The sequence below is a fragment of the Tenacibaculum aquaeponti genome (assembly GCF_057221555.1).
The window spans coordinates 403,698-634,383 of sequence record NZ_CM170147.1 but is presented as its reverse complement, the minus strand read 5'-3'; the positions used below and the strand labels follow the sequence as shown (position 1 = coordinate 634,383).

General features: G+C 28.5%; 206 protein-coding genes and 20 tRNA genes (2 of these 226 only partly in view). 134 read left to right on the top strand and 92 right to left on the bottom strand.

The features are described 5' to 3' along the window. The 3 genes in view from AC2TEO_RS03020 to AC2TEO_RS03010 are tightly spaced (each overlapping or abutting the next) and all read left to right on the top strand, a layout consistent with a single transcriptional unit that may run on beyond the window. Window positions 1-767: the 3' portion of a DNA gyrase/topoisomerase IV subunit A gene (locus tag AC2TEO_RS03020; RefSeq protein WP_442266684.1), read on the top strand. It extends 1,924 nt beyond the left edge of the window; the window shows 767 of its 2,691 coding nt (coding positions 1,925-2,691); its start codon lies off the left edge, out of view; the stop codon is at window positions 765-767. After that, entirely contained in the window at window positions 768-1,103 is a 336-nt protein-coding gene (locus AC2TEO_RS03015; protein ID WP_442266683.1) for a DUF2834 domain-containing protein, read from the top strand. Beyond that, complete coding sequence (locus AC2TEO_RS03010) at window positions 1,096-1,932, top strand: mechanosensitive ion channel family protein (protein WP_442266682.1); 837 nt, start codon at window positions 1,096-1,098, stop codon at window positions 1,930-1,932. The genes AC2TEO_RS03015 and AC2TEO_RS03010 overlap by 8 nt, the downstream gene beginning before the upstream one ends. A 109-nt stretch (window positions 1,933-2,041) precedes the next feature. Here AC2TEO_RS03010 and AC2TEO_RS03005 read toward each other — a convergent pair whose 3' ends face one another. The 11 genes from AC2TEO_RS03005 to AC2TEO_RS02955 form a co-directional block, all read right to left on the bottom strand. Next, a complete protein-coding gene (locus AC2TEO_RS03005) occupies window positions 2,042-3,553 on the bottom strand; it encodes a serine hydrolase domain-containing protein (RefSeq protein ID WP_442266681.1) in 1,512 nt (503 codons plus the stop codon). A gap of 108 nt (window positions 3,554-3,661) precedes the next feature. Next, window positions 3,662-4,198: a helix-turn-helix domain-containing protein gene (locus AC2TEO_RS03000; protein WP_442266680.1), complete on the bottom strand. Its 537-nt coding sequence runs from the start codon at window positions 4,196-4,198 to the stop codon at window positions 3,662-3,664. Between the two features lie 19 nt (window positions 4,199-4,217). Continuing rightward, on the bottom strand, window positions 4,218-4,877 hold the full coding sequence (locus tag AC2TEO_RS02995; RefSeq protein WP_442266679.1) for a hypothetical protein: 660 nt from the start codon (window positions 4,875-4,877) through the stop codon (window positions 4,218-4,220). Window positions 4,878-5,130: 253 nt separating this feature from the next. Then, on the bottom strand, window positions 5,131-5,667 hold the full coding sequence (locus tag AC2TEO_RS02990) for a hypothetical protein (protein ID WP_442266678.1): 537 nt from the start codon (window positions 5,665-5,667) through the stop codon (window positions 5,131-5,133). Window positions 5,668-5,688: 21 nt separating this feature from the next. Beyond that, a complete protein-coding gene (locus AC2TEO_RS02985) occupies window positions 5,689-6,900 on the bottom strand; it encodes a peroxiredoxin family protein (protein ID WP_442266677.1) in 1,212 nt (403 codons plus the stop codon). Window positions 6,901-7,009: 109 nt separating this feature from the next. After that, window positions 7,010-7,393: a DUF805 domain-containing protein gene (locus AC2TEO_RS02980; protein ID WP_442266676.1), complete on the bottom strand. Its 384-nt coding sequence runs from the start codon at window positions 7,391-7,393 to the stop codon at window positions 7,010-7,012. 43 nt (window positions 7,394-7,436) lie between these two features. After that, window positions 7,437-8,771, bottom strand: a complete 1,335-nt coding sequence (locus tag AC2TEO_RS02975; protein WP_442266675.1) for a DUF58 domain-containing protein — start codon at window positions 8,769-8,771, stop codon at window positions 7,437-7,439. Window positions 8,772-8,777: 6 nt separating this feature from the next. Continuing rightward, complete coding sequence (locus AC2TEO_RS02970; protein WP_442266674.1) at window positions 8,778-9,776, bottom strand: AAA family ATPase; 999 nt, start codon at window positions 9,774-9,776, stop codon at window positions 8,778-8,780. A 1-nt stretch (window position 9,777) separates the two neighbouring features. Continuing rightward, on the bottom strand, window positions 9,778-10,986 hold the full coding sequence (locus AC2TEO_RS02965) for a DUF4350 domain-containing protein (RefSeq protein ID WP_442266673.1): 1,209 nt from the start codon (window positions 10,984-10,986) through the stop codon (window positions 9,778-9,780). After that, on the bottom strand, window positions 10,986-11,687 hold the full coding sequence (locus AC2TEO_RS02960) for a hypothetical protein (RefSeq protein ID WP_442266672.1): 702 nt from the start codon (window positions 11,685-11,687) through the stop codon (window positions 10,986-10,988). The genes AC2TEO_RS02965 and AC2TEO_RS02960 overlap by 1 nt, the downstream gene beginning before the upstream one ends. Continuing rightward, complete coding sequence (locus AC2TEO_RS02955) at window positions 11,684-12,649, bottom strand: stage II sporulation protein M (RefSeq protein WP_442266671.1); 966 nt, start codon at window positions 12,647-12,649, stop codon at window positions 11,684-11,686. Before AC2TEO_RS02955 ends, AC2TEO_RS02960 begins: the two co-directional genes overlap by 4 nt. Before the next feature lie 21 nt (window positions 12,650-12,670). Between AC2TEO_RS02955 and AC2TEO_RS02950 the strand changes: the two genes are divergently transcribed. The 4 genes from AC2TEO_RS02950 to AC2TEO_RS02935 all read left to right on the top strand — a co-directional run bounded on the left by AC2TEO_RS02950 (window position 12,671) and on the right by AC2TEO_RS02935 (window position 16,232). Continuing rightward, the gene (locus tag AC2TEO_RS02950) at window positions 12,671-13,486 is read left to right on the top strand and encodes an RDD family protein (protein WP_442266670.1); all 816 of its coding nucleotides are present in this window, start codon (window positions 12,671-12,673) and stop codon (window positions 13,484-13,486) included. A gap of 14 nt (window positions 13,487-13,500) precedes the next feature. Further along, complete coding sequence (locus AC2TEO_RS02945; RefSeq protein ID WP_442266669.1) at window positions 13,501-14,283, top strand: LytTR family transcriptional regulator DNA-binding domain-containing protein; 783 nt, start codon at window positions 13,501-13,503, stop codon at window positions 14,281-14,283. Window positions 14,284-14,384: 101 nt separating this feature from the next. Next, window positions 14,385-15,530, top strand: a complete 1,146-nt coding sequence (locus tag AC2TEO_RS02940; protein ID WP_442266668.1) for a serine hydrolase domain-containing protein — start codon at window positions 14,385-14,387, stop codon at window positions 15,528-15,530. Between the two features lie 6 nt (window positions 15,531-15,536). Further along, a complete protein-coding gene (locus tag AC2TEO_RS02935; RefSeq protein WP_442266667.1) occupies window positions 15,537-16,232 on the top strand; it encodes a hypothetical protein in 696 nt (231 codons plus the stop codon). 43 nt (window positions 16,233-16,275) lie between these two features. On the opposite strand, the gene AC2TEO_RS02930 is transcribed toward AC2TEO_RS02935, so the two are convergent. After that, a protein-coding gene (locus tag AC2TEO_RS02930; protein WP_442265571.1) for an IS3 family transposase occupies window positions 16,276-17,570 on the bottom strand; the annotation gives its coding sequence in 2 pieces (ribosomal slippage) (window positions 16,276-17,204 and window positions 17,204-17,570; 1,296 coding nt in all). Window positions 17,571-17,654: 84 nt separating this feature from the next. Then, entirely contained in the window at window positions 17,655-20,258 is a 2,604-nt protein-coding gene (clpB, locus tag AC2TEO_RS02925) for an ATP-dependent chaperone ClpB (protein WP_442266666.1), read from the bottom strand. A 229-nt stretch (window positions 20,259-20,487) separates the two neighbouring features. Here clpB and ytxJ point away from each other — a divergent pair, with 229 nt between their 5' ends. Further along, window positions 20,488-20,892 carry a bacillithiol system redox-active protein YtxJ gene (ytxJ, locus tag AC2TEO_RS02920; RefSeq protein ID WP_442266665.1) on the top strand — a complete coding sequence of 135 codons (405 nt, stop codon included), beginning with the start codon at window positions 20,488-20,490 and terminating at the stop codon, window positions 20,890-20,892. A 55-nt stretch (window positions 20,893-20,947) separates the two neighbouring features. After that, entirely contained in the window at window positions 20,948-22,501 is a 1,554-nt protein-coding gene (locus AC2TEO_RS02915; RefSeq protein ID WP_442266664.1) for a DEAD/DEAH box helicase, read from the top strand. A gap of 72 nt (window positions 22,502-22,573) precedes the next feature. On the opposite strand, the gene fahA is transcribed toward AC2TEO_RS02915, so the two are convergent. Beyond that, window positions 22,574-23,863: a fumarylacetoacetase gene (fahA, locus tag AC2TEO_RS02910; protein WP_442266663.1), complete on the bottom strand. Its 1,290-nt coding sequence runs from the start codon at window positions 23,861-23,863 to the stop codon at window positions 22,574-22,576. 176 nt (window positions 23,864-24,039) lie between these two features. Between fahA and typA the strand changes: the two genes are divergently transcribed. From typA to AC2TEO_RS02895, 3 genes are all read left to right on the top strand, one after another. After that, window positions 24,040-25,809: a translational GTPase TypA gene (gene typA / locus AC2TEO_RS02905; RefSeq protein ID WP_442266662.1), complete on the top strand. Its 1,770-nt coding sequence runs from the start codon at window positions 24,040-24,042 to the stop codon at window positions 25,807-25,809. Window positions 25,810-25,879: 70 nt separating this feature from the next. After that, window positions 25,880-27,034, top strand: a complete 1,155-nt coding sequence (locus tag AC2TEO_RS02900) for a class I SAM-dependent methyltransferase (protein ID WP_442266661.1) — start codon at window positions 25,880-25,882, stop codon at window positions 27,032-27,034. Window positions 27,035-27,299: 265 nt separating this feature from the next. Beyond that, complete coding sequence (locus AC2TEO_RS02895; protein WP_442266660.1) at window positions 27,300-27,704, top strand: hypothetical protein; 405 nt, start codon at window positions 27,300-27,302, stop codon at window positions 27,702-27,704. Window positions 27,705-28,119: 415 nt separating this feature from the next. On the opposite strand, the gene AC2TEO_RS02890 is transcribed toward AC2TEO_RS02895, so the two are convergent. The 3 genes from AC2TEO_RS02890 to AC2TEO_RS02880 all read right to left on the bottom strand — a co-directional run bounded on the left by AC2TEO_RS02890 (window position 28,120) and on the right by AC2TEO_RS02880 (window position 30,466). Beyond that, complete coding sequence (locus tag AC2TEO_RS02890; protein WP_442266659.1) at window positions 28,120-28,620, bottom strand: hypothetical protein; 501 nt, start codon at window positions 28,618-28,620, stop codon at window positions 28,120-28,122. A gap of 152 nt (window positions 28,621-28,772) precedes the next feature. Further along, on the bottom strand, window positions 28,773-29,807 hold the full coding sequence (locus tag AC2TEO_RS02885; protein ID WP_442266658.1) for a hypothetical protein: 1,035 nt from the start codon (window positions 29,805-29,807) through the stop codon (window positions 28,773-28,775). Window positions 29,808-30,049: 242 nt separating this feature from the next. Next, window positions 30,050-30,466, bottom strand: a complete 417-nt coding sequence (locus AC2TEO_RS02880; protein WP_442266657.1) for a hypothetical protein — start codon at window positions 30,464-30,466, stop codon at window positions 30,050-30,052. A gap of 761 nt (window positions 30,467-31,227) precedes the next feature. Between AC2TEO_RS02880 and AC2TEO_RS02875 the strand changes: the two genes are divergently transcribed. Continuing rightward, complete coding sequence (locus AC2TEO_RS02875; protein WP_442266656.1) at window positions 31,228-31,455, top strand: hypothetical protein; 228 nt, start codon at window positions 31,228-31,230, stop codon at window positions 31,453-31,455. Window positions 31,456-32,572: 1,117 nt separating this feature from the next. Here the strand turns inward: AC2TEO_RS02875 and AC2TEO_RS02870 are convergent. The 4 genes from AC2TEO_RS02870 to AC2TEO_RS02855 form a co-directional block, all read right to left on the bottom strand. Beyond that, window positions 32,573-35,023, bottom strand: a complete 2,451-nt coding sequence (locus AC2TEO_RS02870) for a T9SS type A sorting domain-containing protein (protein WP_442266655.1) — start codon at window positions 35,021-35,023, stop codon at window positions 32,573-32,575. Between the two features lie 195 nt (window positions 35,024-35,218). Then, on the bottom strand, window positions 35,219-35,851 hold the full coding sequence (locus AC2TEO_RS02865; RefSeq protein ID WP_442266654.1) for a hypothetical protein: 633 nt from the start codon (window positions 35,849-35,851) through the stop codon (window positions 35,219-35,221). Window positions 35,852-36,052: 201 nt separating this feature from the next. Next, a complete protein-coding gene (locus tag AC2TEO_RS02860) occupies window positions 36,053-36,469 on the bottom strand; it encodes a hypothetical protein (protein ID WP_442266653.1) in 417 nt (138 codons plus the stop codon). 745 nt (window positions 36,470-37,214) lie between these two features. Next, window positions 37,215-38,846: an ABC-F family ATP-binding cassette domain-containing protein gene (locus AC2TEO_RS02855; RefSeq protein WP_442266652.1), complete on the bottom strand. Its 1,632-nt coding sequence runs from the start codon at window positions 38,844-38,846 to the stop codon at window positions 37,215-37,217. 600 nt (window positions 38,847-39,446) lie between these two features. Between AC2TEO_RS02855 and hisG the strand changes: the two genes are divergently transcribed. The 11 genes from hisG to hisIE all read left to right on the top strand — a co-directional run bounded on the left by hisG (window position 39,447) and on the right by hisIE (window position 48,591). Continuing rightward, window positions 39,447-40,304 (top strand): ATP phosphoribosyltransferase, encoded by an 858-nt coding sequence (gene hisG, locus AC2TEO_RS02850; RefSeq protein ID WP_442266651.1) that lies wholly within the window; start codon window positions 39,447-39,449, stop codon window positions 40,302-40,304. A gap of 196 nt (window positions 40,305-40,500) precedes the next feature. After that, a complete protein-coding gene (gene hisD / locus AC2TEO_RS02845) occupies window positions 40,501-41,787 on the top strand; it encodes a histidinol dehydrogenase (RefSeq protein ID WP_442266650.1) in 1,287 nt (428 codons plus the stop codon). 72 nt (window positions 41,788-41,859) lie between these two features. After that, window positions 41,860-42,894, top strand: a complete 1,035-nt coding sequence (hisC, locus tag AC2TEO_RS02840; RefSeq protein WP_442266649.1) for a histidinol-phosphate transaminase — start codon at window positions 41,860-41,862, stop codon at window positions 42,892-42,894. 76 nt (window positions 42,895-42,970) lie between these two features. Next, window positions 42,971-44,110: a bifunctional histidinol-phosphatase/imidazoleglycerol-phosphate dehydratase HisB gene (gene hisB / locus AC2TEO_RS02835; protein WP_442266648.1), complete on the top strand. Its 1,140-nt coding sequence runs from the start codon at window positions 42,971-42,973 to the stop codon at window positions 44,108-44,110. A gap of 82 nt (window positions 44,111-44,192) precedes the next feature. After that, the gene (gene hisH, locus AC2TEO_RS02830; RefSeq protein WP_442266647.1) at window positions 44,193-44,774 is read left to right on the top strand and encodes an imidazole glycerol phosphate synthase subunit HisH; all 582 of its coding nucleotides are present in this window, start codon (window positions 44,193-44,195) and stop codon (window positions 44,772-44,774) included. 287 nt (window positions 44,775-45,061) lie between these two features. Further along, window positions 45,062-45,238 carry a hypothetical protein gene (locus tag AC2TEO_RS02825; RefSeq protein ID WP_442266645.1) on the top strand — a complete coding sequence of 59 codons (177 nt, stop codon included), beginning with the start codon at window positions 45,062-45,064 and terminating at the stop codon, window positions 45,236-45,238. A 134-nt stretch (window positions 45,239-45,372) separates the two neighbouring features. Beyond that, window positions 45,373-46,098 (top strand): 1-(5-phosphoribosyl)-5-[(5-phosphoribosylamino)methylideneamino]imidazole-4-carboxamide isomerase, encoded by a 726-nt coding sequence (gene hisA, locus AC2TEO_RS02820; RefSeq protein ID WP_442266644.1) that lies wholly within the window; start codon window positions 45,373-45,375, stop codon window positions 46,096-46,098. Window positions 46,099-46,102: 4 nt separating this feature from the next. Continuing rightward, window positions 46,103-46,615, top strand: coding sequence for a DinB family protein (locus AC2TEO_RS02815; protein ID WP_442266643.1), 513 nt, complete (start codon window positions 46,103-46,105; stop codon window positions 46,613-46,615). A 1-nt stretch (window position 46,616) separates the two neighbouring features. Further along, window positions 46,617-47,372, top strand: a complete 756-nt coding sequence (hisF, locus tag AC2TEO_RS02810; protein ID WP_442266642.1) for an imidazole glycerol phosphate synthase subunit HisF — start codon at window positions 46,617-46,619, stop codon at window positions 47,370-47,372. A gap of 198 nt (window positions 47,373-47,570) precedes the next feature. Continuing rightward, window positions 47,571-47,912 (top strand): cyclic-phosphate processing receiver domain-containing protein, encoded by a 342-nt coding sequence (locus tag AC2TEO_RS02805; protein WP_442266641.1) that lies wholly within the window; start codon window positions 47,571-47,573, stop codon window positions 47,910-47,912. Between the two features lie 91 nt (window positions 47,913-48,003). Continuing rightward, on the top strand, window positions 48,004-48,591 hold the full coding sequence (gene hisIE, locus AC2TEO_RS02800; RefSeq protein ID WP_442266640.1) for a bifunctional phosphoribosyl-AMP cyclohydrolase/phosphoribosyl-ATP diphosphatase HisIE: 588 nt from the start codon (window positions 48,004-48,006) through the stop codon (window positions 48,589-48,591). A 211-nt stretch (window positions 48,592-48,802) separates the two neighbouring features. Here hisIE and AC2TEO_RS02795 read toward each other — a convergent pair whose 3' ends face one another. Further along, window positions 48,803-50,020, bottom strand: coding sequence for an NADH:flavin oxidoreductase/NADH oxidase family protein (locus AC2TEO_RS02795; protein ID WP_442266639.1), 1,218 nt, complete (start codon window positions 50,018-50,020; stop codon window positions 48,803-48,805). A 143-nt stretch (window positions 50,021-50,163) separates the two neighbouring features. On the opposite strand from AC2TEO_RS02795, the gene AC2TEO_RS02790 reads away from it, so the two are divergent. Both AC2TEO_RS02790 and AC2TEO_RS02785 read left to right on the top strand, forming a co-directional pair. Beyond that, on the top strand, window positions 50,164-51,393 hold the full coding sequence (locus AC2TEO_RS02790) for a class I SAM-dependent rRNA methyltransferase (protein ID WP_442266638.1): 1,230 nt from the start codon (window positions 50,164-50,166) through the stop codon (window positions 51,391-51,393). Window positions 51,394-51,434: 41 nt separating this feature from the next. Beyond that, window positions 51,435-52,355, top strand: a complete 921-nt coding sequence (locus AC2TEO_RS02785) for an EamA family transporter (protein ID WP_442266637.1) — start codon at window positions 51,435-51,437, stop codon at window positions 52,353-52,355. 225 nt (window positions 52,356-52,580) lie between these two features. On the opposite strand, the gene AC2TEO_RS02780 is transcribed toward AC2TEO_RS02785, so the two are convergent. Continuing rightward, window positions 52,581-53,396, bottom strand: coding sequence for a DUF1853 family protein (locus AC2TEO_RS02780; RefSeq protein ID WP_442266636.1), 816 nt, complete (start codon window positions 53,394-53,396; stop codon window positions 52,581-52,583). Window positions 53,397-53,476: 80 nt separating this feature from the next. Here AC2TEO_RS02780 and AC2TEO_RS02775 point away from each other — a divergent pair, with 80 nt between their 5' ends. From AC2TEO_RS02775 to blaOXA, 3 genes are all read left to right on the top strand, one after another. Then, entirely contained in the window at window positions 53,477-54,619 is a 1,143-nt protein-coding gene (locus AC2TEO_RS02775; protein ID WP_442266635.1) for a vWA domain-containing protein, read from the top strand. Between the two features lie 3 nt (window positions 54,620-54,622). Further along, window positions 54,623-56,086 carry an AAA family ATPase gene (locus AC2TEO_RS02770; protein WP_442266634.1) on the top strand — a complete coding sequence of 488 codons (1,464 nt, stop codon included), beginning with the start codon at window positions 54,623-54,625 and terminating at the stop codon, window positions 56,084-56,086. 62 nt (window positions 56,087-56,148) lie between these two features. Continuing rightward, window positions 56,149-57,000, top strand: a complete 852-nt coding sequence (gene blaOXA, locus AC2TEO_RS02765; protein ID WP_442266633.1) for a class D beta-lactamase — start codon at window positions 56,149-56,151, stop codon at window positions 56,998-57,000. Window positions 57,001-57,251: 251 nt separating this feature from the next. Here the strand turns inward: blaOXA and AC2TEO_RS02760 are convergent, their stop codons facing one another. The 3 genes from AC2TEO_RS02760 to AC2TEO_RS02750 form a co-directional block, all read right to left on the bottom strand. Further along, window positions 57,252-58,562, bottom strand: coding sequence for a sugar MFS transporter (locus AC2TEO_RS02760; RefSeq protein WP_442266632.1), 1,311 nt, complete (start codon window positions 58,560-58,562; stop codon window positions 57,252-57,254). A 115-nt stretch (window positions 58,563-58,677) separates the two neighbouring features. Then, window positions 58,678-59,385, bottom strand: coding sequence for a LytR/AlgR family response regulator transcription factor (locus AC2TEO_RS02755; protein WP_442266631.1), 708 nt, complete (start codon window positions 59,383-59,385; stop codon window positions 58,678-58,680). A gap of 13 nt (window positions 59,386-59,398) precedes the next feature. Then, on the bottom strand, window positions 59,399-60,445 hold the full coding sequence (locus AC2TEO_RS02750; RefSeq protein WP_442266630.1) for a sensor histidine kinase: 1,047 nt from the start codon (window positions 60,443-60,445) through the stop codon (window positions 59,399-59,401). 210 nt (window positions 60,446-60,655) lie between these two features. Here AC2TEO_RS02750 and AC2TEO_RS02745 point away from each other — a divergent pair, with 210 nt between their 5' ends. The 8 genes from AC2TEO_RS02745 to AC2TEO_RS02710 all read left to right on the top strand — a co-directional run bounded on the left by AC2TEO_RS02745 (window position 60,656) and on the right by AC2TEO_RS02710 (window position 73,130). Next, complete coding sequence (locus AC2TEO_RS02745) at window positions 60,656-63,736, top strand: SusC/RagA family TonB-linked outer membrane protein (RefSeq protein ID WP_442266629.1); 3,081 nt, start codon at window positions 60,656-60,658, stop codon at window positions 63,734-63,736. A gap of 5 nt (window positions 63,737-63,741) precedes the next feature. After that, entirely contained in the window at window positions 63,742-65,331 is a 1,590-nt protein-coding gene (locus AC2TEO_RS02740) for a RagB/SusD family nutrient uptake outer membrane protein (RefSeq protein WP_442266628.1), read from the top strand. A gap of 154 nt (window positions 65,332-65,485) precedes the next feature. Next, the gene (gene nagB / locus AC2TEO_RS02735) at window positions 65,486-67,420 is read left to right on the top strand and encodes a glucosamine-6-phosphate deaminase (protein ID WP_442266627.1); all 1,935 of its coding nucleotides are present in this window, start codon (window positions 65,486-65,488) and stop codon (window positions 67,418-67,420) included. 4 nt (window positions 67,421-67,424) lie between these two features. Next, window positions 67,425-69,470 carry a family 20 glycosylhydrolase gene (locus AC2TEO_RS02730; RefSeq protein ID WP_442266626.1) on the top strand — a complete coding sequence of 682 codons (2,046 nt, stop codon included), beginning with the start codon at window positions 67,425-67,427 and terminating at the stop codon, window positions 69,468-69,470. 34 nt (window positions 69,471-69,504) lie between these two features. Then, window positions 69,505-70,383: an N-acetylglucosamine kinase gene (locus AC2TEO_RS02725; RefSeq protein WP_442266625.1), complete on the top strand. Its 879-nt coding sequence runs from the start codon at window positions 69,505-69,507 to the stop codon at window positions 70,381-70,383. A 130-nt stretch (window positions 70,384-70,513) separates the two neighbouring features. Then, a complete protein-coding gene (locus AC2TEO_RS02720) occupies window positions 70,514-71,254 on the top strand; it encodes a hypothetical protein (protein WP_442266624.1) in 741 nt (246 codons plus the stop codon). A 144-nt stretch (window positions 71,255-71,398) separates the two neighbouring features. After that, on the top strand, window positions 71,399-72,373 hold the full coding sequence (locus tag AC2TEO_RS02715; RefSeq protein WP_442266623.1) for a sensor histidine kinase: 975 nt from the start codon (window positions 71,399-71,401) through the stop codon (window positions 72,371-72,373). Then, window positions 72,366-73,130 carry a LytR/AlgR family response regulator transcription factor gene (locus tag AC2TEO_RS02710; RefSeq protein ID WP_442266622.1) on the top strand — a complete coding sequence of 255 codons (765 nt, stop codon included), beginning with the start codon at window positions 72,366-72,368 and terminating at the stop codon, window positions 73,128-73,130. The genes AC2TEO_RS02715 and AC2TEO_RS02710 overlap by 8 nt, the downstream gene beginning before the upstream one ends. Before the next feature lie 284 nt (window positions 73,131-73,414). Here AC2TEO_RS02710 and AC2TEO_RS02705 read toward each other — a convergent pair whose 3' ends face one another. The 10 genes from AC2TEO_RS02705 to AC2TEO_RS02660 all read right to left on the bottom strand — a co-directional run bounded on the left by AC2TEO_RS02705 (window position 73,415) and on the right by AC2TEO_RS02660 (window position 84,491). After that, window positions 73,415-74,734 carry a glycoside hydrolase family 25 protein gene (locus tag AC2TEO_RS02705; RefSeq protein WP_442266621.1) on the bottom strand — a complete coding sequence of 440 codons (1,320 nt, stop codon included), beginning with the start codon at window positions 74,732-74,734 and terminating at the stop codon, window positions 73,415-73,417. 104 nt (window positions 74,735-74,838) lie between these two features. Beyond that, window positions 74,839-76,350 carry a hypothetical protein gene (locus AC2TEO_RS02700; protein WP_442266620.1) on the bottom strand — a complete coding sequence of 504 codons (1,512 nt, stop codon included), beginning with the start codon at window positions 76,348-76,350 and terminating at the stop codon, window positions 74,839-74,841. A gap of 132 nt (window positions 76,351-76,482) precedes the next feature. After that, window positions 76,483-77,385, bottom strand: a complete 903-nt coding sequence (gene miaA / locus AC2TEO_RS02695; protein ID WP_442266619.1) for a tRNA (adenosine(37)-N6)-dimethylallyltransferase MiaA — start codon at window positions 77,383-77,385, stop codon at window positions 76,483-76,485. Continuing rightward, a complete protein-coding gene (locus AC2TEO_RS02690) occupies window positions 77,385-78,209 on the bottom strand; it encodes an ion transporter (RefSeq protein WP_442266618.1) in 825 nt (274 codons plus the stop codon). The genes miaA and AC2TEO_RS02690 overlap by 1 nt, the downstream gene beginning before the upstream one ends. Before the next feature lie 22 nt (window positions 78,210-78,231). After that, window positions 78,232-79,329, bottom strand: coding sequence for an exonuclease domain-containing protein (locus tag AC2TEO_RS02685; RefSeq protein WP_442266617.1), 1,098 nt, complete (start codon window positions 79,327-79,329; stop codon window positions 78,232-78,234). Window positions 79,330-79,419: 90 nt separating this feature from the next. Then, the gene (locus AC2TEO_RS02680; RefSeq protein ID WP_442267740.1) at window positions 79,420-80,082 is read right to left on the bottom strand and encodes a YggS family pyridoxal phosphate-dependent enzyme; all 663 of its coding nucleotides are present in this window, start codon (window positions 80,080-80,082) and stop codon (window positions 79,420-79,422) included. After that, entirely contained in the window at window positions 80,076-81,320 is a 1,245-nt protein-coding gene (locus AC2TEO_RS02675) for a DUF1015 domain-containing protein (RefSeq protein ID WP_442266616.1), read from the bottom strand. Before AC2TEO_RS02675 ends, AC2TEO_RS02680 begins: the two co-directional genes overlap by 7 nt. A 3-nt stretch (window positions 81,321-81,323) precedes the next feature. After that, window positions 81,324-82,265 carry an NAD(P)-dependent oxidoreductase gene (locus tag AC2TEO_RS02670; protein WP_442266615.1) on the bottom strand — a complete coding sequence of 314 codons (942 nt, stop codon included), beginning with the start codon at window positions 82,263-82,265 and terminating at the stop codon, window positions 81,324-81,326. A gap of 91 nt (window positions 82,266-82,356) precedes the next feature. Then, window positions 82,357-83,418 carry a 3-phosphoserine/phosphohydroxythreonine transaminase gene (gene serC, locus AC2TEO_RS02665; protein ID WP_442266614.1) on the bottom strand — a complete coding sequence of 354 codons (1,062 nt, stop codon included), beginning with the start codon at window positions 83,416-83,418 and terminating at the stop codon, window positions 82,357-82,359. An 11-nt stretch (window positions 83,419-83,429) separates the two neighbouring features. Continuing rightward, complete coding sequence (locus AC2TEO_RS02660; protein WP_442266613.1) at window positions 83,430-84,491, bottom strand: acyl-CoA reductase; 1,062 nt, start codon at window positions 84,489-84,491, stop codon at window positions 83,430-83,432. Window positions 84,492-84,562: 71 nt separating this feature from the next. Between AC2TEO_RS02660 and AC2TEO_RS02655 the strand changes: the two genes are divergently transcribed. Beyond that, entirely contained in the window at window positions 84,563-84,913 is a 351-nt protein-coding gene (locus tag AC2TEO_RS02655) for a 4Fe-4S dicluster domain-containing protein (RefSeq protein WP_442266612.1), read from the top strand. 51 nt (window positions 84,914-84,964) lie between these two features. Here the strand turns inward: AC2TEO_RS02655 and AC2TEO_RS02650 are convergent, their stop codons facing one another. The 5 genes from AC2TEO_RS02650 to AC2TEO_RS02630 all read right to left on the bottom strand — a co-directional run bounded on the left by AC2TEO_RS02650 (window position 84,965) and on the right by AC2TEO_RS02630 (window position 93,246). Next, window positions 84,965-85,708, bottom strand: coding sequence for a class I SAM-dependent DNA methyltransferase (locus AC2TEO_RS02650; RefSeq protein ID WP_442266611.1), 744 nt, complete (start codon window positions 85,706-85,708; stop codon window positions 84,965-84,967). Window positions 85,709-85,774: 66 nt separating this feature from the next. Further along, window positions 85,775-88,525, bottom strand: a complete 2,751-nt coding sequence (locus AC2TEO_RS02645; RefSeq protein WP_442266610.1) for a TonB-dependent receptor — start codon at window positions 88,523-88,525, stop codon at window positions 85,775-85,777. A 120-nt stretch (window positions 88,526-88,645) separates the two neighbouring features. Then, a complete protein-coding gene (locus AC2TEO_RS02640) occupies window positions 88,646-91,591 on the bottom strand; it encodes a TonB-dependent receptor (protein WP_442266609.1) in 2,946 nt (981 codons plus the stop codon). A gap of 14 nt (window positions 91,592-91,605) precedes the next feature. Beyond that, window positions 91,606-92,598: a FecR family protein gene (locus AC2TEO_RS02635; protein ID WP_442266608.1), complete on the bottom strand. Its 993-nt coding sequence runs from the start codon at window positions 92,596-92,598 to the stop codon at window positions 91,606-91,608. An 81-nt stretch (window positions 92,599-92,679) separates the two neighbouring features. Beyond that, complete coding sequence (locus tag AC2TEO_RS02630; protein ID WP_442266607.1) at window positions 92,680-93,246, bottom strand: RNA polymerase sigma factor; 567 nt, start codon at window positions 93,244-93,246, stop codon at window positions 92,680-92,682. Between the two features lie 140 nt (window positions 93,247-93,386). On the opposite strand from AC2TEO_RS02630, the gene ychF reads away from it, so the two are divergent. The 6 genes from ychF (at window position 93,387) to AC2TEO_RS02600 (ending at window position 98,186) form a co-directional block, all read left to right on the top strand. After that, window positions 93,387-94,478, top strand: a complete 1,092-nt coding sequence (ychF, locus tag AC2TEO_RS02625) for a redox-regulated ATPase YchF (protein WP_442266606.1) — start codon at window positions 93,387-93,389, stop codon at window positions 94,476-94,478. Between the two features lie 370 nt (window positions 94,479-94,848). Further along, a complete protein-coding gene (locus AC2TEO_RS02620; RefSeq protein WP_442266605.1) occupies window positions 94,849-95,712 on the top strand; it encodes a sigma-70 family RNA polymerase sigma factor in 864 nt (287 codons plus the stop codon). A gap of 28 nt (window positions 95,713-95,740) precedes the next feature. Continuing rightward, a complete protein-coding gene (rpsU, locus tag AC2TEO_RS02615) occupies window positions 95,741-95,932 on the top strand; it encodes a 30S ribosomal protein S21 (RefSeq protein WP_095072038.1) in 192 nt (63 codons plus the stop codon). 229 nt (window positions 95,933-96,161) lie between these two features. After that, window positions 96,162-96,353 (top strand): cold-shock protein, encoded by a 192-nt coding sequence (locus AC2TEO_RS02610; protein ID WP_095072037.1) that lies wholly within the window; start codon window positions 96,162-96,164, stop codon window positions 96,351-96,353. A gap of 219 nt (window positions 96,354-96,572) precedes the next feature. After that, window positions 96,573-97,469, top strand: a complete 897-nt coding sequence (locus AC2TEO_RS02605) for a DMT family transporter (RefSeq protein WP_442266604.1) — start codon at window positions 96,573-96,575, stop codon at window positions 97,467-97,469. 45 nt (window positions 97,470-97,514) lie between these two features. Next, the gene (locus AC2TEO_RS02600; protein WP_442266603.1) at window positions 97,515-98,186 is read left to right on the top strand and encodes a DUF2461 domain-containing protein; all 672 of its coding nucleotides are present in this window, start codon (window positions 97,515-97,517) and stop codon (window positions 98,184-98,186) included. 3 nt (window positions 98,187-98,189) lie between these two features. On the opposite strand, the gene AC2TEO_RS02595 is transcribed toward AC2TEO_RS02600, so the two are convergent. Next, window positions 98,190-99,527: an MATE family efflux transporter gene (locus tag AC2TEO_RS02595; RefSeq protein WP_442266602.1), complete on the bottom strand. Its 1,338-nt coding sequence runs from the start codon at window positions 99,525-99,527 to the stop codon at window positions 98,190-98,192. Window positions 99,528-99,589: 62 nt separating this feature from the next. Between AC2TEO_RS02595 and AC2TEO_RS02590 the strand changes: the two genes are divergently transcribed. The 5 genes from AC2TEO_RS02590 (at window position 99,590) to AC2TEO_RS02570 (ending at window position 103,622) form a co-directional block, all read left to right on the top strand. Further along, window positions 99,590-99,988: an acyl-CoA thioesterase gene (locus AC2TEO_RS02590; RefSeq protein ID WP_442266601.1), complete on the top strand. Its 399-nt coding sequence runs from the start codon at window positions 99,590-99,592 to the stop codon at window positions 99,986-99,988. Window positions 99,989-100,019: 31 nt separating this feature from the next. After that, a complete protein-coding gene (locus AC2TEO_RS02585) occupies window positions 100,020-101,132 on the top strand; it encodes a DEAD/DEAH box helicase (protein ID WP_442266600.1) in 1,113 nt (370 codons plus the stop codon). 15 nt (window positions 101,133-101,147) lie between these two features. After that, entirely contained in the window at window positions 101,148-101,768 is a 621-nt protein-coding gene (locus AC2TEO_RS02580) for a trimeric intracellular cation channel family protein (protein WP_442266599.1), read from the top strand. Window positions 101,769-101,805: 37 nt separating this feature from the next. Beyond that, complete coding sequence (locus tag AC2TEO_RS02575; RefSeq protein ID WP_442266598.1) at window positions 101,806-102,360, top strand: LysM peptidoglycan-binding domain-containing protein; 555 nt, start codon at window positions 101,806-101,808, stop codon at window positions 102,358-102,360. A 185-nt stretch (window positions 102,361-102,545) separates the two neighbouring features. Beyond that, window positions 102,546-103,622: an energy transducer TonB gene (locus AC2TEO_RS02570; RefSeq protein WP_442266597.1), complete on the top strand. Its 1,077-nt coding sequence runs from the start codon at window positions 102,546-102,548 to the stop codon at window positions 103,620-103,622. Between the two features lie 69 nt (window positions 103,623-103,691). Here AC2TEO_RS02570 and AC2TEO_RS02565 read toward each other — a convergent pair whose 3' ends face one another. The 4 genes from AC2TEO_RS02565 to AC2TEO_RS02550 are packed head-to-tail and all read right to left on the bottom strand — an operon-like array spanning window position 103,692 to window position 108,782. After that, window positions 103,692-105,080 (bottom strand): TolC family protein, encoded by a 1,389-nt coding sequence (locus tag AC2TEO_RS02565; protein WP_442266596.1) that lies wholly within the window; start codon window positions 105,078-105,080, stop codon window positions 103,692-103,694. A gap of 5 nt (window positions 105,081-105,085) precedes the next feature. Further along, window positions 105,086-106,453: an HlyD family secretion protein gene (locus tag AC2TEO_RS02560; RefSeq protein ID WP_442266595.1), complete on the bottom strand. Its 1,368-nt coding sequence runs from the start codon at window positions 106,451-106,453 to the stop codon at window positions 105,086-105,088. A 6-nt stretch (window positions 106,454-106,459) separates the two neighbouring features. Next, window positions 106,460-108,112 carry a peptidase domain-containing ABC transporter gene (locus AC2TEO_RS02555; protein ID WP_442266594.1) on the bottom strand — a complete coding sequence of 551 codons (1,653 nt, stop codon included), beginning with the start codon at window positions 108,110-108,112 and terminating at the stop codon, window positions 106,460-106,462. After that, entirely contained in the window at window positions 108,102-108,782 is a 681-nt protein-coding gene (locus AC2TEO_RS02550) for a TetR/AcrR family transcriptional regulator (RefSeq protein ID WP_442266593.1), read from the bottom strand. Before AC2TEO_RS02550 ends, AC2TEO_RS02555 begins: the two co-directional genes overlap by 11 nt. A gap of 140 nt (window positions 108,783-108,922) precedes the next feature. Between AC2TEO_RS02550 and AC2TEO_RS02545 the strand changes: the two genes are divergently transcribed. The 13 genes from AC2TEO_RS02545 (at window position 108,923) to AC2TEO_RS02485 (ending at window position 119,919) form a co-directional block, all read left to right on the top strand. Next, on the top strand, window positions 108,923-109,576 hold the full coding sequence (locus tag AC2TEO_RS02545; RefSeq protein ID WP_442266592.1) for a TetR family transcriptional regulator C-terminal domain-containing protein: 654 nt from the start codon (window positions 108,923-108,925) through the stop codon (window positions 109,574-109,576). A gap of 3 nt (window positions 109,577-109,579) precedes the next feature. Then, on the top strand, window positions 109,580-110,902 hold the full coding sequence (locus tag AC2TEO_RS02540; protein WP_442266591.1) for an ABC1 kinase family protein: 1,323 nt from the start codon (window positions 109,580-109,582) through the stop codon (window positions 110,900-110,902). Continuing rightward, on the top strand, window positions 110,892-111,521 hold the full coding sequence (locus AC2TEO_RS02535; RefSeq protein ID WP_442266590.1) for a flavin reductase family protein: 630 nt from the start codon (window positions 110,892-110,894) through the stop codon (window positions 111,519-111,521). Before AC2TEO_RS02540 ends, AC2TEO_RS02535 begins: the two co-directional genes overlap by 11 nt. A gap of 1 nt (window position 111,522) precedes the next feature. Further along, window positions 111,523-112,944: an SDR family oxidoreductase gene (locus AC2TEO_RS02530; protein ID WP_442266589.1), complete on the top strand. Its 1,422-nt coding sequence runs from the start codon at window positions 111,523-111,525 to the stop codon at window positions 112,942-112,944. Continuing rightward, a complete protein-coding gene (locus tag AC2TEO_RS02525; RefSeq protein WP_442266588.1) occupies window positions 112,941-113,084 on the top strand; it encodes a DUF2256 domain-containing protein in 144 nt (47 codons plus the stop codon). The genes AC2TEO_RS02530 and AC2TEO_RS02525 overlap by 4 nt, the downstream gene beginning before the upstream one ends. After that, entirely contained in the window at window positions 113,060-114,364 is a 1,305-nt protein-coding gene (locus AC2TEO_RS02520; RefSeq protein ID WP_442266587.1) for a DASH family cryptochrome, read from the top strand. The genes AC2TEO_RS02525 and AC2TEO_RS02520 overlap by 25 nt, the downstream gene beginning before the upstream one ends. Then, window positions 114,364-115,866, top strand: a complete 1,503-nt coding sequence (locus AC2TEO_RS02515) for a cryptochrome/photolyase family protein (protein WP_442266586.1) — start codon at window positions 114,364-114,366, stop codon at window positions 115,864-115,866. The genes AC2TEO_RS02520 and AC2TEO_RS02515 overlap by 1 nt, the downstream gene beginning before the upstream one ends. A 157-nt stretch (window positions 115,867-116,023) precedes the next feature. Then, window positions 116,024-117,514 (top strand): cryptochrome/deoxyribodipyrimidine photo-lyase family protein, encoded by a 1,491-nt coding sequence (locus tag AC2TEO_RS02510; protein ID WP_442266585.1) that lies wholly within the window; start codon window positions 116,024-116,026, stop codon window positions 117,512-117,514. After that, window positions 117,514-117,939 carry a hypothetical protein gene (locus tag AC2TEO_RS02505; protein WP_442266584.1) on the top strand — a complete coding sequence of 142 codons (426 nt, stop codon included), beginning with the start codon at window positions 117,514-117,516 and terminating at the stop codon, window positions 117,937-117,939. The genes AC2TEO_RS02510 and AC2TEO_RS02505 overlap by 1 nt, the downstream gene beginning before the upstream one ends. Next, window positions 117,929-118,195: a TIGR03643 family protein gene (locus AC2TEO_RS02500; RefSeq protein WP_299621301.1), complete on the top strand. Its 267-nt coding sequence runs from the start codon at window positions 117,929-117,931 to the stop codon at window positions 118,193-118,195. Before AC2TEO_RS02505 ends, AC2TEO_RS02500 begins: the two co-directional genes overlap by 11 nt. A gap of 36 nt (window positions 118,196-118,231) precedes the next feature. Then, entirely contained in the window at window positions 118,232-118,912 is a 681-nt protein-coding gene (locus tag AC2TEO_RS02495) for an SDR family NAD(P)-dependent oxidoreductase (protein WP_442266583.1), read from the top strand. A gap of 1 nt (window position 118,913) precedes the next feature. Beyond that, a complete protein-coding gene (locus AC2TEO_RS02490) occupies window positions 118,914-119,444 on the top strand; it encodes a CIA30 family protein (RefSeq protein ID WP_442266582.1) in 531 nt (176 codons plus the stop codon). Window positions 119,445-119,448: 4 nt separating this feature from the next. Further along, on the top strand, window positions 119,449-119,919 hold the full coding sequence (locus AC2TEO_RS02485; protein WP_442266581.1) for a TspO/MBR family protein: 471 nt from the start codon (window positions 119,449-119,451) through the stop codon (window positions 119,917-119,919). On the opposite strand, the gene AC2TEO_RS02480 is transcribed toward AC2TEO_RS02485, so the two are convergent. The 3 genes from AC2TEO_RS02480 to AC2TEO_RS02470 are packed head-to-tail and all read right to left on the bottom strand — an operon-like array spanning window position 119,916 to window position 123,886. Continuing rightward, window positions 119,916-120,932, bottom strand: a complete 1,017-nt coding sequence (locus tag AC2TEO_RS02480; RefSeq protein WP_442266580.1) for a helix-turn-helix transcriptional regulator — start codon at window positions 120,930-120,932, stop codon at window positions 119,916-119,918. The two genes, AC2TEO_RS02485 and AC2TEO_RS02480, sit on opposite strands and share 4 nt — an antisense overlap. Window positions 120,933-120,941: 9 nt before the next feature. Beyond that, the gene (locus tag AC2TEO_RS02475) at window positions 120,942-123,239 is read right to left on the bottom strand and encodes a CAP domain-containing protein (protein WP_442266579.1); all 2,298 of its coding nucleotides are present in this window, start codon (window positions 123,237-123,239) and stop codon (window positions 120,942-120,944) included. Between the two features lie 26 nt (window positions 123,240-123,265). After that, window positions 123,266-123,886, bottom strand: coding sequence for an HD domain-containing protein (locus tag AC2TEO_RS02470; RefSeq protein ID WP_442266578.1), 621 nt, complete (start codon window positions 123,884-123,886; stop codon window positions 123,266-123,268). 128 nt (window positions 123,887-124,014) lie between these two features. On the opposite strand from AC2TEO_RS02470, the gene AC2TEO_RS02465 reads away from it, so the two are divergent. The 33 genes from AC2TEO_RS02465 to AC2TEO_RS02305 all read left to right on the top strand — a co-directional run bounded on the left by AC2TEO_RS02465 (window position 124,015) and on the right by AC2TEO_RS02305 (window position 153,159). Continuing rightward, window positions 124,015-124,311 (top strand): hypothetical protein, encoded by a 297-nt coding sequence (locus AC2TEO_RS02465; RefSeq protein ID WP_299621268.1) that lies wholly within the window; start codon window positions 124,015-124,017, stop codon window positions 124,309-124,311. A 130-nt stretch (window positions 124,312-124,441) separates the two neighbouring features. Further along, window positions 124,442-125,470, top strand: coding sequence for an RNA ligase (locus AC2TEO_RS02460; protein WP_442266577.1), 1,029 nt, complete (start codon window positions 124,442-124,444; stop codon window positions 125,468-125,470). Between the two features lie 170 nt (window positions 125,471-125,640). Continuing rightward, window positions 125,641-126,522: a phosphatase domain-containing protein gene (locus tag AC2TEO_RS02455; protein WP_442266576.1), complete on the top strand. Its 882-nt coding sequence runs from the start codon at window positions 125,641-125,643 to the stop codon at window positions 126,520-126,522. A gap of 165 nt (window positions 126,523-126,687) precedes the next feature. Continuing rightward, window positions 126,688-127,380, top strand: coding sequence for a hypothetical protein (locus AC2TEO_RS02450; RefSeq protein WP_442266575.1), 693 nt, complete (start codon window positions 126,688-126,690; stop codon window positions 127,378-127,380). Continuing rightward, window positions 127,352-128,149, top strand: a complete 798-nt coding sequence (locus AC2TEO_RS02445; RefSeq protein ID WP_442266574.1) for a hypothetical protein — start codon at window positions 127,352-127,354, stop codon at window positions 128,147-128,149. The genes AC2TEO_RS02450 and AC2TEO_RS02445 overlap by 29 nt, the downstream gene beginning before the upstream one ends. 14 nt (window positions 128,150-128,163) lie before the next feature. Further along, window positions 128,164-128,799 (top strand): hypothetical protein, encoded by a 636-nt coding sequence (locus tag AC2TEO_RS02440; protein WP_442266573.1) that lies wholly within the window; start codon window positions 128,164-128,166, stop codon window positions 128,797-128,799. Window positions 128,800-128,825: 26 nt separating this feature from the next. Continuing rightward, a complete protein-coding gene (locus AC2TEO_RS02435) occupies window positions 128,826-129,575 on the top strand; it encodes a nucleotidyltransferase domain-containing protein (protein ID WP_442266572.1) in 750 nt (249 codons plus the stop codon). Window positions 129,576-129,878: 303 nt separating this feature from the next. Continuing rightward, window positions 129,879-130,946, top strand: a complete 1,068-nt coding sequence (locus tag AC2TEO_RS02430; protein ID WP_442266571.1) for a nucleotidyltransferase domain-containing protein — start codon at window positions 129,879-129,881, stop codon at window positions 130,944-130,946. A gap of 189 nt (window positions 130,947-131,135) precedes the next feature. Then, on the top strand, window positions 131,136-131,837 hold the full coding sequence (locus AC2TEO_RS02425; protein ID WP_442266570.1) for a DUF434 domain-containing protein: 702 nt from the start codon (window positions 131,136-131,138) through the stop codon (window positions 131,835-131,837). A gap of 768 nt (window positions 131,838-132,605) precedes the next feature. After that, window positions 132,606-133,607 (top strand): RNA ligase, Rnl2 family, encoded by a 1,002-nt coding sequence (locus AC2TEO_RS02420; RefSeq protein ID WP_442266569.1) that lies wholly within the window; start codon window positions 132,606-132,608, stop codon window positions 133,605-133,607. A 232-nt stretch (window positions 133,608-133,839) separates the two neighbouring features. Continuing rightward, window positions 133,840-134,526, top strand: a complete 687-nt coding sequence (locus AC2TEO_RS02415) for a tRNase toxin domain-containing protein (RefSeq protein ID WP_442266568.1) — start codon at window positions 133,840-133,842, stop codon at window positions 134,524-134,526. 29 nt (window positions 134,527-134,555) lie between these two features. Further along, window positions 134,556-135,329 (top strand): M90 family metallopeptidase, encoded by a 774-nt coding sequence (locus AC2TEO_RS02410; protein WP_442266567.1) that lies wholly within the window; start codon window positions 134,556-134,558, stop codon window positions 135,327-135,329. A 9-nt stretch (window positions 135,330-135,338) separates the two neighbouring features. Further along, window positions 135,339-135,413 (top strand) — tRNA-OTHER (locus AC2TEO_RS02405). Between the two features lie 13 nt (window positions 135,414-135,426). Next, the gene (locus AC2TEO_RS02400) at window positions 135,427-136,788 is read left to right on the top strand and encodes an SDR family oxidoreductase (RefSeq protein WP_442266566.1); all 1,362 of its coding nucleotides are present in this window, start codon (window positions 135,427-135,429) and stop codon (window positions 136,786-136,788) included. A gap of 3 nt (window positions 136,789-136,791) precedes the next feature. Continuing rightward, window positions 136,792-136,865 (top strand) — tRNA-Asp (locus AC2TEO_RS02395). A 16-nt stretch (window positions 136,866-136,881) separates the two neighbouring features. Beyond that, window positions 136,882-136,952 (top strand) — tRNA-Gly (locus tag AC2TEO_RS02390). Window positions 136,953-136,970: 18 nt separating this feature from the next. Continuing rightward, window positions 136,971-137,195 carry a hypothetical protein gene (locus AC2TEO_RS02385; RefSeq protein WP_299674494.1) on the top strand — a complete coding sequence of 75 codons (225 nt, stop codon included), beginning with the start codon at window positions 136,971-136,973 and terminating at the stop codon, window positions 137,193-137,195. Next, on the top strand, window positions 137,195-139,132 hold the full coding sequence (locus tag AC2TEO_RS02380; protein WP_442266565.1) for a hypothetical protein: 1,938 nt from the start codon (window positions 137,195-137,197) through the stop codon (window positions 139,130-139,132). The genes AC2TEO_RS02385 and AC2TEO_RS02380 overlap by 1 nt, the downstream gene beginning before the upstream one ends. A gap of 119 nt (window positions 139,133-139,251) precedes the next feature. Then, on the top strand, window positions 139,252-140,418 hold the full coding sequence (locus AC2TEO_RS02375; RefSeq protein WP_442266564.1) for an ABC transporter ATP-binding protein: 1,167 nt from the start codon (window positions 139,252-139,254) through the stop codon (window positions 140,416-140,418). Window positions 140,419-140,427: 9 nt separating this feature from the next. Continuing rightward, the gene (locus AC2TEO_RS02370; protein WP_442266563.1) at window positions 140,428-142,188 is read left to right on the top strand and encodes a hypothetical protein; all 1,761 of its coding nucleotides are present in this window, start codon (window positions 140,428-140,430) and stop codon (window positions 142,186-142,188) included. A gap of 21 nt (window positions 142,189-142,209) precedes the next feature. Beyond that, entirely contained in the window at window positions 142,210-142,974 is a 765-nt protein-coding gene (locus AC2TEO_RS02365) for a hypothetical protein (RefSeq protein ID WP_442266562.1), read from the top strand. Next, window positions 142,971-143,708: a hypothetical protein gene (locus tag AC2TEO_RS02360; protein WP_442266561.1), complete on the top strand. Its 738-nt coding sequence runs from the start codon at window positions 142,971-142,973 to the stop codon at window positions 143,706-143,708. Before AC2TEO_RS02365 ends, AC2TEO_RS02360 begins: the two co-directional genes overlap by 4 nt. A gap of 79 nt (window positions 143,709-143,787) precedes the next feature. After that, on the top strand, window positions 143,788-144,462 hold the full coding sequence (locus AC2TEO_RS02355; protein WP_442266560.1) for a hypothetical protein: 675 nt from the start codon (window positions 143,788-143,790) through the stop codon (window positions 144,460-144,462). A gap of 755 nt (window positions 144,463-145,217) precedes the next feature. Next, entirely contained in the window at window positions 145,218-145,913 is a 696-nt protein-coding gene (locus AC2TEO_RS02350; protein ID WP_442266559.1) for a hypothetical protein, read from the top strand. Further along, window positions 145,898-147,289 (top strand): RtcB family protein, encoded by a 1,392-nt coding sequence (locus AC2TEO_RS02345; protein WP_442266558.1) that lies wholly within the window; start codon window positions 145,898-145,900, stop codon window positions 147,287-147,289. Before AC2TEO_RS02350 ends, AC2TEO_RS02345 begins: the two co-directional genes overlap by 16 nt. A gap of 191 nt (window positions 147,290-147,480) precedes the next feature. Further along, entirely contained in the window at window positions 147,481-148,107 is a 627-nt protein-coding gene (locus tag AC2TEO_RS02340) for a hypothetical protein (protein WP_442266557.1), read from the top strand. A gap of 143 nt (window positions 148,108-148,250) precedes the next feature. Next, complete coding sequence (gene prfH / locus AC2TEO_RS02335; RefSeq protein ID WP_442266556.1) at window positions 148,251-148,943, top strand: peptide chain release factor H; 693 nt, start codon at window positions 148,251-148,253, stop codon at window positions 148,941-148,943. A gap of 165 nt (window positions 148,944-149,108) precedes the next feature. Beyond that, entirely contained in the window at window positions 149,109-149,660 is a 552-nt protein-coding gene (locus AC2TEO_RS02330) for a tetratricopeptide repeat protein (protein WP_442266555.1), read from the top strand. A 27-nt stretch (window positions 149,661-149,687) separates the two neighbouring features. After that, window positions 149,688-149,999, top strand: a complete 312-nt coding sequence (locus tag AC2TEO_RS02325) for a hypothetical protein (protein ID WP_442266554.1) — start codon at window positions 149,688-149,690, stop codon at window positions 149,997-149,999. A gap of 216 nt (window positions 150,000-150,215) precedes the next feature. Next, a tRNA-OTHER gene (locus AC2TEO_RS02320) sits at window positions 150,216-150,333 on the top strand. A gap of 72 nt (window positions 150,334-150,405) precedes the next feature. Continuing rightward, window positions 150,406-150,526, top strand: a tRNA-OTHER gene (locus tag AC2TEO_RS02315). A 205-nt stretch (window positions 150,527-150,731) separates the two neighbouring features. Further along, a complete protein-coding gene (locus AC2TEO_RS02310; RefSeq protein WP_442266553.1) occupies window positions 150,732-152,627 on the top strand; it encodes a hypothetical protein in 1,896 nt (631 codons plus the stop codon). Beyond that, window positions 152,608-153,159 carry a 3'-5' exonuclease gene (locus AC2TEO_RS02305; protein ID WP_442266552.1) on the top strand — a complete coding sequence of 184 codons (552 nt, stop codon included), beginning with the start codon at window positions 152,608-152,610 and terminating at the stop codon, window positions 153,157-153,159. The genes AC2TEO_RS02310 and AC2TEO_RS02305 overlap by 20 nt, the downstream gene beginning before the upstream one ends. 53 nt (window positions 153,160-153,212) lie before the next feature. On the opposite strand, the gene AC2TEO_RS02300 is transcribed toward AC2TEO_RS02305, so the two are convergent. Beyond that, window positions 153,213-153,785 (bottom strand): phosphatase PAP2 family protein, encoded by a 573-nt coding sequence (locus tag AC2TEO_RS02300; RefSeq protein WP_442266551.1) that lies wholly within the window; start codon window positions 153,783-153,785, stop codon window positions 153,213-153,215. A 645-nt stretch (window positions 153,786-154,430) separates the two neighbouring features. Between AC2TEO_RS02300 and AC2TEO_RS02295 the strand changes: the two genes are divergently transcribed. The 18 genes from AC2TEO_RS02295 (at window position 154,431) to AC2TEO_RS02210 (ending at window position 159,102) form a co-directional block, all read left to right on the top strand. After that, window positions 154,431-154,643, top strand: coding sequence for a hypothetical protein (locus tag AC2TEO_RS02295; RefSeq protein WP_442266550.1), 213 nt, complete (start codon window positions 154,431-154,433; stop codon window positions 154,641-154,643). A 73-nt stretch (window positions 154,644-154,716) separates the two neighbouring features. Beyond that, window positions 154,717-154,804 (top strand) — tRNA-Ser (locus AC2TEO_RS02290). A gap of 8 nt (window positions 154,805-154,812) precedes the next feature. Beyond that, window positions 154,813-154,884: transfer RNA gene (locus tag AC2TEO_RS02285), tRNA-Glu, on the top strand. Between the two features lie 66 nt (window positions 154,885-154,950). Further along, a tRNA-Cys gene (locus AC2TEO_RS02280) sits at window positions 154,951-155,024 on the top strand. A 28-nt stretch (window positions 155,025-155,052) separates the two neighbouring features. Next, window positions 155,053-155,135, top strand: a tRNA-Tyr gene (locus AC2TEO_RS02275). Between the two features lie 78 nt (window positions 155,136-155,213). After that, window positions 155,214-155,285 (top strand) — tRNA-Gly (locus AC2TEO_RS02270). Between the two features lie 85 nt (window positions 155,286-155,370). Next, window positions 155,371-155,442 (top strand) — tRNA-Arg (locus AC2TEO_RS02265). 6 nt (window positions 155,443-155,448) lie between these two features. Next, window positions 155,449-155,522 (top strand) — tRNA-Leu (locus AC2TEO_RS02260). Window positions 155,523-155,599: 77 nt separating this feature from the next. Further along, a tRNA-Asp gene (locus tag AC2TEO_RS02255) sits at window positions 155,600-155,672 on the top strand. A 6-nt stretch (window positions 155,673-155,678) separates the two neighbouring features. After that, window positions 155,679-155,751: transfer RNA gene (locus tag AC2TEO_RS02250), tRNA-Pro, on the top strand. A gap of 88 nt (window positions 155,752-155,839) precedes the next feature. Next, a tRNA-Asn gene (locus AC2TEO_RS02245) sits at window positions 155,840-155,912 on the top strand. A 97-nt stretch (window positions 155,913-156,009) separates the two neighbouring features. Next, a tRNA-Leu gene (locus tag AC2TEO_RS02240) sits at window positions 156,010-156,083 on the top strand. A 6-nt stretch (window positions 156,084-156,089) separates the two neighbouring features. Next, window positions 156,090-156,161: transfer RNA gene (locus tag AC2TEO_RS02235), tRNA-Gln, on the top strand. Window positions 156,162-156,167: 6 nt separating this feature from the next. Beyond that, window positions 156,168-156,241 (top strand) — tRNA-His (locus AC2TEO_RS02230). 79 nt (window positions 156,242-156,320) lie between these two features. Beyond that, a tRNA-Phe gene (locus AC2TEO_RS02225) sits at window positions 156,321-156,393 on the top strand. A gap of 27 nt (window positions 156,394-156,420) precedes the next feature. Then, a complete protein-coding gene (locus AC2TEO_RS02220; RefSeq protein ID WP_442266549.1) occupies window positions 156,421-156,906 on the top strand; it encodes a ribonuclease H-like YkuK family protein in 486 nt (161 codons plus the stop codon). Window positions 156,907-157,470: 564 nt separating this feature from the next. After that, a tRNA-Phe gene (locus AC2TEO_RS02215) sits at window positions 157,471-157,548 on the top strand. A gap of 453 nt (window positions 157,549-158,001) precedes the next feature. Next, the gene (locus AC2TEO_RS02210) at window positions 158,002-159,102 is read left to right on the top strand and encodes a slipin family protein (RefSeq protein ID WP_442266548.1); all 1,101 of its coding nucleotides are present in this window, start codon (window positions 158,002-158,004) and stop codon (window positions 159,100-159,102) included. A gap of 47 nt (window positions 159,103-159,149) precedes the next feature. Here AC2TEO_RS02210 and AC2TEO_RS02205 read toward each other — a convergent pair whose 3' ends face one another. The 5 genes from AC2TEO_RS02205 to AC2TEO_RS02185 all read right to left on the bottom strand — a co-directional run bounded on the left by AC2TEO_RS02205 (window position 159,150) and on the right by AC2TEO_RS02185 (window position 169,342). Continuing rightward, complete coding sequence (locus AC2TEO_RS02205) at window positions 159,150-161,924, bottom strand: alpha-amylase family glycosyl hydrolase (RefSeq protein ID WP_442266547.1); 2,775 nt, start codon at window positions 161,922-161,924, stop codon at window positions 159,150-159,152. 81 nt (window positions 161,925-162,005) lie between these two features. Next, a complete protein-coding gene (locus AC2TEO_RS02200) occupies window positions 162,006-163,688 on the bottom strand; it encodes a SusE domain-containing protein (protein ID WP_442266546.1) in 1,683 nt (560 codons plus the stop codon). Between the two features lie 17 nt (window positions 163,689-163,705). Further along, window positions 163,706-164,800 carry a SusE domain-containing protein gene (locus tag AC2TEO_RS02195; RefSeq protein WP_442266545.1) on the bottom strand — a complete coding sequence of 365 codons (1,095 nt, stop codon included), beginning with the start codon at window positions 164,798-164,800 and terminating at the stop codon, window positions 163,706-163,708. A gap of 15 nt (window positions 164,801-164,815) precedes the next feature. Beyond that, complete coding sequence (locus tag AC2TEO_RS02190) at window positions 164,816-166,420, bottom strand: RagB/SusD family nutrient uptake outer membrane protein (RefSeq protein WP_442266544.1); 1,605 nt, start codon at window positions 166,418-166,420, stop codon at window positions 164,816-164,818. Window positions 166,421-166,429: 9 nt separating this feature from the next. After that, entirely contained in the window at window positions 166,430-169,342 is a 2,913-nt protein-coding gene (locus AC2TEO_RS02185; RefSeq protein ID WP_442266543.1) for a SusC/RagA family TonB-linked outer membrane protein, read from the bottom strand. 287 nt (window positions 169,343-169,629) lie between these two features. On the opposite strand from AC2TEO_RS02185, the gene AC2TEO_RS02180 reads away from it, so the two are divergent. From AC2TEO_RS02180 to AC2TEO_RS02135, 10 genes are all read left to right on the top strand, one after another. After that, on the top strand, window positions 169,630-170,646 hold the full coding sequence (locus AC2TEO_RS02180) for a LacI family DNA-binding transcriptional regulator (protein ID WP_442266542.1): 1,017 nt from the start codon (window positions 169,630-169,632) through the stop codon (window positions 170,644-170,646). A gap of 134 nt (window positions 170,647-170,780) precedes the next feature. Then, a complete protein-coding gene (locus tag AC2TEO_RS02175) occupies window positions 170,781-172,157 on the top strand; it encodes an MFS transporter (RefSeq protein WP_442266541.1) in 1,377 nt (458 codons plus the stop codon). Further along, on the top strand, window positions 172,150-172,809 hold the full coding sequence (gene pgmB / locus AC2TEO_RS02170; protein WP_442266540.1) for a beta-phosphoglucomutase: 660 nt from the start codon (window positions 172,150-172,152) through the stop codon (window positions 172,807-172,809). Before AC2TEO_RS02175 ends, pgmB begins: the two co-directional genes overlap by 8 nt. Window positions 172,810-172,836: 27 nt before the next feature. Then, complete coding sequence (mdxK, locus tag AC2TEO_RS02165) at window positions 172,837-175,146, top strand: maltose phosphorylase MdxK (protein WP_442266539.1); 2,310 nt, start codon at window positions 172,837-172,839, stop codon at window positions 175,144-175,146. A gap of 24 nt (window positions 175,147-175,170) precedes the next feature. Continuing rightward, a complete protein-coding gene (locus tag AC2TEO_RS02160; RefSeq protein ID WP_442266538.1) occupies window positions 175,171-176,121 on the top strand; it encodes an alpha/beta hydrolase in 951 nt (316 codons plus the stop codon). Further along, on the top strand, window positions 176,121-178,499 hold the full coding sequence (locus AC2TEO_RS02155) for a glycoside hydrolase family 31 protein (RefSeq protein ID WP_442266537.1): 2,379 nt from the start codon (window positions 176,121-176,123) through the stop codon (window positions 178,497-178,499). The genes AC2TEO_RS02160 and AC2TEO_RS02155 overlap by 1 nt, the downstream gene beginning before the upstream one ends. Before the next feature lie 2 nt (window positions 178,500-178,501). Further along, window positions 178,502-180,169, top strand: a complete 1,668-nt coding sequence (locus AC2TEO_RS02150) for an alpha-amylase family glycosyl hydrolase (protein ID WP_442266536.1) — start codon at window positions 178,502-178,504, stop codon at window positions 180,167-180,169. Window positions 180,170-180,171: 2 nt separating this feature from the next. Further along, the gene (locus tag AC2TEO_RS02145; RefSeq protein ID WP_442266535.1) at window positions 180,172-181,608 is read left to right on the top strand and encodes an alpha-amylase family glycosyl hydrolase; all 1,437 of its coding nucleotides are present in this window, start codon (window positions 180,172-180,174) and stop codon (window positions 181,606-181,608) included. Window positions 181,609-181,854: 246 nt separating this feature from the next. Next, on the top strand, window positions 181,855-182,646 hold the full coding sequence (locus AC2TEO_RS02140; protein ID WP_442266534.1) for a hypothetical protein: 792 nt from the start codon (window positions 181,855-181,857) through the stop codon (window positions 182,644-182,646). Window positions 182,647-182,784: 138 nt separating this feature from the next. Next, on the top strand, window positions 182,785-183,330 hold the full coding sequence (locus AC2TEO_RS02135; RefSeq protein WP_442266533.1) for a DUF4251 domain-containing protein: 546 nt from the start codon (window positions 182,785-182,787) through the stop codon (window positions 183,328-183,330). A 7-nt stretch (window positions 183,331-183,337) separates the two neighbouring features. On the opposite strand, the gene rlmF is transcribed toward AC2TEO_RS02135, so the two are convergent. Together rlmF and AC2TEO_RS02125 are read right to left on the bottom strand one after the other, a co-directional pair. Then, the gene (rlmF, locus tag AC2TEO_RS02130; RefSeq protein WP_442266532.1) at window positions 183,338-184,195 is read right to left on the bottom strand and encodes a 23S rRNA (adenine(1618)-N(6))-methyltransferase RlmF; all 858 of its coding nucleotides are present in this window, start codon (window positions 184,193-184,195) and stop codon (window positions 183,338-183,340) included. Between the two features lie 84 nt (window positions 184,196-184,279). After that, window positions 184,280-184,864 (bottom strand): hypothetical protein, encoded by a 585-nt coding sequence (locus AC2TEO_RS02125; protein WP_442266531.1) that lies wholly within the window; start codon window positions 184,862-184,864, stop codon window positions 184,280-184,282. Between the two features lie 279 nt (window positions 184,865-185,143). Between AC2TEO_RS02125 and AC2TEO_RS02120 the strand changes: the two genes are divergently transcribed. Then, entirely contained in the window at window positions 185,144-185,908 is a 765-nt protein-coding gene (locus tag AC2TEO_RS02120) for a winged helix-turn-helix domain-containing protein (RefSeq protein WP_442266530.1), read from the top strand. A gap of 59 nt (window positions 185,909-185,967) precedes the next feature. Here the strand turns inward: AC2TEO_RS02120 and AC2TEO_RS02115 are convergent, their stop codons facing one another. Continuing rightward, the gene (locus tag AC2TEO_RS02115; RefSeq protein ID WP_442266529.1) at window positions 185,968-188,175 is read right to left on the bottom strand and encodes a TonB-dependent receptor; all 2,208 of its coding nucleotides are present in this window, start codon (window positions 188,173-188,175) and stop codon (window positions 185,968-185,970) included. 210 nt (window positions 188,176-188,385) lie between these two features. Here AC2TEO_RS02115 and AC2TEO_RS02110 point away from each other — a divergent pair, with 210 nt between their 5' ends. The 5 genes from AC2TEO_RS02110 to pdeM are packed head-to-tail and all read left to right on the top strand — an operon-like array spanning window position 188,386 to window position 194,525. Next, window positions 188,386-188,757, top strand: a complete 372-nt coding sequence (locus AC2TEO_RS02110; protein ID WP_442266528.1) for a rhodanese-like domain-containing protein — start codon at window positions 188,386-188,388, stop codon at window positions 188,755-188,757. Between the two features lie 59 nt (window positions 188,758-188,816). Continuing rightward, window positions 188,817-189,845, top strand: coding sequence for a ligase-associated DNA damage response exonuclease (locus AC2TEO_RS02105; RefSeq protein ID WP_442266527.1), 1,029 nt, complete (start codon window positions 188,817-188,819; stop codon window positions 189,843-189,845). Beyond that, window positions 189,842-191,428: an ATP-dependent DNA ligase gene (locus AC2TEO_RS02100; RefSeq protein ID WP_442266526.1), complete on the top strand. Its 1,587-nt coding sequence runs from the start codon at window positions 189,842-189,844 to the stop codon at window positions 191,426-191,428. The genes AC2TEO_RS02105 and AC2TEO_RS02100 overlap by 4 nt, the downstream gene beginning before the upstream one ends. Beyond that, a complete protein-coding gene (locus AC2TEO_RS02095; protein ID WP_442266525.1) occupies window positions 191,425-193,881 on the top strand; it encodes a ligase-associated DNA damage response DEXH box helicase in 2,457 nt (818 codons plus the stop codon). Before AC2TEO_RS02100 ends, AC2TEO_RS02095 begins: the two co-directional genes overlap by 4 nt. After that, complete coding sequence (pdeM, locus tag AC2TEO_RS02090; protein ID WP_442266524.1) at window positions 193,878-194,525, top strand: ligase-associated DNA damage response endonuclease PdeM; 648 nt, start codon at window positions 193,878-193,880, stop codon at window positions 194,523-194,525. Before AC2TEO_RS02095 ends, pdeM begins: the two co-directional genes overlap by 4 nt. 9 nt (window positions 194,526-194,534) lie before the next feature. On the opposite strand, the gene AC2TEO_RS02085 is transcribed toward pdeM, so the two are convergent. The 3 genes from AC2TEO_RS02085 to AC2TEO_RS02075 form a co-directional block, all read right to left on the bottom strand. After that, a complete protein-coding gene (locus AC2TEO_RS02085; protein WP_442266523.1) occupies window positions 194,535-195,173 on the bottom strand; it encodes a hypothetical protein in 639 nt (212 codons plus the stop codon). Window positions 195,174-195,182: 9 nt separating this feature from the next. Beyond that, window positions 195,183-195,527 carry a hypothetical protein gene (locus AC2TEO_RS02080; protein WP_442266522.1) on the bottom strand — a complete coding sequence of 115 codons (345 nt, stop codon included), beginning with the start codon at window positions 195,525-195,527 and terminating at the stop codon, window positions 195,183-195,185. A 66-nt stretch (window positions 195,528-195,593) separates the two neighbouring features. Then, on the bottom strand, window positions 195,594-196,049 hold the full coding sequence (locus tag AC2TEO_RS02075; protein WP_442266521.1) for a hypothetical protein: 456 nt from the start codon (window positions 196,047-196,049) through the stop codon (window positions 195,594-195,596). A 167-nt stretch (window positions 196,050-196,216) separates the two neighbouring features. Here AC2TEO_RS02075 and AC2TEO_RS02070 point away from each other — a divergent pair, with 167 nt between their 5' ends. Further along, a complete protein-coding gene (locus tag AC2TEO_RS02070; RefSeq protein ID WP_442266520.1) occupies window positions 196,217-197,059 on the top strand; it encodes a universal stress protein in 843 nt (280 codons plus the stop codon). 851 nt (window positions 197,060-197,910) lie between these two features. Here the strand turns inward: AC2TEO_RS02070 and AC2TEO_RS02065 are convergent. From AC2TEO_RS02065 to AC2TEO_RS02045, 5 genes are read right to left on the bottom strand one after another with little or no spacing between them, the layout of a single operon-like run. Beyond that, complete coding sequence (locus tag AC2TEO_RS02065) at window positions 197,911-198,519, bottom strand: hypothetical protein (protein ID WP_442266519.1); 609 nt, start codon at window positions 198,517-198,519, stop codon at window positions 197,911-197,913. Continuing rightward, entirely contained in the window at window positions 198,519-199,115 is a 597-nt protein-coding gene (locus AC2TEO_RS02060) for a response regulator (protein ID WP_442266518.1), read from the bottom strand. The genes AC2TEO_RS02065 and AC2TEO_RS02060 overlap by 1 nt, the downstream gene beginning before the upstream one ends. 6 nt (window positions 199,116-199,121) lie before the next feature. Then, entirely contained in the window at window positions 199,122-201,245 is a 2,124-nt protein-coding gene (locus AC2TEO_RS02055; RefSeq protein WP_442266517.1) for a sensor histidine kinase, read from the bottom strand. Beyond that, window positions 201,245-202,351, bottom strand: a complete 1,107-nt coding sequence (locus AC2TEO_RS02050) for a DNA cytosine methyltransferase (protein ID WP_442266516.1) — start codon at window positions 202,349-202,351, stop codon at window positions 201,245-201,247. Before AC2TEO_RS02050 ends, AC2TEO_RS02055 begins: the two co-directional genes overlap by 1 nt. Window positions 202,352-202,353: 2 nt before the next feature. Then, window positions 202,354-202,572: a helix-turn-helix domain-containing protein gene (locus AC2TEO_RS02045; RefSeq protein WP_442266515.1), complete on the bottom strand. Its 219-nt coding sequence runs from the start codon at window positions 202,570-202,572 to the stop codon at window positions 202,354-202,356. 140 nt (window positions 202,573-202,712) lie between these two features. Here AC2TEO_RS02045 and AC2TEO_RS02040 point away from each other — a divergent pair, with 140 nt between their 5' ends. Then, window positions 202,713-202,907, top strand: a complete 195-nt coding sequence (locus AC2TEO_RS02040) for a hypothetical protein (protein WP_299886925.1) — start codon at window positions 202,713-202,715, stop codon at window positions 202,905-202,907. A 579-nt stretch (window positions 202,908-203,486) separates the two neighbouring features. Here AC2TEO_RS02040 and AC2TEO_RS02035 read toward each other — a convergent pair. From AC2TEO_RS02035 to AC2TEO_RS02000, 8 genes are all read right to left on the bottom strand, one after another. Beyond that, window positions 203,487-203,627, bottom strand: coding sequence for a hypothetical protein (locus AC2TEO_RS02035; RefSeq protein WP_442266514.1), 141 nt, complete (start codon window positions 203,625-203,627; stop codon window positions 203,487-203,489). 121 nt (window positions 203,628-203,748) lie between these two features. Next, the gene (corA, locus tag AC2TEO_RS02030) at window positions 203,749-204,804 is read right to left on the bottom strand and encodes a magnesium/cobalt transporter CorA (RefSeq protein ID WP_442266513.1); all 1,056 of its coding nucleotides are present in this window, start codon (window positions 204,802-204,804) and stop codon (window positions 203,749-203,751) included. Further along, window positions 204,801-205,211, bottom strand: a complete 411-nt coding sequence (locus AC2TEO_RS02025; protein WP_442266512.1) for a hypothetical protein — start codon at window positions 205,209-205,211, stop codon at window positions 204,801-204,803. Before AC2TEO_RS02025 ends, corA begins: the two co-directional genes overlap by 4 nt. Further along, window positions 205,211-206,041, bottom strand: coding sequence for a universal stress protein (locus AC2TEO_RS02020; protein WP_442266511.1), 831 nt, complete (start codon window positions 206,039-206,041; stop codon window positions 205,211-205,213). The genes AC2TEO_RS02025 and AC2TEO_RS02020 overlap by 1 nt, the downstream gene beginning before the upstream one ends. Before the next feature lie 20 nt (window positions 206,042-206,061). After that, on the bottom strand, window positions 206,062-206,472 hold the full coding sequence (locus AC2TEO_RS02015; RefSeq protein WP_442266510.1) for a VOC family protein: 411 nt from the start codon (window positions 206,470-206,472) through the stop codon (window positions 206,062-206,064). Window positions 206,473-206,715: 243 nt separating this feature from the next. Beyond that, window positions 206,716-207,483 (bottom strand): RMD1 family protein, encoded by a 768-nt coding sequence (locus tag AC2TEO_RS02010; RefSeq protein ID WP_442266509.1) that lies wholly within the window; start codon window positions 207,481-207,483, stop codon window positions 206,716-206,718. A 14-nt stretch (window positions 207,484-207,497) separates the two neighbouring features. Further along, the gene (locus AC2TEO_RS02005; RefSeq protein WP_442266508.1) at window positions 207,498-207,989 is read right to left on the bottom strand and encodes a mechanosensitive ion channel domain-containing protein; all 492 of its coding nucleotides are present in this window, start codon (window positions 207,987-207,989) and stop codon (window positions 207,498-207,500) included. Window positions 207,990-208,050: 61 nt separating this feature from the next. Continuing rightward, entirely contained in the window at window positions 208,051-208,389 is a 339-nt protein-coding gene (locus AC2TEO_RS02000; protein WP_442266507.1) for a hypothetical protein, read from the bottom strand. Window positions 208,390-208,755: 366 nt separating this feature from the next. Between AC2TEO_RS02000 and AC2TEO_RS01995 the strand changes: the two genes are divergently transcribed. Beyond that, window positions 208,756-210,090: an alkaline phosphatase D family protein gene (locus AC2TEO_RS01995; RefSeq protein ID WP_442266506.1), complete on the top strand. Its 1,335-nt coding sequence runs from the start codon at window positions 208,756-208,758 to the stop codon at window positions 210,088-210,090. A 45-nt stretch (window positions 210,091-210,135) separates the two neighbouring features. Here AC2TEO_RS01995 and AC2TEO_RS01990 read toward each other — a convergent pair whose 3' ends face one another. The 5 genes from AC2TEO_RS01990 to AC2TEO_RS01970 form a co-directional block, all read right to left on the bottom strand. Beyond that, window positions 210,136-210,408 carry a heavy-metal-associated domain-containing protein gene (locus AC2TEO_RS01990; RefSeq protein WP_442266505.1) on the bottom strand — a complete coding sequence of 91 codons (273 nt, stop codon included), beginning with the start codon at window positions 210,406-210,408 and terminating at the stop codon, window positions 210,136-210,138. A gap of 7 nt (window positions 210,409-210,415) precedes the next feature. Next, window positions 210,416-211,828 carry an MBL fold metallo-hydrolase gene (locus AC2TEO_RS01985; protein ID WP_442266504.1) on the bottom strand — a complete coding sequence of 471 codons (1,413 nt, stop codon included), beginning with the start codon at window positions 211,826-211,828 and terminating at the stop codon, window positions 210,416-210,418. A gap of 408 nt (window positions 211,829-212,236) precedes the next feature. Beyond that, window positions 212,237-212,863 carry a Crp/Fnr family transcriptional regulator gene (locus AC2TEO_RS01980; protein ID WP_442266503.1) on the bottom strand — a complete coding sequence of 209 codons (627 nt, stop codon included), beginning with the start codon at window positions 212,861-212,863 and terminating at the stop codon, window positions 212,237-212,239. Between the two features lie 134 nt (window positions 212,864-212,997). Continuing rightward, complete coding sequence (locus AC2TEO_RS01975; protein WP_442266502.1) at window positions 212,998-214,125, bottom strand: methionine aminotransferase; 1,128 nt, start codon at window positions 214,123-214,125, stop codon at window positions 212,998-213,000. A gap of 478 nt (window positions 214,126-214,603) precedes the next feature. Next, a complete protein-coding gene (locus tag AC2TEO_RS01970; protein ID WP_442266501.1) occupies window positions 214,604-216,238 on the bottom strand; it encodes a hypothetical protein in 1,635 nt (544 codons plus the stop codon). 180 nt (window positions 216,239-216,418) lie between these two features. Between AC2TEO_RS01970 and AC2TEO_RS01965 the strand changes: the two genes are divergently transcribed. Then, entirely contained in the window at window positions 216,419-217,327 is a 909-nt protein-coding gene (locus AC2TEO_RS01965; RefSeq protein ID WP_442266500.1) for a LamG-like jellyroll fold domain-containing protein, read from the top strand. A gap of 5 nt (window positions 217,328-217,332) precedes the next feature. Here AC2TEO_RS01965 and AC2TEO_RS01960 read toward each other — a convergent pair whose 3' ends face one another. Genes AC2TEO_RS01960 through AC2TEO_RS01945 form a run of 4 tightly spaced genes read right to left on the bottom strand, consistent with a single transcriptional unit; the run spans window position 217,333 to window position 220,389 of the window. Next, on the bottom strand, window positions 217,333-218,088 hold the full coding sequence (locus tag AC2TEO_RS01960; protein ID WP_442266499.1) for a LytR/AlgR family response regulator transcription factor: 756 nt from the start codon (window positions 218,086-218,088) through the stop codon (window positions 217,333-217,335). 4 nt (window positions 218,089-218,092) lie between these two features. Beyond that, window positions 218,093-219,163 carry a sensor histidine kinase gene (locus tag AC2TEO_RS01955; protein ID WP_442266498.1) on the bottom strand — a complete coding sequence of 357 codons (1,071 nt, stop codon included), beginning with the start codon at window positions 219,161-219,163 and terminating at the stop codon, window positions 218,093-218,095. A gap of 3 nt (window positions 219,164-219,166) precedes the next feature. Further along, window positions 219,167-219,970: a hypothetical protein gene (locus AC2TEO_RS01950; RefSeq protein ID WP_442266497.1), complete on the bottom strand. Its 804-nt coding sequence runs from the start codon at window positions 219,968-219,970 to the stop codon at window positions 219,167-219,169. 2 nt (window positions 219,971-219,972) lie between these two features. After that, window positions 219,973-220,389 carry an ABA4-like family protein gene (locus tag AC2TEO_RS01945; RefSeq protein ID WP_442266496.1) on the bottom strand — a complete coding sequence of 139 codons (417 nt, stop codon included), beginning with the start codon at window positions 220,387-220,389 and terminating at the stop codon, window positions 219,973-219,975. A gap of 257 nt (window positions 220,390-220,646) precedes the next feature. Here AC2TEO_RS01945 and AC2TEO_RS01940 point away from each other — a divergent pair, with 257 nt between their 5' ends. Continuing rightward, a complete protein-coding gene (locus AC2TEO_RS01940; RefSeq protein WP_442266495.1) occupies window positions 220,647-222,659 on the top strand; it encodes a sensor histidine kinase in 2,013 nt (670 codons plus the stop codon). A gap of 154 nt (window positions 222,660-222,813) precedes the next feature. On the opposite strand, the gene AC2TEO_RS01935 is transcribed toward AC2TEO_RS01940, so the two are convergent. From AC2TEO_RS01935 to rpsA, 9 genes are all read right to left on the bottom strand, one after another. Next, a complete protein-coding gene (locus AC2TEO_RS01935; RefSeq protein ID WP_442266494.1) occupies window positions 222,814-223,191 on the bottom strand; it encodes a hypothetical protein in 378 nt (125 codons plus the stop codon). A 197-nt stretch (window positions 223,192-223,388) separates the two neighbouring features. Continuing rightward, window positions 223,389-224,087: a pseudouridine synthase gene (locus AC2TEO_RS01930; RefSeq protein ID WP_442266493.1), complete on the bottom strand. Its 699-nt coding sequence runs from the start codon at window positions 224,085-224,087 to the stop codon at window positions 223,389-223,391. Then, window positions 224,087-225,184, bottom strand: coding sequence for a redoxin family protein (locus tag AC2TEO_RS01925; protein ID WP_442266492.1), 1,098 nt, complete (start codon window positions 225,182-225,184; stop codon window positions 224,087-224,089). Before AC2TEO_RS01925 ends, AC2TEO_RS01930 begins: the two co-directional genes overlap by 1 nt. Window positions 225,185-225,295: 111 nt before the next feature. Then, entirely contained in the window at window positions 225,296-225,775 is a 480-nt protein-coding gene (locus AC2TEO_RS01920; protein ID WP_442266491.1) for an Lrp/AsnC family transcriptional regulator, read from the bottom strand. Between the two features lie 94 nt (window positions 225,776-225,869). Then, window positions 225,870-226,925, bottom strand: a complete 1,056-nt coding sequence (locus AC2TEO_RS01915) for a M14 family zinc carboxypeptidase (RefSeq protein WP_442266490.1) — start codon at window positions 226,923-226,925, stop codon at window positions 225,870-225,872. A 1-nt stretch (window position 226,926) separates the two neighbouring features. After that, the gene (locus tag AC2TEO_RS01910) at window positions 226,927-228,411 is read right to left on the bottom strand and encodes an aminotransferase class V-fold PLP-dependent enzyme (protein WP_442266489.1); all 1,485 of its coding nucleotides are present in this window, start codon (window positions 228,409-228,411) and stop codon (window positions 226,927-226,929) included. 110 nt (window positions 228,412-228,521) lie between these two features. Then, window positions 228,522-229,910 (bottom strand): phosphoglucosamine mutase, encoded by a 1,389-nt coding sequence (glmM, locus tag AC2TEO_RS01905; RefSeq protein WP_442266488.1) that lies wholly within the window; start codon window positions 229,908-229,910, stop codon window positions 228,522-228,524. 103 nt (window positions 229,911-230,013) lie between these two features. After that, window positions 230,014-230,457, bottom strand: coding sequence for a hypothetical protein (locus AC2TEO_RS01900; protein WP_442266487.1), 444 nt, complete (start codon window positions 230,455-230,457; stop codon window positions 230,014-230,016). A 137-nt stretch (window positions 230,458-230,594) separates the two neighbouring features. Further along, window positions 230,595-230,686, bottom strand: the 3' end of a protein-coding gene (gene rpsA / locus AC2TEO_RS01895) for a 30S ribosomal protein S1 (RefSeq protein WP_442266486.1). Its footprint extends 1,681 nt past the window's final position; only the last 92 of its 1,773 coding nucleotides appear in the window; its start codon lies off the right edge, out of view; it ends in the stop codon at window positions 230,595-230,597.

Below are 230,686 nucleotides of genomic sequence, written 5' to 3'. Positions count from 1 at the left end.
TGGCAATTAAAGGTAGAAGTGTTAGAGGTAATTTAGTTACTAAACATAGCGTTAAAAAAGTAGAATTTAAAGAGGCTGGTGTATCAACATTAAAACCGCGTAAGATTTGGTTTGATGATACTGTTAGACGTTTGAATGTTGACGAAAGAGGTGAATTATTAGGAGAGTTTAAAGCTGAAGATAAAATCTTAATTGTAAAGCAATCGGGTAAAGCTAAAGCTGTAACACCAGACTTAGCAATGCATTTTGATAACGACATGATTGTTTTAGAAAAATGGAAACCTAATAAACCAATTTCTGCTATTTACTACGACGGACATAAAGAGCGTTATTATGTGAAGCGTTTCTTGTTAGAAAGCACAGATAAAGAAGAAATATTTATCACAGATCACGAAAAGTCACAATTACAGATTGTAGTAACAGATTATCGCCCTATGGTAGAAGTGATTTTTTCTAAGAGAGCTTTACCAAGTATGAAAGTAAATTTCGAAGAATTTATTTCTGTAAAAGGTATAAAAGCAATTGGAAATCAATTAACAGCGGCTAAAATTAGAACGATTAAAACTCTAGAATCATTACCTTATGAAGAACCTGAAGAAGAAAAGGTTGAAAATATAGAGGTAAATGAAGAAGAGTTAGTTGAAGATACTAATGTCACAGAAGCAGATGAATCTTTAGATAAAAAAGAAAAAGCACGTAAAGCATTAGAAGTAGCAATTAAAAAGAAGAAAGAAGGTGATAATGAAAGTCAAACAGCATTATTTTAAATGAAACTAAAGTATTTGTACTTATTCTTGGCAATATTGGGTATGTGTTACACATGGTATTACAATATCCAATATTTTCAAACAGCAGCTGATCCATCATTTTTGAACTTTTTTGCAGATGCAAAAGTCAATTTTGCGGGTAAGTCGTTAAGTGCAGATTTATTAGTAGTTGTTTTAACTTTTTTTGCCTTTTACATACCAGATGCAATCAAATTGAAAGTTAAATACTGGTGGGTTTTAATACCATTAACCTTCATCGTAGCGGTAGCATTTACATTTCCTTTATATTTGTATATAAGAACAAATACTATTGAAAAGAAAAATTTAATTGGATAAACTTCTCACATACGATTTTGACTTAAAAAGCCCTTTAGGTATAACTATATACATTTTTGTTGTTTTGTTAATTTCTTGGGGTATTTCCAGAATAATACGACAGATAATTTTAATAGTTATAAAATCAAAAAAAACTGAACGTTTTGGTAGAACAAGTATTCAATTTTTACGCAATTCAGTAAAATTTTTTGTAGGAATATTTACCTTGTTTTTTATTGTAATGACCGTACCTACTTTACGAAGTAAGGCAACACTAATTTTCTCAGGAGCTGGTATTATTGCTGCAATCATCGGTTTCGCTGCACAAGCAGCTTTATCGAATTTAATAGCCGGAGCTTTTATCGTAATTTTTAAACCTTTTAGAGTTGGTGATTATATTAAACTAGATGAGGCTAGAGTTGGTATTGTTGAAGATATAACTCTACGTCACACAGTAATTAACAATTTTGAAAATAAACGTTTAATCATTCCAAATTCTGTAATTAGTACCGATTCTGTATTAAATCATACTATAGAGGATTCTCACGTGCTAAGCTTCAATAATTTTAAAATAGGATTGCGAGCGAATATAGATTTAGCTCGTAAGATTATTCAAGAAGAAGCAGTAAAACTTCCAATGGTTATGGAAACTGAATCTAGTGATAGCATTGATGTTCGTGTAATTGATATTCATGAAACCTATATTCATATGAGAGCTTATGTTTGGATGAACGAACCATTTCAAGAATTTAGAGGGAAATGTGCTTTAAAAGAAGCTGTTCATAAGCGTTTTATTAAAGAAGGAGTTGATTTACCTATCCCAATTAATAAAGTAGAGAGAATCGATTAAAAAGTCAATTTGGCAATGGTTTTTAAAATATATATGGAATGAAGAGGTAGAATTACCAAAGTAGTAAATCAAAAAGCAGAGAAATTTAAAACTTCTCTGCTTTTTATCTTTACTTCATATTTCTATCCATAATTTCATTACCAAAATCAGAAAAATATTCTTGTAATAGTTTTTGCCATATTTTCATTCCGTTTTCAGAATTAGATAGTATTACAATTCCTTTTTTAGACTGTAAAGAAATTAAAGCTATGGTTTTAGTTCCATAATCTCCACCAGTATGCATTAAAACAGTTTCATTGTTTTTTAAATTAGGTAGGATTTGCATACCTAAACCCCAGAATATTCCTTCCTTTTCTCTTGACTGTGGTTTTATAAACTCTTGATATAAGGACTTAGAAATTCCTGCACCGTTTAACAGATGAACTAAAAATTTAGAGTAATCTTTTGTTGTAGTTAATAAATTGGCAGCAGCGTTAACCGAAGTGTATTTTTCAAAAGTTATTGCTTTATTCTTTTCGTTATGTTCTATAGCATAATTATTTTCATTGATTTTCGAATTCCAATTAAAAGATGTGTTTTCCATTCTCAAAGGATTAAATAATAATACTTCTGCAATACGTTCAAAAGGCTTTTGTAATTTATTCTCTATAGCTTTTCTCATATACTCAAATCCTTCGCCAGAATATTCCCATTTTGTTCCAGGTTCTCTTATAAAACTTAATTTTCGGTTTGGTGTTAAATATCTCCAATTTGGTAATCCTGATTGGTGTGATAATATATTACGAACTGTAAGTTTTTGTAAAAATTCATGATCTTTTATATCTGAATCAATATAATATTTCGATAGAGGTTCATCTAAATCAATTTGTCCTGAATCAACAAGTTTAAGTATAACATTTGCAACTATAGGTTTGGTTAAAGAGGCAACTTTATAAATACTGTTTAAATCAGTCTTTACAAGGTCTTTTTGATAGCCAAAAGCTCTCAATTGTCTAATTTTAGCTTGTTCTATATAACCAATTGATAGTGATGTAATTTGATGCTTTTTAAGAAGTTTTTCTATAAGCTTATCATTTTCAAATAGAGGAGAAGGATAGTTAATTGTAAATTTCGGACCATAATTAGTTTTAGGTTCTTTATGATCATAACTCAAAACTCTAGCTAATTTCCATTGTTTATTTTCTCTCTTCCAAAGAGAAGTAAATTTGGCTATATTGGTAAGATACGGTTCTTTGTTTGTTTCTTTTATGTAGAACAAATGAATTCCTTTTTGAATAGCACCATAAGTTTCACCATTATTTTTTAATCTGAAAACTTCTAAACTTTCATCTACGACTTTTCTAATAGGTTTTTTATTCGTGTTAGTGCAAATACTTTCTTTAAATCCTTTGAAAAATTGTGTTCTATTTTGAATTCCGTTTTCATCATGATAAAACTCAAAATCAGTAGCAATATATTTTTCTAACAGAGAAAAATTACATTTATTAAAACCTTCTTCAAAAAATAAACTATCAATTTGTTTTAGTTCATTAAATAGTTTTGATTTTTTAGAAACTTGTGCTCCTATTTTTGTTGAAAAAAGAACTATAAAAATTAGTATAAGAGTATAAAATTGCTTCATGATTTTGTTTGTAATTAAAAATTTAAATGATGAGGCAATATTCTATAATTCAGAATAAAAGAAACCTGAAAATAGCCCGAAAATAACCTGACAAAGTCACGACAAGCATTATAAAAAGTTGAATTTTAGCTTTATATAGTTTTTTTGATGTTTGTCCAATCCTGCTGTATTTACTAAGATGATAGTGATGTTTATTAAGATTAAAAGAATCATTATTGGTAATGTTAGTCTGATTTCTGAAGAAAAAAGTCTATTAGCAAATGGACTTAAAAGAATTAAAATAGTAGAAATAATTGTCCAAAATATCTGAAGTGAGATAATCTCTTTTGTTAAACGATTGTATTCTTTTTTATAATAAACAATGGCAAATGGAATAAGAATATTTACTAGAGGAATAGCAATAAAAGGTAAAGAAGATAAATTAATTAATTTAATAAGTTTGATATTTATACTTTTTTCATTTTTTTGACCATTTAAGCTTTCTATGTCTATGTTTAAAGCTTTTGAGATAGCATTTAAAGTATGACCTTTTAAAGGGGCACCAGCTTCTATTCTTTGAATAGTTCTAACAGATATTCCAGATTTTTCAGCTAGTTCTTCTTGTGTAAGATTAAATTCTTTTCTGTAAGCTAAAAGTTTAGACATTATTGAAATTTAATTGGTGTTAAAATGTATTATGTTGGTAAAAGATATGAATACTATCTCTTATTTTTTCCTTTATTAAACCATTTTTATCATAAAGAATTCTATAGGTTTCATTTGTTTTATTTTTATAATAAAAAAACTGTATAACTGAATCTATTTTTCGGTCGGTATAATAGTATTTTAAAATGTTTTTATAAGATGTATAATAGTTATAGTTTGCAGAATCACTAATAATACTTAAGTCTAAAAACTTTTTCTCAGACAGTAATTGATGTAAAGAGTCATAAGTATATTGAGTTATATACTTTCTTCCTGCATTAAAATCATTATTTTCATACTGAGACTTTTCAATTAAATATCCTTGTTTATTGAATTTAAAAGTTCCTGAAATAACAGGAATTTTACCAGTTATATTTTTATAGATTTGATTCTTATATTTTTGATATAATAAAAGACTATCAGGTTTTAACTCATAAACAAAATCAAATTCATTAGTAAAATCTGATGAATGAATTTTTTTAGTAATTAAGTTTAATGAACCATATTGATAAGAAACATTATAGTTATGGAAAGCTTTAGTTCTTATATATTCATTTATTAGTTTTCCGTGTTTATTATATTTTAAAACACTTATGGTATCATTCTTTTGATACTGCCCAAAATCTGATGCAGCAATCAAATAAGTTTCTTTAATATTATTTTTTTGAATTGATTTTTCATCAATCTTAGAGAAGTTTAAATCGTTTATTTTTAGTTGATTTTTCCTTTTACAACATAGTAATAAGGTAATTTAATATTATTGAAGTAATTTTTTTTCTCATAAGCTATAAACTAAATAAGCTGATTAATTTAGAAATTTATAAAAGTTATATATTTATGAAAATTAACTTATATTAATCATATTATAAGAACTCTAAAATTGATTTTTTGTTTTAAGGAGGTGGAGGACAAAACCTTAATTTATAAGATTCAGGTATTTTTTCTATTTTTTTACTTCTATAAAATTCAGCAATATTTTTCCACCAATTTGTTATTATTTCTTTTTCAGTAAATAAAAAACCATTATCAAATTTTATAGATTTATTATCTATTTTATAGCTAACAATAGCAACAAAATAATAAAATTCTTTTTTTAAATCATAAGCAAATAAATTATAAGAATACATTGTTTCATCATTGGTAGGTATAATAATACTTCCGTAAAATATATCTTTAGACCCTATATTCTTTTTATATTCTATCAATTTGGAATAAGTCCAAGTGCCTTTTGGTGGTTTTTTATTAGATAAGTGCTCAAAATCTCCATTTTTGATATGAATAGAAAAAGATTTTCCCTTATTGTAAACTTCATTTAAAATATCATCATTACTTTTTTGAGCAAATACTGTATTAACGCTAAAGATAAATAACATTAACGCAGTAATTACTGTTTTTAAATGAGTTATATAAGTTATATTTTCTTTTTTCATAATCATTTATTTTTTAACAGATTATTCGTTAACTAATTCGTTTAAAAAAGAGTCGAAGTTTTTTGTGAAATCGGTATATAATTTACCAGTAGCAGGACCATTAAATCCAGTATGAATTTTTCTCACTTTTCCTTTTTTATCAAGTATAATTGTAGTTGGATATGATAAAACGTGGTTTAACATTGGTAATTTTTCCTGAGCAGAAATTTTATTAGATGAACCAAATTGAGCTAACAAAATAGGGTAGGTGATGTTGGTTTGTTCTTCTAAACGATTCAAATATTCAAAAGCTTCTTCTTTAGTTTTAGCAACTTCAAAAGCTAAGGCAACAAATTCAATTCCTTTCGATTTGTTTTTTGTGTAATATTCTGAGTAGTATTTACTTTCATCTAAACAGTTAGGACACCAAGATCCCATAATTTGAACCACAGTTACTTTATCTTTAAAACGGTCATCTGTTAAAGAAACCATAGTGTCATATTTATCAGGAAATGAAAATGAAATCGTTTCATAACCTTCTTTCAAATAGGTTAATGATTCAGCATCAGGTAATTCATAGCTGTTGTTCAGTTTTGCTGTAAAAGGCTCTTTCCAATGATTACCAGAATAGAAATGTCCATTCATAGTAGAGTCAGTGACTTTTGCTGTGAATAAAAATGCATGAGCGCCATCAAAAGTAGAAAGTTGTAAAATATCATTATTGATATTACCTTCTAAAAAACGATAATCTCCTGTAGTAGTTCTAAATGTACCTGTAACTTTATCTCCTTCTTGTTTAAATATACCTTTAGCTATATATTTATCTTCTTCTGAATTAGGACTAAAAACTGTTTCCCAGTTTCCTGAAATATTAAATACGCTTTTAGAAGTATTAGCGAATCGGTTGGTGTTTTTTTGAGCTGTAAACGGAACAATACGATCTAAGCTAGATTTTACAAATTCACCTTCAAGTTTATTCTCTTTAATTTTTGCTACAAGATAACCTTCAAAAAATGGCATTTGTATTTTTACAGAATCATTTTTGTAAGTGATTTCATGAACTTTTATTTTTTCTTCAGCATTAAAAACATGTAACTCGTTTTCATTAATTACCTCAAAAATAAAAGGGAGTTCTTTTTGATCTTGGATTTGTAATGCAGCTCTGTAAGTTCCTTTTTCTAACTTGGTTATTTTAGTTTCAGAAGCACAAGAAGTTAAAATAACAGCTATGAGTAAAGCTAAGTAAGATTTCATAAGATAAATTTGGTATTAGTACGAAGTAACAAAAAAATCTTACATAATGCTAGTTAAAAAAGAAATCGCCCAAATTGGACGATCTCATTTCTATTTATAATATTTGATTTTAATATCTTCCTATTTGATCAATTTCTCTAGTATTACCTATTCCTTTAGGGTTGTCTCCCCAACTATTTGGTCCATGTTGACTATCTTGAGCCCACCAAACTAATAATAAGATAATTCCAATAACAGGTATTAAAATAATCAAGAAAGTCCATCCACTTTTTCCGATATCATGTAGTCTTCTAGCTGTTACAGCTAAAGTAGGAATTAAAATAATTAAACTATACAAAGTAGATAAAATAAATAATTCAGGGATAACAGCTATAATTAAACTTAATCCTATGTTAATTAAAAAACTAATTAATGTAAACATCCAAAATTCTTCTCTTCTTGCTCTTCCTGAAAAATTAGCATAATCTTTAAGCACTTTTAAGTACCAATTCATAATAATTATTGTTTTTGAGTTAATTTTTTGATTAAGATAAAAATTAAAATAATCCTCTTGATTTTAATTCTAAGTATTTATTAATTGTGTTTCCGGTTAATTCTTTAGGTTTTGTTAAAACCGACTGAATACCATATTTTCTTAATTCGTTAGCAATTTGTTTTTTTTCGTAAATGAATTTTTCAGCTATAATAGTATCATATACATCACTTACTTTTTTCGATTTTTGATCTATAATTTTATTCAGTTCAGTATTTTGAAAAAATACAACTAATAATAAATGGTTTTTTGCAATAGCTCTTAAATAAGGTAATTGACGTTTTAAAGCATCTAAAGTTTCGAAATTAGTATATAGTATTAATAAACTTCTACTTGTTATTTTTCGCTTGATAGACGCATATAATAAACTATAATCAGATTCTAAAAAGTTGGTTTTAATGTTATACAATGCATCAGAGATCAGATTCATTTGAGAGTTACGTTGTTCTGCAACAATAAGATTGTCTATTTTTTGTGAAAAAGAGAACATACCCGCTTTATCATGTTTCTTTAAAATAGCGTTACTTACAGCTAAAGAAGCATTTATAGAATAATCTAAAAGCGTTAAATTATCAAAGTGCATTTGCATTGGTCTACCTGTATCAATAATAGAATATACAGGTTGTGATTTCTCTTCTACATATTGATTTACCATTAATTGGTTTCGCTTCGCTGTAGCTTTCCAATTTAAAGTTCTGATATCATCACCAGTAACATATTCTTTTATTTGTTCAAATTCCATTGAGTTACCAATTCTTCGAATCTTTTTATTTCCTTGACTTGTGATGTCGTTGGAAATTGCTTTGATTGAAAAATCATTTAACTTTAAAAATGAAGGATAACATTTAATAATTTTTGGTTCTCCTAAAACATATTTTCTAGTAGCAAATTGCAATGGTGAAGATACATAAACATTCATGTTACCAAAATCGTAATCACCTCTAATATTTGGATTTACTGTATAATTACTTTTTCGTTCTTCTTGTTTTTTTAAACGTTCATTAAGTTTAAAATATCGTAATTGTAATTGATATGGTAGTTCTTCTAAGATTACGGCATTCATTTTTATGCTGTAGTTGTTCTTTAATGTGATCGTAATCTTATTTTGATCACCGTTAGAGAGTTTTTCAGGTAAAAAGCGTTCTCCAGTAATACCTTTATTTTTAGAAAATAGTAGTATAATATCTATACAAGTAAAAATACAGATACTGAATAGTAGTATTTTAGCTACATCAAAAAATACAGGAACGAAAAAACCAACTATAAATAATGCAACTACTAATCCTAAGGCGTAAAAAAAGCGATTATTTAAAAATAAAGAGTTAAAAAACGTTTTCATTTACAATTACCTAGGAATTTCTACAGCTTCAATTATTTGCTCAATGATTTGTTTACTTGTAACACCTTCCATTTCACGTTCAGGAGTTACAATTACTCTGTGTTCTAAAACTGGAATAGCAGCGTTTTTAATATCTTCTGGAGTAACAAAATCTCTTCCTGCTACTGCAGCAAATGCTTTAGAAGCTTTTAAAATAGAAATTGTTGCTCTTGGTGAAGCTCCTAAAAATAAAAATGAGTTAGATCTTGTGTTAACTACAATATTAGCAATGTATTGTAATAAGTTTTTTTCTACTTTGATATTTGTAATTAAGTCTCTAAACTTAAGAATCTCTTCACCAGTAATTACTTTTTCTACTTTATCTAATTTTTTATCTTTTAGTAAGGCTTGTTCTCTGGTAACAATTTCTAGTTCTTCAGTAGCAGTAGGATAATCTACATTAATTTTGAATAAAAAACGATCTAATTGAGCTTCAGGTAAACGATAAGTTCCTTCTTGTTCAATAGGGTTTTGAGTAGCTAATACAATAAACGGAGCACTCATAGGATAACGTTTTCCATCCATTGTAATTTGCTTTTCTTCCATTACTTCAAACAATGCAGCTTGAGTTTTAGCAGGAGCTCTGTTAATTTCATCAATTAAAACCATATTAGAAAAAACTGGACCTTTTTTAAATTCAAATTCAGAAGTTTTTACATTAAAAACAGATGTTCCTAAAATATCAGATGGCATTAAATCTGGTGTAAATTGAATTCTACTAAAATCAATATCCATTGCCCTAGATAATAATTTTGTAGTAATTGTTTTTGCAACTCCAGGAACTCCTTCAATTAAAGCATGTCCGTCAGAAAATATAGCAACAATTAATAGATCGATCATATTTTTCTGACCTACAATTACTTTATGAAGTTGATTTTTAATCTTATATACACTTTCTTGTAATTCAGAAAGATCTATTCTGTTTTCAAATTCTAAACCGTCTTTTGGAGTTGTTGTTTCTTCCATATTATTTGTTTTTTATAAAATTCTCGATAAGAGAGTTTAGCTGTACTAACTCCTCTTGTGAGCATTGCGATCTTTTATTAATTGTTGTAATTGTATTAATTAAATATTTTGTAGTATGTTCTGTGTTACCAGATTTAGCTGCTAATTTTTCAATAAATGTTGAATTTAAATTTTGTGTGTCTAAATGGTATTTCGAACGTACTTTTTCTAAGAAATATGTGATTTTTTTATTCACTAAATCTTTATGATTGTCTTCTCTTAAATATAAGTTTGCAATAGTGTGTGTAAAATCTTGAGTTGAATTTTTTAAAGGTTTTAATTCAGGTATTGCGCGTTGTTTTCTTCTGGCATTTAAGAATAAAAATAAAAGTAAGCCTATAAATCCAACATATAACGCCCATTTTAAAGTTGGGTGCTTGTAGAAAAATTGTAATGCGGATTTTTGCTCATCACTATAGTTGTATTTGCTACGTTTTGTTTGTGTATCTAGTAAAACTGATCTGTCTGGAAGATAAGAGAATACATTTTCTACATATTTTGGAGCAGTATCTTTTAGTAGATAATAATTTGTAAAAACAATAGGTTGTGTATGTAAATATACATTTCCTTCTCCGTGACTAACTTTTATAAAGTTTGGTTTTTTACCTTCGGAAGGTACATTTTGTGATCCTAAAACAATAGTCTTTGTACTGTCTAAAGATTTAAAATAATTCTTTCTAATATTTCTGTCAAAATAAAATTTATCAACTTTAAATTCTTGATTATTGAGATAAAAAGTACCGTCAAGTTCTTTTAAAAACTTAATATCATAAACAGTACTATCTAAATTTTCAGTTTTAAAGTTTAATTCTTTTTCAAAAGTATCATTAAAACTATTTAAGGATAGAAATATATCGTTACCAACAGCTACAAAATCTAAAAGTTTTTTGGTAGTTTTTTTATCTAATTGATAAGCATAAGATTTAATACAAACATAGTTCGCCTGATCTTTGGTAGTAACTGGATTGATTAATAAATAATCGTAAATATGCTCATCTAAAACTGTAAACTCATTATAATTAAATAAGGTTTCAAGTTCATTGGCAAAAATGTATGTTCCAAAAGGTTCTTTAGAACGCTCTTGATAGTTTTCTCTCCAGTTGGTTTTTTTACAACCAATTATAGAAAATAATACGAATCCTATTATGTATAATTTAGTCCTTTTTAGCATTATAATTGTTTTAAAAAAGATTCATAATTAGATTCTATTACCTCAAAATTAGTCTGATTAACATTAAATTCTCCATACCAGACGTAATCGTAAATGTATAATAAGTAAGAAAAAGATTTTCTTAATTCCTTCTTTTGTAAATCGAAAATATATTCTGTGTTTGTTTTATCCTTATCAAAAGTAATTAATCCTTTATTAGACATACTTTTTAATAATAACAAATAGTAATAACGTGTCGCATTTCTATAATCTCCTTTTTGTTTAGATAAAGCAATTAGTTTGATATAATCTTCATTTTCTAAGTACGATTCTTCTTCAGAAGAAAGTATGGAAACACGTTCGACTTTTTTGTTTCTAGATGCATTGAACCATTTAAAATCCTCACCTATTAAAGCTTTTACAACAATAAAAATGATAATTAAAGCAAGTAAATAAGGAAATATCGTTACAAAAAAATGCACCACCTTACTAAGAAAAGTAGACGGGAAATTTGGTCCAGTTTTCTTAGGCTTTTTTTCTACATCATCTTTATATTTAAAATCATCAGAATTATATTTAGAAGATAAATCATCGTTAAAATTACGTTGCTTTTCTATACTATTTTCAGGAGGAAAACTTTCGTAAGAGATATCTTCTTCTTGAGCAAATAGTTGTAAACTTCCTATAAATAGGAATATAAAATAGAGTAGCTTTTTAATCATATAGCTTGTTGTTTTTTAGCTACTTTATATGGAAATATTAAATAGTAATATGAAATTGTAACCAAACAGAATAAAATTATTAATACACAGAAGAATGCAGGCATTCTGTTATAATGTCGTGTTACATACCCTTCTAAAAATGCGGCTGCAAAAGTAAAAGGAATTGTACTTAAAAAGATAAAAAAAGCTTCTCGTAAGCCTTTTTTAAAAGATTCAAAACGTTTTAAAGCTCCTGGAAATAAGATGCTTGCACCAATAATATATCCACAACCTGCTTCAATGATCATAGCAAATATTTCATAGGTACCATGAATCCAAATACCTAATAAACTATCAACTAAAGAATTGTGTTGGTAAAAGAAAGCCTGAAAAACAGCTACCATAATTCCATTAACCATAATATAATATCCAGAACCAATTCCAATAAAAAGTCCAGATAAAAACATGTTTAAACCAACTCTAAGATTATTATTAAAAATTCCTATGAAACTTCCCCAAGTACTACCACCTTTATAAATGGCAAGTGCATCACCACTTTCTATATTTTCTAAAGTATGATCTACATAACTGTTTCCTAGAATTTCACGAGCAAAATTTTCATCATTAAATGTAGAAAGTAAACCTATAAAAAAGAATGTGAAAAATACAGCAAAAGAAATATACATGTATTTTTTATGCTTAAACAATAATAAAGGAACTGTTTCTAAAAAGAAAGAGAAAAATGTGTTCTTACTTTGTTTTTTAGTATGATATATTTTGCTGTAACTACTCTTTGCAAGTTTATTTAAATAAGGAACAACATTACTTTTGGGATAAAATGATTGCGCATACGACAAGTCATTCATTATTTGAATGTGAAGGTGCGCGATTTCATCAGGAGTTTTTTCAATTTTATTTGAAATTACTTCTTCGAATTCAAGCCATTTTTCTTTATTTTGCTTTATAAAAGCGATCTCTCTCATAGAGACAAATGTAAAAATTGTATGAACACACTACAAGTAAATACTACACAAAATGTTAAAATAAATTTTGAGATGGCAAATGTCGGTCAACGTTTATTAGCTTTTGTGATAGATAATATCGTAAAAATTGCTTACATCTACGTTTTAGCTAAGTTCGTAGATTTCGATACAGTAATTTCAAATATAGATCAAGATCGTTGGTCGAAAATAGCTGTACAAGTATTGTTTTTTCTGCCTATTACATTTTATTCTTTATACTCAGAAGTATTAATGAATGGACAAACCTTAGGAAAAAAAGTAATGAATATAAGAGTAATAAACTTTGAAGGTTTTAAACCATCATTTTTAGATTATACTATTCGTTGGTTTATGCGTGTAGTAGACTTTAATTTTTTCATTTTAATTTTTGTGTTCTTTTACGATAATTTAGCGAGAGAAGAGTTTTTTGTAATGTTGTATCTTATTTTTTTAGCAGGCAAAATGGCTGGTTTTCTTTTAATTATTTTCACAAAGAACAATCAAAGAGTAGGAGATTTCGCTGCTAATACAGTTGTTGTTTATTTAAAAGATAAAGCTAGTTTTTCTCGAACTATTTTAGAAGAAATCAAGGAAGATTATAAACCTAGGTTTTCTAATGTAATTAAACTTTCAGATAATGATGTCAGAATCATAAAAGATACTTATGTAAAAGCTAGAAGAAGCAAAGATTATAATACTTTAATTAAATTACGATCTAAAATAGAGGAAGTTACAAGTATTAAAAAACCAACAGAACTTACAGATATTCAATTTATAGATGTGGTCTTAAAAGATTTCAATTATTATACTCAAGATTAAATATTACTATATTGATGTTGCTTTTAGATAAATCATTTTACAAGAAAGATAAGCTACTCGGTTTATTACCAATTTCTTTTGGTTTAATTTCTGGAATTGCAGTTTTTTATTTTTTGTATTTTTTTGAAGCGTATGGGATTCAGAAAGGTGTTTCTTATTCAGGTCATTCACATTTATTTAGAAGTATAAGTTTTGGGGTTTTAACTTTTACCTATCTATTTTTTTTAGAGTCGTATGTGAAGCCTAGATTTCAAGTTATTACTCTTAGCAAACAATTTTATTGGTACTTAAGTTTAATAGTTATAGGGAATCAGTTGATTTTCTTACTTTTTAATTTCTTTTGGAATTGGCAAGAATGGAATATAGACGCTTATCTTTTAATTCAGAAAGAATTTCCTTTAATGATGTTTTTTCCACTTTCTTTTTATTTAATAATTCAAGTTTTTTCTAAAGAAAAAGAGATAAAATTATCTACATATTTATTCTTAAAATCGGACAACGATAAGGATCAGTTAAAAGTGAAAATGGAAGATTTTTTATGTGCAATGTCTTCAGGTAATTATATAACGATTACATATAAATCTAATGGAATAGTAAAGGAACATCTTATACGAAAAACGTTAAAAAACTTAGAAGAGGAGTTAAAAAATTATCCTACAATTAAAAGAAGCCATAGAAGTTATTTAGTAAACACATCAAATATTCAATTAGTAAAGCAAATAAAAGGTAAATTTTATCTTGAAATATTAGAGTTAATGATACCTATCTCTAAACAATATCAAAGAACGTTTATTTAACTTCTATCTTTCATCACAAATACGCGTTTTTAATCCCTAAGTTACTTTTTAATAACTTAATATAAATAGAAGTCTTCATATTTGTATAAAACAAAAAACAAATGAGAAAGACTTATTTGATAATCATAATTACTTGTGTTTATTCCTTTTTTTCTTGTCAAGAAAAAGCTGAAAAAATAAAAAATAGAGATAGTTCAATTATTACAAATCGAATAGATTCGTTATTTACAAATGAATATGCACAAGATAGATTTCAAGGTGGAATTGTAATATCAGAAAAGGGAAAAATTATCTATGAAAATTATTTAGGAATAGCAGATAGAACTTGGGGAATTGCTGTGGATAAAAATACTAAGTTTGATATTGCTTCTGTGAATAAATCGATGATAGCTGCCTTAGTTTTAAAAGCGGTTGAGGATAATTTACTTCATTTAGAAGATAAATTAGTAGATCTTTTAATTGACTTTGATTATCAAGGTGATTTTCATTCTGAAATTACGCTTCATCATTTATTATGTCACCGTTCAGGCATAGGAGATTACAATAGTGTTTCAAATGAATTGAAAAAGGATAATTTTTTGAAATTTAAACGTTCTCAATTTTCAAATGATGAGTATGTAAATTTTATCAGCAAATTACCTCAACTACATTCACCAAATGAAAGGTTTTACTATAGCAATTTTGCTTATCATCTTTTAGCTATTCTTTTAGAAGTTACTTACAAAATGCCTTTTGAAAAGATTTTAAAAGAAAAATTGACAATTCCATTAGGGTTGAAAAACACAATATCAGTTGATAAAAACAATCATGTTATAGAAAAGTTAGCCAAAGCTTATTGTTATGATGAAAAAAGTAAAGCATGGTTACAAACACCTTTTATAGATTTAAGTTTAGGAAGAAGAATATTTTCTACACCATTAGATTTAAATAAATGGGCTCAAGTAATAGATAATCCCGGTTGGTTATCTAAGGAATCATTGAGTTTGTTAATTAAAAATCATCAGAATAAAACAGAAAATATTAGTTACGGTTATGGTTGGGTCGTTTTTGATTCAAATACAAAAAGTAAGATTGGAGATTTAAAAATAAATAAGCCTTATATCATTCATGGTGGAAGTACAGATGGTTACAAATCAATACTCATTAATATAAATAAGCAAGAATATGTGATTAGTTTTCTAAGTAACCTTGGAAATAACACTAATGAAATGGCTTTAGCACAAAAAATTGTTCAAATTTTAATTTAATAAATAATGAAATTATATCAAAATAGACTAGTAGTCTTGTTATTTTTAATAGTTATAACTAGTCTTTATGCGCAAAAAGAAAAGGTAATTGGTTTTTGGAAAGTAGAAAGTGTTTCGGTAGGAAATAGAAGTAAAACACCTGTAGCAAAATGGATGAAAATTAATTCTGATAAATCTTACGAATCAGGAAATGGGTGGTTGCAAAATTCTAAAGGACAATGGAGTTATAATAATGAAACTAAAACTTATGAAGCTTTAGACCCGTTAAATCTAGCAGATGAATTCGGATCTTTTTTGGTTTCTTTTGATAAAGAAAATATGATCTGGAAAAGGAATGAAGATGGGATGGAAGTAAAAGTTACTTTAATACCAATTACAGAAAAGCCAATGTCTCCGGCAGATTATTTTAAAGGTATGTGGGAACAAACGAGTGTTTCAAATTCAAAAACACAAAGGAAATACAATAAATTGTTAATTCGATGGGATAGAATCTATGAGAAATACGACGAAAAAGGTAATAAAGAAACGGGGTTTTGGCATATTCATGGCCACAGATCAGAGGTTACTTTTATTCCACATAATTTGAATCTAAACAGAGAAAAATGGAAAATTTCAACAAATGAAAAAGAATTAAAAATGATAGGGATTTCAGAAAACAATAAAGGAATTACAATAGAGTATATACGAAAGAATACATTTTGACTAGTCCTAAATAACCGTTACAGTTATTTATTGATTAAATATATTAAACATCATCTAAAGCTATAGCTTTAGATGATGTTTTTTTTCGATATGATTTTATCTTCATTTTATTTTGTTGATGTGCCTGGTTAGGAGTTTTAAAATGACATGACCAATGCGGTCTTTTAGAGTTATAAATAGTTATTGATTGCTTTACTATTTTCTTCATTATCTTAATATCTAGATTTGTGGTAGCAATAAAGAACTCTTGTTTTAAGATTCCATTAACCCGTTCAGCTATCGCATTTTGATATGGATCGTATGATTCTGTCATACTACATTTAATATTATGTTTTGATAAAATATTTTGATAGATGTTACTACAGTACTGCAATCCTCTATCTGAATGATGGATAAGTTCCTTCTCTGGATATACTCTATTTTTCATAGCTATCTCCAAGGCTTTTACCGTTGAGCTTACTTCTAAAGTTTTATCCAAATGATATCCTATGATTTTCTTAGAATATGCATCTGTAATTAATGATAAATACATAGGGTTCTTACGATTGCCTAAATATGTAATATCTGCTACCCATACTTGTTCTGGTCTATTTATTTCCAGATTTTCAATAAGATTAGTATGTTTTCTAAAACGATGATGAGAGTTGGTTGTAATGTGATAACTCTTTTGTCGTTTTATCAATAGTTTATTAGCTCGTAAAATATCAAATAATCGATCTCTTCCAACAGCTAAACTGCTTAATTCCTCCGAAAGAAGATAATACAGTTTTCTTGTCCCAATACTTGGTTGTTCCATTCTTACACGCTTAACCAATTCAACAACCTTATTGGCTATTGATTGAGATTTCTTAACTCTATAGTTAGCTCGATAATAGACCTGTCTGCTAAACCCAAGTAATTTACAGGTAGAAGAAATACTTTCTTTCTTTTGTAAAACAAACATATCAATTACTCGGTTTTGGAGTTTTTTCTAATAGGAATATTATACTCTTTCTCAGCTAAATCAATCATCATATCAAACAGTATCGCTTTCTTCTCTGATGCTGCTGCTTGAGCTTTTAAACGATTGTTTTGCTTTTCTAATTGACGTAATTTTTGCTCTAACTCTAATAATTTTTGTTCTGGTGATTTTGGCATATTAGATGGTGTTTGATCAGTCCAATCAAAGTTACCATATTTTCTCAACCATACTAAAACAGTACTTCTTCCTTGAATCCCATATTTAAGTTGAGCTTGTTTGTAGGTTAATTCGCCTTTTTCTACTTCCGATACAACCGAAAGTTTAAAACTCATCGTATAATCTTTCTGAGTACGTTTGCGGTAAATGTTGTCGTTCATAAGGTTACAAATTTGTGTAACGCTATTTCAGGACGAGACATTTTAATATATAAAAAAAAGAGGAAGTTAAAACTTCCTCTTTTTTTATTCTTCTTCATCATGAATTGGATTTCGAAACACTAAAGTTCCATCAAATTCATCTAGAAGTATAAGACTATCATTAGATATTTTTCCAGCTAAAATTTCTTTCGACAATAAGTTTAACACTTGTTTCTGTATAACTCTTTTTACAGGTCTTGCGCCAAACTCAGGTTGAAATCCTTTTTCGGCTAAATGCGTTATAGCTTGCTCTGTAGCGTCTAAAGTTATGTTCTGAGCAGAAATCATTTTTTTAATATGATTTAACTGTAATCGAACAATTGATTTTATATTGTCTTTCGAAAGTGGTGTAAACATGATAATATCATCAATACGATTTAAAAATTCTGGCCTAACACTTTGTTTTAAAAGCCCTAAAACTTCTTCTTTAGCTAAATCCATAGAGGCTTCAATAGCTCCATTCATAGTTTCATATTTCTCTTGAATGATATGACTTCCCATATTAGATGTCATGATAATAATGGTGTTCTTAAAATCAGCAACACGGCCTTTATTATCGGTTAATCTACCTTCATCTAATACTTGTAAAAGAATATTAAAAGTATCAGGATGTGCTTTTTCTATTTCATCTAATAAAACTACAGAATATGGTTTTCTTCGAACAGCTTCAGTTAATTGTCCGCCTTCATCGTAACCAACATAACCTGGAGGCGCTCCTACTAATCGACTTACTGAATGACGTTCTTGATATTCACTCATATCTATTCTTGTCATTGCATTTTCATCATCGAATAAATAGGAAGCTAAAGCTTTTGCTAATTCTGTTTTACCAACCCCAGTTGTTCCTAAGAAAAGGAAAGAACCAATTGGTTTGTTCGGATTTTGTAATCCAGCTCTAGAACGTCGTACCGCATCAGAAACTGCTTCAATAGCTTCTTCTTGTCCAACAACACGTTTATGTAATTCATCCTCTAAGCGAAGTAACTTTTCACGTTCAGACTGTAACATTTTCGTAACAGGAATCCCAGTCCATTTGGCAACAACTTCAGCAATATCATCGTAAGTAACCTCTTCTTTAATTAAAGCATTATCACTTTCGTTAATTAAAGTTTCTTGTTGTTGTTCTAATGCTTCTTGAGCTTCTTTTATTTTACCATATCTCAGTTCGGCAACACGACCATAATCTCCATTACGTTCTGCTTTTTCAGCTTCTAATTTATAATCTTCAATATCAGTTTTTAACTTTTGAATTGTATCTACAACACTTTTTTCAGATTGCCATTTCGCATTAATATCATTACGTTCTTCTTTTAAATTAGCAAGATCTGCATTTAATGATTTCAATTTTAAATCGTCATTTTCACGTTTTATCGCTTCAATTTCAATTTCTAATTGCATTATTTTACGATCTAAAACATCTAATTCTTCAGGTTTAGAGTTGATTTCCATTCGAAGTTTAGCTGCTGCTTCATCCATTAAATCGATAGCTTTATCTGGTAAAAATCGACTCGTAATATAACGTTGTGAAAGTTCTACAGCTCCAATAATTGCTTCATCTTTAATTCGAACTTTATGATGTGTTTCGTATTTTTCTTTTATTCCACGTAATATAGAGATTGCACTTTCTGTATCTGGTTCATCAACCATTACTTTTTGAAAACGACGTTCTAAAGCTTTGTCTTTTTCAAAGTATTTCTGATATTCGTCTAAAGTAGTAGCACCAATTGCTCTAAGTTCTCCACGAGCTAATGCAGGCTTTAAAATATTTGCAGCATCCATTGCTCCTTGTCCGCCACCAGCACCAACTAAAGTGTGAATTTCATCAATAAATAATACAATGTCACCTTCAGAAGAAGTAACTTCTTTTACAACTGCTTTTAATCGTTCTTCAAACTCTCCTTTAAATTTAGCTCCAGCGATTAAAGCACCCATATCTAAAGAATAAATTTGCTTGTCTTTTAAATTTTCAGGAACATCTCCTTTAATGATTCGGTGAGCTAATCCTTCAGCAATAGCTGTTTTACCTGTACCAGGTTCACCAACTAAAATAGGATTGTTTTTAGTTCTTCTTGAAAGAATTTGAAGTAAACGTCTAATTTCTTCATCTCTACCAATAACCGGGTCTAATTTTCCATCTTGTGCTAATTGATTTAAATTTTTAGCATATTTATTAAGGGCATTATAAGATTCTTCTGCACTTTGAGAGGTTACTCTATTTCCTTTGCGAAGTTCTTCTATAGCTGCTTTTAAATTTTTCTCATTTACACCTTGATCTTTTAAAAACTGAGCAATTTGACTTTTTGATTTAAAAATAGCTAAAACTAAATGTTCTACAGATACATATTCATCATTCATTTTTTTAGCAATAATACTAGCTTCATTTAAGGTTTTATTTGCCTCTCTTGATAGCATAATGTCAACTCCATTAACTTTAGAAAAACTTTCTAACTGTTTTTCTAATACTTGAGAAACTAAATCGATATTTACATTTAGTTTTTTCAATATGTAGGGTAATACATTTTTATCAACTTGTAATAAAGCTTTGAAAAAATGCTCATTCTCAATTTGATTGTGATTGTATTCTTGCGTGATTTGTTGCGCAAGTTGAACAGTCTCTTGTGATTTTATTGTATAGTTATTAAAATTCATTTTCTCAACTTTTTTTATTTCACACAGTAATAGTCAAAATACATTCCAATGTGTTAATAGTGTCGTTTTGTCGTGTTTTTTTGGTTTGTACTGAAATTATGTCGTTATTAGATGTTTTTTAATAGAATATTATTGAAGATTTTACTCATGAGCTTATAAAAAAGTAACTTTGTAAGTAATCGAAAAAAAGTAAGACTACGCTAAAAGTAATTTATTTTAAAAGTAAGATATGGGAGTTTTTGGAAATTTTTTTAAAAAATCATCTGAACAAAAGAAAGAAACTAAACAAAATAATATTAACTGGATTCCTTTAAAAACAGTTGATCAAATTAAAGCTGTTACTAAAAGATCGCACAATAAACCTGTAGGGATTTTTAAGCATTCAACACGTTGTGCCATTAGTAAAACTGTAATTAAAAACTTCGATCAAGGTTTTTCAAAGGAGTTAAATGATAAGATTGATGTTTTTTATGTAGATTTATTAAACTATAGAGATGTTTCTAACGAAATAGGTTATGAATATCAGGTGTTGCATCAATCACCTCAGTTTCTTTTAATTAATAAAGGAGAAGTTATTTTACACGCTTCTCATTACGATATTACTCAAATTGATTTAGAAAAAATCCTGAAATAACATGTAGGTTTTACAAATAGGTTGTATTTTTGAACTTTCAAAAAAAATTAACCTTTTGAGCGTCACAGAGTCAAAAAATAAAGTAGGGAAGAGCCTATATAACTATCAGAAAGAAGCATTATTCAATATTTTTAAAAGTTTTGAAAATGCTCCAGAAAATTATCATTTGTTATACCAATTACCAACAGGTGGAGGTAAAACTGTTATTTTCTCTGAAATTACTCGTCAGTATTTAAAGCATTATCAAAAAAAGGTTTTAATAATGACGCATCGTATTGAGTTGTGTAAGCAAACAGCAAGAATGCTAGGAGAATTCGGTGTAGTAAATAAAATTATTGATAGTAAGGCGGAATTAGATGATCAAGGTGATTACGATTGTTTTGTAGCAATGGTAGAAACCTTAAATAATCGTTTGAATGATGATATTTTAGATATATCAGATGTAGGATTAGTAATTATAGATGAGGCACACTATAACTCATTTACAAAGCTTTTTAAGTTTTTTAATAAGTCTTTTATATTAGGTGTTACGGCAACTCCACTGAGTTCTAACATAAAAATGCCTATGAAAGATAATTATGATCAATTAATTGTTGGAGAAAGTATTGCTACTCTTATAGAAAATGAATATTTAGCTAAAGCAAATATATATTCGTATAATGTAGGTTTAACTTCTTTAGAAGTTGGAGCTAATGGAGATTATACAGTTAAATCATCTGAAGATTTATATACTAATTCCAACATGTTATCTAAGCTTTTACAAGCTTATGAAGAAAGAGCAAAAGGGACAAAAACATTAATTTTTAATAACGGTATTAATACATCACTTTATGTATATGATACTTTTAAAAGGGCAGGTTATCCAATTGCACATTTAGATAACACAAATACAAAAAAGGAAAGAGATGCTATCTTAAAATGGTTTAATCAAACTCCTAATGCAATTATTACTTCTGTAAGTATTTTAACAACAGGGTTTGATGAACCTTCTGTTCAATCTATAATATTAAACAGGGCAACTAAATCATTAACATTATATTATCAAATGATTGGTCGTGGTTCTAGAATTATTCCTGGTAAATCTCATTTTAATGTAATAGATTTAGGTAATAACTTTCACAGATTTGGACCTTGGGGAGCTGATTTAGATTGGCAAAAAATGTTTAGAGCACCTAATTTCTATTTGGATAATTTATTGACTGACGAAGATATTGAAAGTACTTTTAAGTATGAATTACCAGAAGACGTTAAAAAGGAGTTTGCTAATACTAAAGAAGAAGATTTGTATTTCGATGTAAAACGAGTTTATGTTGATACTATACAAGCTGGTCAAAGTTCTAAAAAAGTACTAGAGAAGTCTATAATTCATCATACTAAAATGTGTGTTGAAAATAGTGAAGATGTTTTTGATGCTTTAATTTTAGCAAAAAAGTTAGGTGGAGATATAGATGATAGAATTCATAGGTATTCTAAATGTATTTGTAAATCAACTCATAATTTTATTGATTGGTTACAAGATGATTATAGAAAAAAATTAAACTCACACATTAGAGCTAATTTTGATGATGTATATGAGGAAGTTTTTGGTCATCCACCCCCAGAAGAGTAAAAAAATAAAATATAAAAAAAACCATTTCTATTTAGAAATGGTTTTTTTATGTTATTAAAAATAATGTGTTATTTATTTTTTAAAAGGCTTTGCAGGTAAAATTTTACCAGTACATTCTCCAAATCCGATTCTTACGGTATCATTTTTAGAATATCCTCTCATAATTACAGTATCATTATCGTTAATAAATTTACGTTCACTACCGTCATTCATTTTAATAGGGTTCTGACCTCTCCATGTTAATTCCAACATTGATCCAAAACTATCTTGAGTAGGCCCAGAAATTGTACCACTACCCATCATGTCTCCAGCTTCAACAGGACATCCATTTATAGTATGGTGCGCTAATTGTTGTGCCATAGTCCAATACATGTATTTAAAATTTGAATTACAAACTACAGTTTCTTTCTCATTTTCTGGTTGAATAGCCATTTGTAAGTTGATGTCGAAACTGTGTTTACCTTCATGTTGTAAATATGGTAAAGGTTGTGGATCTTGTTTAGGATTGTCAACTCTAAAAGGTTCTAAAGCATCTAAAGTAACAATCCAAGGAGAAATTGTAGAAGCAAAGTTTTTTCCTAAGAAAGGTCCTAGAGGTTGGTATTCCCATGCTTGAATATCTCTAGCAGACCAATCGTTAAATAAAACTAAACCAAAAATATAATCTTCAGCTTCTTCAACTGAAATACGATCTCCTAGGTCATTAGATACAGTTGTAATAAATGCCATCTCTAATTCAAAATCTAATAATTTTGAAGGACCAAAATTTGGAGAACCACCTTCTTCAGTAGGTTTAGATTGTCCTACAGGTCTATGAATTGGTGTTCCTGAAGGGATAATAGACGAACTTCTACCATGATATCCAATAGGAATGTGTAACCAATTTGGTAATAAAGCATTTTTAGGGTCTCTAAATAAACTACCTACATTTGTAGCGTGTTCTTTACTAGCATAAAAATCTGTATAATCTCCAACTTGTACAGGTAAAAGCATTTCAACCTCATCCATTCTAAAAATGATTTTATCTTTGTGATCAGCATTATCACGAAGTTTACCATTTTTAACATCAAATATATCAGCGATTCTATTTCTAACTAATCGCCAAGTTTTTCTACCATCAGCAATAAAGTCATTTAAAGTATCTTGTAAAAAAATATCATCAGTTAATGGAATTCCTTCAAAATACCCTAATTGATGTAAAGCACCTAAATCAATTGCAAAATTACCAATTCTTGTTCCAATGGTAATAATATCATCACGAGTTAAGAAAACTCCAAAAGGAATATTTTGAATTGGGAAATCTGAAGTTTCTTCAACTTTCAACCACGATTTACGATTTGGGTTATTGGCTGTTATTTCCATTTCGTTTTTTAGTTAATTGTTTCACCAAACCTACATATTTTTTCAATTCACAACAAACTTTAAAGGCTAAAAAATACAGATATTTTTCCTATAAATATGTTAAGAATAAATATGTTCTTCATTATTAGTGCAATTCAATGTGAAACATTACTTTTGCGGCAAATTAATGTAGCATTATGCAATCCATAAGAAATATAGCAATTATAGCCCACGTAGATCATGGAAAAACTACTTTGGTTGATAAAATCATAGACCAGGCTAAAATATTAGATGAGCGTAAAGAACGTACAGATTTATTATTAGATAATAATGATTTAGAAAGAGAACGAGGAATTACGATTTTATCTAAAAACGTTTCTGTAAATTATAAAGGAGTTAAAATTAATGTAATAGACACTCCTGGTCACGCTGATTTTGGTGGAGAAGTAGAACGTGTATTAAAAATGGCTGATGGTGTATTATTGTTAGTTGATGCCTTTGAAGGACCAATGCCACAAACACGTTTTGTATTAGGTAAAGCATTAGAGTTAGGATTAACTCCAATAGTTGTAGTTAATAAAGTAGATAAAGAAAACTGTACTCCAGATTTAGTTCACGAAAAAGTATTCGATTTAATGTTTGCTTTAGAAGCTACGGAAGAGCAGTTAGATTTTACGACTATTTATGGTTCAGCTAAAAATGGATGGATGAGTACAGATTGGGAAAAACCAACTGAAAATATTATTCCTTTATTAGACGCTGTTTTAGAAACTATTCCAGAAGCACCATACAGAGAAGGAACACCTCAAATGCAAATTACGTCATTAGATTATTCTTCATTTAAAGGAAGAATAGCAATTGGTAGAGTTTATAGAGGAGATCTAGAAAAAAATAAAGATTACATGTTATGTAAAGCAGATGGTACAACTAAAAAAGTTCGTATCAAAGAATTACATGTTTTCGAAGGAATGGGTAAAGCTGAAACAGATAAAGTTCGTAGTGGTGATATTTGTGCTGTAACCGGAATAGATGATTTTGAAATTGGTGATACAATTGCAGATCTTGAAAATCCAGAAGCTTTAGATCGTATTGAAGTAGATAAACCTACAATGAGTATGTTATTTACAATTAATAATTCACCTTTCTACGGAAAAGAAGGTAAATATGTTACATCTCGTCACTTACGTGATCGTTTATATAAAGAAACTGAAAAAAACTTAGCTTTACGAATTGAGGATACTGATACTGAGGATAAGTTTAATGTTTTTGGACGTGGAATTCTTCATTTATCTGTTTTAATTGAAACAATGCGTAGAGAAGGATATGAATTACAAGTAGGTCGTCCACAAGTAATTTTGAAGGATGTTGATGGTGTAAAATGTGAACCTTATGAAACATTAGTTATTGATGTACCTGAAGAATTAGCTTCAAAGGCAATTAACTTAGTTACAATGCGTAAAGGTGATTTATTAGTTATGGAACCTAAAGGAGATTTACAACATTTAGAGTTTGATATTCCTTCAAGAGGTTTAATAGGTTTACGAAATAAATTACTAACAGCAACTCAAGGTGAAGCAATTATAAATCACCGTTTAAGAGGTTACGATGCTTATAAAGGTGAGTTCTCTGATTTGGTAAATGGAGCTATTGTTTCTTCAGAAAGTGGAAAAGCTACAGCTTATGCTATCGATAGATTACAGGATAGAGGTAAATTCTTTATCGATCCTAACCAAGAGATTTATAAAGGTCAGGTTGTAGGTGAAAATGCTAAACAAGATGATTTAGCTGTAAACTTAATTAAAGGAAAGAAGTTAACAAATGTTCGTGCTTCTGGATCTGATGATGGAGTTAAAATTGCTCCTAAAATTGATATGTCTTTAGAAGAATGTATGGAATACATCAAAGATGATGAGTATTTAGAAGTTACTCCTGAAAGTTTACGAATGAGAAAGATAAACTTTAGATAAAACTAAATTATTATATTAGTAATAAAGGTCGTTCTTTTGAGCGACCTTTTTATTTTAATACCTTTACCGAATGAATGAATTTGGACAACTTTTTCAAGCTTTAAAAGAAGCAATTTTAAACGATAATTTTGTAAAGTTAACATTGAGTAAACCTATAAGTAAAAGCTTTAATTTACCTAATGTTTATGTACGATTGGTGAATATCAAAAATCAAAAACAATTGCAGTTCACGTATCGATATAACACAAACGATCAAACAAAGAATTATAGTGTAGAAGAAGCCTTTGAAGAGTTAGAAACATTGTTATTAGAAAAATTCAAAGCAGCTACTTTATTTACTTTGGAATCTGACTTGTTAGTTATGATTTCTAAAAAGAAAAAAGTAAGTTATAGAACTACTGCACCAAGTTTTAAAAATAAACTTCCCGAAATTCATGATAAGCCTAAGGAAAAGAGAATAAACCTTTCAAGTAGTTATTTGCAATTTTTAGGAATTACAGATAAGAACAATAAAGTAATTCCTAAAATGGCTGATAAATATCGCCAGATTAACAAATATTTAGAAGTAATTGAAAGTTTAATTGCTTCTTTAGATATGAACAAAAAACTACAAATTGTAGATATGGGTTCTGGTAAAGGGTATTTAACTTTTGCTTTATACGATTACCTAGTCAATTTAAAAGGGTATAATGTATCTATAACAGGAATAGAACTAAGAGAATACTTGGTAGATTATTGTAACGATATTGCTAAAAAAAGTGGTTTTGATCAGTTGAACTTTATTGCGCAACGTATACAAGAATACGACAACGATAAAATAGATATTTTAATAGCTTTACATGCGTGTGATACAGCTACAGATGATGCGATTTACAAAGGTTTAATGGCAAAATCTGAATTAATTATTTGTGCGCCGTGTTGCCATAAACAAGTACGTCAGCAAGTAAAAGGTAGAGAGCAGGAGAGTCCGTTATTAAAATACGGAATCTTTAAAGAGCGTCAATTTGAAATGATTACCGATACCATTCGAGCATTAATTTTAGAAAAATTCAACTACAATACTAAAGTTTTCGAATTTATTAGCAGTGAACATACACACAAAAATGTAATGTTGATTGGTAGTAAGTCTAGCAAAAAGAAAGATATAGAAGGTATCGATAAAAAGATAGAAAGCTTAAAAGAGCTGTATCATATCGATCATCATTATTTAGAGACGTTGCTGTAGTAAGTTATTTATAATCTATTGTCACTTCGAGTAAAATTATTTGTAATGTAATGAAGAATAATTTTGTATCGAGAAGTTCTAGTTACACAAATTGTTCTCGATATATTTTTACTACGTTAACACTCCATAAAAACACTCGAACTGACATATGTGTAAATTAATATTGTATTATTATAGAGATTTATGGAAAAGAAAACTTTAACAAAAGAGCAGTTATCTAAACGTTTTTTTTAGACGATTAAAAGATTATAGAAATAATCGAAAGTTGATCTTTTTTGATGAAGTTGATTTTAAACAGACAAATCTTCAAATCCAAATCAATGAAGATGATGTGTCTGTTGTATTATTAAAACTCAAGAATTCTGAACAAATTCTAATAACTATTCGAGCTTTATATCACATTAAAAAATCTGTAGTAACTAAAATAGATGCTAAAGATTTAGATGATTATAAATATCTACCTCATGAAAATGCTCTAGAACTTCGACAAAAATCGCTATTTCATAAATTAAAGAATAAGTTTGAACTTACATTTTTAATTGGAATAATTCGAATACAAATCAAAAACAATTCGTTTATTGATTTGTATATGACCAGAGCTAAATATTTATTTGTTTTAACAGATATGATTAAAACGCTTAGAATGTATAGTGGTTATGAGATAGTTTGAAGTTTTTATTAACTTTGTAAAGTTTATTATGCGTAACGATTCAATGTAACAATGATAGGTGTTTTTTTGTATTCTAACTTTAATTATAGAATTTACCTTTGTTTTTATGTTTTAAATCAAATATAGTTAAAAGGTTAGTTATTTGATTTTTTTGTCATAACATATGGTTTTTAGTAATTAGAATTCTATGTTATCTTTTAAAAATTCCTTTTATTAATATTTTCACTATAAATTTGGTTTATATGTTTTTATGATCTCTGTTTTTGTAGTGAAAAAATCTCATAACTGTTAGTTAGAAGTTAAAATTATTATACAATAATTTTAAGTTTAATATAGGATTTTGTAATTCTGAGTAAAAATGAATGCAGCTACCCTGTCTTAATTTCATTTATAAATTTTCGTAAAGTTGTTATTTTTAATTTACATTATGTTTATCACAACCATTAATTCTTTTTTCTTTTGTTAGAGTCCAAACATTAACTACTTTGTGTTTAAGTTTATTTTCTAAATCGGGTTCTACCAATTCAATTTCTACTATACAATCAGTCGCGATTTTGTAATTAGATTTTTCTATTAAATATCCATTCACATAGACTTCGTTATTTTTTTTTAATCCAAAAAAATCATTCAATTCAGATTGTGTTTTAAAAGCAATTTTTTGTTTTAAACGAATAAAAATAATTCCATTTTCAGTCAGATTGAAGAATTTATGTTTTTTACGATTTGATTTATCTTTTAGAACGCTTATTTCATCAATTGATTCCTTTGCTGTTGCGATTACATTTTCGTTTGCAATAATTTCTTTTTCGATAATGAATGTAGGGCAGTTGTTTTTGGTTAAAGGTAGTTTTACATAATGATTTTGGGAATAGATATTCGAAAAAACTAAAATAAAAATAAAAATTATTCTTTTCATATGCGTTTCGTTATTGTTGAAAAATAATGATCTTGGATATGAGGGATAGCGAAATTCTACTCATGACTTTTTCGATTTTAAACTGACTTTTGTTTTACCTTTTGCTTATAACTCTTACTACTGTTATTTATGCAGTATGTTACAATAGTTATTTATTGAGAACACTGATTGTTTAAAATTTGATTTATAGTCGGGTTATATAAGTTATTTTGGATATTTAAAGATGAATTTCCTTCACTTACTAGTGATACTAAACCACAAAAATCTGAAAGATTTTCATTATCGGAAATAGTAATACCCTCATGTATGTACGTTAGATTAGCTAATCCATTTAGATTTGATAATGATGAATTACTTGTTATCTTAATTTTTTCCCCTACTTTATTTATATTTGAAAGGCCATCGATATTTTCTAATGAATTATTGTTAGATATTGTAATACTATAAGATTGTGTTATATTATTTAATCCATTAATATTTATTAAAGATTTGTTATTTTTTATTTTCAAATTTCCAATTTGTGAATAAGGGGCAGATAAAAAATCCAAATTTAATAAGTTTTCATGGTCTAATATACTTATAGATCCAATTACTCTAAGTTTACCTAATTTACTTATTTCATAAAGGTTATCATTATTTTCTAGATGCAAGTGTCTAATATAATCAATTTCATTAAATCCATTTACTGTCTTCAATGAATCATTGTTTGAGATAAATATATTTGATGAAAATAAATTTTGAAAACCGTTAATACTTTGAAGATTTGAATTGTCAGTGATATATAAAGATGTAACATCATCATAAATTTCATTAAATCCATCAATTTTAACTAAAGAATTATTTGACTGAATTGATATGGATTTTACTTGTTTTATATTATTTAATCCATCTAAATTTTCAAGTAAATTGTTATTGTAAATTTCTAATTCCCCGAAGATGTATTTTAGATTACTTAATCCTTTTGTGTTTGTTATCAGGTTATTATAAGAATTACGTTCTCCAATCTTTACAGAACCAGTTACTCTGTAATATCCAAATTGTGCAAAACTATCAATTTGTTTTTGATTAATAAAACAAACATCTCCTGTATATGTATTCCAATTACTAATTTTATCTTCAGTTTCATCTTTACCACATCCTAATAGGATAGCTATAATAAGAAGTGATATTATTTTTGTTGTTTTCATAATTATTACTAACTATTTTTATATTTATTTTCATTCAATATACAGAACCATTAAAGCTGTATATACTTACTTTTTATTAAAAAATAACTCAGAAAAATAAGGAATAGGAGGAAGTATCTATCACTTTTTCATTTTTCAACAAGTTAAAGAAAAGAAATTTTTTATAATAAACAATAGAATATCTGTAAATAAGTGATAAAGTGAAAAAAAAACCTAAATTTAATTATGGTTAAAAAGGAAAATTAAATTTCTTCATCGAACATTTTTTCAAATTTCCATAAAGATACTTTTCGTATTCTTTGCATTCGATCTGATAATTCAGCATTATAAGTACATCGAGGAGGATGAAAGCCAATCCAATTAGGAAAATAACGCTTAGCCATAGTGTAAATACTTCTATCAAAACGCTTAGAACGCATGAAATTTTTATCATTTTCTATACCAATGACTAAATATGTAAGATAAGAAATTACATATTTAAAAGCTTCAGGTAAAGGCCATTTTGCCTCCCAAAGACCTTCGTCTTCATATGTAAAAGACTGAGAAAATCCTTCAATTTCCATTTTAGGATTTTCAATATCAGAAGTTGTAGGCAAACTATTACGATATCTAATAAATGTTATCCAAAACCAGATTCGTAAATAAAGACTTATGAGCATTAGTTTTTAAATTATACCAATAAAAAAATAAAAAGGTCTCGACTGCGCTCGACCAGACACATTTAATGACATTAATTAATTGAGAACAATACAAAAGCGATTAAAAATAAGTTTTTTTTCAAATCTTTTTTATTGTGTTTCCTGCGCAAAATCTATGGAAAGAAATAATTTATTCACAGGTATATAGATTACTTCACTGTAAAATGTTCGATTTATAGTGATCGAAAAAAATTAATTCTCTAACTGAGATTAAAGCTTAACCTATTGATAAGAATTTTAAAAAATCAAGGTAGAAGGTTAGCCGAAAGATGAAAAGCTGTATGAGCTTTAGGGAGTTCTTTTCATCTGTGGTTGTTGATACCTTAGTATTTTTAAATTCTTATCATTTCAGTCTTGATTTTTGCTCCTTTGTATCAAGGAAAAGGAGAGGAAATATAGGTTATTTAGAATTTTAATAAAAATAATTTTATAATATTACTATTGCTCAGTGGAGCTATCGTGAAGTTATATTTATACAAATTGTTCTCGATATATTTTTTACTACGTTAACACTCTATAAAAAACACTCGAACTGACAAAAATGTATAAATTAATATTCTATTATTATAGAGATTTATGGAAAAGAAAACTTTAACCAAAGAGCAGTTATCTAAACGTTTTTTAGACGATTAAAAGACTATAGAAATAGTCGTAAGTAGATCTTTTTTGATGAAGTTGATTTTAAACAGACAAATCTTCAAATACAAATTAATGAAGATGATGTGCCTATTGTATTACTAAAACTCAAGAATTCTGAACAAATTCTAATTACTATTCGAGCGTTATATCATATTAAAAAATCTGTAGTAACTAAAATAGATGCTAAAGATTTAGATGATTATAAATATCTACCTCATGAAAATGTTTTAGAACTTCGACAAAAATCTTTATTTCATAAATTAAAGAATAAGTTTGAACTTACATTTTTAATTGGAAAAGTTCGAATATAAACCAAAAACAATTCGTTTATTGACGTGTATATGTCTAGGGCTAAATATTTATTTGTTTTAGGAGATATGATTAAAACGCTTAGAATGTATAGTGGTTATAGAATGGTTTAATGGTTTTGTTTATGAATAGCAACTGATATTCACGCACTAGCTTTTCAGTTACATATAGGTCTAATTTTATATTCTCTTTTTAAGAGTTAAATTAAAATTTGTTGTACTTCATGTATAAACATAAACCTTTCGCTTAAGTACTTATAAGTTTTGCTTCATACACGTTATTAGTTAACGTTATTTATTTTTTTGTTTTGCGTAAATATTAAATCATCAACTTTCATTTTTGAATATTCAATATTCTTTGAAATATCTAAAAGCTGTTCTAACAGTATATCATTATTTCCATAAGACATTTCTAACTCACAACAAATCTTTTCAAATTCATAGCAAAGGTTTGAGATTTTGTCTTTTAATGATTCTGTTCTTTCTTTTGTTATAAGTTTATTTTTCTCTGTTATATTTTCATTTGACCAATCAAAATGCTTTTTAATTAGTTCGAAATGTGTTTCATCTTCATTGAGTGGTTTAAACCCTAAACTTGTAGCGACTTTTTTAGAGTTTAAATAATTAGTTTCACTAAGATTATTTTTATCAATTGTAATTTTTTGTCTATCATAATCCTTTTTGTTGTCTTAGAAGATATATGGAATAATAGGCTCTTTTAAGGATTTTGTTAAATATCCCTTTTTTCTTGATTCTTTTGTTATATAACAATGCAGATCATTTATACCTCTATCCTCTATAACACCAATAAATTCTCCCTATTCATTGGAAATAAAGAAGAAGTAACTAAAAGAATACGGTTTGATTTCAGGGAAAGTGATTTCAGATGAAACCTTTGATAATAATATATTTTCACTGATTTGTCTCAGGAATATTTGTTCTTTTTAATTTCCTTCTGTCACAAATTTGGTTTTAATTTTGGGTAACGGTTTTGTGTATGGTTAGTTGGCGTGGTTTAAGCTATAAATTTAATAAATAATAAAGTGCCTATAAGCCTATAAGTATTTTCTAAATAAGTAACAAAAAGAAATTAATTATACACTTTGTTGTGCACAGTATTTTATTTCTTTATAAACTTTATAACTTGTTTTGAATTATCAAATTCTACTTCTAAAAAATAAATTGAATTGGGTAAATCATTTACATTTAGTTGATAATCCAATGTCAAAAGAGATAGTTGTATAGAGTTTAATAACCTTCCATTAAGATCATAAATAGAAATAGCCTTTATAGTCGAAAACGTTTTAATATTTAACATTTTATGTGTTGGGTTAGGGTATATTAAAACACTTTTTTTAGAATATTCCTCAATACTAAGACTTCCTTGTGTGTTCTTATACCAAATAATTTTATCATCATCAAATGAAGCAGATAAAACATCTATATTATTATCATTGTCTATATCTATAGCATAAACTGATGATGGATTATCTACATTAGTAGTTATAATCTGTTGTGCGCCAAACACACCTTGTCCATTTGTATTTTCATACCAAGCTATTTTGTCATCATTTCCAGAAGCAGAAATTACATCTTTATCACCATCATTGTCAATATCTATGGCATAAACAGAACTAGCTCCATCTGCAATGGTAGTAATTATTTGCTGTGTACCAAATACACCTTGTCCATTTGTGTTTTCATACCAAGCTATTTTGTCATCATCCCTAGAAGCAGAAAGTATATCCATATCTCCATCTCCATCTATATCAATAGAATAAATGGAACTTGCTCCATATGCATTGGTGGTAATTATTTGCTGTGCGCCAAATGTACCTTGTCCATCTAAATTTTCGTACCAAGCTATTTTGTTATCATTCTCAGAAGCAGAAAGTACATCCATATCTCCATCTCCATCTATATCAGTAGAATAAACAGAACTAGCTCCTTCCGCAATTGTTGTTATATTTTGCTGAGAAACCATTATTCCAAAGCCATTATTCTCATGCCAAACTATTTTATTATCAAAATAAGAAGCTGTAATAATATCCATATCTCCATCTGCATCAATATCAGAAGAATATATTGAAGTATATCCATTACTAGAATACCCAGTATATTGAATGGTTTCAAAATTACCTAAACCATCTATATTTCTATACCATGCTATACCTGTATAAAAAGCGCAAAGCACATCATTATCACCATCGCCATCTAAATCAGTTGCATGTACAGATTTTGCGCCAATTGCATCTGTGGTAATAATATGCTGATTCCCATAATTAAATTCACCATTTATATTTTCATACCAAGCTATTCTATTATCATTTTCTGAAGCAGAAATTATATCCATATCACCATCTCCATCTACATCTGTAGAATATACTGATTTTACACCATCAGCAGATGCTCCAATAGTTTGTTGGTTTCCAAAAGTGCCTTGTCCATCTAAATTTTCGTACCAAGCTATCTTATCATCTGTACTAGAAGCAGAAAACACATCTATATTACCATCATTATTTATATCAGATGCTAATACAGATAAAGCTGTATTAGTATTATTGGTAATTATTTGTTGACTTCCAAAAGCGCCTTGTCCATTTATGTTTTCATACCAAACTATTTTGTCTGCAAAAAACAATGATACTAAAACATCCATATCTCCATCATTATCTACATCTGCTGCATATATATCTATATCTTCTGTAATATTTGCAATAATTTGTTGATTTCCAAAAGCGCCTTGCCCATCTGTATTTTCATACCAAACTAATTTACCTTGATTATATGAATAAGCAATTATATCCATATCACCATCCCCATCTAAATCAGTTGCATATTTTGTAGATATTCCCTCAAAATTATCTATAACTTGTGGGTTCCCATAAGTAGAACCATTAATGTTTTCCGACCATGATATTACATCATCAGAATTAGAGGCTAGAATAGCATCCATATCTCCATCACTATCTATATCTGCTATATAAGCTGAAGAAATATCTTGACTAGTAGATATTAACATTACTTGTCGACTCCCAAAAACACCTTGTCCATTTGTATTTTCGTACCAAGTAATCATATTATAAGCATAAGAAATAGCTAGTACATCCATATCCCCATCAAAATCTATATCGGTTGCATATATAAAATGACTATTGCCAGATGTAGTAATAATTTGCGGATTAGAAAAAGTACCAAAACCGTCTTCGTTTTCATACCAACTTATTGTGCCTTCAAAAAGAGAAGTGGTAAGTATATCTTCATCACCATCACCATCTAAATCGGTAATATATATAGCGTGAATTTTGCCAGATGTAGTGATAACGTGTGGGCTAAAATAAGTACCTAAACCATCAATATTTTCAAACCAAGTTAATTTTCTCTCAAATGTTGATATTGATTCTGAAATGGAAATCACGTCTTTATCTCCATCACCATCAATATCAGAAACATATACGTTTTTAGCATTTTTGGTTTGAGGAAATTCATCAACAATAATTTTTTCATCAAAAGTTATCTGGCCAAAGCCAAGCTGAGACATGAACAATAGTATAAGCAATTTGTTTTTCATAATTATGTAATATGGTTTTGTTTTTTTTACTATCGAGTATATTATGTACAACGTATTTGTGTATGATTTTTTGCGGGAAAAAGACGCGAGTCATTTTCCGTTGTTTCGGAAAGATAATTAATAAGATTAAATTTCCGCAAAGGAAATTCAGCCGCAATTAATTATACACCTTGTTGTGGTGTCGTTTTTTTATTTTTAATTGTCCCAATAATCGTCATTTTTAATCTTTTCAGATACTGTTTTGATGAATTGGTTATATTTTTCAATTGGCTCAAATTCCAACAATTCAGGGTTTTCAGTCAACCATTTTTCTATAATTCCTGAAGTCCAAATTTCAGGTAACTTTTCATCGTCCAGATAGTTTGACATAAAAGCAAATTCATTTACCATAGTCAATTTATCAAAATCATATTCCGATTTATCTGCTGGGAAATTTTCAATGACATATGACTGATGACAACATTGTAAATGTTCAGCATAAAGTTTGGTGAAAAGCAGAGTCACATATTTTTCGTGAGCATTTTTGTCAATAGTTCTTAATTCTCTAAATCTTTTGATGATGTTTTTGGGAATTGAGTCTAAAGCAGATGAACCTTTGGGTGAGAAATTCAGAGCAAATTCAGAAACATCTTTCTTATAGTTTCGAGTTTCCAATTCCGATTGAGTTTTCAATTCAGATTCAGAGTGGGGTCCGTTTTCAGTTTTTTCCTGTTTCTGATTACAGTAAAACAACAAAAATAAAATCGGTAGAAAAAGTACTTTATTTAAATTCACAATGTTTCTCTTAAATGCACCACAACTGATTATATATTCAATTTTATTAAGCATACGAAACGATTAAAGCCTTATATACTTACTTTTTATTAAAAAATAACTCAGAAAAATAAAGGAATAGGAGGAAGTATCTATCACTTTTTCATTTTTCAACAAGTTAAAGAAAAGAAATTTTTTATAATAAACAATAGAATATCTGTAAATAAGTGATAAAGTGAAAAAAAACCTAAATTTAATTATGGTTAAAAAGGAAAATTAAATTTCTTCATCGAACATTTTTTCAAATTTCCATAAAGATACTTTTCGTATTCTTTGCATTCGATCTGATAATTCAGCATTATAAGTACATCGAGGAGGATCAAAGCCAATCCAATTAGGAAAATAACGCTTAGCCATAGTGTAAATACTTCTATCAAAACGCTTAGAACGCATGAAATTTTTATCATTTTCTATACCAATGACTAAATATGTACGATAAGAAATTACATATTTAAAAGCTTCAGGTAAAGGCCATTTTGCCTCCCCAAGACCTTCGTCTTCATATGTAAAAGACTGAGAAAATCCTTCAATTTCCATTTTAGGATTTTCAATATCAGAAGTTGTAGGCAAACTATTACGATATCTAATAAATGTTATCCAAAACCAGATTCGTAAATAAAGACTTATGAGCATTAGTTTTTAAATTATACCAATAAAAATAATAAAAAGGTCTCGACTGCGCTCGACCAGACACATTTAATGACATTAATTAATTGAGAACAATACAAAAGCAATTAAAAATAAGTTTTTTTTCAAATCTTTTTTATTGTGTTTCCTGCGCAAAATCTATGGAAAGAAATAATTTATTCGCAGGTATATAGATTACTTCACTGTAAAATAAATGTTCGATTTATAGTGATCGAAAAAAATTAATTCTCTAACTGAGATTAAAGCTTAACCTATTGATAAGAATTTTAAAAAAATCAAGGTAGAAGGTTAGCCGAAAGATGAAAAGCTGTATGAGCTTTAGGGAGTTCTTTTCATCTGTGGTTGTTGATACCTTAGTATTTTTAAATTCTTATCATTTTCAGTCTTGATTTTTACTCCTTTGCATCAAGGAAAAGGAGAGGAAATATAGGTTATTTACATATTGATATAAATTATTATTTTTTAGTGTTTTAAAAAATGTCGATGGTAGTGCTTTTGAGATATAAAAAGCGTTTCGAGAACAATTTCGAAGTTAAAATTCTTATTCTCGATACATTTTTTCTTCATTTAATTGCGAAAAACCACTCGAATTGACAGAATTTTATTCAAAATGTTCGAAAGTTATATTAATAGATTTTTACGTTTCCCTTCGCTTTTACTAAAAGAAAACTTAAATTAGTTTTAAGTATGGTGATTTAGACTGTCGAAATCACAGAAAAGAGATTCATTTTTACAAATCAATCTCTTTTAAAGCCTTGATGTTATTACGCTCTAAGAAAGCATCAATAGTTTCAAAATGCTCAATCACACGTTGATCTTTAAATTCAAAAACTTTTTGAGATAAACCTTGTAGGAAATCACGATCGTGAGAAACCAAAATTAAAGTTCCGTCGTAATCCAATAAGGCTTCTTTAATCACATCTTTCGATTTTAAATCTAAGTGATTTGTAGGCTCATCTAAAATTAATAAGTTCACAGGCTCCAATAATAATTTAACCATCGCCAAACGCGTTCTTTCACCCCCAGAAAGTACTTTTACTTTCTTTTCTAAATCGTCTCCGCTAAACATAAAACGACCTAAAATATTTTTAATCTGCGTACGAATATCACCTTCGGCAACTTCATCAACCGTTTGGAAAATCGTTAATTCAGGATCTAATAACGAAGCTTGATTCTGAGCAAAATAGCCAACTTTAGCATTATGACCTAATCCACCTTCACCTTCAAAATCAATTTCGCCCATTATAGCTTTAATCATGGTAGATTTTCCTTCACCATTTCTACCCACAAAAGATACTTTTTCACCACGAGCAATGGCAAAACTAGCTTCTTTAAAAACGACATGATCACCATACGCTTTTGTCAATTCACTAACTTTAACCGGATAATCACCAGATCTTGGAGAAGGAGGAAAGCGTAATTTTAAAGCAGAAGTATCTACTTCATCAATCTCTACAGGAACTAATTTTTCTAACATTCGCTCACGAGAAGCCACCTGATTGGTTTTAGAGTAGGTTCCTTTAAATCGCTCAATAAATGCTTTGGTTTCTGCAATAAACTTTTGTTGTTCTTCGTAAGCCTTTAATTGATGTGCTCTACGTTCTTTTCGTAATTCTAAATAATGAGAATAATTTGCTTTATAATCGTGAATTGTTCCCATTGTAACTTCTATAGTACGATTAGTAATATTATCAATAAACGCTTTGTCGTGAGAAATGACTACAACAGCTTTAGCTTTGTTTAATAAGAAGTTTTCTAACCAAATTACAGATTCAATATCAACATGGTTAGTAGGCTCATCTAGTAGAATTAAATCAGGTTTTTGTAATAAGATTTTAGCCAATTCAATACGCATTCGCCAACCACCACTAAACTCAGAAGTTGCTCTGTCGAAATCTTCAGGTTTAAAACCTAAACCTTTTAAAGCTTTTTCAACTTCAGCTTCATAATTAATCTCTTCTAAAGCATAGTATTTCTCACCTAAATCCGAAACACGTTCTATGATTTTCATATACGCTTCAGATTCGTAATCGGTACGCGTTTCTAATTGCTTATTTAAATCATCCATTTCAGCTTTCATATCAAAAACTGATTTAAATGCTTTTGAAGTTTCTTCTTTTACAGTACAATTATCTTCAATCAATAAATGCTGAGGAAGGTAAGCAATCACTGTATCTTTAGAACAACGAATTCCTCCTTTTGTAGGAGAAGTTAATCCTGCAATAATCTTCATCATGGTAGATTTTCCTGCTCCATTTTTACCCATTAAAGCGATTTTGTCATTTTCATTAATCACAAAAGAAACATCGCTAAATAAAGCACTTCCGTTAAATTCAACTGTTAATTGATCTACTGATATCATAGTGTTATTTTATAATGTCGCGAAAATAATGATTTTAGAATTGTAGATCTTTTAATTTTAGTAGAAAATATGACTAATTATTTCTATAAATAAGGTGAGTTCTGTATAAGAATATATGGTGTCAAAATTGTCAGTTCTAGTGATTTTCGATAGAAAATCGTATCGAGAAAGGCAATTTTGGTTCTAAGTTAGTTCTCGATACATCTCAATATCCATCGGGATACTCGAACTAACATCTTTTAATCATATTGAACCCAACATAAATAGAGATTAAAAATCGTACTGTTTATTTTTTAATTAATTTTTTAGGTTATAAAATCAAACATTTCGATGTAAATTGTTTAATAAAAAACATTACGAACTTTTTTTTGGTTGATTTAAAAAATATCTTATAAATTTGCAACAGAAAAATAATTATAATGACTTTTATTCAATTACATCATCATCATCATCATATTTGCACTCAGGCGAATTGATAGTGATATGTATGTAATAACAATCATAAAATTAAAATCCGTTTGAGTAAGTCAAACGGATTTTTTTAGTTTATAAAACTTTCAAGAGTCTAAAGATTTACTCAAACAGCAACACAAAATAACAATGAGTAAATTAAGATTAGCAGTTCAAAAATCAGGTAGATTAAATGAAGAATCCCTTAAACTTTTAAAGGCAATAGGTATTTCTATCGATAATGGGAAAGATCAACTAAAAGCATCAGCTAGAAATTTTCCTTTAGAGGTATTCTTTTTACGCAATGGTGATATTCCGCAATATTTAAGAGATGGCGTTGTAGATATTGCTATTATTGGAGAAAATTTAATTCTAGAGAAAGGAGAAAGTATCGAAGTAGTTGAAAAATTAGGTTTTTCGAAATGTAAAGTTTCTATAGCAGTACCTAAAACATCAGAAATTTCTAGTTTAAAGGAATTAGCTGGTAAACGTATTGCTACTTCATATCCAAAAACTGTAGAGAAATTCTTAGAAAAAGAAGGAATTACAGCTAATTTACACATTATTAACGGATCTGTTGAAATTGCACCAAATATTGGTTTAGCAGATGCGATTTGTGATATTGTATCTAGTGGAAGCACATTATTCAAAAACAATTTAAAAGAGATTGAAGTTTTATTAAAATCGGAAGCTGTTTTAGTAAAGTCGCCAAAACTTTCTGAAGAAAATGAAGCAATTTTAAAAAAAATTCAGTTCAGATTACAATCAGTTTTAAAAGGTAGAGAGAATAAGTACGTGTTATTAAATGCACCGAACGATAAGTTAGAAACTATTACTAAGATTTTACCAGGAATGCGTAGTCCTACTATTTTACCATTAGCACAAGAAGGATGGAGTTCTGTTCACTCAGTAATTAATAAGAACGATTTTTGGGATGTAATTGATGAATTACGTGAAGCAGGAGCTGAAGGAATTCTAGTTTGTCCGATTGAAAATATGGTACAATAAAAATATTAATAACAAAAAGTAGATGTCAGTTCGAGTGTTTTTTATGAAGAGTTATCGTAATAAAATATGTATCGAGAACAATTCGATTAACGAAAACTTCTCGATAAAAAATTATTCTTCATTACATTACAAATAATTTCACTCGAAGTGACATTTAGAGTAGATATATAATTATAATTTAACAAATTGTAATATCATGAAACAATACGACAATCCAGATCAGAAAGAATGGTTAGACTTGTGTAAAAGAGCACAGTTTGATAAATCTACATTAGATGAAGTTGTGACTAATATTTTGGAAGATGTAAAAGAAAATAAAGACACAGCTTTATTCAAATATGCTGAACGTTTTGATGGTGTGAAATTAACTTCTTTAACTGTAAATCAAGAAGAAATTAAAGAAGCAGTAAATGAAGTATCTGAAGACTTAAAACAAGCGATTATTTTAGCAAAAAATAATATTGAAAAGTTTCACGAATCTCAGAAGGAAGCTCCACAAAAAATTGAAACTACCAAAGGCGTATCATGTTGGAGAAAATCTGTAGGAATAGAAAAAGTTGGTTTATACATTCCTGGTGGAACAGCACCATTATTCTCAACGATTTTAATGTTAGCTATTCCAGCTAAAGTTGCAGGTTGTAAAGAGATCGTGTTATGTACACCATCAAATAAGGAAGGAAAAGTTAATCCAGCAATTTTATACACAGCGAATTTAGTTGGTGTAACTCAAATTTTTAAAGTTGGAGGAGCACAAGCAGTTGGAGCTATGACGTATGGGACGGAAACTATTCCGCAAGTATATAAAATTTTCGGACCAGGAAATCAATATGTTACTAAAGCGAAAGAATTAGTGCAACAATCTGGAGTGGCTATAGATATGCCAGCCGGACCGAGTGAAGTTTTAGTAATAGCAGATGAAACTTGTAATCCTAGTTTTGTTGCGGCAGATTTATTATCGCAAGCTGAACACGGAGTAGACAGTCAAGTGATTTTATTATCAGATAGTGAGACTATAATTTCAGAAGTGAACAAAGAAGTAGGAAAGCAATTAGCAGAATTACCAAGAAATGAGATTGCTCAAAAAGCTTTAGAAAATAGTAGATCATTATATTTTTCTGATATGAATACCTGTATTGAATTTAGTAATGAATACGCCCCAGAACACTTAATTATAGCTTCAGAAAAAGCTGATAATTTCATTGATAAAATAACTAACGCTGGTTCTGTGTTCTTAGGAAACTATAGTTGTGAAAGTGCAGGAGATTATGCTTCAGGAACAAATCACACGCTACCGACTTACGGTTATGCGAAGAATTATAGTGGAGTTTCGTTAGATAGTTTTGTAAAGAAAATTACCTTTCAAAAGTTATCTAAAGAAGGAATAAACAATATTGGTAATGCGATTGAATTAATGGCGGAAGCAGAAGGTTTACAAGCGCACAAAAATGCAGTAGCGTTACGATTAAATTCTATTAAAAGTTAAATTGTCACCTCGAGCGAAGTCGAGAGGTTATTTAGATCTCGACTCCGCTCGATCTGACATATCAAGTAAATAATGAAAACAATCAATTTAGAAAATATAGTTAGAGAAAACATTTTAAATCTAACGCCATATTCATCAGCAAGAGACGAATTTAAAGGAACTGCAGATGTATTTTTAGATGCGAATGAAAATCCTTACGGAACATTAAATCGTTATCCAGATCCACATCAAAGGGAAATCAAGGAAAAGTTAGCGAAAATCAAAAACGTTGAATCGAGTCAAGTTTTTATAGGAAACGGAAGCGATGAAATTATCGATTTAGCTTACAGAATCTTTTGTAAACCCGGAGTTGATAAAGCATTAACATTCTCACCAACTTACGGAATGTACGATGTTTCTGCAGGAATCAATAATGTAGAATTAATCAAACAACCATTAATTAATGATTATCAGATTAATTTAAATCAGTTACAACCGTATTTAGATGACCCGAAAGTGAAAATCATTTTTGTATGTTCACCGAACAATCCTACAGGAAATTCTTTCAATATAGAAGATGTAGAATACATTCTAGATAATTTTGATGGCATTGTTATTATAGATGAAGCGTATATCGATTTTAGTGAACAAGCATCATTTATTAGTAAAATTAACGATTATGAAAATTTAATTGTTAGTCAGACATTCAGTAAAGCTTGGGGATTAGCAGGAGTTCGTGTTGGAGCGGCTTATATGAATGAAAAACTAATGGATTTATACAAACGTGTAAAACCGCCATATAATGTAAGTGTTTTAAATCAAGAAGCTGTTTTAGAATCGTTAAACACATATGAGTTAGTTCAAGCAAATATTAAAGCAATTTTACAAGAACGAGATAATTTGAGAGAGAAATTAGCTGGATTGAAAATTGTAAATAAAATTTATCCTACAGATGCTAACTTTTTATTAGTGAATGTAGATAATGCAGATAAAACGTATGATTTTTTAATACAAAAAAAGGTAATTATTAGAAACCGTAACAAAGTAGTTCATAACTGTATTAGAATCACTGTAGGAACACCTGAGGAAAACGATAAATTAATTAAAGCATTAAACGAATTAAGTTAATTGTCACTTCGAGCGGAGTCGAGAAGTTATTAAGATCTCGACTCTGCTCGACCTGACATTTTAAAACGAAAATAAAGTGAGCAAAAAAGTATTATTTATAGATAGAGACGGAACTTTAGTAATAGAACCACCAATCGATTATCAATTAGATAGTTTAGAAAAATTAGAGTTTTATCCTAAAGTATTTCGTTACATGGCTAAAATAGCTGAAGAGCTAGATTACGAATTAGTAATGGTAACCAATCAAGATGGATTAGGAACAGATTCTTTTCCTGAAGATACATTTTGGCCTGCACAAAATAAAGTGATTACAGCTTTTGAAAGAGAAGGAGTTGTATTTTCTGAAGTAGTAATTGATAAAACTTTTGCTCATGAAAATGCACCGACTCGTAAGCCAAGAACCGGATTATTAACACATTATTTTTCTGAAGAATATGATTTAGAGAATTCTTTCGTCTTAGGTGATCGTATTACGGATATGGAATTAGCGAAAAATTTAGGAGCAAAGGGAATTTACTTATCTGAGAATCCAGAATTAGGAGCAGATGAAATCGAAGCTTCTAAACAAGAAATTGTCGGTTGTATTGCTTTAACAAGTACAGATTGGGCAGCCATTTACGAGTTCTTAAAGTTAGAAGATCGTGTTGCAGAGATTACAAGAAATACGAACGAAACTAAAATTTATATCAAACTGAATTTAGATGGTTCTGGTAAAAATGATATTGATACAGGATTAAAGTTTTTCGATCACATGTTAGATCAAATTGGTCGTCATGGAGCAATGGATTTAACCATCAAAGTAGACGGAGATTTAGAAGTAGATGAACATCATACTATTGAAGACACGATGATTGCTTTCGGAGAATTATTCAATAAAGCTTTAGGAAATAAATTAGGTATAGAACGTTACGGTTTCTGTTTACCAATGGATGATTGTTTGGCGCAAGTTGCTGTTGATTTTGGAGGAAGAAACTGGTTAGAATGGGATGCTGAGTTTAAGCGTGAGAAAATAGGAGATATGCCAACAGAAATGTTCTTCCACTTATTTAAATCATTTACAGACGGAGCGAAATGTAATTTAAATATTAAAGCCGAAGGTGTAAACGAACATCACAAGATAGAAGGTATTTTTAAAGCTTTTGCTAAGGCGATGAAAATGGCTGTTAAGCGTGATGCAAATAAAATGTTTTTACCAAGTACTAAAGGGCTACTTTAGTGGCTAGTATTAAGTTTTGAGTACAAAGTTTACTATTTTGAAAACTTAATACTTAATACTAATTACTCAATACTAAAAAAGAATGAAATTAGTAATAATAGATTACGGAGCAGGAAATATAAAAAGTATTCAATTTGCTTTTAAACGTTTGGGAGTAGATGCTGTGTTAACCAATAACGTAGCTGAAATTCAGAATGCAGACAAAGTGATTTTTCCAGGTGTAGGAGAAGCAAGTTCTGCAATGCAAAAACTAAGAGAAAGCGGATTAGATAAAGTGATTCCAACTTTAAAACAACCTGTTTTAGGAATTTGTTTAGGAATGCAGTTAATGTGTAATTCTTCAGAAGAAGGAGATACAAAAGGTCTAGGTATTTTCGAAGTCGATATAAAACGTTTTTCTAACGAAGTTAAAGTTCCACAAATGGGATGGAACACGATAACAGATTTAAAATCTGAATTATTCAAAGGCATAAAAGAAGATGAATATATGTACTTAGTACATAGTTTTTATGCTGAAGATTGTGAATACGCCATAGCTTCTACAGAATACGGAGTAAAATATGCAACAGCTTTACATAAAGATAATTTCTACGGAACGCAATTTCATCCTGAAAAAAGTGGAGTAGAAGGAGAAAAGATTTTAAAGAACTTTTTAGCTTTATAACTTAAAATAGAATGGAAAGTAGAATGAATTATAAAAAGTGGGCTTTTAAACTGTTATTGTACATCATTATTATCAATATATGTGTGGCTTTTTTACCTTTTTTTACGCATAGTTTAAATATCTTGGTTTTATCAATTATAGCAGATATATTATTTCTGGCAGGTATTTCACTAACTATTGCATCAATTAAGAATAAAGAAGAGAAAGATTATCAGTATTATTTTTCAATTACAGGTTATCCTATTTTAATAATATTATTCGTTTTAATAACCTTTATAATTAAATAAATGACACAAGAAGAGAAACAAATCATTTTAGAAACATATAAATGGATTAAAGTTAAAAAGTATGTAGATGATCAATCTCTATCTAGGGAAGAGCGTTATAAAAGATTAGAAAAACATCATTTAGAAGAGACCAATTTTTTGATTGATAAAATTAGAGAAGTAGTAAAGGAATTATAATTACTAATTTGATGGAGTTAATTTATTTCATTTATCGTTTGATATTATTCAGATAATACATGTAATTATAAAAATGAAGGCTTGTAGCTAACTGCCAAAAGCCAAAAATCTAAAACTAAAGAACAACTAACAAAATGAGAATTATACCAGCTATAGATATTATAGACGGAAAATGTGTCCGTTTAACAAAAGGCGATTACGATACAAAAAAAATATATAATGAAAGTCCAGTTGAAGTTGCTAAGGAATTTCAAGATGCTGGAATCGAATATTTACACGTAGTAGATTTAGATGGAGCTAAATCAAAACACATAGTTAATTACAATATCTTAGAACAAATTGCTGTAAAAACTAATTTAAAAATAGATTTTGGAGGAGGCCTTAAATCTGATGAAGATGCTAAAATAGCTTTTGAAAGTGGAGCAAATCAAATAACAGGAGGAAGTATTGCGGTTAAAAATCCTGATGTGTTTATTAATTGGATTAAAGAATATGGCGCTGACAAAATAATTCTTGGAGCAGATTGTAAAAATCGTAAAATAGCTACACATGGATGGATGGAAACCTCTGTAGTTGACGTAGTAGAATTTATTGTTGATTATGTAGAAATAGGCATTACAAATGTAATTTGTACAGATGTAGCTAAAGATGGGATGTTATCAGGTACATCAAACAAACTTTATAAAGAAATCCTTGATACAACTAGAGTAAATTTAATAGCTAGTGGAGGAGTTGCAGTAATTGATGATTTATATAAGGTTAAAGAACTAGGTTGCGAAGGAGTAATTATCGGTAAGGCTATCTATGAGAATAGAGTTAGTTTAAAAGAATTAGAAAATTTTATAGTTTCAAATAGTTAATGTTATGAATGAAGAATTACTTAATGAATTTAAAGAGCAAATCATTTTTAGACTTGACGAAAGTTCAAGAATGAATATGAAATCTCTGGCTTTAATTTCTGAAGAAGATGTATGGAAACGTTTTAATCAATCATCAAATAGTATTGGTAATTTGATTTTACACCTTTGCGGAAATATAACTCAGTATGCCATTGCTTCTCTAGGGAATAAAGAAGATCAAAGAAATAGAGATTTAGAGTTTTCTACAGAAAAAGGATATACAAAAGCAGAATTATTGAGTAAACTTTCAGCAACAGTACAAGAAGCAAAACGTACCATTTTAGAAACTTCTCAAGAAGAGTATTTGAGAAAGAGAAAAGTACAGGGTTTTAATTTTTCAGGAATAGGAATAGCAATACATGTTACAGAACATTATTCTTATCATACTGGTCAAATTGCATTTTGGATTAAGCAATTAAAAAATAAAGATCTTGGATTTTATGATGGTATCGATTTAACAGTAAAAAATAAACAGTAACATGTTAACAAAAAGAATTATTCCTTGTTTAGATATAAAAAACGGAAGAACTGTAAAAGGTGTCAATTTCGTTAATTTAATAGATGCTGGTGATCCAGTTGTATTAGCTAAACAATATGCAGAAATAGGAGCAGACGAATTGGTGTTTTTAGATATTGCAGCTACATTAGAAAATAGGGGAACAACTTTAGAAATGGTAGAAAAAGTTGCCGCACAAGTAAACATTCCATTTACAGTTGGAGGAGGAATTTCTTCTGTAGAACATGTAGATGCATTGTTAAAATGTGGAGCAGATAAAGTTTCTATCAATTCATCAGCAGTAAAAAGACCAGAGCTGGTAAATGAATTATCTCAAAAGTTCGGAAGTCAATGTGTAGTTGTAGCAATAGATGCAAAACAAATTGATGGAGAATGGAAAGTACATTTAGCTGGAGGAACGATTCCTACAGAATTAAATCTTTTCGATTGGGCTAAAGAAGTAGAAGAAAGAGGTGCAGGAGAAATCTTATTTACTTCTATGGATAATGACGGAACTAAAGCAGGTTTTGCTAATAAAGCCTTAGCAAGGTTATCAGAAGAACTAAATATTCCAATTATCGCTTCTGGTGGTGCAGGTTCTGTGCAACATTTTGTAGATACGTTTATAGAAGGAAAGTCAGATGCAGCATTAGCAGCTAGTGTTTTTCACTTCGGAGAAATTCCAATTCCTGAGTTAAAACAAGAATTAAAAAATCAGAATATTCCAGTTCGTTTGTGAGGTACAAAAATGACATTTGATAAAAGTTTTGAAAATCAAGGTAACAGAGTGGACTAAAAGATGAAAAGCTGTTTGAACGAAGTGAGTTCTTTTCATCTGTGGTAGGTAATACCGTAGTATTTTCTTAAATTTTTATCATAAGTCTTGATTTTTTGATTCGTTTTGTATCAAGACAAAATAGATACTAAAAGTATAAAAATGAAAAGGAAAAAATTATTTCTAGATGATATTAGAACCATAGATATGGTTTATGATGTGTCAGAAGAAAAAGACTATGATATTGTAAGAACTTACGAAACGTTTGTTACTTACATAAAAGAAAAAGGATTACCAAAGTTTATCAGTTTTGATAATGATCTTGGATTAGATAAAAATGGTGAGGTTGCTCTAGATGGATATGCTGCTGCAAAGTGGTTAGTATATGAATCTGGATTAGATTTATCAGAATTAAAATATAAAGTACATTCTGCAAATCCAGTAGCAGCAGAACAAATAAGAGGATTATTAAATAATTATATCAATTTTTTAAATAGAAAATAAATGTCAACTCGAGCGCAGTCGAGAGGTAGTATTTTAAATAAATATATCAGTAGGTCTCAACTGTGCTTGACCTGACAGCAAAAACATAAAAATGAAAATAGATTTTACTAAAAGCAGTGATGGGTTAGTACCTGTTGTGGTTCAAAACAATAATACTTTACAAGTTTTAATGTTAGGATACATGAACCAAGAAGCATTTGAAAAAACTGAAAAAGAACAAGTAGTTACCTTTTTTAGTAGAAGTAAAAACAGATTATGGACCAAAGGTGAATCGAGTGGGAATTTTTTACATGTAAAAGATATTCAAATCGATTGCGATAATGATACGGTATTAATCAAAGCAGATCCTAAAGGCCCAACTTGTCATAAAGGTAATACCTCTTGTTTTGCTGAAGAAACTCCTAAAGGTTTCTTATATGAGTTAGAACAAATTATCCACGATAGAATTGATAACAATGTTGAATCTTCTTACACGAACAAATTATATAAAAGAGGAATTAATAAAGTAGCTCAAAAAGTAGGTGAAGAAGCCGTAGAAGTTGTAATTGAAGCTAAAGACAATAACGATGAGTTATTTACGAATGAAGCTGCAGATTTAATGTACCATTACATTATTTTACTAAAAGCTAAAGGATTTACTTTAAAAGACATTGAAGCTGTTTTAAAAAGCAGGCATTAATAGTTTTTATTTATTTAGTACTATAATCAAAGAAAAAAGTAATCTCTAAAAACAGATGTTACGACAGCAAAAATAAATAAGACAATATATCGGTGAATTCCTTTGTCTGTTTTTTACTTGGATTATTTTTCTATAGATAGTATCAATTATTGCATAAACTATAGCAATGCAAGTAAAAGTTAAAAAGGTTAATAGTAACGTAATCATTGTCTTACTTCTTCGTTAACTTAAACTTGAATATTAAAAAGAGGTAATTAAAAAATACAGACCAAGCGCTTAGTTTTAATTTAGGTAATTTTCCTAAACCTAGGCGTTTTATTTGTGCTTCATACCAAATAATATTCATCATTCCATCAATTCCTTTTACTCCTGTTTTATTAATATTTACAGGAAATGTTGATCGAGATTCATTTAAAATTTCATTTCCAATATTTGGAAATAAGCAGTATGGACGCGCAAGTCCAACAACATCTAATTTTTCAGAAGCAATTGCATCTTGCATTACAGAAACGGTTCTAAATCCTCCAGTTAACATTAATGGAGTTTTAGTAATAGCTCTTGCTTTTTCGATATAATCAATAAAATAAGCTTCTCTTTCTTTGGTACTTTGCTTACGATTTCCCATCATCATTGCAGGGGCTTCGTAAGTTCCTCCAGAAATTTCAATTAAATCAATTCCAGCTTCAGAAAGCAACTCAATAACCTTCATTGAATCTTCTTCATTGAATCCGCCTTTTTGAAAATCAGCAGAGTTTAACTTAATTCCAATCGGAAAATCTGCACCTACTTGTTTTCTAATTTCTTTATAAACTTCTAAAACAAACTTAGCTCTCTTTTCAAAACTTCCTCCCCATTCATCTTCTCGAACATTTGCATAAGGTGATAAAAACTGACTTACTAAATATCCATGTGCACCATGAATTTGAACTCCTCCAAAACCAGCTTCTTTTAAAATTCTTGAAGTAGTTCCGAAACGTTTAACAATATCAAGGATTTCATTGTGGGTTAAGGCTTTTGGAATTTTAGTTGTTGCTTTTTTCCTTCCTTTAGATTTTAATGGAATTGCAGATGGAGCTTTTAAAACACTATTAATTTGATTCATTGCTTGTCGCCCAGGATGATTAATTTGTACCCAAAGTTGAGTGTTTGTTCCTTGTACAGAATTTGCCCATTTTTGTAATTTTTCGAAATGACGTTTGTCTTCTACAACTACATTCATAGGTTCACCAAGAGCTTTGCTATCAATCATTACATTACCCGTAATTAATAATCCAGAACCGCTTTTTGCCCATTTTTTATAAGCATTTATTAAAATTGGCGTTGGTTCGTGAGTTTTATTAGATAAGTTTTCACTCATTGCAGATTTAGCGATTCTATTAGCTAATGTGGTTCCGTTTGGAAGTATTAACGCATCTTGTAGTATAGTCATTGGGTCGATTAAAAAAGTATGTAATTTACTTAATTCTTAAAAATACTTAATACATCTAAATTACTCAGATATAAAATGAAAAAGTTTAGAGAATAGTTTTCATGAATACCTATTTTTGCAGTTCATTTTTTAGTGAATGATTTATGAAGTTTAGTGAACACATTGTATCTAACTATAAACCTAAAAACCTAGCTGTAAAACTTTCTAGTAAAGGAGAACAGCATGTAATAAAAAAGCATCCTTGGGTATTTTCAAACAGTATTGAAAAGATTAGCAATGAACCTAAAACTGGAGATTTAGCTATTATTTTTAGTAAGAAAAGAAATAAGGTTGTTGGAATTGGTTTGTATGATGCAGATTCACCAATTCGAATAAAAGTTATTCATAATGAAAATGAAAAAGCTACTATAAATGCTGAGTTTTTTAAGACTAAAATTGAAACAGCTTACAACAAACGCCAAAAATTATTAGAAACAAATACCAATAGTTACCGACTTATTTTTGGTGAAAATGATGGGTTTCCATCTTTAATCGCTGATGTATATGCTAATGTCTTGGTGGTGAAATTGTATTCTGAAATTTGGTTACCTTTTTTACAAGATATATTACAAAGTTTACAGCAAGTTTCTAAAGCGGAAACTGTTGTGATTCGTTTAAGTAGAAATGTTGAGAAATCTCCAAATCATAATCTGAAAGACGGAGAAGTAATTTATGGGGTTTTAGAAGATGAGGTGGTACAATTCGTAGAACACAGTGTAAACTTTTCCGCAAATGTGATTAAAGGACATAAAACAGGGTATTTTTTAGATCATAGAGCAAATAGAAAACGAGTAGGAGAGTTGAGTAAAGGAAAACGTGTTTTAGATGTGTTTTCTTATGCTGGCGGATTTTCAGTTCATGCATTGTATAATCAAGCAAAAGAAGTAACCAGTTTAGATATTAGTAAACAGGCTTTACAGATTGCTATTGAAAACGGAAAATTGAATGATTATTCTGGAGTTCATAAAACTATAGCTGGTGATGCTTTTGAAGAATTACGAAAGTTAATTCAGCAGAATGTGAAATTTGATGTTGTTGTTATAGATCCACCAAGTTTTGCAAAACAAGCTTCAGAAATTGATTTAGCAGAGAAAAAATATAAACAATTAGCGAAATTAGGTGTACAACTTACAGCTAAAAACGGATTGCTAGTTTTGGCTTCTTGTTCATCTAGAGTTGTTGCTGAGACTTTTTTTAGTATTAATGAAGAAACATTAAAAGCATCAAAAAGAAGATTTAAAATAGATGCTAAAACTTACCATGATATCGATCATCCTATTGGTTTTCCAGAGGGAGCATATTTAAAATGTGGCTATTATCAATTTTTAGATTAATTTATACAATTTGATAATAGAATAAGCATTACCTTAGACCAATGAACAGACAACAATTACTTATTCTATTATCTTTTTTTTCAATTTATTTTATCTGGGGTTCCACCTATTTATTAAATAAAATTGCAGTTGCAGAATTACCACCTTTATTTTTAGCATCTATTCGTTTTGGTGTAGCAGGAATATTGATTCTAATTATCGCTAAACTTTTAAAAAAGTCATTAAAAGTTACTAAAAAGCAATTATTAAATTTAACAATAGCAGGTTTTTTATTTTTGGTGTATGGAAATGGAGTTTTTGTATGGGCTTTAAAATATGTAGATAGTGGTTTCGCAGCTTTATTAGCTTCTACTCAACCACTATTTGTATTGTTTTTATTACGTTTAATAGACGGGAAGAGAATGCAACAAAAATCGATTATTGGTGTTTGTTTAGGAATTTTAGGAATGTATCTTTTAGTAAGTCAGAAAACAATTGCTACTTCAGAAGGTATGATTTTAGGAATTTTTATGATTCTTTCTTGTGTGTTAAGTTGGAGTTACGGTAGTGTATTTGTTTCTAAAGCTAATCTTCCCAAAAACTTCTTTGTAAGTACTGGATATCAAATGACAATAGGAAGTGTTTTATTATTTTTTTGGAGTCAGGTTTTTGGAGAAGATATCACTTCAATTTATTCAATAAGTAATAAAGTACAATGGTCGATTGTAATGTTAATTGTGTTTGGAAGTATTATTGCATTCACTTCATTTAATTATTTATTGAAAGTTGTATCACCAGAGAAAGTGTCTACTTCAGCATATGTTAACCCAGTAATTGCTTTGTTATTAGGATGGTATTTTCTAGGAGAAAAACTTACAAATCAGTCAATAATAGCTTCTTGTGTTTTATTAACAGGAGTATATTTTATTACTTCAAGAAAAAGAATTACTAAACAAAAAGTTCGACCTTCTCAAAAAACATAAGAAAAAAATAATTCGTGTAGGGTAGGAATTTTTAAATGTGAATTGTAGTATATATATAATCCACTAAATTTTTTATTGATATGAACACGAAAAAAGTTTTGAATTATGTAATGTATACTGCAATTACTGTTACAGTATTATGGGGAACATTTTTTTTAATGGTACAACACTTTAAAAATTTACCTATTATTTAAAAGTATATATTTTAATTGCTGTGTGGTGATTTTACCACCAAACTATGAAAACTTTGTATAGCTCGCCATTATTTTTTTTCAACCAGGATAATGGAGAGTTTTTTTTATTTAAAAACAGTGCTAATTTTTCTTTAAAATCTTCAAATGATAACCAATCTACATTGTAATGTGGTTTTACTAACCAATTGTGTTTTGTTGGGATAAAAAACTTACAATCTTCAAATAAATTTAACTCTTTTTCATAAATATAAAATCCTTCAATACATTCGTTATTAATAACAGGAAAATCTTTTTCTAAATCATTTATATGAGGAAATAATTGAGCTTTAAAAAGTACTTTCTGATGAATATCTTTTACATTTAAATTATATTTTTTTAAGGCTTCAATAGTTTTTTCGTGATATAATAATGGAAGTTGTTTATGAATTAACTTTTTATATTTTTGATAAAAACTATCATTTCTATTGGGTCCAATCCAATGTTCAATTTCAGAATTTCCCACAGAAGAATCATATAAGTAAAACTTATAAATGATTTCTAAATGATGAGGTATATTGTTTTGTAAAAGTATACAATCAAGTTCTCCTACAGTTATTTTATGATTCTGTATTTGTAGATTTTCAGTAATAATATTAATGCTTTCGTTTTCATTAAGTTCATTAAAAACAAATTGTTCTACTAGTTTTCCTAGTCTAGGATTGTCATTAATTTTTAATTTAAATAAATCAATATAATTTAATTGATAACCAGTGAATTGATGAAGATTATTTAAAGTTTTTGTCCATAAAGGTTTTGTTTCTAAATAACCTTGATATTGTAATTGTATTTCTTTGTTTTTAAAATGCATTAATGTTAAATAATTCTAAATAATATTACTTATGATTTTCAAACTTGGTGTAAAAATACAAATAGCCGTATTTTTATAGTATGATTAATCAGTTTAAAAAAGGACTGCGTTTTGAAAAATTTGAAGAAAAGCAGATTCCGCCATTCGACAAGCTTTTTGATATTTTCAAAGAGTTGATCACATACACTTCTGGTGATTTCGATGAAGCATTCGAATGGTTAAAACAATTAGACAAAGAATATAAATTAACCACGCCTGAATATACTTTAGACGATTTTCTTGAAGACTTAAAAAACAAAGGTTACATCCGAGAAGAGTTTGATGATCCAAAAGATGGAACAGGAAATGGTGATGGGAAATTAAAAATCACTTCTAAAACAGAACAAGCTATTCGTCAGAATGCTTTAGATCAAATTTTCGGTAAACTTAAAAAAAGCCGTTTAGGAAACCATAAAACGAAAACCACAGGTCAAGGTGATGAACGCACAGGAGAACTGAGAAACTTTCATTTTGGTGATGCTTTAGATCGAATTTCTATGACAGAGAGTATTAAAAATGCTCAAATTAATAACGGAATAGGTAATTTTTCACTAACTGAACAAGACTTAGTTGTAGAAGAAACCAATTTTAAAGCTCAAATGAGTACGGTTTTAATGATTGATATCAGTCATAGTATGATATTGTATGGTGAAGATAGAATAACACCGGCAAAAAAGGTAGCAATGGCTTTAACGGAGTTAATAAAAACACGTTATCCGAAAGACACTATCGATATTTTAGTTTTCGGAAACGATGCTTGGCCAATTTCTGTAAAAGAACTTCCGTATTTAAAAGTCGGTCCGTATCACACAAACACTGTAGCAGGTTTACAATTGGCTATGGATATTTTACGAAGAAAACGTAATACCAATAAACAAATTTTTATGATTACCGATGGTAAACCAAGTTGTTTGCGTCTACCAGATGGAACATATTATAAAAATAGTAATGGTTTAGATAAATACATTGTTGAGAAATGCTATAATATGGCTTCTCAAGCAAGAAAATTACACATTCCAATTACTACATTTATGATCGCTCAAGATCCATATTTAATGCAATTTATCCGTCATTTTACACAAGCAAATCAAGGAAAAGCATTTTACACAGGACTTAAAGGTTTAGGAGAAATGATTTTTGAAGATTACGAACAAAATAGAAAAAAAAGAATACGAGGAATATAAATTATGAAGTATACTGAAATAAAAACATTTGGAGCTTTAAAAGAAGCAGGTTATGAATCGATTTCTATTAAAGATGAATTAAGGAATAATTTAATTAAAAAACTAAAGAATCAAGAAACTGTTTTTGAAGGTGTATGGGGCTATGAAAATTCTGTAATTCCAGAGCTAGAAACAGCAATATTATCTAAACACAACATCAATCTTTTAGGATTAAGAGGACAAGCTAAAACTAGATTAGCTCGTTTAATGGTTAATTTGTTAGATGAGTATATTCCTGTTGTTGGAGGTTCGGAAATTAATGACGATCCTTTCAATCCTTTGTCTCGTTTTGCTAAAGAATTAATAGCAGAGCGCGGAGACGATACACCAATTACTTGGTTGCATAGAGATGAACGTTTCTTTGAAAAGTTAGCAACTCCAGACGTAACTGTAGCAGATTTAATTGGAGATATTGATCCGATAAAAGCCATGAATTTAAAATTGAATTATGCAGATGATCGTGTAATTCACTTCGGAATGATCCCGAGAGCTAATCGCTGTATTTTTGTAATTAACGAAATTCCCGATTTACAGGCTCGAATTCAAGTTTCTCTATTCAATATACTTCAAGAAGGAGATATCCAAATACGTGGTTTTAAACTACGTTTACCGTTAGATATTCAGTTTGTTTTTACTGCAAATCCAGAAGATTATACAAATAGAGGTAGTATTGTTACGCCATTAAAAGATAGAATAGGATCACAGATTTTAACACATTATCCGAAATCAGTGGATATTGCAGAGAAAATTACAGAGCAAGAAGCTAAAATTTTACAAGGACAAAAAGACACTGTTTACGTGCCTAAATTAGCTAAAAGATTAGTTGAACAAATTAGTTTTGAAGCCAGAGAAAGTGAATATGTAGATGTAAAAAGTGGTGTAAGTGCTCGTATGAGTATTTCTATATTTGAAAATTTATTGAGTACAGCTGAACGCAGAAGTTTGTTAACTGAAGATGATAAAACATCAATTCGATTATTAGATTTCTTTGGTACAATTCCTGCAATTACTGGAAAAATAGAATTGGTATACGAAGGTGAACAAGAAGGAGCAGATGTTGTAGCGCAATCTTTAATTAGCAGTGCTGTAAAAACAATTTTTGTTGAACTTTTCCCAGAAATCAAAAAGCTAAAGAGAGAAGATGAGGAAACTCCTTATGATGGAATTTCTCAATGGTTCTATTCAAAAGATGCGATTGAATTATTAGATGATATGGATGATACTTATTTTAAAGAACAGTTAGATAGTATAACGCCTTTAAATACTTTAATAAGTACACATCAACCTGAATTTCCTAAAGAAGATTTGTATTTCTTAAAAGAGTTTATTCTTTGGGCTTTGTCTGAATATAAAATTTTAAATAAAGAACGTTTTACTACAGGTTTTCAATTCAATGATCCATTAGCAAATTATATTAGAGGAATCTAAAACTAGAAATATAAAATTTTAATGGCTCAGTTTTTATGCTGAGCTATTTTTTAAATTTTGAGATGAAAGTATTTAAAATTTTAATGATTGTCTCACTAATTATATCGTGTAAAGAGACAATAAAGACAAATATAAAAACAAGTATTACTGAAAAAGAATCTAATAGAGATAGTATAGTAATTTCTTTTCAGAAAATATTAGATAGAGAAAAATTAAAGGGCTCAATTCTTGTTTACGATGTGCATAAGAAAAGATATTTTTCTAATGATTTTAATTGGGCAAAAACAGGGAAATTACCAGCATCAACTTATAAAATACCAAACTCTATAATTGCTTTAGAATTAGGTATTGTAGATAATGATAGTACACTTTTAAAATGGAATGGTAATCCTAGAAGATTCAAGTTATGGCAGCAAGATTTAACATTTAAAAAGGCATTTCATTATTCTTGCGTACCATGTTATCAAGAGATTGCTAGGAAAATAGGAGTAAAGCGAATGCAAAATTATCTGGCTAAGTTAGATTACGGTGATATAAAATTTGATTCTACTACAATAGATAATTTTTGGCTTCAAGGAAACTCAAAAATCACACAATATGAACAAATTAATTTCTTACGTCGTTTTTATAATACTGAACTACCAATAAATAAGAGAACAAATAGTATTATGAAAAAAATGATGGTTATAAATGATAATGAAGTTTATAAGTTAAGCGGTAAAACAGGTTGGTCTATCGTAGATGAAAAAAGTAATGGGTGGTTTGTAGGTTTTGTAGAACAGAAAGACAATGTAATTTTTTTCGCTACAAATGTTGAACCTTCCCCAGAATTTGATATGAGTTTATTTCCAAAATCGAGAAAAAAAATAACGATGGAAGCTTTAAAGAGTTTGAACTATTTGGATAAAAAATAAAAAACTCACCAAAATCATAGCTTTATTGATGAGTTTTTTTGCGATTTGTAAACAAACTTAAAATTATATCTTTCTTTTTAGCTTTTTTTAATTTCTAATTCATTTTTAATTAACTAATTCATTTTCCTTTTTCAAATCAAAAATACCTCAAGTGTATCTTTTTTACAACTTATATTGAGTGTAAGTGTTTTTTTATCAGGTGTATATAATGTTATAATTAGTTATATGTAATTTTTATTTATGTAGGATTTTTATTTTGAATCTAGTTTATGTCCCCAAATAGCATAATAAAGTATTATTGCGTAGCAAGGAAATAGAACCCAATAACTACTCGTAGAAGCGCTAGCTAAAGCTTCTACTTGATTAATTCCTTCAGAAATTAAATCTTTTTTATTCACATCAACTATTCTTCCATATAGAGGAGGTATTATGGCTCCACCAGCTATAGCCATAATTAACAGGGCAGAAGCTGTCTTTGTAAATTTACCTAAACCTTTTAAAGCTAGAGGCCATATTGCTGGCCAAACTAAAGCGTTAGCAATACCTAAAGCAGCAACAAATAATATAGAAGTAAATCCTGTTGTATTTATAATTAAGAATGTAAAAATTAAGCCTAAAACGGCACTTATTTTTAAAGCTAAGCCTTGACTTAAATATTTAGGAATTAGTATAACACCTAACGCATAAGTAGCTATCATTGCCATTAAAGTAAAAGTAGTAAAGAATTTAGCTTCAGAAGCTGAAACACCTAAAGAGATTCCATAAGCAATAATAGTGTCGCCAGCTATTACTTCTGCACCTACATAAACAAATAAAGCTAATACGCCTAACCATAAATGAGGAAATTGAAAAATACTTGTTTTATCTTTTACATTAATTGTTTCTTGATTGATATTATTAGAAGCTTCAATTTTTGGTAAGGGAGCCCATTTGATTAAAATTCCTAAAATAAAAAGTGCTAAGGCCATTATAATATAAGGCGTTATTACGCTATTTGCCATAGTATCTAAAAGTTCAGCTTTTTTAGAAGCATCTGAAGATGCTAGTTCGTCTTTAACCTTATCTATACCAGAAAGTAACAAAGCTCCAAATAAAATAGAACCTAATGAACCAGCTACTTTATTAGCTATTCCCATTATTGCTATTCGTTTAGCACCACTTTCTATGGGACCTAAAATTGTTATATATGGATTAGCAGCAGTTTGTAAAATAGTCATCCCCGTTCCTTGAATAAAAATACCTATTAAGAATAATGTATATGTTCTAGAGTTAGCAGCTGGTATGAAAACTAAAGCTCCTATTCCCATGATAATTAAACCAATAGACATTCCTTTTTTATAACCTACTCTATTAAGAAGAAAAGAAGCAGGTAAAGCCATAATTACAAAAGAAATGTATGAAGCAGATGCAACAAGATATGATTGTGCTTCAGTTAATTCGTTAATGGTTTTCATAAAAGGAATTAAAGCTCCATTTATCCAAGTAACAAATCCGAAAATAAAAAATAAGCCAGCGATTATTACAATAGCTGTTTTGTAGTTGTTGTTAGTATCTCTTATCACTTTTAAGTTCTTTTTATATTAAAAGAGATAAGTATATGTACAAACATTAAAAAAAATAAATTTTTTCTACGTTCGACATAATTTTCACGCTGAATAATTATAAATAAACTAAGTACTACGTTTGATTTAAAATTATTTTTTTAGTGGTATTAATATACTTTCTGCCAATAGTTATTCTTTTTTTTCCTATTCCGATTAAATTTCCTTCAATAGAATCTACTTTATCTAAAGCTATAGTATACGATCTATGAATACGAATGAACTTTTTACTAGGTAATTCTTCTGTGATACTAGTTAAAGATTTATGGACAATAAAATTATTATCATTAGTATATATTTTTATATAATCTTTTAAACTTTCAATGTAAAGAATATCTTGGTATTTAATTTTAACTAATTTTTTATCAACTTTTAAGAAAATGAAAGAATCTGGTTCATTTAGAGATTTTTCAGCATTTTGTTTTAAATATAGTTGTTGATTTAATTTATTAATAGATTTGAGAAATCTAGCAAATGGAATTGGTTTTACTAGATAATCTAAAACATTTAACTCAAAACTGTCGGCAGCATATTCTCTGTAAGCTGTTGTAATTATAATATAGGGTTTAATAGAAACACTTCTTAAAAAAACTAAACCATTCATTTTAGGCATGTTAATGTCTAAGAATATAACATCTATTTTGTTTTGCTCTAAAGTAGTTAAAGCTTCAACAGGTGTATTAAATTTACCAACTATTGAAATATTTTGAAATTCTTTTAAATGATTTTCTATTACTCTAATTGCTAGAGGTTCATCATCAATAATAATACAATTTAAGTTCATTTTAATTCTTGTGCTATAGAGAAATAGTTAATAAAACTTTAAATATATTTTCCTCCTTTACTATATCTAAATTATATTTGTCTTTATACAATAAATCTAATCTTCTTTTTACATTTTTATTTCCAATACCTTGTATTTTTTTCATAGAATCTGAACTTTCATAATTATTCTCTACCGAGAAAAATAAAATATTATTTTCTTTAAGTTCTATATTAATATGAACATAAAAATTATCACTTTTTTTTCCGTGTTTAAAACTATTTTCAATAAAAGAAAGAAATATTAAAGGAGCAATTTCTATTTTATCTAAATCTCCTTTAATATTAATTTTAAAATTTGATTCTTTTTCATATCTAATTTTTTGTAAATCAACATAGTCTTTAATATACTCGACTTCTTTAGATAATTTAACTTTATCCTCTTTAACTTCATATAAGACGTATTGCATAATATTAGAAAGTTTTAAAACAACTTCAGGAGCAAGGTCTGACTTATCTAATGTTAAAGCATATAAATTATTTAAAGTATTAAAAAAAAAATGAGGTTGAATTTGCATTCTCAAAAAATTTAATTCGGTCTGTAAATTAATTTTTGAGAGTTTTTCAAGCCTTTGACGTTGGTTTATCCAATCTATTATTAATTTAATTGTAGTAACCAATGCTAAAACATATAATTCACCTAATGTAACAGCTAAAATATGATTAAAGGTGAAGGCTTCTTGGTGTCCAGTAGCTTCTGGCCAAATATTTTTTGAAACAAGAAAGTAATTAAGTCCTGTACGAACTATATAATGAACATTTAATGATATTAATAAAAGTATTATATAGGTTTTATATTTTTTTTGAGCTAAGAATTTTGGAATAAAATAAAGTAAATTAATATAAACTAAAATTATATGTAATGGAAATTCTACTAAGTTAGATTTTAAAGAATACCAATAATCATCAAAATAACTACCCCAACGAATAATATTAAAAGAGAAATAACTTAACCAAAAAAGTAAGTGAAACTTAATAGGAATAGCTATGTTAGGTATTATCTTACTAGAATTTAAACTCATGTATTGTGAATACTATTTTTAGGTTTAAGTTCATAAAATTATGATTTTTTTATTTAAAAAAAATTTCATGTTTGCTTAACTAAACACATTTTTTGTGTTTATCTATTAAATTATGTTGTTTATTATCATTTTAATGTTGTTAGCATATATAATTTTTTGAAAGTTTAAGTAAATTTTACTTTTAATGAAACTATTTCAAATTTTATACATATGAAAAAAAATAAAATATTATTTCTTTTATGTTTTTCTTTGTTATCCATAGGAGTGTCATTTGCACAGAAAAAAATAACGGGGAAAGTTACATCAGCTTCTGATGGAGCACCTTTACCAGGTGTTAATGTAATAATTAAAGGGACAACTATAGGGGTAGAAACAGATTTTGATGGTTTATATGCTATTGAAGCAAATTCAAATGATGTTTTAGAGTTTTCTTTTGTTGGTATGAAAACGATTTCAGTTAAAGTAGGGGAACAAACAACAATTAATGTTGTATTACAAGAAGGGAATTTACTTAACGAAGTTGTTGTTACGGCATTAGGTATCAAAAAAGAGAAAAAAGCGTTAACATATTCAGCTCAAGAAGTTAAAGGAGATGAGTTAACAAAAGTAAAACAAACCAATCCAATAAATAGCCTTTCTGGAAAGTCTGCAGGGATTACTATAAATAGAAGTTCTTCTGGTTTAGGAGGTACGGCTAAAGTTGTATTAAGAGGTAATGCTTCTACTACAAATAATGATCCTTTATATGTAATTGATGGAGTTCCTATGTTAAACCAAGGTAATGGAGCTACAGGATCTGAACCTGGTACAGATATTTTTGGAAGTCAAACAGGAAATAGAGATGGTGGTGATGCATTATCATTAATTAATCCAGATGATATAGAATCTATAACAGTATTAAAAGGTTCATCAGCTTCTGCACTGTATGGAAGTCAAGGTGCTAATGGTGTAATACTTATCACAACAAAAAAAGGAAAAGAAGGGAGATTATCTGTTAATGTAAATTCTAGTTTTACTATAGATAATGTAATGTCATTACCAAAATTACAATCAGAATATCAATCTTTATCAGTTGGGAATCCAATAGCAGATAATGGAAGAGTTTCAGATCCACAATCATGGGGAGCAAAAACTTCAGGATTATCAAATGATGCTAAAAGTTTTTTTAATACAGGATATACATCAATAAACTCATTATCGTTAACAGCAGGGAATGCAAAAGCACAAACATATGTTTCTTTAGCTAATACTTTAGGAGGGGGAGTAATTCCACAGAATAGATTAATAAGAAATACAATTACGTTAAGAGAAACAGCAAAATTTTTGAATGAAAAAATAGATGTTTCTGCTAGCGTTAATTTATCGGATCAAAAAATATGGAATAGACCAACCAATGGATTATACTCAAATCCATTAACTGGAGTTTATTTACATCCAGTTGGAATAGATAGAAATATTTATAAAAATCAGTTCGAGTATTTTGATAGTTCACGTAATATTTATGATCAATATGCTTCTTCTTTTGCAGAAAATATACAACAAAATCCATATTGGTTAATTAATAGAGCTCCAAGTACAGACAAAGTTCAAAGAGTTTTGGCAAACTTATCTGTTAAGTATCAAATTACTGATAATTTTTCTTTACAAACCAGAGGAAGTTATGATAAAACATTTTTCACTTTTGATAAAAGACAATATGCAGGTACCGATCCAGTAAATTCAGGAAATAATGGTAGGTATATTTTAGAGCGTACTGAAAACACACAGCAATATGTAGACTTGATAGCAAATTATAATAGAGATTTTTCTGATGATATTAGTTTTACAGGATTATTAGGTACAAGTTTAACACAATTTAGAATTGGAGATCAAGTATTTTTAGATTCAGGGAGAGATGGAGACGGACTTAATTTTCCAAATGTATTTACTATAGCTAATTTTCAAAGTACTAACAATATAGCACAATCTGTAGCAAATAGAGAAGTTCAATCAATTTTTGGTTCTGCAAATATTGGATTTAAAAAGATGTTATACCTTGATGTAACTGGTAGGACAGATTGGTCATCAACTTTAGTAAACACAAATTCAACTTCATTTTTCTATCCATCGATAGGATTAACTGGAATTTTTTCTGAAATGTTTGAATTACCAGAAGCTATTAGTTTCGCTAAACTTAGAGTTTCTTATGCAGAAGTAGGTAAAGATATTCCTGTATATGCAACTATTCCATTAAATGGAATCAATTCAACAGATAATGGAATTAGTAATGCTCCTTTTTCACCAATTAGAGGAGAAACACTAGAGCCAGAAAGACAAAAATCTTTCGAAATTGGTACAGAATTAAGATTATTTACTAACCGTTTAGGATTAGAACTTACTTATTATGATACAACTACTTTAAATCAGATTTTCTTTGTACAGGCTTTACCAAATCCAGAAGGTTTTACTCAGAATATTGTTAATGCAGGTGAAATCACAAATAAAGGTTTAGAAATTGTATTAGATGGTAAACCAATAGTTAATGATAATTTTACTTGGAACACATCTTTAAATTTTGCGCAAAATATTAACAAAGTAGTTTCTGTAGCTCCAAACTTAGAAGGAGGTGAAGCAATTATAACAGCTCCAGGGGTAAATGGCTATGGGTATTCTTTAATTGAAGGTGAGGATTTTGGTAGCATAAGAGCTAAATCTTTAGTAAGAAATGCTAATGGCGTTCCAGTAGTAAATAGTTCAGGTACGTTACAGGTTACAGATTTTCAAACAGTAGCTCATGCACAACCAGACTTTACTTTAGGATGGAATAATTCTTTCGATTATAAAAACTTCACTTTTAACTTTTTAATAGATGGGAAATTTGGAGGAAATGTAGTTAGTGTTACTGAAGCTCTTAATGATCAATATGGAGTATCTCAAGCAAGTGCTGATGCTAGAAATACTAATGGAGGAATGATTGATGTTGTTGATGAGAATGGAGCTCCTTCTCAAATTTCAGCGCAAGCATTTTATAATACAGTTGGAGGACGTGCAGGTGCATTAGGAGAATATGTATATGATGCAACAAATATTAGTTTAAGAGAAATATCGATAGGATATAAATTACCAATTAAAACGAACTTTTTTGAAAGCATAAGATTATCTGTAATAGGTAATAATCTATTTTTCTTATACAAAGAAGCACCATTTGATCCTAACATAACAGCTAGTACAGGATTAGGTTTACAAGGAGTTGATATTTTTAATCAACCGTCTACAAGAAGTATTGGATTTAATGTTAATGTTAATTTTTAATTAATATGAAAAATAAAATAAAATATATACAGGTATTTATAATCTTATTGATTTTTAATGCATGTACAGAAGATTTTGAAAAAATTAATACCAACCCAAATGGTATTTCACAGGAGAGTTTAACACAACTTAATAATCACATAGGTTCAAGGTTTACTCCAATTTTTGCAAACATAATTAAAACTCAACCAGCTTGGAATTATCAACTTCAACATGGTTTAAATGGTGATATTTATTCAGGTTATATGACCACTCCAACACCTTTTGCAGGAAATATCAATAACCAAACTTATTCATTAGTTGATGGTTGGAATGCTTTCATTTGGATAGATGCTTATGACGGAAGTGGTGGTAATGGAGTAATGCCTTTTGTGAGAGAAATTAAAAATCAGGTAGGAATTTCTAATGCCCCAGGTGGAGAGAAGTTTGTTTACTTAGCAAATATTATGAGAGTTATGGCAATGCATAGAGTTTCTGATGTATTTGGACCAATTCGATTTAGTAAGTTTAACGATTTTGATACTACAGGAGAATACGATAGCCAAGAAACAGCATACAAAGCTTTTTTCGCTGATTTAGATGAAGCAATTACTGGGCTAAAAGAATTTGAGAGTAGTACTCAATTTGTTCCATTCGATGAATCTAATTTCGCTGGAAATATTGCTCAATGGAGAGCTTTTGCAAATAGTTTACGATTAAGATTAGCTGTTCGTGTAGCAAAAGTAGATCCAGTTTTAGCGAAAACTGAAGGGGAAAAAGCATTAGCAAATGATGCTGGATTCTTAACAAGTGATATGGTAATAAATACTCCAGGTTTTATGCATCCCATAGCAACCATAAGCGGTACGTGGAATGACATTTGTATGGGAGCTGAAATGGAAGTAATTTTAAGAGGTTTTAATGATGGTAGAATAGAGAAATATTTTAGAGCACCAGCTGACGCAAGCTTAGGTGATTATAAAGGTATAAGAAAAGGAATAGATATTACAGCAAAGTCTCAATATGCTAGTCATTCGTTAATAGGAGAGGTTATTGAAAGAGAGAGTAAAGTTTGGATGACTACAGCTGAAACTTATTTCCTAAAAGCAGAAGCGGCTTTAAGAGGTTGGTCTGGAGCAGGTGATGCAAAATCAAATTATGAAGCTGGAGTTAGGGCATCTTTCACACAGCATGGAGTTGCTGATGTTGATACATATTTAGCTGATAATACAAGTACACCTAATGATTTTGTTGATGCTATAAATTCTGCAAATAATATAGCTTATGGTAGTGATGTAAAGATAGCTTTTAATGATGCTGGTACTAATGAAGAAAAGTTAGAGCAAATTATTACTCAAAAATGGATTGCGTTATTCCCAGACGGTCAAGAAGCTTGGAGTGAATTTAGAAGAACAGGTTATCCAAGAGTTTTTCCAGTGGTTTTAAATAACAGTGGTGGTACTATAGATACTAATATACAAATTAGAAGAATAAATTTTGTTAACACAGAAAGAACTTCTAACCTAAATAATGTTCAAGAAGCTGAGACTTTCTTAAAAGGACCTGATAACGGAGGAACTAGATTATGGTGGGATACTGAAAGTAGTAATTTTTAATAATTAATAAATTTTCCATTAAACTTTTGTAGTACAAGTAAGGGCAAGAGTTTCTTGTTCTTACTTGTTTTTTATGAGTTATAATGTGCTATTTGTCGAAAAAATTAACTAATGCACTTTACTTAAAATAACTTTATTCAAAAATAAAAAAATAATGATTGTAGATGTAAAAATGGATAGTACACAAAGTTTGATATATAAGCCTGCAGGGCAATTTGAAGAAACTCGTTTTGAGAAAATCCATAATATTATTTTTAATGATTCAATAGAAGCTTCTAAAGTTGTTGCTGCTGAAATAGCTCAATTAATTAAACAAAAAGCAGAAGAAGGTAATATGTGCGTGTTAGGATTAGCGACAGGTTCTTCTCCAGTTAAAGTTTATGAAGAATTGGTTCGCCTTCATAAAGAAGAAAATCTAAGCTTTTCAAATGTAATTACATTTAATCTTGATGAGTATTTACCAATGCAACGTGATAATTTACAAAGTTATTATCATTTTATGCACGAACATTTGTTTAATCATGTAGATATATTACCTGAAAATATTAATATCCCTGATGGTACAATTTCACCTGAAGAAATTTATCAATATTGTATAGATTATGAATTGAAAATTAAAGAAGTAGGTGGATTAGATTTTCAACTGTTAGGTATTGGAAGAACAGGACATATTGGTTTTAATGAACCAGGTTCGCATTATAATTCAGGTACTAGAGCAATTACTTTAGATCATATAACAAGAGAAGATGCTGCGTCTAGTTTTTTAGGAATAGATAATGTTCCTAAGAAAGCAATAACTATGGGAATAAATACCATAAAAAATGCGAAACGAATAATTTTATTAGCTTGGGGATTAAATAAGGCAAAAGTAGTTCAAAAAACTATTGAAGGAAATATAACTTCTCAAATACCTGCAACGTATTTACAAGAACATTTAAATACTACTTTTATCTTAGATAAAGAATCTTGTTCAGAATTAATAAGAATTAAAACTCCTTGGTTAGTTACTTCGTGTATATGGACAGATGAGCTTAAAAAGAAAGCCGTTTTTTGGTTAAGTGAAAAAGTAGGTAAACCAATACTAAAACTTACCGATAAAGATTATAATGAATATGGAATGTCTGGATTATTAGCTGAAGAAGGTAGTGCGTATGATCTTAATATTAAAATATTTAATAAGTTACAACATACAATTACAGGTTGGCCTGGAGGAAAACCAAATGCAGATGATACGAACAGACCAGAACGAGCTACTCCATCTAAAAAAAGAGTTATTATATTCAGTCCTCACCCAGATGATGATGTGATTTCTATGGGAGGAACATTTGATAGATTGGTAGAGCAAGGTCATGAAGTTCATATTGCTTATCAAACATCAGGTAATATTGCTGTTACTGATGAAGATGCTAGAAAATTTGCAGAAACAGCTATAACTTTAACTTCAAATACCAAAAAAATTGAAGAAATTCTTAAGGATATAGAGAATAAGAAAGCAAATAGTATCGACTCTATAGCGGTCAGAGCTTTAAAAGGAACAATAAGAAGAACAGAATCCTTGGCTGCTACTAGATATTTAAATGTACCTGATGCTAATGTTCATTTTTTAAATTTACCTTTTTACGAAACTGGAACAGTAAAGAAAAATAATCTTTCAAAAGAAGATATAGATAAGATGTGTGATTTAATTGAAGAAATTAAACCTCATCAAATTTATGCAGCTGGAGATTTGGCAGATCCTCATGGTACACATAAAGTATGTTTAGATGCGCTTTTTGATGCTATAGATATTTTAAAATCTAAAGAGTATATGAATGATTGTTGGGTTTGGCTATACAGAGGAGCATGGTTTGAATGGGATTCTTATGAAATAGATATGGCTGTACCTATGAGTCCAGATCAAGTAATAAAGAAACGTAATGCCATATTTTTCCATCAATCTCAAAAAGATAAAGTAATGTTTAGAGGTGATGATACTCGTGAATTTTGGGTTAGAGCTGAAGATAGGAACAGGTTAACAGCAAAAAAATATCATCAATTAGGTATGGCAGATTATGCAGCCATAGAAGCATTTAAACGTTATTATTTTTAACCAAATGAAATCAACATCTATATTAATACTTTCTTTAAGTATTCTTTTATTTTCAATATCATGTAGTTCACAAGAAGAATTAAAAGATAAATTAAGTTTAATGCCATGGCCAAAAGAAATTAAAGCTACGGGTAGTAAATTATTTATTGATAGTAATTTTACCATAAATATTAATAAAAAAAGTCATAGAGTTCACAATAATGCAATAAGTTTTTTGAGAAACCTGACAAATAAAACTGGAGTTTTTATAGAGAAGGGATTTCCTTCTTATGATAAAGGTAAAGCTACCTTAAATATTAAATATAAAAATGAAGTAAGTTTATCTATTAATGTAGATGAATCATATATTTTAAGTATAAAAAATAACGGGGTTGAATTAATAGCTTCAACAGATGTTGGAGTGATTAGGGGGTTATCAACACTACTACAATTAGTACAAAATGATAGTAGTAATTATTTTTTTGAAGGGTTAATGATTAAAGATAATCCCCGTTTTAAATGGCGAGGTCTAATGATTGATGTCTCTCGTCATTTTCAACCTGTTAATGTGATTAAAAGAAATTTAGATGCTATGGCTTTTATGAAGATGAATGTTTTTCACTGGCATTTGTCTGATGATCAAGGTTTCAGGATTGAATCTAAAGTGTATCCTAAACTACACCAATTAGCATCAGATGGACAATATTATTCACATGAACAAATTAAAGAAATTGTTAGTTATGCTAACATGTTAGGTATTCGTGTAATACCTGAAATCGATATTCCTGGCCATGCTACTGCAATTTTAACTGCTTATCCAAAACTTGGGAGCAAGGATAATTACGAGTACAAATTACAACGTTATGCAGGAGTTTTCGATCCTACTTTAAATCCTATTAATCCTGAAGTTTATACTTTTATAGATAAATTATTTAATGAAGTTTCTTCATTATTTCCAGATGAATATTTTCATATTGGTGGAGATGAAAATGAAGGTAAGCACTGGGATGAAAATGTGAAAATAGATGAGTTTAAAAGAAAAAATAAATTTAAAGATAATCATGATTTACAAACGTATTTTACTATAAAAGTTGAAAAAATACTTAATAAATATGGAAAAAAACTAGTAGGATGGGATGAAATAATGACTCCAAATATGCCTAGATCAGCTATTATACATTCATGGAGAGGAAAAAATGAAGGTTTTAAAAATGGAACTTTGTTTCCTGCTGTAAAAAAAGGTTTTAAAGCAATTTTATCTAATGATTATTATATTGATAGAATGTTCTCGGTAGATCATTATTATTTATGTGATCCTATCGGAAACTTTAATTTAAATGAAGAAGAGGAAAATAGAATATTAGGAGGAGAAGTAACAATGTGGGGAGAGCTAGTAACTCCTTTAACTATTGATAGTCGTATATGGCCTAGAACCGCTGCTATAGCAGAAAGGTTTTGGTCATTAAAAAACGTTAATGATATTGAAAACATGCGTAAACGATTGAAGGTAATTAGTTATGAGCTTGAAAGAATAGGAACTACTCATCTTAAAAATATAGATGTTATTTTAAGAAATATTTCGAACAATCAAGAAATAAATTCTTTAAAAATATTATCTAAAATAGCAGAACCATTAAAAATGTATGAAAGGAATAAAGGTGGTACTGAATATAAATCTTTTTCACCTTTTTCTTTATTTGCAGATGCTTGTAATTCTGATGCTGAAGATGCATATGAATTTAAAAAAGTTTTGAATTTGTATAAAAAGAGTAAAAACAACTATGAAGATATATTATACTTTTTAAGAAAATGGCAAAAAGGGTATATTGAATTTGAAAAATTAAATAAGTCTTCAATTTTACAAGAATTACAATCACATTATTCAGTTCTTTATAATGTATCACAAAAGTTAGAAAAGGTTATACAGAAACAAACATTTTCTAAAAAAGAATTAGAAGAATTAATCATATCGATTGATAAGCTAGAAATACCTTTTGCTGATGTTGAAATTGTTATAATTAAAGAATTAAAACAATTAGCAAATCATATATACAATAAGTTATCTTCTTAACAACATACCTTTCTTTAAATTAAATAAATATAATATGATTTTAATTGCTGATAGTGGTTCTTCTAAGTGTGATTGGATATTTTATAATCCAGAAACGAATGAATCAATAAGATCTAGAACAAAGGGTTTAAATCCTAGTATTTTAAGTGCTCAAAGAATCAGTAAATTAATTAATGAAAACGACATTCTTTTCTCTAGAAATAAAGAAATAGAGAAGATTTATTTTTTTGGAGCTGGATGTGGTACTAACAAAAATCAAAAAAAAATAAAGAAAGTACTTAACTCTTGTTTTACTAATACAAAATCTATAATAGTAAAAGAAGATTTAATGGCAGCCGCTTGGGCAACAAAAAACGAACCAGCTATAATATGTATTTTAGGTACAGGTTCTAATTGTTGTTATTATGATGGCAATAAAATTCATACAAAAATTCCATCTTTAGGATACATAGTAATGGATGAAGCTAGCGGAAATTTTTTTGGAAAAGAAATTTTAAAAAGTTATTACTATCAGAAATTACCAAATGAATTAAGACTTTCTTTTGAACAAAACTTTAACTTAAAACCACAAAAAGTTATAAACAAAATTTATAATTCAAAATACCCTAATAAGTATCTAGCAAATTTTGCAAGGTTTTTAATTGAGAATAAAGAGCACCCTTATATTATTAGAATTCTTCAAGACGGAGTAAATGCATTTATTGAAAACCAAATAGAACATTATCGTGAAGAATTAAAAACAATTCCAATTCATTTTATCGGTTCTATTGCTTATCACATACAAGATATTATTTCAGATCAATTAGAAAATAAAGGACTTCAAGCAGCTAGTTTTATTCGTAGACCCATAGAAAAATTAATAGAAAAACTTCAGCAAAACAAAACTCTTAGTCAACCTGAAATTTTTATTTAGGTTATTATTTTTCATTCTATCTAATATTTCAGTAGTTTTTTTAAATTTTTCCTGTATTCATCAAATAGTAATTTCTCAAGCTTTATGATACACTTAGTTTTGGTGTATCAATATTATTAAAATTATAACAATGAGAAATTTAAATAAAGAACTTACATTTTTAAGAACATTTGCAATTACAACTGCTTTAGGTATTATAACGTTTGCTTCTTTTGCTTTTAAAGAATATAATAATGTTAAAAAATTTGGTACCATAAATGTAGAACGAATTAATATTGTAGAAGCTGATGGTACTGTAAAAATGGTAATTACCAATGCTAATCATTTTCCTAGTGAAGGAGATGAAATTAATGGTAAAATTTATCATAAACGTAAGAAAAGAGCTGGTATGTTATTTTATACCGAAGATGGAAAAGAATGTGGTGGATTTATTTATGATGGAAAAAAAACTAAAAATGGTCATAGATCAGGTTTATCATTAACTTATGATCAATATGATGGAGATCAGGTAATGCAATTAATGACTACAGACAATAAAGTAGGGGATAAGCGTTACAAATCTGGATCATTAGTTTTTAATGATCGAGGTAATAACGAAACTCATGAAAATATAAATAAAATAGGAGAAGAATTAAAAGCAATTAAAGATCCTAAAGAACGAAGAAAAAAGTATAATGAATATTGGGAAAAAGGAATGTTTGGTTCGGTAAGAAGAGTTGCTTTAGGACAAACACCTGGAAGACAAAATGGATTGTTTTTATATGATGATAAAGGAAGACCAAGAGCTAAATTTGTTATAGATGAAAATAATAATGTTAAACTAGAAGCTTATAACGAGAAAGGAGATATAATAAGTTCGTGGCCTAAATAAAAATATAAACGAAAGCATTTGCAAATAGAGAATCTTTTTTTGTTTGCAAATGCTTTATATTTACCAAGCATGAAAGCATTAAAGTTTTATAGAGAAAATAAATTATTTCTTCACTTTTTATTCTTGTTTTGTTGGGTGTTTATTTTGAAAAATAGTATCGGAATTGCAGATTCATGGCGAGATTTTGTTTTTCATTTAGATGCTCCAATTTGGGTTTTTATTCAGGCTATTCTAATTTTTTTATTAACTAGTTTTATTAAAAGAAAGTTTTATAATGATAAAATAAATCAAGTTTCTTCTATGTGGAGATATTTGAAGTTTTTTGTTGTTAGTTTTATTATTTATATTTTGATAAATAATATTTTAGGTCTTTTCATATCGTATATGTTTAACACAATTCCTAGAAATTATGGTAATTCATTTATGATAACATATAAGCTTTTTAATCAAGTTATAGATTTTATCATCTTTGGAGGCATTTCTTTAGCTTATTTATATTCAAAAGAAAATAGAGATTATAGAAAACGATTAAGTGAATATGAAATTGCTAGCTCTAAAAGCAAAATACAACAATTAAAAAATCAATTAAATCCACATTTTCTTTTTAATAACCTTAATGTTTTAGATCAATTAATAGAAGAAGATAAGGAAAAAGCATCTGAATTTTTAAGTAGTTTTTCTGAATTATATCGTTATGCGTTATTTAGCTCAGAAAACGAACTTATTCATATTGATAAGGAACTAGTTTTTACTCAAAATTATTTTGAGTTAATGGATAAAAAATACGAAAAATGCTATAGATTAAATATATCTGAAGAAATTAGAAACTCTGAAATTATGGTTCCACCATTTTGTCTTCAAGTATTAATAGAGAATGCTATTATGCACAATTTAGGAACCATCGAACATCCAGTAATTATTCAAATAAATTTAGAGAAAGGAATTAAAATAAGTAATAATAAAGCTAAATTAAAGTATAATAAAAAAACAAATGGAGTTGCTTTAAAAAATTTAAACAAACAATTTCAACTATTAACAAATAGATCTATAGATTTCATAGATACAGAAAACAATTTTACAGTAATATTACCACTTGTTAAAATGAATACACATGATTAAAGTAGTAATTATTGAAGATGAGGTTCCAGCTAGAAAAAAATTAATAAGATACTTAAATAAATTATCAGATCAAATTAAGGTTATAAAAGAGATAGATACTGTAGATGAAGTAAAATCTTTTTTTGAAACTTCTCCGGATATTGATTTAATTTTCTCAGATATCGAATTAAGAGATGGAAACGTTTTCGATTTTTATAATCAAATAAATATTAATTCTCCTATTATTTTTACAACAGCTTACAATCAGTTTTGGATGAATGCTTTTGAAACTAGTGGTATAGAATATTTATTAAAACCGTATTCATTTTCGCGTTTTGAAAAGGCATGGAATAAATATACTTCGTTAATAAAAAAGAAAGATGACAACGATATTTTTAAAAAGTTAGATGCGTATTATCAGACAAAAGAAATAGTAAAAACAAATTATAAAGATTGTATTTCAGTAAGATCGAAAAACGATATATATTTTTTAAAAGTAGAAGATATAATGTTTTTACAATCAGATTATGGAGTAGTGTTTGCGTTCGACTCTTTAAATAAAAAACATTTATTAAATCAAGGAACTTTAAAAGAATTAGAAGAAATTTTAAATCCAACTGATTTTTTTAAAATTAATAGAAGTGAAATAATTAATAGGTCTTATATCAAAAAAATAAGTAGATATACCAAAAACACAGTATCTATTCATTTGAAAAACAATATTTTGAAAACGAGTCAGAGTAATACAGCTGCATTTAATTCTTGGTTAGGTATATAAAATAAACCCTATCAAATCATAGCTTTTTGACAGGGTTTATAAGTTTTTAAAGAAACAGAATTTTCATTTTCTTAATTTTTTGCTTTATTTTCTTTTAGCAATTTTTCCTTTTTCTAGCAATTTTAATTTTCATTTCATTTTTTTAAAACTTCTTTTTCAAATATTAAGTTTTTTCTTTTTCTATTCAAATTTATGATCATTGTATGTTTTCTACAACTAATATTGAGTAAAGTGCAGTTTACATTGAGTGAAATCGACGAAATAATAAGTGTGAAAGTAGAAAATTATTTTTCTAGGTAAATATCTAAGTCTGTAGCCTTAGTATTAATTTTATATGTAGGTGATTTTTGCCAAATCGTCCAACCAGTTTTTTTCCAAACTTTCGGAATAATAGGAGATTTAGTACTAATGTAATCAGCAACCCATAATGGATATTTAGCAAACCTTTTATCTGTTAAGTATCTGTTAGCAAAGAAATAACTACAATAAATCATTGGTGTTCGACCTGATAAACTTTCAATAGTGTTCAAAAAGATAAATAATTCAGATTCTATATTCTTTAAGTTTGCATTTTTGTTAGAAGTTTCAATATCTACAACAGGAGGAAAGTCTTTACGATTAATGTCTTGTATTTGTTTCCAAAAGTGAATGGCTTGCTTTTTAGGATTATCTTGTATTACATAATAATGATAAGCTCCTCTTTTAAATTTTTTATTTTTCGATTCTATCCAGTTTATATGAAATTTCGGATCAATATAAGTTAAACCTTCGGTTGCTTTAGAGATTACAAAATAAATGCTATCAGGAAGTTTGTCTTCTAAGATATTACCATTCCATTTAGAAATATCTATTCCAAATTTCCTTTTTACATGATGAGTTTTAGTTTTTTTATTGGTAATTAAAACTGGAGTTTGATTTATTTTTTGGTGAATTTTTTGAATAGAATTTTGGATTTTTTTATTCGATTTATTTAAATCTGTATGTAACCATACAAATGATATAAACAGGAGTAGAAGTCCACAAACAACTTCAAAGATTCTTTTTTTATAAAAAGGTTTTTTCTCTTTTTTTGGATTAATATCATTTATGATATCTAGAATCTTATCTGAGATAACAACATTACCCATTACATTTTTAATGACAAAGTGACTATCGTTAAATTGAATTCCTTTATAAATAATTTCATCTTTAGCATTTTTTATTTCTTCAGGTTTATCTGTATAATCACCATTGTCATTTAAGATAATTTTTTTGCTTTCTATTTTAATGTCACCAAAATCATTACTTAAAACAAACATTGGATTTTTAACAAAATGCTGTTTTCTAAAAATTGAAATAATTCCATTAGAATTAAGAAATTCTAACAAAGCTAATAACTGACTAAATTCAACTATTGCTTTTTTTTGATTAACTGGGTTGTTATAAATTTTATTAGTTAGGAAATAAATAGCATATTGTTCTCTTAATTGAACAATTAAGGCTTTCCCTTTTTCTTTAGAAAAGAATATTTTCTCAAGTAATTCTTTCAAATTAACAATACCATCTCTACGAAAAGAACTGATTTCGTGTAATAGTTGTACTTCAAAGTCATTAAAACTTTTCATAGAAGAGTAGTTGTAATTTGTTTGGTTATTTTTTTGATTTTAAAACAGTATTCAAGAAATTATATCTTGAATACTGTTTATTGTATTAATAGTGTAGTGTTTAACTAAGAATCTGAGTTTCCGTCATTTCCAGAAGCATTGTTTTTAGTAGATGCTTTTTTAGAAGAGTCAGTGTCATCAGCGCTTCCAGCTTCATTATATCTATTAGGATAATATTTAGCTAACCAGGCTCTTGCAATCTCCGATTGTGTTATTGGCTTTAAATAATAATTAATTGGAACTCCTAAATTTTCACCTCCAGCAATACACTTATCTACATAATCTTCCATTGCTGTCATCATAGAATTTGTATCAATCACTTTATTTTGTCCATCATCAATCTCTGCAACACCACTTAAAGTAGCTTTAATTGTCGCATTTTTTAAAGTAATCATTTGTTGTCCAGTTCTGGCAGCAGCTGCACCTTCTGCGATTGTATTATTAGCACTTGCTGTAGCACCTTGTAATGTAGCTAATTCTTCCATTGTTTTAGCAGGATCAAAATCAGAAAAACTTTGCACTGCCATTTTTACTTGATTTGACTTTATAGATGGAATAATTCCCATAGTAATTAAAGTCGCATGTGAAGTTACATTTTGTGTACTTAATAAGTTTTTTGCACTATCAGAAAATGTAGAACTAACACCAAAAGAACCTGTACCAGAAGCAAACCAACCTCCAATATCAAATGTTTCTTGCATAGAAGCAGCAATAGATTCCATTCTTTGACTTGATTGAGATTGTGTAGTATTTAAAATATGAACCATTCCTACAAAAGAAGAACCATAAGTAGCACCTGAAAGTATTGAAAAAGAAGGATCATTTTTTGTGTCAGATTTTGCTTCTATTTCAGCAATTGAAGCAACATCATTTGTTTTTATCATATTACTTGGATTCATAGCATTCCAAGATCTAACAGCTTTATCTACATCTAATACATAAGGCGCAAAAACTTGAGCGTTTTTGTGAGTACATGTAATTGTAATTACTAAAGTACCAGCAATACTATGTCTTGAAAATTGACTATTTACTTGTTCTTGAGCAGTTGCACTAGCTTGTGATGATTGTCCTTCACCGAAAATACTTAGTGATTCTTCAACAAAAGAAGCAACTGTAGCAGCGTGACTTGCTGAAGTCTGAGAATTTTGATCGTAAGAAAAATATTGACTATTCATCTGTAAAGAATCACTAGAAATTGGCATTTGTTTTAACTGACTTTTATTATAATCAATTGGACTTTCTACAGATTCATTAACTGCATTCATTTTAGCTTTTAAAGGTTGAATTGCCTTTTCTGATTTTATTTTAGCTAAACCATAAGCTATTGCAGCTTGTTGAACTTGTTTCCCTATTTGTTCAGATTCTTTAATTAATTCGTCTGTATTGATTCCCATACCCATAGTTTCTTGTATGGTCATATCAACACTTCTTTTTAAAGCAATAAATGAATTTAGTTCACTTTCAGCTGCATCTGCTGGTGCTTGAAGTTTAGAAATTTGAACTATATTTTCTAGTTTTTCTTTTGATACGATGTTTCCTAAAACAAGAGAAGGATCGTAAGGAATGGTTGATGGCATAACTTGTAATTTTAAGTTTAGATATACTATAAAATTACTTCTCAATTCATGAAAATATAGGTTGAAATAACTTAAAGGACTTTATTTAAGGAACAAGTGTCGTATTTAAAATCATCAGCGTAGTTAAGTGAATTAAACCATATTTTCATTGATGATATTAATGATTTTTTGCTGATCATCTTTAAAATCAAACCAAATAGTTTCTGTATCTCTTCTAAACCAAGTTAATTGCCTTTTAGCAAATCGTCTTGTATTCTTTTTTATTTCAGAAATTGCAAAATCTAAATCCCAGTTTCCATCAAAGTATTCAAAAAGCTCACGATATCCAACAGTTTGTAATGCGTTTAAATGTTTGTGTGGATATAAAGCTTTAGCTTCTTCTAACAAACCATTTTCTATCATAATATCTACTCTTTGATTTATTCGTTCGTAAATAATTTCACGATCAGCAATTAATCCAACTTTAATAGATTTAAAATTTCTAGGTTCTTTTTCTTTATTGATGAAATAGGAGTAAGGTTTATCGGCTCCAATACATATTTCTAAGGCACGAATAAGTCTATGCGGATTATCAATTGCTATTTTTTCAAAAGATTTATAATCCAATTCTTTTAACTTTTCTTGTAAAGTTCCAATACCGCTTTCTTCAAGTTCTTTAGATAAATTTTTTCTGATTTTTGAATCTACATCAGGAAAATAGTCTAAACCTTTTAAAACAGCATCAACATATAATCCACTTCCTCCAACCATAATTTGAGTTGGATTTTCAGTGAACAATTGATTAAGTTTTTTAATGGCATCTTTTTCAAAACTACCAACATTGTAATCTTCAAAAACACTTCTATTTTGAATAAAGTGATGTTGAGCAGCTTCTAATTCAAAAGGTTCAGGAACAGCGGTTCCTATAGCCATTTCTTTATAAAACTGTCTAGAATCACATGATAAAATATCACAATTAAAGTGTTTTGCTAATTTTATACTTAGTGCAGTTTTACCAATTGCTGTTGGTCCTACGATAGTGATTAATGTATTCATTATTCGTGTAGCTTATTTCCACAATGATAACAGTAAATAGCATCATCATCATGACCTTCTGTGGCGCAATGAGGGCAAGATTGTGTATTTAAATCTAATTCCGTTTTCTTGACTATTTCTGAAGAAACAATTCCTGTAGGAATAGCAATTATGGCATAACCTAAAATCATAATTGCGCTCGCAATAAATTGTCCTAAAGGAGTTCCTGGAGCAATATCCCCATAACCTACCGTAGTAAGTGTTACTATGGCCCAATAAACACTCCTTGGTATACTAGTGAATCCATTTTCTGCTCCTTCAATTAAATACATTAATGAACCTAAAATGATACAAATAATAAGTACAAAGAATAAAAAAACAGAAATTCTTGCTAAACTGGCTTTTATTGCTTGGGCCAGATGGTTAGATTCTCCTATAAACCTAGCTAATTTTAAAATTCTAAACACGCGTAATAATCGTAATGCTCTTAAAGCAACAAGAGTATTAGTTCCTATAAAAATTACAGAAAGATATTTAGGAATAGTAGATAAAAGATCAATAATACCATAAAAACTAAAAATGTACTTAGAAGGTTTTTTAATAGAAATTATTCTTAATATATATTCTATAGTGAAAAGAATTGTAATAATCCATTCAGCTATATTTAATAAGTTATTATACTTTTCATTTATTGTATTAACACTTTCTAACATAACTATAGCTATACTAAAAAGGATAGCTATTAAGAGAATTACATCAAAAAGTTTTCCTCCAGGTGTATCTGCTTCATAAATAATTTCATGAAGTTTTTGTTTCCAGTTTTTTTTTGTTTTTTGAGTACTCAAAGTAGTTATTATTTGAGCAATATTACAAATTATTTTCTAGTTCGTATCGCACAATTTTATCAGCATTATTTGTAGTTAAATAATTTTTGATAATTGTTTTTGCTAGTGCTTTGTTTTTAATTGGAGTTAAAATATTTTTAAGAACTTGAATCTTATTTGTTTGATAAGATAAGTTTGTATAAGCATAGCCAATAACTTCATTATTTTCAATTAAAATAACTGCATTTTCTTCGGGTATTCTTCCTTTAGATATGATAATAAAATGATTATGCCCAAAATTTTTTTCAGTGATTTTTCTTTTACGAATTATATTATATTTAGGTCTTAATGTATCTAATTGTAAATAATATTTCAACCTGGTAAATAGTTCATTGCCAGTATTCTCATAAGTTATGGATTCAACTTTTTCTTTTATTTTTAAAGCACGTTTAGATTGTTTCAAAAATAGCTTATTGGCTTCAAAACGAATATTTTTTCCTCGACCAGTAAAAATTACATTACCTTCTTCATTATGTACATAGTAAATACCTTCTTCTTCAGGTAAATCATCAAGTATGCTTTTAATTTTTAGTTTATGATTTCTATTGTCAATATATTTAATTGTATGCTGAAGTATTTTTTTCTCTTTATCTTTTTCTAAAAGAAGTTGAAATAATTTTACTGTTGCTAAAGCATCTCCATTAGCTCTGTGTCTGTCTGTAACAGGAATTCCAAGATTTCTACATAACTTTCCTAAACTATACGATGGCTGTTCAGGAATTAATTTTTTACTTAAAGATACAGTACATAGCGTATTTCTGAAGTAATCATAACCTAATCGATTAAATTCAGTTTTTAACATTCTGTAATCAAAGGCTGCATTATGTGCAACTATGATACAATTATCAGTTATCTCTACTATTCTTTTGGCTATTTCGTGGAATTTTGGAGCGTTACGGAGCATTTTATTGTTGATTCCTGTTAAGCTAACAACAAATTCTTGTATTTCCTTTTCTGGATTTACTAAAGTTATGAATTGATCAACTATTGAATGACCATCGAACTTGTATACCGCTATTTCGGTTATTCCTTCTTCGTTAAATTTTCCACCAGTGGTTTCAATATCTAAAATTACATACATGCAAACATCTCTCCCGTTAAAAGTTTAGTATAATTAAGGAATTATATTGAGCAAATATAAGAAAACCAGTTTAGTAATTAAATAAAGTGATTATATGTTGTAATTTCTAGCTCCAAAAATAGAGCTACCAATTCTAACCATTGTACTTCCACATTCTATGGCTAACTTATAGTCGCCGCTCATTCCCATCGACAAAATAGAAAAATTCGGATTATATTCTTTTAATTCATCATATAATTTATGTAATGATGAAAATTCTTCTGTTAATTGATCTTGATTATCGGTAAAAGTAGCCATTCCCATTAATCCGACAACTTTTACGTTGTTTAAGTTACTAAATTCTTTTGAATTAATAATATTTTTGATTTCATCGAACGGTAATCCGAACTTAGTTTCCTCTTTTGCTATACGAGCTTGTAATAAACAATTAATAACTCTATTGTGCTTTTTAGCTTGTTTATCTATCTCTAAAAGTGTCTTAAAACTATCTACTCCATGAATCAAATCTACAAAGTGAGCCATATATTTCACTTTGTTTCTTTGCAAATGACCAATCATGTGCCATTGAATATCTTTTGGTAGCTCATCGTATTTTGCTACCATTTCTTGAATCTTATTTTCACCAAAAATTCGCTGACCAGCTTCATAAGCTTGTACAATGTCTGAAGAGGGCTTGGTTTTAGATACTGCAACTAGCGTAACTTCTTTTGGAAGTTTATTTTTTATTTGATCAAGGTTATCTTTTATCATGATAAGATTTCATAAATTGTTAATGCACTTCTTAGTTTTGGTTCTATGTAAGTTGTTTTAGGAGGCATCACTAAGCCTTTATCTACAATTGTTTTAATTTCATGTATAGAAGTAGGCATCATACCAAAAGAAACAATAAACTCACCATTATCAACTTTTGTTTTAAGTTCTAAACTATCTGATTTGTCTTGAGAATATATAATTTTAGAATCATCTCTGATATCTTCAATTCCTAAAATTGGCTTTAAAACTGTTCTAAATAAAATTTCTGCATCTAATTCACTTAATTCATCTGTAAATTCGTAAGCTGATTTTCGTAAATAAAGTGCGTAAAAGTCGCCATTTAAATACATACTGAAATGATGTTTTTCTCTAGGTTTATATAGTTCTTGACCTCTTTTTTCTATTCTAAAATATGTATCTAACTCAATTAAAAATTCATCTGGTGTTAAACCATTTAAATCTTTAACAAATCTGTTAAATTCATAAATACTAAGTTGACTTTCAGGTAATAAATAACTCATAAAAAAGTTATAATCTTCTTTACCTGTATGATTTGGATTTTCTTTAGCTAAATTTTTAGCTAAAATACAAGATGATGTTGTGCGATGATGTCCGTCAGCAATATAAAGAGTTTCTATTTTTTTAAAAGCTTGAGTTAAACTTTCAATGTCTGAAGGGGAATTTATTAACCACAATAAATGAAGATCTTTATCTGACGTCGTAAATTCGTATTCTGCTCTTTCCTTTTGATATTTTTTTATGATTGTTTCTATTTCATCATTATCAGGATAGGTGAGGAGCACTGGCTCTGCATTAAATCCTGTGTTTTTTAAATAATTTTCAAATAGTAATTCTCTTTTTCTTAACGTTCGTTCATGAATTTTGATCACATTATTGTGATAATCTTCAGTTGAAGTAGCAGCAATAATTCCACTAAATGATTTTCCTGAAGATATTTTTTGATAGACGTATAAAGAAGGTGTTTCGTCTTGAGTAAAAACGTTAGCTTCTTTAAATTCTAAATATCTATTATGAACTAATTTAAAGCGTTTTTCACCAGTAACATCTTGTATATGATATTTATATCCTGGGTTTACTACATGTAAAAATGTAAATGGATTGAATGCTAGCTTTGCATTTAATTCATTTTCGGGATAAGTTTCATAAGATTTAGATGAAACCAATGCAACTTTATCTCTAGTTGGTCGTACTGCTTTAAATGGTTTTATTTTAGCCATATATTATGATAGTAAATTAGCAATTTGATTTGCTAATTCGATACTAATTTTTTCTTGTGCTTCGTTTGTTGCTTTAGCAATATTAGGTGATAAAGATAAATTTGGATTCATTAATAACTGAATCTCAGGATTTGGCTGATTTTCAAAAACATCTAAAGCTGCATAACGAACAGGACCTTTATCAATAGATTCAATTAAAGCGATTTCGTCAATTAATCCACTTTTCACACAATTAATAATAATTACACCTTCTTTTACTTTTTTAAATTCAGCTTCTCCTAGTTTAAAATTGTCAGAATTTAAGTGGACAGTGATAAAATCAGATTCTTCTATTAACTCATCAAAAGGAATACTATTGAATTCAAAATTAATAGTTTGCCCATCAAAAAACTCTAATTCAAGAGTAGTTTCCATAATTTCAGGATCAGAGAAAACAACTTTCATTCCATAACCTAAAGCTATTTTAGCAGTAGCTAAACTAGAATTGTTAATTCCTATTAAACCTAAAGTTTTACCATTTAACTCAACTCCTTGATATAGTTTATGTAATCCTTTAAAATTCATATCACCTTCTAAAGGCATTTCTCTATTTGCTTGATGTAAGTTTCTTGCTAAACCAGATAAATGAGCGAAAATTAATTCGGCTGTAGCATTAGCACTTCCTTCTTTACTATCAACTATTTGTAATCCCTGATCTATAGCATATTGTACATCGATGTTATCCATTGAACCACCAGAAGCGATTAATTTTAAACTCGGACAAGCATCAATTATTTCTTGCTGAATTTGTGTGTTGTTTTTAACTAAAATTGCATCAATAGCATTATCATTGATATAATTTTCTAGTTGTCCTTGAGCAACTTTAGTAATAATTACTTCAAATCCTTTACTTTCTAAAATATCAACTCCTCCTTGAGTAATTCCTTCGTTTACTAATATTTTCATTTTGTAATTTAATTCGTTTTGTATGTCAAATTGAAATTATTTCAGTTTCTCTAAATCATAAGATTCTGAAACTAGTTCAAGATGATATATTTTATGCTTTTCTTTCTAGTTCTTTCATAACATCTACTAATGCTTGTACACTATATAAAGGTAAGGCATTATACATGCTAGCTCTGTAGCCACCTACAGAACGATGACCATTTATACCATTTATTCTAGCTTCTTTCCACATAGAATCAAAGCGAGATTGTAAACCTTCATTTATAGTAAATGTAGCGTTCATAACACTACGATCTTCTTTAGCTACGATTCCATTAAACAGAGGATTCCTGTCAATTTCATCATACAAAAGCTTCGCTTTTTTATTGTTTACTTCTTCAATAAAATTGATACCACCTAAATTTTTTAACCACTCTAATGTTAACATAGAAACATAAACTGGAAAAACAGAAGGTGTATTAAACATACTATCTTTCTCTACATGAGTTTTGTAGTTTAACATAGATGGTACTTCTCTACAAATACGATCTAATAGTTCTTCTTTAATCACTACTAAAGTTGTACCAGCTGGTCCCATGTTTTTTTGCGCTCCAGCATAGATTAAGTCAAATTTTGAAAAATCTAGTTGGCGAGAAAAAATATCTGAACTCATGTCACAAATCAAAGGAACATCAGTTTCAGGAAATACATTCATTTGTGTACCATAAATGGTATTATTACTTGTGCAGTGAAAATAATCTACATCGTTAGGTATACTATATCCTTTTGGAATGTAAGTAAAGTTTTTATCTTCAGAAGAAGCTACTTCAACTAAATTTCCGAAAAGTTTTGCTTCTTTAATCGCTTTGCTACTCCAAGTTCCTGTGTTTAAATACGCTGCTTTTGTATTTAAAAAATTATAAGCTGTCATTAAAAATTGAGTACTAGCACCACCTTGTAAAAATAAAGCTTGATAACCTTTATCTAGTAAATTAAGATGTTCTAAAGCTAGTTTTCTTCCTTTTTCTATAACCTCAACAAAAGGTGCGCTTCTATGGGAAATTTCTATTAATGATAAATCATCATTATTAAAATTTACAACAGCTTCAGAAGCTTTTTTTAATACTTCTTCAGGTAAAATGCATGGTCCAGCGCTAAAATTGTGCTTTTTCATTTAAATTAAATTTAGAGGTTTGATAGAAAGTTTAATGTATTTACACCATCGGCATAATCCCATAAATTAGGATGTTGTGTTTGTCCGAAAGAAATTTCATTTTCAATAAAATCCTTAGCAACAACACATTGTATTTTTTCTCGATCTTCGTAAAGTTTGATTTTTAAATCATCAGAGTTTTCATAATACTCATAAAAAACAGAAGCAATAGGAGAAGCATAACTTTCATCTTCTTTTATCATTAAGAATCCATTTTCAAGAATATCAAATTCACTCATTAAGTATACTGCTTTATTGTAATCGTAGTTGTTAGCATACTTAGCATTATTGATAATATCTTGTTTATTGTACATTCCTTTAAAGAAGTGGTCGAAATCATATCCTTTAGGAATAAATAATTTAGAAACAGAACGACAACCTAATCCGAAATAACGAAAAACATCTTCGCTTAATCTTATGTAATCTTCTTCATTTTCATTACCAGATATTACAGCTACAGAGTTTCTATTTTTACGAATAATATTGGGTTTGTCTTTAAAATAGTATTCAAAATATCTAGCAGTATTATTACTACCAGTAGCAATAACAGCATCAAAATTTTCTAATTTTTCACTGGTGAAAGAAATTTTTCCTTTAAACTCTTCATTACAAAATTCAAGATATTTAGCTATGAAGGGTAATAAATGTTTATCGTTTGTTGAAAGTTTAGCTAAAACAGCATGACCAGAAATTAATACAGAAAGGAAATCATGAAAACCGACTAACGGAATATTACCTGCCATAATTATGGCAATAGTCTTACTTGAATCATCTTGTAACGATTCATTTTTAATCCATTGCTTGATATTTTTTTCAGTTAAAGCGTTTGTCCAACTTTCACAAGCAAATAATAGGTTTTCTTTAGTAAACCAATTATTATTTTCTTCTGCCAATTTTAATTGATGTTTAAATCCATCAAAGAAAATATCATTGAACTCAATAGTATTATCCTTTTGAATTTTGTTTCTAGAAAATTGACTTAAAAAGTTACCTAACTTTATAAAGGTGCTAATACGTTTTTCGATTTTGTCCATTTAAATTGTTTCTAAATTAAATTGGCTTTATTTTTGCGTCAGCAAAGTTACAAAACTGAAATAGATTAGCTATGGCGATTATTATAACAGATGAATGTATAAATTGTGGTGCTTGTGAACCTGAGTGCCCAAATACAGCAATATACGAAGGAGCAGAGGAGTGGAAGTATGCAGATGGTACAGATTTAGAAGGAAATATAGTTTTACCTAACGGAAATAATGCAAATGCAGATGAAGAACAGGAACCAATTTCTGATGAAATTTACTATATAGTTGCAGATAAATGTACAGAATGTAAAGGTTTTCATGAAGAGCCTCAATGTGCTGCTGTTTGTCCGGTTGATTGTTGTGTTCCAGATGAAGACAATGTAGAAACAGAGGAGGAGTTGTTAGCTAAACAACGATTTATGCATAACGATTAAATTCTAATCATTGGAATTTTTAAATCCCAAGCAATTTTGTTTGGGATTTTTTTATTGTTTTTGAGCAACAATTACATAAGTGTCGAATGCATAACTTTTTCGATCTATTATTTCTAAAACTTTAAAATTATTTAATTCTAAAAATAATTGCCATTCATTTATTGTAAATGCACGAACTTCAGATTGATCATCGGTTAGTAAAACGTGATTTTGATCTTTTATTTCATAATATTTTGCATCCCATTGAAACATAAAATTCTCTTTAGTAATTTTAGGTTTCATAAAACTAATTCTAGAGTACTTTTTATTTTTAGTTTCAGCTTTATGAGTAATTGTTTTCCCTTCTTTAATAAATGGAAAAAAACGATTAGCATCAATAAAATCAAAACAAAATATACCATTTTCATTCAAATGACTATGAATGTTTTTAATAGCTTTTTGTACCAATATATTATTCAGCAAATAACTAGTAGTTCTAGCTGTAATAATTATACTATCAAAAGTTTTATTTAAGTAAAAATTGGTCATATCTCCTTTAAAAAATGTACCTGTTGGATTTCTTTTTTGTGAAAGTAGAACCATATCATTACTCAAATCCATTCCATTGTAATCTATTGTAGAGTTAATAAAGCGTTTTGCTAAATGACCAGAACCACAACCAATTTCTAATACATTTTTTTTACAGTATTGATTAATGATTTTAGAATAAAACTCAAATTCATCTTTATAGTTTATAAAAGTTTGATACATTTCATCGTAAATATTTTCAAAACCGTTAGAGTATAAACTTTGCATAATTTATTTATAAAAATAAAAAATGCTACTTATTAAAGTAGCATTTTTAAGTTTAAGGGATTATTACTAGAACTTATAATTAACTGATAAATTAAATAAAGTTCCTAATTGACTAAAATGATAACCATCATAAGTCATTTGTGAATAACGTTGGTTAAACGTGATTAAATTTGACTCATTTTGAATTTGAGTTAAACCTGTTGATGTAATAGCCGTGCTATTAATTATATCTTGACCAGCTTGATTTTCTGCAACGAATTCCCATTCTGGTAATACATTAAAAATGTTGTTTATGTTTGCTGCAATTGTGATATTTTTTGTAGCGTTATAATTAATTCCAAGATCTGTAACTATTTTAGGGATAAACTCAGTTCTTAAGTTAGAATCTAAACCTGCTTGATGAAATGTAGTTTTACCGAAGTAAGTATTTCCTAAGTTAAAATCGAATTTTTTGATAGCATAATTAGCTCCTAAAATCCATTTTGTTTGAGGACGAGAAGTAAATAATAAAGACTCTTGAGTTTGATCTACTAAAAGACTACCATTGTCATCTGTTCTTCCATTATCAATAGTATAGTTACCTGATAAATTAAGCCCTAATTTTCCTTCACCTAGCTCAATACCTTTATAACCAACAACTACATCTATTCCGGAAGTTCTTGTGTCTATTGCATTAGAAAAGAAACTTAACGTCCCTAAACCTAATCCTAATCCGCTATAATCGATTTCATTACCTAAAACAATTCTATCATCTATTTGAATATTGTAGTAATCGATAGTAAAACTTAAATTCTTAATTGGTTTAGCTCCGAAACCAACAGTAAAGTTTGTAGATTCTTCAGCCTTTAATTTAGGAACACCTAATTGACGAGCTTGAGGTGAAACATTATTTACTAAACCAACTACTTGAATTCCTTGTCCTGCTACAAAAGAGAACTGAGATTTTTGTGTATAAATTTGATGTAAAGTAGGAGCTCTAAATCCAGTTGAAACAGAAGCTCTTAATGTGTATTTATCATCTAAGAATTTATAACGAGAACTTGCTTTCCAAACGAATGTTGTACCAAAGTCACTATAATTTTCAGCTCTTATAGTTCCTTCAAATAATAAATCTTTAGTTGCATCAAAAGAAGCACTTACATATCCACCAATATTATAACGACTAAACTCTCCAGAGTTTTCTGGTCTGTTACCAGCAAATGAATCTGCTCCGACACCCTCGTAAGAAGCTAATTGTCCTTCAAGGATATTAAAAAATTCACCTCTTACCTCAGTACCTACTGCAAACGATAACTTATCATTAATAATTTTTGAAATATCTATGTTTCCAACAATATGATTAAAAGAAGTTCCTCCAGGTTGGAAACTAATAGGGCTATTTTGTCTATACACATATGCACCGTTATCGTCTAAAATTTCAGCTCTATTATGTGAATTATTTACCAAATAAGTTTGTCTGTTTCCACCAACTGTAATACTTGCATCAGTATTCCAACCATTAATTTTTCCTTTTAAACCTAATGTTGCGTTATAGTCACTTAAATCACCTTCGAAAGTCGGTAAGTATCCATCATAACCATTTCCATTGAAAGATGTTCCTAAAGCATCTGTATAACTTCCTGTAGTAGCAGGGTTATTTCCAGGGAAAAATAATCCTAAATAAGGAAAATCTTGAATATCTCTCCAATAAGGAGTTCTATAGTTTGCAAAACTGTTTACTTTTTTATAAATGTATGCAGCATTGAAATATAAATCTTTGTCTTTAGAGGTTTTAAAACTACCATTAATTAAGAATTTAGCTGCACTAGTTTCTGGAGAACCATTAATGTTTCCAGCATCTGGTCTTCTTGATAAAAACTCACGAACATCTGCCAAAGTTTCACCGGATCTTGTACCACCAAAATCAGCAAATTCACCCTCTGCACTTACTGTACCTGGCCTATTAGCTAAAGCAGTTTTAGAAACATCTATTGTATAATTGATAAAACCTTTATCATCACCTATTTCATCACCTCCATTTATACTAACTCCAATCATTTCACCATCACCTTCACCTGAAATACCAGCTCTAAACGTAGCAGAAGAAGTTGAATAATCATCTTTTAATATCACGTTCATTACACCAGCAATAGCATCAGATCCATACTGGGCAGAGGCTCCATCTCTTAGTACTTGAATTGTTTTAATAGCATCAATTGGAATTCCAGAGATGTCTGCACCAGTTTCACCACGTCCTGGAGAAGTTTGCGTATATAGTAAAGAACTTAAGTTTTTACGTTTTCCATTAATAAGAATTAAAGTTCTACTAGGCCCCATATTTCTGATTTCATATGGGTCTAAAAGTGATGTAGCATCATTAACTGGAGTTTGAACAGTATTGAATGATGGAATTTTATACTGTAATGTTTTATCAAAAGTAGTTTGCCCTGTAGATTGTAACTCTTTGATTCCTACTATATCAATAGGTAATGGACTAGCAATATTACTTCTTACAGGAGTTCTAGATCCAGTAATAACAACTTCATCTAACTCAACACCATCTTTTAAAACAATAGTTAGGTTTGTTTTTCCATTTACAGCTACTTCTGTAGTTTCAAAACCAGTGAAACTAACAACAAGAGTAGCATTGCTTGATACAGTTAGCTCGAATAATCCGTCAAAGTTTGTAGATGTACCATTACTGGTACCTTTTTCTACCACACTTGCACCAGGTAAAGGTTGGTTACTTGAATCTACAACCTTACCTGAAATTTTTGTTTGTGCATACATAACTCCACAAATAAGAGTGAGTATAAAACATAATTTTGTTTTCAGCATAATTAAATGAATTAGTTTATTTTAAGTGTTTTTATGTTAATTGTCTTTTTAATTAACAATTCAGTTATATTATGCTTAAGTAATTTTGTTTTTTTTTATACTCTAAATTTTAAGAAAATTTTAAAACTTAGCTAAAATTTTACTGTAATAAAAGGCTCCATTTGTTCCCATTTGAACAGCATCCCATAAACCACCACTATCAGTATTTTCGCCTTGTGCGGTAGGGTAGGTATTGAATAAGTTATTCGCTCCAATTTGGAAAGAAAAATTTTTGTTGAAATTGTATGAGAAATGTGAATCTAAGGTAAGTTTTGCGTTATAATTATCTATAGAAGCTTTAAATCGTTCTTCTGAAGAGTTATTATACTCACTGATAGGGTTGTTAATTTGCCAATCGATAAGTTGTAAGCTGCTAAATTGAGTTAAAGTATTACTAATTGAAAACTTCCCTGTTGTAAAAATTGAATTTAAAATGATTTTGTAATCAGGAGCAGAAGCTTTTAGAAAAAACTGTTCTCTTATACCGAAGAATGTTTCAGGATTTAAATTCGTATAATTTATTCGGGTAATTTTCATATCATTCACATTACCAGTTAAGTTGAAACCTACCTTTGAATTATCCCATTTTTTTAACCAATTCAATTTAAAGTCGACCCCTAAAGTATTTGTACTAACTCCATTCGCAAAAAATTGAACGTTTTCTGCATCTGTGTTTAATAAAGAAGCATCAAAATTACCACTTAAAATAATTCGATCTTTAATAAAAATATAATATGCATCTACTGAAAAACTTAAGTTATTTGAAAACCTATGATGATATCCAAAACTATAATTTTCAGCTTTTTCTTCTTTCAGTTTTTGAATTCCAAATTGTCTTGTAATAGGATTGTTATTTGCTATTAAAAACGATTCTGTAGGCGCATTATCTATATAATTTGTAAACTTTAAATTATAATAAATTTGAGCTAGAGAAGGAGCTCTGAATCCTGTACTAAAAGAAAATCTTAAGTTTGATTTTGGATTAATTTTAAAATTAGAAGCTATCTTAGTATTAATTGAATTTCCAAAATCACTATAATTTTCATAACGTATCGCTGTAGCTAAAATCCATTTTTTAGTAACATCAATTTCACCATCTAGGTAAAAACTAAAACTAGTACGTGTTCTATCTACTTCATTAATAGATGCGTATCCGGGAAAACCTTGAGAACCTCCGGGTCTTATAATTCCATTGTAAGTAGGAATTAAATTAATAGGAGTATTATTGGTTACAACATTTCCGTTTAAATCATATGATTCATATGAATATGGCTCACCAGCGAAAATTTTGTAATTTTCAATTTTATTTTCTAAACCTAAGGCGAGGTGAAACCCTTCTAAAATCCCATAAAATTGCTTAGTTAAACCTATATTAGTTGTATTTTGGTTTAAACTATGGCCTCCTGCATCAAATTCATTAGGTGAGTTTTCTAATAAAGTGGAGTTTATAGTTTCTTTTATAAAATAATGAAAGTAGTTTTTTCCGTAGCTATTACTAAAATCTACATTCCAACCATTTATTCTACCTCTAAAACCAAGAGTAAAAGATTTATCAGAAATATTAGAGGTAATTAAAGGATTAAATCCGTTAGGAAAAATACTTTGTACATTTCTTTCACTATCAAAAGTTCTAGTAAAAGCATAAGCATTAGTATTTTTAAAGTTATATCCACCGTTTGTATAAACTTTAATTTTATTTGAAACAGGAATTTCAGAATTAAAAAAAATACTGCTACTAGTTACAGCAGCATCACCATAATTTTCTCTAATACTAGTTCCTTGTCTGAAAGTATGTCCTTTGGTTAAAAATTCAGCAGATAAATTAATAAAACCTTTCTGTTTAATTTGTGCTCCATAGTTTACTTCAGTCTTAAAAGTTAAACCATCAATCCCTTTTTTTGATTCATTTTTATTATTACTTGCATTATAAAAACCAAAAGTAGAGTTAATGTTAGTTTCGTTTGGATTATCATTTAATACAATATTAATAACTCCAGCAATAGCATCAGAACCATATTGTGCAGAAGCTCCATCTTTTAATATTTCTATCCTTTTTATAGCTGAAGTAGGAATTGTGTTTAAATCTGTACCTGAGTTCCCTCTACCTCTTGTTCCGTATAAATTAATTAAAGAGGTTTGATGTCTTCTTTTTCCATTAATGAGAACTAAAGTTTGATCTGGACCTAAACCTCTATAAGTTGCTGGAATGATATGATCTGCACCATCTGAACCTGATTGTTTTGTGGCATTAAATGATGGAATTTCTGTTTGAATAAGTTGATTAACCTCTAAAACTTCACTTCTCTTTACTGTAGTTTTAACATCTATAACTTCGGTAGTAACAGGTGAATCTATCTTTTGTCGTTTAGAGTTTCTTGAACCTAAGATAAAAACTTCATCTAACTGAACACCCGATTTTAAAATAACTTTAATATAGTTTTGGTTAGGAATAATAATTTCATTGGTAAAACCGATATGAGAAATAATTAAAGGATTATTATTGTTTGTTAATCTTAATTCGAAACTACCATCTAATCTTGTTATCGTACCATTTTTAGTGTTGTCTTCTATGACATTAGCTTTATGAATGGGTTGATAATATTCATCTAAAATAATACCTCTGACGATTTTGTTTTTTTCAAAATATAATTGTTTAATACTATCATGATTTTTATTAGTATTATCATTTTTTGTTGAACTAGATAATAGGTTGTATGAGTAATTTTTATTGGGTTTGAAAATCACATAATATTTATTACCTAAATATTCGATTTCATAAGACGTTAGTTTTTTAAGTAAAGAAATTGATTTTTTTAAAGAAAGATTTTGAAAAGGAGTTAAATCTACCTTGTTAACTTTTATTATTAAAGGATTATAAGTAAAATATACATCATGTTTTACACTTATATTTTCTAAAGCTTCAGATAAAGGTATATAGTTAGGTTCTTGACTATGAACGCTAAAATAATTAATAAAAAGAAACACCAAAATAGAAAAATATTGACGATAAGTGTTTCTGATCTGCATTAAAAATAGTTTAGTTAATCTTTATAAACTACTAGTATACTATTTTCTTTTTGAATTTTAATGTTTGTAGACTTTTTTATTGCGTTTAAGCAAATTTCTAAATCGGTTGTTGGTACTTTTCCAGTAATTAAAATATCTTTTATTTCAGATGTGTTGTATTTGAATTTAACTCCGTAATTTTCAGATACTTTTAATAAAGCTTCACCTAATGTAGCATTATCAAAAATTAAGTTTCCATTTTTCCATGAAATATGATTTTCATTATTGTTGTTATTTTCATTCACAATAATTTTTTGAGCAGTAGAAGAATACTCAATATAATTACCAGGAATCATTTTTTGAGCTTTTCCATTATTTAAGTTTAGTAACACACTTCCTTCTTCTAAAAATACATTTGTTTTATTTTTTGAAGTTTTAACATTAAATTGAGTACCATATACTTCAACAATCAAATCTTTAGTAGTAACTTTAAATTTGGCTCGATTAGTTAAATCTTTCTGAACTTTAAAATAAGCTTCACCAGTTAATTTTATATTTCTTGGGTTATTCTTCTTATAACTTATAGAAGAATTTGAGTTCAAAGTTACTATAGATCCGTCATTTAAGGAAATGTCAAACATTTCACCATAAGCTGTTTTATGAGTAACAGTAGAAAAATTAGTGTATATAAATACGCTTAAAGAAATGAATAATAATAGCGAAGCGGCAACAGAAAAATAATTGAATTTTAAAGCTCTTTTAGGTTTTGTTGAATTTTCCTTTTTTTGAAGCTTGGCTTCTAATTTTTCCCATTCAGCATCTATTTTTTCTTTGGAAATAACTTCTTTTTTAAAGTTTATGCCTACTATTATATCTTTAGCCTCAGCAGCTAAATTTTCATTAGTAATATTTTCTTTTATCCATACATTCCAAAAAGAACTTTCTGAATTCGTTTCATTTAAAGCCCAATTGTTAAAGGATTTGTCTTCTAATAAATCTTGAATTGTATGGTATGTCTGATTTTTCATTAAAAATATAATGTGCTATGCACTACTCTTTTTTATTAGAAGTATATATATTACGAAATATACTCTTTTAAGTATGCAAATTTATGAATTTAATAATTTAACAATGCCTTCTTCTTCTCTAAGATTTTTTATGGCTTTGTGTAATGTATTTATTACACTTTGATAATTTATACCCATTGTTTCCGCAATTTCACTTGGTTTAAAGTTGCAGCTAAATTTTAAGTAAATAACTTCTTTTTGTCTCTTAGGAAGCTTATTGATTAATTTAGCTAGGTTTTTATTTCGAAAGGTTATGGATTCTTGTTTGGTTATAAATTCTTCTGGAGTGAAACTTATATCTACAATATTTGCATCTATATTTCTAATAATTGTATATTTTTTTGTTTTACTTATTTTCTTAATAATAAACCTTCTAAAAGAGGCAAATAAGTATGGAGCAATTGATTGAAGATCACTAAGATTTTCTTTATGTTCATATATATATACAAAAAAATCTTGTAAAGCATCTTCTGTTAAAGTCTCATCTCTAGAGATTTTTAAACCATAACTATGTAATGAAGGGTAGAACCTTTTAAAAAGTATTGAGAACGAATTAAGATCCCCTTTTTTTAAAGATTCCCACAATATTTCATCAGATAATTCACTCATTAAATAACAGGTTAAGCGTCTAAATTTAAAAAAATGCTTTAATTTAAAAAAGAATCCCACTAGCTTTTTAAGTATAAAGGCCTTAAAAAGTAAAGTATTGTGCTATATTTGCAAACGCAAAAAATATCAATATATACTAAATGAAAGCTGGAATTGTAGGATTACCTAATGTTGGTAAATCAACTTTATTTAATTGTTTATCAAATGCTAAAGCACAAAGTGCAAACTTTCCATTCTGTACTATAGAACCTAATTTAGGAGTTGTAAATGTACCAGATCCTAGATTAGAAAAATTAGAAGAATTAGTAAATCCTGAAAAAGTAATTCCTGCTACAGTAGAAATTGTTGATATTGCTGGATTAGTAAGAGGAGCAAGTAAAGGAGAAGGATTAGGTAATCAATTTTTAGCAAATATCAGAGAAACAGATGCTATCTTACATGTTTTAAGATGTTTTGATAATGATAATATTGTACACGTTGATGGTTCTGTTGATCCTATTCGTGATAAAGAAACTATCGATATCGAATTACAGTTAAAAGATTTAGAAGCTGTAGAAAAGAGATTAGAAAAAGTAAAGAGAGCTGCAAAAACAGGAAATAAAGAAGCACAAGCAGAATTAGCTTTATTAGAAAAGATTCAAGAAGTTTTATTAGGAGGTAAATCTGTAAGAACAATTGAGTTTACTGAGAAAGAAGAAGAGTTAGTAACTTCAATGCAGTTTATTACTGCAAAACCAGTTTTATATGTATGTAATGTGGATGAATCTTCAGCTAAAGATGGAAATGCATATGTAGATAAAGTTAGAGAAGAAGTTAAAGATGAAGAGGCTGAGATTATTGTTTTAGCAGTAGCTACAGAAGCAGATATTGCCGAGTTAGAAGATTATGAAGAGCGTCAGATGTTCTTAACAGATATAGGATTAGAAGAACCTGGAGTTTCTCGTTTAATCCGTTCAGCTTATAAATTATTAAATTTACAAACTTATTTTACAGCTGGAGTAAAAGAAGTAAGAGCTTGGACAATTCCTGTAGGTGCAACCGCACCTCAAGCTGCTGGAGTAATTCATACTGATTTTGAAAAAGGATTTATCCGAGCAGAAACTATTAGTTATAAAGATTATGAAGACTATGGTAGCGAAGCAAAAGTAAAAGAAGCAGGTAAAGTTAGAGTAGAAGGTAAGGAATATGTTGTAGCTGATGGAGATGTTATGCATTTTAGATTTAATGTATAAGTGAAAATATTTAGTATAAATAACAAAATGCCATATCTTAATTGATATGGCATTTTGTTATTTTATAAAACAGGTATTTAAATTTTAAAATAAATAATCCTTTTTTTATCTACAACAAAGACCTACCTTTGAAACATATATTTAAATTGTAGATTAAATTACAAACGGATTCTTTAGTTTAACTTTCTTTCCCTAAGACAATCAGACAAACTTATCCTTCTTGCGCTTTAATTTTTTTTCTAACTATATAAATATTCAATTTTAATAATTGAATAAATATGATTGATATTTATCGTCTATTCATTCCTATTTGCTCATGTTTTTTAAATGAGTTTGTACTTAATGTATTATGACACAAATTTAATTAGACATGAGACAACTTAAAATTACAAAACAGCATACTAATAGAGAGTCGAAGTCTTTAAATAAATATTTATATGATATAGGGAGAATTGATTTAATAACAGCTAATGAAGAAGTAGAGTTATCGAAACGTATTAGAGAGGGAGATGAAAAAGCTCTAGAAATTTTAGTAAATGCCAATCTGCGTTTTGTTGTATCTGTTGCTAAACAATACCAAAATCATGGATTAAAGTTGATAGACTTAATAAATGAAGGAAATATAGGTTTAGTAAAAGCAGCTCAACGTTTTGATGAAACAAGAGGTTTTAAATTTATTTCATACGCAGTTTGGTGGATTCGCCAATCAATTTTGCAAGCTTTAGCAGAACAATCTAGAATTGTAAGATTACCTCTAAATAGAATAGGAGACATTAATAAAATTAATAAAGCTGTTGTACGTTTAGAGCAAGAGAATGAAAGAACTCCTTCGATAAATGAAATAGCAAAGTTTCTAGATATGTCTGTTGCTAATGTTAAGGAATCAATGAAAAATTCCAGTAGACATTTATCTATGGATGCTCCTTTGATAGATGGTGAAAATTCGAATCTATACGATGTATATAGTTCAGGAGAATTATCTAATGCAGAAAAAGAGTTAAACACTCAATCTTTGCTCATAGAGATTGAAAGAGTCTTAAAAACATTATCTCCAAGAGAATCAGATGTGATAAAATTATTTTATGGTTTGGGAGAAGAAAACTCAATGACATTAGAAGAAATAGGAGAAATTTATGATTTAACAAGAGAAAGAGTTCGACAGATAAAAGAAAAGGCTTTAATACGATTAAGACATGTGTCAAAATCAAAATCTTTAATAGCCTATTTAGGATAAAAATAATTAATAAATAATAATAACAAGTATGTTAATAATAAAAGTAAAGGACGGTGAGAATATCGATAGAGCATTAAAACGCTATAGAAAAAAATTTAAAGACACAAAGCTTTTACATGAACTTAGAGGTAGAAGAGAGTATGTAAAAGAATCTGTTAGAAGAAGAGAAGAAGTAAAAAAAGCAGAATATAAACAGCAAGTATTATTAAAAGATAATTAATAATAACTTGTTTAATTAAAAAATAAAGAACTACATTTGCAGTGTTCAAAATAGAACACCTTTTCAAATTAGGGTAGTACAATAAGTTTTTTTGAGTTTTCTCTTTCCTTCTTTATTCCAATTACTTTATTTTTTCAAGTGTTTTTTTAGACTTAAATGTAAGTTAATACTATTCATTTATGTGTTCTAGTTTGAGTAAAAAATAATATTAAAATATAAATTAAGTAAAATGCAAGAAGGTACAGTAAAGTTTTTTAACACTACAAAAGGATTTGGATTCATAACAGATAATTCAGGACAAGATATTTTTGTTCATAATTCTGGTTTGATAGATGAAATTAGAGATGGTGATAAAGTACAATTCGAAACTGAACGAGGAAAAAAAGGAATGAACGCAGTTAATGTTGAAGTTCTTGACTAAAATGTATTAAAATATCTCCAAAGACGTTTGGAGATTCTTTTTCATAGCAATTTTCCCACTCAATCTTTGAGTGGGTTTTTTTTATGGTAAAACTGAAAATTATTTTTAGAGTTTTACCTTTTGAAAATCATTTTGTTATGTCTTTTTTTGCTGCTTTGACAGTTGTAATTGTAGTTTTTGCTGATAAGTAAGAATTAAAACAAACTGTATTTTTACTTTATGAAAATTAGAAATAAAAAATTATTAGGTTTTCTTATCGGAATTTTAGGGATCGTATTGTTTTCTTCAAAAGCAGTTTTGGTAAAGTTATTATACAAACACGATGTTCCGATGATTACTGCTTTATTTTTAAGAATGATTTTCTCTTTTCCTTTTTATGTTTTCATTTTAATATCTTCTTCAAAAAAGAATACAAATAGTAAAATTTCTTCAAAGAACTTTATCTGGATTTTATTTTTTGGTTTTGTAGGATATTACTTGGCAAGTCTCTTCGATTTTATTGGTTTAACTTACATTAAAGCAAGTTTAGAAAGGGTAATCTTATTTGTATATCCAACGATTGTTCTGTTGTTTAATTTTCTGTTTTTAAAAGAAAAAATTAGCAAGCAACAACTTGTAGCGACTATAGTCACTTATATAGGAATAACAATAGCTTTTGGAGCCGAAGTTTCTATTTCGGGTTCTAATGTGATTTTAGGAGGTTTCTTTGTATTGTTATCTGCAATTACTTATGCATCGTATTTAGTTGGAAGTGGTTGGCTAATTCCTAAAATAGGAGTAGTTCGATTTACATCTTACGTTATGTTGGTATCTTGTATTTGTGTATTTATTCATTACGGCATCATTTCAGAAACATCTATTTTTAGTTATTCCTCAGAAGTATATGTATTAGGTTTTTTAATTGCCATTTTAGCAACAGTAATACCTTCTTTTTTAGTTTCTTGGTCTATTAAATTAATATCATCTTCAAATTTTGCCATTTTAGCATCATTAGGACCAGTTTCTACTATAATTTTAGCAGTATTTTTTTTAGATGAATACCTTTCATTATTTCAATTATTAGGTACATTAGTTGTGATCATCGGAGTACTGTTAATTTCTAGTAATAAGAAATAAAGTTACATACTAAAATGTAGTATCTTTATTCTAAAATAAATCTTAATGAAACTTAGCACAGATACTTTTCAATTTTTAAATAAACTTGCTGAAAACAATACGAGAGAATGGTTTGCTGATAATAAACCTGAATTCGATACTGTTCAAAAAGATGTAAAACAATTTTATAAATCGATTCAAGAAAAACTTGAGGTTCATGATGAAATTGAAAAGCATAAGTTTTTTAGAATCTATAGAGATGTACGTTTTTCAAAAGATAAAACACCTTACAAAACACATTTTGCAGGATCTTTCTCAAGAAATGGCGCACATTTAAGAGGCGGATATTATTTACGATTAAAGCCTGGTGAAAGTTTTTTAGCTGGAGGCTTTTGGGAACCGAATAAAGAAGATTTATTTAGAATTCGAAAAGAAATAGAAATAGATGCTTCAGAATTTAGAGCTATTTTAACTGATGCTGAATTTCAAAAGTATTTTGGAGATAAATTTGAAGGAGATGAATTAAAAACAGCTCCCAAGGGATTTGACAAAACGCATCCAGATATTGATTTAATTCGTAAAAAAGGATACATAGCAATTCGAAATTTTACTGACAAAGAAGTTCTTTCTTCTAACTTTATTAATGAAATTGATGTCTCATACAAAGCACTACGTCCATTTTTTGATTTAATGAGTTCCGTGTTAACCACAAACTTAAACGGAGAATCAATACTTTAACTGTTATTTTTTAAGCAAAGCGATTTCTTTACGCACAAAAAAATAAGTAACAATAGTAGCTAGCAAATCAGAAATAGGGAAGGAGAACCATATTCCGTCTAATCCATAATAAATAGGAAGAATCAAAATTAACGGAATCAAAAAAATAGATTGACGTAATAATGTTAGTATTAAAGCTGGTTTTGCTTTACCTACAGCTTGAAAATATGATGCTCCAACTAATTGAAATGCTATAAATGGAGTAGCTAATAAAGTAGTTAAAATAGCGTTTGGTGTTTGTTTTAATAACTGCTCATCGTTAGTAAATACAGTTGTCATTTCATAGTTAAAGAAATATACAGCTGCAAAAATAAAAATGCACAGCATCGTACCATACTTGTTTGCTGTGTTTAAAACTTCTTTTACTCGATCATATAAATTCGCTCCATAATTATAACCTGCAATAGGTAAAAAACCTTGTACTATTCCAAATACAGGGAAAAAGATAAACATCATTAAGCGATTAATTATCCCAAATACAGCTAAAGAAGATTCATTTCCATATTTGTATAAAGAATAATTTAGTATAATAGTTAAAATGCTCACAGTTCCTTGTCTTACAAGTGTAATGCTTCCTAAAGAACTAATTTCTGAAACCACAGTTTTATTCAATTTTAACTGACTGAAACGTATTTGTAAACTACTTTTTTTAGAAAGTAAAAAACCAAGAATAAATAATCCGCAAACGGCATAAGCAATAGAGGTTGCTAAACCAGCACCAAACATTCCCCAACCAAATACTTTTATGAATACGATATCTAAAATAATATTTGCTATAGCTGGTAAAATAAGAGCAATCATTGCATAAGTTGGTTTTCCTAAAGCTCTAATAATTGGATTTCCCATCATTGCATAAGCTAAAAATGGTACTCCTATGATTATAATTCTAAAGTAAGGAATTGCTGGTTCTAAAATATTTCCATTGGCTCCAAATAGTTTTAAAACAGTTTCTTCAAAAATTAAACATATAGCTACTAAAACAACTGAAGTTAGTGTTGTTAAACTGATTTGATTCCCAAATACTTTTTTAGCTTTTTCAACATTATCTGCTCCTAAAGCTAAAGAAATAACAGAACTTCCTCCAATACCTATAGCCATTCCTATAGAAGAAATTAAAAAACCAATTGGTAATACAACAGTAATAGCAGCAATAGCTAAAACACCTATCCATTGTCCAACAAAAATGGTGTCTACAATCATGTTAATAGACATCACTAAAATACCAATTGCAGCAGGTACAGATTGTTTTAATAATAACTTACTTACTTTTTCTGTGGAAAGTTCACTGGCAACTTGATTCATGATAGTAGAAATTAGCCTACAAATTAACGAAATAATAAGCTTACTTATGTAAGTTTGTAATTATGAATTTAAGTAAAATTTTCACTACAAATAGAGTAGTAGCTTCTGAAGAAATTGACAATTTAAATCACGTTAATAATGTAGTTTATGTACAATGGGTACAAGATATTGCAACATTACATTGGCAACATCTTGTTAAGGGTAAAAATGCAGACCATTTAATTTGGGTTCTTGTGAAACATGAAATTGATTATATAGGACAAGCAGTTTTAAATGATGAAATCACATTAAAAACTTGGGTTGGAGAAACTAAAGGGGTAAAATCTATTCGTCATGTTGAAATTTTTAAAGAAGATAAGTTGTTGGTAAAATCGAAAACTACTTGGTGTTTAGTAAATAATGAAACTTTGCGCCCAGCTCGAATAACAGAAGATGTATTTAATTTATTATCTCCATCTTAATAAGACTATCTTTGCGGTCTAAAATATATATATGTCAACTTTTTCAGATTTAGGTGTTCGAAAAGATTTTATAAAAGGATTAAATGAGTTGGGAATTAAAAAACCAACTGAAATTCAAAAAAAAACAATTCCTTTTTTATTAGAAGAAAGAACTGATTTTATAGGTTTAGCACAAACAGGTACAGGAAAAACTGCAGCTTTTGGGTTACCAATTTTGCATCAAATAAAACCTAATTCAGATACGATTCAGGCTTTAATTTTATCTCCAACAAGAGAGTTAGTGCAACAAATTAAAAAGCAATTATTTAAATTCACAAAGTACATAGATCATAAAATATTTGTAGAAGCTGTTTATGGTGGTGAGAAAATAGAGAGGCAAATCAAAAATTTACAAAGGACTACACACATTGTTGTGGCTACTCCAGGAAGACTTATTGATTTAATTGAAAGAGGTGAGATAGACTTAAAAAACATAAAGACTTTAGTTTTAGATGAAGCAGATGAAATGCTGAGCATGGGATTTAAGTTAGAAATCAACAGGATTTTAAAATATACTTCTGGTGAAAGAAATACATGGTTGTTTTCAGCAACAATGCCTGATGAAATAAAAAGGATTGTAAAAAATTACATGAATATTAACGCTAAACGAGTTGAAATTAATCCTGCTTCTATGGTTAATGAAAATATTACGCATTATTATACTGTAGTAACTTCTGCAAATAAAACGGATGCAGTGATTTCGTTTTTAGAAGGTAGACAAGATGAACGCGGAATTATTTTCGCTAGAACAAAAGCTGGTGCAAGAAAGCTAACAGAAGAATTATTAGAAGAAGGTTTTACTGTTGGCGTTCTAGAAGGAGATATGAAGCAAATAGAAAGAGATAAGGTAATGCGTGCTTTTAAAAATCAATCATTACAATATTTAATTTCTACAGATGTTGCCGCAAGAGGAATTGATGTGCAGAATTTAAACTTTGTAATTCATCATAAACTTCCAGAAAAATTAGAATATTACACACATAGAAGTGGAAGAACAGCAAGGGCTGGAAATAGAGGAATCTCACAAGCTTTTGTCACTTCTAGTGAGTTGGAAACAATTCATCAAATACAGAAAAGGTTAAATATTAAGTTCATTAAAAAGTAATATTCAGTTTGTAGTATGGACATAATTTACATCATAGATATCTTAGGAACTTTTGCTTTTGCTTTGAGTGGAGCTTTAGTTGCTTCAAAAAAAGAGTTTGATCTTTTTGGTGTAATCATCTTAGCATTTGTAACAGCTGTAGGTGGAGGAATGTTAAGAGATATTTTAATTAATGCACATCCGATTAACTGGATAGGAGACTTAAATTATATTAAAACTATAGCAATAGCAGTGGTTTGTACATTTTTATTTAAAAGTAAAATAGAACCGCTTAGAAAAACTTTCTTTTTATTTGATACTATAGGAATTAGTGTTTTTACTTTATTAGGGTTACAAAAAGGTCTAAGTTATAATTTACCTTCTGTTATTGCTATAATTATGGGGATGGTTTCTGCTGTTTTTGGAGGAGTAATTCGTGATGTTTTAACTAGAGAAGTACCTTTAATATTTAAGAAAGAAATCTATGCTTCTGCATGTTTGGCTGGTGGTTTGGTATATTTAGTATTAAAGAATTTTGAAGTGAATGAAAACTTTAGTTTTATATTTTCAGCCTCAGTTATCATTTTAATTAGAACTCTGTCAGTAATTTATAAGTTAGAATTGCCAAAAATTAAGGATGATTTATTTAAGAATTAAAGAATAGTTTTTAAATTGCTATAAATTAATTTTCTACATGAATAAAATAGTTGTTTTAGTTTCACTTTTTTTATCAATATTGTCTTTTTCACAAGAGAAAGAATTACCTGAAGGCTGGGATAAAATTTTGTTAGAAGGTAAAATTGCATACATGAATTTAATTACTGGTGATATTTCTAATGAATTTCCACAAAAAAAAGCTGTGAAACCTAAAAAAGTAGAAGAATACGATCCAACAATTACTCATACTGTAAAAAAAGGAGAAACATTAAGTATAATCGCTAGAAAATATAAAATGCCGCTAGCGCAATTATATAGACTGAATAGTTTGGTTGATTTTGATACGATTGAAATTGGTGATAAAATTGTTATCGGATACGAAGAAGATCAAACTAAAAGAGGTAAATTAACAACTATAACTAAAGAATCAATTACAGATTATTCAGGTGAATCTAATTATCATATAGTGACTTCAGGGGAAACTTTATATAGTATTTCAAAACGTTATAATGTTACCGTATCTTTACTTAAAAAGAAAAACAAACTTTCTTCAAATAATATTTTTTTAGGTCAAAAGTTGATAATTAAGTAATTTTAGACCTGTAAATATTGGAAATATTCAATAATGTTTCGGTTTGTTTAAAAATATGTTAAAATCAATTCATCGATACTTTTAAACCATTCATCGATACTTATGTGTCGTAATAGTACTGGTTATCATTAAAAAAGGATAAGTTCCTTACATTTAGGTATGTAAATTTTCAATCCCTCAGTATTATGAATAGTAAGTTTTTATATACAATAACTATTTTTGCTTTTACTCAAGTTTTTTCTCAATCAAATAAAACGTGTGATACACCTAATGACGAACCTATACTTGATTTGAATAGTATTACTAAGTGTTCTATTAAAGATTCAGACGATAAGAAATCAAAAAAAGTATCTGTTCAAGTTTCTTCAAGAAGAAGAGTTGTTAGAAAAAGAGATGCTGCTTCGGGTGTAATGACTAACGATTACACGCACAAGCTAGCAAATATGAAAAAAAAGACAGATATTATTAATAATCTTAGTTTCAATAAAGCTGGTGGATTAAAAATTATTCCTTTTAACTATGTAGATGAAATACCTCTTTTTAAAGAGTGTGAAAGTTCTCCGATTTATAAACAAGAAAAATGTTTCAAACAATCAATTTCTAAACATATACAAAAGCATATTCGTTATCCTGAGAATTCTTATGATAAAGGAATTCAAGGTAGAGTCTTAGTTCAGTTTACAATATTAAAAGATGGAAGTATTGGTCAAATGAATATTAGACCTCCTTACAAAGGAGAAGAGTTAGGAAAAGAAGCTGAAAGAATTATAAAGCGATTGCCAAAATTTGTTCCAGGAAAGCATGCTGGAAAAGAAGTAATTGTTAAATATGGTATACCTATAACATTCAGAATTCCTGGTGTTAAACCAACAAATATTAAGAAAGTTTCTAATAAAAAAGTTGTTAAAGAAGAAGTATATGTATTTGCAGATGTAGAAAAATTACCACAATTTAAGTCTTGTAATGATGCAACTTTAGATTGTTTTAACAAGAGGTTAGTGCAACATATACAAGATCATTTTGCTTATCCTGAAAAAGCTATAGATGAAAATATTCAAGGTAAAGTTAATATCAGCTTCGTAATTAATAAAGATGGAGAAGTAGTAAATGTAACAGCAAAAGGCCCTGCAAATGGAAAAATATTAGAAACATCAGCAAAAAATTTAGTTGAAAAATTGCCTGAATTTAAAGCTGCCGTAAAAAACGGAAAAAAAGTTAATGCTAAATACACTTTCCCAATTGAATATAGATTAGACGAATAAAATATTAAACTTAATAAAAATCATAATACAAGAAAAAACCATCCTAAAAAAGGATGGTTTTTTATTTACTTATTCTTGATTATTTAAAATTTGATAAAGTGATGCTTTAGATTTTAAATACTTATTTTTTGTGTTTATAAGTTTCAATCTTGTTTCTATTAATTTAACTTCTCTATAATTGATTCTAAATAAAGATCCTTCTCCTAAAATAAACATTCGTTCTTCTGCCTTTATTAGTTTTTTATAATCTTTAACCAAATTCAATAATAGATCACTTTGTGCATTGGTTGAAGATATTTCATTTTCTATAGTTTTTATTTTATTGTTAAGTTCTACTTTACTGGCAGAAATAACAAAATCTATATCTTGTAATTTTAATTTAGCAAGTTTAAATTCAGCTCTTTCTTTTCTTAAAAATAAAGGAACATAAACATTTAATCCTCCTTTGTAATTATTAGTGTCAAAATCAGTTAATCCGTTAATTTTCGGACTTAAAAAATTATATTCTAAATCTACTCTTGGCAATAAGTTATTCAATTTTAATCTTTTATTAACCAAAAGACCTTGCCTCTTATAATCTAAAGATCTAATCTTTAAATGATTATTGACATCAATGTCTTGCAACATATTCTTATTAATATTTAGAGCAGTGTCAATTGTCGTTGAAGTTTCAGTATCTGGAATAATATGACTTTCTAATTCTAAGGGTAAATTACCTTCTAACCAAAGGAAGTTTGAAAGTTTTAATTTGGATTTAATGTATTTTAAATTAGACTTTTCAAGATCAAGTTTTCTGTTTTTTAGATTAATATTAGCTTCTAGTGTGTCTATAGCAGGTTTATCTCCAGCATTAAAACTTTTCTTTACAATGTTGAATCTATTCTCTGCATTATTTAAGAAGTCATTATATGTATTTTGTATTTCATAATTTTTTAGCCATTCAAAATAAGCGATAATAGCATCATGTAATATTGAATTTACCAATAAAGTTTGTTTAGCTTTAGCTTGCTGAGTATATAATTTGGCTTGTTTTAATGTTGCCATTCTCTTATTCATCAGTAAACCTCTAGCTAAAGACACAGAAATTCCTGCACTATATAAACCTTCATTTGGTACATTAGATTCTGGGTTTAAAAAGATTCCAGAATTTTGTTCATAATTAGCTTTAAATTCAATTCCATACCAAGTTGGTATTTTAAAAGTGGTATTAAGTTTGTCAAAATATTCTGATTTTTTAAATTTCTTTTGATTATAATCAACAGAAATTTTAGGATCAAAAGCACCTCGAGCTTTCAGTAATTTTATTTCTCCTTCTGTACTAACTAGTCTGGCTTGCTTTACAATAGGATGAAATTCTTTAACATATCCTATGTACTCAGATAATGATAAGATATTGTTGTTTTGACTAGAAATTCCGAATGATAATATAACAGAAAAAAGCACAAATAGTTTTTTCATAGCTATTATTTTAATTTTTTTAACTTGCTCTTACCCGTGTTTTTTGAATCCTGAGGTTGGTAAAAATTTGGAGGAAAACTATTAAGTTGTCTCCATAATTCAAACCAGATTGGAACATTGTCTAAAAGTGCAATGGTTTTTGCACCAGAACCAACACGAATTGCTGTTGGCCATGGTTCTGCATCTTTATTTGGAGCTAATAACACACGATACATTCCATTATTACTAATAAAGTTTTCTATGGCTACAACCTTGGCGCCATAAGTTCCGTAAGATACATTAGGCCAACCACTAAAAACTATTGCAGGCCAACCGTCAAATTGTACGCGAACATCTTCACCGATGTGAACTAAAGGTAAATCTATTGGTCTTATATACATTTCTACGGCTAACTCGTAATTTGCAGGCATAATTCCAACCAATTGTTCTCCTTCTTTAAAAGTTTCTCCAATACCAGATTTTATTGCTTTATTTATAAATCCATCTTGAGGTGCTGTTATATACAATAAACTATTTCTTTTTGTATAATTAGCAACACTTGTTTCTAGTTTAGAAACTTGTACTTCAGTATCTAAAGTTGCAGATTTTGCCGTAAATAAGCTGCTTCTAGCTTTTGCTAATTTGTCTTGATAAGTAGCGTTTAAAGTAGAAATAGATAATTTTGCATTAATTACGTTGTTCTGAGAAGTTAAATATTTGTTTTCTTGTGAAATTAGTTTAGCATTTGCTTCTTGAAATTTTGCACGTTTTTCTTCTACATCTTTAACAGCTTTTAAGCCTTCTTTTTGTAAGTTAACTACACGTTTTAATTGTATTTCAGCAATGCTTCGTTTTGTTTTTACAGCTTCTAAATCAATACTATCACTTTTAACTTTTAAACGAGCTTGAGTTAATTTATTTTTTGCTTGTTCTAATTTTAAAACTCTTTCATTTTGCAAAGCTTTAATCTGATTTTCAAGAGCTATAACTTTATTTTTATAAGCATCTATAGATTGATTTTTAATATTTAACTGATCTTGAGTTCTACGAGCAAGTTGATTATCAAAATATTCACTTTTAATCTCAGAAATTCTCAAAATGGTATCTCCTTTTTTTACAAAATCTCCTTCTTGTACAAACCATTGTTCAATTCTTCCAGGAATTTGAGATTGTAAAGTTTGTGGTCTTTGATTTGGGCGTAAAGTTGTTACATTTCCTTTACTTGAAATATTTTGAGTCCATGGTAAAAATAAAATAATTATAATAATGAAAGAAAATACTAATAAGAACTGTTTAAATCGTTTATGGTACTCTTTCGTGAAAATATGTTTTCCAGACTTAAATGAAGTTAAATCCAAGTTTTCCGAAATAGAATTTTTAGAAATGTTAAGCATAATTTCTTATTTTTTAATTTGACCTTTTTCTAATACAATATGTTTGTTGCATTTTTCTTTCCAGCAAGAATTTCCGCTAACAACAATTAAACTCCATGGTCTTTCTGGTGAAGCTATAAAGTTTATTATTCCCTTAGTTTCTTCTATTTGACATTGATCTAAAGGATCTTCAAGAATTAATAATTTAGGTTTAATTGTTATTGCTCTGGCTAAAATGATTTTTTTTGCTGTAGTAAATGCTACTTGTTTTCCTTCAGGTTTTATTATGGTATTTAATCCTTTAGGTTGTTGTTTTACAAATTCTGTAAGTCCAACAACATCTAAAACATTGTAAATTTCTTCATCTGTTATATTAGTATTTCCAAATGTAATATTCTCGCGTATGGTTCCTTCAAAAGGAGTCTCTTCAGAGAGTGAAAAGCCTAAAAGCGATCTGTAATTGTTTAAATGCAGTCCTTGAATAGAAAGGTTGTTAACGAACAAATAACCCGATGTTGGCTCTATAACACCAGCAATTAATTGTAGTAGGCTAGATTTACCTGAGCCACTTTCACCTTGAACAAGTATACGATCTCTTTTGTTAATTGTAAATGAAATATCACTTAAAATGGGAGTATTTTTATTGATCACTTCATAAGAAACATTTTGTAATTCAATAGTTAAATCATCTTTTACAATTTCACCTTTTTGACTTTCTATTGGTTTATCTACAACTTGCCCTAATTTTTCAATTGAAGTTAATACGTCGTAAAATGATTCTAACCCAAGTATTAATTTTTCAACAGAACTAATTACTAATAATACAATAATTTCAGCAGCAACGAATTGACCAATATTCATTTTTTGATTTAAAACTAAAAAACCACCAATTAAAAGTAAACCAGCTGTAACTAAAACTTTAAAATTAATCATTAAAATGAATTGAATAATTAAAATTTTAAAATGACTTTCTCTTGAATTTAAGTATTTGCTTACTAAAGCATCGTTTTTTTCTAAAGCTAAATTAGTTTTTCCAGAAAGTTTAAAACTTACAACAGATCTAGCAACTTCCTGTAGCCAGTGAACAACTTTATATTTGTTTTTAGATTCATCTAAACTTGTTTCAATACCTCTTTGAGCTGTTAATTTAAAAAGTATATATATCAATACTAAAAGTAAAAGTCCAAAAATTATAAAAAATGGATGATAGAATGATAGTAGTAATAATGCAAATATAATTTGTAAAAAAGCAGAAGGAACATCTATTAATATTTTAGATAGTCCTTTTTGAATTGTTAGTGTATCAAAAAACCTATTAGCTAATTCTGGTAAATAATAGTTTCTTAATTCTTTCATTCTAATTTTAGGGAAACGATAACTTAATTCAAAAGAAGCTCTTGTAAATATTCTTTGTTGAATGGTTTCAATAATACGCAATTGCATAAGTTTTAAAACACCAGAAAAAATTACACCCATAGTAACTAAAACAACAAGAACAATCCATGAAGCGGATACTTGTGCTCCTTGAATTAAGTTTATAATAGCCTGAATTCCTAAAGGAAGAGATAACGATACTAAGCCTTCAAAAATTGCATAATAAGAAATTTGAAAAATATCTTTTCTTTCTAGTTTTAATAAACCAAGAAAACGTTTCCAAGGGGTTAAAGATTTAGTTGTCATTTGTTAATGTTTTTATAACTAAATGTGAATAAAATTCAGTTGGTGTAACAGATTCATTACAGTTAGTGATTGTTGGAAAATGTTGTTTCATAAATTGTTGATGCAATGCTCCTTCGGTTATAGAACTTGCTAAACTTAATGGGAATTTGTATTTGTTATTGTATTCTGAAATTATATTAGCTAATCTTCTAACCACAGTTTTGTAAGGGAAGAAATATCCTTGTTTGTTTTCCGAATCAACACTTTTCGTTAAATATGATTTAGAATTTTCGTTGATAATAATTTTGTTAAGTAAAACTTCATTAATATGAGAGAAGTTTTGATCTTCTTTAGTTGTTCTTGTAACAATTTCTACAGCTTTTATCAGTTTTTCTTTGATGTCTTTAATGCTAAATGTCTCAATTACTAATTGATATTCTAACCATCTCCAGTACCAACAACTTAAATAAATTAATAGTTTGTGTTTACTTTCAAAATACCTGTATATAGAGCTTTCATTAGAGCCGATTAACGATCCTAATTTTTTGAAATTAAAACTTTCAAAACCAATTTCATCGATCAAGATGATACTGTTTTGAACTATTTTTTTACCTAGTTCAGAGGACTCTGGATTTTTCAAATAAATCCCTTCAGGCACTTCTACTTTAATGTTTGAAAGTAATTTATCCATTGTTAATTGTTTTTTATGCAAATATAATAGTATTACTATTAACTAAAAGTTAAAATTATATTTTTGTTTAAAAATATGTCTTTTTTGTTAAACAAAATATTAGTATATTTGGATATGGTAAAATTCAATCGTACAATTTCATGGCTAAAAAGAAAAATATAACTCAGTTAGACATTATTTCAATGTATATGGATTATGTGTTAGAGTATAATGAGGATCCTAAATCAGTATATAAGTTCGCTAAAGAGAATAATTTTGAAGAACAATTGTTCTATAATAGTTTTGCTTCGTTTGAAGCAATTAAAAAATCAATATTCACAGTTTTCTTTGAAAATACACTAGCACTATTACACAAAAGTGAAGAGTTTGAAACTTTTGATGCGAGAAATCAATTACTAAGTTTTTACTTCACTTTTTTTGAGAATTTAACAGCTAATAGAAGCTATGTGGTTTATGCTTTATCGGGACAAAGTAATAAGTTGAAAACTTTAAGTACACTTAACGGATTAAGAACTCATTTTAAAAAATTTATAAATACGCTTAATATCGAGAAGTTAGAGTTAAAACAAGAACGTTTAGAAAAGTTTCAAGATAAAGCAATAAGTGAAAGTGCATGGTTACAATTAATAATGACAATGCAGTTTTGGTTAAATGATACATCGTCTTCTTTTGAGAAAACAGATGTGTTTATAGAGAAATCAGTTAACGCCAGTTTCGATGTGTTAAATATCGCTCCGGTAAAAAGTGTAATTGATTTTGGTAAATTTTTATTTAAAGAAAAGATGATGAAGTAGTTTATGAAGACAATAGATAATATCCCCACTTCCAAAATTCAAAGAGCTTCTAAATTAGTGCAAACTGGTGCTAAAGTAGGAGTAAACTATTTAAAGTATTACGGAAGTAAATTGGTTAATGGAGAAGAAGAAGCTAAACAACAGTTAAATAAAGATAATGCTGAAGATATTTACAATGGATTAAAGCAGTTAAAAGGAAGTGCTTTAAAAGTTGCACAAATGTTAAGTATGGAAAAAGGAATTTTACCACAAGCTTATGTTGAGCAATTTTCTTTGTCACAATTTTCAGTTCCGCCATTATCAGCACCTTTGGTTAAAAAGACATTTAAAAATTATTTTGGAAAGTATCCAAGTGAGCTTTTCGATAAATTTAACTTAAATGCTGTAAGTGGTGCTAGTATCGGTCAGGTTCATCTGGCTGAAAAAGATGGGAATAAATACGCAGTTAAAATTCAATACCCTGGAGTTGCAGAGAGTATTTCTACTGATTTAGCTTTAGTGAAGCCTATTGCAATTAAAATGTTCAATATCCGTGGAAAAGATAGTGATAAATATTTTAAAGAAGTTGAAAATAAACTAATTGAAGAAACAAACTATATTTTAGAAGTAGAGCAAAGTCAGGCTATCGTAGACGCTTGTAAGCATATCAAAAATTTAAAATTTCCAAATTATTATAAAGAGTTTTCATCTGATCGAATTATCACAATGGATTGGATGGATGGTGTTCATCTTTCTGAATTCACAAGTACGAATACAGATCAAGAGAAAGCGAATGAATTAGGCCAGGCTTTATGGGATTTTTATATGTATCAAATGCATATTATTAAAAAAGTACATGCCGATCCGCATCCTGGAAATTTCTTAGTTTCAAAAGATAATAATCTAATTGTGCTGGATTTTGGTTGTATGAAACAAGTTCCTGAAGAGTTTTACAAACCATATTTCGAGTTAGCAAAAAAGGAAAGCATTTCAGATCCTGTATTTTTTGAGAAAAAACTTTATGAATTAGAGATTCTTAGAGAAGATGATAGTCAAGAAGAGTTAGTTTTCTTTAAAGAAATGTTCCATGAAATGTTGAGTTTATTCACACAACCATTCAATACAAAAGAATTTGATTTCTCTGATGAAACTTTCTTTGGTAAAATCACTGATTTAGGAACAAAGTATGCTAAGAATACTGAGCTTAGAAACATGAATGGAAATAGAGGGTCTAAACATTTTATTTACATCAACAGAACGTTCTTCGGACTTTATAATTTAATGCATGATTTAAAAGCTAAGAATATTAAGATTAACAATTTCGAACAGTATAAAGATGTTTTTTAAAAAAGAGAATATAAGCGGATTTGATCATATTTATAAGATCAACTTAATGAATAGTTTATCAGGTTATAAATCTGCAAACTTAATAGGAAGTATTTCTCCTGATGGTAAAGAAAATGTTGCTGTATTCAGTTCTATAGTTCACTTAGGATCTAATCCTCCATTACTAGGATTCATTTTACGTCCTACAACTGTTCCAAGAAATACCTATGAAAACATTAAAGAAACTGGTTTTTACACGGTAAATCATATTACAAAAAGAATCACAGAAGATGCGCATCATTCATCTGCTAAATATGATAAAGGAGTTTCAGAATTTGAAATGACAAATTTAACACCAGAATACAAGAAGAATTTTATAGCTCCTTTTGTGCAAGAATCACCAGTACAAATAGGAATGAAATATGTTGAGGAGTATTATATCAAGGCAAATGATACAATTATGTTAGTTGGTGAAATTCAATTTTTTGAAGTTGAAGATCATATGTTACAAGAAGATGGATTTTTGAATTTATCTAAAGGAAACGTAGCAACGATAAACGGACTTGATGGATATGCAATTCCGAATTTATTTACGAGATACGAATATCAGCGTCCAAAAAAGACAGTAGAAAAATTATAAAATGAAGATTTTAATCACAGGTACAACAGGTTACATCGCAAAAAGATTAGTATTGAGATTATTAGAAGATGGTCATCAATTAGTTTGTTGTGTTCGTGATTTAAATCGAATTCCAGACGAAATTGAGTATAAAGACGGAATAGAGTTTATAAAAGTAGATTTCTTAGAAGATAATTTAGAAGCTTTTCCTGAAGATATCGACGCTGCTTATTATTTGATTCATTCCATGTCTACGACAGCTACGAATTTTGAGGATTTAGAAAAAAAATGTGCTCAAAGTTTTAAATCGTTGGTAGAAAAAACGAATTGTAAGCAGGTAGTTTATTTAAGCGGAATTGTAAATGATGGCTCTTTATCTAAACATTTAAAATCTAGATTAGAAGTTGAAAAATCTTTGAAATCTAATCAATATGCTTTAACAACATTTCGAGCTGGAATTATAGTAGGAAGTGGAAGTGCTTCTTTTGAAATTATAAGAGATATTGTAGAAAAATTACCTTTAATGGTAACACCAAAATGGTTGAATACTCGAACACAACCTATAGCAATTAGAGATGTGTTAAGTTTTCTTGTGAATGGTTTAGCGAATTCAGAAGTGTATAATAAGTCATTTGACATTTGCGGACCAGAAATTCTTACTTATAAAGAAATGTTATTGCAATTTGCAAAAGTAAGAGGCTTAAAAAGATACATTTTTACATTACCCGTTTTATCTCCTCGAATGTCTTCATATTGGTTGTATTTCGTGACTTCTACGTCATTTAATTTGGCAAAAGCATTAGTTGATAGTATGAAAGTTGAAGTAGTTGCAAAGCCTAATAATATCAATGAAATTTTAAACGTAAAACCAATTCAGTACAGGCAAGCGGTTAGTTTAGCTTTTCAAAAGATTGAGCAGAATGCGGTAGTGTCAAGTTGGAAAGATGCTATTAGTAGTGGTGTTTTTAGTGATCAATTAAATACTTATATTAATGTTCCGCATTTTGGTTGTTTTAAAGATATAAGATCAAGAAAAATTGTAGATGAAGATTTTACAATTGATAAAATATGGTCTATCGGAGGAGAAAATGGTTGGTACAGTTACAACTGGCTATGGCGTATTCGAGGTTATGTAGATAAGATTTTTGGAGGAGTAGGCTTACGAAGGGGAAGAACACACAATACATATTTAGAGCCGGGAGATCCATTAGATTTTTGGAGAGTTTTATTAGCTGATAAAGAACAGAAACGTTTACTATTATTCGCTGAAATGAAACTTCCAGGTGAAGCTTGGTTAGAGTTTAAAATTGTAAAAAATCAACTATTTCAAAGAGCAGTATTTCGACCAAAAGGATTATTAGGAAGATTGTATTGGTACTCCGTTTTACCATTTCATGCTTTTGTTTTTAAAGGAATGATCAATGCCTTGGTATATCAGAAATGAGAGGAGTAAAAAAACAACATTTACCCACTAAAACTTGTCCGGTTTGTGAACGAGCATTTACATGGAGAAAAAAATGGGAAAAGAACTGGGAAAACGTAAAATATTGTAGTAAAAAATGCAGCAAGATAAAACAGCAATAGTTTGGTTTACAAATACGCTAAGAACGCGTGATAATAAAGCTTTATATGAAGCAATTTCTAAATATAACAAAGTTATTGCTGTGTACTGTTTCGACAAATCTATGTTTCAAACTAAGCAATTTGGTTTTAAAAAAACAGAGAAATACAGAGCAAAATTTTTGATAGAATCAGTTACCGATTTATCAAACCAATTAAAAGAATTAAACGTACCTATTTATATACATCATGAGCATCCGCATGTAATTTTACCATTGTTTTGTCTGACTCACAACGCGGATGCTCTCCTTTATCAAAAAGAATTTACTCACGAAGAAACATCAGAAATTAATCGTGTGATAGAAAAACTTCGTGATACGGTTTATGTTGAAAGTTTTTACGATCAATTTTTATATCATCCAGAAGATATTCCATTAGAAATAAAATCTATTCCAGAGGTTTTTACTGTTTTCAGAAAAAGAGTAGAGAAATATGCTACAATTCGTGAGGAATTGATTCCAGTAACAATGCCAAAAGAGAATTATCAAGAGAATGATACAAAAATTCCAACTTTACAAGATTTAGGCTATAGTGATTTTGAAGTTCCAGTTCAAACTGCTTTTCCTTTTAAAGGCGGTGAAACTGCTGCTTTTGAGCGTTTAAATTCATATTTCTTTTCATCGAAAAAGTTATCGTATTACAAGAAAACTAGAAATGGTTTAATTGGAGTTGATTATAGTTCAAAATTCTCTCCTTGGTTGGCTCATGGTTGTATTTCAGCAAAGTCAATTTATTGGGAGGTAAAAAAATATGAAAAACAATTTGGAAATAATCAGTCTACTTATTGGTTGATTTTCGAATTGATTTGGCGTGATTATTTTAAATATTTATCGCTGAAGCATGAAAATAATTTATTCAAGTTAGAAGGAATAAAGGAATTATCATATTCATGGAAAAATAACGAAAGATTAATTCAAAATTGGATTAATGGCGAAACCAATGAACCTTTTGTAAATGCCAATATGATAGAGTTAAAAGAAACAGGTTGGATGAGCAATAGAGGCCGACAAAATGTGGCTTCATATTTTGCAAAAAAACTGTTGTTAGATTGGAGAATTGGTGCGGCATATTTCGAAAGTATGCTAATTGATTACGATGTGCATAGCAATTATGGAAATTGGCAATATGTATCTGGTGTAGGTAATGATCCAAGAGATAGAAAGTTTAATGTGCAACTACAAGCAGAACGATATGATGCGAACGGCAAATATCAACAAATGTGGTTACAACCAATCTTGTTCTAATGAAAGCAGTAAGTATTATTTTTCCGCATCAGTTGTTTAAAAGTACAACGCATATTCCAAAAGAAAATGACGTGTATTTAATTGAAGAATATTTATTCTTCAAACAATATAAATTTCATAAGCAAAAATTAGCTTTTCATAGAGCTACAATGCAATTTTATAAAGACTTTTTAAACGAAAAAGGATATCAAGTTTCATATGTAGAAAGTACAACTGAAATTTCAGATATTAGGAAGTTATTACCACAATTAATTACAAATGGATACAAACAACTTCATTTTATAAATCCTACTGATAATTGGCTAGAAAAGAGAATTCATGAATTTGAAAATAATATTGAATTAATTGAAATAAACAATTCATTATTTATTAATACCAAAGATGAATTAGCTACTTTTTTTAAAGCTTCTAAAAAAAAGTTTTTCCAAACCTCATTTTATAAAAAAGAACGTTTAGCTAGAAATATTTTAATTACAAATGAACAACCAGTAGGAGGAAAGTGGACTTTTGATACGGATAATAGAAAGAAATATCCAAAAGGTAAAACTCCGCCACAAATTGAATTTCCTGATGCTAATACATATTACCTAGAAGCTAAGGAATATGTGGAAGAAAATTTTTCAGACGCCTTAGGAGAAATTGATGAGAAACAATTGTATCCATCTACTTTTGAAGAGTCAGAAAATTGGTTAGAACAATTTTTTGAAGTTCGTTTTCATGAATTCGGAATTTATGAAGATGCTATTGTGAAAGACAAACATTTCTTGAATCATAGTGTTTTATCACCATTAATTAATGTAGGATTGTTATCTCCTCTGGAAGTAATAAAAAAATCAATTGATTATGCTGCTAAACATGAAATTCCGATTAATTCTTTAGAAGGTTTTGTACGTCAAATATTAGGTTGGCGCGAATTTATCCGTGGAATTTATGAGGTTAAAGGAACCGAAGAACGAACAAAGAATTTCTGGAACCATTCTAGAAAAATACCAGCATCTTTTTATGATGGAACTACAGGAATTTTACCAATTGATACCACAATAAAAAAGATCTTAAAAACAGGATATGCACACCATATTGAACGCTTAATGATTTTAGGGAATTTTATGTTGTTATGTGAGTTCGATCCAGATGAAGTGTATCGTTGGTTTATGGAATTGTTTATCGATGCTTACGACTGGGTAATGGTACCGAATGTTTACGGAATGAGCTTATTTGCTGATGGAGGATTAATGTCTACAAAACCATACATAAGTAGTAGTAATTACATCAAAAAAATGAGTGATTATCCGAATGGTGAATGGCAAAAGATTTGGGACGGATTATTCTGGAGGTTTATGCATACCAACAGAGAATTTTTATCCAAAAATCCGCGTTTGAATATGTTAATTCGAAATTTAGATAAAATGGGAATTGAGAAAAGAGAAGATCATTTTTCTAATGCTGAACATTTTCTTGATAACCTAGATAATAAAAAAGAATTTCAACTGAACTTATTATAGTAAGTAAATATGATAATAATGGTTTTAAATAAAATTAATAACGTCAATCTGAACTTGTTTCAGATTCGTATTATGAGATTTCGAAATAAATTCGAAATGACGTTAGCTTTGTGTGAGCCATTATATTCAAATATTCAGAAAACGAAAATTTGAAATTATGAAGAAAAGAGAAGATATAGCAGTAGTTTGGTTAAAGAGAGATTTGAGATTGCATGACAATGAAGCGATAACAAATGCGCTAAACTCAGGAAAAAGAATATTGCTATTATTTGTTTTTGAAAACCTATTGATAAACGACGATCATTATAGTCAACGTCATTGGGATTTTATAAAACAATCATTAGTTGATATCAATACAGAATTGAAAGAATATAAAACTAAAGTTCTAGCTGTTAATGGTGAAATTTTTGCTGTTTTTAATCAATTATTAAATCATTATAATATCACAGATGTTTTTTCACATCAAGAAACAGGATTATTAGTCACTTTCAAAAGAGATAAAGAATTTGCACGTTATTGTAGAAACAATTCCATTGAATGGAAAGAGAATATAAATAACGGAGTTTTAAGAGGTTTATTAAATCGAGAAGATTGGTTTGATAAATGGGAAAGTTATATGTATCAAGATATTTTACCTTTTGATGTAGATAAAGAAGATTTTATAAGCACTTCGGAAATTAATAGAATCTCAGATTACTTTCATACTACTGATTTAGTTACTGGAGACACATCTAATTTTCAGCAAGGCGGAAGAACTATAGCATGGAAATATGCGAATACTTTTTTTGAAAAACGTCATGAAAACTACATGTATCACATTTCAAAACCAGAAGCCTCGCGAAGTAGTTGTAGCAGACTATCTCCATATATAGCATGGGGAAATGTATCGATACGAGAAGTATTCCAGAAAGCAAAAGCTGTTAAAGACGAATCTGAACATAAGCGTCATTTAGGAGCGTTTATTTCTCGTTTACGTTGGCAAGCACATTTCATTCAAAAGTTTGAAATGGAATGTACGATGGAAAATGCCAGTATTAATAAAGGTTTTCACAAGCTAAAAAAATCAATTTCTGAATCGTATAAAACGGCTTGGGAAGAAGGAAACACGGGTTTTCCTTTAGTTGATGCTTCCATGCGTTGTTTAAATGAAACAGGATTTATTAATTTCAGAATGCGAGCTATGTTGGTTTCTTTCTTTACACATATTTTATGGCAGCCTTGGCAAGAAGCAACACACCATTTATCACGTCAGTTTTTAGATTTTGAACCTGGAATTCATTTTCCTCAATTGCAAATGCAAGCAGGTGAAACAGGAATTAATAATTTGAGAATTTATAACCCCGTGAAAAATAGTCACGATCACGATCCAGATGCTGTTTTTATTAAGAAATGGGTTCCAGAATTGTCACATTTACCAACTCCATTTATTCATGAACCATATTTAATGACACATTTAGACCAGCAATTTAATAACTGTGTTTTAGGTAAAGATTATCCAAACCCAATAGTTGATATCAAAGAAAATAGAAAGAAAGCTAGCGATATTTTATGGAACATGTTAAAAGATAGTGAAGTAAAAAGAGAAAGCTTACGAATTTTGCGTAAGCATACGATTACAAATAGAAGTAGAATGTTAAGAGATGAATAATGATATTTAATACCACATATACGAATCAAGATTTCTTAGTGCATAGTAAAGAATTACTAGGAAAACCATTCTCTTTATTAAATAAGATAAAACTGAATGGAATAGGTTCTGGTCGTTTTATGATTGCAGAAGTAAGTCAGAAATTAAAATCAGATAAAGTTCAGTTTTCAGAATTGAATTACGGAAATATAGAAATGCGTCCGAAAGGAATTTTAGTTCATTTTACGAACAGATTAGAACGTTTTTCTTGGTGTATTCCATATCATAAGTTGGTGGTGTATAACGCTTCGTTTTTCAGTATTCATGCTGAAGGAAGTTTTATAAAGTTTTTAAAAAACAAGAACTATTCAGAGAATAAGAAATTCATTTCAAAAATGATTGATTATAAAAATGAATATCTAAATCTAGATTATTATGACGGATAGACAAATCGATAGAATTATAGAAATGGCTTGGGAAGATCGTACAACTTTCGATGCTATTCAATTTCAATTCGGATTAAAAGAACAAGAAGTTATTGAGCTGATGCGTAAAGAAATGAAACCTTCAAGTTTCAGAATGTGGAGAAAAAGAGTACAAGGAAGAGCTACAAAACACCAAGCAAAAAGGCCTTTTGATAAAGGAAGGTTTAAATGTACAAGACAAAGAAATATATCAAATAACAAGGTATCAAAAAGATAATAATGAACTCAGTTCATTGCATAAAAAATAATAGAAATGAAAATAATTTTAGTTGTAGGTGGAAGTAAAGGAATTGGTAATGCTATAGTAACTTCTTTACAAGAAACACATAAAGTAATTAATTTTAGTAGGAGTGAAGTAGCGAGTCATGTAAACGTAACACATTACTCAATCGACGTTATAGAAGATGAATTACCTGAACTTTCTGATGATATAAATGGTTTGGTTTTTTGCCCAGGAAGCATTAACTTAAAACCGATAGGAAGACTAAAGTTAGATGATTTTAGAAGTGATTTTGAAATCAACGTAATTGGAGCAGTTAAAGTGATTCAAAAGTATATTAACTCACTTAAAAATAATAACGGAAGTGTAGTTTTATTTAGTACAGTTGCTACCAAATTAGGAATGCCTTTCCATGCAAGTGTTGCAGCTAGTAAATCTGCTGTAGAAGGTTTAACGAAATCTTTGGCAGGTGAATTTGCCACTAAAGTTAGATTTAATTGTATCGCTCCAACTGTAACAGATACATCTTTAGCAGAAAAATTATTGCGTAACGATAAGCAACGCGAAAACATGGAAATGAGACATCCGCTAAAGAAATTTTTAAAAGCAGAAGAAGTAGCAAGCTTTGCAAATTATTTGTTGTCAGATCACGCTTCGGCAATTTCTGGTCAAGTTTTTCCTATCGATGCAGGAATAGTTAGTTTAAAATTATAATATGAAATATTTAGCCTTTATCATTATGTTGTTTGCTTTTCAAGATACTATAACCGTTGTAGACTTTTCTCAATCTTCTGATATTAGCAGTTGGAAAACAACCAATGATGATGTTATGGGAGGAATTTCAACTTCTTCTATAGCGCTAAATGAAAATAGCAAAGGCGTATTTTCTGGTCATGTTTCTACAGAAAATAATGGAGGTTTTGCTATGGTTAAAAATTCGGTAGCTGTAACATTACATGAAACTTCAAAAAAAGTTATTCTTCGTTTAAAAGGAGATGGAAAAGCATATCAATTTAGAGTAAAATCAAATCCAACAGATCGACATTGGTATACTCAAAAATTTACAACTTCTGGTGATTGGGAAACTATAGAAATTGATCTAAATAGTTTATATCCAATCTTTAGAGGAAATAGATTACGAAGACAAAATTTTAATTATACAGAAATTAAAGAAATTGCTTTTTTAATAGGAAATAAACAAGATGAAAACTTCAAATTAATAATCGATTCGATTAAAATCAACTAAATCAATGAAAAAATCTTATATCAGGTTCATTATTTTTTTAATAACTAACTTTTTAGCACTTTATGTAGGTGTTTTATTAATGAACGATGGCCCACGAACAGATTGGTATCAAAACTTAAATAAAGCTCCATGGACTCCTGCGAATTGGGTTTTTGGTGCAGCCTGGACAACCATAATGTTATTGTTTGCTTTCTACATGACCAAACTAAGTTATGAATATTCGCAATTAAATAAAAAGTTGATAGTAGTATATAGTTTGCAATGGTTTTTAAACGTAATATGGAATTTACTTTTTTTCAATAAACATTACACCGTATTAGGTTTAATAAGTATCACTTTGCTGTGGCTTTTGATTGGTTACATCACGTTTAAGCATATAAAACAATTAAAATATTATACGATTTTAATTTTACCATATTTAGTTTGGATGACCATTGCCACAAGTTTAAATGCTTATGTGGTTTTTAATAATTAATGATCTGAATTAACCGATTTGTAATTATTGTATGCGCGTCCTAATTGTTTACTGATTTTGTCTCTTAATTTTTCTGGTTTTAGTATTTTAATAGATTCTCCATACCCAAGAATAACACGCTCTAATTCAAAGTTTATTTGAACTAAAATATTGAATATGAAACCATCTTCAGTTTCTCTAATTAAGCGTTGAGTATGATGAAAAGGTTTGGTGATTACATAAGGAGCTAAGCGTTTTTCAATCCAAAATTCTATACGTTTGGGGCTAGAATTAGAAACAGTAACACCAATTACATTTTTAAAATAATCATCACCATTAACAGCTTTATCTATGTATTCAATTTCATCCTTCTCTTCAATTTTTATAATACGGTCAAGAGCTAAATTCATAAAATCAGTTTTATGATACACTATTAAAAACCATCGATTATTAAACTCTTTTAAAAGCTGCGGATGAACAGTCAAAATATTTTCTTGTCTAGCTTTAAATGACTTATATGTAATTTCTAAAACTTTCTTCTTTTGAATTGCACTGTATAATGGATCTATAAGTTGCAAACCTTTTAATTGTTCATTTTTATCTAAATGAATAATAGCACGGTTATTTTCTTGCGAAGAATAAACAGAATCTTCTAAACGTTGTAAAACTCCATCCATTTCTTTAAATAGCGAAAAGTCTTTAAATTGGCGTAAAACCTGAATCGCATTGTTCATTACTTTTACATCATTTTCAGTGACAGGAATATTCATAATAGAATAACCTTCTTCTGCATATCGATAATATTTTCGTTGATAAACTTCTATTGGTGCATTGTAACCCAACTTATCACTACGCATCATTTGAATATCGAGCTGAACAGTTCTTTTACTTACATAAACATCTTTACCTTCATACTCATATAAAGCATCAGAACAAGCATCAATCAGGTCATTTAAAGTCCATTTGCGCATGGTATTTCGTAAACATTGATCTATGGTTTTATATCTAATTAAAGCGTTTTTATTTGATGCCATATTATAATTTTAATTACAGGTATTACAGTACATTTTTTTTATGAAAGAATAACGTAAATTCTGGAAATCTGTTTTCATCCAAAAACACCACTTTTTTTTATTAAAATCCATAGCTTTCTTAATAATTATTTCTTTCACATAATTATTAAAATGTCTTGGATATGCTATAGCTGTTTGTGCTAAAATAAAAGTTGCATCTTCATTTAAACGATTTTCTAAATAAGGTTTAGATAATAGTTCTAAAGTTAAGTCAAATCTACTCCAGTGGTTAAAAAATAAAGCTAATTTAATATCATCTTCAATAATTAGCGCTCTTTTTTTGAAATAATCTGTAATGTGATAAAAAGATTCAGAAATCCTTGGATAATCATTAATCTGACCATAATATTCAATAACGGCCATATGATAATTTAGATACAAAGAATTGCTTTTTTCATTCTTAGTGATTTCTTTAAATAAAGTTTTTACTTTTTCTGGATGCAAAACTCGAGCAAATTTTTCATTATCAACATCCCAAAATAGTAATAATCTATTGGTTGTTATTGTATATAAATTCAGTAAGTTTTTTTGCGCATTTACCGATAATTCTTCAGCTCTTTTTAACCAATAATTGATGTAAAAAATCACAGTGTCTAACTGATAAAAATTAATATTTTTTAGAAATAGGGCAGAAGTATTCTGAACAAATTCTTTTTTGTCAATAAGACGCTCTAAAATAAAATCTTCACTTAGAATGAAACTGATATCTTTCTGGTTATACAAAGCAACTAATGCAGCATTTGCCAAATCTTTATTGTTATGAAGTAACGCATCGATTAAATTATATTCTGAATGCTCTTTGCTAGTTGATAACCAAGAACCATTTTCATAAATAATAGCTTTTGATTTTCGTTGTTGTGCAAACTCGTTTTTAAAAGTTTGTTTTAGTTGATTATTAGCTAAATATCGTTTCTCTTTTTTAGTTGAGTTAACATAGTTTTTATAATCATACATTTCTAATTGAAAATCAAATAATTCCCAGTTTTCTTTAGCTTCAATATTTATTTTTTTATTGATTTTACCAAGCTTCTCATGTAAATGATTGGTAATAAATTCTGCTCTTTTTGAAAACAGATATTTATTATTAGAAAATGTACCATCTACAGAGGTATAGCTTTTCACATCTATAAATTCAATAGCATTTTTCTGTATTGTATCTGAAGTAATTTTGTGAGCTGTAATTTTAGAAGAACCAAAATTGAATAAAATTTCTTTTACAAATGCAGTTCCTTTAGTTTTTAACTGTACATCAGGAATATACAATTCTGGTTGTATGGGGATTAAAGAATACGCAGAAGAGGGAATTATTAGAGGAACTCTGTAATCACATCGATTCCCATTATTAATTAGAATTAGATTAGCAGTAATATCTTTTCCTATTAAAAAATCTGGGACTTTTCCCAGTGAAACTGTTAATCTAAAATTACTATTTGCCCTATTTTTAGTTAAGATTTCTTTTAAGTAAACAGGTTTTAATAAAACACCATCATAAATAGGTGAACTATCAAGCTCATTAGGTTTACCACAAGATAATTGATTCCTTGTAATTAAGTCTATTGCAATTCCATCGTTTTGATCTTTAAATATTTCTTTGAAAGTTTGTAAACTATGGTATCTGAATATAATTTCATTATTCTCAATACTTAACCTATTACCGAAACTAGCTATTATATTACTGAATTTAGATACTTCTTCACAATCATCATAACTTTCTCCAATTCCAAAAGTATTTTCAGAAAGCTGATTTGAAACTTTAAAGTTTTTAGCCCCAAAAACGTTTGTAGCAAAAATTTGTTTCTTTTTTGTATTGTAAGTAAAACCAAAACCACAGTACGAAAAATCATTAGAGATCATATTTTTATAATGTCCTTTAGAATTTTTCCAAGAGTTATACATCAAATTAGCCATTAACGATAACTTACGTTTTGTAAATGGTGGTTTTATAGATCTAGTTTTTAGAATATTTTCTCCAAAAACATTAAACTCTTTAGAAAACTTTTCAATACGATGTTTAGGAGTAACAAATTCAGTTTCTAACTGATTGTGGGTTAACTTGTATTTTTTAGACATATAGTCTGAATGGAACTTAGCTGCTTTAACTAAATTTAAATCATTCTTCAATGGAGAGGCATTTTTTCTTTTTCTAAGTGTGTTTACTTTTTTAAATAATAAATCTGCTAAATACTTTTCTTCATCAGCAGATAATTGTGTGTAACCATAAAATAGATTACCAACGATAGCAATTAATAGTAGTAGTTTCGTTTTCATGTGACAGGGAAAGTCAAAAACAATGCCTAAATAGTTTCAAGCTCTGTTTTTAAATTGAATTTCGCCTGTTTTTCATAATGATCAATAAAAGTATAGGTCTTGTAAATGAAAGGCTTATCTATAAAATGACGTAATACTTTTTTTCTTCCATTCTTATATAAAATATCTGGAACGAGTTTATATTCTTTGCGAATAAGTTTAGCATATTGCTGATATATTTCTGAAGATTGACCTAAAATAGCTAAATCAAAATCAATTAAAAAGCGAGTATCATTATCTGAACCCTCATGAGTTTTAGTGGCTATAATTTGATTAAAAATGATGTTTAAATCATCTTTCGAAAGTAGTTTTCGAAGTCGATCTACAGCAAAATCAGCACTTTTTTCTTCGTTATCTTTTTTCCATATATTATAAACTACATCATGATAAAATATAGAAAAAGAAACCAAATTCGAATCTTTCAATTCATCTTTATAACGATCAAAATAAGAGAAGATTTCCTCTAAATGATTTAAATTATGATAGGTACGATGCTTTTCTTTGTAGTGTTTTTCAAGCTCATTCCATAATGAAGAAATGAGTTCATTATCTTGAGAATAAAGTGATAACAATTGGGTAAAACGTTCTTTTAAAGTCAATTTTTTCAATTAAATAGTTTGTATTACAAAAATAAAAACTAATTTTACATAGACTTTAATCAGTTAAAGTTATTCGTTCTTTACTTTTCGTTCAGCAATAGTCTTTGAATTAATGTTTAATTTAAATACAAATAATTATGAATTGGAAAATTCAAAAGCTATTGAATGGAGAAACAATTATCTCTAAAGAACCTGGAAACTCGATGTTACCCATTTTAAAATCAAGACAACCCGTTGTTTTAAAGCCAGTACAATGGCAAGATTGTGAAGAAGGTGATATAGTTTTCTGTAAAGTACGGGGAAATTGTTTTACGCATTTAGTAAAAGGTAAAAATGAAAAACGAGGATTACTAATAGGTAATAATCGTGGACATCTTAACGGATGGACGAAAAATGTGTATGGTATAGTAACAGAAATCTTACCATCTAAGTAGTGCTAATAAGCACTTTTTTTGTTTATAGACTTTTCGAATTCAATATAAATTTCAATTTTTTATAATTATTTTTTATTACGCAAAAATATTGCGTAATATAAACGGATGTTTGTACCGTAATTAAAATGAAATGGAAACAAATATTTTAAATATCGAAAAATTAGAGGAAGCTATTCATAACGGATATATTCATAAGAATAAACATCCGGAAGCTGATTTATGGATTTATAATTATACGCAATCTGCACAATATGAAAGTTATTGGACAAAAGAAACTTTACAATGTAGAGGATTGATTTTAGATGCAAATTATAATATCATTGCTAATCCTATCGCTAAGTTTTTCAATGTAGAAGAGATCGGATATGAAAATTTACCGAATCTTCATTTTAAGATATTTGATAAAATGGATGGATCACTTGGAATTTTATATTGGCTAAACAACCAGCCGTATATTGCAACTAGAGGTTCATTTAATAGTAAACAATCAATTAGAGCAAACCAATTACTAAATAGCAAGTATAAACATTGTATTCAGAATTTAGATTTGAATAAGACTTATGTATTTGAAATCATTTATCCTGAAAACAGAGTTATTGTAGATTATGGTCAAGATGAAAAGTTAGTACTTTTAGCTATTATAGATACTAAAACAGGTATAGAAGAAGAACTAGTAGATATTGGTTTTCCGTTACCAAAACAATATCATTATAATAGTATCGAAGAGCTTAAAAGTTTAAACTGGAATAATAAAGAAGGATTTGTAATTAAATATGAAAATGGTTTTAGAGTAAAAATAAAATTTGAACAGTATATAGAATTACACAAAATTGTGACTCAAATTTCTTCTTTAACCATTTGGGAAACTTTAAAAGAAGAGGGAAGTTTAACAAAATGGATTGAAGATGTACCAGATGAATTTTTTAAATGGGTAAAAAAAACAGAGTCAGATTTAAAATTAAAATTTAAAAATATAGAAGAAATCGCAAAGTTAGAATATAAAGAGTTTGGTACAGACAGAGAAACAGCAGCGTATTTTCAAAGCTGTACATATCCAGCTGTATTATTTTCAATGAAAAATAAAAAAAACTACGATCAAATTATTTGGAAAATGATTCGTCCAGTATTTGAAAAGGCATATTCTAACGAGCACAATTAGATATTAAAATATTATAACATTATTAATGACAACTATTTTACGTCATTCCGAATTTATTTCGGAATCTCAAGATAATCACATTTTAAGTTTTTGATGAGAACTTGGAACAAGTTCAGGTTGACGTTATTAATTTCAAAATAGATTAAGAATTACAATTAAAAACTAAGAAAATGAAAAGAATAATCATATTAAAAGGAATACCAGCATCAGGAAAATCAACATACGCTAAAAAGTTAGTTTCAGAAAATCCTGGAATGTATAAGCGTATCAATAGAGATAGTTTACGTGAAATGTTAGATGCAAATCACTTCAGTAAAGGAAATGAAAAGTTTATTGTGAAAACAAGAGATTTTTTAATCAAAGAAGCGCTTATAGCAGGAAAACATGTTATTGTCGATGATACAAATCTTTACGACAAAAATCAGGAAAGAATTGCAGAAATAGCCAGTGAATACACCAATGAAACAGGTCACGCTGTAAAAGTTGAAGTGAAGTTAATGGAAATAGATGTAGAAGAAGCAATTCGTAGAGATGCTGCTAGAGAAAAATCTGTTGGAAGGGAAGTTATTCTAAGAATGGATAAACAACTGAAAACAAAAGAAAAGCTAAAAAACGAATATGTAAAGCAAGATGAAAATTTACCAAAAGCTATTATTTGTGATTTAGACGGAACCTTATCTTTAATTACAAATAGAAGTCCGTTTGATGGTAGTAAATGTGAGCAAGATTTGCCTAATGTACCAATCGTTAATCTGGTAAAGAATTATCAGAAGCTAGGATACAAAATCTTATTACTTTCTGGTAGAGATGGTCAATACAAATCAGAAACAGAATCTTGGCTTCAAAAGCATGAAGTAAATTACGATGCACTTTGGATGCGTAATCCTAAAGACAAAAGAAAAGATTCTATTATAAAAGAAGAATTATATAGAAATGAAATTGAAAATAAGTTTTATGTAGAATTTATTCTAGATGATAGAAATCAAGTTGTTGATTTGTGGAGGAAGAAATTACAACTACCTTGTTTACAAGTGTTTTATGGTGATTTTTAGAATGTAAATTAATGTTGGTTATCTATACTAATTTTAGTTTTGACGTCATTCCGAATTTATTTCGGAATCTCATAACAGTTTAATCTAATTAACAATGATAATCTGAAATACTGAAATAAATTCAGCACGTTCAGGTTGACGTATATAGATAATCATAAGTAAACTATGGAAATTCCGTATCAAATTTTCGGTTCTAAAAGTTCTGTTGACTTAGATGTATGTTTTTTTGTTGATGAGTTAAATTCGATACAAGAAAATCATGAAACGATAAAAACATACATCGAAAAGTCAAATATCGATACAAATAAAGTCATAAATGCTAATCTAGCAATTATTGAAAAAGGTATAGTCATAGCTTGTTTTAAAGGAGAAGAAGATGAATTAAATAATGCCTTGTATGAAACTTATAACGTTTATAAACAGCAATTTGAAAAAAGAATAATAAGGAAAGTAAACAGAAATGTTGAAGCTAGAATAGAGAGGTGTTTACGTTCTCTAATATCATATTTTACAAGAACTGAATTTAGAACAAAAGCAAAAGAAGCTCTAAGAGGAAGTATTAAAGATAAAGTTGTTTTTTTAGAGAGTATACAACTTGATAAGATTAAAGGTTTTGGAAAAAATGGTTCTCAAATAGAAGTGTATAAAACCATAGCTTTTCAATTAGGAATTACGTTAGCCTTATTAGAAGCTGTTGAATTGTATACTAAAGAAGGTATCATTGAATATTATCCAAATCTTGAAAAGTATTTACTAAGAAAAGAAAGTAATGCAAATGCATTACAAGAGTATTTAAATGAGTTTATAAGTGTTTTGAAAAAGAGAAATTATGAAACCAACTTTAAAAAAGATACATGATTTTCCATTTCGATATTATCAATATGGATCAACAAGTTCTACTGATTTAGATGTAATTATTGAAATCACAAAGGAAGAAATGCCATTAACTCAAGAAGAACGCAAAATCAAGTTAAAACAATTAATGTTAGATTTTGAATTGAACTGGAATGCTATTTTTGTAGTAATTGAAGATGGAGTTTTGGTCGATACCATATATACTAAATCATGGATTGATTCTTTGAATAATGCATTCTATCATACTTATAAAAATCATAAACAGTTTTTTGATTTACCAATTAAACGATTATTAAAAAGAAATAAAACATTAGCGATTTACAAAGCCGTAAGAACAGTATTAACAATGTTAACTAGAACAGATTTAAGAGTTAACATTAAACCTATTCTTAAAGGAATTCATTCTTTTTCAAATAAAATAGATGTTTTAAAAATACTTGATTTTACAAGTTTTAATTCTTTTAATCAGAAGAATACAGCGAATGAAGATGTTTGGAAAATTTTAGCTTTTTACATAGCTCAGAATATTTTATTGCTTTCAAAAAATAAAGAAGTATATTCAAAAGAAGAGATATTGAGTTACTATCCTCAATTTTCTAATTTTATAAATAGAAAAGTAATTTCAGTATCCGATAAACAAGAACTAAATATTCTTAAAGATATTTGGATTAAAGAAATTTCTAATTATGGAAATTTTACTTCAGATCATAATATTCTAAAGTGTAATGAAGAAGTAATTGATATGGTAAAAGAAGTGAGTTTAAATAATTAATAGATAAATTTTATATGAAAAAAGAAGGTTATTCTAGACATATTTTTTTGAATTTGGAACCTACTAAAGATGCTTTAGAATTTTTAAAACAAAGCCTTGATGTATATAGTTATGATTCTTATGTAAGTAATTTTTTAATGGATATAATCTTTCAAATAGATGAAACAAAAAGGAATTTAGACAAAAATGGTAATTATTATTGGCCTGAAGAGAATTTGATTCCTTACACATATCATTCATTATACAATCAAATGAATAAGGCTTTAATAATTTCAGAATCACAAATTATGTTTGCATATAAACAATTTGAATTATGTTTAAAAAATCTAATAAAGACTTTTTATAGAGATGATTATAATTTCAATATGTATAAATGGAATAATATTATAGGCTTTTTCGAAACAAAAAATATTAATTTAAGAGAACTGGAAGGGTATGATGAAGTAAATTCAATTAGAATTATTAATAATCAATTAAAACATAATTTTGATATAATTAATGAACAAACAGAGTCTATTGCTGAATTTATGAATGTAGAAAAAGATGAAGTTTCTTATTATGAGTTAGTACATTTTTATTCTAGAACTAAATTTTATATTCCTATTTTTTATAGTGAAATATGTCAAAAAATAGAAAATGATTTATTTTAAATAATATTCTATTATAAACTTAAATTATGGAAAAAAGAATTTTAGAACATTTAGCTGCATTAGAAAAAGAAAAGAATATTGAAATTCTATTTGCAGTAGAGTCGGGAAGCAGAGCTTGGGGTTTTGCTTCTCCAGATTCCGATTACGATATTCGATTTGTATACAAACATTCTAAAGACTGGTATTTAAATCTTTGGGAAACAAAAGATACGATCGAATTTATGACAGAAGATGATTTAGATGGATCTGGCTGGGATATCAGAAAAGCACTTCGTTTATTAGCAAAATCAAATGCTTCGTTTACAGGTTGGTTATTTTCATCTGTAATTTATAGAGCCAACACCGCTTTTTTAGAAGAATTAAAAAAATTGGCAAGCGAAAATTTTAATCCAATTGCTGGTTTTCATCATTTTAATGCAATGAATAAAGGTTTTGAGGAAACTTTAGGAACTGATAAAATGACATTAAAGAGTTTCTTTTATACTATCAGAACTGCTTTATGTGCCAATTGGATTACCAAAAAGCATACAATTCCACCAGTATATTTTAGAGAATTGTATGAATTAATTGATACATCTTTTCATGCTAAAATTGATGAAGTAATTCAGCTAAAAAGTGAACGAATAGAAAAGAGTAGCGATCCTGTTTCAGATGAACTAATTCGTTTAGTTAGAGACATTATTAATGAAAATAACGAGTTAAAAAATAGTTTGCCAAGCGGAAAAGCAAATCAAGAAGCGTTTAATACTTTCTTTTTGAAATATTTAGATTTGTAACTAACACTAAAAATTATTTATGTGCCTAATACTTTTAATAAAAACCTTGTAGAGCAATTGTAAAAATGATCTATTGATAAAAAGTTTGAAAATCAAGGCAGCAGTGAGGAAAAAGATGAAAAACTGTTTGAGTGATAACGAGTTTTTTTCATCTGTGGCTGTAGATGCTGTAGCATTTTCTTAATTTTTTATCATAAATCTTGATTTTTGCTTCTTTTCATCAAGGAAAAGAAAGAAGAATTATTCATTATCAAAAAGTTTTCGACTGCGCTCAACCTGACATTTATTTAAAAATATAAAGAAATGACACTAGAAGAATTAAAAAAATCAAACTCGATTATTTTCGAAAGTATTAGTGGAAGTAGAGCTTATGGATTACAAACGCCTACTTCAGATACTGATATTCGTGGTGTTTTTATTTTACCAAAAGATAAATTCTATTCGTTAGATTATGTTGGACAAATCAATAATGAAACGAATGATATTGTGTATTATGAATTAAGAAAGTTTATAGAATTATGCTTAAAGAATAATCCGAATATTCTAGAATTATTAAATATGCCAGCTGAGTGTATTCAAATTAAACACCCTATTTACGATAAAATTACTTCGGAGTTATTTTTATCAAAATTATGCAAGAATACATTTGCTAATTATGCTTTTACTCAGATTAAAAAGGCGAGAGGTTTAAATAAGAAAATTGTTAATCCGGTTGAAAAAGAACGAAAAGAAATTATTGATTTTTGTACAGTTCTTCAAGGAAAAAAATCATTACCATTAAAAGAATATTTAACAGAACATGATTTAGATATCAATAATTGCGGATTGGCTAAAATTCCAAATATGAAAAATTGTTTCAATTTGTTTTATAGTGATGCATTAGGCTATCAAGGAATTGCGAGAGAAAATGCAAACGAGGTGTGTACAAGCTCAATTCCGAAAGAAGAAAATCCAATTGCTGTTCTATACAGTAATTTAGAAGGTTATTCATCGTATTGTAAAAAGTACAAAGAATATTGGGATTGGGTTGATAAAAGAAACGATGAACGTTATAAAAGTAATATTTCTCATGATAAAAATTATGATGCGAAGAACATGATGCACACATTTCGTCTATTGCATATGGCTAAAGAGATTGCAAAAAACAAAGTAGTAAATGTTAGAGTTAGTGAATCTGAAAGAAAATATCTATTTAGAATTAAAAATGCTGAATTTGAATACGATGATTTAGTTAGTGAAGCAGAAACTATTAAAAAAGAATTAGAACAGCTTTATGAAACATCAGATTTACCAGAAAGACCAGATAAAACTTTAGCTAATCAGTTATTGAACAGTATAAGAACTGAATTTTATAATCAGAACGAATATTAGTGGTCTGTGATCATAAACTTACGTCAACCTGAACTTGTTTCAGGTTCTCATTAAAAATTGTTGCTTGCAAAATTTATGAGATTCCGAAATAAATTCGGAATGACGTAAAAATAGTATTTACAACTAAAAATTATTCAATAAACTAAAATAAAGAATTACTATAATTATTCTTAACTCGTAAAACTAATAATGCCAAAGAATAGAGGAAAAGAAGGTTCAGATGATCGATTATTTGGACAAGAATTTATGCAACGAAAGATAAAAGGAGCAGTTTTCGATATGTCGTTTCTATTAGAACGTGGTTATGGAGAAGCTTCTTCTTGCGAATTAGTTGGTAATCGTTACAAGTTGAATAAACGTCAACAACAAGCTATAAAAGGAATGTCTGCAGCAGCATCAGCTGTAAAAAACAGAAAGGAAAAGCAAATTTCGAAAGAGAATTTGATCGGTAAAGAAATCACAATTGATGGTTTTAATCAAATTATATTATTAGAAAGTATTCTTTCTAATGCGTATGTTTTTGAAGGAAAAGATGGAGCTTATCGTGATTTGTCTTCTTTACATGGAACTTATAAAAGTGTAAATCAAACAGAAGAAGCAATACGTTTAATTGGTGATTTCTTTCAAAAATATAAGGTAAAAAAAGTTGTCTGGGTTTTCGATCAACCAGTTTCTAATAGTGGTAGAATGAAAACTAAATTATTAACTATTGCAGAAAAATATCATTACAATTGGGAGGTAATCTTAGAAAACAATCCAGATAAAGTAATTGCAAATAGTGAATTTGTAGCTATAACTTCAGATGCTTGGATATTAGATCGCACATCTATTTGGTTTAATTTAATAGCTGAATTACTTCCCAAAAATTATAAAACATTAGTTTCTTGTTAGATTAGAATTCTCAAACTCTAAAAAATATTGCATATTTGCATCAGAAATGAAACAAGAATCATTACATAACAAAATTCAAATATCGAGAAAAGATGCTAGTGTTTATCTAAATTGGATGAACGCAGGAAGGACGTTATGTAATTATTTCAGAAGAAAATAGAGATTAAAAACAAATAATAATTCATAGTAAAAGCGTCCAATTTTTAAGTTGGACGCTTTTTTTGTAAAAAATGATTAAAAATCTTAGAAAGATAAAAGGTAAACACATAGTCGATGTTGAATCAACAAATAACTAATAATCAAAATAGTAACAGATTTGTTGTGTATTCGTAAAACTACGGACAGGAACTCTATTGAATTGTTTTAAGATAAGTTGCTGGTTTTTAGTTCTTTAAAGTTTGTGTGTTTAAAATATTTGACACATATTTGCACCACGAAAAAATTAATTCATAGGAAATGCTAAAAATGAATAATATACAAGATTGGAATACTAATAAAAGTGCACAAATAAATAGTGCTAGTATTGTTATGGAGTTATTTCAAATGAAAATTAGGAGGTATAGACAGTAAAAAGTTTAATATATAAATTTTAAAATGCACCTCCGAAACGAGGTGCTTTTTTTATTGTCAGTATTAAAGAAAAAGTATTTTAAAGAATTAATAAAAAACGTAGAATTATAAAGGAATGTTTAATGGCAATGAGTTCGAATCTCATCTTCTACACAAGCGCGCAAAAAGAGAATTAGTAATTATTAAAAAAATAAGATCATGTTTAAGAAATATAACAGTATTGAAAACACATACCGTGAAAAACAAATTGAGCAAGTTTATCTTCATGGATATGATAAAGAAAAATATGTAGTTCAAGAAAAAGTGCACGGATCTAACTTTTCTTTCATTACAGATGGAGAAGTAATTCAAGTCGCAAAACGTAGTGGGTTAATTGCTGAAGATGAAAAATTTAACAACTATAAATATGTACTAGAAAAGTATAGAACAACAATTAAAAAACTATTTGTACTTGTTAAAGAAAAATATCCAACTATAACTGAAGTTACGGTCTATGGTGAAATCTTTGGAGGTAGTTACGAACATCCGGAAGTACCAAAATCAAAAGGAATGTCAAGAATTCAAAAAGGAGTATTTTATACACCTGATAACGATTTCTATGCTTTTGATATTCGTATCGATCAAGAAGTGTATCTAAATGTAGATGAGGCGAATGAACTTTTTGAAACTGTTGGACTATTTTATGCAAAATCACTTTTTGAAGGTTCTTTTAAAGATTGTCTAGCATATTCAAACGAGTTTGATTCAAAGATTCCAGGTTGGCTTGGCCTTCCAGAGATTAAAGATAACACTTGTGAAGGTGTTGTAATTAAACCAGTAGAAAGTAAAATTTTTAAAAATGGAACACGAGTAATCTTTAAAAACAAAAACGAAAAATGGTCTGAACGTTCACATGCAACAACACGAGTTAGAAAAACTACTGTGATATCATTTTCAGATAAAGAAAAGGAAACACTAGAAAAACTAATGAGTTACATTAACGAAAACAGACTAATGAACGTACAAAGTAAACTTGGTGATTTCGAACCAAAACAAACTGGTAAAACCATTGGTTTACTATCTCAAGATGCTTTTGTAGATTTTAAGAAAGATTACGAAGAAGAGTGGAACACTATTGAAAAAGAACGTCAAAAACTATTTACTAAAGAACTTAACAAAGAAGCTGTTAGTTTAGTTAAAGAAGTACTTCTTTTTAAGTAAAGTAACGTCAACCTGAACTTGTTTCAGGTTCTCATTAAGTAGATTTAATTATTTAAAAATAATTTCGAATTAAATTCAGAAACTATTAAAATTAGAAATGTAGTTTAAAAGACAAAACATTGGAAAATACCCAAAGATGTAAGTAAAAATCTTTCCATTTCTAATTTTTTAAATTGCTACGCAAAAAGAATACGCAGTAATAAATTAAGTTTGTAGTGTTATTTAATAAAACATGAAAAAAGAAGAATTATATATTATACTGTTTGCCTTACAGAAAAAGCTCATTGAAAAAGAGGAAGAACATTATTTAACCTATTGTAAAAAAGAACATTTAACGTCTTTCATATCTAATTTACACAGTTATCATTCAGATGCTAATTTTTTAAATACACTTGCTTTACCATATTTCGAAGAAGAAATTGAAAGAGATAGAAAAGCTGCCTATGAACAGTTTCTATTTTTGTTTGAGATAAATGAAGTTGATGAATTAATTCAAAGATTTCAACATACAGATATCACTGATTTTCTTTTGGTTTTAGGGCAACGTTTAACATCAGCAACAAATAACACGATAAACGCACTTCCGCCTTTAAATGATGATGTTTTTAAAGCAAGTTTTGAGCAATATAATTTACACGTTACTAAAGCAGTTAGAGCTTTTGAAAAACATTCAGAGCGAACAATAAATAACTTTTGGGGTAGTGTGGAAGGAAATCCGAAACAGAAAGAGGAAAAGGTAAAAGAACTGATACAATATTTACTACATCACAAAACATGGTGGAATGTATTTTATCATTTTAAACACGAGTTGATTTACGAAGTTCGTATTACTTCTGGTCACGGAGCCAGATGGAAAAAAAGTAATTTAGAATTTATTGGTTTTGTAGAGCCTTTCTTGAATTTAGAAAATGAAAAATAATAGTATTTTAGCCTAAAAGAAAAAGTATTTTGTTATATATCATTAGTACTCTTATTGTCCTTTTTTTAGTATATAAAGTAATCACTAAAGAAAAAGTTGAACCTAAAATTAATACTGTCGAAATTCAAGAACATTGGTATACAATATTAGAAGAAAATGTACTGTTTTATCAGCAATTAAGTACAGAAGATCGTTTACATTTTAAGAAACGAATTCAGACTTTTTTAAATAGTGTAGAAATTATTGCGGTTGATTTTGTATTTGAAGATTTAGATATTTTATTAGTTGCAGCAAGTGCTATTATCCCAGTTTTTGGTTTTAATAATTTTATGTATCCGAATTTAAAAACTGTGATTATTTATCCAGATTACTTTAATGAAGATTTAGAATTCGCAGCAAAGTCAAAAAACAAAATTATTGGTGGATTAGTTGGAAACGGACGCTTTGAAAATAAAATGATTCTATCGAGAAGAGCTTTACACCATGGTTTTACGAACAAAACTGATAAAGGAAATACCGGAATCCATGAATTTGTTCATTTACTAGATAAACTAGACGGAAATATTGATGGTATTCCTAAAGCATTATTAGACAATAAGAATTTGTTAGTTTGGCTAGATTTAGTTCATGATAAAATGGAAGATATTAATAACGATGATTCTGATATTAGGAATTACGGAGGAACATCAAAAGAAGAATTTTTTGCAGTTGCTTGCGAATATTTTTTCGAAAGACCAATGTTATTAAAAAGAAAACATCCGAAGTTATATCAAATGTTAGATGATTGCTTTACAGTAGATTAAAAAATTAATGGGATAGTAGTTTAAATGGAGAAAAACTAGGTGTCCGGCCAGACCCAGATGCGAGTTCGAGTCTCGTCTATTCCACAAAGAAAATCATATGGAAACATATCAATTTACTCAAGAAGAATGGGACAATTGTATTAAAGTATTACAAACTTTAAAAGACAATCCTTTTCATAATCCAGATAATCAATTGTTTTCTGGTTTAATTACTAAGATTCATAAAAAAGCGAAAAAGCAAAAGAGTCATGAGTCAACTCAAGAAAGATTAAAACAAGATTTAAATGTTTTAAAAGAATCTACCATTTTCAAAAATGCAATTCGTAATGAAACGTTATATGCTGAAGGTGAATTGAATACTACTAAAGAATTTAAATCGATAAATAAACCTAAGAATTGTTATGTCTGCAATGTACAGTACAATAAGGTTCATTTTTTTTATAATAGAATGTGTCCGAATTGTGCTGAAGAAAATTATGAAAACAGATTTAAAAATATTGATTTAGAAGGAAGAAACGTAATTATTACTGGAGGAAGAGTAAAAATTGGTTATGCAACAGCTTTAAAAATATTAAGAGCAAATGCAAATGTTGTAGTTACAAGTAGATTTCCAGCTTTAGCTTTAAATCAATTTAAAAAAGAAGAAGATTATAACGATTGGAAACATAACTTAATAGTTTACGGTTTAGATTTAAGAAACCTAACAGCTGTAAAAGAGTTTATTGAATTCTACAAGTCTAATTACAATACTTTAGATATTTTAATAAATAACGCAGCACAAACTATTAAATACAACGATATTTATTACACACCATTAGTTCAACAAGAGCAGAAGTTACTTTTAAATTCTGATGAAAATTTGTGTATTGCAAATACAACTTCAGTTTTGCAAGAAACTAACTTATTAGTGAATTCTGAAGAATATCAGGATTTTGAAATGAATAGATTTGGACAGCCTATCGATACTAGAGAGAAAACAAGTTGGAATTCAACATTAGAAGAAGTTTCTATGTATGAGTTGTTAGAAGTTAATTTGATTAATCAGATATCACCTTATTTTTTGATTAAAGAATTAACTCCTTTATTCTCTCAATCTAAGTTTGATAAACGATTCATTATTAATGTAACTTCTTCTGAAGGACAATTTAGTTACAATAATAAAACGATTTTTCATCCACATACAAATATGACAAAAGCAGCATTAAATATGATGACACGAACTTCTGGTAAACAGTTTGAAAAAGATCATAATATTTTGATGTATGCCGTTGATGTAGGTTGGATTTCTACAGGAGCAAAAGAAGTTTTACGAGAAAAACAGTTTAAAAGAGGCTATATTCCTCCTTTAGATTCTGTAGATGGAGCAGCTAGAATTTTACATCCAATTTTAGAAGGAATCCAAGAAAAACCTATATTAGCTGGAACATTGCTGAAAAATTACAAAATAGAAAATTGGTAATATGAAGATAGTAGTTCAATGGAAGAATATATGCCTGTCACGCATAAGGTTGCTGGTTCGAATCCAGTCTATCTTCACTTTTTAAAATATAAGAAAGAGGTAAGCTAATTGGAAAGCAGCGGAATGCCAATCCGATGATGTTGGTTCGATTCCAACCCTCTTTCTTTTAAAAACTTAAGACTATGAAACATTTCTTAGAAAAAACAACAAATACACATGTTTTAGAAGCTAGTAAAATTAAGGTTGTAAAAACTTTAAATAGCACAGAAGTTATCCAAATCGAAGGAGATGGATTTGTAACTCATGGTGAGCATGGATGTATAAAAATAGAAAGTGAATATGTAATAAAGTATGTTCAACAAGAATATAATCCTATTACACGTATTGTAGAAAATGCTTATGATTAATGATGGATTTACCAATTATAAAAATCGTTAAAGAAGAAGATTTAGAATTTCTACAATTATATGAAGAATTTCATTTAGAAATATATTTACATGCTTGTACAATACAACTAGATCATCTTAAAGGTAATTTAATCGTAAGAGCTACACATTGTTTATTTCCAAACTTAAAAATAGTAGATGGGGTATTGTCTGTTGATGGTAAAGAAAATGTATTTCCAGAATTACATTTAATTAAAGGAAATTTAAATATTCATGAAGTAAATACAAGGTTACCTAAATTAGAAAAGATTCTAGGAAAATTAAAAAAGTACGAAGAAGTATTACTTCCTAAACTAAAAGTTATAAATGGAGTAGAAAAAGAAAATGAATGGATAGAGATTAGTAACAACTCACAATTACAGAAAGTTAAAGACAATCAATACTGTAATCTTAGAATTTATGACGCAAGTTATCCATTGGTTTTTCCTATGGAAGAACATTTTGGCTCTATAGAAATCATAAATAGTTCTTGTAGTTTTTCTAATCTTAAAAAGATTTGGGGAGATTTACTCATCAAGAAAAATGATAAAAGAGAAGTACATACACCTAAATTGAAATTAATTTTAGGAAGATGTGAGATCAACTCTTCAAATCAAAGAATTTGTGTTGATGAAATAGGTAAAAAATTAATCATTCAAAAAGGAATGAATAATACATTTCCATCTTTATATAAAGTAGGTAGTATTACTTTAACTAAAGAAGGGACAGAACTTATTGCTCCACAATTAAGAATAATTCAAAAACAATCACTTTTAAATGGTCGTTTTAAAGCTCATTTATTAGAAATAATAAATATAGAATACAGTTATGACTTTGAGCATTATTTACCAAATCTAAGAGTAATTAATGGTAGTATTATAACTCCAGAATCAGCTAAGAGCATACATTATTTAAATAACTTAACAATAGTAAAAGGAAATTATTTTACTAATGATTATCTAGAAACACCAGAGCTTACTAAAGTTTTTGGAACTTTACGATTAGTAGATAATACAACCAAAAAGTTTAAGAATTTAAAAACAATTTCTGTCTTAGAAGGTAGTAAAGAAGCCAAAGAAAACTTTGTAAAAATTAATACTACAATTACTAACATTAATAAATCAGAATATTTTGAAACTGATAATCCAGGAATAGTCAAAGAGTTTTATCATCAGATAAGAGAAAATCAGCTATTGTCTAAAAATTATTTTTATTTAGGTTCCCGTTGGAGAAATCAAAAGTTACCAATTTCCTTCAACATGTATGTGCAAATATTGAAAATGAAACACAGTTCCTATCAAAACTTTTATACACGTGAAGTTTTAAGAGAATGGACATGTGAAATGAATCCACACTTAATTACTGTTTTAAAAAAGATAGAACGAGTATGGCAAGAAGTTGAAGCTTTAAGTTTTCAGAAATTATTTAAAATTGAGAACTTAAATATTAGAAGATTCTCATTTAATTATGTTGGTGTTGCAGAAGTAATGAAAGCTTTAAACGCAAGTAGAATTAAATCTGAAGGAATTTTAGTAAAGCATTATGAATATGATTTAGAAGGAAATAAAACAATTGTAGAAAAGCATAATATCTTTGAAACCTATGAAGTTAATTTTAATCAAATTAGTGATTTAAGAGTTTGGAATCGAAATTTGCAAAAAGGTTATGCCGTAAAATGTTGGTGTACATCAACAAATAACGAACATTGGTTATGGATAGAAAACAAATACAAAGACAATCCATTAGAAGCAATTGCATCTACTTTTAGAATTCATGAAAATATAATTCCTCATATCAAACATTTAAAAAGACAAGGTGATATATTACTTTGTGAAATGAAAAGAAAAATAATACCTGAAGGTGAAATTAGACCTTTAACCAAGGAAGAGTATTTTAAATTATTAATCGCAGAATCATAAAAAGCAAATGCAGTAAGCATTTATATGAAAAACTCTAACGAATAAAGGTTCAAGTTTTCAGAAAAGAGAAATAAAACCTAGTTTTACAGAGAGATAACTTATTAAAAAAATAAATTGTTATGGAAGATAAGTTGACAAAACAAGAAATACTTATTCAACAAGCCACAGAATATTACAATCAAGGAGATTATTCCTTAGGTTATCGAATGTTACTTGATGCAACTTTAAATACAGATAAAATTGAAGCGTTTAAAGCTGCATTAACATTTGTTGAAACTTATGAAAAAGAAGAAGATAAATCCAATGTTTTAAATGATTTTATAAAGTGTAAGGAAATTATAAATGGTTTTAAAATTGAAGATCAAAATGCAATTGGCCAACCAATACTTAAGGGGAATTCTATAGAAAAAGTATATAGAAGAGGGAAATTTAAACTGGGTCCAATCAATATAGAGTTAAATAAAGGAGATATTTTCGGATTAGTAGGTGAGAATGGTAACGGTAAAACAACTTTGCTTACAATTTTGGCTTCTTTAATAGAAAAAACCTCAGGTAATCTGTCATATTCATTTCTTAATAAAACAGATGATATTTATGATTTAAAATCAAAGTTGGTTTATATTCCTCAAAGAACTTCAAAATGGTATGGAAGCGTAGTTGATAACTTAAAGTTTGCATTGGTTCATCATGGAGTTACAGGTGAGAAAAATCATTTGTTAGTACATATGATGATTGCAAGATTTGGATTATGGAAATACAAAGATTTAAAATGGAGCGAATTGTCTTCTGGATATAAAATGCGTTTTGAGTTAGCGAGAACAATGCTTAGAAAACCTGAAATTGTTCTGTTAGACGAGCCTTTGGCTAATTTAGATATTCTTGCGCAACAAGTAATTTTAGAGGATTTAAAAATGCTGGCCAAATCTCATGTAAATCCTATTGCTATGATTTTTTCATCTCAACAATTATATGAAGTTGAAAAGGTTTCAGATGAAGTAATTTATTTAAGAAATGGTAAACCTACAGATCTTTTAGGTTTAAAAACTGAAGAAGAAAACTCTTTAATTATAGAGTTTGATACTGCTAATTCAAGAGAAGATATAGAAAAAGTGTTTGAACAATATGAATTAGAACAAATCGAGTATAATGGAGGAGTGTATATCATATATTTTAAAGATAACACGATTACTTTCAATACTGTTTTATCAATTATAGCGTCAAACAATTTTACAATTCAATACATCAGAGATATTTCTAAATCAACCAGAAGATTTTTTGTGTACTAATACTTGCTTATGAAAACGATTAAAAAAATAAATAAATACTTAGTAGAACATTATCCATTAATTTGGAATACAAAACTAGTTTGGATGTTAGCTTTTGCTATCATTGTACATCTTACATTTTTTATAGCTGGTTTTTTATCTGTAAATACTCAAAGTGATGTTTCTAGTCATTATAATTTAGAGGAATTTTATTATGGCTCTCCAGCATTTTTAATAGGAGTTTTAACTTCTATCATATCATTATTAATCTGGATTATTTTCTACTTGAAAAATAACGCTTTCAAGAATTTTTACCCATTAAAAAAAGGAACTTTATTCATACAGTTTTGTATTCTGTTTTTAATATTTTTCACCAATATCACTCATTATTATTCATATAAAAAAGGAGTTACTAGTAAAATAAAAACTTTATACAATTGGAATGAAATAGATACAGATATTAAAAAGTTTAATAATGCTGCGATCTTTTTTTTAAAAAATAGAACGAATTATGAAATTGAAGAAAAAGATTATCCAGATCCTTTTCCTTTAGAAGTTGTATCCACCAAAAGAGAAGATTATTTAGGAATTACAATAGATACAACACGAGCTTTTATAAAACATAACGACGAGTATTATCAATTTTTCAAAATCAATCATGAATTGATAGCTGAAGATGTTAAAAATAATGTTTTTGCTGATGAAGGAATTTATGATGAGGATTCATATGTTGAAAATAGTCAACCTTTTAAATATAGAATTGTTTATGATATTTCTTCTTACAAGGAATTAATTACTCCAAATTTATATAACTTTTCTAGAGAGTTTATTAGTTATGGGCAAGATTCTACTGATCGAAAGGATAGATTAATTTATTATCAAAAACTATTAGATAAGAAAGACGAAAATGTTCTTCGTAACAAATTAGACGAGTTTTATAATTTAGCAAAACAGTACAATGTAAAGCATAACATTAAGAAGGAAGATTGGTTGTATCTTTTAAATTTTAAAAATGATTATCAGTATATTATTAACATAAAAGATCGAAAAGCTTTAAATTATGATCTAGATAAGCTTAAACTAAATTACTACAGAACTAAAAAGAGAATAGATACTGTTTTAATTCCAAATACTTCACATAAAAAAGATCAAATTTATTACAGTCAGTTTCCTAAAACTTCTGATGGGAAAAGTATTTTAATAGAAAAAGAATATTATGAATATTTTGGTTATGTACCTTATTGTGATTTTAGTGGTTTAAATACTTTCTTTAAAAATGTTTATTATACATTTCATCCAACTTTCGATTCTGTTAGTTTATATGTATTTATTGTTTTATCAATTGTATTCTCATTATTAATTTTCTTATTTAAAACTACAGATATAAGAAATATGTTATTAAGTGTTGTAGCAGCTGGTGTAGTATTGATTTTTGGAATATTATTGATTTTTATAGCAGATAGATATTTAGGGTTTAATAGTAAAATAGGAATTTTAATTGCTCTAATTTTAAATATTCTAATCGTAATTTTTTCAGTTTTAGCTTTATTAAATAAATGGCGTAAAGGATTAGTGTCTATTTTATTTTCTTTAGCTCAATTTGCTATTCCGTTAATCATATTACTCGCAGTTTTATATTACAAAGAACTGCTAGGTTATCCATATAGAAATAATGATCCATTTTTAATATGGTATGATCAATATGGATTTTGGTTTACCATTTCTGTATGGATATTTGGAATTTTCTTTTATAGTAAATCAATAAGAAATTGGAGAGCTTGGACTGAATAAGTTTAATAAAGTTGAATTCTAATGAATAAAAGAATTTCTAAAATACCTAATAATGTTCAAGATAGAACATCAATTGCTTGGAAAAAGTTATGCGAGTATGTAGATCAACTTGCAGAAAGCAACGCAGAAGAGTTTTCACCAAGAGATGTTCTTGGTAACGAGTTATTTTCTCAAATTTATACTTTACCAGAATCTATAGCTAAGCTTAAAAACGTAAAGAAAATTGATTTATATGGTAGTAATTTAAAGCGTATTCCACCAGAAATAGGTGAGATGGAATCACTTGAATTCTTTGATCCTTATACATCTTATGATTTACATTGGTTTCCATTTGAAATATTTAAATGTAAGAACCTAAAAGACAGTCGTATTAGTACAAGAGTGCTTTATGGAAATTACAAAAACCGTATGGGATTTCCTCGATTAAATCATAATCCTATTCGATATCATGGTGATACTTTAAAATGTAGTATTTGTAGTAAACAAATGAGCTATGAAGTAACAAATCAAATGTGGATAACTACCAGAGTAGGAACAGATATCATTCCAATGTTAGCTAACTTATGTTCAAAAGAATGTGAAGAACAACTTCCAAAACCACCAAAATATTATGTGCAATTTCCACATAAAGGAGGAGCAGATTTAGTACAACCAGATATGAACGAATTTGAATATATTGAAGCTGTATATGAAACTGTTACTATGAAAAAAGTCCAAATAAAGGATGAAGACCCAAAAAACGATAGATCTAAATTTTTAAAACTTTTAAGTAAACTATTTTCGTGAGAGTATTAGTTCGTTTATTATACGATTTTAAAGATGAAACTATTGATATTTCATGTAAAGAAGATATTATTTCTAGTATTGAAAAAGTAAAACACGCAAGAGTATTTCATGTTTTTGTATATATTTTAAGTTATGTAGATCAACGTAAATCTATTGTTTTAAAAAAGAAAAATGATAAATTTCTTGTAGAGTATTTAGATAATAATAAAGTTACTTTTTCAGAATTCGAAATCTCAAGTATAGAATCTTTTTATGGTTATATAGATAATTTTCTGGAGAAAAATTTAAATGATACAGATGAGTTTTTTGAAAATAATAAAGCAAAAAAAGAAACTTTAAATAAAGAAAATTATCAAAAATGGAAATTAAAGTATAATCTTGAACAAAAAAATGAACGAAAGAAAAAGTGGAAAAATGCCTTAATAGTAATTACTTTATCACCTTTATTTATTTACATAATAAACCTTATTTATACTGGAGAGTATAAGTTTATTGGGCAAAAAACTCAAATTGTAAAAGCACATATTTACAAAATAAATTGGGCCCATGCCGGACCTGGGAGATATTATCAACGACTATATTATAAATATAGTTGCAATAACAAGTCTTATAATGATATAACAACTATTAATAAGTTTGTAGGTGAACGAAAAGTAGGAGATTCGATAGTGCTAAAAATTTCAGAATCTAATCCAATGCGCTATGTAATTAAACAATATATTACTACTAAATAGTTTTTAAGATTTAATTTAAAAAGAAAGTAGCATATTTGTTCTTCGATTGAAAAGAAATTGTATTGAAAAATAAATAATTATGAAACCTAAAAATCATAAAACATTAAGAGAGAAAGAAGTTCGTAAAATATACAGACAACTTAATGTTCTATATGAAAAAAAATCAGAGTTAAAACTAATAAAGTTAGATCAACCTTACCGACATGGTTGGTTTAAAGAGCTAATTATTACTAATAATGTAGATAAGTATGCTAATAAAGAATATATAGAAGAAGTATACAGATTAGTTGAGAAAAAAGTTTGGGCTAAAACTAAGGAAGAAGCAGAACAAAAATGGAGAAACCAGATTTCTAAATATTTAATCAATAAAGAAATTCCTACGATCAATAAAAAACAATACAATAGGTTGAGTATTGAAGCTAAAAAACTATGTATTCCTTTTCAATATTATACTGAAAGAAAAAACTTAAGAACTCGTTTTTATATTAAGATACCTAAAGGAGCTTATAAAATAAAATTCACAAGAGCTTATGTAACTCATACTCGAAATGTAGATCCTCAATTAGGTAAACAAATCGCTTTTTTAAATCAAAAATTAAAAAGTAAAGGATATTACGAAACAGAAAGAAAATTATTCCCATGGTTAACTCATGATGATTGGCCTAGTTATAGAGAAAGTAGGCAAGAAGGTAAGAGAAAAGTTAGAAATTTAAAAAGTAAAGGAATTAAATACTTAATGAATGAAGCTTGTTAAAGCCCATATTTTATTTATTTCTATTTGTCCAAATTTAATTTAAAATCAATCTAAGCCTATAAATCAAATAAAATTGTCATATTTGCTGACATATTTATTAACGCAAAAACAAAAATATAACCTATGCTAATGCAATTTAATCACATATCGGACGCTCAAAAGCGATTTTTATGGAGTTACAAATAGGTTATTGTAGTATAAAATCACTCAAAAGCGTCCAAGTTGTAAAATTTGGACGCTTTTTTTATGAAAAAAATGTAGCCCTTTGGAAAAAGAGTCAATAGTACTACATAACTCAATTACAATAGATTAATTATCTGAAGAAATTCGGACAGGATTTTTATTGTTTTTATCCGGGTTAAGTGTTTGATTTTTAGTAAAATAAATTTGTTTTTTTCTTGCGTAATAAAAAAAAGCCTCACATCTTTGCATCGCAATTAAAGCAAAAACAAAATATCGTTTTAATAACTTTATTATAATAGTTAGGGGAGTCTAACTCATATAAAATAAAAAAAGGAGTTAAAACTTAACACATAAAAAAACGAAGTAAAATGTTCAATTTAAGAAAAGACATCGGTGTAACAAGAGAACTAGGTTCTTATGCACAACAGCTTCGTGACTTCATTCATAAATAGTATTCAATATGTTTAAAGTCCGAAGCCCAAAACAAAGTTTCGGATTTTTAATACTACACAATTCCGTTTAGTTTATTACCATTTCCGAAACAAACAGAGCAACGTTTAATAGGAAAATAATTGAAACCAGAACATAAAAAGTCGAAAAGGCTTAAAGAGGTTCGTGGTATCTGGAAAAGACAACGTCAAATTTGGAAACAAAAACAAAGTTTAGGGTATATAAAACTTGAAAAACCAATTCGACATGGTTGGTTTAAAGAGATTGTTATAACTCAAAACGTAGATCGATATAATAACAAGAAAGAGATTTTTGAATTATACGATGTAATAGAGAAGAAATTTTGGGGCAGAACCAAAAAAGAAGCTGATAAGCAATGGTTTCACCAAATTTCAAAATATCTGATCTATAAAGATTTTCCAACAATCAGTAAACGTCAATTCAACAGATTAAGTTATAAAGCACAAAAAATGTGCACAGTGTATTCGTACAGAACAGAAGATAAAAAGCTTAGAAAAAGATTTTATGTACGAATTCCTAAAAGCGCCTATCGTATAAAATACACGAGAGCTTATATAACACATTCTAAAAGAATTGATCCAGAGTTAGAAAGTGAAGATGCTTTACTTGATAACAAGTTGTTAAGAAACGGATACTACAAAGCAAATGCAAAATTTTGTGGTTGGAATCGAAAAGATTATTGGACAACCCAAGATTTTACAAAGGATAAACTTAAGGCTAAAAAACAATTAAAAGCTTTACAAAACTATCCAATAGCAGCAATTTTAAATGGGAAAGTAACATGGGAAAGAGATTAAAAGGAAAAGATCTAATCAATTTAGGATTTCCACAAAATAATAGCATAAACATCGCCTTAGGGCAAATTAACCGATACAGAAAAAAGGAAAAGAAAGAGCGCATTTTAGAAGAAGCAAAAGACGTATTGCTTCATCCTGAAAAATATCAAGGAAATGCGATTTGGGGGAAAGTTGCAGAAGGTTTAACAAAACCAGTAGAAGTTAGAATGCATCAATTACGAAATACAAGAGCTCCATTTTCAATTTATGGAGAAAACGAAATTGATGATCAAGCAAAGTATCAATTATACGATGCTTTAAAATTACCAATAGCAGTGCAAGGTGCATTAATGCCAGATGCACATTCGGGTTACGGTTTGCCCATTGGCGGAGTTTTAGCTACAGAGAATGCAGTGATTCCATATGGTGTGGGGTTAGACATCGGCTGTAGAATGGCCTTAAGTATTTATCCAATGAAAGCTTCTCACATCAAAGGAAAGCAACATCAAATGGAGAATATTTTAAAAGAGCATACAAAGTTTGGAATGTATGAAGCTCATGATAAAAAACAAGATCATGAAATATTTGAACGTAGTGAGTTTCGAGATATTCCATTAGTAAAGCGTTTAAAAACAAAGGCATTTAGACAATTAGGAACTTCAGGAAGTGGAAATCACTTTGTAGAGTTCGGAATTGTAACGATAACTGATGAAAAAAACGAGTTTGATTTACCAGTTGGTGAATATGTGGGATTATTATCTCACAGCGGATCAAGAGCTTTAGGAGCCAATATAGCAAAGCATTATACCTATTTAGCGAGTAAACAATGTCCGTTACCAAAGAACGTACAGCATTTAGCTTGGTTAGATTTAAATACACATGACGGACAAGAATATTGGTTAGCTATGAATTTAGCAGGTGATTATGCAAAAGCTTGTCATGATAATATTCACAAACGAGTAGCAAAATTGTTAGGAGTAAAGCCACTAGCAATGGTTGAAAATCATCACAATTTTGCTTGGAAAGAACAAGTAAACGGAGTAGAACGAATCGTACATAGAAAAGGAGCAACTCCTGCCAGCAAAGGAGAATTAGGAGTAATTCCAGGATCTATGACGGCACCAGGATACATTGTTCGTGGATTAGGTAATCAAGAAAGTTTACAGTCTGCTTCACATGGAGCAGGGAGAAAGCATTCTAGAAGAAAATGTAAAGAGAAATTCACCAAAAGTGATATTAAACATCAACTGAATATGAATCAAGTGAGTTTAATTGGAGGCGGAATTGATGAAGCGCCAATGGCATATAAAAACATAAAGAAAGTCATGGCAAATCAACAAGAATTGGTAGAAGTAGTAGGAACTTTTACACCGAAAATTGTGAGAATGGATAAGTAGTTCTGTGAACAATGATCATTTATATAATGATCAATTTTTAATGATGAATTACGAATTGTCACTTCGAGTGAAATTATTTGAAATGGTATGGAGAATAATTTTATATCGAGAAGTAATCGAATTGTTCTCGATACAATTTTACTTCATTTTCATTCATAAAATAACTCGAACTGACATTAGTATAACTAAGAATGTTTAATAAAATATTTCAAAAAAACAAACAGCTAAAAGTAAAGAGCCAATGGCTAATAGCTAATAGCATAAAGCTAGAAACTATGGGAGCAAAACATAACACAAAAAGATACGGAGAATTATGGCCTGATTACCGTATAGAATTAGGCTTAAAAATATTAGAAAAATTAAAACAATGGATTGTTATTTCTGGAGGCTGGGCTTGGCATTTTATGTCAGAAATGAATCATAAGGAATACAAACATGCACATGATCATAAGGATATAGACATTTTTGTGAATCCTAAAAATATAGGAATTGTAATGCAAATTTTATTGGATGAAGGATTTGAAAAAGTTTGGACTCGTTACGATCATATGCCTAGTCAAGAGAATTTTAGACGATACGAAAAAATAGAATGGTTACCAACAGGAAGAGAAATTAGAGTCACAATCGATTTCTTTGAATCTAAAACCATAGCAACAACAGAAGTTAATGGTTGGCAAGTAGTTCAGCCAGAAACGTTATTAAGTTTTTATTCAAACATTCATTCAAGTGATAAATGTTGGGCAGTAAAAACCGCAATAAAATTAGTATCAGAAGGGAAAAATCCAATAGGCAATCCATTGTTATCAAAAATGCCTTAAAGGCACTTTGTCACTTCGAGTGAAAGTATTCAAAATGAAATAAAGAATGCTTTTGTATCGAGAAGAGTTTGGTAGATTCTCGATAAAATTTGAATCTCATTTCACTCGATCAAAATCACTCGAACTGACAATAAGAAAATAACATGGAAACAAAAACAATTCAATTTACCGCAGGTCGTGGTCCTGCAGAATGTACTTGGGTAGTTGCTAAAATATTAAAAACGTTCATTAAAAAATTAGAAGAAAATAAGTTTGATTATACGATTCTTCAAAAAGAAAATGGGAATCAAAATGGAACTGTTCAATCGGTTACGATTCAAATTGAAGGTAAAAGTTTGACTTCATTTTTAAAAGAATGGTTAGGTACTATTCAATGGATTGGAACATCAACATTCAGAAAACATCACAAACGTAAAAACTGGTTTATCGGTTGTTTTGAATTAAAAATCAATAACAAAATTACTGTAGATGAAAAGCAAATAGCATTTCAAGCCCTACGAAGTTCTGGTCCTGGAGGACAACATGTAAATAAAGTAAGTTCTGCGATTAGAGCAAAACATATTCCAACAGGAATTCAAGTATTGGTATCAGAAAATAGATCACAGCATCAAAATAAAAAGATAGCAATACAACGATTAAAAGAGCGTGTGGTAGCAAGTAATATTGAGCAATTACAGCAATCGGTACAACAAGAATGGGAAAATCATTTGAATATAGAAAGAGGAAATCCAGTAAAGATTTTTACTGGAATTGATTTTAAAATTCAAAAACAGAAAAAGAAAAACTATAAATTAAAACGTAATCAATTAAAAAATGATTTGCGTAGAGAATTATAATAATCTAAGATTAAAAATTTAAAGAATTGTCAGTTCGAGTGATTTTTATGAAGATGGAGGCATACGAAATCGAAATAAAAATAGTATCGAGAACTTCTCGATATAAAAGTATTCTTCATTTTATTCCGAATACTTTCACTTGAAGTGACAAAAAATGAAAACAAAATGAAAACACTAACGAATAATTACATATTTAAAGCATTAGATGCATATCCATATGATTTAGAAGAAGCTATGGAAGCTTTAACTTATGCTTTAGCTTATGATGAAAAAAACACTATGGTGTTAGGCTTGCTTGCACGCATTTATGCTGAGAGTTTATATGATTATGAAAAGGCGAAAAGTTATTTTGCTGAAGCTTTAGCTGAAGATATTAATGCGTTTCATATTTATCCGCATTATGTTAATGTTCTATTATGGAATGAAGATTTAGATGAAGCTGAAAAATTAATAGATTTTGCTTTAAAAATTAAAGGTTCAGACAAAGCGGTTTTATATGTAAGTAAAGCAAGACTTTATGAACAAAAAAGATCTTATCAAAAGGCATTAGACTTCTTAAAAGAGGCAAAAATTCATACGTATAATGATAGTTTTATGTATACAATTGATCAGCATAAAGATAGGATTAAAGATAAAGTTCCACGGAAAAAGAAAAAGACTAAAAAGAAAGAAAAGAAAAAAGAAGCTAAAGCAAAGAAAAACAAGAAAAAGAAGTAACTGAGTTTAATCATCAAAAAATAAAAAATGAGAAGAGAAGTTTTAAAAAGATTTTTAAAAGGCACGGATAATTCAGGAAGATTTATTGTTCAGTCTAAAGTAACTGGAATCACATATTATGTAGAGCCTATAGATCAAGGAAAACCTGATAAGTTATGGGGAGATTTAGATCCAGCTACTAAAAAGCTCACTGGCGATTATGGAAATGTTAGGAGAGGAGCTGTAAAACCTTCTGAATCTTTAATTACTGAGGCGAATGGCTTTATAAATATTGATACATTTAAAGGAAGTCCGTTAGCTGAGATTGATCGTAGAGATAAAATTTATGAAAATAAATAACATTATTTTTTATTACGCAAAAACAATGCGTAATTCACCTCAATATTTGCAGTGTAATTATGAAAAAGAGCAATATTTAATCAAGTTGCTTACTGAAAAAGAAATAGAAAATCTATGAAATTGAAAAGAAGAGGGGGAAGATTGAAAAAGAAAAAAGCCTCATCATAACGAGGAGTATGATGAGGCAAAATTAAAAGTTCATTAACATCATAATATAGTTCGGTAGCTCAGCGGTAGAGCAACAGAAAAATACTATTCGCTATGAAAAAGCAACAATAGTTCCTATGAAAAAGATCCAGACTGTGTGTCGCAGGTTCGATTCCTGCCCGAGCTACAAATACTGACTAAGAAAGTTCCTATTTAACATTAGCTGTCACCTAAATATTACTTTCCGTTAGTATTACCAGACTCAGTAGCTCAATTGGATAGAGCACTAGATTTGTTATACTGTTCGCTATTAAAAAAGCATAAATAGTTCCTAGAAACTTTGGTTCTAGAGGTTGCAGGTTCAAGTCCTGTCTGAGTCACAAATCGACAAAAGAAGTTCCTATAAATTTATCCTTAAAAGAAAAATACTTCTCGTTGATTATTAAAGACAAAAAGAGTTCCTATTCATGGTTCGATTCCATACACGATTGGTTTTTTACTCTTCGTCTTTTTTTAAAATAAAATAGGTAAAAGGTGTTCCTATATATTCCATTAAATACACCTCACTTATAAATGATATGAAAAATGAAAACATTAAAATTATTTAATGCTGTAATAGCAAAAGAATCAGAAGCTAATAAAACTCCTTATGTATCTAATAAAGGATTTATTATTGAAAAAAATGCACTTTGGGCAAAAAATAAAATTGAAGGATTTTATGCTCGTGAACGATTAAATGGAAATGATTTAAATAAAACATTCCACAAATCTTGGGATAAAATTAAGTCGAGTACACGATTTGAATTATTTGTTGAGCAAATACAACATTACATTTCTACCTATGGAAGTAATTTTACAAGTGAGATTTATATTCCTTCAGAAGTTTTAGATGTTCCAGGTTTAAAATTAGTTTATAAAGTAATTAAGGCATATACAGTTGAAGAAATGACAGAAAAATGTTTGTCGTTATTACAATCAGGTATTGCTTTAAAAGAAGAAACTATAGATGATATTTTATCAATTTTAGTTGAAGAATTAAATTACAATTTTACAGGTAAAGATCAAATTAAAAATAAAGAAGCAATTGTAAAAATTGCAGACTTATATCAAGTTTACCCAGATAATGTTGTCGAGTTTTTTAGATATATTATCTATAGAACTACTAATACAACTTTACTAATTAAAAATGATGAATTAATCGAAGCTATTAAAAACAGTACTTACGATCCTACAATGGCGTTTAATAGATTTGGATTGGAAAGATTAGCTGAGATTTTCAATAGATTTAAACCTTTGTTTTTAGCTTTTAAAAATAGAGCGCCAAAAATAATTAATAAGATTAGTAAATTATCTAAACAATATCACAAACCATTAGTATCAAATCCATTAAATGAAGTAACACATTCTTTGTTAGCAGATAAAGATATTCACTGGTTAAACAATGCAACTCCATTTGCTTTATTTAAAGCTTTAAATGCTTGTTATATCAGAAAGAATGGACAAAACACTTTTTTGTATCGTGTTAGAAATGGAAAATCTTGGGTAAAATCTGGTGCTCCAACTCATGTTACAGAAAATGATTACGGAGCTTTATTAACTTCTCTAAAACATAAGTTTGGTTTTGCGAAAAAACAAAAAGAAATTACTTCAATCTCTGAAGTTTATTCAGGAGATACAACTTATATAAGTAGTAAAAATTATGATTTCTTATTAAATTACTTAAAGAGTAGATTTAATTTATCTGATCAAAAAGTTTATGTTCCAAATGATATTTCTTATGCTTTACCAACTTCAGAAAAAATGTATGTTGGTAATATTCCAACAGGAACAAAATTTTATGGAGAAAAGTTAGCTATTGGTGTGTATTGGGAAAATAAATGGGGAGCTCATGATTTAGATTTATCTGGTATTAACATTGGAGGTAAAGTAGGGTGGAATGCTAGTTGTAAACAAGGTGAAGGAAGTTTAATGTATTCAGGAGATATAACGGATGCACCAAATGGGGCAGTTGAATATTTGTATGCTAATAAAGGATTAAATGTACCAACTTTAGTAAACAATAATGTATACTCTGGTCGACAAGATTGTATTTATAAAATAGTTATAGGTAAAGGAGATGAAGTAAAATATGATTATATGATGAATCCGAATAAGGTTTTTGCAGATATAAAATGTAGTTCTGTGCAAAAACAAACTATTTTAGGTATGATTCTACCTGAAGAAAATAGACAGTCTTTTGTTTTATTAAACTTTGGAGCTGGTCATGCAAGAGTTTCTGGTAATTCTGAGATTTCTGATTTGGCTACTAAAGCTTTATACCAACAATGGAACAATCCACTAACTTTTGAAACTATTGTTGATTTATTAGGTGGAGCAGTAGTTACAGATAAGGAAGAAGCAACTTATGATTTTTCTTTAGATGTACTAGAAAAAGATAGTTTTATCAAAATATTTAATGAAAATGAAATTAAAAAGAAATAAAATAATAGTAATAGATATAGAAGCTACTTGTTGGAATGGTAAGATACCACCAGGAAAAACAAGCGAAATTATTGAATTCGGTATTTGTGAATTAGATACTGAAACAGGTGAAATATCCAGAAATAAAGGAATTTTAGTAAAGCCAGAACGCTCTGAAGTTAGTCCGTTTTGCACGGAATTAACTACAATTACTCAAGGTTTATTGGATAAAGAAGGTATTTCATTTGAAGAAGCTTGTCAAGAAATTAGAGAGAAATATAATTCTAAAGAATATGTTTGGGCAAGTTATGGAGCATATGATTTAAAAATGATTCAAAATCAGTGTGAAAAACGAGGTGTTGAATATCCTTTATCACAAGAGCATATTAACGTAAAAGTACTTTTTTCAGAGGTAAAAGATTTAAGACGAAAAGTTGGTATGAAAGGAGCTTTACATATTTTGGATATTCCTTTGGAAGGAACTCATCATAGAGGTGTAGATGATGCAAAGAACATTGCAAAAATTTTGCATTGGTGTTTAAGAAACAAATAGTTTAAATTAGTTTAAAATCTTTAAGTATTTATTTACTTAAAGATTTTTTTTGTTTAAAAAGTATACCTAAATCCAAACGTTGGAGTATCATCTAACATACCAGATGTTATTTGTATTTGTGCATTTTTATCATACGGTTTAGTAAATAAATAACTAAAACCATAACCAATTGCAGCTCCAGCCAAAACATCCCAGCCATCATGTTTTTTAGCTTCTATTCTAGAAAAGCCTACATAACTAGCAAGAACATATGCAGGAATACCATATTTCCAACCATATCTTTTTTGAATAAAAGTAGCACTAGCAAATGATATAGATGTATGCCCTGAAGGAAAACTATTTAAGCTTTCTCCGTTAGGACGTTCTTTATCTATGATTAGTTTTAATAATGAAGTAACTGCTACAGTACTTATGAATGATTTTGTAAACTGTAAAGTTCCTTTTTGTTCATCTTGCCAAATAAATGTAGAAGTTAAAGCAATTGCTGGTAATAATCCCACCAAAACATCTCCACTAGTTTTATGAAATTGTTGAGAAGAATTTAATGGAGCTTGTGATTGAATAGTACTATTTCCAGATAGAAATACTAAAATTAGACTCAATTTAAAGAATACTTTTCTAGTCATAAAGGGTTTTCGGGGTTTTATTAAGTAAAAATAAGCACCTTAAAATACAATTTTATATATTAAAAGATATGTTTATTTGATTAATAACTTAAAAAACAGCTTTGTATTATATCTTTTTAAAGTAAAATATGAGGTGAAATCAATAAAAAAATGATGAAATCTTTAGTCATTTTCAAAAAATGAACTAATATTGCACTACAAATGAAAACAATAAGTATACATATCAGCAATCAATCAGAGCTTTGTGCTTATGATTTTCGTCCTGGATTAGGCGAAAAAGGATGCTATGTATACAAATTTCAAGAGTTATTTTGAATGAAATAAAGAATAATAAATACAAATACTATAGCGTCCAATGAAAATTGGGCGCTTTTTTTATGAAAAAAATTGAAAGAAAATGTTAGACTAAAGAAAATAAAAATAAAAGTATAAAAAACTGAAAACAATTGAGAGACAGACTTTTGTAAACAAGTAAAGTATCCGTTTAAAAACGGACAGGATTTTTATTGTTTGAATTTAAGTGTAAATAATTGATAATCAATAAAATAAATTCATTTTTTCTTGTGTAGTTAAAAAAAGTGTTCCATATTTGCAGTGTCAAAAACAACAAGACAAAACAAAATATAAAAAGAATAAATAATAAAAATGTATCAAACTGAACAACATATAATTTCAATAAAGAACAACTATACATTAGTTCAGTATAATACAATTAATAAAAATAACATGAAACAATATCCACAACATAATACAGCCAATCATTTAGGATTCCGTTTACCGGAATGCGGCTCACTGTTTAGTGGATCGGATTTAGATTTTAGTTATAAAAAGGAGATAGATTATGAAAGTATATTGTGATATACATTCATTTAAAAAGATTAAAAGCATCTCCTTATCAAAGTGAGATGCTTTTTTTATGCTATGAAAATTTGGAAGAGCAAGCCAATTTGGTGGTGGCCACGGTCTTGAAAACCGTTCGGAGTTAACGACTCGTGTGGGTTCGAATCCCACCTCTTCCGCAAAAAAAACTCTGTTCGTATAACGGCAAGTACGCCTGACTTTCTATCAGGAAATAAGGGTTCGATTCCCTTACAGAGTACAGATTAATTAACAGTGAACAGTAATAACTCATTAGTTAAAAATTGATAACTGTTTATTTGAAATTGACAAGGTGGCTGAATGGTTAAAGGCGACAGACTGCAACTCTGTTTTTTGTGAGTTCGAATCTCATCCTTGTCTCGATTGAAGATCATTGAAATATTGAAAAGGAAGTATTGAGCAATTGGTTGGCTCGCCAGACTGTAAATCTGGTCTCTTCGGAGCTTGTAGGTTCGAGTCCTACTACTTCCACTAACAAGTAAACATTAATCAATTAACAATTATTATAGGGTAATTAAAACTGATAGTTGTTTACTGATAATTGAAAATGCATCTGTAGTGTAATTGGTAACATAGTAGACTTCCAATCTTCAGTTTCGAGTTCGAGTCTCGATAGATGCTCAAAAATACGTTTATAGTGTAATGGTAGCATCTGAGTCTCCAAAACTCAGGGTTAAGGTTAGAATCCTTATAAACGTGCGAACAAGCATCTATGGTGTAAAGGATAGCACAAGAGATTACGAATCTCTAAGTCTAAGTTCGAGTCTTAGTAGATGTACAATTTGCTCCACTGGCCAAAATGGTAAAGGCATCACGTTTAAGCCGTGTGAATTCTTGGTTCGAATCCAAGGTGGAGTACAATGTTCAGTGAATAGCGAACAATGATTAATAAAGAAATTGATCATTGTTAATTGATAACTAATCACTGAAAAAAAGGTTCATTGTGGTTAATGGTTAACCTTCCCGACTGTCTCTCGGGAGATACGAGTTCGATTCTCGTATGAACCGCTATAACTAGAGGTATAACAATTGGTAGTTTACCTGCTTTGGATGCAGGAGGTTGTAGGTTCGAATCCTGCTCTCTAGACTAAACCTAGAAAGAAGGTGTGTGTATGGTGACTTAGCGTTAAAGAAATTAATTGGCTGTTAAATATTAACATTAAAGTCACCAAAATTGAGGTATAACTCAGCTGGTAGAGTATCGTGCTGTTAACACGGAAGTCTTGGGTTCGAATCCCAATGCCTCAGCAAAACAATGATAAGTAAACAGTAATCAATTTACAATTATCAGTGATCAGTAAGAAAAAAAATGATAATTGTTTACAGATAACTAATCATTGAAAATGCAGGAATGGCGGAACTGGTATACGCGTCAGATTTAGAATCTGAATTTTGAGAGTTCGAATCTCTTTTCCTGTACAAATTAAACCTGTGATGTAATGGTTAGCATACAAGACTTTGACTCTTGTTGTATAGGTTCAAATCCTGTCAGGTTTACAAATGGTGGTTTTAGTTTATGTGGTAAAATATCTCACTGTGAATGAGAAGAACAGGGTTCGAATCCCGAGATCACCCCAAAATTCAATGAACAATTAATAGTTATCAGTAATCAATAAGTAAAATGATAATTGTTACTGATAACTGATCATTGAAAAAGGAACAATAGCAAAGCTGGTCAATGCGTCGGACTGAAAATCCGAAGATACAGGTTCAAATCCTGTTTGTTCCACTAAATAAAATGCAAAATGAATGAAAAATGAAAAATGTAAAACAAAAATGGAGAAATTTTAGTGGTAAAGAGTTCAGTGAATCAATAACTACACTTATTGAAAAAGCAATTGTAAGAGAACAAAGTGAAGGATACAATTTAAAAATTTGTGTAGGATCAGATTCACAAGCACATAAGTCACATATTGAATATGCTACTGCTATTGTAGTTTTAAGAGAAGGAAAAGGTGGATTTATGTTTATGAGAAACCTAAAAGGAACTAAACAGATTAGTATTAAAGAAAGAATGCTTAAAGAAGTTACAATGTCTGTTGAAACAGCCTATGCAATTTGTAATATTTTAGATAAATACAATGTTGCTTTAGAGGTTCACGCGGATATTAATACGGATCCTAAATTTCAATCTAATGTCGCATTAAAAGATGCTATGGGATATATTCTAGGTATGGGATTTGAATTTAAAGCAAAACCTTACGCATTTGCAAGTTCATCTTGTGCAGATAAGGTTGTTTAAAATATAGCTCATTTCATATTTAAAATTTTTATGAATTATAAGTTGCTGAAATAAATTTGGCAGATTAGAGTTGAAAAAGTCAAAAAAAAGACAATTAATTTAATTACGCAAAAACAGTGCGCAATGTGATGTAATATTTGCAGTGTAATTATGAAAAAGAAACCTATAAGAGGGGGAAATATTGAAAAGAAAAAGTAAAGCCTCACTATAACAAGGAGTATGGTGAGGCCTAATAGAAAAGAAAGTTCATTGAAAATAAATATTAATAATTGTAGTTCCCTTTGAGAGCCTCAGGGAATAAACGATAATAACATAAAAATATCAAGCGAGTCTTGTTGGGTGTTTCAGTGTAGCACTATTGTATGCATTCTTGCAGTTTTGTATCAGTAATGTATGTGCAACTTGACTTGAAGGTTTTGATTATTCACCAAAAAATAATCTCATTCTATAGGTCGCGGGTTCGAATCCCGCCATAAACTTAGGGTTTATGTAGTTTAGTTAGGTTAGAACGATAGAGTTAATTAGTGTGGGTTCGAATCCCACTATTTCCACAAAAGGAAATATGGCGAAATAGGTAAACGCGCTAGACTGAAAATCTGGTTAAAATGGAAAGCCGAAAGGTAAGCCGGTTCGAATCCGGTCTTAAACTCGAGATTATGAATCTCGCTGGTTTTTGTTTGCACAGGTTCGAATCCTGTTAGAACTTACGCAGTTCTATAGCTCAGTTGGCTAGAGCACTACACTGTTAATGTAGGTTAAAGCTCATCATCTTTTAAAACTGATAAAAAACTGAAGTATTGGTAATGAGTTGTTCAGTCAACACTCATGAGATGTACTTGTTATCTGTTTTGAATTTAAACGGAAGTATAAACTTTTTTAAAGTCAGTTGATTATTTATGAAGTAATTGATCCACTTTAAAAAACAATATACAGATATTTTAAATAGATTCAAATAACCGTGTATTAAAGAGCATTAGCAATACTTCTTTTATAAAAGTTAAGCATAATCATTCCGAAGGAAAATGAAAGCAGAAATCTTTTAAATAGATTACTTCACTTTGTTCGTAATGACTCATAATTAAATAAAAAAGGAAAATGAAAAGAGTAAGAATTCACTTAGGAAAAGTTGGCTTAGTTTTCAAAAATGGGAACTACCAAAAAGTAATTACTGAAGGAGTACACTGGTTAGGGTTTAATCAAAGTGTAATGATTTACGACTTATCGCATCAATTTCGTACTACTGTAGCTACAGAAATCTTACTGAAAGATGAAGCTTTAGTAGATTTACTAGATGTAGTTGAAGTTAAAGATAATGAGTTAGTATTAGTGTATGAAAATGAAAACTTTAAATCTGTACTTTCTGCAGGTAGATATTTATTCTGGAAAGGATTAATATATAGAACATTTCAGAAAGTAGATACTAGTAAAATTTATATTACAGAACACATAGACAAATCATTATTTTCAAATTATGAACTAGCTAAGTATGTAAGAGCTTTTGAAGTATTTTCTTATGAAAAAGCTGTTTTACTTGTAGATGATGTGTATACAAAAACACTATCAGGTGGAACTTATAGATTCTGGAGAAATAATACTTCAGTAAAGATAAGCAAAGTAGATATGCGTCAGTTACAAATAGAAATTGCTGGTCAGGAATTATTAACTAAGGACAAAGCAAATATTAGAATCAACTTTTACACGAATTATAAAGTTACTGATATTGAAAAAGCTTTACTAGAGAATAAAGATTATGAAAAACAATTGTATGTTGCTATGCAATTAGCATTAAGAAAATATGTTGGGCAATATTCTTTAGATGAATTATTAGAAAACAAAGAAGACGTTTCTAAAGTTGTTTTAGAAGCTTCTGTTGAAGTAGCTAAAAAGCTTGGTGTAAAAATCTTAGACTGTGGAATTAGAGATATTATTTTACCTGGAGACATGAAAGAAATTATGAATCAGGTTTTAGTTGCACAAAAGAAAGCACAAGCTAATATTATTACTCGTAGAGAAGAAACAGCTTCTACAAGAAGTTTACTGAATACAGCTAAATTAATGGAAGAAAATGAAATGCTGTATAAATTGAAAGAAATGGAATATGTAGAAAAAATTGCTGATAAAATTGGTGAAATCTCTGTTTCTGGAAATGGGAATATGGTAAAACAGTTAAAAGAAATATTTGCTGTAAATAAATAAAAAAAACCGTTCTGAAAAGAACGGTTTTAAAATGTTTAATGGAACTTTTATTTGACTAGCAATTTATAAGAAAACAAATTATTGTTGTTTTTCCCTTTAATAAAATACAATCCTTGTGATAATTGTTGTAAAGAGAAAGTATGATTCTTATTGTATTTTCCTTTAAAGTATAAAACTTGTTTTCCAGAAATATCATAAATTTTTACATCTGAAACCTCTTTGTTAATAGAAATAAAGTCTCTTGATGGATTTGGAAATACACGTAAAACGTCTTCATTATTCTCAATATCTTCATTAGATAATGTTACAGCAGAACTACCAAAAATTCTAAATTCTCCTGGTTGTAAAGCCAAAGTTGCAGTAGTATTAGTTACATTTAAAGTTTTAGTTTCATCTAATAAATCGTACCAAGTTCCTGCTTGTTGAAATGAAGGATTAATTGCCTGAGCTGTAATTCCAAAGTTTCCAATAATTGTAACGTATCTCAAATCGTCAGAAGTATTATCATTCGTTAATTGAATTTTCTTTAAACCATTAGAGTTATTTACATCTAAAGTAAAATCAGAAGTTCTAAAAATATCTTCTTGCTTTTTTAAAGCAATTAGTTTTGCCCAAACATCGTAAATAGCTTTTCTATTCGCTTCGTCTGCATATTCCCAACGAATTGGTTTATTTCCTGTTCTACCATTAAAATCGATATCTACATCGTAGCCTAATTCACCAAATTGCCAAATCATTTTTGGTCCTGGAACAGTAAAATAAAATGCTCCTGCGCTTGTAATTCTATTTAAAGCAGTTGCTAAATCCTTTACATTGTAAGTGCTATTAGAATTTCCAAATTGTAAATTTTTATACATTAATCGTTGCTCATCATGGCTTTCCATATAGGCAATATTAGCAGGCACAGACCAACCTCTATTTCTATAATCAATCCAAGAAAAGTCAGATTTTCCACTAGAATGGAAGCCCATTGTAGTTTCATTATAATTTGAATTTAAATTGCTCCACATCATAATTCCTTTTCCTTCAGATAAACGATAATTTACCCATTCCGATTCTTCTTGGTTGGTTCCTAGATGTTCAAAAATTATATAAAAATCAGGATCGATATCCCATTGATAATCTGCATATTCTTTTAAAACAGCAACTCTGTCTGCTTGCATTGCATTTGTACAAGCATCATCAGATCCAGAACAATTCTGTGTAAAACCTTTGGTTAAATCCCACCTGAAACCATCAATATTATATTCTTCAATCCAAAATTGAGTAGTACGTTTTACATAATCTTTAGTAGCTTGTTTACTGTGGTTAAAATCATTAAAAACATTAAATGAATGTTTAGCTGTAGCATTAAAAAAAGGACTATCAGCAGAAGCTTTCCCACCATAATTTCCATTATCAGTATTCCACATTCTATAGAAAGGATTCTGACCCGTTGCATGATTATATACAACATCTAAGATTACAGCAATACCTCTTTTATGGCATTCGTCAACTAATTGTTTAAAAGCATTTTGAGTTCCATAATATTTATCTAAGGCCATATGAAATGAAGGATTGTATCCCCAAGATTCATTTCCATCGAATTCACTAATAGGCATTAATTCAATAGCATTTACACCTAAATCTTGAATATAATCTAATCTAGCTTTTAAAGCATCGAAACTATGTAATTGATCAAAATCACGTAATAAAACCTCATATATTACCAAATCAGTTTTAGCAGGACGATTAAAATTGGTTACTTCCCAAGCATATGGAGTATCTCCAGTTCTTAACAATGTAACAGCATGATTGGTTTTTCCTGTCGGATATGCTGGTAAATCAGGATAAGTAGTAGCATTTATAAACTGATCGTTACTTTCAGTTAAAACAACAGTAGAGTAAGGATCTGCTACACGTAAAGATCCATCAATTAAAAACTGATACATATGATTGGTTTGTGGAGTTAAACCTGTTAATTCAATCCAAAAACGATCATTAGCTGTGTCTTTTTTTAATAAATAAGAATCATTTAGTGTCCAATTATTAAAATCTCCAATAACATGAACAAACTCTTTTCCAGGAGCATATAAAACTAAAGTAGCTTTTGTATTATCTGTTGGATTTAAAGTTAATCCATCTTTTATTCCAGTAGGAAGACTTTCTTCAACAACTGTAGGTTTTACAATAATTTGAAAGTTAGCTGTTTTTGTATCAGCCCCGTTTACAGCTTCTAACTCAAAATCTGTCGTAGCTGTTACAGTTGTAGTAAAGTTGTAATTAGTACTATTATTTTGAGTATTTATAGAAGTACCATTAGCTTTTAAATTAAAGTTTGAGTTTAAACTAGCTGTAGCTGATATTGTTACGTTATCTCCTGAATTAACAATAGTAGGAGAAGAGCTAGGAGAAGTTAACGTTAACTGAAACTTCCCAACTTCAAATACTTGATCTTGAGATTTTTTATCTCCACTACCATCTTTAGCTTTTACAAGCATTCCAATTCTTCCAATTCCTGTTCTATTATAAAAAGAGGTAGGAGTGAAGCTTATTGAATAACTTCCATCACCGTTATTGGTTAATTTTTGAGCTTCATTAGAGTTCGTCCAAGTTCCGTTTGTTGGAGAATCCATGATATTTTCATCATTGGTATCGAAAGACCAAGCCCATAAATAAATATCTGTTACTCCCCACGTAGCAGGATTTACATTAGTAACAGTAATTGTAATCTCTTCATCTTCATTAAAAGTAGTGGGGGAAGCAGAAAATGTGACATTTTGTTGTTGTGCAAATAATGAAACATGAATACAAAGGATTAAAAAAAGTACTATTTTCTTCATAAGGTATAATTAAAAAGCAAAAACCATCCATCAACTATAAAAGTTTATGGATAGTTTTTGTATTACATCTGTCTTAAATTATTAAGGTTGAATCGTATATGTTGGATTTGCAGCATCAGAAAAATCTAATGTAATAGTGTAAGTTCCTGCTGAAGCAGTTAAGTTATCACCATTTACTTCTAATGTACCATCTCCTCCAGTATCACCATAATTAATATCCCAAGCATTATTAGCTCTAAATTTAAATTCTCCATCTAATAACTCTACGTCTCTTAAGATCCAAACATCATCGAATGGTCTAGACCAATCCCTTGTGAATTGAGCATCTGGAGTAGCTCCCCAATTATTGAAAGCCGAACCTACAAGTCCCCATACATTTGTTATTTGTTCTAAAGAATAACTATTATCGTTTAAATTTACAGTAACTATATAAATACCTGCAGTAACAGTGATATTATCACCGTTTAATTCTATAGAACCATCTGCACCAGTATCTCCATAATTTACAGCCCAATCGTTATTCATTCTTAACTTCATTTCACCATCTAACAAAGTAACAATTCCTCTAAATACATCAGAATATTGGTCGTATTCTAACATAAAATCTGGAGTTGCTCCCCAATTATTGTATGCAGAACCTACAATTCCTAAAGAGAAAGCTTCGATAGCATATGTGTTGTCATTAAAGTTTAAAGTAACTTTATATGAACCTGCAGTTACAGCAATGTTATCACCGTTTAATTCTATAGAACCATCAGCACCAGTATCTCCATAATTTACAGCCCAATCATTATTTTCTCTAAATTTGATTTCACCATCGATTAATGTAACATAAGCAGCTAAAACACCGTCTACATCAGTTTTAAAGAAAGGTAAATCAGGAGTTGCTCCCCAATTGTTAGCCGCTGAACCAACAATTCCCCAAGTAGTAGATAAATCTAATACTGTTAAATAAGTACTTACAGTAACTGTTATTGGAGTACCAATTCTTTCTAATGTATCACCTGTACCGTTAGTAATTACAGAACGTAAACGAATTTCTATATCACCAGTTGTATCAGGTGCAATTCCTAAAGCTTGAGCTACAGCATTTAATTTAGCATGAGTTATATTAATGTTAGCACTATCTGTACTAGTTCCTAATTCTTCAACAGTTGCAAAATCTGTACCTACCGCAGCAGCTTCTAAAAAGTATTCAACAGTAACTCCTAAATTAGCATCTAAAATAGGATCATTAATTACTAGTGCGAATGCATTTTGATCATTCATATCTAATGATAGAGTGAATGAATCTCCATCAGCAAGTCCACTTTCTAAAGTTGGAGCATTTACAGGATAAGTTGTTACTAAAAATAGTACACTATTACTCACTTGTTCTCCTGCTTTAACTCTCATAAATACAGGAATATCATTAAATTCAGTTATCCCTGCATTATTAATTGCTTGATTTAATTCAGTTACAGTCATTGAAAATGATTTCTCTGAAGTAGTGCCTAATGCTACAGGAGTAGCAAAAGTATTTTCAGTTGCCATTTCAATACTGTAAGAAGTAGCTGAAGTTACATCATCTTTCCAAGTAATTGTAAATGCTGGATTATCAGGTAAAGAATAATTTAAAAACACATTTGAGATCCCAGGTGTATCTAATTCAAAAGTAGGATCAGGTGTTGTAATATTTATATTGTCTTCTGATTCACATGAAGTTAACAAAAGCATAGCTGATGCAACTACTGCGAAAAATATTTTATTTATTATTGATTTCATTGTAATACTTCTATTAATTATAAATTCAATGGAACAAGAATATACTCACCAGTTAAATCGTTAAACCAGATATCGTAATCATCTTCTACTATTACAGGAATGTTAGCGCCTCCATTAGTTGCTATTCCTGAAAAAGAAGTATCGCTTCCCCAAGTATCTGTACCATTTGCTAAAAATTGTACATCTCCTGGCTTTAATCTTACTGCAGATGCATTCCAAATATGACCATCAAAAGTTAATGGAGTTAATGCAACAGGAGCATCTAAGGAAGATCCTTGTACAGCTAAAGAGCTAGGACTAGTAATTCCATTTGCATCAAAAGCTTCGAAAGAAAAATTTTGAGTAGCAAAATTGATGGTAAAAGTATAGAATCCAGGAGTAATATTTGCTGCGCCTGCTGTTGGAAATCTTTCAGGATCATCTCCACCACCAGGATTTACTTCAATTGAAGTACCATCATTTGTACCCCACTGTGGTTGCCATAAACCTTTTGTTTCTAAAACTTTAAACTGTCCGTTACTGAAATATCCAGTATACTTAAATAAGTTTTCATCGCTAGCATCTCTAAATAAAGCCGGATTATTATTGTTATTATCCCAACCTGGTGCCGTACCGTCACCAACTAAGAAATAGTCGTTGAATACATAGTTGAAGTATGGAAATACTTTTAGTGAAAGTGAATTAGAATTAGCTTTGTTAGATCTCTGTGTTCCTAAAGAAGAAACTACTCTAACATATAAATCTGACCATTCAAAAGGATTTAAACCTGCATTACCAGCAGCAGAATTTAACTCTCCCATTGAAAATGTTACAGCATTTTCACCAGTTACTGAAGATGCTATTACAGGATTAGTAAAATCTTGATCATTAGCAAACTCAATATCATATACAACAGCAGTTTGTTGACCATAATCGGCACTTTGCCAACTAAAAGTTACTGCTGGATTATTTGTGTTTACTGCATCTAGTTCAATTTCGCTAAAACCTATACTCGTTAGAGTAGGGGCAGTACCATCTGAAACTGTAAAAGTTTCTGCATTATCATCACAACCTATACCAATAAAAATCAATAAGATTAATGAAGAAAGTTTATATATAAAATTATTTTTCATTTGATATCGTAATTGTTAATAACCTGAGTTTTGCGTTAAATTAGGATTTGAAGCTAAACTACTTGCTGGTATTGGAAATAAATCTAAATGATTAGCTATAGCAATACCGTTTGTAGCATTTCCTTTCCAAGCCCAATTGTAATTTCCTCCAGTAAAACGTCCGAAACGGATTAAATCTTGTCTTCTGTGAGCTTCCCAATGTAATTCTCTAGATCTTTCATCTAAAATGAAGTCTAAAGTAAGATCTGTAACTGTAATTGCTTGAGGGTTATTAGCTCTTGTTCTTAATTGATTTACTAAAGTAACCGCTTCACCAATAGAACCTCCTGAACCTCCTCTTAATACAGCTTCTGCATACATTAAATTTACATCAGCTAATCTAAATAAAGGGAAATCTGTATCAACAAAAGTTTGATTACCACCAGCAATTCCTCCAGAGCTAACATTAGAATATTTAGCTATAATATAACCAGTATCACGATCTGCAATATCTGTAATAGTAATTGGTCTTTCAGCTGTTATTAAAGTATTTCTAGTATCTGTAATAAATGCTCCTCCATTGAATAAGTCTGCAAATTGTTTTCTTACACGTAAAGCACCACCCCAACCTTCGGTAGTAACACCAAGATCAACACCATTTTTTTCGATACTTCCAACAGAACCATTAATCATAACAGTAGTAGGACCGAAATTTTGAACAAATGATCCGTCTGAAACAAAAGCAAAAATAATTTCATTTCTAGCTGTACCTTGATCGTTGTCTGCTTTAAATAAATCTAAGTAATTAGGAGCTAAAGTATAACCACTATTTAAAATTTTATTACAGTATTCAATACAATCGGAATAACGATCACTACCAATATAAATTTCAGCATTTAAATAAATTTTCGCTAAAACTGTCCAAGCAACAGCTTTATCAACTCTACCATATTCATTTTGTCTAGGATCTTTCAAATCTGATTCAATTGCTTTTAATTCACTTTCGATAAAAGTGAATAATTCACTTCTAGAAGCTTCTTGAGGTTTTGAATTGATTTCAGAATTTTCATCTGCGAAAGGAGCTTTTCCATATAAATCCATTAAATGATAATATGCTAATGCTCTAACTAATCTAGCTTCTGCTCTGTAAGTAACTATTTCCTGACGTGTATCATTTGATACATTTCTTGCATCTAATTTTTCAGGAGTTGTTTCATTTAAAAAATTATTAACAAAACCAACTGAAGCTCTAGCTCTTTCAAACATTCCTAAAACGATAGGATTTTGAGGAGTCCAAGTATTACGTTGGATTTCTGCAACACCTTGATCATTTTCATAAGACCAAATCATTTGATCTGCTGTTAATGTTTGTAGATATAATAAAGTACGTCCGTATTGACTTGTACCTGGATCTATACCATCTAAATTAGATGTGGTAGGACCATCAGTGCCGGTTAAAGAAAAGTTTGCATAAATACCTGCTAAAACTTCTTTATAAGCACTTTCATTTTCAAATAACTCTTCACTTAAAGTTGTTTGATCATCATTTGGTATAATATTTAAATCTTCTGTACATGATAACATAAATAATGTAATCACGGCAAAAAATAATACCTTCTTAATATTGTCTTTGATATTCATTTTTTCTTTTTAGAATTTAATATTGGCTCCGAATAAGATATTTCTTGATCTTGGATAAATAATATTATCTATTCCATCAAACACCTCAGGATCTAAACCTGAATAATTTGTCCATGTAAATACATTTTGCATACCTGTCCATATTCTAATACTATTTTTAGAAAACTTCTTAATAGGTCTATTAAAAGTATATCCTATTGTAATGTTATCCATTCTTAAGAATGATGCGTTCTCAACAAAATAATCAGATAAAAGTACATCTGCTGTATTTATAAAATTTGTGTTTAATACTGAAGTAGGAATATTACCTAAAACAGCATTATCTCTTAATAAGTTTAATTGAGCTCTAGAAGAATTTACGTTGTTGTAAGCATAGTTACCTATGTTTGCTCTTAAATTAAAAGAAAGATCGAAATTTTTGTAGTTTAAGTTACTTTGAAAGCCTAAAATTACATCTGGGTCTGGACTTTCTCTTAAATATCTATCACTACTATTAATAATTCCATCTCCGTTAATATCTAAATAAGAACCTTCAATTGGATTACCATTACTATCAGTTAATTGCTTTAAAACATAAAATGCTCTTGGAGCTTCACCAACTCTGTTGATTTGTATATCTGATCCAGTACCACCAGAAATCCCTCCAGTTTGGAATTCGAAACCAGAAACTAAGTCTTTAATTTCTCTATCGAATAATGTACCGTTGAAATTGAAATCTAAACTAAAGTCAGTGTTGTTTATAACGTTTGAGTTTATAGAAAATTCTAAACCTCTAATTTGTAATTCACCAACGTTTTGAATAATTCTATTTGTAAAGTTTAATGGAGTAGGAGCATCAAAAAGTAAATCTGTTGAATTCTTTTGGAATGCACTAATAGATCCTGTTACTTTATTATTAAATAAACCATAGTCGATACCAAATTCGATAGTAGCTGTTTCTTCCCACTTTATATCTTCGTTGATTGCTGAAGGAATATTTGTAGAAATTGGTACTCCTCCAAATAAATATTGAGAATTTTCGTTACCAGATCTGTATCGATTTAAGAAAACATCTTTTTCTGTAATTGCTTGTTGACCAGTAATACCATAACTCGCTCTTAATTTTAAACTAGAAACAAATTTAGAATCTTTTAAAAAGTCTTCTTCACTAATTTTCCAAGCTAAAGCAGCTCCAGGGAAGTTACCCCATCTGTTTTTTGAAGAAAAACGAGAGGTACCATCACGTCTGTAGTTTAAAGTTAATAAGTATTTATCTAAGAAGTTGAAGTTAGCTCTACCAAAGAAACCAATTAAAACTACATCTGGATCCGCAAACGTTTGAGGGTTAGAGTCAGGATCTCTTCTGTTACCAGTATCACTACCATTAAATTCAAATTTTTGATATGAATAACCCGCTGTGAAATCTCCAGAGATTTGATCACTAAATTTAGTGTTGTAATTTAAGTAACCATCTAATAACTTGTTTATTCTTAATTGTTCAGATTCAAAATCATTACCAATAACTGTTGCATTAGATGCTCTTGGTACACTTAAAGATGTAAAATCTTTTCTACTTGCTTGAATTCTATCGTAACCTAAGTTAACAACAGTTCTTAATTCTGGTAAAAAATGTAATTTATAATCAAACTGTAAATTACCATACTGTCTAAAAGACTTTCCAACATTAGTTCTTTGTAACAAAGAAGCAACAGGGTTTGTTGTTCCGTTAGCAACTCCAGTTCCTGATAAATGCTGATAAAAACCACCAAAAGGAGAATTTCTATCAAAAACGGGTTGAGTAGGATCATAACGTAAAGCAGCACCAATTTGTCCTGAATCAGCGAATCTACTGTTTTCAAAAGCTCTACTATAATTTAAGTTAATTTTTAAATGATCACTAAACAAAGAAGGACTTAAAGCCATGGATACATTTCTTCTTGTAAAATCAGAAGTTAATAATGCTCCTTCTTGGTCATTAAATCCAACAGATAAACGAATTGGGACTAAATCGTAAATTGTTCCTCTAGCTGTTAAGTTATGAATTGTAGAAACTGTGTTTCTAAAAATTTCATTTTGCCAATCTGTATTTGCTGTTCCTAATAAACTAGTATCTAAAGTAGTTCCTGGTATTGGTTGAGAATTTACTAAATTTCTAAATTCATCTGCAGAAAATACATTAATTCTATCATTAATTTTACCAGTAGTAACTTGAGTGTCAAAATCTAAAGACCAAGAAGATTTACCTTTTTTAGTAGTAATAATTATAACTCCATTAGAAGCTCGTGAACCATAAATTGCAGTTGCAGAAGCATCTTTTAATACAGAGAAAGACTCAATGTCATTAGGGTTAATATTAGCTAAAACACCACGAGAACCATCAACACCATCATTAGAAATTGGTAATCCATCAATAATGATTAAAGGATCATTAGAAGCGTTAATAGAAGAACCTCCACGAATTCTAATTTGAGAACCAGAACCTGGTGCTCCACTAGTATTAATGCTTACTCCAGAAACTCGACCATTAAGTAAATTTTCAGGAGTAACTATGTTACCTTTTGTAAATTGTTTTTCTGTTATAGCTTCAACAGAACCTGTGGCATCTTTTACAGTGGTAGTACCGTATCCAACTACAACAACCTCATCTAGTATTTGACCATCTTCTTCTAATTGTAAATTAATAGAAGTTTGATTGCCTACTTTTATTTCGGTAGTTTTCATACCTATAAATGTGAAAACTAAGATGTCGGATGCTTTCACATCTTTAATCTCATAATTACCATTAAAATCTGTTTCAGTACCTCTTACCTTTCCTTTTATTAAGATAGATACACCTGGTAAAGGCTCTCCAGTTCCTTGTTCGGTAACTGTACCTTTTACTGTTTGTTGTGCATAACTTAATAGAGAAAAACATAACAGAAATAAACTGAAAATTAGTTTCATTTTTTTCATGTAAAAAATCTTAAGTAAATACGTAAATTTGAATTAGTTTGTTATCAATAATCTTTGTTCCGCGTTGTGAATATAGGTATTAAAATGACGCTCTGTTAATGATTATTCCTACGAAACCGTTTTCGTGTTGATAACTTTTTAACTTTAAGTTAACGTATTAATAATATAACACATTTTTTTTGTCAGTTTTGTAAAATAAAGTAAGTTTAATTGTAATTAAAGGAGTTAAAAATCATTTTAATAATTATCTTCTACATATATCATTATATCTTTAAAATATGAAACCAAAAATTACCATTAAGATAATTGCTAAAGAATTAGGTGTTTCAACTTCCACTGTTTCAAAGGCTTTAAGAGATAGTCATGAAATTAGTCAAGAAACAAAAGATAGAATTAAAGCTTATGCAAATTATTATAATTATAGACCAAATAATTTAGCTCTACAATTAAGAAATCAAAAAACTAAAGTTATTGGTATTGTTTTACCAAAAATCGTACATCATTTTTTTTCAACTGTTATTAGTGGGATTGAAAAAGTAGCAAATGAAAGAGGGTATAATATTATGGTTTGTTTTTCTAATGAAAATCAGCAAAAAGAAATTGAAACAATTAATGTATTAACAAATGGTAGTGTAGATGGACTAATTGTTTCTATAGCTAAAGAGACATTGAGAAATAAAGCTTTAGATCATTTTTATCGTTTAATAGAAAATGAAATGCCAATAGTTTTATTTGATAGAGTTCATGATTCTATTGAGTGCGATAAAGTAATTGTAGATGATATTGGAGCAGGCTATAAAGCAACAAAATATTTAATTGGTATTGGTTGTGAAAAAATAGGTATTATAACTACACCAGAACATGTAACTGTTGGATTAGATCGCTATCAAGGTTATGAAAGAGCTTTAAAAGAACAAAATATATCGATAAATAAAAATTTGATTATTAATGTAGATGAAGAAAAAGATATTTATGATCAAATAAAAATACTTTTTGAAGAAAAATTAGATGCCATTTTTGCAGTAAATGAAATTTATGCAGCAACTGCAATTAAAATAGCTAAAGAATTGAAATTAAACATTCCAAACGATATATCTGTTATTGGATTTACAGATGGTTTAATTTCTAAGTATTCATCACCATCAATAACAACTGTTGTGCAACATGGATATACTATGGGTGAGCAAGCTGCAGAATTATTAATAGACAGAATAGAAAATAAAGATAATGATAGGTTTCCTCAAACTAAGGTAATTTCTAGTAATTTAAAACTAAGAGAATCTAGTAAATCTTAATTTATTTATTTTCTATGTAAATAAAATTTATATATTTACAACACAATAAGACTTATCAATAATCTTACTTCCGCAAAAAAAGAATGATAAGTCTAGCGCTTATCGTAGTATATAACTAACAATACTTTACGATAATGAACAAGCGTAAATTAAATTTCTGGGAGATCTGGAACATGAGTTTTGGTTTTCTTGGAATACAATTTGGATTCGCCTTACAAGGCGGATTTATGTCAAGAATATTTCAAACATTAGGAGCTGCAAAAGACGATATTCCATTAATGTGGATTGCTGCCCCTTTAACAGGTTTACTAGTACAGCCGGTTATTGGATACTTAAGTGATAGAACTTGGAATCCAAGGTGGGGTAGAAGAAGACCGTATTTTCTTATTGGAGCTATTTTAAGTTCCTTAGCTTTATTTTTTGTACCTCATTCACCTGTATTATGGATAGCTGTTGGTTTTCTATGGATTTTAGATGCTTCTATTAATATTTCAATGGAACCATTTAGAGCTTTAGTAGCAGATAAGTTGCCAGAATCTCAGCGTTCATATGGATTTGTCGTTCAAACATTAATCATTGGCATTGGTACTTGGGTAGCAAGTAATTTACCATGGGTTGTTTCTACTTTGGGTGTTAGTGATTCTGCTGCGCAAGGAGTAGTTCCAATGACCGTAAAAGTTGCTTTTGCTGTTGGTGCTTTTGTGTTTTTAGTTAGTATACTTTATACAGTGTTTACAACATCAGAATATCCTCCAGAAGACATGGAAGAATTTGAACGTGAAAAAGCAAAGAAAAATCAATTTATACCAGATATCATAAATAACATTGGTAGTATGCCTACTACAATGAAAAGATTAGGAATAATTCAATTTTTCAGTTGGTTTGCATTTTTTACGATGTGGAGTATGGCTAATCCAGCTTTAACAGAACATGTATTTGACGCTCCAGCTCCGGTAAAAGAGAGTTACAATATGGATAACCCTACAGAATTAGAAGCTTACAATGTAGCAAATACTGCTTTTCAAAAAGCATCTAATTCTGTAGGATCTTATATGGGAGTTTATGGATTATCATCTATGGCTTTTGCTTTACTATTAGTTCTTTACACATCAAAAAGAAGAATCAATAGAAAATATGTACACATGGTTTCTCTAATTCTTGGAGGAATTGGTTTTTTAATTATGAAATTTATTCCTTCTCATGAATATCTAACAATTTCATTTATACTAATTGGTTTTGCTTGGGGTAGTATACTTTCTATGCCTTATGCAATGTTATCAAGTTCTGTAGATCCTAAGAAAATGGGAGTGATTATGGGAATTTTTAACATGTTTATAGTAATACCACAAATTATAGCTGCAATAGGAGGTATAGTATTTATTTCTAATCTTTTTGGAAAAGAAGCTATTAATGCAATGCTTGTAGCAGGTATTTCATTAATCCTGGCAGGACTATCTAACTTTTTAATAACTAACAAGAAAGCAATTACATACGAAATTGAAAATGAATAAAAAAGGATTCATATTTGATTTAGATGGTGTTATTGTAGACACCGCTAAATACCATTTTTTAGCTTGGAAAAAATTAGCTAACGATTTAGGTATCGATTTTACAGAAGATCAAAATGAGCAATTAAAAGGAGTAAGTAGAGTAAAATCACTTGAGAAGATTTTAAATTGGGGAGGGATTTCTATATCTGAAGAAGAATTTCTTCAATTAATGGACAAGAAAAATACTGATTATTTGTCTTATATAGAAACAATGACTGAAGATGAAATTTTAGTCGATGTTCCAAAAGTTTTAAACCTTTTAAAAGTAGAAAATCAAGGATTGGCTTTAGGTTCTGCAAGTAAAAATGCAAGAACGATTTTAAAGAAAGTTGAACTATTTGACAAATTTGACTCTATAGTAGATGGAACAAATGTTTCTAAAGCAAAACCAGACCCCGAAGTTTTTATTATAGCCGCTGAAAATTTAGAAATAGCTCCAGAAAAATGTATCGTTTTTGAAGATTCTATTGCCGGAATTCAAGCTGCAAATGCTGCTAATATGATATCTATAGGTATCGGCGAAAAAGATGTACTGTCTGAAGCAGATTATGTATTCAAAGATTTTTCTGAAATATCAGAAGAATTTATATCTCAACTTATAAACAAACACTAACCCCCGTACAATAATTAAAAACTAGAAATGAATCAAGATTATATCATACCGAACGAATGGTCTATTATTGAAGAAGGATTTAATGAAGATAGAGTAAAATCATCTGAAAGTTTATTCAGTATTGGTAATGGAGCCATGGGGCAACGCGCTAATTTTGAAGAAAAATATACAGGTGAAACTTTTCAAGGTAGTTATATCGCCGGAGTTTATTATCCTGATAAAACTAGAGTAGGATGGTGGAAAAATGGATATCCAGAGTATTTTGCTAAAGTTTTAAATGCACCAAATTGGATAGGAATTAATGTATGTATCAACGGAGAAGAACTTGATTTAAATACATGTAAGAAAATATCTAATTTTAGAAGAGAGTTAAATATGAAAGAAGGTTGGTTATCACGTAGTTTCAATGCTACATTAGCCAACGGACTTGAAGTAAAAGTAGAAACAAAACGTTTCTTAAGTATCGATTTAGATGAAGTAGGAGCAATTTCTTATAATATAACACCTATTTCTGGTGATGCTACAGTTATTTTTGAGCCTTATTTAGATAGTGGTATTCAAAATGAAGACAGTAATTGGGATGATCAATTTTGGAACACGATAAATGTTTCAACAGAAAATGATCAAGCATTTATAGAAGCACATACAATGAAAACTAATTTTCATACTTGTACTTTTATGCAATCTGAAGTTTTTGTAAACACTAAAAAGCAAGAGCTAAATCCAGAAATTGAAAAATCAGCAACTAAAGTTTCTTTCAAGTATGTAACTCAAGTAAAAACGAATGAGACTGCTAGTATTCATAAGTTTGGAGGTTATGTAGTAGATAGAAACCACGATAAAAATCAATTGATTACAGCTGCTAAAAACACCTTAAAATTAGCAACAGATTTAGGATTTTCAACATTATTATCTCAGCAAAAAAAAGCTTGGGCTAATATTTGGGAAATGGCAGATATCACTATCGAAGGAGATGTAAAAGCTCAGCAAGGTATTCGATTTAATATCATGCAATTAAACCACACATATTTAGGTAAAGATGCTCGATTAAATATTGGTCCGAAAGGATTTACAGGTGAAAAATATGGAGGTAGTACATATTGGGATACCGAAGCATATTGTTTACCATTTTATATGGCTACTAAAAATCAAGAAGTTGCCAAGAGTTTACTAACGTATCGATACCATCAGTTAGATAAAGCCATTGAAAATGCTGAGAAAAACTTAGGTTTTAAAAACGGAGCAGCTTTATATCCTATGGTAACTATGAATGGTGAAGAATGTCATAATGAATGGGAAATAACTTTTGAAGAAATTCATAGAAATGGAGCAATATCTTTTGCTATTTTCAATTACCATAGGTACACAAATGATTACAGTTACATTCCAGAAATGGGACTAGAAGTTCTTATTGGAATTGCACGTTTTTGGCACCAAAGAGTTAACTTTTCGGAGGATAAACAAAAATATGTAATGTTAGGTGTAACTGGTCCTAACGAGTATGAGAACAACATCAACAATAATTGGTACACAAACTACATAGCAAAATGGTGTATCGATTATGCTTTGGAAAATATAGAGATTGTTAAATCTGATTTTTCTACTGATTATGATAGAATTGCAACTAAAACAAACATTACAGCTGAAGAGTTAGCGGATTGGAAGAAAGTTGCAGACAATATGTATTTCCCATATTCTGAAAAGCATCAAGTTTACTTACAACAAGATGGATTTTTAGACAAAGAGTTAATTACCGTTGCAGATTTAGATCAATCACAACGTCCAATTAATCAAAAGTGGAGTTGGGATCGTATTTTACGTTCACCTTACATAAAGCAAGCAGATACATTACAAGGATTCTATTTCTTTGAAGATCATTTTACAACAGAAGAATTAGAAAGACATTTCGATTTTTATGAACCTTTTACAGTTCATGAAAGTTCTCTTTCTCCTTGTGTTCACAGTATTCAAGCGGCTAAACTAGGAAGAATGGATCAAGCCTATACGTTCTATTTAAGAACTTCTCGTTTAGATTTAGATGATTATAACAAAGAAGTAGAAGAAGGCTTGCATATCACTTCCATGGCAGGTACATGGATGAGTATTGTTGAAGGTTTTGGTGGAATGCGTATTAAAGACGGATTATTAAGTTTTACACCACAAATTCCTAAACAATGGGATGCATTTTCTTTTAAGATAAACTTCAGAAATCAAATATTAAAAGTAAATGTTTCAAAGAAAGGAACTGAATTTGAACTAGAAGGAAATAAAGAATTAGAACTTCTGGTAAATAATAATAAAATACTGGTAAAACCTAACAGTTTAGTAACAGTATAGTAATTAAGTTCGTTAAATTTAAGTATGAAAAATGTTCTACACCTTATAGTTTTGTTTATAGTGTTGAGTTGTAATACTCAAGTTAAAAGTAATGCTCAAAAGAATGAGAATTTTGTAATTAACAAGCAAACAAGTATTACTTTATTTGAAGGGACTTTAGAACGTTTAGAACATTTTTCTTCTAAATTTATTAAAGAAAGACCTGTAGATATTTGGTTACCAAAAGATTATTCTAATAAAAAAAAGTATAATGTTTTGTACATGCACGATGGTCAAATGCTTTTTGATAGTACTCAAACTTGGAATAAACAAGAATGGAAAGTTGATGAATGGTCATCAAAACTAGTTAAAGAAGAAAAAATTAAAGACTTTATTGTTGTTGGAATACATAATATTCCAAAGATTAGATGGCAAGATTTATTTCCTCAAAAAGCTTATAATTTTATAGATGAAGAATCTAAAAAACTATTAAAAAGTATCTCCGGATCAAGTGATTTTACTTTAAATGGTGATAATTATTTGAATTTCATAGTAAAAGAACTAAAACCTTTTATTGATAGTAATTATTCCGTTTATACAGATAAAGATCATACGTTTGTTATGGGTTCAAGTATGGGTGGATTAATGTCTATGTATGCAGTCAGTGAATATCCAAAAGTATTTGGAGGAGCAGCTTGTTTGTCTACACATTGGGTAGGCGCAATGCCAATGGATGAAAATCCTTTTCCAGATGCAATATTTAAATATATGACTCAGAATTTACCAAATTCTGGAACACATAAAATTTACTTCGATTACGGAAATAAAACTTTAGATCGGCATTATCCTCAGTATGCTCCTAAAGTAGACGAAATTTTAAAGCAAAAAGGATATACAGTTAATGCTAAGAATTTATTTTTTGAAGGAACAGATCATTCAGAAATATCTTGGGCTAAACGATTAGATATTCCTCTTTTATTTTTATTAAAGAAATAATGAAAAAACTTTTCTTCATTTTATTTTGTATACAAACGTTTGTATACGCGCAAAATAGTAACAGAATTTTTAAAGAAGCTTTTGTACAGAATGGTGATATTTTAACTGTTAAAGTTAATGATGGCACCTACAAAATTCGTTTTTATTCTAATCAAATAATAGAAACTAATTTTATTCCAAAAGAAGAAACTTTTTCTTCAGCATCTCATGCTGTAATCAAACAACCTGATAATGTAGATATCTATTTAAATGATTCTGGTGAAAAAGTTATTTTTAAAACCAAAACAACTACTGTAGAAATTATTAAATCTCCTTTTCAGATAAAATATTACTACAACGGAAACTTAATAACTTCAGAAAAAAAAGGTTTTCATAAAAAAGAAAATAATGATGCTATAGAATTGAATTTAACTTCAGAAGAAGTTTTATATGGAACAGGTGCTAGAGCATTAGGAATGAATAGAAGAGGAAATAAGTTACAATTATACAACAGAGCTCATTATGGTTATGAAACTCGATCAGAGCTAATGAATTTTACCATGCCAGTGGTAGTTTCTTCAAAGAAATATATGATTCACTTTGATAACGCTCCAATTGGATATTTAGATTTAGATAGTGAAAAGAATAATTCGTTGACTTATGAAACAATTTCTGGTAGAAAAACATATCAGGTTATTGTTGGTGATACTTGGTATGAACTATTAGACAATTATACAGATTTAACTGGGAAACAACCAATGATTCCACGTTGGAGTTTAGGAAATTTTTCTAGTAGATTTGGATATCATTCAGAAAAAGAAACTAGAAATACAATACAAGCTTTTAAAAATGAGAAGATTCCAGTAGATGCTGTTATTTTAGATTTATATTGGTTCGGAAAAGATATAAAAGGTACTATGGGAAATTTAGAAGTCTTTAAAGATTCTTTTCCTAATATGAAGAAAATGGTCAGTGATTTCAAGAAAGAAGGTGTAAAAACTGTTTTAATTACTGAACCGTTTATTTTAACTACATCTAAAAAATGGGATCAAGCTAAATCTAAAGGAATTTTAGGTAAAGATGAAGCTGGAAATCCTTTTACCTACGATTTCTATTTTGGAAATACAGGTTTAATTGATATTTATAATCCTGAAGGGAACAAATGGTTTTGGAATATTTATAAAGGCTTAAAAGATATGGGAGTTGAAGGTTTCTGGGGAGATTTAGGAGAACCAGAAGTTCATCCTTCTAAATTGCTACACGCTACAGGAACTGCAGATGAAGTTCATAATATTTACGGTCACGATTGGGCAAAATTAATTTATGATGGTTATAAAACAAACTATCCTAATGAACGTCCGTTTATTTTAATGCGAGCAGGATATTCTGGCTCACAACGATTTGGATTAATTCCTTGGTCTGGTGATGTTAATAGAACTTGGGGTGGTTTACAAAGTCAACCAGAAATTGCTTTACAAATGGGAATGCAAGGATTATCTTATATGCATTCTGATTTAGGCGGATTTGCAGGTGCTAATTTAGATGATGAATTATATGTACGTTGGTTACAATATGGTGTCTTTCAACCTATTTTCAGACCTCATGCACAAGAAGAAGTTCCTAGTGAACCTATTTTTAGAGCAGATAAAGCTAAGGCACTCGCTAAAAAAGCAATTGAATTACGTTATCAATTATTACCCTATAATTATAACTTAGTTTTTGAAAACAATCAGAAAGGAAAACCGTTAATGCGTCCTTTGTTTTTTGAAGATAATACTATATCACTTTTTACAAATTCAACTTCATATTTATGGGGTAATGATTTTTTAATTAGTCCGATTTTAAAAGCTAAACAAACCGAGCAAAAAGTATACTTTCCTAAAAATCATTATTGGTTTAATTTTTATTCTGATGAGCTTGAAGAAGGAGGAAAGTCAAAGGATGTTAAAACTACAGAAGAAAACATTCCAACCTATGTAAAGGCAGGGAGTTTTATTCCTTTAACGAGTATTGTACAAACAACTAAAGATTATTCTTTACATACATTTGATTTACATTATTATCATCATGTTTCAGTAAAAAAATCAAATAGAGAATTGTACAATGATGATGGAGTTACTGCAAATGCTTTTGAAAAAAAACAGTATGAAATTTTAAAGTTTTCATCAAAAGCTAAAGAGAAATCAATTTCAATCCAATTAAAAGCACAAATTGGAGAAAATTTCAAGAAAAGTAAAAAAGAAATCAATTTAATAGTTCATAATATTAAATCAAAACCTAAAAAGGTAAAAACAAACAACAAGAAGGTCGAGTTTACTTGGGATTCTACTAAAAACCAATTAGTAATTCCTGTACAATGGCACACTTCAAAATCAAATAAAATCACTATAAAATTATAGTAATGAAGAAACTATATTTAATAATATTTTTTGCTTTAATCATTGTTAGTTGCAAAGAGCAAAATAAAGCAGAAGAAAAACCAGTAGCTGAAAAAAAAGAAACTCCTTTTGTTTGGAACGGAGCGAATTTATACTTTTTACTTACAGATCGTTTTAATAATGGTGATACTTCTAACGATATCAACTTCGATCGTTCTAAGAAAACGGCAAAACTTCGTGGATTTAAAGGCGGAGATTTAAAAGGAATTACTCAAAAAATCTCTGAAGGTTATTTCGATAAATTAGGAATAAATGCGATTTGGATGACTCCTGTTGTAGAACAAATTCATGGAGGAACTGATGAAGGAACTGGAATTACTTATGGTTTTCATGGGTATTGGACTAAAGATTGGACTAAAATTGATCCTAATTATGGAACTGATAAGGATTTAAAAGAATTAGTAGAAACAGCACATAAGCATGGCATTAGAATTTTACTTGATGCTGTAATTAATCATACTGGTCCAGTAACAGATAAAGATCCTGTTTGGCCAGACGAATGGGTTCGTACAGATCCACAGTGTAAATATGATAATTATGAAAATACAATCACTTGTACTTTAGTAAAAAACTTACCAGATATTAAAACCGAAAGTAACGAAGAAGTTGCCTTACCACCGCAATTAGTTGAAAAGTGGAAGAAAGAAGGGCGTTACGAACAAGAAGTAAAAGAATTAGATGAATTCTTTACAAGAACAGAGTATCCAAGAGCGCCTCGTTTTCATATCATGAAATGGTTAACTGATTATATCACAGAATATGGAATTGACGGCTATAGAGTTGATACCGTTAAGCATACAGAAGAAAATGTTTGGCAAGAATTTAGAAAAGAGTGTGATTATACATTTGCGGAATGGAAAAAGAATAATCCATCTAAAGTGTTAGATGACAATGGATTTTATTTAGTTGGAGAGGTGTATAATTACAGTATTTCAAACGGAAAACAATTCAATTTTGGAGATAAAGAAGTGAATTATTTCGATAATGCATTTAATAGTTTAATCAATTTTGAATTTAAATGGAATGCTAAACAACTATCTTTTAAAGACTTTAATGAAAAATATAATCAAGTTTTAAGCAACGATTTAAAAGGATATGGAGTGTTGAATTACATGAGTTCTCATGATGATGGAATGCCTTATGATCCTGCTCGAGAAAAAACTTTTGAAACAGCAAATCGATTATTATTAGGTTTAGGTACATCTCAAGTATATTATGGAGATGAATCTGCTAGATCTTTAATTATCGAAGGAACTGAAGGTGACGCTACTTTACGTTCATTTATGAATTGGGATGCCATTCAAAATGATCAAAAAACACAAGAAGTTTTAGCACATTGGCAAAAATTAGGTCAGTTCAGAAAAAATCATCCAGCTGTTGGAGCAGGAACTCATTCTGTGATAACTGAGTCACCATATGTTTTCTCTAGAAATTATAGTAAAGATACATTTACAGACAAAGTTGTAATTGGAGTTGATTTAAACCAAGGCGAAAAAATAATTGATGTAACATCAGTTTTCGAAAATGGAGACAAGTTAAAAGATGCTTATTCTGGTCAGAAAGTAATAGTTAACGAAGGAAAAGTAACACTAAACTCACCATTAAAAACAATTTTATTAGAAAAGATTTAACCATGAAAAAAATACTAAGTATACTATCTATAGGACTATTACTTCTTTCTTGTAAACAAGAAGTTAAAAAAGAAGAAAAGCTAGCAAATAATGAAGAAAAAATAATTACTGAAAAGTTAAAACCAATTTCTAAAGAAGTTTTAGAAACTGCGGTGATTTATGAAGCCAATATTCGTCAATATTCACCAGAAGGTAGTTTCGATGCTTTTACAAAAGATATTCCTGAGTTAAAGAAGTTAGGAGTGAAAATTATTTGGTTAATGCCAGTATTTCCAATTTCTGAAACGAAACGAAAAGCTACAGGAGGAAAGGATAGTAAATTTGCTTCTGAGTTTCCCGAAGCTGAAAGAAAAAAATACTTAGGAAGTTATTATGCTGTGTCTGATTTCAAAAAAATTAATCCAGAGTTCGGAACTATTGAAGACTTTAGAAAATTAGTAAAAACTGCTCATGATAACGGTATTTATGTGATTTTAGATTGGGTTCCTAATCACACAGGTTGGGATCATACTTGGTTAACAACTAATCCTGATTTTTACACAAAAAATGACAAAGGAGAAGTTGTTCATCCTGAAGGAACTGACTGGACAGATGTTGCCGATTTAAACTATGAAAATCCGGATTTACGCAAACAAATGATTGCAGATATGAGCCACTGGATTGTTAACGAAAATGTTGATGGTTTCCGTTGTGATGTAGCTGGACAGGTTCCTACTGCTTTTTGGCAAGAAGCTATTCCACAATTAAGAGCTAAAAAAGACATTTTTATGTTAGCAGAAGCCTGGGAGCCAGAATTATTAAAAGATGGATTATTTGATATGGGGTACGGTTGGGATCGTCATCATGCAATGAACCATGTTGCTAAAGGTGAGAAAAAAGTAGATGATTGGTATGCTACTTTTGATAAAGATGTAGAGCGTTATGCAGCTGACGATATTATTATGAATTTTGTTACAAATCACGATGAAAACTCTTGGAATGGAACTATTAAAGAAAGAATGGGAGAAGGAGCTAGTGCATTTACTGTATTAAATTATGTAACACCAGGAATGCCTTTAATTTATTCAGGGCAAGAATATGGTTTAAGTCATAGATTAAAGTTTTTCGAAAAAGATTCTATTCCAAAAACTAAAGGTACAGAGTGGACTTTATTAGAACAATTAGCTAACTTAAAGAAAACTAATAAAGCGATGCATGGAGGAAAAGAAAAAGCAAATTATACTAAAATAGATCTTAAAAATGATCATGTGTTAGCTTTTTCAAGAGCAAAAGAAGGAGATAAATTAACATTTGTTGCTAACTTATCTAAAGAAAGTCAGAAAGTTACTTTAACTTCAGAAGCAACTCAAAAAGATTACTTTACGAACAAAGAATTTAAAGGAACTACAGAGGTCGAATTACAACCTTGGCAATATTTAGTTTTAGAAAAGACGAAATAAACTAAAAATCAACTGTACTTTGAAAGGATCATGAAAATTTCATGATCCTTTTTTGTGTTATAATATCAAGTTTTCAATTTTTAAATTTCTAGTATAACAACTGAGTTATTTCCTTTTTTTCCTGAACTAAAAAAGGGAAAACCCCTTATAAGATATTTTTTTACTGATACTAGTTTTGCTTCATGATCAAACAATAGCTATTACATAACGATCTAACTAAAATGAATAAAACACAAAATTTAAAGAATGAAAGTATTTTATAACTACATAGTAATTGCATTAAGTATTTTAATTATTGGATGTCAGAATAATGATGAAATTGTCGAAAATAATACAGATTTAAAATCTAAAACAAATTTTTCTACAAAGGAATTTCCAAATGAAATTATAAACATAAATCACAAATACGATTATTATGGGAAAAAATTCCAAATAACATATGTATTCAATAATGAAACTCAAGAATTAATAGATGCTTATGGAGATGATGCTATTGCCAAAGAAATTTTTGGAAAAGATAAAGAAGGGCCTCAAGGAACTTTAGTTTTAAATGTGAAAGAAGAAGGAAATTATAAAGAAATTACTATGAAAATCTTCGATACAGTGAATGAAATAGATGAATACACAAAGGAAGAACAAGTTACAGAACCAACAAAAGAACCTATTAAGGGAAAATTAGCTTCGAGAAATAATTGCTTTGATATTGATTTACCTGGAAATGATGAAATCCGATTTTTCGAAGATATTAACTACGCATGGGAATTAACAGATATTAGAGGTTTAAATAAAAGGACTTATGGTAAGCAATATTTAGGGCATAATAATGACAGAATTAGTTCTTTTTATATGAGATCTAATGAATTTCAACAAGTTAGTTTTTATGAACATAGCTGTTACACAGGAAAAAGATTAACATTTAATAAATACCATACATCTCAGTTTTATGGGGAAAGTAATTTAAGGCATCACACTTTATCTGGAACATGGTTTTGGAGAGTATCTTGGAATGATAAAATTTCTTCATTCTGGATGCCATAAATAGAGATTAGTTAAGATTGATTAAAGAGAGACGTTTTTGTCTCTCTTTTTATTTTTAATTCTGTAAAATATAGTTTTAACGTAATGTTATCAGGTAATTATAATCTTTTTTCGTAATTTTATAAGAAAGCATTTATTATGAAAAGAGTATTATATTTTTTGTTTGTGATAGTTTTAATAACTAGTTGTGCTTCTACCAAAGAAAATTACACTGCTGTTCAGTTGAAAAAGTTTAATGAAATAGTAGAAGGAAAACCGTTTCGTATTGATTCTAGAAAAGCTTTTCCAAGAATAACCGCCGCTTTAAATTCTTTACCTGCTAATGTACTTTTACCAAACGGAAATACTATAAATATGATAGATATCACTGGTCATGGAAGTGTTTTTAAATTTAATAAAGATTCTATAACTAAAGGTAATTTACCTTACTATGGTGAACGTCAATTCGCTGGAAATTATAACAGTACAAATATTGGAATTGAATTTGATGCTAAAATAACAAACTATAAAACTTCTAAGACTAAAAGAGATAATCATCAAATTAAATTTACAATTCGAGATAAAAACTCAAATACAGAAAGTTATGATGTAACTTTAGTGATTTATAAGAACTTGAAAACTAAAATGGATATTAATTCAACTCACAGGTTTCCAATTCAATATTCTGGTGTAATTACGGAATAATTAGAACTTATAAATCTTTGGTAAAAGACCAAACTAAAATTCTTGTTATTTTATTTCCATGTTGCATTGGAATAATTTTATGTTTTGCTTTTAATTTTGATAGTTGTTTTTCTAGTTTAGTTAAATTTTCTTTCTTAGCTATTAAACTCGTAAAAAATCCTACTTGATTTTTAAATAAAATACTTTGTTTAATCATTCTTTTTAAGAACAAAGCTTCACCACCATTACACCATAGTTCGTTTGCTTGACCACCAAAATTAAGCTCAAATTCTTTTTTATTTAAATTGTTAAGTTTACGTTGTGTTCCCTTTTTTGCTTCATTTTCTGAACTATGAAAAGGAGGATTGCAAACCGAGAAATCGAAATAATCATCAGTTTTTATGATGCCTTCAAAGATGTTTGCATTATTAGTTTGATAAATTAAACTTACATTTTTCTTTAATTGGGGGGTAAAATCAATATTTTTTTGAGCAATTTTAATACTTTCAGCATTAATGTCACATCCTACCATTTTCCAATTATAAACTTGACTTGCTAAAATACAGTAAATTGCATTTGCACCAACGCCAATGTCTAAGCCTCTAACTTCCTTATTTTTATGAAGAATATCAGCTATATGATGAATATAATCAACTCTACTAGGAATTGGTGGACATAAATATCCTTCGGGTAATTCCCAGTTTAATACATTATAATTCGCGATTAAAATCGCCTTATTTAAAGCTACCACAGCTTTTGGATTTCCAAAATCTATGGTAGTTGTATGATATTCGTTTTTAAAAGTAAAAGATTTTAAATCAGGATTTACATCTGATAATTTTTCAAAATCGTAAGCTGAATCTTTATGTAAATTTCTTGAATGCATAAGATTGTCAAAATTATCAAAAAAACGTTAGAGAACAATTATCAATAAGCAATGAATAATATATTATTAACTGATCATTAACTATTAACAATCATCTCTACGAACTCTTAATTCACCACGTTCATGAACTATAATAAATGGAATTTCTTCTAATGTACAACGAGGTTCTATGACAAACTTTATAACTCCTGTTACAGTGAAGTTTTCTCTTGGTGTTTTTATTTTATAATTCTTATTGTAAATTGTATTTTCTTTAACCCAATTTACATAACCATTTACAAATGGATGAGAATCGAAAACTTCTTTAGATAATGGACTTTCAGTAATCCCTTTTTCTATAGCGATATGTTTATTATCACTAATTTCTACTCTAAATTTTCCTTTAAAATCTCCTTTAGATTTAGGGGATACAAAAAATGCTCCTTGAATCAATTTTATGTCTATTTCAAAACTATGTTTATCCTTATCAATTTGAAAAGTTTTCATAGTTAATTCATACAGATTGATATTTTTTGAAAAATCGTAAACAAAACTGTCATAAGGACTAATATAATTGTTCGTTTTTACTGTTTCAGCAATTGTATTATCTTGTTTTTTTTCTACTTTATTTTCTTTTTTACAAGAAATTGTAAAAAGTAAAGTAAAACCTAAGATTATATATTTAACCATTTTTTTATTGATTTAATAATTAGTAATTTATGAGAAAATATCGCGAAATTTTATTTCATTTTTATATCTCAAAGTTAGAGTATGCTTTTCCAAAAAGTGTCAAAAGAGTGTAAAAGAAGTGTCAAAAGCTATAAATTTTGGTAAAATTATATGTTATTTGTTGTAATGATTTGTAAAAAACTTTTTTCAAGCTTAATACGAACAATTGTCTTGCTATTTTTAATTAGTTTGATTTCGTGTAATTCATCTTCAGAATCTTATTTTTCAGAAATAGTAAAAGTGTCATTAAGACAAGTTGGTCACGAATTACTTATTGCAAATAAAGATTTAACATCTCCTGTTTTACCTGTGAAAAAAATTGATGATACAACTTATGAATTAGCATTTCCCAATACTATAGAAATCGAACCCAGTAAGCTGGTAAAACTTATTGAAACGAATTTTAAAAAGGCAAAATTACCAGAAGCTTACATTGTACAAGTATTTCAGTGTATTGATAACGAAGTTGCTTATAGTTATTTAATGCAACAAGAAATACAAGAAGGTATTATTCCTTGTGCCAATAGAATTTTAGCTAAAAGTTGTTATACGATTAGAATAAACTTTACAGGAGACTTAACAACAAGCTCATCTAATTATAAAAGTCTTTATTTCATAGTAGTTTTATTAATTGTAGTAACTATTATTCTCTTACTACTATTTAAAAAGAAACAACAAAAAAATAAAAATATAGTAGTTGAACAAGAAGTGAAATTAACTATAGGTAATTATTCTTTTTTACCAGATAGGAATATTCTTATTAGAAACTCTAGTGAATTGAACTTATCTAAAAAAGAATGTGATTTACTTTTAATTCTTGTAGAAAATTTGAATCAAACTGTAAAAAGAGAAGAACTAACTAAGAAAGTTTGGGAAGATAATGGAGTAGTTGTTAGTAGAAGTTTAGATACTTATATCTCTAAATTACGCAAGAAATTAGCTGAAGACGAAACCATAAAAATTACCAATGTTCACGGAGTTGGATATAAGCTAATTGTAAAATAAAAAAGACTCAATATTGTAATCGAGTCTTTTTAAATGATTTTTGAAATTAGATTAAATCCCTAAAACCTAACAGAAATAGTTCCTGTTAAGAAAAAAGGAGTTCCAGGTGTAAAATGAATTTCTTCAACAGAATTTACTTCATTTTGCAAACGAGATTCTGTTGCAAATTGAGTTTCATTCCATTCTGTATTAAAAAGGTTTTTCACTTGTATACCAAATGTGATGTTTTTATACTCATAACCAACATTTAAATCTGTTACGGTGTAACCTTCTGCAGCAATAGAATTATCTTCATTTGCTGGTCTATCTTTAATATATCTTAGTTGCGCGCTTCCAAAAAATCCTGATTTACTTTTATAGCTTAATCCACTTGTTAATGTAAAATCTGGAGCTAAAGGAATAAAATCTTGTCCTTTTAATTCTTCTGAAGCTCTTGCGTGTGTATAATTTGCATCAAAATTGAAATAAAGTTGATCAATTGGTTCATATCTTAAACTAAAATCAATTCCTTGACGGTTAGTTTTTCCGCTAGGTTCTACAATTCCTGCATCTCCAACATACACAAACTCTTGTTCTAAGAATAAATACCAATATGCTGTGTTAATTAAAACTTTAGGAATAGGTTTCCAGATAATTCCAGCATCAAATCCATAAGAAGCAGGTAAAATTGTATTTCCATTTTGAGCAACAACTACTCGAGTATCGTTTGAATGAAAACCTTTACCTGTTTTTAAATAGAACTGAGTATTGTCATTATGATTGTAGAAAATGTTTAATTTCGGACTCACAATGCTAGCTGTTTCAGACTGTGTTTCGTAATTCGTTTGTAAATTGTCATTATACTGGAAATTGAAATAATCTAAGCGTAAAGCTGGATTTATAGTAAACTTTCCGAAGTTAAAATTAGCACTTACATAACTTCCAAGGTTTGTTTCATTGATATCACCAAACTGAATTCGATTTAAAGTTTGTTTACGATTTACTGTATTTGCTAATTCATTACCAAAACTTCGATCATTTCGCAAGCTAATTCCGGCAGAAAAACTTCCGTCAAATGAAGTAAAATTTTGTTTGTAATCACTTGTTGCACCGAAAATTCTTCGAGTTTCTTTTTGTTTAATTTGATCACCATTAACAGGATCATCTAAGAAAAAAGTGAAATTAGAAAACAACTCAAAATCATAACGATTATAAAAAACTTTGTTTTTAATAGAAGCATTTTCAGAAATTATCTTGTTGTAAGTAAGTAAAGCGTTAGTTCTGCTTGTAGAACCTCCTTCAGTATCGTCAATAGCACCAAAACGAGTTATTAATCCACTATCTACAGCACGTTGAGGAATTTGCCCAGAAGCATCCCATTTACTTGTAAAATGAGAAACAGTTAATCCAACTTTATCATTGTCAGTTACATTTAAACTGTATTTTCCAAAAATATTTAGTCTATTGAAATTTTGAGAACTCTCGAAATATCCATCTGTCAAAATATATTCTGAAGCAACATAAGCACTCTGTTTGTTGTTATTCACAATATTAAACATTCCTAATAAACGTTTTGTGTTAAATTGCCCCACATCTAGCTTTAATAAATTATTGCTTAATCTCTCTTTGGTTTTAAAGTTTACATATCCTGCCGTATTAAAATTTCCCTTATCTGCATAATACGCACCTTTACCGAAATCTATTTTATCAACGGTTTCTGGAATTACAAAGTGTAAATCTGCATATCCTTGTCCGTGTGCATGAGATACCATATTTACAGGAAGCCCATCTGCTGTTATTGTAATATCAGTTCCATGGTCGATGTCAAATCCACGAAGAAAAATTTGTTCAGCTTTTCCTCCACCTGCATGCTGACCAATAAATAAACCAGGAACTTTTTGTAGAATTTCTTGTGACGAATTTACTGGTGAAACTTGTATGTCTACATCTGCAATTACATTTAAAGCATTTAATTTTTTAGCAATGGTAATTTCTTCAAGAGAGACTAAGTTTTCTTCTAAAATTATTGTAATTGACTTTAAATCTTTTATAATGACTTGTTTCTTTTTGTAGTTGATATGACTCACAATTAATGTGTCTCCAACTTTTACATGATGTAAAACAAAAGTACCTCTATGATTACTATGCGTATGATGTTCATCATCTGAATTAAAAATATGGGCTTCTACTATTGGGATATCATTTTGCGATACTATTTTTCCTTTTAGAATTTGCGCGAAAGAATGTTGCAAGAATAATAAGCAACATACAGTTATTAGGTATTTCATTTTTATACTTAATGGTAGATTTTATTAATCATTTTTGAGCATGTAAAACTAAAAATTAGATATCCTAATTAACTTATTTTAATAAAGTTTAACGTGTAATTAACAGGTAAAAATCAAGGTAGAGTTTATAAGCTTTTATTCAGTAAATTAAGAGTTATTTTTATCCTATATTTACTATATATTTTTTAATAGTGTAACTTTATAATTATTATGAAACCAATATTTACTGTAATGATTTTAATAATAATGTTAGCTTGTAATACTCAAGAAACCTCTAATATTATTAAATTAAATGCATCTCAATTAAAAGAATACATTTCTAAAGAAGATATTCAATTAATAGATGTTAGAACTTCCAAAGAATTTAATCAAGGTCATATTACGAATGCAAAATCGTTAGATTATTTCTCATCATCATTTAAAACTGAATTAAATAAATTAAATAAAGAGAAACCAATTTATTTGTATTGTAGAAGTGGAAAAAGAAGCGGCAAAGCCTCTGAAATATGTAATGAATTAGGTTTTAAAAAAATTTATGATTTAAATGGAGGTTATTTAGCTTGGTCTAAAGAAAATAAATAAACTTTAATAATCTCATCATAATTATTTTTTTGTTTAATAATTTATTAAATTTGTTAAACATGAAAATAATTCGTTTCACCAAAAAAGGCATTTATTGTACTCCTGGAAAGTTTTATATCGATCCTTGGCATCCTGTAGATTATGCAGTGATATCACACGGACATGCAGATCATGCACGTTGGGGAATGAAACATTATCTTTGTCATACTCACACTAAAAATATTTTAAAACAACGTATTAGTCAAGATATTTCTGTAGAAACACTCAATTACAATGAATCTAAAACTATTAATGGAGTTAAAGTTAGTTTTCATCCTGCTGGACATATTATCGGATCTTCTCAAGTTAGATTAGAATACAAAGGAAAAGTTGTAGTTTTTTCTGGAGATTATAAAATAAAAGAAGATAATTTAACTATTCCTTTTGAACCAATTACGTGTCACGAATTCATAACTGAAAGTACTTTCGGATTACCAATTTATAAATGGCAAACAGAAGCTGCGATTCAGTCACAAATCCATAATTGGGTGGCAAAAAACAAAGCCAATAATCGAACAAGTGTGTTTTTTGGTTATTCGTTAGGAAAATCACAACGTATTATGAAACTTTTAGAAGGATTAGATGAAATCTATGTTCATAATGCAATTCATCATATAAATACTGCAATTACAGCCTCAGGAGTCAAAATTCCAGAAACTATTCGCTTAGATGGAAATTTTAAAAAAGCTGATATTCAGAATAAAATTATCATTATGCCGCCAGCTTTGCTTGGAAGTAAAATGCTGAAAAGAGTTCCGAATGTAGCTACTGCAATTTGCTCTGGTTGGATGCAAATTAGAGGAAACAGACGCTGGAGAGGCGTAGATGCGGGTTTTGTAGTAAGTGATCATGCCGATTGGGATGGGTTACTTAAAGCTGTAAAAGCAACAAACGCAGAGAAAGTTTATGTAACTCACGGATCTCAAGCTATTTTTTCTCGTTATTTAAATGAAATCGGAATCGAATCTGAAGAAGTTATTACCGAATATGGTAACGATCAAATAGAATCAGAAGAAAAGCAAATTGTAACCCAAGAATCAACTTCATGAAACAGTTTGCCGAACTTATAAATGCAATAGAAATCACAAATAAAACCAATGCAAAAATTGATGCATTAGTTGATTTTTTCGCAACAGCACCAGACAAAGATAAACTTTGGATGATTGCATTATTCACAGGAAAAAGACCTTCACGACCTGTAAAATCTTCGTTAATGAAATTATGGTGTGCAGAGATTTCTGAACTCCCAGAATGGTTGTTTTTAGAAAGTTATAGTACAGTTGGTGATTTAGGGGAGACTTTAGCCTTATTATTATCTGAACCAGAAGCAACAATTGAAAAGTCGTTACATGAATGGATGATTGAATTAATTGCTTTAAAACCTAAAAGTGAAGAAGAAAAAAAAGAATATGTAATCAATGCTTGGAACGGATTACAGATGCAAGAACGATTGATTTTCAATAAATTAATTGGTGGTAGTTTTCGAATTGGTGTTTCTAAAAAAACATTAGTCAATGCTTTAGCAAAGTTGACGAATATCGATGTAAATAAATTGATGCATAGTATTATTGGTAATTGGGATATCAATACGATTTCTTTTGATGAACTGTTATCAGGAACTCATATAAACTATGATAATTCTAAACCATATCCGTTTGCTCTAGCATACAGTTTAGAGAAAGAACTTGAAGAATTAGGCGATATAGACGATTGGCAAATAGAACATAAATGGGATGGAATTCGTGGACAAATTGTAAAACGAAATAGTGAATTGTTTATTTGGAGTAGAGGAGAAGAACTAGTAACAAATCAGTTTCCTGAACTCGTAGAAGCATTTTCTACCTGGAAAGAAGATTTTGTTTTAGACGGAGAAATTTTAGCTATTAAAGATAGTAGTGTGTTGTTATTTAATGATTTACAAAAGCGATTAAATCGTAAGAATGTTACTAAGAAACTATTAGAAGAAATTCCGATCGGATTTTATGCTTATGATTTGTTAGAGTATCAAAATGAAGATATTAGATCAGAAAGCCTTGATGAAAGAAGGAAGAAATTAGAAAGAATATTTCAAAATAATAAGACTAACTCTATTCAATTATCAAGTGTAATTAAATTAGACTCTTGGAATAAACTAGATGAAATTAGAAACGATTCTAGAAAAATAAATGCTGAAGGATTAATGTTGAAATCTAAAAATACGGAGTATCATATTGGTCGAAAAAAAGGAACTTGGTGGAAATGGAAAATAGATCCATTAACGATTGATGTAGTTATGATTTATGCACAAAAGGGTAGTGGCCGTAGAAGTTCCAAATACACAGATTATACGTTCGCAGTTAAAAAAGACGATAGTTTAGTCACGATTGCTAAAGCCTATTCCGGACTTACAAATGCTGAAATAACTGAAGTTAGCCGTTGGGTAACTAAAAATGCTACAGAAAAATTCGGACCAGTTCGAACTGTGAAACCAGAATTGGTTTTTGAAATTGCTTTTGAAGGAATCGCTTTAAGTAATAGACATAAATCTGGTGTTGCACTTCGTTTTCCTCGAATTAAACGTTGGCGAAAAGATAAAACAGTAGCTGATATCGACACTATAGAATCTGTAAAAGACTTAATTTTTAATCAATGAGTATAGAAACAACTGAAGGATATAAAATTATTGAAGATTGGTTGTCTTCTAAAAACTTTTCACCTTTTGATTTTCAATTAAAAGCTTGGAAAAAATACGCTCAAAATTATAGTGGATTAGTCGTTGCACCAACAGGTTTTGGTAAAACCTATTCCTTGTTTTTAGCTGTTTTGATAGATTATTTAAATCATTCTGATCAATATAAAAAAGGCTGTAAATTATTATGGATAAGTCCCCTGAGGTCTTTAGCAAAAGATTTACAAAAAGCAATGCAAGCTGCAATTGATGAAATTGGTTTAGATTGGATTGCAGCTGTTAGAAATGGCGATACACCTCAAAATATTCGTCGACAACAAGAACGAAAAATGCCGGATGTATTGTTAACGACTCCAGAAACCATGCATTTGTTGTTTACACAAAAGAAAAATTCTAGATGGTTTAAGAATATTCGCTGTGTTGTAATTGATGAATGGCACGAACTTTTGGCTACAAAACGTGGAGTTTTAACAGAGTTAGCCATAGCTAGAATTCTATCGTTAACCAAAGATTTGAGAGTTTGGGGAATTTCAGCAACTATTGGAAATTTAGAAGAAGCAAAAACAGTTTTGTTACCAAACCCAAAATTGAAAACGACAATCATCACTTCCAAAGAAAAGAAGAAACTTAAAATTGTTTCTTTATTACCTGATGAAGTGGAATTACTGCCTTGGGCTGGTCATTTAGGTGGACAATTGGTGAAAAAAGTATTGCCTATTATTTATGAAAATACGACAACACTAATTTTCACTAATACTAGAAGTCAATCAGAGCTTTGGTATCAATTATTGTTAGATACTGATCCAGATTTGGCTGGGCAAATTGCGATTCATCATGGATCCATCGATAAAAAACTACGAAATTGGATTGAAGACGCTATTAATGATGGATTATTGAAAGCCGTAGTTTGTACTTCTTCTTTAGATTTAGGTGTCGATTTTAAACCTGTAGATTGTGTAGTACAAATTGGTTCTGCTAAAGGAATCGCACGTTTTATGCAACGAGCGGGAAGAAGTGGACATTCACCTAACGAAGTATCAAAAGTGTATTGTTTACCAACTCATACATTACAATTAATTGAAGTTTCTGCATTAAAAGAAGCCGTAAAACAAAAAGATGTCGAAGCTAGAATTCCTGTGGTCTTAGCGTACGATGTTTTAGTTCAGTTCTTAGTGTCTTTAGCTGTAGGAGAAGGTTTTCAATGGAAAGAAACTTTTGAATTAATTCAGCAAACACATGCTTTTGCTGAACTTACTGAAGAAGATTTTAGTTGGGTAATGCAATTTATTACGCAAGGCGGAAATATCTTAAAGACTTACGAGGAATTTCATAAAGTAGTCTTTGAAGAAGAAACCAATTTATATAAAGTTACCAGTAGGAGAATTAGCATGTTACATCGAATGAATGTTGGTGCTATTGTAAGTGATGCCATGTTGAAAGTTCGTTTTATGAAAGGCGGATTTATTGGTATGATTGAAGAGTTCTTTATTTCTAAATTAAAAAACGGAACTCCATTTGTATTAGCTGGTCGAGTTTTAGAAATCGTTCATATTAAAGACATGACCGTTTTTGTGAAAAAAAGTAATTCTAAAAAAGCAATTACACCAAGCTGGAAAGGAGGGAGGCTACCATTAACTTCATATTTGAGTCATTATTTACGATTAAAACTTAATGATGCTTTGCACCCTGGAATTAGAGAGAAAGAATTAAAGTTTTTGAATCCGTTGCTAACAACGCAAAATAGTAATTCTCATATTCCAAAATCGGATGAATTTTTAGTAGAAAAAATAAAAACTAAAGAAGGTTATCACTTGTTTTTCTATCCTTTTGAAGGTCGTTTGGTTCATGAAATAATGGCATCATTAATTGCCTACAGAATCAGTAAATTGAAACCAATTACATTTACAATTGCGATGAATGATTATGGATTTGATTTATTGAGTGATCAAGAAATTCCTGTTTTTGAAGAAAATTTAGATCGTATATTGTCCAAAGAAAATCTTATGGAAGATGCCATAGCAAGTGTAAATGCTTCTGAAATGGCTAGTAGGAAGTTTCGTGATATTGCTGTAATTGCTGGTTTGGTTGTACAGTCGCAACCCGGAGCAAGAAAAACAAATAAGAGTTTACAATCGTCATCAGGCTTAATTTTTAGAGTTTTAGAAGATCATGAACCAAATAATTTGTTATTACGACAAGCCTATACAGAAGTGTTTAATGAACAGCTAGAACAAGCACGCTTATTTGAAGCTTTCGATCGTATTTCGAAAAGTAAAATCATTTTAAAAGAGGCGAGAGGCTATACTCCTTTGAGTTTTCCTATAAAAGTTGATAGTTTACGAGATACTATGAGTAATGAGAAATTAGCAGATCGTATTTTGCGATTACAAAAACAACATTATAAACTGATTCAGTGAATATTTTAACAGAAGATATTGAGTTTTCCAATACTAAATTGACCTTAACAAATCAACGAGTTATCTATTGGAAAGACAAAGAAACATTAATTTTATCTGATATTCATATTGGTAAAACAGCACATTTTAGACAACATGGAATTGCTGTTGCAGACACTGTTTTACATGAAGACTTACAACGCTTATTAACCTTAATCACTCATTTTTCTCCAAAAAGAATTATTGTGGTTGGAGATTTATTTCATGCGAAATACAATTCTAATATCGAGACTTTTAAAGAGTGGTTAGTTTCAATTTCAAATGTTGATAAAGTTCTGATCAAAGGGAATCACGATAAAATGTCTGAAAAGAAAATACAAAAACTCGGTTTTGAAACCGTCACTTTTTTACGAGAAAACGGACTCACTTTTCGCCATGATTTAGATGATGCAGTTGAAGGAGAATCTATAATTTGTGGTCATATGCATCCTGGAGTTCGTATTAAATTCAAAGGAAATCAATATGTAAAGTTACCGTGTTATTTGGTAAGTAAACATCAGTTAATTTTACCAGCGTTTAGCTTATTTACAGGTTTAAATACAAAGTTTAGTCAAGAAGAGAATAAAGTTTATGCCTTTGATGAACAACTAATTTTTAAAGTTTGAAAATATATTTTAATGCTCAATTAAAAGGTCATTATTTTTTAAAGAGTTTATTAATTGCTTTTTTAATTTATTAATGTTTTTTTCCATGTTGTCTTGATCTTTTATTTCAAACTGACCTTTCCATATCAGTTCTCTTTCCTTATCCGGACAAATACAATATAAAGACGTTTCAAAAACTAAAATAACATAATCCTCTTTTTTTCCTTTTTCAATCATATAATTATACTGATTTCCATAATAATATTCTTCAAAAGTTTGATTACTTTTCATGTACTGATAAAGTAAACTTGTGGTATGATATCTTTTTTGTCTACCTATTATTTTGGTTACCAAAATTGCATCAAAATCATTTTTTAATAAATCGTCTTCAATTTTTTGAAATTCAGTTTTAGATATTTCTTTTTTAATAAAAGGAGTATTTAAAAAATCAATACTTTTCTCAACAAATACACCTTGATTTTTTAAAGCTTTTTCTATACTGTTTTCAGTAATTTGTCTTGATTCAGTATTGGTGTTCAAACTAATTATTAATACTTTATTTGCATGAAAAAATCCTATATCAGGGTTTTTATATTGTTGAACCAGTTTATTGCTTACACAGCTAATATTAAATAATAATAGTATTCCTAAAAGAATGATTTTTTTCATATGAACTTATTAATCTGTAATTCTTTTTAATCCTAAAGCTAAATTTCTTTCCAATACAGAAAAATCGTTATCAGCATTAAAAATATCTCTCATCTCATTAAAAAGTAATTGAATTTGATGTGTAGAATAATTAAGATCTTGTAGTGTGTTTTTTATTTTATGAATAGACTCATAATCATTGTCTGAATTAAACTCTAGATGCATTTTATTGAAAATTGATTCAGAAACTTTAGTTTTAATTAGAGTCAATTCTTCCTCAGATTCTTTTAAATCAGCATTCATCGCGTAGATAAAGAAATAAGCTTTAAGTTCTTCATGATTCCAATTTGTTTTTAATTGTAATTTCGTACTCATAATAGTGGTATTTAATTTTTATAAATGTATGTAGTTTATAATAAATAAACTATGACAGATATCATTTTACTTCTTGTTTTTCAGCATTATACAAGCATTAATAAAGAAGTTCTCTTTATTTATATTATTTTTAAAAAAGTCGAGTAATTCTTTTTTAGATGTGATATCTTTTTTAAGTATTTCAGGATTCACTTCATAAAACCTAAGTGTATCGTTTTCTACATCAAAACCATAAAAAGTATTCATATTACCTGTATTTGAAATAATATTCATGATTTCTTGACCTTTAATTTTAATAGAATAAGAAATAAGTTCTTCATTAGAATCAAAAATCAATTTGTATTTCTTTTTATTTAAAGCTTTTATTTTTAAAGAATCACCTTCAAAACCTTTAATACAAGGTGTTGTCCATGTTCCTATTAAGTCAATATTAATTTCTTCACTATTAGGCAATGAATATTCTGACTTAAGTGAACAGCTCAATAGAAAAAGCATTATTATTAAATGTCTAAATTTTAACATGATATAATTTTTAAAGTGTGAATTTTTTAATCATTAATCTTCCGTTTAAAACAAATTTATTAGTAATGTGAAGGCTGTAAAATGATATAAATCAGCTGTTCGATATGATTTATATCATTGTAAATTAAGGTTATCGAAAATATTTTTGTTTCAACAAAAAGAATAAAATGAAGAAAATATTAATACCCACTGATTTTTCTATAAATGCACATGAAGCATTATTTTATACCATTAAACTTTTTAAAAATGAGCGATGTAAATTTTATATTTTACATTCATTTGAGGTAGAAAATCCAATCTTTACTACTAAAAACTCAAAAAAAGATGGTAAAATAAGATACGAAGAGAAATTAACGGAGATTAATACGAAATTAAATGAAATTTTAGTAAGTATTTCTGGAATTTCTGAAGGTTCTGAACATATTTTCGAGACATTAGCTATAACTAAACCTTTAGTTGAATCTGTACAAAAGACCATTCAAAAATTATCTATTGATTTAGTAGTGATGGGAACAAAAGGAGCTAGTGGTATAAAAGAGATGTTTATGGGTAGTAATACTGTAAAAGTATTAAAATCTATTTTTGATGTTCCTTTGTTGATAGTACCAACAGAAATTAATAATTTTAATTTCAAAAATATCGCTTTTGCAACTTCATTTAAAAATGAATATTCTGAAAGATCATTAAGATATTTAAAGGAATTTTGTAAATTATATAAATGTAATTTAGAGATTATTCACATTGATAACTTAAAAGAATTCACAGATAATGAAAATAAGAATCGTAAAGTATTAGAATATAATCTTGAAAACATCAATTATTCAATAAATTTAATTACAAAAAATAAATCGACAGAAAAAGATATTAGAGATTATTTAAGTAATATAACTTATGATTTATTAATTATGGTTAATTATAAACATGATGATTTATATAATTGGATGAACGAATCTGTTGTAAATAAAATGGGGTACCATACTAAAATTCCTTTTTTAATTTTACCTGATTAACTTTTATTATTTCATAGATTTAAATTTTATAAGAATCTCATACACAAAACTATTTGTTTTTTGACATGGGATTTTTCTTATTAAAATTAATGTTATTATATTTTTTATTTAACATAATATAAATTATAGTACAAAAATATTTGTAAGCTATAATTCTATATTATGTATAAATAGCCCAGAATGTTAACGTTTCTAAAAGATTGTTCAGTACTCGGGTCATTTAACATTGGTTCGGTTTTCTGCTAACAATAAACATTTCGTTCGTTTGTACTATAATTGGCCGCTATGTTAAATTGCCGCACGCAAACGCATGTATTGCTTTTTAAAAATAATTATGCTGTCGCAGTAATTTTTTTAAACACAATTTTCCAACGCTTACAGCCGCACAAAAAGCTTACATTTCGTTTTTAAATTAAATTTTCGTTGAATATGGAATTCTCGTTGTAATTTTTTTCAGGAGCTTTTCGTTAAACTATACGCAAGAGTATAAAATTTTCCTACCGCATCATCCACACTAAAATTTCTATACACTTGCTAACATTTTGGTTCCAATTAAGCATTTTTAATTTCTTGCATTATCTTTTGTCTTGAAACAAAAGAAACAAAAATTCAAGGCTTCAGATAATTTTGGAAACAATTACGGTTCATTCGCTATATTTTAGAAAACATTCTAACTAGTTAATCTTGTTCTGAATTAGCCTTAAAGTTTGTATTAATTAAGAATATGTATTACTAAAACTCTAAAATATGGACGCTCATTTCACCTATTGTTTTCACCAAAATTCTCTGAGGCCGTTTTGCCAATGCTACATCCAGATAAAACAAGCTCTATTTTACATAATATGATACAATTAAAAATCGTTAATTGATACATTTATCCCATGTATAACTAATGCATCTCTATTCTTTTTTAAATCTGCAGCTACTGCGTAATTTAACTTGTAGATTTTATCTATCTCTACATTAATCCTTTCTTTAATTAGGTTAATTATTTCATAAGTAGTTTGTCCATTAAAAAATTCAATTAACCCAATAGTTGCAGAACCTACGAAAGCATCTAAATACTTATTATCCCATATCCAAATTTTCTTCTTATAGCCAATATAACACAAAACACCATTTTCATTTGTCAGGTCTGCTCCTAGCGTTAATCCTGTGCTACAGGCAAATGTATAGATAAACCCCCCAGAAAGAGCTACACCGTTTAAATCTGTTGAAATATATTCCTGAGTTCCCCTTACTAAAGCATCAGAATTACCGTGAGAAAAAGCCCCAATTATAAATCTTTCTTTAGGGTTTGCAAATGCAGTAATACCTGTATGATGTATTTGTGGACTAGTTAATGAAGAAAATTGAATTCCATTATTAACAAAATAATCTTCAATTACTTCTTTACATAGGTTAAAAAAGAAACCAGCTCTGACATCATTTTCGTCAGTAATAAGTAAAGTATCCGCCATTATAACTTCTCTTTACCTCTTAATAATAAATCGATTGTAAGTGCATTTAATCTCTGTGCAAAGTCCTTACCTATTTCTGTTTGATTTCTCACTTCAAAAAGAATATCATTTAGTGAGTATGCGTCACCCTCTGTAGAAAAATAAATAGGCTTGTCTTTATCTTCTGGACTTTCAATTATCCAATCTTCAATTGAATTTTCCAGGCTTTTTTCTAAAAATAAATATGCTTTGTTAATTATTTCCATAGCTTCAGCTATAGAACAATCTTTACTTAAAAAACCAAAAGCTCGATTATTTATAAAGTCACTAAATTCTTCATTTGCTTGATTAATTCCACTCCAAAGAATAACAGGGATTAAAGATGAGCTAGAGTAAATTTCTTTCAATAAGTCGTGACCATTTAAAATATCATCTTTAGAGAATTCAATATCTAATAAGACGATTAAATTTATTTCTAAATTATCTTTGATATAGTCTAAACCTTCCTGCGGATTAGAAAAAAACCTAACGTTGTTAAATTTATCTTCTATTGTAAATAGTAAAGGATGCTCTTGAATTTCCTTATTATCATCTATTATTACAAATGTTACTTCCATTTATTATTATTTTTTAAAGGGTAAAGTGATATTAAATGTTGCGCCTGTTGGCTTTAATTCATTATCTACCACTTCAATACTCCCTTGCATAGCTTCTACTCTTGTTTTGACCATATATAGCCCCATCCCTGCTCCTCCTTCTTCAGCAGTATCAGTGAAAAAAATATCAAAAATCCTATGCTTATCTTTTTCTTTTATTCCAATTCCATTATCCGAAAACAAAATAGTTACTTCATTTTTAGATGTCAAGCTACTACACTTTATAACCTTATCTTTTTTATTTTTTAATGCCTTAATTGAGTTAGAAATTAGATTGTCAAAAATATCTTCTAAAGCTTTTCTATTATAATTTAGTATTAAGTTATCTTTTATTTCTATGGTTGTCTTAATGCCTTGTTCAATTAGCCTATCATAATAGATGTTATTAAAAAGGTTAGATATTAATTCTCTTAAATTTATTTCTTCAAGTTCTGTATCTGATTTAGCATATTTAAGCATAAAATCTACTCCTTTTCTTAGTTTTAGCATTTCTTTATAAATACTTTTAGATATACTAATAAAGCGACTCTCTAAATTTGGATTTGGATAGTTATTATAAAAATATTCGGCACCCGTTAAAATATGACCTAGAGTATGCTTTGTCATATGTGAAAACATTGCAGCATAGGTTTGTAGTGATACCAAACTCATAAACAAGTTTTCTTGTTGTTTACTTTCTTTTTCTAATTTGGAATAGTCTTTAATACTTTTTGTAACACTTCCTTGTATCTTACCTAAATTTGCTTCAATACTTCTAAGTTTAGCCTGCACTTCAGGAGAAGCATCTTTTTTTACAGATGCGATTTCTTTTTTTAATGTTTTGAGATCCTGATTAGCAGTTCCTAAACTTGATTTAGTGTTTTCTCTTTCTACTTTTTTGACATTTTTAAAATAAGATTCTAACTGAACAATTTGTTCAATGATAAACTTCCTTAATTCTTCCCAAGCTTCATTTTCGACAAAACCTTGCCTATTAGTAGATTCTATTATCTCAGGATTATTTTCATCTGTTATCTCTACATAACCAAGTAAATCTCTTGTTCCAAACCTATCAAAAAAACCAGACCATCTTCTTTTATCAATTCCAAGTATATCTTTTTGTTTGTTTTGGTCTGCCACATATTCAGCAAAAGGTGTAGTGATTATGCCATCACGATATATCTTGATTCCGTCAATTTCTGAGTTGAAATGTTTTTTATATTTCCTTTTTGCAGGTAGGTCAAAATAATACAGTGTTAATTTTAAAAGTCCACAAGGTCTTTCAGGAACATTTATTTTATTTAAAGTCCCTTTTTTGTATTGTAATATCTCCTGAGTTTTATTCTTTTTATCAAACGTCAACTCAATTTTCTTAGTTGCAAAATCTATTAATTGAGTTTTTACTTTGACATTCTCAAATTCTGAATAGGGTGATTTTATTGTAATGTTAAAAGGGTAATTATTGGCAATAGTTGAATTAGGAGGTACTAACTTCGATAATTCTTTAAATGCTCTACTAATATCACTTTCAGTCCAAATTTCATTTACCTGAGAAATCTCTAATGTTGTACCTTGTTTTCCTTTGTCTCCAGTGTCATACCAATATTTATTTTCAACATCAGTAAAAAAAGGCTTTTCATCTTCAAAACTTAATTTCAGTTGAGAATCTTCAAGCTTAGAATAATGTGACCAATCTGTCTCTAAACACAAAATATCTGAACTACCACTCTTCTGAGTCTTTAGGATTAATTTATCTCCTAATTTATCAACTGCAAACCTACCTATTCCCTTTTTTCCTGCAACTTTTCTTTTGTGTGGAGCTGGAGATAATCTTTCTCGTCTTTTACTACTTGTCCCAATAACCATCCATTTGTTTTTGATATCAGAAAACTGCATTCCAATCCCATCATCTTTAATAACTATTTTTGAATTTGGAGTTAGAGGATTTATATCAATAAACTCTACAGTAACATTTTCAGCATTTGCATCATAAGCATTCTTAACCAATTCAAATAACGCAGTTATTCTATCAGTAATAAGCTCTCTCCCAATTAGCCTATATGCACTAACATCGAAATTAAATTTAATAGATTTCTCTTCTTTTAATGACATTAACTCATTTGGTTTATCTGTTCAAACAATGCTTTTGCAAGTAAAGGAGGTACAGCATTTCCTATTTGTTGTTGCATATACATTAGTGTTCCTTCAAAGATGAAATTATCAGGAAAACTTTGTAATCTAGCTGCTTCTCTAACTGATAGTCCTCTATTTTCAAAAGGGTGTATTAACATATTTTTTCTGTAATTTGAAATCACTATAGATGGTTTTTCAGAATCTAGACGTTTATAAATACCTGAATGGCAATTATTTTTATCGGCATAGTTTTTCATTAATTCATCTGGAATTGCCTTCCAATTTTGACCTTGCTTAATATGTTTATATCTCTCTAAAACATAATCTCTATTTCTTGAAACATAGTTTTGTGTCGAAAAATTAGAATTCGTTCTCATAGCTTCTGCAAACTCATTATTTGCTAAACTCTTATAAGGTAATGATGCTATATAATCACCATTTTGTAAGCTTGGTAAATCCAATATTGCATCTGCAACTGTAAACTTATTGGTCAATGGTTCTGGAAAGTCAAACTTTATTCCTTTTCTATTTCCTACCATAAAAAAGCGTTTTCTGTCTTGCGGGACACCATAATCTGATGCTAATAAAACATCGAAATTTACAGTATAGCCTAAGTCTTCCAACCGTTTCTTTAAAATTTTAACGACCTTACCTTTTTGAAAACTTCTGAAACCTTCAACATTTTCGAAAACACACCATTGTGGCTCTAGCTCCTCAATAAATCTTAAAAACTCCTCAAATAAACTATTCTTTTCATTTTTAGAATTTCTGGTAACTGTATTGGATAAAGAAAAACCTTGACAAGGAGGTCCTCCAAATAAAACAAATGGATTTTTAGAAATTAATTCTGTTGGTTTAACTTTTCTTATGTCCTCTACAATAACTTTCGATGATTTATGATTTTTAATGAAAGTATCCGCTGCATATTTATCATTTTCAACAGCAAAAGAAATATTAATTCCAGCCATCTCTGCACCGAGACTCATCCCTCCTGCCCCACTAAAAATATCACATCCTAGAATATTTCTTGAGGTATTATTTAAGTCAGTACTTAATTGTAATTTGTCTTCAATTAAAATATCCATAGTTATTTCTCGACAAGTTTTAATTTTTTACAGACTTCTTCAAATATTTCGCAAGGCTCTACATCAATAGCCAATGCTATTAAATACAATTCACTAGCTCTAAGTTTTGTCCTTTTATTATTTGACAATTCACTCAATCTCGTTTTACTGATTCCAGTTTTCCGAGATACATCAGACCTGTTTACAGATTTCCTTGATAAATAAAGTCCTAAATCAGTCATTTTTGTCCGTTTTTTAGATTATAAATGTAAAAATTAAGACAGTTTATTCCGATTTTCTAAACAGTTAATTTTTATTTTGTCTGTTTTTTGATATATTTGTTCCGAAAAACAGAACATTTAATCTTAAAAAGATACAACTTATGGGTAATTCAAGATATACAAAAGCAGATTTAGAACGTGTTGTTTACACTCAATTAGATAATTTAAACGCAATTCACGATTTACTTAGAGTTATGAAGCTCCAAAATGAGCTCATAGAAAACGCGAATAAAAAACTCAAAGATGAGATTATAGATTTTAAAAAGAGAGTTAATTATTCAACAGGCAAGAAATAAAACCATTCCATACACATTTTGCCTCCACTCCTATGCCCTTTCTGCAAAAAGAGTATTCCATTACATTTTTAAAGAAACTTTTAGAAAGAAAAAAAATCCAAGAAAAATATTGCTTGTAAAAGCTTTTTCCCAAAGCAAAGTAACATAACGCAGAACATTATAGTGCAAATTTATTATATAAGTATAATGGCGTATACTGTGTATTTAACATAATTGTAGATATAACTAACACGCTAGTGTTTTATATCGTCAAACAAATCGGCTTTAGGAGATTCACGAAATCCTCTAAAACAATATAAACCTGTGAGTAATTATGTTACAGCCATTTTACGACACGTTAAGTTTATTCGTAAGTATAAATTCTCAATACTATGTAAAAAATCCCATAAACTGATGTAATTCATTTTAATATTCAGTATTTGAGTAATTAAAAAATCAAATACGCGATTCTCACGGATTAAGATTTCTTTATTAAGAAATGTAAAACCTCACTAATAATTAGTGAGGTTTAGAGAAAGAATTATTAAAAAACAATTCTAAAAATCTCTAAACATCTTTAGAGACAACTAATTTGAAAAACTAAATAAATTTGAACTCGTCACTATTTAACATTCGTTTATAATAATATTCATTAACTATTACTGGTACTTTTAAATATGGAAATTTTATTTTAAAATTTCCTTTTTCCTTACCTAGAAATTTTACTTTAGTTTTTTTCATAATTCAAGAATTTAAATTTTAAAAATTAGTAAATCATTTTTTTTGAAAAGGACTAATTTTATGCCAATTAAAATCTGAAAATGAAAGACTGTCAAAGTGTCAATACTTTGTTATAATGTTGTTAAAACCATTTTTTCTTTTTAAAAAAAATTAACATAGAGACTGTCACTATTACTATTATTGCCCACATTAGGAAATAACCATATTTTAGTTTTAACTCGGGAATATTATTAAAGTTTGTTCCATAAACTCCAACAATAAATGTTATAGGTATAAATACAACGGAAAATATGGTTAGGAGTTTCATAATTTCATTAAGTTTAAAATTAACATTAGTTGAATACACTGTTAACTGCTCACTTAACATATTCTTATAATTTTCTAAAGTATCGTATACTCTATGTATAAGCTCATTTAAATCGTTAAAGTATGGTTGTTCTTTTTTTGTAATTAAATGTGATTTAAAATTCTTAAAATTGCTTATGGTTTCTCTAGCTGGTCTTATATTTTTCTTAAAATAATTAAGTTCTATCTTGTTTTTATTAATATCTTCAAGAATATGTTTACTTGGATGTAATAAAATACGATCCTCTAAATTTTCAACATTTTCTCCAAAAATTTCAATTAAACTATTGTAATTGTCTACAATAACATCTAATAAACAATATTTTAAATAACTTAAACTAGTACTTCTAACTCTTCCTTTTTTATTTCTAATTCTTTCTCTAATAGGATCAAAAACATCTCCTTCTTTTTCTTGAAATGTTAATAAAACTTGTTGTGTTAAAATTAAGGAGAGTTGTTCTGCATGTAATGTTTGATCTTTATTTAGAAACATCATTTTTATTAAAGTAAAAATATAATCTTCTTCAAAGTAAGATTTTGATCGTGATCCAGTATTCACAATATCTTCTATTCGTAAAGTATGAATATTAAATAATGTACAAATTGTTTTTATTTGTTCTACATCATGTATACCATTAACATTTATCCACACATTCTTATAAATCGATAAATAAGTAGAAATTTCTGAAATATCTTCAATTTCTACTTCAACAAATTTTTCTTCATTATAAGCAATTAAGTCGATCTGTATTTCATTCTGTTTTTTTACACCTATAAAAATTGGTTTTCCAGGAATATCTGCTTTATTTTTTTGTTCGACTACAAATCTCATTTAATATATTTCTTTGCATTTCTGATCTGAACTAATTTATGTAGTTTAGTTAATAGAATTAATTCTGACTTATTTTTACCATGATCTGCATTACATATCTTATGGCAATCTTCTAAAAGTTCATGATTAATTTCTTTATAAAATAATTTTTCATTTGCTATAAAATAAGTTTTAAAATGATCAAATGCTTTTTCAGCTAAAACTTTGTTTTTAATTAGATTTCTTATGGTTTCATAAATAAGTTCTTCACTATCAAAACCATATTCATTCGTAGCCCATTCTTCTTTAACCGCCCAAATAATTTCCTTTTTTTCTTTAACAGACATTGTATTATCTATCATAGAAAATGAATAAAATAAATTTGAAATTGCAATGTAAAAATCTTTAGTAAATGATACGCTTTTCATTATATTTCTGGTAAAATTAACAAAGGAATATGACTTGAAAATGTTATTTTTTTAATAACATTTTCGCTCAATAAATTATTAAAAAAGTTATAGTGATGATTAATAAAAGCTAATAACTGACCTTTAGATTCTTCAGCATATTTTTGTATAGTTTCTGTTTCAGAATCTTCCCAATCTAATTTTACAAATGATGTATTAACATCTTGTAATATTTCTCTTAATTTTACTTTATGTGTTCGCTGTTTGTTTGTTAGTGCTTCTTCTACTGAAAGGTTTACAATTTCTACAGCACATTGTTTCATTTTACTAAACTTTAATAAAGCAAAAAGTTCTTTTTTATTAAAAGCTCTTTTATAGTTTGTAGAAAATATAATTCTATCAATTTTTTTGTATTTATAATTTGTTGGTATAACTAATATTGGTGTGGTATTAATAGCATTAATTATTTTAACAGTATTAGTTCCTATAAAAGTTTGTGCTAAACTTTTGGCTCCTTTTGTTCCACTAATAATTAAATCTATTTTTTCTTCTCTAATAGCTTCTTTCACTGCATTAGTTAAAGAATTTGAATCTACAATAGCATGATAATTAATACCTTTACTTTCTCTGTTTAGAATTTCAACCAAATATTTTAACTCATCTTCAATTTTATCATCCATTTGGTTAAACCAACCTTTATTATATTCTTCACTCAGTAAATAAGATCTTTCTCCTATGTAAACATCTAATAAAAAAACATTTACTCTTTCTATTTCAAAGAATTTCTTTGTATAATTAAGTGCATTAACTGCAGCTTCCGAAAAATCATAAGGAATTAAAATGTTTTTCATTTTTTAGCATTTATATAAAATTATATGAAAATTTCATCTGGTTCTTTAAATGTTTTGAATTCTATAAAATAACCATTAGGGTCTTCTACAAAAAATGAATTTTGCTCACCATTTTTATCTTCAAAAAAAGTTTTCTTTACGATGGTATCCATAGACCATCTATTAATTTTATCATGTAGCATTTCCCATTCATCACTATCTAAAATGACTCCAAAATGAAAAGATGGCAATTTTTCATTTTCTAATTTATAATACGGATAATCAAATTTGAAACTATCAACAGTTACAAATGTTAATTGACATCCATATAAATTAAAATCAACCCATTCTCCATTACTTCTACCCTCTTCAATTCCTATATCTTGAGTATAAAATTTTATGGTTTCTTTTAAATTTTTACAAGGTAATGATATGTGAAAATTAGTATTCATGTATTAAATTTTTAATTTGTAGCTTTTGCATGATAAAAACTTCATCGCTTAAAAGCATCAATAATTAATAATCATTTTTAACTTTTATCCAACAGATAAAATTAGATTTCCAGCTTTTCTAAATTTAAGCTTTTATTATTAATTAGTTTACAATTTAAATTATTGACTATTATTTAGATTGAAAATAAGTATAATATTCTTAAAAAAATTGAGGCTTCCCTCCTAGTTAATTTATAAAGTTGTTTAATAGAAAAGCATTTTAATTACTTCGAACAAAATTAAAATGATAATAATCCATTCTAACATACTACTATATCGATGATTTAAGATATCTCTAAATAAATCTAAGTTTTCTTTAATTACATCTAAGCTATTAATAATTCCATGATGTCTTTTAACTATATCTAATTCATCTCTTAATTTATAATCTAATAAAGAAAGGTTTTTATCATTCCAAGCTAATTCTGGAACCTCAAAAACAAATAAATCTTCAGCTATATTATTTTTCATATTCATTGTTTTACCAATAAATTTTCTCATTCTTTTTCTTGATAATTTAAAAGTTCCTGTAAGTTCTAGTTGTTTAGAGTATACTAGTGTTTTTTCATGTAAATCTGAAGCTTTATCTACATAATTCATTAAAGCTACAGATTGAGCTAAATTCAAACAAATGATATGAACAATGTCTGAATTTATTTTTTGTACATTAATTATTCCAAAATCAACATCATTTGCACTGGATAAAGACAATTTATAACTTTCTGAAGGAAGTTTTTTTATATCAATTTCTTTATTCAAGATTCTATGAATGACTTGAACTATTAATAATTCATTACAATTAAAAAAGACTATACTTCCATAATCTTTTATGTATATATAAGAGTTTGATTCTCTCTTATATAACAAAAACGTATGCTCCCTTTTTTCTATAAAAAAATTAGGGAAAAGAGCTCTAATCTCTGAAAGCTCTAATCGTTTTTCTAAATGATAAGCTTTAACAGATAAATTCATATTATTCTCTGTTATTAATCTTTGCCTTTAAGCTCTATTCCTTTATATAACATAACAATATTGGGTATTGTTATTTGTTTTTTAGTTTCAGGAATATAAAGTAATACATAAAATCCTGTAATATCTTTTATTTCTCCTGTTAAATCATATTCTTTATCTAGTATTTTAACTGTATTTCCTATTCGCATAGGATGATAAAAGAAAAGGATTACACTAGCAGTCAAATTAGAAAGCATAGACCATTGAGCAAAAAAACCTACTCCAAGAACTGCTAAAATAGATGAAGCGAAAACGCCAAACTGTTTAAACTCTATTCCTAAAATAAGTAAGAGGATAAAAAATGCCGATAAAAAATAAACTAAATAAAATAAATTTAAAATTAGTTTTCTTCTGTGCGGTTCAATAGCATTTTTAGTTATATAGGTTTTTGTTAATTTTTTAGTAATGTTAATAATAGTTAAAAGTATTATTAAAAGAACTGAAATTTTTATAATTATTGTATGCATTTCTTGTTTTGTAATAAAACCTCATTTATTAAATAAACGAGGTTTTTTTATTTATTAAGGTTTATTCTAATAATTTTAGAGATTTTAATACTAAAATTTCTTCATCAGAATCATCATCTGTAGATTCAATTATTGCGTATTTTAGTTCAAAAGTTTTACCTACATATGTTTCTCCTTCTAAATCATATTTTTCTATAAATTCTTCTTTAATTTCCTCGAAAATTAATGTTGATTGAATTTCTTTTACTTTATATGAAAAATTATATCCCATTTCATCATAACCTTCAAAAGTAGCTTTTACTTTAATATCGTTTGTTGTATCATGTAAAATAGCACTAGCCATTAAAGTTAGAGATAGAAATACTGTGAAAATTGATTTTAAAATTGTTGACTTCATCATTTTCTTTATTTTTTAAATTATAATTTAATTTGATCTTGGATATTAGCTACAACAAGTCCAAGAAACTTTTAGCAAAAACTAAGTGTTAATTATGCTCGTAGCATTAAAGAAAATGATGTTACATAGGCGTAAATTTATACTATCAAAAATACTTCTTTTTAAATTAAAAATAAAAAAAACATAATTAATTTTATTAGTAAAACCACATATTTAAAGTATTGAATAACAGAGGTTTAGAAAAATAATTTAATTAAACAAATTTCAACTTAGTCTTTGTGCGTTTTTTTAAAAATCATACCTTCATAAAAATATGATATATCCACAAATAAATTTAACTTTGTTAAAGCACAATAATCATTATTATTCATGACTAAAAAAGTTATACTTATTGTATTAGTATTTGTTATAAATTCAATAAGTTTTGCACAGGATAAAATTCAATCTGGTCCAATGGTAGGATACTCTACCATGAGAGAAGTTCTATTATGGATACAAACAAAAAAATCTTCGGAAGTTCATTTTGAATATTTCGATAAAGAAAATCCGAAAAAACGCTTTCAAACTGAAAAATATATAACTGAAAAGAAAAATGGATTTGTAGCTAGTTTAATAGCTGACAAAGTTTTACCAGGTAAACAATATATTTATGAAATATATTTAAATGGTAAAAAAGTTAAAAGAAATTATCCTCTAGAATTTCAGTCTCAAACACTTTGGCAATGGAGAACAGATCCTCCTGAAATTAATTTTGCTATTGGTAGTTGTACTTATGTTAACGAACCTCGTTTTGATAGGCCTGGTAAACCTTACGGAAGTAATTACGAAATATTCACTAGCATTTATAAACAGAAACCCGATTTCATGCTATGGTTAGGTGATAATACTTACTTGAGAGAAGCAGATTGGAATACTCGTACTGGTTTTTTACATAGATATACACATACAAGATCTTTAAAAGAATTACAACCTTTATTAGCTTCAACACATAATTATGCAATTTGGGATGATCATGATTTTGGTCCTAATGATTCAGATGGTAGCTTTCCTTTAAAAAATACTGCAGTAGAAATGTTTAAACTCTTTTGGGGAAATCCAAATTATGACGCATTAAATAATGGTGGTATTACTGGATCTTTTCAATGGGGAGATTTAGATTTTTTCTTGCTAGATAATCGATATTATAGAACAGCTAATAAAAACTTTACTGAAAAACGTGAAATGTTGGGTAAAGATCAAATTGATTGGTTAATTAATGCTTTATCATCTAGTAGAGCACCATTTAAGTTTATCGCTATTGGTTGTCAAGTTTTAAGTTCTGAAGCCATGCATGAAAATTATGCAACTTTTCCAGAAGAAAGAGCATATTTAATAAGAAAAATTAGAGAAGCTAAAATTGAAGGAGTTATTTTTTTAGATGGTGATCGTCATCATACTGGATTGAGTAAAATGAAAGAAAGTGATCGAGTTTATCCTTTATATGATTTAACTTGTTCTCCTCTTACTTCCGGGTCTCATCCTAGCAAAGAAGAAAACAATGTTTATAAATTAGAGGAAACGTTAGTTGGAAAACACAACTTTGGAATGTTAAATGTTAGTGGACCACGAAAAAACCGTGTTTTAAATATCAAAATATTAGATAAAAACGGAAATGAATTGTGGAGTAAGAATATAAAAGCTAATGATTTGAAATATAAAAAGTAAAAAAAGTGATGGTAATTTACCATCACTTTTTTTTAAGTGTTAAACTTAATTATTCATCTTTCCATTAGCACAGCTAATGAATGATTTAACTTTTTTACCTATAGAATTGGTATCGTTTTCGTCAGGATATCCTAGGTTTGATAGTATTTTTTTTACCGAAATTATATCATTATCATTTTTATAACGAAAACTAACTATAGAATTTTCAATATCGATACTTACTTCAGAAATATTGTGCACTTTATTTAACTTATTTTTTATTGTATTTGAACATCCAGAACACTTTAAATTTTGAATAACAATAGTATATTTTTTCATGATTTTTTTATAATTTAGATGGACAAATATATTTTGACACTTCTATTTCAGCCAATTTAATAGCTTTAAACCCACCTCTAATATCAATTAGATTATGTATGCCTCTACTTTTTAAAATTGATGCTGCTATAATACTTCTGTAACCACCTGCACAATGTAAATAAAAAGTTTTATTTAAAGGGAAATTGTTTAAATAGTCATTTAAATACTCCAAAGGTGAATTTTTAGCTCCAATCATATGTTCTGATAAAAATTCTGAAGATTTTCTTACATCAAAAACAGATATTTCTTCAAATGAATTTTGAATATTTTTAAGTTTTTCTGCTTCAATAGAAACAACTATATCAAACTCATTACCAATACTTTTCCACGACAAAAAACTTCCTTTTAAATATCCTAAAACATTATCAAAACCAACTCTTGATAATCTTTCTATAGCTTCTTCTTCTCTTCCCAATGGAGCTACTAATAAAATTGGTTGCTTTACATCTGCAATTAATGCACCAACCCATGGAGCAAAAGTTCCATCTAAACCTATAAAAATAGACCTTGGAATATGACCATTTACATAATCATTTTGATAACGAACATCTAAAATTAATGCTTCTGTTTCATTAGCTAAAAACTCAAATTCTACTGGAGATAAAGCTTTAGTACTTCTCTTTAAAATTTGATCAAAATCTTCATATCCTTCCTTATTCATTTTTACATTTGCTGGAAAATATTTTGGAGGTGGCAACAATCCATCCGTAACTTCTTTTATAAACTCATCTTTACTCATATTTTTACGCAAAGCATAATTTGTTTTCTTTTGATTACCTAAAGTATCTGTTGTTTCTTTACTTAAATTTTTTCCGCAAGCAGAACCTGCTCCGTGTGCGGGATAAACAATTACATCATCAGCTAATGGTAAAATTTTATTTCTTAAACTTTCAAATAACAAACCAGCTAAATCTTCTTTTGTTAAATCTGTAGCTTTTTGTGCTAAATCTGGACGGCCAACATCTCCTAAAAACAGAGTATCACCAGTAAAAATAGCATGATCTTTACCATTTTCATCTTTTAAAAGAAATACAGAACTTTCTAAAGTATGTCCAGGTGTATGAAGTACTGTAATTGTTACTTTCCCTAATTTGAAAGATTGTTTATCTTTTGCTATGATAGCATTAAAACTTGGATTTGCTTTAGGTCCATAAATTATAGGTGCAGACGTTTCTTTTGCTAAAGTTATATGCCCACTAACAAAATCTGCATGAAAATGAGTTTCAAAAATATATTTTATTTTTGCTTTATCCTTTTTTGCTCTTTCAATATATGGAGAAACATCTCTTAATGGATCAATAATAGCAACTTCGTTGTTACTTTCTATATAATATGCTCCTTGTGCTAAGCAACCTGTATATATTTGTTCTACTTTCATTTAAATAATCTTTTTAATTACATTTAATCTTCAGTTCATTCTTCTACAATTCATTATAATTGAGAAAATTCACATAAGTAACTTCCTAAAAATTTAAATATTAAAGTGGTTTGTAAACGAAATGTTTGTTATTGTAAGCTAAATTATTAAGTTCCCTTTATGGTATATACTATTTTATTGGGGGAAAAGCTGTATGTAATCAGGAACTGATAATGATTCAGCAATCATTGTACATACCATACCTTTAGGGAACCAAATTTTATTTAAATTCTTAATATAGTTACAAGTACTATTTTTTAAAAAAATAATTTTTCTTTATAACTTAAAAATAGTACTAAGTATAAATTTATTTTTATCTAAAGTATTTTTTCTTTTTAAGAATTTCAGTAACATTTGTAACATAAGGAATTATTTCATTAGAATATAGTTTCTATGTAACTCTAATTTTCCTAAATTTTCTAATTTTTTTAATAATCTAGAAATAACAACTCTAGAGGTATGTAGTTCATAAGCTATTTCTTGATGAGTATTTTTAATAATACCATCTTTAAAAATACGTGCTTTTTCCTCTAAGTATTTAAGTAATCTTTCATCCATTTTTAAAAATGCAATATTATCAATTGCATATAGCATTTCATTTAATCTATTATGATAGCTGTCAAAAATAAAACTTCTCCAACTTCTGTATTTACCCGACCACTCTTCTATTTTTCTAATAGGTATCATCACAAGTTTAACATCTGTTTCTGCTACAGCTCTAACTTTACTTTTTGATTGACCTAAACAACAAGTAAGTGTCATTGCACAAGTATCTCCTCTTTCTAAAAAATATAATAAAAGTTCATCTCCTTCGTTATCTTCCCTTAAAACTTTAATAGCTCCAGATAATAATAAAGGCATTGATCGAATATAATCACCTATTTCAATAATCTTATTTCCTGCCAAAACCTCTTTATATGTAGCTACTTGATTAATTTCAAATAATAATTCGTCTTCTAGTGTATTGCCAAATATATCTTTGATTTCATTAATCATTTTTGAAGATTTTAAGTGAAAAAGTTATTAAAAAAAATAAAATCTTTGAATTAAAGATTCAATTATTATACAAAATTACAATTTTACAACAGTTTTATTTGTTACCGATGTTACAAGTTTTTTAAAAACAACAACTATACTTGAATTAGTTTTTTACCTGATTCAATTAAAGTAGTATCTGTTTTTGCAAAACAAAATCTCAGTATACATTTGTTTGATGGACTTTTATAAAATACAGAGATTGGTATTGCTGCTACTCCATGCTTAACAATTAATTCCTTTGCAAAATCGACATCATTTTTGGTGCTAATATTTTTATAATTTACGAGTTGAAAATAAGTTCCTTCTGAAGGTAAAATTTCAAATCTGCTATGTTTTAACTGTTCTTGAAATAACTCTTTCTTTTTAGCATACATTTTAGCTATATTTTCAAAATTTACAATATCTAAATATTCAGAAATTGCATGTTGTGCTATACTATTTACACTAAAAACTAGAAATTGATGTATTTTTTTTATCTCTTTCATTAAGTTTTCAGGAGCTATCAAATACCCTACTTTCCAACCTGTAACGTGCAAAGATTTTCCAAAAGAAGAAACAATAATAGATCTATTAATTAGTTTAGGTCTGTTGTTAACCGATATATGTTGGTGCTTAAAAGAAATATATTCATAAACTTCATCACTCAATAAATTGATTTTAGGGTGCAAATCTAATAAAGCCTCAAAATCTGTAAAATCAGTTTCATTCCATATTTTTCCTGTTGGATTATGAGGATTGTTTATAATGATTAATTTAGTTTTAGAAGTAATTGCTGCTGCTATTTTATTAAAATTAGGAGAGTAATCTTCATTTAAAGATACTCTAACTGGTAGACCTCCAGCTACTTTAACAGATGGTACATAACTATCATAACTAGGATCTAAAATAATTACTTCATCTCCATTTTTTACTAAAGCATTAATTGTTGTGTAAATTCCTTGAGTAGCTCCAGAAGTAATTAACATTTCTGATTGTATATCTACCTTTCTTTGATAATTTTTCTCAGTAAGAAAAGCTACTTTTTTAAGTAAAGCTGGTAAACCAATCATAGGTGTATATTGATGAATATTTGTTGTTAACAAACGTTCTGATATTTGCAATAATTTTTCATCTACAGGGAAGTTTGGAAATCCTTGAGATAAATTAATAGCATGATGTTGATTCGCCAATTGCGACATTACAGAGAATATACTTGAAGTAACATTAGGTAATTTAGACATAAAAATTCTATCTGTTTACACGAAAATACCACATTGATAATGAAACTTGAATTTTATTTTACATAATTTTTATAAATAAAAAAGAACTTCCATCTTTTCGGAAGTTCTTATAATCTTCTAGGTTTTGTAACACTATTGGTTATTTCCCCCAAAACAAACAATAGTGAAATAAATTGGAAAACCTATGGTAACATATTAATAATGAAGCTAATGCTACCTTTATCACGATATTAACAAATTTAGTTAAACTTTTTTTAACTTAAAGTTAAACAAAACAGGAAAAACACTGTTTTTTTGATGTATGAATTTTATAATTGTAAAGCGAAGAAAACCTCAAGTTTGAGATTTTCTCCACTAGTGTTTATCCATTACATATCCCCCAATAGCAATCAAAACACATTTATTTAGACAATAAAAAAAATTTAAAGTCACATTATAAAAATTTACTGAAGCTTATCTCTTAAAATAGTAGATAGAGTTAAATATTTTCTAATAGTTTTTTTGCTTGTTTTGCTACTTCTCCATTTTTATCAATAGCTATTACTTTTTGTAAAATTTCTATTCCTTCTTTTTTAGAACCTAGTTTTATATAGTTTTCTCCTAAACCTTGTAGTGCTTTAACTGAATTCGGAAATAAATGAGTTACAAAAGAAAAAATTTGAACAGATGCTTGCGGGTTATAATTAGACACTTGATTTCCAGACTTTATTAATTCTGATTCGAAATCGAAAAATGAATATTTCGGGTCTTGTATCATTTTAGGAATTTCAGTGGCTAATTTTTCTAATTGATTAGTATCGTATAAATTTCTTATATGATCCATTGGTTTATGAATAAAATTTTCTGCTTTAAAAGTTAATGCTGCTTGTAATACAGGATCTTGATTTGTAATATAATCTTTGAAACTCATTGTGACTGGAATTTGTGGAGCAATCCATTCTTCGTTTTCCCAAGCTGGTTTATCTTGCCACCAAGCAAATGATAAATACACTGGTATTTTACTATTTGGAAGTATTTCTGGACGTGCATCTCCCCAAAAATTTACGTTTTCAGCAGTTGGTTCACCTACAAAAATTACGTTCGTATAATTGTCTAATTCGTTTACTAAATTCTGGCAAGCAGAAAATGTTCTTCTACCAATAATTACATATAAATTTCCAACTTTATTAATTTTATTAGATCTTATTATTTCTTTAATTATCGGTTTGTTTAAATAGTTATTTCCTCCCCCATTTAATCGTAAATCAATCACTAACTTTTCTACTTCATTATTTTCTATAAAATCAAAAACTCCTCTGTAAAAGTTTTCTGTATTTACAGATTTATCGTCTCTAATTTTACTGTGTCTAACATACACAGCTTTATGCTTGGGTAAATATTCTTGATAATAAACTTTATCCAAATGTTTTAAATACAAAGGTGTTGAATTTTGACCTCTAGCGGTTAACCAATCTTCATTTTGTTGTATATGACTATATTTTTTAGGTACGGTTTCTCCTTTTGGAAGTGCATTAAATTCCATTTGAAACACTTTTCCATTTTTTTCTAAAGTAAGTTCTATAGTTTTTTGAAGTGTATCTGTAATCCTTTTTGCATGTAATACTTCAGCAATTGTTAAATAATTAATTCCGTAAGCTTTAAAATATTGACTATTCTCTGAATTTACAACAGGTTTGATCTTCTCTAAAGCATCTGATATATCAACATTGTTGATTTTTAACACTTTAGCACCCAATGCTTTTTTATATGCTTTAGAAACTCCTTCAATAAAAATTCCGTCATTATATTCATAAAGATTGAAAGGAAAAGAATGAAATTTCATGGGATTTAACCCAAAATATATCCCTGTATGTCCGTATTCAAAAGAAGCTATAATTTCAGTCATCCTAACAATGATCTCGTGCTCTTGTAGATTTGGAATATCTTGGTGTAATTTTTCAATCTTTGCATCAAAGTCTGTTTCCGTGGTTTTAACAAATAATGAAGCATAATCTTTATGAATTTTATGTTGTAAAAATTTAAGATCATTTCTCCAATCTTCAGCAGGTAAAATCTTTTGAGCCGATAGTTGTACTACAATAAATATTGATAGTATATAGAATATTTTTTTCATGGTAATAATTTTTTAAAGAGATAATTACACCACAAATATTCTTTAATTTTGAACTTTAAGACATTAGTTTCTATTGAATTGTAGTTTTTTAAACTTGAAATGTCACAGTTACATAAGATTTTAAAATAGATTCATAACTTTACATTGCAGAAATGTTTTCATTTATCAAATCAATATATCATGAATTTATCTACATTAAACTTAAAACAGTTAATAGCTGCAGCTAGTGTAACACTAATATTATTTTCTTGTAAACAAGAACAAAAAGAAAAAAAAGTTGTAGAAAAAGATACTACTAAAACAGATTTAAAAGCTGCACTAACTTTTTATAGTTCTTTTGATAATGGCATTGAAGCAGATTTTGCACTTGGAGATAAAAAAATGTATACTGTACCGAATAGAAAAGCTGTAGATTCTGCTAAAGTTGGATTGCATAAACCTGATATAACAAGACAAGACGGAAAAGGAAAATACGGAGCAGGTTTAGTATTCACAGAACGTAGTTCTGGTAATATTTATTACCCTAGTGAAAAGAACATTAATTATAATACTGAAAATTGGAATGGAGCTGTTTCTTTTTGGTTAAGTTTAGATCCAGCGACTGATTTAAAACCAGGTTATTGTGATCCGATTCAAATTACAGATGTTAGTTATAATGATGCTGCTATTTGGGTTGATTTTACTAAGGAAAATCCGCGTGATTTTAGATTAGGAGTTATTGGTGATCGAGAAGTTTGGAATCCAAATCCTGAAGGACCAGATAACGAAAATCCTATTTTCAATAAAAGATTAACTGGAGTAAAAAACCCACCTTTTGAAACTGGGAAATGGACTCATATTTTAATTAACTTTTCTGATTTAAATACAAAAGAAGGAAAAGCTTCTCTATATATTAATGGAGAACTTAAAGGAACACGTAAACAAATTGACACTCCTTTTACATGGGATGTATCTAAATCGAATATTTATTTAGGATTAGGTTATATCGGTCTTTTTGATGAACTATCTATTTTCAATAGAAGTTTAACAGATAAAGAAATCAAAACGTTGTATAACTTAGAAAATGGAGTTCAAACCATTTTAAACTAAAGGAATTAAGAATTCATCCAAGATTTAAAATCACTTGTTTTTTGTCTGCTCACAATAAATTCCTGATCTCTAGGATTAGATAAAACTAATTTTACACGGTGATTGAAATAAGGATCTATCTTTAGAATTGAAAATTTTGAGACTATTTGTCCTCTATTTATCTTATAAAATTTAGTTTGATCTAAAGAATTAAATAATTGATCGATAGTCTCATCTATAATATATCGTTTTGTATTAGTTACACCAAACGTTATACTATCTTGAGAATACACGTACAAAAGTTCTGATATTCTAATTTGTACAAAACTATTTCCTTCTTTGACTAAAATTCCGGCTCTTTCCTGTGGAGTTTGTAGACTTCCTAATAACTCTTTCAAAACATCAGAAGACAAATTATTAGAATTTGTATTAGACTTTTGAAACTTATTTAATGCCGTTTCTAAATCTTCTTGTTGTACTGGTTTTAAAAGATAATCTACGCTATTTACTTTAAATGCCTGAATAGCATATTGATCGAAAGCGGTAGTAAAAATTATAGGAGCTTCAATTTCTATTTTCTGAAAAATTTCAAAACTCAAACCATCCGCCAATTGAATATCCATAAATACTAAATCTGGATCAGAGTTCTCTGTAAACCAAACAACAGTGTCTTCAACAGTATCAATAACATCTAACAATTCGTAATTAAAAGAAGTTTTATTTAATAAGTTCTCTAATTGTCTTGCTGCACGTGGTTCATCTTCAATAATTAATATTTTCATAGTTTTATTTTTGATCATCTATTTTTAATAAAGGTAGAATTACAGTGAAAAATTCTCCATCGTTATTAATCTCTATGGCTTTATCAGATACTAAACTGTAACGTTTTGTGATATTTTTTAATCCGATTTTGGTTGAAGGTAATTGCGTAGATTTTTTTTGAATTTTATTACTCACAATTAACTGATTTTCTTTGGTTTTTACAGAAACTATTAAAGGTTTAGCTTTTGAAACTATATTATGTTTTATTGCATTTTCAATTAAAAGTTGCAAACTCATAGGAATAATCATAGTTGATAGTTTATCTTCTGAAATATCCCATTCAATAATTAAGTTATCGCCAAATCGTTCTTTTTGAATATGAATGTAAGATTTAACAAATTTCAATTCTTCATGAAGCTGTAATAAATTAGAATTACCAGATTCTAAAATAAAACGATAAACATCAGATAATTTATCTACAAATAATTTTGCATCTTCTTTATCTTCCACTTCTATAATATCTCGTAATGTATTTAAACTATTAAATAAGAAATGAGGTTTAGCTTGATTTGTTAATGTATCTAATTGAGCCTGAATCATAACTTGTTTCGTTTGTTCCTCTTCTCGTATAGATTTCTTTAAACGAACATTATAATAAATAGCTTCATAAATAGCCATATCCATAACGACTATAATTATAATGGGTAAAAGAACTTTAAAATTCATAGCATATGTGGAGTGCATTCCAAAAAGACTAAAGAAAAATGTTAAAAATTTATTTCCGAAAAGATCTACAATTAAAATCACTGCAATAATTGCTATGAAAAGTATTATTATCCGTTTGGTATCATCTTTAAAATCAGGGAATTTCTTTCTTAAAAAAATTAGTATACTTCTAATAACTAACCAATCAAAAATTGTAAAAAAAAGTGAAGAACTCCACCTTATCAATAAAATAATTATTGGATTATTAAATGACATATCATTAAAAAGGAAGCTTGTAACAAAACTTATAATAACAATCCCTATAATACTAAACCAAAGGTCATCAAAACCTAAATACAGTACACGTTTTTCTTTATCGAACAATTTCATAATTTATAATCGTATAAATGGTAATCCTTGTTTAGCTTGATAAAACGTAAAAGCAATCCACAAAGCATATAACAATCCGAAAACAGTAACAACAATAATTTTATTACGATCTGTTGTTTTCCATTTTTTAGAAAGTATGAATGCGAATAAAGGAATTATTTGTAAGCCATGCAAACCAAAAAAATGCGCTACTCTTAAATCACCAGCAATTGTACTCCAATTTACTAATGGTAAACCTTCTCCTCCATCTGCTACTCCAACATTATGTGCTAATTGACTAATCATTTGTCCACCAACCCAACTTCCAGCAACAATAATAATCCATCCCATTAATATTGCCCATTGAATTGATTTTTCAACTTTAAGTTTTAATCTAGTTGTTTCAAAAATGAAAAATATCATTATTAAAACATTAATAGCAACAAAAATTCCCATTGCAGCGAATAACAAACCATCTAATAAAGAAGATTGATTATAATGTGACTTAACTCCTCTTATTCCTTGTGCTACAATAATTCCTATTTCAATTAGCAAAGTCCACGAAACAATATTATTAAGTATACTTTTTTTTCTTTTTGAAAAAGGATATAATGACATGAAATATCCAAAAGTTAAAATATAAATTGCTCCAGAAATCAAGAATTTTAAAGGTTTTATCCAAACATTTACTCCCATTAAAACTCTATTATCAATTAAAAGCCCAACTATAGCTACCATAACAAAAATTAAATGCGCTAAAACAATACTATAAAGTACCGGACTTTCTTTCTTTACTGTACTTAAAACATGTGTTAAATACTTTTTCATAATTATGCTTTTTTAATTGATTTTATAATTGTGAATAAAAGAAAACCAATTGGTCCAAGCATAAATGTTCCAAACAGACATGGAGCCAATATTACTGGATGAATTTTTAGTTCTTTATTTTGATCTAACATCCACATTCCAACAACAAGATCGAAAGCTAAATAATGTATCCATCCTGCAAGAACTGCATTTTCTACTGTAAATAATTTCATTACAGAAGTCAAACTTCCAAAATCCATCATTCCTCCTTGTCTTATAGAAATAAATATGTAAATCATATAAATTATCGATAATAGTAAAGGAATGATTTTAAAATCTATTAAAATTCTTGTTACCTTCCATTTAGGTAAGAAAATCATTAAACTCCACATTAACATAGCTAACATGCCGGAAATAGAAAATATATCTGATGGTATCATAATAAATTGTTTTTGATACGTCAAATATCTAATCATAGTTTAAATAGATGAATTCATTTCTTTTGAATCATCGTTAATTAATATTGAATTGTTATAATTCCCATTCATATTCAATATAAAACTATAACTACAAAGTGTATTAAATACTTTAAGCAATATTTATTAAATATTACTTTATCTTTTTAAAAGTCACATATATTAACTAATTTGGTAAATTGGAATTATTATGTAGTTGTGAAAAAAATAAAGTTTCCCTAATGGCTAAGAGATATATAAAACAGCTATACCATAAATGGCTTTATTTATCTATCATTTTAACCTTTTTCTCTTTTTATACTTATGGATTAGAGGAACAGAAAGATCATATAATTGATTTAAAAAACATATCTTTTGAAAACAAACCTGAAATTGATCTTAAATCTAATTGGGAATTTTACTGGTTAGAATTAATTGAACCTGGGAATTTTGATAATTATAAATTATCCTCTTTAGTTTCACTTAAAAACTGGACCAATTTTACATTTAATAAAAAAAAACTACCATCATTTGGATATGCAACATATCGTCTAAAATTTCATGTTTCTAAAGACTCTCCAAATCTATCATTATACATACCTGCAGCTTATGCTTCTTCCAAATTATGGATAAATGGTAAATTGATTTCTGAAATAGGAAAAGTTTCTGTAACAAAAGAGAAAACATTACACAGAAGGCACACCCAAATTATTCCTCTAAACACTCATGAAGTTGACTTTGAAATTGTTATTCAAGTTGCTAACTTTTATCATATTAAAGGAGGGATAAATAAACCTTTGAAACTAGGAACAAGTCGTCATTTAAATAATGTAAAATCTAAAAGAATTGTAGCGGATATGCTTTTTATAGGCTGTTTAGGTTTTATAGGCACTTTTTTTATTATATTTTTCTTATTGTACTGGAACAAAGATAAAGCCATTTTATATTTAGGTATTGCTTGCATTTCTTTGGCTTATATGGCTCTTAGTGATCGTTATGCTCCATTAGCTGAAATTTTTAAAACAATTAACTGGAGTTTCTTAACTAAAATAGAATATATATCGTTATTTGTTGCTGGGGCTAGTTCTAGTCTATTTTTTTCAGTCATTTTCAAAGGTAATGTTCATAGATATTATGAAAAAGTATTAAAATACGTTAATTTACTACTAATCATTATTGTAGTTTTATTACCAGCACCATATTTCACTCAGTTAGTAATTCCATTTTTATTTTTAATGATTATTAATTTAATCTATGTTACCTACATTATTATAAGAACAATGTTATCTGGTAAATTACATGATTCTATTTTAATGTTAGCAAGCACATTACTTGGCTCAATAGTTTTTTATATTCATATTTTTGTTTTTTTAGGAAACAATGATAATGCAGTTGTTTATGTAAACTTTGGCTATGTATCTGTTTTTCTTCTTTTATCTATGCTTTTAATGCTTCGTTTTTCTAACTCTTTTGAACAATTAGAAAAGTCAACAATACTTGCTTTACAGCAAAAGATAGAAATTACTAAAAAGTCGGAACAATTGTCTGATATAAATTTAAAATTGAAAGAAAATTTAAAACAATTAAAAAATTTCAATAAAGAGTTAGATAGTTTTAATCATATTGTATCTCACGATTTAAAAGCTCCTCTTATAGCCATGCATTCATTAGTTTCATTTATTGAAGAGGATTTAGATACAACTTTAGATGATAATGCTAAAAGTCATTTTAATTTACTAAAAGAAAGAATTTCAAAAATGAATGCTTTAATAAACGGTTTATTAGAATACTCCAAAATATCTAGAGGTAATAAAAAAAAGGAATTATTTCGTTTGAATGACTTATTAAATGATGTTATAAGTGTAATTAATTATCAAAATAATAGTATTATTAATATTCCATTGGAAAACATAGAAATTAGTACAAATAAAATTGAATTAGAGCATGTTTTTCAAAATTTGATTAGTAATTCTATAAAATATAATGATAAAGAACAAGCTATTATAGACATCTCCTTTCTAAAATTTAAAGATAAATATATATTCACTGTTTCTGATAATGGACCAGGAATTGAACCTCAGTATCATAATAAAATTTTTGAAATTTTCAGTAAGTTAAATACTAACGATTCAATAGAAAGCACTGGTGTTGGTCTCTCTATTGTCAAAAAAATAGTTTCAGAAAATAATGGTGAAATTACAGTTGATTCTGAAATAGGAAAAGGAACTAAAATTAGTTTTACTTGGAAAGTTTAAAAATTAAGCTTCTCTATTCAAAAATAAAGAAGCTTAACAGTAAGTAGTGAGTTTTTGAACTCTAAAATTAATTAAATTAATAAACCCTTCCTCTTATTTAATTAATTTATATCTTAAAAATAAAATAACTAATTGTTTATAAATATGATAATAATCAGTTTCGATGTTTTTTTAAAAGTTTAAATTTTAGTTGACATGAAGTGAATTCGTAATCAATTTTATTATTAAGCTTTATATTTTTCGGTACTATTATGATACGTTTGAAAGCCTGAATAGGCCTTATTTGATTTAAACTTGTCTTATTTTTTTCTTTTTCTCCACAAATTACAAGTAGATTGTCTTCCCAATACACTCTAAATCTCCATTTACAAGAACCAGTAAAAACTAATTTTAAAGAAAAAACATGTTTATATTCTTTAACAGTTAATGGTGGTAAATAATCATTATTTCTAAGAAAATAATCACCAAAATTAATATAATCGTTAGTAGACCATGGAGTTAACTCATTATTAAACTTAGTTGCGTATATCATTTAGAAATTAGTTGTTTTGGTAAAATTACCTATCCAATATAAGTTTCTAAATGATAAAAATCATTTATTTATAGACGAATGATTCTTTTTGTAGGTTTACTTCCCTTTCTAATACTACTAATGATATAGCTTCTAATTCATTTAATTTTTATTAAAAGCTATTATCAAAAAATACACAAAATTTCAAGTTGTAAGAATTATTTATAATTCCATTTAAATTCATTAAATAAATCTTTCCAATTTTTAGGTAAACTTGATACTAAGTTTAACTTTTCCTTTGTAAAAGGATGTTCAAATTCTAAAGAAATAGCATGTAAGAATAAATTCTTCCAGTTAAAATTTTCTTCAAACATGGCATTATGATTTTTGTCTCCATATTTACCATCGCCAATGAGAGGATGGCTAATTTTATTCATATGAATTCTTAATTGATGTAAACGTCCTGTTTTAGGTAATAACTCAACTAAACTGTATCTAGAAGTATCATATGGTTTTACAGGAACATTTAAAATAACATTTTGTAATGTTTTTAAATGTGTTTCTGCTTCTTTATAAACTTTGCTATCTTTTCCTTTAACAGGAGAATCTATAATTTTAGTTTCTGGAGAAAAACCTCTAACAACACCTAAATATTTTTTTTGAATATTATTTTCTGTAAATAATTGTTGAAACTTAGAAACATATTGTGTTTCTTTCGTTAATAAAATAATTCCAGATGTTCTTCTGTCTAATCTATGAACTGGATAAAACTTTTGTTGAAATTGGATATTTAATAATTGTAATAAAGAATCTTCTTCTCTAACATTTCTTGAATGATAAGCATGATGAACAACCACATCATTTGGTTTTGTAACTACAATACAATATTCATCTTCATAAATTATTTCCACATTCATTATTCAAAAATGTTTTTTAATTCTGACTTTAATTCAGACATTGATATTTTATTTTTAATAATTTTTCCATTTTGATCTATTAAAACCATGTGAGGTAAAGCATTAACCCCGTATAAAGATGACACTCTATTATAATCATCGTAAACATGATTCCAACTTTCTAAACCATCAATCAAAATTCCATTTTTCCAATCAGAAACTGATCTATCTTCTGAAACAGAAAGTACATCAAATCCTTTAGGATAGTATTTTTCATATAAAAATTTAATTTCTGGTGATGCTGCTCTACACGGAGGACACCAACTTGCCCAAAAATCTATCAATAAAGCTTTTCTTCCTTTTAATAAACTTTTTAGTTCTGTTTTAGAACCTCTTAGATTTACAGCAAAAAAATTAGGAGCTACTTTTCTTCTAGAAATACTTTTTTCTAGTTCTAACAATTTCATTTGTTTCACTCTTTTTTGAATAGAGTTTAATAAATTCTGATTTGTTGAATTGATTATTTTATGATTTAATTGTATAGCTTCTGATGAGGACATTTTAGATTCTTTAAAAACAATTTCAGATAAAATATTATTTTTATTTTTAATTATAAAATTCATAGTTTCCTTGCTTTTATTTTTTTGTAAGGAATCGATGCTTTTTAAAAGAGTTCTTAATGAAATGTCTTTAAATTCATATTTTGAATAATAAGCAGAGATTAAATTGTTAATTTGATTGCTTTTAAAACGATAATTATTAAGTAATGTATTTAATTTTCCGCCTATTATCTTAGCTTCAAACTTATCTAAAACAGCTACAAACCTGGTAGAATCTATAATAAAAGGATATGAAATTTGGTTGATATTTAAATAAAATAACTCTTGCTTAAAAACATTTCTGTTAAATATAAAAGAGTTATTTCTTATTAAAGTTGAATCTATTTTATTAAAAGATTTATCCAATAAATACACAATATTCGAGTGATTATGCATTATTTTTCCTTCTAAACTAAAATTAGTTTCATCATTCTTTACATCACCATTTTTTTTTTCTTTTTTACATGAGAAAATAACTATAATAAAAGTAATGAATAAGAAACCTGGAAATTTCCTCATGATTATTTTTAATAATTCATTGACAAATTTACAATTTTATACCTACTGAAAACAAAAAACCATCTAAAAAACAAGTTCATAGATGGCTTTAATTTTATATTGTTGTTTTATTTAGAAGTCTTGAAAAATAGCATGCATCATACGCTTTTTATCATTTATACTTTCTTCTAAAGAAATCATTGTTTCTGTTCTGTTTACACCATGAATTTCATCTATTTTGTAAATAATATCTTTTGCATCATTAGTGTCTTTTGCTCTTACTTTACAGAAAATATTATATTTTCCTGCTGTAACATAAGCTACGGTTACATTCGGTATTAAACGTAAATTATCGATAACGTGCTGAGTCATTGATGTTTTTTCTAAGAAAACACCTACATGAGCTATAAAAGCATAACCCATTTTCTCGTAATCTAATGTTAAAGTAGATCCTTGTATAATTCCTTCATCTTCCATTTTCTTAACACGAACATGTATAGTACCAGCAGATACTAATAATTTTTTTGCGATATCAGTGAATGGAGTTCTAGCATTTTCGATTAAAATATCTAATATTTGATGATCGATTTCGTCTAATACAAATTTCTTCATTTTTTAATTTTATTCATAGTATCGGGCAAAAATATGAATTATTTTTAACAAACAAGAACTATTGTGTTTGAAAAATTAAACATTTAATAAAATTTTAATATTCGAAAACGATTTCGTTATGTCCGATATGCTCTTTTAAATTTCCTTCTTGATGCTTTTTTAACGTAGAAACGAATTGATTATCTATTATTTTATCTTCATATTGATAAGCTATATCCTCTTTGTTTTTATACCTATGAATTACGTCAAAAAACTGTTTATTATTGTTCGGTATATCAAAATAAGATTTGTAAGTAGAAAAATTATCTGATGTAGAAATATGTAATAATCCCTTCAATAATGAGTAGAAATTAAACTTACGAACTTCTTCCCTATTGTAATCATCTTTATAGTGCCCTGCCTCAATAAGAATTGTATTGTGACCTAATTTCTGAAAATTATCACCAGTTGCTGTTGGGTAAAACTCATCTGTATATCTTCCTACTTGATTAGGTATAATACTTTGCAATAAATTATTCATTGCGATAATAACGTTCATAGTTTCTTTTCTTCCAGAAGTAATTTTTCTAGATTCCTCTTCTGATGGAGCCAAAAAGGAAATTGTTGCTGGTTGGTTTTTTCCTTCTACTCCAAATATAGTTCTTTGATCATGTAAATTGAAACAAAACTTAGGATTAATTATATCTAATGTATTACGAAGTAATTTACTTTCACAAGCTAGTAAATCAACAGCATCACGATTTAAATCTATATTTTTAGCATTAACTCTTGTATATGCTAAAGCTCCATCTGGGTTTAGCATCGGTATAAATGTAATAGTACAATTATCTAAAATTGATTTAGCTATATTATGTTCGGAATAAGATTCAAAAAAATTAAATAAATCAAATAGTGCTTTGGTGCCGGTACTTTCGTTACCATGCATTTGACTCCAAATCATTATTTTTTTTCTTCCATTGCCTAATTTCAATTTAAAAATATTTCTATTCTGTTCAGATTTTCCTAGTAAATCTAATTGAAAAAGATTTTTATTTAAAGAGGAAACTAAAGGTTCTATATCAGAAAGTGTAATCCATTTACCAAATAATTTATCTTCTTTTATTTTTGGATAAATTTCTTCTAAAAAAGATATCGTAATACTTGTATTCATATTAAATTGAAAACCAATTTTTAACTAGTTCTTTTTCAATTGGTGCTACAGAATTATGTACATAATCATTTTTGATAGGATCATAAGTATAATCTTTAGACCAATTTTCAATATTCTGTGATAATTCTTGTAATGAATTACAAATGAATTCTAATTCTTGAGTTGTAATTGTTGGGTGAATAGATAGACGAATCCAACCTGGTTTTTCTATATTACATCCTTCTAAAATTTGATGTTCAATAGATTTAGAAGTTTCACGATCTACATTCAATAAAAAATGTCCGTAAGTTCCAGCACAAGAACACCCTCCTCTTGTTTGAATTCCAAAACGATCGTTTAATAATTTTACAACTAAATTAAAATGATATTTTTCGAAATAGAAAGAAAAAATACTTAATCTATCTTTATGGTTAGGTGCTAAAATATGTACTCCATCTAGTTTTTCTAAGCAATTAAACATTACTTCATTAATTTCATCTTCTCTAGATTTTATATTGGCTGTTCCCATTTGATCCTTAAGTTGCATCGACAAAGCAATACGGATTGTTTGTAAAAATGCAGGAGTTCCACCATCTTCTCTAGTTTCAACATCATCAATATAATCATGTTCTCCCCAAGGATTTGTATAAGTTACTGTTCCTCCTCCTGGATTATCCGGAATAACATTTTTATATAATTTTTTATTAAAAATTAATACACCAGAACTTCCTGGCCCACCTAAAAACTTATGCGGAGAAAAGAAAATTGCATCTAAATATTCATCTTCATTTTCAGGATGCATGTTAATATCTACATAAGGAGCAGAACAAGCAAAATCTACGAAACATAAACCATTATACTTATGAATTAAAGCAGCTACTTTATGATAATCTGTTTTTATACCTGTAACATTAGAGCCTCCAATAATTGAAGCAATTTTTATAGGTCTGTCTTCATACTTTTGAATTACTTTTTCAAACATCTCAAGGCAAACCAATCCTTCGTTATTACAAGGAACGACTTCTACATCTGCAATAGTCTCAATCCATGAAGTTTGATTTGAGTGATGTTCCATATGACTAACAAAAACTATAGGTCTTTTCTCATCTGGAATTGTAGTGTGTTCTCTTAAGTTTTCAGAAACTTTTAAACCTAAAATACGTTGAAACTTATTTACAACACCTGTCATACCTGAACCTTCAGTAATTAAAACATCTTCTGAAGAAGCATTTACATGGCGTTTAATAATATTACGAGCTTCGTGATAAGCTAAAGTCATTGCTGCACCAGAAGTAGATGTTTCTGTATGCGTATTAGCTACAAAAGGACCAAACTCATTAATTAATTTATTTTCAATTGGCCTATACAAACGTCCGCTTGCAGTCCAATCAGTATATAAAAGTTTTTTTTCACCATAAGGTGTTATAAACTTTTGATCTATACCAATTATATTATCTCTAAATTTTTGAAAATACTGCTCTAAAGTCAAAGTTTCATTACTCTTCATAATACGAATTTCTACATTTTTTTTTAATTGTTAAATTTCTTATTCAATATTTAACAATCCTACTAAATTTGTATGGTAATAAAAAATCCCGCACTTATGCGGGATTCAAATTAAATTATTTCTTTTATTTCTTTTATAAAACGTTCTGCCAAATCATCTGCTTTTTCTTGAGACATAGCTTCAGTATAAATTCTAATAATTGGCTCAGTATTAGATTTTCTTAAATGTATCCATTCTTTAGGAAAATCTATTTTTACTCCATCGATAGTATTTACATCTTCATTTTTATATTTATCGGCCATTGTTACTAAGATTTTATCTACATCGATCTCAGGAGTTAATTGGATTTTATTTTTACTCATAAAATAATTAGGATAGCTATCACGTAAAGCTCTACATGAAATTTTCTTATGAGCTAAATGAGATAAAAATAAGGCTACACCAACTAATGAATCTCTACCATAATGAGAATCTGGATAAATGATCCCTCCATTACCTTCTCCTCCTATTATAGTATTTGTATCTTTCATCATTTGAACTACATTTACTTCACCTACAGCACTTGCTGTATAAACTCCTCCATGAAATTCTGTAATATCTCTTAATGCTCTAGATGAAGATAAATTAGAAACGGTATTTCCACCTTTATTTTTACTTAAAACATAATCGGCACAAGCTACTAAAGTATATTCTTCTCCAAACATTGAACCATCCTCACAAATTAAGGCTAAACGATCTACATCTGGATCAACAACAATACCTAAATCAGCCTTCTTTTTTACTACTAACTCAGAAATATCTGTTAAGTGTTCTTTTAAAGGTTCAGGATTATGAGGGAATTTTCCATTAGGTTCACAATATAATTCTATACACTTAACTCTTAATTCTTTTAATAAAGCAGGAATTGCAATACCTCCTGTTGAATTTACACCGTCTACAACAACTTTAAATTTCGCTTTTTTAATCGCTTTTTTATCAACTAAAGGAAGTTTTAATACTTCCTTAATATGTTTTTTGATATAGTTTTTCTTTTTCTTGTAAATCCCTAAATCATCTACATCAGCAAAATCAAAATCATCATTATCCGCTATTTCTAAAATTTGTTTACCATCTTCACCATTAAGGAACTCTCCTTTCTCATTTAACAATTTTAAAGCATTCCATTGTTTTGGATTATGTGAAGCTGTTAAAATAATTCCTCCATCAGCTTTTTCTATAGGTACAGCAATTTCTACTGTAGGTGTAGTTGATAAGCCTAAATCAACAACATTTATTCCCAAACCAATTAAAGTATCTGATACTAAACCACTGATCATTTTACCAGAAATTCTTGCATCTCTACCTATTATAATTTTTATATCTCTTTTTTCTTTATTCTTATTTTTTATAAAGGTTCCGTAGGCAGCAGCAAATTTTACTGCATCTATAGGAGTTAAATTATCTCCTGTATTTCCCCCAATGGTACCTCTAATTCCTGAAATGGATTTGATTAATGTCATATTTTGTTTTCCAGTTTTCAACAAATATAAACATCTAAATTCTAAGCAAAAAAAAACACTGAATAAACAGTGTTTTTTTTATTTGTTTTGATAAGGGTTATACTTATAAATTGAACATAATTCCAGCATTTAAATACCCTCCACCTCCTACACCTGTATAGGAAGCTCTTAAAGCCATGTTACTAGCAAATTTATATTCAAAAATAGGTCTAAAATAAAAACCGTTGTTAGCATTATTCATTCCAATACCATAACCTGTATCAACACCTAAATTTATCTTGTCTGTAGCGTTAAATCTACCTGCAAAAGCTAAAGGTAAAACAATTCCATTAGATTCTGTTGTTACAAATAAACCTGATGCAGCACCTATTTCAAATCTTTTGTTTTCTGTGTTAAATAAATAATCTACATCTGCTCCAATAACGAATTCAGAGTTATTTCCTCCAGTTGTAAAACCAATATTTGCACCTATCCTTAATTTTCCATCTTGTGCTAATCCATTAAAAGCAAAAGCTACGAAAGCAACAATGCATAAAATTTTTTTCATTTTTTAGATTTTTAAATTTGATACTCTTAACGACAAATATAGTACCAAAGTATAATTTAAACCAAGTTATACATTTCAAAAACAAAAAACCACTACATTTTTGTAGTGGTTTTGATTTTATTAAATAGAATCAAGAATTATTTTCCTTCCATTTTTCTCTTTAATTCAGCTAATCCTCCGATATCACCTAAAGTAGTTTTTTCAGATTCTTGAGCTTTCTTAGCTGCTG

Coding starts and splice junctions, on each gene's coding strand:
- AC2TEO_RS02570 (WP_442266597.1), top strand. CDS start 102,546: ATGAATAGTAAGTTTTTATATACAATAACTATTTTTGCTTTTACTCAA.
- hisD (WP_442266650.1), top strand. CDS start 40,501: ATGAAACAATACGACAATCCAGATCAGAAAGAATGGTTAGACTTGTGT.
- AC2TEO_RS02860 (WP_442266653.1), bottom strand. CDS start 36,469: ATGCTCATAAGTCTTTATTTACGAATCTGGTTTTGGATAACATTTATT.
- AC2TEO_RS02775 (WP_442266635.1), top strand. CDS start 53,477: ATGATTAATCAGTTTAAAAAAGGACTGCGTTTTGAAAAATTTGAAGAA.
- hisH (WP_442266647.1), top strand. CDS start 44,193: ATGAAATTAGTAATAATAGATTACGGAGCAGGAAATATAAAAAGTATT.
- hisG (WP_442266651.1), top strand. CDS start 39,447: ATGAGTAAATTAAGATTAGCAGTTCAAAAATCAGGTAGATTAAATGAA.
- AC2TEO_RS01930 (WP_442266493.1), bottom strand. CDS start 224,087: ATGAATGTGGAAATAATTTATGAAGATGAATATTGTATTGTAGTTACA.
- AC2TEO_RS02345 (WP_442266558.1), top strand. CDS start 145,898: ATGGGAAAGAGATTAAAAGGAAAAGATCTAATCAATTTAGGATTTCCA.
- AC2TEO_RS01980 (WP_442266503.1), bottom strand. CDS start 212,863: ATGATTAATGAAATCAAAGATATATTTGGCAATACACTAGAAGACGAA.
- AC2TEO_RS02790 (WP_442266638.1), top strand. CDS start 50,164: ATGAAGTTTAGTGAACACATTGTATCTAACTATAAACCTAAAAACCTA.
- AC2TEO_RS02200 (WP_442266546.1), bottom strand. CDS start 163,688: ATGAAATCAATAATAAATAAAATATTTTTCGCAGTAGTTGCATCAGCT.
- AC2TEO_RS02725 (WP_442266625.1), top strand. CDS start 69,505: ATGATTTTAATTGCTGATAGTGGTTCTTCTAAGTGTGATTGGATATTT.
- AC2TEO_RS02745 (WP_442266629.1), top strand. CDS start 60,656: ATGAAAAAAAATAAAATATTATTTCTTTTATGTTTTTCTTTGTTATCC.
- AC2TEO_RS02965 (WP_442266673.1), bottom strand. CDS start 10,986: ATGCTAAAAAGGACTAAATTATACATAATAGGATTCGTATTATTTTCT.
- AC2TEO_RS02305 (WP_442266552.1), top strand. CDS start 152,608: ATGAAATTAAAAAGAAATAAAATAATAGTAATAGATATAGAAGCTACT.
- AC2TEO_RS02055 (WP_442266517.1), bottom strand. CDS start 201,245: ATGTCATTAAAAGAAGAGAAATCTATTAAATTTAATTTCGATGTTAGT.
- AC2TEO_RS02535 (WP_442266590.1), top strand. CDS start 110,892: ATGTTTTTTAAAAAAGAGAATATAAGCGGATTTGATCATATTTATAAG.
- AC2TEO_RS02855 (WP_442266652.1), bottom strand. CDS start 38,846: ATGATATCAGTAGATCAATTAACAGTTGAATTTAACGGAAGTGCTTTA.
- mdxK (WP_442266539.1), top strand. CDS start 172,837: ATGAATCAAGATTATATCATACCGAACGAATGGTCTATTATTGAAGAA.
- AC2TEO_RS03015 (WP_442266683.1), top strand. CDS start 768: ATGAAACTAAAGTATTTGTACTTATTCTTGGCAATATTGGGTATGTGT.
- AC2TEO_RS02475 (WP_442266579.1), bottom strand. CDS start 123,239: ATGAAAACGAAACTACTACTATTAATTGCTATCGTTGGTAATCTATTT.
- AC2TEO_RS02460 (WP_442266577.1), top strand. CDS start 124,442: ATGGAAACAAATATTTTAAATATCGAAAAATTAGAGGAAGCTATTCAT.
- AC2TEO_RS02880 (WP_442266657.1), bottom strand. CDS start 30,466: ATGCTCATAAGTCTTTATTTACGAATCTGGTTTTGGATAACATTTATT.
- AC2TEO_RS02500 (WP_299621301.1), top strand. CDS start 117,929: ATGACGGATAGACAAATCGATAGAATTATAGAAATGGCTTGGGAAGAT.
- AC2TEO_RS02545 (WP_442266592.1), top strand. CDS start 108,923: ATGGCTAAAAAGAAAAATATAACTCAGTTAGACATTATTTCAATGTAT.
- AC2TEO_RS02750 (WP_442266630.1), bottom strand. CDS start 60,445: ATGAGTTTAAATTCTAGTAAGATAATACCTAACATAGCTATTCCTATT.
- AC2TEO_RS02425 (WP_442266570.1), top strand. CDS start 131,136: ATGCCAAAGAATAGAGGAAAAGAAGGTTCAGATGATCGATTATTTGGA.
- serC (WP_442266614.1), bottom strand. CDS start 83,418: ATGAAAAAGCACAATTTTAGCGCTGGACCATGCATTTTACCTGAAGAA.
- typA (WP_442266662.1), top strand. CDS start 24,040: ATGCAATCCATAAGAAATATAGCAATTATAGCCCACGTAGATCATGGA.
- AC2TEO_RS02580 (WP_442266599.1), top strand. CDS start 101,148: ATGGACATAATTTACATCATAGATATCTTAGGAACTTTTGCTTTTGCT.
- AC2TEO_RS01975 (WP_442266502.1), bottom strand. CDS start 214,125: ATGTCTAAATTACCTAATGTTACTTCAAGTATATTCTCTGTAATGTCG.
- AC2TEO_RS02340 (WP_442266557.1), top strand. CDS start 147,481: ATGTTTAATAAAATATTTCAAAAAAACAAACAGCTAAAAGTAAAGAGC.
- AC2TEO_RS01985 (WP_442266504.1), bottom strand. CDS start 211,828: ATGAAAGTAGAACAAATATATACAGGTTGCTTAGCACAAGGAGCATAT.
- AC2TEO_RS02960 (WP_442266672.1), bottom strand. CDS start 11,687: ATGATTAAAAAGCTACTCTATTTTATATTCCTATTTATAGGAAGTTTA.
- AC2TEO_RS02100 (WP_442266526.1), top strand. CDS start 189,842: ATGAAACAGTTTGCCGAACTTATAAATGCAATAGAAATCACAAATAAA.
- AC2TEO_RS02450 (WP_442266575.1), top strand. CDS start 126,688: ATGGAAATTCCGTATCAAATTTTCGGTTCTAAAAGTTCTGTTGACTTA.
- blaOXA (WP_442266633.1), top strand. CDS start 56,149: ATGAAAGTATTTAAAATTTTAATGATTGTCTCACTAATTATATCGTGT.
- AC2TEO_RS02050 (WP_442266516.1), bottom strand. CDS start 202,351: ATGGATATTTTAATTGAAGACAAATTACAATTAAGTACTGACTTAAAT.
- AC2TEO_RS02220 (WP_442266549.1), top strand. CDS start 156,421: ATGAAAAATGTAAAACAAAAATGGAGAAATTTTAGTGGTAAAGAGTTC.
- AC2TEO_RS02160 (WP_442266538.1), top strand. CDS start 175,171: ATGAAAAATGTTCTACACCTTATAGTTTTGTTTATAGTGTTGAGTTGT.
- AC2TEO_RS02440 (WP_442266573.1), top strand. CDS start 128,164: ATGAAAAAAGAAGGTTATTCTAGACATATTTTTTTGAATTTGGAACCT.
- AC2TEO_RS02885 (WP_442266658.1), bottom strand. CDS start 29,807: ATGAAAACAACAAAAATAATATCACTTCTTATTATAGCTATCCTATTA.
- miaA (WP_442266619.1), bottom strand. CDS start 77,385: ATGAATACATTAATCACTATCGTAGGACCAACAGCAATTGGTAAAACT.
- AC2TEO_RS02550 (WP_442266593.1), bottom strand. CDS start 108,782: ATGGATAAATTACTTTCAAACATTAAAGTAGAAGTGCCTGAAGGGATT.
- AC2TEO_RS02510 (WP_442266585.1), top strand. CDS start 116,024: ATGAAGAAAAGAGAAGATATAGCAGTAGTTTGGTTAAAGAGAGATTTG.
- AC2TEO_RS02095 (WP_442266525.1), top strand. CDS start 191,425: ATGAGTATAGAAACAACTGAAGGATATAAAATTATTGAAGATTGGTTG.
- AC2TEO_RS02480 (WP_442266580.1), bottom strand. CDS start 120,932: ATGGCATCAAATAAAAACGCTTTAATTAGATATAAAACCATAGATCAA.
- AC2TEO_RS02970 (WP_442266674.1), bottom strand. CDS start 9,776: ATGGAAGAAACAACAACTCCAAAAGACGGTTTAGAATTTGAAAACAGA.
- AC2TEO_RS02635 (WP_442266608.1), bottom strand. CDS start 92,598: ATGAAAAATCAGACATACCATACAATTCAAGATTTATTAGAAGACAAA.
- AC2TEO_RS02070 (WP_442266520.1), top strand. CDS start 196,217: ATGAAGAAAATATTAATACCCACTGATTTTTCTATAAATGCACATGAA.
- AC2TEO_RS02730 (WP_442266626.1), top strand. CDS start 67,425: ATGAAATCAACATCTATATTAATACTTTCTTTAAGTATTCTTTTATTT.
- pgmB (WP_442266540.1), top strand. CDS start 172,150: ATGAATAAAAAAGGATTCATATTTGATTTAGATGGTGTTATTGTAGAC.
- AC2TEO_RS02300 (WP_442266551.1), bottom strand. CDS start 153,785: ATGACTAGAAAAGTATTCTTTAAATTGAGTCTAATTTTAGTATTTCTA.
- AC2TEO_RS01935 (WP_442266494.1), bottom strand. CDS start 223,191: ATGATATACGCAACTAAGTTTAATAATGAGTTAACTCCATGGTCTACT.
- AC2TEO_RS02180 (WP_442266542.1), top strand. CDS start 169,630: ATGAAACCAAAAATTACCATTAAGATAATTGCTAAAGAATTAGGTGTT.
- AC2TEO_RS02530 (WP_442266589.1), top strand. CDS start 111,523: ATGAAGATTTTAATCACAGGTACAACAGGTTACATCGCAAAAAGATTA.
- AC2TEO_RS02400 (WP_442266566.1), top strand. CDS start 135,427: ATGGAAACATATCAATTTACTCAAGAAGAATGGGACAATTGTATTAAA.
- AC2TEO_RS02005 (WP_442266508.1), bottom strand. CDS start 207,989: ATGCATACAATAATTATAAAAATTTCAGTTCTTTTAATAATACTTTTA.
- AC2TEO_RS02330 (WP_442266555.1), top strand. CDS start 149,109: ATGAAAACACTAACGAATAATTACATATTTAAAGCATTAGATGCATAT.
- hisF (WP_442266642.1), top strand. CDS start 46,617: ATGTTAACAAAAAGAATTATTCCTTGTTTAGATATAAAAAACGGAAGA.
- hisC (WP_442266649.1), top strand. CDS start 41,860: ATGAAAACAATCAATTTAGAAAATATAGTTAGAGAAAACATTTTAAAT.
- AC2TEO_RS02015 (WP_442266510.1), bottom strand. CDS start 206,472: ATGAATACTAATTTTCACATATCATTACCTTGTAAAAATTTAAAAGAA.
- AC2TEO_RS02185 (WP_442266543.1), bottom strand. CDS start 169,342: ATGAAACTAATTTTCAGTTTATTTCTGTTATGTTTTTCTCTATTAAGT.
- AC2TEO_RS02685 (WP_442266617.1), bottom strand. CDS start 79,329: ATGTATGTAATTTTAGATATTGAAACCACTGGTGGAAAATTTAACGAA.
- AC2TEO_RS02385 (WP_299674494.1), top strand. CDS start 136,971: ATGAAACATTTCTTAGAAAAAACAACAAATACACATGTTTTAGAAGCT.
- AC2TEO_RS02495 (WP_442266583.1), top strand. CDS start 118,232: ATGAAAATAATTTTAGTTGTAGGTGGAAGTAAAGGAATTGGTAATGCT.
- AC2TEO_RS02935 (WP_442266667.1), top strand. CDS start 15,537: ATGAAATTATATCAAAATAGACTAGTAGTCTTGTTATTTTTAATAGTT.
- ychF (WP_442266606.1), top strand. CDS start 93,387: ATGAAAGCTGGAATTGTAGGATTACCTAATGTTGGTAAATCAACTTTA.
- AC2TEO_RS02125 (WP_442266531.1), bottom strand. CDS start 184,864: ATGGTTAAATATATAATCTTAGGTTTTACTTTACTTTTTACAATTTCT.
- AC2TEO_RS01990 (WP_442266505.1), bottom strand. CDS start 210,408: ATGAAAAAATATACTATTGTTATTCAAAATTTAAAGTGTTCTGGATGT.
- AC2TEO_RS02780 (WP_442266636.1), bottom strand. CDS start 53,396: ATGCATTTTAAAAACAAAGAAATACAATTACAATATCAAGGTTATTTA.
- AC2TEO_RS02035 (WP_442266514.1), bottom strand. CDS start 203,627: ATGAAAAAAACTAAAGTAAAATTTCTAGGTAAGGAAAAAGGAAATTTT.
- AC2TEO_RS01940 (WP_442266495.1), top strand. CDS start 220,647: ATGGCTAAGAGATATATAAAACAGCTATACCATAAATGGCTTTATTTA.
- AC2TEO_RS02205 (WP_442266547.1), bottom strand. CDS start 161,924: ATGAAGAAAATAGTACTTTTTTTAATCCTTTGTATTCATGTTTCATTA.
- AC2TEO_RS02415 (WP_442266568.1), top strand. CDS start 133,840: ATGAAAAAAGAAGAATTATATATTATACTGTTTGCCTTACAGAAAAAG.
- AC2TEO_RS02600 (WP_442266603.1), top strand. CDS start 97,515: ATGAAACTTAGCACAGATACTTTTCAATTTTTAAATAAACTTGCTGAA.
- AC2TEO_RS02720 (WP_442266624.1), top strand. CDS start 70,514: ATGAGAAATTTAAATAAAGAACTTACATTTTTAAGAACATTTGCAATT.
- glmM (WP_442266488.1), bottom strand. CDS start 229,910: ATGACATTAATCAAATCCATTTCAGGAATTAGAGGTACCATTGGGGGA.
- AC2TEO_RS02210 (WP_442266548.1), top strand. CDS start 158,002: ATGAAAAGAGTAAGAATTCACTTAGGAAAAGTTGGCTTAGTTTTCAAA.
- AC2TEO_RS02490 (WP_442266582.1), top strand. CDS start 118,914: ATGAAATATTTAGCCTTTATCATTATGTTGTTTGCTTTTCAAGATACT.
- AC2TEO_RS02585 (WP_442266600.1), top strand. CDS start 100,020: ATGTCAACTTTTTCAGATTTAGGTGTTCGAAAAGATTTTATAAAAGGA.
- AC2TEO_RS02980 (WP_442266676.1), bottom strand. CDS start 7,393: ATGAATTGGTACTTAAAAGTGCTTAAAGATTATGCTAATTTTTCAGGA.
- AC2TEO_RS02565 (WP_442266596.1), bottom strand. CDS start 105,080: ATGAAAAAACTATTTGTGCTTTTTTCTGTTATATTATCATTCGGAATT.
- AC2TEO_RS02900 (WP_442266661.1), top strand. CDS start 25,880: ATGAATGAATTTGGACAACTTTTTCAAGCTTTAAAAGAAGCAATTTTA.
- AC2TEO_RS02025 (WP_442266512.1), bottom strand. CDS start 205,211: ATGAAAAGCGTATCATTTACTAAAGATTTTTACATTGCAATTTCAAAT.
- AC2TEO_RS02140 (WP_442266534.1), top strand. CDS start 181,855: ATGAAAGTATTTTATAACTACATAGTAATTGCATTAAGTATTTTAATT.
- AC2TEO_RS02630 (WP_442266607.1), bottom strand. CDS start 93,246: ATGAGTGAATTATCTGATGAAATATTGTGGGAATCTTTAAAAAAAGGG.
- AC2TEO_RS02610 (WP_095072037.1), top strand. CDS start 96,162: ATGCAAGAAGGTACAGTAAAGTTTTTTAACACTACAAAAGGATTTGGA.
- AC2TEO_RS01955 (WP_442266498.1), bottom strand. CDS start 219,163: ATGAAATTGTTCGATAAAGAAAAACGTGTACTGTATTTAGGTTTTGAT.
- AC2TEO_RS02085 (WP_442266523.1), bottom strand. CDS start 195,173: ATGAAAAAAATCATTCTTTTAGGAATACTATTATTATTTAATATTAGC.
- AC2TEO_RS02990 (WP_442266678.1), bottom strand. CDS start 5,667: ATGAAAAAAGAAAATATAACTTATATAACTCATTTAAAAACAGTAATT.
- clpB (WP_442266666.1), bottom strand. CDS start 20,258: ATGAATTTTAATAACTATACAATAAAATCACAAGAGACTGTTCAACTT.
- AC2TEO_RS02075 (WP_442266521.1), bottom strand. CDS start 196,049: ATGTTAAAATTTAGACATTTAATAATAATGCTTTTTCTATTGAGCTGT.
- AC2TEO_RS02420 (WP_442266569.1), top strand. CDS start 132,606: ATGTTTAAGAAATATAACAGTATTGAAAACACATACCGTGAAAAACAA.
- AC2TEO_RS02175 (WP_442266541.1), top strand. CDS start 170,781: ATGAACAAGCGTAAATTAAATTTCTGGGAGATCTGGAACATGAGTTTT.
- AC2TEO_RS03005 (WP_442266681.1), bottom strand. CDS start 3,553: ATGAAGCAATTTTATACTCTTATACTAATTTTTATAGTTCTTTTTTCA.
- AC2TEO_RS02525 (WP_442266588.1), top strand. CDS start 112,941: ATGAGAGGAGTAAAAAAACAACATTTACCCACTAAAACTTGTCCGGTT.
- AC2TEO_RS02190 (WP_442266544.1), bottom strand. CDS start 166,420: ATGAATATCAAAGACAATATTAAGAAGGTATTATTTTTTGCCGTGATT.
- AC2TEO_RS02135 (WP_442266533.1), top strand. CDS start 182,785: ATGAAAAGAGTATTATATTTTTTGTTTGTGATAGTTTTAATAACTAGT.
- AC2TEO_RS02640 (WP_442266609.1), bottom strand. CDS start 91,591: ATGCAGATCAGAAACACTTATCGTCAATATTTTTCTATTTTGGTGTTT.
- AC2TEO_RS02485 (WP_442266581.1), top strand. CDS start 119,449: ATGAAAAAATCTTATATCAGGTTCATTATTTTTTTAATAACTAACTTT.
- AC2TEO_RS02060 (WP_442266518.1), bottom strand. CDS start 199,115: ATGGAAGTAACATTTGTAATAATAGATGATAATAAGGAAATTCAAGAG.
- AC2TEO_RS01920 (WP_442266491.1), bottom strand. CDS start 225,775: ATGAAGAAATTTGTATTAGACGAAATCGATCATCAAATATTAGATATT.
- AC2TEO_RS02465 (WP_299621268.1), top strand. CDS start 124,015: ATGAATTGGAAAATTCAAAAGCTATTGAATGGAGAAACAATTATCTCT.
- AC2TEO_RS02605 (WP_442266604.1), top strand. CDS start 96,573: ATGAAAATTAGAAATAAAAAATTATTAGGTTTTCTTATCGGAATTTTA.
- AC2TEO_RS02660 (WP_442266613.1), bottom strand. CDS start 84,491: ATGGACAAAATCGAAAAACGTATTAGCACCTTTATAAAGTTAGGTAAC.
- AC2TEO_RS02870 (WP_442266655.1), bottom strand. CDS start 35,023: ATGAAAAACAAATTGCTTATACTATTGTTCATGTCTCAGCTTGGCTTT.
- AC2TEO_RS02755 (WP_442266631.1), bottom strand. CDS start 59,385: ATGAACTTAAATTGTATTATTATTGATGATGAACCTCTAGCAATTAGA.
- AC2TEO_RS01970 (WP_442266501.1), bottom strand. CDS start 216,238: ATGAAAAAAATATTCTATATACTATCAATATTTATTGTAGTACAACTA.
- AC2TEO_RS02145 (WP_442266535.1), top strand. CDS start 180,172: ATGAAAAAAATACTAAGTATACTATCTATAGGACTATTACTTCTTTCT.
- AC2TEO_RS02815 (WP_442266643.1), top strand. CDS start 46,103: ATGAATGAAGAATTACTTAATGAATTTAAAGAGCAAATCATTTTTAGA.
- AC2TEO_RS02620 (WP_442266605.1), top strand. CDS start 94,849: ATGAGACAACTTAAAATTACAAAACAGCATACTAATAGAGAGTCGAAG.
- AC2TEO_RS02655 (WP_442266612.1), top strand. CDS start 84,563: ATGGCGATTATTATAACAGATGAATGTATAAATTGTGGTGCTTGTGAA.
- AC2TEO_RS02445 (WP_442266574.1), top strand. CDS start 127,352: ATGAAACCAACTTTAAAAAAGATACATGATTTTCCATTTCGATATTAT.
- AC2TEO_RS02540 (WP_442266591.1), top strand. CDS start 109,580: ATGAAGACAATAGATAATATCCCCACTTCCAAAATTCAAAGAGCTTCT.
- AC2TEO_RS02080 (WP_442266522.1), bottom strand. CDS start 195,527: ATGAGTACGAAATTACAATTAAAAACAAATTGGAATCATGAAGAACTT.
- AC2TEO_RS02805 (WP_442266641.1), top strand. CDS start 47,571: ATGAAAAGGAAAAAATTATTTCTAGATGATATTAGAACCATAGATATG.
- AC2TEO_RS02560 (WP_442266595.1), bottom strand. CDS start 106,453: ATGCTTAACATTTCTAAAAATTCTATTTCGGAAAACTTGGATTTAACT.
- AC2TEO_RS02770 (WP_442266634.1), top strand. CDS start 54,623: ATGAAGTATACTGAAATAAAAACATTTGGAGCTTTAAAAGAAGCAGGT.
- AC2TEO_RS02950 (WP_442266670.1), top strand. CDS start 12,671: ATGAACACACTACAAGTAAATACTACACAAAATGTTAAAATAAATTTT.
- AC2TEO_RS02295 (WP_442266550.1), top strand. CDS start 154,431: ATGTATCAAACTGAACAACATATAATTTCAATAAAGAACAACTATACA.
- rpsU (WP_095072038.1), top strand. CDS start 95,741: ATGTTAATAATAAAAGTAAAGGACGGTGAGAATATCGATAGAGCATTA.
- AC2TEO_RS02010 (WP_442266509.1), bottom strand. CDS start 207,483: ATGAATTTATCTGTTAAAGCTTATCATTTAGAAAAACGATTAGAGCTT.
- AC2TEO_RS02955 (WP_442266671.1), bottom strand. CDS start 12,649: ATGAGAGAGATCGCTTTTATAAAGCAAAATAAAGAAAAATGGCTTGAA.
- AC2TEO_RS02595 (WP_442266602.1), bottom strand. CDS start 99,527: ATGAATCAAGTTGCCAGTGAACTTTCCACAGAAAAAGTAAGTAAGTTA.
- AC2TEO_RS02795 (WP_442266639.1), bottom strand. CDS start 50,020: ATGACTATACTACAAGATGCGTTAATACTTCCAAACGGAACCACATTA.
- AC2TEO_RS02670 (WP_442266615.1), bottom strand. CDS start 82,265: ATGAAAATATTAGTAAACGAAGGAATTACTCAAGGAGGAGTTGATATT.
- AC2TEO_RS02370 (WP_442266563.1), top strand. CDS start 140,428: ATGAAAACGATTAAAAAAATAAATAAATACTTAGTAGAACATTATCCA.
- AC2TEO_RS02355 (WP_442266560.1), top strand. CDS start 143,788: ATGAAACCTAAAAATCATAAAACATTAAGAGAGAAAGAAGTTCGTAAA.
- AC2TEO_RS02380 (WP_442266565.1), top strand. CDS start 137,195: ATGATGGATTTACCAATTATAAAAATCGTTAAAGAAGAAGATTTAGAA.
- AC2TEO_RS02155 (WP_442266537.1), top strand. CDS start 176,121: ATGAAAAAACTTTTCTTCATTTTATTTTGTATACAAACGTTTGTATAC.
- AC2TEO_RS02865 (WP_442266654.1), bottom strand. CDS start 35,851: ATGCTTAATAAAATTGAATATATAATCAGTTGTGGTGCATTTAAGAGA.
- AC2TEO_RS01950 (WP_442266497.1), bottom strand. CDS start 219,970: ATGAAAAAGTATTTAACACATGTTTTAAGTACAGTAAAGAAAGAAAGT.
- AC2TEO_RS02710 (WP_442266622.1), top strand. CDS start 72,366: ATGATTAAAGTAGTAATTATTGAAGATGAGGTTCCAGCTAGAAAAAAA.
- hisIE (WP_442266640.1), top strand. CDS start 48,004: ATGAAAATAGATTTTACTAAAAGCAGTGATGGGTTAGTACCTGTTGTG.
- AC2TEO_RS02435 (WP_442266572.1), top strand. CDS start 128,826: ATGGAAAAAAGAATTTTAGAACATTTAGCTGCATTAGAAAAAGAAAAG.
- hisA (WP_442266644.1), top strand. CDS start 45,373: ATGAGAATTATACCAGCTATAGATATTATAGACGGAAAATGTGTCCGT.
- AC2TEO_RS02520 (WP_442266587.1), top strand. CDS start 113,060: ATGCAGCAAGATAAAACAGCAATAGTTTGGTTTACAAATACGCTAAGA.
- fahA (WP_442266663.1), bottom strand. CDS start 23,863: ATGGAAATAACAGCCAATAACCCAAATCGTAAATCGTGGTTGAAAGTT.
- rlmF (WP_442266532.1), bottom strand. CDS start 184,195: ATGCATTCAAGAAATTTACATAAAGATTCAGCTTACGATTTTGAAAAA.
- AC2TEO_RS01965 (WP_442266500.1), top strand. CDS start 216,419: ATGAATTTATCTACATTAAACTTAAAACAGTTAATAGCTGCAGCTAGT.
- AC2TEO_RS02115 (WP_442266529.1), bottom strand. CDS start 188,175: ATGAAATACCTAATAACTGTATGTTGCTTATTATTCTTGCAACATTCT.
- AC2TEO_RS02740 (WP_442266628.1), top strand. CDS start 63,742: ATGAAAAATAAAATAAAATATATACAGGTATTTATAATCTTATTGATT.
- AC2TEO_RS02700 (WP_442266620.1), bottom strand. CDS start 76,350: ATGCCATCAACCATTCCTTACGATCCTTCTCTTGTTTTAGGAAACATC.
- AC2TEO_RS02325 (WP_442266554.1), top strand. CDS start 149,688: ATGAGAAGAGAAGTTTTAAAAAGATTTTTAAAAGGCACGGATAATTCA.
- AC2TEO_RS03000 (WP_442266680.1), bottom strand. CDS start 4,198: ATGTCTAAACTTTTAGCTTACAGAAAAGAATTTAATCTTACACAAGAA.
- AC2TEO_RS01915 (WP_442266490.1), bottom strand. CDS start 226,925: ATGAATACAAGTATTACGATATCTTTTTTAGAAGAAATTTATCCAAAA.
- AC2TEO_RS02040 (WP_299886925.1), top strand. CDS start 202,713: ATGGGTAATTCAAGATATACAAAAGCAGATTTAGAACGTGTTGTTTAC.
- AC2TEO_RS02705 (WP_442266621.1), bottom strand. CDS start 74,734: ATGAAAAGTTTTAATGACTTTGAAGTACAACTATTACACGAAATCAGT.
- prfH (WP_442266556.1), top strand. CDS start 148,251: ATGGAAACAAAAACAATTCAATTTACCGCAGGTCGTGGTCCTGCAGAA.
- AC2TEO_RS01945 (WP_442266496.1), bottom strand. CDS start 220,389: ATGATACCATCAGATATATTTTCTATTTCCGGCATGTTAGCTATGTTA.
- AC2TEO_RS01910 (WP_442266489.1), bottom strand. CDS start 228,411: ATGAAGAGTAATGAAACTTTGACTTTAGAGCAGTATTTTCAAAAATTT.
- AC2TEO_RS02590 (WP_442266601.1), top strand. CDS start 99,590: ATGAATTTAAGTAAAATTTTCACTACAAATAGAGTAGTAGCTTCTGAA.
- AC2TEO_RS02890 (WP_442266659.1), bottom strand. CDS start 28,620: ATGAAAAGAATAATTTTTATTTTTATTTTAGTTTTTTCGAATATCTAT.
- AC2TEO_RS02045 (WP_442266515.1), bottom strand. CDS start 202,572: ATGACTGATTTAGGACTTTATTTATCAAGGAAATCTGTAAACAGGTCT.
- AC2TEO_RS02020 (WP_442266511.1), bottom strand. CDS start 206,041: ATGAAAAACATTTTAATTCCTTATGATTTTTCGGAAGCTGCAGTTAAT.
- AC2TEO_RS02675 (WP_442266616.1), bottom strand. CDS start 81,320: ATGGCTAAAATAAAACCATTTAAAGCAGTACGACCAACTAGAGATAAA.
- AC2TEO_RS02975 (WP_442266675.1), bottom strand. CDS start 8,771: ATGAAAACGTTTTTTAACTCTTTATTTTTAAATAATCGCTTTTTTTAC.
- AC2TEO_RS01960 (WP_442266499.1), bottom strand. CDS start 218,088: ATGAAAATATTAATTATTGAAGATGAACCACGTGCAGCAAGACAATTA.
- AC2TEO_RS01900 (WP_442266487.1), bottom strand. CDS start 230,457: ATGAAAAAAATTTTATGCATTGTTGCTTTCGTAGCTTTTGCTTTTAAT.
- AC2TEO_RS01995 (WP_442266506.1), top strand. CDS start 208,756: ATGACTAAAAAAGTTATACTTATTGTATTAGTATTTGTTATAAATTCA.
- AC2TEO_RS02150 (WP_442266536.1), top strand. CDS start 178,502: ATGAAGAAACTATATTTAATAATATTTTTTGCTTTAATCATTGTTAGT.
- AC2TEO_RS01925 (WP_442266492.1), bottom strand. CDS start 225,184: ATGAGGAAATTTCCAGGTTTCTTATTCATTACTTTTATTATAGTTATT.
- AC2TEO_RS02455 (WP_442266576.1), top strand. CDS start 125,641: ATGAAAAGAATAATCATATTAAAAGGAATACCAGCATCAGGAAAATCA.
- AC2TEO_RS02195 (WP_442266545.1), bottom strand. CDS start 164,800: ATGAAAAATAATTTTATATATAAACTTTCTTCATTAATCTTATTGATT.
- AC2TEO_RS02310 (WP_442266553.1), top strand. CDS start 150,732: ATGAAAACATTAAAATTATTTAATGCTGTAATAGCAAAAGAATCAGAA.
- AC2TEO_RS02375 (WP_442266564.1), top strand. CDS start 139,252: ATGGAAGATAAGTTGACAAAACAAGAAATACTTATTCAACAAGCCACA.
- AC2TEO_RS02645 (WP_442266610.1), bottom strand. CDS start 88,525: ATGCTGAAAACAAAATTATGTTTTATACTCACTCTTATTTGTGGAGTT.
- ytxJ (WP_442266665.1), top strand. CDS start 20,488: ATGGGAGTTTTTGGAAATTTTTTTAAAAAATCATCTGAACAAAAGAAA.
- AC2TEO_RS02825 (WP_442266645.1), top strand. CDS start 45,062: ATGACACAAGAAGAGAAACAAATCATTTTAGAAACATATAAATGGATT.
- AC2TEO_RS02785 (WP_442266637.1), top strand. CDS start 51,435: ATGAACAGACAACAATTACTTATTCTATTATCTTTTTTTTCAATTTAT.
- AC2TEO_RS02940 (WP_442266668.1), top strand. CDS start 14,385: ATGAGAAAGACTTATTTGATAATCATAATTACTTGTGTTTATTCCTTT.
- AC2TEO_RS02110 (WP_442266528.1), top strand. CDS start 188,386: ATGAAACCAATATTTACTGTAATGATTTTAATAATAATGTTAGCTTGT.
- AC2TEO_RS02575 (WP_442266598.1), top strand. CDS start 101,806: ATGAATAAAATAGTTGTTTTAGTTTCACTTTTTTTATCAATATTGTCT.
- AC2TEO_RS02555 (WP_442266594.1), bottom strand. CDS start 108,112: ATGACAACTAAATCTTTAACCCCTTGGAAACGTTTTCTTGGTTTATTA.
- AC2TEO_RS02365 (WP_442266562.1), top strand. CDS start 142,210: ATGAATAAAAGAATTTCTAAAATACCTAATAATGTTCAAGATAGAACA.
- AC2TEO_RS02430 (WP_442266571.1), top strand. CDS start 129,879: ATGACACTAGAAGAATTAAAAAAATCAAACTCGATTATTTTCGAAAGT.
- AC2TEO_RS02065 (WP_442266519.1), bottom strand. CDS start 198,519: ATGGCGGATACTTTACTTATTACTGACGAAAATGATGTCAGAGCTGGT.
- AC2TEO_RS02985 (WP_442266677.1), bottom strand. CDS start 6,900: ATGAAATCTTACTTAGCTTTACTCATAGCTGTTATTTTAACTTCTTGT.
- AC2TEO_RS02515 (WP_442266586.1), top strand. CDS start 114,364: ATGAAAGCAGTAAGTATTATTTTTCCGCATCAGTTGTTTAAAAGTACA.
- nagB (WP_442266627.1), top strand. CDS start 65,486: ATGATTGTAGATGTAAAAATGGATAGTACACAAAGTTTGATATATAAG.
- corA (WP_442266513.1), bottom strand. CDS start 204,804: ATGAGATTTGTAGTCGAACAAAAAAATAAAGCAGATATTCCTGGAAAA.
- AC2TEO_RS02650 (WP_442266611.1), bottom strand. CDS start 85,708: ATGCAAAGTTTATACTCTAACGGTTTTGAAAATATTTACGATGAAATG.
- AC2TEO_RS02945 (WP_442266669.1), top strand. CDS start 13,501: ATGTTGCTTTTAGATAAATCATTTTACAAGAAAGATAAGCTACTCGGT.
- AC2TEO_RS02105 (WP_442266527.1), top strand. CDS start 188,817: ATGAAAATAATTCGTTTCACCAAAAAAGGCATTTATTGTACTCCTGGA.
- AC2TEO_RS02000 (WP_442266507.1), bottom strand. CDS start 208,389: ATGATGAAGTCAACAATTTTAAAATCAATTTTCACAGTATTTCTATCT.
- AC2TEO_RS02505 (WP_442266584.1), top strand. CDS start 117,514: ATGATATTTAATACCACATATACGAATCAAGATTTCTTAGTGCATAGT.